A 230,686-nucleotide genomic window follows, 5' to 3' on the forward strand; every position below is an offset into this window, starting at 1 on the left:
TGGTCTGATCCGGTAGTCCGCCGTTCTTTTCATTCTCGGTAGCTTCAGTGGTATTCTTCGGTCTGCTCCATAATTCGAAGCCTTTTTCCTTCAGGTTCTGGAGAAAAACAACGGCCTCTGCCCGGGTCAAGGATTCTTGTCCCGCATAACCTTGCACCGTAGCTGCGGTTTTGCCTGAAGAGTATCCCATGTTCAGCAGATACCTGATGGCATCGTCATCCTGGGTATAATTTTTACCACCAAGCCCCGCCACGATTACGGCTACTTCTGTTCGATTTAAGGCATGATTGCGCATCTTCGGATTCTGATTGCTGGCATCCAGCTTCAGATTCAACGCGGAAGCATAGGTATAATAACGATCACTCCAGATGTTTCCTTTGATAGCTTGTCCCTCTGCAGCATCGATGCTCTGAATGACATGGGAATTCGCATACAGCTTGAACAACATGGAGAGGAATTCGGCTTCACTCACCTGATTGTTGGGTTTGAACGTTCCATCCTCGTATCCACTGACCATCTCCTGTTGAACGGCCCATTGAATGGCATCTTTCGCCCAATGTGTGCGGATATCAGTTAATTGGGGGATTCCCGTTACCGTAACAGAGACAACCACTTCTTTCCCTTCAAAACGAACCCGAATTTCGGCTTTACCAGCCTGAAGTCCAATGATTTTTCCATCCTTGATGGCAATGCGATCTGACGTCGTGGTGAACGAAACGTTAGACTGTGGAACATAGGATGTTCCGTTATCATTCACGGCAGTGATCGAAGGCAGATCAATCTGTTCTCCTGCTCGGACTTTCAGGTTTGGTTGTTCTGGCGTTATACGGGTAAGTGTTGTATCTTGAACACCGTCCACATGGAAGAAACGTGTGGAGTATGAGATTTCCGCTGCTGTATCGTTCTTCTTTTGCAGACCTGTAATTCGAATGTTGAACGTATCGCCGTTCTTTAATAATTGCACATCGTCGGGACGGAAGATGATGGCGTAGCCATATCCATATCCACCTGTCTCTACATTGAAATAGGCTTGATTAAACCATTGTTTATCCGCAGGGTCCACGTTGTAATAACCCGTTGGAAAGCCAGTGTTCTGGTTCTTGGCATTAAAGGTCCATGTACGTTGATCGGAAGTTCGAGTCATCTCGACCTGTACCTCAGACAGTGATGGTTTCGCGAATACATCTGTATTCAGTTGAACAGACCAGGCCTGTGTACTACCAAAGGCTTCGATTGGAAAAGCTCCCTGATTCGGAAACAGACTGTAGTTAAACGAAGTTCCCCCCGTTCTGCTTTTATCAAATACCTGCATGGCACTATAGTACTGATCATATGTCTTGCCTGCTTCACTACGAGTAGCGAGTCCAAAACCGATTCTTTGCAGTTGTGGGCTCAAGATCCAGCGCCGATGGCCGAGTCGATCAATATTGGAGGCATCTGAATCATCCATGTAAGCCTGAATGCTTTTGGTCAGGACGTTATTCTTGGCACTGCTGGTAACGTACAGATTGGAGCTGCTGGCAGATTTTGAACCTGTGTCAAAGAAATCCTTTGGCATATCTCCTGGCTGTTTCGGAGAATGGGACAGGTATCCACCCGTGGAGACCACAACAGCCCCATGCTGAGCTTGACGATTCAAGGTAGAATCAAGAACAAGATCGCCCTGTAGCCCCGTGATAAAACGATAAAAGTTGGCTGCGTTCAGCCCCTGCTCCAGATAGGCATCACTTACCACACCAGCAGAGTAGGGAGCACTTGTCGAAGGTGTCTTTGTATACAGGGGAGATGTATCATTGCCATTCATCATCCACTGATTCCACTTTTGAACGATCTCCTGCTGACTTCGCTCAGGTAACAAACTGTCAACCTGTTCTGCATGTGCCGCTTGAGCACCCCATAACAGAAACAGTAAACCTGCCAACGGCAGAGTGAACAGTGAATGCATTTTATTTTTCCGGTAAACCATGTTTCCAACCCCTCTCATTTCTGAACGCACGAAGAACATATGCAAGTTCAGCATTATGGTATATTCATCGACATTACAGCTGGTTTTGCTTAGAGCCAGGCATAGGAGCATAAGGCCGAGCGTATGAAGGAGGGGGGAATTAGGAAGTTAGTGGTTCATTTGTTGAAAAAAGAGCACAGGCCACCCCGCTGATTCGGGGCAGCTTATGCTCTTTCTACATATGTATCTACTTTTTAGTCGAGACTCAGGTCGAAATCAGGCTCACACATATAATCTAATGGGTACAGATCATCTCGTGCCGAGATTAATGCACGGAAATGAAGATAAAGATTATTAGGTTGTACTACAATCCCACCAACACGATGGGGCATAAGTTCAGCCACGACGAAGACATCCTCGGCATTGTTACATCTAAAAAGAACATTCTTCGGATGAATAACTTCCTCCAGGTAACTGTATGTCATCACGTGAAATGTTTGTCCGCGCCAGTTTGTCTTGATCACTTTATAGGACTGCGTTCGCACCAGATCCAAATAACGTTCCAGCTGGAACGTATGCTCGAATTGTGTAATATAACCTTTTTTATCTACATCAATCGTAAACTCCACATCATAGCTTACATGCATTTCATCTTTATAAGTTCCGTTCATAACCTTCATGGCGTCAAAGTGTAATCCGAATTCCGGATCTTCTACATAGGGAATGGTAATGAGTTCGGGGTCAACATGATCTGTGATCTTGCTGTTCATGGATGGTGTGCTGTAATACTTCGATGGCTGTAGATCAATCGATCCAATCATGCTTCCTGGGAAACCAGGGCTGCAAGTTATTCGCATAGTCATCTCCTTAGTTGTTGGTCAGTAGTTAGACGAACAAGTAAGAATAAAGTTGCACCAGAGTCAATGTATTAATTTTTTGAGATTTTGTTATATTCAGAAAAATAAACTTCTATGCTTTTGATCTTTTACTATCCAAATTTCGTTAATTATTTGTAGAGGGGGTGAGGGAGCGTTGAGTGATGAAGAGCTTATTCAAGAGATTCGCGAAGGTAGCCGTGCTGCCATGGAAGTACTGGTGAAACGGCATTATAAGTCGATATTTGCTTATGTTTACCGGAAAACCGGAGAGTACCATACTGCTTATGATCTAACACAAGAGGTATTTGTAAAAATGATGAATTCCTTGGACAAGTATCAGAACACAGGACAATTCAGTCACTGGCTACTGAAGATTGCAGTGAACCATTGTAGAGATTATTATCGTGGGCGGGAGTTCAAGCAGCAACAAAGAGAGAGTGAATTAACTGAGGATGCGTTCCCTGCCAGTGAACAACAGAATGTTTGGAATATTTTTCATAAGCGATTTCAGAATGAGCAAGTCAGGCGGGCTGTATTAAGTTTGCCTGATCACCAGCGAGATGCCGTCATTCTAAACTATTACAATGGATTGAAGATCAGGGAAGTTGCTGAACTTACGGGAACCAACGAATCGACCGTAAAGTCACGCATTCGATTGGGGATAACGAAATTAAAGGAGATTATTGTGGGAGGTGAACGGGATGAAAAGCAGAGGAAACGGAGATGAATCGAACCCTGTAGCAGAGTTGGAAATAGAAGAGTACAACGAAATTGCTTCATATCTGGATGAGTATCCGGTCGAATTTCCATCCGAGATGGAGATTGACAAGACAATTAGAATACTGGATACATATATGCCAGATCACATGAATGCTCATCTGAAACAAAAATCATCTGGGAATTCAGTTAAGGAATTGTTCCAGTTAGTTTATGGTGAGGTTGCTGTCTTCCACAAATCTTACTGGTTAGTCTGCTCAATGCTCTTGTTGTTCGGCTATTGGCTAGGTACCCACAGTACGACAGACCCGTACATGAGTGTGCTCTTTATAGTCCCTGTTCCATTTGTACTTGGTTTGCTAGAAGTTTTTAAAGGTCGAGATCAAGGGTTAATGGAAATCGAACTGACCTGCAAAATTACGGCACAGCAACTGATGCTTACCCGTCTAATCGTAGTGCTCATTGGGAATATGGCGTTTGTTTTTTTGCTTAATCTACTTATATCAAACGAAACAGGGGTTTCCATATCATGGAGTGCTATCGGCCTTTCGTATACACAGCTTATGATTGCAGCAGGTACAAGTCTATGGCTTGCGATGCGTGTCAGAGGTGGGACAGCCGTCAGTATCTTTTTAATTGTATGGTTCTCACTGGTTTGGCTTGTACTAAGTAATCCCGAATTGAAGACTCTACTTCAATCGATCCAGCCCACAGTACTTATAGCAATGGCTCTATGCGGAGTTTTACTATTAATCAGTCAGATCTATGAGATGGCAAGAAAATATACATTACAGACAGAAAGAGGTTACTCCTTTGATACTGACCATGGATAACGTATCCAAGAAATACAGGAACAAGTTGGCGGTAAAAGAAGTCTCACTGGAACTATCCAGTGGTGGTGTTTACGGTCTTCTTGGGCCGAATGGGGCAGGGAAGACAACATTGCTTCGCATGATTGTAGACATTTCCAAGCCCACGTCTGGACAAATTTTGTTGAACGGGCAGTCTATCCAAAACATGGGAGACCGTTATCGAAGTTTGTTGGGCTACATGCCCCAGCGATTTGGATTTTATAACCGATTCAGTGCTTATAAATTTCTCATGTATATGTGCTCTTTGAAAGGGCTCAGTATTAATCAAGCTTCAGCACGTGTGCAGGAAACGTTGGTGATGGTGGGTCTTGAAAATCAAGCACAACATAAAATCCGTACATTCTCCGAAGGAATGAAGCAGCGATTGGGAATTGCCCAAGCTTTGCTGAATGATCCACAAATTTTGATTCTTGACGAACCTACAGCTGGATTGGACCCCAAAGAACGCATTCGATTTCGTAACATTATCGGCGAGCTGGGAAGAGATCGTATTATCATGTTATCTACGCATATCATTTCTGATTTGGAGTTTTTATGTAAGGAGATGATTCTGATGAATGAAGGGCAACTCATCGCCAATAATACTCCGGAAGAGATCATGAACCGGATAAAAAATAACGTATGGAAAGCGAAATTAAATCCTCAGCAACTTGCTGATCTTACCTCTCATTTCAAAGTGAGTGGTTTGTCTTATGAGTCTGATGGAATCGTAGCCAGAATACTGGCCAAAGAACAGCCTGTCCCGCAAGCTGTACCAGAATCACCTCGGCTTGAAGATGTATATATGCACTATTTTGGAGAGGAGACGAAGTCTTGATTCGTTTAACTCAATTCGAGTTTTATAAAATTATAACGCGTAAAAGTATTGGTATAGCAATGTCTATTTTAATTGTTTTTCTAGTCGTATACTCATTTTGGAGGCATCCTGGGGTAATGGATGGTTCCGCCTTTTACAAACCTTATGAAGGTGCTATTACAACAGAGAAGGTAAAAGTCGCACATAATCAATATGATTCCATTTGGGATAGTACAAAAAGTAGATACCAATATGGTGCTTTCTACGATATTGTGTTTTTTTCCCCAGAGACGATTAAAAACAGCACACGATATGATGATCGCGGCAACATCATGGAGCGTACAGTAAATGTATCCGAAATTTATTATAATAAACCTTGGGGCTACTTACTGGAATACATTGATCAATTTGGTGTAGTTTTTATGATGATTATGATTCTCCTAGGGCTGGCTCCAATATTTACCGAAGAATATGCACTAGGTACAGCATCATTACTGCGCAGCAGCAAAAGAGGCAAAAGCAAGCTTGTATCAGCAAAATGCATTGCTTCCATATTGTACGTTGTAATGTGTGCCGTTTTATTTACTGGTGTAAACTTGATTTTATATTGGTTAAGGTTTGGTAATCTGGCTGGGGCGAATACTTCCATACAGAGCGTGGGCATGTATGTTTACAGCTTTGATTATGAGTTCTCACCGTATACTTTTACTGCTTTTCAATATTATTTAGTTCAATTGTTTACTCATATAGCAGGTAGCTTGGTTTTTGCATCTATTGTTTTACTGGTATCGGTCCTCAGTTCTACATCCTTTATAGCTATAATTGTGAATACTGTGATAGTAGGTCTGCCATACTTGGCCTTTGACGTATTAAATTTAAATTCCGGGTCATTAAAGTGGGTCGAAAAATTTTCGATAAGTACCATGATACGGGTAACAGGGATTTATCAAACACCAACAAACTATTCCTTATTCGGACTGAATATGTCTTATTTAACCTTATATATAGTTGTGATGGCTTTCATTACGGTTTCAACTGTACTTGCCACATATCGTATATTCCACGGCCGAGAAGTGTTTTCTTGAGTGAAGCTATGAGTAATTCCTTTTTTTTGTGGAAATGAGGTTCGCAATCACTGCGGGCTTTTTTTATTTGCAGGAGTACTGGCACTATTTCCAATCTACTTACTCTTTTGATACAGTATCTGTAGGACATTCGGAGGTATATATCGTGTATGGAGCAATTCTTTCATGAATGGGTCATGGAGAACCGTGCCCCATCTCGCTCTCGGAGAGGAGTCCATCTAATGAATGTGAATGATAAGGTGATCGAACAACAGTCCCTTACCTTTGTGGGAATCAAACGAACATTATCTTGTGTGGATGGTGAGAATCTGTGAAGGTTTGGTGTCCATCGAACTTCCCGCGTCCCATTGGGTTGTATTTGAAGCGGATGAATTAAAGCCAGAGGCGATACAACGGTTGTGGCACCATATTATGGCAGAGTGGTTTCCTTCCACTACATATAAGCATGCAGGGATTCCGGAACTTGAAGTGTATAGAGGTCACGGCACACCTCCCCAAGTCTGAATACCTGTAGTTGTTCAAAAAGTCCGCTTTTGATTACGAAGGATGCCTGGAGGCATCATCAGCATCGAATATGGCATTCAGCCGAACTGTCCGTTGCTCACGTAGTTTCCCTACGCTCCGCTACTCCATTTCTACCGTCATCCCATCTTCTTGGTACTGAAAACCGCTCTTTTTGAACATGTATTATGAGCAAAATTGAATTAGGAGGCCTACGATGTTATCCAATAAAGTGATTGAACATTGCCAGGAGCAAGGCTGGTGGCATGAAGATGTTCCAGCAGCATACGAAGAAGCATTGCAAAAGCTGGAGATCGACTTTCAGTCGGAGTTCGCACAATTTTATTTACATGCAGAGGATGGTCCGACTTTTTACAGCAGGCATCAGGAGTTGTATCAGATCTGCTGGTTTATGGAGAACACCGTATATATGGAAGACATGAATGTAGCACAGCTTACACTGGGACTTCCCGAGGCGTATATTCCACTGGACAGTTTTGAAGGTGAGGGTGGATTTTTCTACAACCGTCAGACTGGAGAAGTGGTGCTGGTGGAACTGGGCGAATCGATCGAACGGTTTCTTAATGGCGAGAGTGAGCCGCAGTGGGCTGATTTCAATGCTTTTCTGGAGTGGTATTTCGTCCTGGAGGAGGAGACGGTGCAATGAAAGATCTAACACCGGAACATGCCGAACTGGAGCGACAAATTGTAGAAACGGTAGAAGCCGGTAATGTACTGGATGAGACGCAGCAGCATGAACAAGCACTTATCTATTATGATCAGGCATGGGACATGTTGCCCGAGCCGAAGATGGAATGGGAGATTGCAAGCTGGATCGCATCCTGCCATGCGAATGCACATATCGATCTGAAGCAGTATGAACTGGCGAAGCCGTGGGCTGAGATATCGTTAAGTACGCGGAGTTCGGATAGAAATACGAGTCCGTTGATCGATCTCGGCATGATCTGCATGAGACTTGAACAGCATAACGAGGCGTATTCGTATTTGCATCAGGCGTATGAGTTCGGCAGAGAGCGTGCATTTCAGGGAAGCCCGAGGGACGTGTTGAGTTATTACATTGAAGAGCGGGCTAAGCGCAAGTAGAGTGATTCCGACCATACCATGTACAAAAAGGGTACCCCGGTTTGGCCAAAATATCACCACTGGAGTACCCTTTCGATTATTACGGGATGTTTGGCTTCATCTAATCCGAAATGTTACGCGTATAGTATTCAATAATATCCTTACGACGGATAATACCGAGGAAGACACGATCGACATCCACCACGGGCACAAAATTTTGGTCTGCTGCAAGTGTCAGCATATCCTCCATTTCAGCCTCAATGAATACACATTCATTATATACCCGATTGTTAATCTCATGGACCTGAACCTGATCCATCGTATCAAAAGTCAATCCGGGTGTATTTCGCATTTTCCATAACAAATCGCCTTCGGACAGGGTAGCAACATATTTTCCATCCTGGTCAATCACGGGAATGGCGGTGTAGTGTTGCGATTCCAATTGCTCAATAGCATCTTTCATGGAAGCGGTAGACTTGATATAGGCCACTTCGGCTTTGGGGAGTAAAAAATAGCTGATTTCCATCATCGGGCTCCTTTTCAGCCTTTTGCATAGCAAAAAAGCTTTAGTATGTAATCTCACTCTCCTTATTTAAACATATTATGTGAGCTTTCGGCTATTTTTAATGATAAATTCGTCAGATTTGTTTCATTGTTTAAATGGCTCTGGAAATCTATAGTGTATATTAGAGGTGATGTAACCATGAAATCCAAACGTAAATTAATGTACGGACTGCTGCCCATCTTGTTTGCAGGTGGAATCGGAATGTATCTATACATGCAGAACAACAAAGAAGCAGAGGCCAAACCCCAGACTACCGTGAATCAGTACATAGAGCATCTGCAAAAAAAAGAATTTGACCAGTTGTACACCTTGATGACACCTGCTTCGCTGCAAGAGTCGGGCATGAACAAGGAACAATTTGTTGAGAAATACAATGTGATCTATTCGGGTATGGAAGTATCCACCGTCAAGGCGGAGGTTAAACCTGTGGATGTTGCCGAAACTGCTTCCGATGGCAGTAAGACCGATACAGAGAAACAAAACCCGGATACGTATGAGGTGGATTACAACCTGCAACTGACAACTTTTTTGGGTGAAGTCAGTGAGACGCATACATTGAAACTGGTCCGACAAGAGCTTGAGGACGGAGGGAAAAACTGGCAAATTAACTGGCAGCCTTCGCTGATCCTGAATGACATGGTTAAGGGCAGTAAGGTACGAGTGAGGACACTGTTCCCGGATCGTGGAGACATTGTGGATCGTGATGGTTTGCCGCTCGCTACCAAGGGCACGATGAATGAATGGGGCATTGTACCTGAGAAACTTGGTGATAACCCGGACCAGATGATTGCGCGAATTGCGAACCATTATCAGGTTTCGGAAGATGCCATTCATAAGGCGCTTGCGCAGACATGGGTGAAGCCGGAGTATTTTGTCCCGATTGGTTCAACGGAGGAGTTTGACGTACCAGAATCTTTAAGCGGGGTTACGATGCAAAGCAAGGAAATCCGCTATTATCCACTCGGCGAGGCGGCTGCGCACCTGATTGGTTATGTGCGCAAAGCCACCAAGGAAGATCTGGATAAGGATACGGAAGGGTATTATCGCGCAGAGGATTGGATCGGGAAAGCAGGTTTGGAGCAGTCCATGGAGAAGCAGCTGCGTGGTGAGCGTGGAGGTCTGATTGAAATCACAGATGAATCCGGTAACTCCCGTTCTGAGCTTATTCGCAAGGATGCTGTAGATGGACAGAATGTTCAACTGACGATTAGCTCCAAACAACAAAAGAAATTATATCAGACATTATCCAACGGTGGAGACGCCGGTGCGATGGTTCTGATGAATCCGACGGACGGCAACCTGTTAGCGTTGGTCAGTGCGCCTTCCTATAACCCGAACAAGATGGTTACAGGACTTACTCAGGCAGAGTGGGATGCTTATTCGGCGAATGAGAAGCTTCCTTTTATCAACAGAGTCACTACCCGGTATGCACCAGGATCAACTTTCAAAGCGATTACAGCCGCAGCGGGACTGATGGAGAAGGTGACCACAGCGGACAAAACCCATGATATCTCTGGCTTGCAATGGCGGAAAGACGATAGTTGGGGCGGTTATTATGTCAAGCGTGTGAAGAGCTTATCCCCGGTTAACATGGTCGATGCACTAGTATACTCGGACAATATTTACTTTGCCATGGAAGCGATCGAGATGGGAAGCGCCAAGTTTATTGATGGGATCCAGAAGTTTGGTTTTGGCGATAACTTTGGATTGGATGAACTGTATCTGAAGCCAAGCCAATATGCCAACGAAGCACATCTGGATCTGTCGTCTGAGGTGTTACTCGCGGATACGTCCTACGGGCAAGGGGAGATGTTAATGTCCCCGATTCATCTGGCGTCGTCATTTACACCTTTTATTAATGAAGGGAAACTAGTGAAACCTGTTCTGATCGAGGGAAAAGAAAGCACTGACCCTGAGGTAATCATTACTCCGGAAGCCGCAAATACGGTTAAGGATGCTTTGGGAGAAGTTGTTTCCCGGCAGGGAGGCACCGCCCATACCTTGAATTCAATACCTGGAGGACTCGCGGGCAAGACGGGAACAGCGGAACTGAAAGCAAAGAAGGGAGAGAAGGGGCAGGAAAATGGATTTTTCGTAGTATTTGATACCGACTCTCCGACCTTCCTGTTATCCGCTGTAATTGAAGAGGTGAACGGCCGAGGTGGAAGCCACTATGTCGTGGATAAATTGAAGCCTTTTTTGGAAAAGTTGGAGATTGCGGATAAAGTAAACTTTGCAGACGAATAAAGTGTGCGAAGAAACAAAGTGAAGTTGTAAATAACAAAAAACACCGGTGACGGTGTTTTTTTGTCTGAGGCTATATCAAACGGTTTATATCTTTGATAGGTATTCGGTTAATTGATGGAATGTTCCAGTAAATCCGGTGTGTACCATCTCTTTTGAAGCCTCAAAAGTTTGATTTTCTTCCTCAGTTGGAGATACAGGTGCAACAATCATTTTAATGGTTGTTACACCTTCGTACTCGCTGAACAGCACAGTATTCAGGGTTTTCATAGGCCAGCTTTCGTCAAAGGGCGCACGGACTGTGTCACCTTTCTCATCAGAAAAGAAACTGGTGTACACGATTTTCTCTGATGAAATAATCTCACTGTACACAAATTTAACCCACATGGTGTCGCCATCATCAGGTTTCTGGTTGTAATGAAAGACACCGCCAGAACGAAAATCTGAGTTAGCAACAGTAAATGTCCAACCTTTTGGGCCCCACCAGTTCTGCAGATGTTCTGATTCGGTAAATGCCTTAAACACAAGTTCACGTGGAGCATTGAAACGATAAGAGATTTCAACTTGATTTGACATTGTGTTTCCTCCAATAGGTTTAGGATAAAGTTCGCCATTATTTCCTTGCAGTAATCATAAAGCGTGCCGAGTTGGTACGAATGCCCTTTTCGTCGTGATGTTCTTTCACCAACTGCTGGAATCGCTCGAAGTCAGTGTCTACCTTTCCGAAATCAGGAATGATGGGTGCATGGGCGAATAGGATCAAATTGGACAGACGTATCCCTTGATAGCTGGTACGCGTTTTGACCCAGCCCGACGACTAATTACTTCGAACCATTCGGAGCAACATCCATGTCACCTCACAAGTTGGAATATCATTAATTATATTCAATTGACAGCGTATACGCGAGGTGTTATTTTGAGGTGGAATCTATTCTATGAGTTCGAGGTGATCCAGGGTGGCTATTCGTGCTAAGCAGATTTTTGTCAATTTACCTGTTCAAGATTTGAAGAAATCCGTTGAGTTTTTTACCAAGGTGGGATTTGAGTTTGACGCCAATTTTACGGACGAGTCTGCTACTTGTATGATCATCGGGGAAAATATTTATGCCATGCTTCTGGTGGAGGAACGCTTCCAATCCTTCATTTCGAAAAAAATCTCCAATGCTGCCGATACAACCGAAGTTATCGTTGCCCTGTCTGTAGATAGCCGTGAGCAGGTAGATGTGATTGTACAAGCTGCCCTCGATGCAGGAGCGAAGCCATCCAACGAACCACAAGATCACGGATTCATGTATGGATGGAGTTTTCAGGATCTGGATGATCACCTGTGGGAAGTTTCCTATATGGATCTCAGCGCTTTTCCTTCGGAGTAATAAAATGAAAATAACTAGAGCCTTCCTAGATTAATAGGAAGGTTTTTTTGCATCCAGTATGACTCGTTTAAACATGATATCTACAGAACATATGGTGTAATATTCCTTTTTGCTATATGATAATTATCGATTCATGTTGGTGTTTTTTAGCAATTGATGCGATAGGCGAACCCCGGGAAAGCGAAGTATACATATGTTCTTAAGTGGAGGGATCAGGGTGTATTGTCATGTATGTGGGACCAAAAACAGTCCGGCGGATAACACGTGCAGAAAGTGTAGAACCAAATTGAAAGAAACAAGCTCTACAGAGGAACAGATCTGGGCAGAAACAGCCATTGACTTGGATAAAGGAACGCAAAAAGCAATTGATTCGTTGTCCCGTCAGCAGCAACCAGCTTCCAAACAGGGAAATACGGGTCAAGGCCTTGCATTTAGCTGGATTATTCCCATACTTCTGGCAGTAGTTGTAGGAGCTTTGCTAACGTATTATTACAAGCAGGAAACAGGTATAAATGCAGAGGTTAAATCACTGCACCAACAGGCGGAACAGGCTGCACTAGAGGGGAAATATAAAGAGGCTCTCCAACTGCTGGACAGCGCTCTAACGAAACGACCGAACTATGATGCACTTATACAGGATCGGCAAATTACGGCGAAGGCGTTCAACTTGATGAACCAGTTGGATGAGGCGTCCACAAGTCTGAAGACAGGAAAGCTGTCCGCAGGAGACAAGGCCATTCAGGCTGTAGTCAAAGCGTTGATGGAGCGAGAAGAACCTGTTTTTGCCAAAGTGCGTGCGGTATTAAACAACAGAAAGGTAACACTGGCCGTATTGAAGGTGAAAAAGGAAATCGACAGTTTGACAACAATTGAGGCACTAGCCGAGAAGTTGGACACCATATCAGACTTGAAAGGCAAGGAAGCTGAGACAGTAGAGAAGCAAATTGTCGACAAGCTCGCAAGCATAAGTTATAAAGAGGCGGAACAGCAGGTAAAGCAAAAGAATTTCACAATTGCGTTACAAACGGTCGACCAGGGATTGTCCTATGCGCCGGAAAATGAAAAACTGACTTCGTATCGTGAACGGGTGCTCAGTGAAAAAAAGGCATTTGAAAAAGCGGAAGCGGATCGGATTCAACTGGCGGAGCAACAGGCTGCAGAAGAAGATCTGATGAATCGAACGGCGGCAGTAAGTGTCGTGAACGTTGATGCGACGCTTGATATGTACGGGGATCTTTATATTAGCGGTTCATTGATCAATAATGCAACTCGTCCGATCTCTTCCGTTACAGTTTTGATTGATATATATGATATAGACGGTATATACCTGGGCCAAACTTATGCAGATGTGTATCCAAACTGGCTGGATGTGGGGGAAGAAGGTTTTTTTGAAACCTATTATTATGGTGTGTACGAGGAAGCGGAAATCTCTGTTGTGAATGCAACGTGGTATCTCGAATAGGAGGACAGGTTGGAATGGCCAAACGAACATGGAGTACGATCATATCCAGTGCTATTATCATTGGTGCTGGAGCAGGAGGCGTGTTCTGGATACACCAGCATTCAGCAGATCAGTTGCAGGATGGGCCCAGACTGGCAGTTGTTGCCGCGAAGGAAACGGAAAATGCGGCAGCGACGACAGCCTCCAAGCAACCTGTGAAGAAGACACGCAAACAGATTATAGAAGAAAGTCAGAAGAAAGTTGTAACGATCGAGAGTAACAGCGGACTGGGCTCCGGTTTTCTCTACAATGATCAGGGAGATGTCGTGACCAATGCACATGTGGTGGAGGGGGCGAATGAAGTAACTATTCGGACCTTGAACCATGAGGAATATAAGGGGACGGTTATTGGTATTGGGGATGAAACAGACGTAGCTGTGGTCAGGGTTCCTGATTTGAAAAAAGTTAAGCCGTTAATCATCGCCAAATCCAAAGCTGAGACCGGAGACGAGATTCTGGCATTGGGTAGTCCACTTGGGCTAGAGAACACCGTAACAACCGGAATCATCAGTGGGTTGGGGCGTAGCTTTGAAATAGCGCCTTACATCTATAGTAACCTCTATCAGATCTCGGCACCAATAACCCATGGCAACAGTGGTGGACCACTCATTAGTGCGGAGACTGGTGAAGTGATCGGCATTAATTCGGCGGTCGTGGAACAGGAGGGGGGAATAGGATTCAGTATTCCTATGACTAGTGTGCTCAAGCAGGTTCAGGCATGGTCCAAAAATCCTTCTGGCACAACGTCGGTGCGGACGGCTGGAGATACTCACTTGGGTACAGCCACTAAGACATTGCAAGCAGAAGGAATTGTAACGGACTTTTATGCAAGTCTTAATCTGAGTGATTATGTCACCGCTTATGCACTGCTCGGAAGCGAGTGGCAGAGTGCTACAACATATGCCAAGTTCAGAGAAGGATATCTGAATACAAGTGAGGTGACCATCAGTGAGGTATCCTCAGTTAATAAAGGCGATGACGAGATGGAAGTGAAGGCAATGATTACAGCAAATGAACGCAAAGATGGGGAATATATACTATCGCAATATCGGGTCGAGTATCAGTTGGGTTATGAGAATGGTCAACTGAAAATATTGCATGGTAAAGGTAAAAAAGTGAAATGATTGTTGAGGGAGAGTAGGCATGCGTGCCAATTCTCCTTTTTCATTGCTTATATTGGGTGCATCTGTTAAAATACAGAACGAATGTTCAGTATGGATGGGACGGAGTGAAATGGAATGAATATGAATAAAAAACAACTACAGACTGAGCAGACCAAGAAGAAACTTGCGGATGCTTCCAAAGCCCTTTTTGTACAAAAAGGTTATAAAGCAACGTCCATTGAGGATATTGTAGCTGCGACGGGCAGCAGCAAAGGCAATATATATTACCATTTTAAAAGTAAGGAAGGTCTGTTCCTTTATCTAATCGATGAGTGGGACCGGGAGTGGGAAGAGAGCTGGGCGGCCAAAGAACATCTCTATCGCACCTCCACGGAGAAAATTTATGGTTTGGCGGAACAACTCGTCATGGATGATATGAATCACCCGCTGACGAAGGCAGCTGATGAGTTCTTCACAGGGGAAAAGAAAGAAAATGATATTGAGGAGCGGATCTCCTTAATGTTTGAGCGGCATATTCAATTTAATAAACAAATGATAGAGCAAGGCATTGAGAGCGGTGAGTTCAAAGCAGACAATGTAGATAATCTCGCGCTCATATTGGAAAGTACCATTATTGGCCTTAGTCAGATGTCACGGGGGATGGAGCCTGATCAGGCTCTTGCGTTATACCGCCAGGCCGCTAGTGTATTCTTGCACGGGATTGCAAAAGATAAAGCTTAAGCAACATTTTGACAACTACGGAGGATGGAATCATGGCATTACTAACACGGAACAGGGGCGCACTGCTGCTGTTAATGTTTAATATTTTTCTCGTTTTTACGGGTATTGGTCTGGTTGTACCGATCATGCCTGCGTATATGGATCTACTGCATATCACCGGATTCACGGTTGGATTGCTGGTAGCGGCATTTTCCTTCACCCAGTTTCTGTTCTCCCCGCTTGCGGGTCGTTGGTCGGATACATGGGGACGTAAGAAAATTATAGTCGGCGGCATGCTGATCTTTGCTGTATCGGAGTTTATGTTTGGTGCGGTCAATGCACCAGTCTTGCTCTTCGCAGCCCGCATGTTAGGCGGTATTGGTGCGGCGATGATCTTCCCGGCGGTTATGGCTTATACCGCAGATATTACAACAGAGGAAGAACGCGGTAAAGGTATGGGCTTGATTAATGCAGCCATTACAACTGGATTTATCATCGGTCCGGGAATTGGTGGATACATTGCGGACTTTGGCATTCGAATTCCGTTCTACGCCGCAGGGGTTGCCGGTTTATTGGCAGCGATCATTACAATGATTATCTTGCCTGAATCGGCACGAAGCACAGGAGAGCAAAGTAAACCTGTCGCTGGCGCAGTGAAAGTCAAAGCTCCGGGTATGGTAGCCCAATTGTTGAATTCGTACCGTGAGCCATACTTTTTCAGCTTGATCATTGTGTTTGTTATGGCATTTGGTCTGGCGAACTATGAGACAGTATTTTCACTGTTTGTGGATCACAAGTTTGGTTTCACGACGAAAGATATTGCATTCATTATTACATTTGGTTCCATTGCGGGTGCGGTTGTGCAAGTATCATTGATCGGTTGGTTGCTCAACCGGTTTGGTGAAAAGATGGTCATTTCGGTCTGTCTGTTATTCGTAGCGGTATTTGTACTGTTGACTTTGTTTGTGCATACGTACTGGCTCATTCTTGTTGTAACTTTTATCGTCTTCTTGGGAATGGATATCTTACGTCCGGCGATCAGTACACAGATGTCCAAATTGGCACAAGAACAACAGGGCTTTGTGGCCGGACTGAACTCGGCCTACACAAGTTTGGGGAATATCGCAGGTCCAATCGTAGCTGGAGCACTATTTGATGTGAATATTAATTATCCTTACGTTTCGGCAGCTGCCGTTCTAGCAATCTGTTTCCTGTTATCCCTGCGGGTACTCAGAGGGGTCAAAACGGTAAAACAACCGAAGGCTGAAATGTAATTTTATAATTGGAAAATAAAGCTTCCATATCAATGCATCAACACCAAAAAAGTCGACTACACATGTTTCATGTGCAGTCGACTTTTTTATTAGTGCGTGTATTAACGGATTTGCCCATTCGTTTCAATCAGTTTTTGATACCAGTGGAAACTCTGTTTGCGGATACGTCTCAGTTTCTTGATATCGAATTCCTCACGATCCACATAGATGAATCCATAACGTTTGCTTGACCCTTGATGTGTACTCACCAGATCGATCGCAGACCAAGGGCAGAAGCCAAACACATCCACGCCGTCCGTAATCGCCAGTTGAATCTGTTCGATATGTTTATTGAAGAATTCAATGCGATACGGATCGTTAACCACGTCACCTTCCTCCAGTTTATCAAAGGCACCCAGACCGTTTTCCGTAACAATCAATGGCAGATGATAACGGGAGTAGATCTGACGAAGGGTAGAGCGGAAGCCGACCGGATCAATTTCCCAACCAAACTCCGTTTTTTGCAGATTCGGATTCACAGATCCTCTATATGCGCCAGGTTCACCTACGATTTCGTGCTGATCTCCTGTATGGGAGAAGTCATTGCCATCGTTCAGACTTTCACCAACCGTCTGGGAAGTGTAGTAATTAAACGCAATAAAGTCAGGGTTTCCTTGAGCAAGGATGTCCATATCTCCGTCTTCAATGATGGGCGTATATCCTTTCTCTTCGAGATAACTCCAGGCAATATGATTATAACGTCCATATACCGCCATATCGAGATAGAGCCAGTTACGAATGGCAGCATAGTTATCAGCCGCGAGTGTGTCTTCTGGTTTGGAGCTCGCCGGGTAAATTACACCGATATTAGGAGCTGGGCCAATCTTGGCTTCAGGTAGCATTTCATGACACAGTACCATAGCTTTAGCTTGAGCAACCAGCATGTGGTGATTTTGCTGATACAGTGTTTTTTGCGGATCAACAAGTGTTGTATCCAGTGTACCCAGAGAGCCAGGATGCAGGATTAGCATATTTTGTTCGTTGATGGTCAGCCAATATTTAACCCGATCTCCGTAGTTCTCATATAGGGTCTTGGCATATTGTTCAAAAGCATTAATCGTTGCTCGGTTGGACCAGCCGCCTTTTTCTTCAAGCGCATAAGGAAGATCGAAGTGATACATCGTCACAATGGGTTCAATACCGTATTTAATTAACTCATTAATGAGAGAATCGTAAAAGGCGAGCCCCTTCGGATTCACCTCACCCGCTCCTTGCGGATAGATGCGTGTCCATGCGATGGAGAAACGGTAGGCTTTGAAGCCCATTTCGGCGAGCAACGCCACATCTTCTTTGTACATATGATAATGATCACTGGTTACCTTGAAGTCGGTTACGCCTTCCACATGATTCCCCATGTCGATGACAGAAGGGCCTTTACCATCTTCATTCCAGGCTCCCTCAATCTGATAGGCAGAGGTTGAACCTCCCCAGAAAAAATCTTTAGGAAATGGTTTCAGTTGAGTATGTTTCATAGTTAGTTCCTCCTAAGTTGAATTCGTATAAGATAAGTTGGGTCAGACAACGAGAGTCAGCAGGACATCATTTTTCTGTACCTGTTCTTGAGTTGTTTCGAACACATCCACTTCTTGCTGCGTAAGAGTAACAATGACAGGGGTTACGGTTTCGTATCCGGCTTCCTTGATCTTATCGATGTCAAACCGGATTAACAGATCGCCCTGTCTGACGATATCCCCTTCCTGAACGACAGGATTGAAATGTTTTCCTTTCAGCGCTACTGTGTTAATGCCGATATGAATCAGGATTTCCGTTCCTGCGTTGGTGGTTAATCCAATGGCATGTCCAGTTGGGAAGAGGGAAGTGACAACACCGTCTACCGGAGCGACAACTTCGCCAATCTCAGGCACAATCGCCAAACCTTTGCCCATAGCACCAGTCGAAAAAGCTGGGTCATTAATGGTACTCAGTGCTACGACTTTACCTGTAAGTGGGCTATAAATTTGTTCTTTCTTGATCTCCGTTGTTTTGGTCTCAGGTACGACAGGAAGCTCTACCGGCGTACTTTCAGCCGATGTGCTGGAGACAGATTCATTTTTCTCGGAAGCTGTGTCTTTCGTTTTGCTTTCATAACCAAACATCACCGTTAGTACTGCTGCTACCGCAAAGGAGCAGGCAATCGCAATTACGTAGACAACCGTTGGTGTATAGACGGGAATGGCAAATATATTGTGGAACACATAAGCAGTCATTTTAACACCAAAGTGACCATTGATGGCACCGCCGATCGCACCTGCGATAACCACGATAGGAATCACACGTTTATAACGCAGGATCAAACCGTATACAATTGGTTCAGTGACTCCTGCAAGTAAACCTGTAAGGCTGGTCGAACCAGCAAGAGTACGTAGGGTTTTGTTCTTTTTGGCTTTTAGGAAAATACCGAAAGCTACACCGATTTGTGCAAATACAGCTGCAGCAGCCATGGCTTCTATCGGATCGCCGCCAACCCCGATATTCTGTATCGTGATTGGAGTGAAGCCCCAGTGGAGTCCAAAGACAACCATGAAGGTCATGAATCCACCCAGTACAACCCCTGATAATATACCGCTGACACCAATGAGCCAAGTTACGCCGGAGGAGATCCAGTCACCTACTGTGGTGCCGAATGGTCCGAAGGCCATTGCGGACAGCGGAACCATAATCATCAAAGCAATCATCGGTACAAGGAACAATTGCAGGTCTTTCAAAATGATTTTTTTGAGTAACTTATCGAGAACGGCGTAGATGCTGATCGATATGAAGATTGGGAATACGCTGGCTGAATAATTCATCATGACAACCGGTATACCCAGGAACGATACATCTGAGCCCTTATCCATCAGCCCGGTGAAGCTCGGTTCCATCAGAGCGGCACCGATTACGCCAGCTACATAAGGATTTGCTTTCAGCTTCATACCCAGTGTAATCCCAAGGAAGATGGGCAAGAAATAAAATACAGCGTTGCCGGCAGCGGATAAAATTAAGTATGTGTCACTTGTATCAGACATCCATCCAAGCATGGTCAGGACAGTCAGCAAAGCTTTTAGCATACCTGATCCTGCCATGGCCGGGATTAACGGCGAGAAACTTCCGGATATAATTTCAAAAACTTTGGATAATAGCGAGGTTTTTTCCCCTGTGGACTCAGCCGATGAGGAGGAATCTCCTCCAAAATCCCGGTTTTTCATGATCTCCGCATATACATGAGCCACGTTACTACCGATGACCACTTGGAACTGGCCGCCGCTTTCGACAACGGTAATAATACCCTCATGCTTTTCCAACGTTTCACGTTCGGCTTTTTTCGAATCTTTCAGGTCGAATCTCAGCCGGGTCGCACAGTGGACAAGACCATTGATATTGGCTTCTCCGCCGACGAGACGAACGATGTCATCCCCCATTTTTTTATGATCCATGTTCATTCTCCTTTGTTGTTAAGATTGCCTGAAAACAAAAAAATACCTAAACGAATGGCTATGATCATCGGAAAGATGACCTGTTGCCAATCATTTAGGTATCGCCTGCTTGAGCAGTAACAATCCTTGTCGTTAAGTTGTGAGACCTACTATATATGACGCCGAAATCGTTTGCAAGCTTTATTTATTCTGTGTCCACTAACTTAACTCGTTACGGGAAGTGACCCGTTGAATATGGATCGTCAAATACACCTTTTCATCAATGGACATCGCACTTTCAAACTTGCCTTCAAGGTACTGATTGATCCGTTGTGTGCACTCAAAAGCAGTGCTATATTTGTCCTTCACTTGCTCATACAGAAAGTTATCTCCTGAAGCAAATTGCTCCTGTTCATTACTCAACATTCGCTGCACAAAATATTGAAGATGGGTAATAAACCGGGAATAATTAAATGAATTTTCATCTAGGGCGATGTGGTAATGGTTGGTCACAATGTTGAAGATATCATCAATAACTTCCGTAATTTCAACGGTTTGTTTCATGCCTTGAGCATCTTGACGAGCGTTTACAAAATGCATGGCAATAAAGCTGGCCTCATGTTCATCCATTTGGATGCCGAATTGTTCCTGGATCAGCTCCACAGCGTTCATGCCAATTCCAAACTCCTTCTTGTAAAACTTCTTGATCTGCCACAAAAGAGAATTCTTCAGCCCGACGGATTTACGGTACCGGGTAATAGCAAACTGAATATGATCGATCAATGATATATAGATATTATCACTAAAAATATCGCCCATTTCCTGTTTGGCATGGCCCACAATTTCGTCTGCCAACTTCAAATATTCAACCGATGTTTCCCCAATCAGATCAATTAGTTTTTGCGGTATTTTATCCGATTTCAGCACAAAGGTTTTTTCGATTTTATCCTCATCCACAGGCTGTCCGTTTTTCTTTTTGAAGCCAAGACCGTTGCCAATGACAACAAATTCGTGACCAACCTGGTTCTCAGCCCGGATGACATTGTTGTTAAAAATCTGACGGATGATCATATATGTGTTTCACCTCAATTGGTCGTAATAATAAAAAAAAACCCAAACTAAGGCTTAATAGACAGCCTTGGTTTGGGTATCGCCTGCTTACCAGTAACAATCCCGAAGAAGACGCAGCTTCCTCTTTCAATTATGTCCACTATACCGCTTTCATAACAGAATAACAATACAATGATTTCTGGAAATGGACGTAAAGACGTGGATTTTTGGTATAATAAGAAATGCTGGAAGTGAATTAGATGGGCTGGGTTGCATAATAAGTTACCGAGGACGGTCATTTTTAAGCATATACAGGATTATTGGAGTGATAACATGAGCAATGCAAAGGGAAAAGGCGGCACCGGCCGTGGTACAGGTAAAAAAGGCTGGAACCGTTGGCAAGCCGCTGCTAACCGGGCAAAAAGTGCCCCGAAGCCTTATAAAAGTAAAGGTACAAAGAAGAAGGACGATACCGAAACTTCAAGTGGCAAGCCCGAGTAAGTATGGCTTGACGATGCCAGAGGAGAGAGCTGCCTGACTAACGGGTGGGTCTCTTTTTGCTTGAAAAGATAAAAAATTAAATTGACAGTAGTGTAAATATGGTAATAATATAGAGCTTACGCAAATTAGATGGTAGTGCTACTATATAGAGAAAGGAGCATCAGCATGCCTGTTAATATGGATGATAATCCACTTGGACTGATTCTTTCACGGACGTATCTGGCATATAAAAAAACAACAACCAGAAATCTGAGTGAACAGGATATTACTCCGGAACAATTTGCAGTTCTGAATGAATTGAGCAAGGCGGGAAGCCATATATCACAGAAAAAACTGGCCGAATTAACAGTGCGGGACCAGACAACGGTAGGCAAAATTATAGACAAGTTGATTCGTAAAGGTCTGGTGACAAGAGAAGAAGATCCACAGGACCGCAGAGCGGTTTTGCTTTGTTTGACGGCGGAAGGAATGGAAATGAATAACATTCTGACACCAAAGGCAAAACAGCAAGAGCAAGAGGCACTCGCCGAATGTTCCCCTGAAGAGCTCGAAGCATTCATGAATGTGATGAATCGCATCTATGAAAAGATGAAATAAATTTTTTTGACCAAATATGTGCATGTGCATATATATGTAGTGCAATTATTTTAATTTTAACTAACGGGAGTCGTGAACGAATGAAAAGCTTCAAAAATTTTCTTAAAGTGCCACAGACAAAAATAGGGTTGGTTTTTGCATTGGTTGTTCCGCTGTTATTTGTTGTGATCTGGATGACGGGTTATCATCAAGCCACGGAGAGAGTGGATCAACTTCAAGTTGCTCTGGTGAACGAAGATGGGACACAGGGAACTGAGGTGCAGAAGCAGATTGAAACGCTCGCGCCTTTCCATGTCAATGTACTGGGTTCTGCCGAGGAAGCTGAGCAACAGATGAATGCAGGTAACTATGCGATGGTTATTATTATTCCGGAAGGATTCACTGACCAGATTGAAGGAGGTACAGAGGCGAGCTTGTCCTTTTATATCAATCAGGGAAATGCCGATGTAGCCAAATCCATTGTGGAACATGCTGCGACCGGAATGACTGCACAAATGGGTCAAGGGATTCTGGAATCCAAAGTTCAAGTGACACTCAATAACGATAGTACAAACAGCGATGAACTTAGTGCAGCTATTGGACAAGCGATGGCGAAGATGAATGAAGGGCCTGTGAAGGCTGAGATTAATAAAACGAACAGCGTGAGTGATTTTGCAACATCGATGCTGCCCATGATTCTGGGTTTTATCACCTATATTGCTTCGATGACCATGAATATTCAGTTCAATATTACCTCGAATATCATGAAGCGTAACCATTCCAAATGGGAAATCTTCTGGGGACGGCAATTGCTATTATTGTGTATAGCTGTGATCATTCCTCTAATTGTGGATACAGTTGCTCTTCTGTTCACGGATGTGGCGAGCTCCTTCGGCGCTTTGTATCTGTATCATGTGCTGGTGAGTCTGGCTTGTATTTGTTTTACACAGATGAGTTTTGCTCTGTTTGGCAATGCAGGCCCTCTATTTAATGTAGCGATGGTTCCACTCCAGTTGATGACTGCAGGAAATATCATTCCAGCCGAGATGCTGGCGCCATTCTATCGTTATATAGGAGACTTTCTGCCCGCTTCCAATGGGGTACAGGGATTTATGCGTTTGATCTATAGTGGAGAAGCAGTGGGTGGATACATGGTTCATCTTCTGTTGATCTCGATTATTACATGGGGGATTACGTTGCTGCGAGTTGGCTTGCAAAAAGCAGGTAATGGACAAATGACGATGACGCCTCCAGCATCAGCACAGGCACAACATTAAGAGTTTCCTTCTATATATAATGTAATAACACACAAGAAAGTGGTTCGCGTATAGCTTTATACGTGCATCACTTTTTTTGTTTATCTTCTATAATACCTCTACTTATACTCGTAGTAACTTACAGTGCTCCAGTAATCTTGCATGACCTTGAGAAAAGGAAAACCTAAATTGAACATATTAATGAAGCTAAAATATATCAGAGGAGATGTAGGCTAATAATTTTAAAATCAATTAGACATGTATTGTGATGTTATGAATGGAAAGAATGTCATTTAAACTATAATAAACTTTACACTGAGATAGGAGAGCAACGCGGTGGAGGTAGTTGATTTGTAGTAAAATAAATTTTATTAAATAAAGTATTGTAATTAATATCTATACGTGATATATTATTAGTCCGGCCAAGAAAACACGGTTTAACACTGGTGCGGCAAGCGAATTGAATTAAGCTTCGAAAGAAACTTAAAAAAAGAGCTTGCAAAGTTGGTTCGGACATGATATTATATAAGAGTTGCTGAAGAGAACGACATTCGGTAACGAAACAAGTTTGATCTTTGAAAACTGAACAACGAGTGAGTAAATATTCTGCTTGCAGAATGAACGCGAAAGTTTGAAACAAGCCTTGGCTTGAATCGACTGGAGCACAAATGAGATTTTTAATCTCGTCAGATTCAAAATGAGCTTATCGCTCTTTTCAATACTTTATTGGAGAGTTTGATCCTGGCTCAGGACGAACGCTGGCGGCATGCCTAATACATGCAAGTCGAGCGGACTTGAAGAGAAGCTTGCTTCTCTGATAGTTAGCGGCGGACGGGTGAGTAACACGTAGGCAACCTGCCCTCAAGTTTGGGACAACTACCGGAAACGGTAGCTAATACCGAATAATTGTTTTCTTCGCCTGAAGGAAACTGGAAAGACGGAGCAATCTGTCACTTGGGGATGGGCCTGCGGCGCATTAGCTAGTTGGTGGGGTAACGGCTCACCAAGGCGACGATGCGTAGCCGACCTGAGAGGGTGATCGGCCACACTGGGACTGAGACACGGCCCAGACTCCTACGGGAGGCAGCAGTAGGGAATCTTCCGCAATGGGCGAAAGCCTGACGGAGCAATGCCGCGTGAGTGATGAAGGTTTTCGGATCGTAAAGCTCTGTTGCCAGGGAAGAACGCTTGGGAGAGTAACTGCTCTCAAGGTGACGGTACCTGAGAAGAAAGCCCCGGCTAACTACGTGCCAGCAGCCGCGGTAATACGTAGGGGGCAAGCGTTGTCCGGAATTATTGGGCGTAAAGCGCGCGCAGGCGGTCATTTAAGTCTGGTGTTTAATCCCGGGGCTCAACCCCGGATCGCACTGGAAACTGGGTGACTTGAGTGCAGAAGAGGAGAGTGGAATTCCACGTGTAGCGGTGAAATGCGTAGATATGTGGAGGAACACCAGTGGCGAAGGCGACTCTCTGGGCTGTAACTGACGCTGAGGCGCGAAAGCGTGGGGAGCAAACAGGATTAGATACCCTGGTAGTCCACGCCGTAAACGATGAGTGCTAGGTGTTAGGGGTTTCGATACCCTTGGTGCCGAAGTTAACACATTAAGCACTCCGCCTGGGGAGTACGGTCGCAAGACTGAAACTCAAAGGAATTGACGGGGACCCGCACAAGCAGTGGAGTATGTGGTTTAATTCGAAGCAACGCGAAGAACCTTACCAGGTCTTGACATCCCTCTGACCGGTACAGAGATGTATCTTTCCTTCGGGACAGAGGAGACAGGTGGTGCATGGTTGTCGTCAGCTCGTGTCGTGAGATGTTGGGTTAAGTCCCGCAACGAGCGCAACCCTTATATTTAGTTGCCAGCACTTCGGGTGGGCACTCTAGATAGACTGCCGGTGACAAACCGGAGGAAGGTGGGGATGACGTCAAATCATCATGCCCCTTATGACCTGGGCTACACACGTACTACAATGGCCGGTACAACGGGCTGCGAAATCGCGAGATGGAGCCAATCCCAACAAAGCCGGTCTCAGTTCGGATTGCAGGCTGCAACTCGCCTGCATGAAGTCGGAATTGCTAGTAATCGCGGATCAGCATGCCGCGGTGAATACGTTCCCGGGTCTTGTACACACCGCCCGTCACACCACGAGAGTTTATAACACCCGAAGTCGGTGGGGTAACCGCAAGGAGCCAGCCGCCGAAGGTGGGATAGATGATTGGGGTGAAGTCGTAACAAGGTAGCCGTATCGGAAGGTGCGGCTGGATCACCTCCTTTCTATGGAGAATCGTTTCCCGAGTGGAAACATTCAAATACGCAGCTTAGCTGCAAAACACTCACTCGTTGCTCAGTTTTGAGAGCTCAAACTCTCAAACAGCTTGCTTTTGCATGGAGCTTGTTCTTTGAAAACTAGATATCGAAACGAAACAAACGCGAATTAGAACATTCCTTTTTAGCTGAACTTGTGTTAAACAAGTCAAGTGTATAAAGGTAGTTAAATTGCTTTTGTGATGGTATCGGGTGAGAGCGACTTTTGGCTTTGCGCAAGCAAAACAAGGGAAGCGAGCGACCGAAACCGGAACAAAATGGTTAAGCTACTAAGAGCACACGGAGGATGCCTAGGCGCTAGGAGCCGATGAAGGACGTGGCGAACAACGAAACTGCCTCGGGGAGCTGTAAGCAAGCTTTGATCCGGGGGTGTCCGAATGGGGAAACCCAGCTGGGGTAATTTCCAGTTACTCACAACTGAATACATAGGTTGTGTAGAGGCATACCAGGGGAACTGAAACATCTAAGTACCCTGAGGAAGAGAAAACAATAGTGATTCCGTCAGTAGCGGCGAGCGAACGCGGAGAAGCCCAAACCAGAGAGCTTGCTCTTTGGGGTTGTGGGACGTCTCACATGGAGTTACAAAGGAACCGGTTAAGCGAAGAGGTCTGGAAAGGCCCGCCAAAGAAGGTAAAAGCCCTGTAGTTGAAAGTCTGTTCCCTCCGAGACGGATCCCGAGTAGTGCGGGGCACGTGAAACCCCGTATGAATCCGGCAGGACCATCTGCCAAGGCTAAATACTTCCTAGCGACCGATAGTGAAGCAGTACCGTGAGGGAAAGGTGAAAAGCACCCCGGAAGGGGAGTGAAATAGAACCTGAAACCGTGTGCTTACAAAAAGTCAGAGCCCGTTTTAGGGGTGATGGCGTGCCTTTTGTAGAATGAACCGGCGAGTTACGTTCCCGTGCAAGGTTAAGGTGAAGAGCCGGAGCCGCAGCGAAAGCGAGTCTGAATAGGGCGACTTAGTACGTGGACGTAGACCCGAAACCGGGTGATCTACCCCTGTCCAGGGTGAAGGTGCGGTAACACGCACTGGAGGCCCGAACCCACGCATGTTGAAAAATGCGGGGATGAGGTGGGGGTAGCGGAGAAATTCCAATCGAACTCGGAGATAGCTGGTTCTCCCCGAAATAGCTTTAGGGCTAGCCTCGGAAAACAGAGTCGTGGAGGTAGAGCACTGATTGGGTGCGGGGCCCGCAAGGGTTACCAAGCTCAGTCAAACTCCGAATGCCATAGACTTACTTCCGGGAGTCAGACAGTGAGTGCTAAGATCCATTGTCAAAAGGGAAACAGCCCAGACCATCAGCTAAGGTCCCCAAGTGTGTGTTAAGTGGGAAAGGATGTGGAGTTGCACAGACAACCAGGATGTTGGCTTAGAAGCAGCCATCATTGAAAGAGTGCGTAATAGCTCACTGGTCGAGTGACTCTGCGCCGAAAATGTAACGGGGCTAAACACACCACCGAAGCTATGGCTTGATGCTTTGCATCAGGGGTAGGGGAGCGTTGTATAAGGGTTGAAGGTGTACCGTAAGGAGCGCTGGACATTATACAAGTGAGAATGCCGGTATGAGTAACGAAAAGATCAGTGAGAATCTGATCCGCCGAAAGCCTAAGGGTTCCTGAGGAAGGCTCGTCCGCTCAGGGTAAGTCGGGACCTAAGGCGAGGCCGAAAGGCGTAGTCGAAGGACAACAGGTCGAAATTCCTGTACCACCGTAAGCCGTTATGAGCAATGGGGGGACGCAGTAGGGTAGTGACGCGGACTGATGGATGTCCGTCTAAGCAGTGAGGCTGATGTGTAGGCAAATCCGCACATTGTAAGGCTGAGCTGTGATGGGGAGCGAAAATTGTAGTAGCGAAGGTCATGATCTCACACTGCCAAGAAAAGCCTCTAGCCAGGTGATGGTGCCCGTACCGCAAACCGACACAGGTAGGCGAGAAGAGTATTCTAAGGCGCGCGGAAGAACTCTCGTTAAGGAACTCGGCAAAATGACCCCGTAACTTCGGGAGAAGGGGTGCCCCGGTAGTGTGAATAGCACGAGGGGGCCGCAGTGAAAAGGCCCAAGCGACTGTTTAGCAAAAACACAGGTCTGTGCGAAGCCGTAAGGCGAAGTATACGGGCTGACGCCTGCCCGGTGCTGGAAGGTTAAGGGGAGTGGTTAGGGAGTAATCCCGAAGCTGTGAACCGAAGCCCCAGTAAACGGCGGCCGTAACTATAACGGTCCTAAGGTAGCGAAATTCCTTGTCAGGTAAATTCTGACCCGCACGAATGGCGTAACGACTTGGGCGCTGTCTCAACGAGAGATCCGGTGAAATTTTAATACCTGTGAAGATGCAGGTTACCCGCGACAAGACGGAAAGACCCCATGGAGCTTTACTGCAGCTTGATATTGAATTTGGGTACGATCTGTACAGGATAGGTGGGAGCCTTTGAAGTGTGAGCGCCAGCTTGCATGGAGGCAACGTTGGGATACCACCCTGATCGTATCTAGGTTCTAACCTGGTACCGTAATCCGGTGCGGGGACAGTGTCAGGTGGGCAGTTTGACTGGGGCGGTCGCCTCCTAAAGAGTAACGGAGGCGCCCAAAGGTTCCCTCAGAATGGTTGGAAATCATTCGAAGAGTGCAAAGGCATAAGGGAGCTTGACTGCGAGACCTACAAGTCGAGCAGGGACGAAAGTCGGGCTTAGTGATCCGGTGGTACCGCATGGAAGGGCCATCGCTCAACGGATAAAAGCTACCCTGGGGATAACAGGCTTATCTCCCCCAAGAGTCCACATCGACGGGGAGGTTTGGCACCTCGATGTCGGCTCATCGCATCCTGGGGCTGAAGTAGGTCCCAAGGGTTGGGCTGTTCGCCCATTAAAGCGGTACGCGAGCTGGGTTCAGAACGTCGTGAGACAGTTCGGTCCCTATCTGTCGTGGGCGTAGGAAATTTGAGAGGAGCTGTCCTTAGTACGAGAGGACCGGGATGGACGTACCGCTGGTGTACCAGTTGTTCCGCCAGGAGCACCGCTGGGTAGCTATGTACGGACGGGATAAACGCTGAAAGCATCTAAGCGTGAAGCCCCCCTCAAGATGAGATTTCCCAGTATGTAAGACCCCTTGAAGACGACGAGGTAGATAGGCTGGGGGTGGAAGTGCAGCAATGCATGGAGCTGACCAGTACTAATCGGTCGAGGGCTTATCCAATAGCAAGTTGTAATTCGCATGTTTCGTTTCGAATCTAGTTTTCAGAGAACGATCTCTGAAATGTAAGCTAAGCTATGCGTTTGGTGGCGATGGCGGAGGGGTTCCACACGTACCCATCCCGAACACGACCGTTAAGCCCTCTAGCGCCGATGGTACTTGGACCGCAGGGTCCTGGGAGAGTAGGACGCCGCCAAGCAATAGAAGACACACTTGAGGATATCGAGTGTGTCTTTTTTTATTTGAATGTAATTTTTAGTTCCGATTAGACTTGTTATATACATAAAATACTGGCGTTCCAATCCTTAAAGCTGTGATACAATAGGTGAGGTCTATATAGAAAACGGAAACACGCATAAGTACGAGGAGGAACAGTGAACACGATGAAATCAGCCCCGTTTATTGCTGTGGAAGGTCCGATCGGAGCGGGGAAAACAACGCTGGCAACGATGCTTTCCCATGAATTGAATCTTCCGTTAGTTAAAGAAATCGTAGAAGAGAATCCATTTCTGGCTTCCTTTTATCAGGATATCGACGAGTGGAGTTTCCAATTGGAAATGTTTTTTCTGTGTAATCGGTTTAAACAACTGGAAGACACGGGCGCTCATTATGTAGAGCAGAATACCCCAGTCATTTCAGACTATCATATCTATAAAAATATGATTTTTGCCGATCGTACCTTAAAGGGAACGAAACGGGATAAATATCGTCAAATCTATCATCTGTTAACAGATGATCTGCCAAAGCCCAATCTGGTGCTCTATATTGAAGCTGAACTCGATACGTTGATGTACCGCATTAACAAGCGTGGACGCTCATTTGAGCAGGATATGGACCCGGCATATATGGAACAACTGATCGTCGATTACAAAACAGGCATGGATCATCTGGCGAATAGCTCAAATCCACCAGTAATCATTAAAGTCAATGCGGAGCAACTCGATTTTGTCGAACATCCTGAGCACTTCAGGCAGATTGTTAATCAGGTAAAGGAGTATATCATATGAATAACTATGGCATTCCATCGAATGCATTAATTACGGTAGCAGGTACGGTTGGAGTGGGTAAATCCACGTTAACAGCTGCACTTGCACAGCGTTTGAATTTCAAGACCTCTCTGGAGCAAGTTGATCATAATCCATATTTGGAGAAGTTCTATCATGACTTTGAGCGTTGGAGCTTCCATCTGCAGATTTATTTCCTGGCAGAGCGCTTCAAGGAACAGAAGAAGATTTTTGAACTGGGTGGAGGATTCGTACAGGATCGTTCCATCTATGAAGATACAGGCATATTTGCACAGATGCATGCGGATCAAGGAACCATGTCTGCTACCGATTTCGAGACATATAGCAGTTTGTTTGAAGCGATGGTGATGACACCTTATTTCCCACATCCAGATGTGCTGATCTATCTGGAAGGCAGTCTGCCTTCGATTTTAAACCGTATTACGGAACGTGGACGTGAGATGGAGATTCAGACGGATCGTTCGTACTGGGAGCACATGCACGAGCGCTATTCCGTGTGGATTGATCAGTTTACGGCTTGCCCTGTGCTGCGTCTGAACATTGATGAGTATGATGTGCATGATCCAGCATCGGTGGATGCCATTTTGGCACAGATTGCAGCTGTCATTCAGCCTTCCAAGGAAGTGCAAAGGTAAGATAGAGCGAGTTTTACAATGTATTTTTCTGGGTTACATTGGTTATATTTATGATACAGATATGGATAACATCCCTTCTACGGCTATTATGCTGTTGGAGGGATGTTTTTTTATGTGCCAAGGGAATGATGATGAGATGAATGTAGACAAAACTAAGAGGATATATTCGAGTGAATAAGGAAATGGATGTTTAATATATCTTTTCTATTATATAAATCATGGTCACCAAAAGTAGAAAAATGTTGAATAATAGGACATTTTGTGGTTTCATAGGAAAGGTGAATTCTGGAAAAGAAGCATATGCATGACTCAGGAGGGAAAGACAACGTGGAAGAGAAACAAGGAGTTAAAATCGGTATGCCGATCATTGGTGGCTTAATTGCAGCTATTCTGGGAGGCATCGTATGGGCAGCTATTGCTGCAATGACCGAGTATGAGGTGGGATTAATTGCGATTTTGATTGGAGTGCTCACGGGCTACGCAGTTGTGTTGTTCTCCAATAAACGAATTGCGACAGTACATAAGATTATTGCCGTACTGTTTGCTCTCGTAGGCATTTTGCTGGGTAAATATCTGACGGTGGTTTATTTTACTTCCGAACTGTTTGGTGATGTAGGCGTGATGGAACTTGTGTTTGATAGCGAGATGATCAGTGCGTTTGTGGAAACCTTCCAGGACTATTTCAGTCAACCGATTGATTTGTTATTCATCGTGCTTGCGATTGTATCTGCATGGCAGATTCCTGGCCGGATGGCGAGAACCAGTCTAGCCACGGATGCATCTTCATCGGATCACGCGCCAAGAGCTTAATCGGATAGACGGTGGACGCTTGGTAGCAAAATGAAGAACGTTTGACAGACGAAACTTAACTCATCATCCTAAGCACTTATGAAGTTATATCGAAGGACTGGGAGCAGAAGAAAAACGTAGTAAAGCATCTACACTAAAAGATATTTATAAAGTACTCAGAGTGAGCAGCAGTTAGGCTTGTTCACATTGCGGCTGAGTTACTTACATACATAAAAGGGACGATACGCCTGAGGGTGTACGTCCCTTTTGTGTATTCACCAGCTAGTAGGTGGGATGCGGCTCATAACTTTTGCAACAACTCGGATCGATTTAAATTACTTACCACATAACTCTAGTATATATCCAACATGTTCATAAGGTTAATCACAAGAAAGATATGGTCACCCCAGGAGGTAGGTTCAAGTATCCGAAGGGTCATGTCATTTACAGCGAATAAAACTGATGATGAGAATATTTTTACCTTTTACAGGACAGGTGTTAACTTCCAGACTATCGTTTACAGTCCACATCTGGACGGCAATGAGAGTTGAATAATACTGTATGTGGTTGAAGACAGGGCTATATTATTTGTTTTGGTCAGCAAATACAGCCATAGCATCTCTCATAAATACTGCCAAACCATCGCCAAACTGATCAATATTACGCGTGAAGCGTTCATCTTCCACGTACATCTGACCAAGTCCTCTGAATGCTTCAGGTGAGTAGCTTCCCATTTGGTTTAGACAGGTGTACCATTTTTGAATACCGGCCTGTGCCTCGGCAGATGCTGGTTCTGTGTGACGAAGTGACGCCAGATGTTTGTAGATCTCGTTCATTTGATTGGATAGAGCCTTCTGATCTGTGGTTGATTTACTGTTCAGCTTCTGATTTGCGTGATCGACGGCATGGTCTCCCCAACGTTCCCGCGCTTCTTGTTCATACGGATTCTGGCTAAAATCAAATCCTTCGAATTGTTCTTTGGCTGTCATTTTAATCTCTCCTCTCACGTGTAAAACCGTTTTATCAATGGTAGCAATCATCTGGTCCAAGCGTTGGCGCTTCTCCAGCAGTATAAGTCGATGCATTTTAAGTGCTTCTTCCGGATTGAAGGAGGGGTTGGTTATAATGTTTTTGATTTCCTTCAGAGAGAAGTCGAGTTCCTTGAAAAACAATATCTGCTGTAACCGTTCCAGATTGGCATCTGAATATAATCGATATCCGGCAGAAGTCACTTCGTCCGGGGTTAATAGTCCGATCTCATCATAGTGATGCAGTGTGCGCACACTGATCGAGGCAAGTTCGGCAACTTCTTTTACCTTCATGGCCATGTGTGAAACCTCCTTACAACACCGATTGTACAGTGTCACGTTACGTGAGAGTCAACCGTTGAAAATGAAAAACAAGATGCGAGCATGGAAGCTGCATCTTGATCATGGATTGATGACTGGATGTGACTGGGTTATTGTAACATTCAGTCACTGTAGGGGAGCGGATGCGCTTCTAAGTCGAAGACATAGATTGCCGCACCGCAGGGGAGAGGCTCCTCTGTTATGGAGAGGAGAGCGAGCGGTTATGGCTGCAACATTTATTCGGTGCAGCCCACGGGGCTGGCAGTGCAGGGAGAGCAAGGCTACGCCTGCATCCCGCGCACTGCCGCAGCGAATTGCGCAGCCGCTGCGCGCACATCGGCCGCGCCCGCGATGGCGGAGATGACGGCTACGCCGTCGGCTCCAGCCGCCATCACGGCGGCCGTGGTATCGGGCGTAATGCCGCCGATACCCACAATCGGAACTGCGATGCCTGCGGCGCGCAGTTCCGCCACCCCTGCGGGGCCCAGCACAGCGTGGGCATCCGCTTTGGAGCGCGTCGGGTACATGGGCCCGACGCCAAGGTAGTCGGCGCCCGCCTGCACCGCACGGCGCGCCTCATCCACGGAGTGGGCGGATACGCCAAGCATCCGCCCATCTCCAATGCGGGCGCGTACCAGCGCCGCGTCCGCATCTTGCTGGCCGACATGCACGCCGTCGGCCTCCACCGCTACAGCCAGCTCCACATCATCGTTCACGATGAACGGGACCCCGTGCTGGCTGCACACCTCGCGAAGCCGCATCGCAAGCGTGATGCGAGCTTCGCCAATCAGGGCGCCAGTTCCCTTTTCACGGAACTGGAACAGCGTGATGCCGCCAGCTATGGCCTGACGCAGCACTTCCACCGGGTCTTGCATTGTATTGACGCTTCCCATCACTAAATACACCTGCATCGCGTGTCGTACCGCTTCTGCATCCCACGGGCGCATCACTTCTCACCCCGCTGTCTGCGCTGATACGCAAAATGATTCGTCGGCCCATGTCCGGCCCCAATCCCCAGCTCATCTTCGATGGCTGCCTGAATGAATGCTCGCGCGGTCGTAACGGCAGCCAGAACAGGTGAACCCTTGGCTAACTCTGCGGTGATCGCAGCAGAGTATGTGCATCCTGTTCCGTGTGTATGACGTGTTACCACACGAACATTCTCCAGATAATGAAAAGACTGCCCATCGTAGAGCACATCCACGATCATGCCACTTCCTTCATCATGACCACCTTTGACCAAAGCATACGTTGAACCCATCTGTACAATCTGTCTTGCGGCTTCTTCTCGCTGACTCAGATTCGTGATAGACATTCCGGTAAGCAGTTCCGCTTCCGGTATATTAGGTGTTGTGATCAGGGCATGGGGCAACAGATCCGTAACCAACGCCTGTACAGTTTCCTGCTGGAGAAGGGGGGCGCCACCTTTGGCTACCATCACAGGGTCGATGACCAGATTCGACCAACGGTATTGCTGCCATTTCTCAGCCACTAGACGAATAATCTCGGCACTATATAACATGCCGGTCTTTGTTGCGGTTGGTTGAAAGTCTTCGCCGGTCGAGTCCAATTGCTGGGCAATACCATCGTAAGGGATGGGAAAAACGCCCTGCACACCTGTTGTATTTTGGGCAGCAATAGCCGTGATAACGGTCATGCCGTATGCGCCAAGCTCCTGGAATGTTTTCAAATCAGCCTGAATGCCTGCGCCGCCCCCGTTATCAGAGCCTGCAATGGTTAGCGCTTGAGCAATGCTCATACTGCACCTCCACGGATCTGACGGATCTGTGCGCGTTCTGCCAAGAGGTCTGGTGTTACTTGTGCCAGTTGATTCAACAATTCAATCTGGAAGCTGCCCGGCCCCTGATGAGCTGTCCGCTCTGCCGCCAGTTCAGCTGCTACACCATAAAACGCGAGCGCTTCAACAACACTGCCTAGAAGATCGGCTCCTGATTCCGCTATGGCTGTAAAAGCACCAATCACTGAACTGAGCAGACAGCCAGCACCCGTGACCTGAGTGAGCAGGGCATGACCATTACTCGTGAGGAATATGGATTGTCCATCAGTAATGATATCTTCTTTTCCGGTAATGACCACGACACAGCCAAGTTTATGCGCTGCCCGCTCCGCAATGCCGATTCGGTCGCCCTCACCTGATCCTGCGTCCACACCTTTAATACTCCAACTCTCACCGATGACATTGGCGACCTCTGCCACATTGCCGCGCAGTACCGTGAGACGAAGTTCACGAATGAGCATCTGCACGGTTTCTGTACGATAGGCGGTTGCACCTGCACCGACGGGATCAAGCACCACAGGCACGTCATGCGCATTAGCCGATTGGCCTGCAAGACGGATCGCCTGAACGACTTTGTCATCGAGAGTACCAATGTTGAGTACCACGGCACCTGACATCTTGGCGACATCAGCGACCTCTTCATGAGCATAGGCCATAAAAGGGGACGCACCGAGTGCAAGCAGACCATTGGCTGTGAAGGGAGCCACGACAAGGTTGGTGATATTGTGTACCAGCGGATTTTGCGTACGAACACGTTCCAGATAAGACATATAATTTCCTCCTTGTTTTGTATGCTTTCCTGAATCCTTTGACCAAAAAGCTGTAAACGGTTGTTTATTCGGATATAGCGTATCTCAGATTCGTTAGGACTCGCTCCATGCTCTATTCCAGAGATATTAAGGCGCATATAGCTTTGCTTTCTTCCCCTTTGCGTTCAGTCACTTTTCCTTCATTCACCTTGCACTCCTTTATTTACTCTCCTTGCAGATTAATAAAAGCATCCTCGGCTTTCACCGATTCAGGAATCAAATCCTTTTCAACGAGCCATGCACGTACATTCTCCCACGACTCCGTTTCCTGCCGTCCAAACGGTTGACCTTCCTCATTCATAAGTGGCATTAAAATAGCCAGGCTTTTGGTTTCGATCTCCGGGTCAAGCGGAGACGTTTCATTCTCATGAGCGAGCAGAATATTCAAGGCTTCTTCTGGATGCTCCGTTACATATTTTTGTCCTTCCTGGATCGCTTTGACGAACCGGGTAAGCTGATCTTTTTTCGCTTCAATGCCAGCCTCACTCGCAGTCAGGACCAATTCATAATAATCAGGCACACCATAATCGACGGGGTTAATCGATTTCATGGCATGTCCTTCTTTCTCCAAAATCAATTGTTCATGGTTAATAAAACCACCCATAATTGCATCGGCCTGTCCGGAAGCCAGCGAAGGAATCAGATCGAACCCAACGTCAACCAGATTCATGTTGTCGGGATTGCCACCATCGTGGCTGATCATCGTACGAACCATCGCTTCATACAGCGGAATCGAAGAATAACCGACAGTTTTTCCTTCAAGATCTTTGGGTGAGCTCACGTTGCCATTTGCTTCGGTTAACAGATGTACAAGTGGATGCCGAACAACAGCAGCAATGGATCGTACAGGAATGTTCTCGCCACGCGCGAGCAAAATTTGGGGCTGGTAGCTTAGAGCCAGATCAATTTTCCCGGCAGCAACAAGTTTGATTGAATCATTGGTATCCGCAGGCATCTGAATTTCGACATCCAGATTCTGGTCTGCGAAGTACCCTTTTTCCTGTGCCACATAGATGAAGGAGTGTACTGCATTCGGGTACCAGTCGAGCATGATGGACAGCTTATCTTTGGCGTCTGATGCTGGTTCGGCTGCAGACTTGTCTGTTTGTTGTGCATGGGTTGCAGAATCTGTTGTTGGTGCGTTTTTGCTGGTATTTGTGGTGCTGCATCCGCTAACGATCAGCAAAAGGCTAATGAGCATGATGGGAAGCAGGGAGTATATACCTTTGTTATTCATAAATTGAAGATCCTCATTTCATCGTTTTGATTTGTATTTACATCTAATTCCTGTCTAAGTATTATCCAACTTTTCTTTTGCCTCCATGTCCATGCCGCCGTATGCTAAACCGTTTCTCTAGCCAGGCAATCAGTACAAACAAAACGATCCCCAGCAGGGATAACAGCACAATAGATGCAAACATCGCATCCGTGTTCATGTTGCTGGACATACGACGGCTGAAGTATCCGAGACCTTTGCTGCCACCAAGCCATTCCCCAATCGTTGCACCAACCACGCAGTACACCACAGACATCTTTAGCCCCGAGAAAAAAGAGGGAAGTGCCAGTGGAATCTGGAGTTTGCGAAAAATATCCCACTTGCTGGCTCCCATGGTGAGCAGCAGTTCACGCTGCTCTGGATCGCCTTGGCGGAGTCCATCGTAGGTACTGACCACAATGGGGAAGAATGCGATTAAGAACACCACCGCGACTTTGCTCCACAACGTGTAACCAAACCACAAGATAAATACGGGAGACAAGGCAATCAGCGGGATGGTCTGACTGATCACGATGAAGGGATACAAGGCCTTTTCGATCGACCGGTTCATATGCATGCCTGTTGCCAGCGTAATTCCAGTCACTATGGACAAGACAAAACCAACCACAACCTCCATAAAGGTAGCAGGCAGATGGATGGTCAACAGCAGACGACGATGCTCAACCAGTGAACCTATGATGGCTGTGGGTGCAGGAATGATGAAAGAGGGCACCCATCCCATACGCACAATCGTTTCCCAGATCGCCAGTAGAAAGAGCATGAGCAGAATAAACAAACCATATTGGGAAAACCACTTCGAGAGCCACGTCTGGACGCTAACCATAACCCTATCGCTTCGCATGTAATTGTTCCTCCAGTTGTTGTCTCATCTTCACGAGAGCCGGTTGGTAGATCATGTCCGAATGCCTTGGGCGTGGTAAAGGAACCGTCATCTCCCGCAACTGCTGACCTTGCCCTCCTGGAGTTAACAGAATGATACGGTCACTTAACAGCAGGGCTTCCTCAATGTCATGTGTAATAAACAATACGGTTTGGCCAAAGCCCTCCCACAGCTCCAGCAACCAGCGATGCATTTCTCGTTTGGTTAAGGCGTCGAGTGCACCGAAGGGTTCATCCAGCAACATGAGCTGCCCGCCTGTAAGCAAGGTACGAAGCAATGCCACCCGCTGCCGCATGCCGCCGGATAACTCATCTGGATAGGCCTGTTCATAACCCGACAGGCCGAACCTTGCCAACCCAGCTAGGATTTTGGCCCGTAACTTGTCCTTGTCCTGTCGGCCTGGTGCCAACTCGGCAGGCAGCATGCAGTTCTCCATGACGGTACGCCAGGATAACAGCAGATCTTTCTGCGGCATATAAGCCACTCGTCCGAGCCGTTGTCCTTGCGGTACATCAGCTATATTGATGGTGCCGACGGTTGGCTCATGCAAGCCTGCGAGCAGCTTGAAGAGCGTGCTTTTACCTGATCCGCTGGAGCCGATGAGCGAGACAAATTCTCCTTGTTGAACCCGAAGCGACACATTGGAGAGCACGGGGGAATCCGTTTTTTTAGGAAAAGCGAAGCTAACGTTCTCAATGGTTACATGGTTGTTCATCTGATCCTCACCCCCTTGATGTCAGACTGCTGCAATAACAATGGCATCCTATACTCTGCAAAAGGAACAAAAAAAGACCCACCCATTTCCGGAGAAATGAGTGGGTTTGTAAGTTAGATCCGCAATTTATCTTCACATATACATGAAAGAATTCCGCTTACTAAAAGGCCGCTCCACTTCCCTCCGCTGGTATGATCCAGATCAGGTTCAAAGGGTCCGAATAGTCATATTCGTCTCAGCCGCAAGGCTCCCCTAGTGCAAAAGTTCAAGATATGCAGTTATGTGTTCAGCATATATCACTCGAACATGAACTGTAAAGAGGCAGCTTGATGGAATTCTTGAGATGAATTTGGAGTCAGACCTGAACAACTGAACAATTTACCTCGGCTCATGAACCCGATATAATAGGGATGGCGCATATTGGCCGGATCACAAATGCAGGTGGGATTGCTCCCTCCGAAGCAGAATGGGGACCCGAGTTGAAAACGTTCAAAAAAGTATATATTGAGATCACAAGTATCTGCAATCTGGCATGCAGCTTCTGTCCGCAGACACAACGTGCCAAAGGATTCATTGACCCTGAAGTCTTCAACAATATACTGGATCAAGTTAAACCACATACCAACCATATTTATTTACATGTCAAAGGTGAACCCTTGTTGCATCCCAAAATAGATCTGCTGCTTGATTCCGCACATGAGAAGGGACTCAAGGTGAACATTACAACGAATGGTACGCTGCTGCCCAAGACTCAGCATAAATTGCTTGGCAAACCGGCGCTGCGACAGATGAACTTCTCTCTGCACAGCTTCGATGGGCATGAAGGTTCAACTGACCGTGACGGATACCTGAGCAACATTCTGTCTTTTGTACACGAAGCGGTGAAGCACAATGTCATCATCTCATTCCGGCTGTGGAATCTGACGCAGGATAACTTCACGAATGCTCAGATGAATCGAAATCGGGAGACCCTTGAAGTGCTGGAACGTGAGTTCAATCTGGACTTCCGCATTGAGGAGAAAGTGGTTCCAGGCAGCGGGGTCAAAATTGCCCCAAATGTATACCTGAATCAAGACCATGAGTTCCAGTGGCCAAGCCTGGATGCACCTGAAGATGACGGCAAAGGCTTCTGCCATGCATTACGTGGTCAGGCAGCTGTGCTTGTCGATGGAACGGTGGTTCCATGCTGTCTTGATGGTGAGGGTGTCATTAACCTTGGTAATGTGCACGAGAAGTCATTCTCGGAGATTATTGAGGGTGAGCGAGCGAACAATCTGGTATATGGCTTCTCCAAACGTGAAGCTGTGGAAGAGTTGTGTCGAAAGTGCGGTTATCGTCAGAGATTCGGAGCCTGATATCTTATATGAGGAAGCCAGAAGACATTCAAGATCACACATTTGGAGACAAATGTAGTGGTCTTTCTTTGTAATCGGGGATTCAAGTGAGGGGTACATACACTACAAATGAGCATACCTGAGGTTGATATCAGCATATTGTTTGAGGGACCTGGCATGCAAAAAATGCCGATATGACAGGGATTGTGCGATGTCATGATATATCTGATCTAATGATTATTCTAGTTACCTTCCTTATTTGGTAGGATTAGGTTGTGGGTCGGACAGAGGTGCACCTCTGACGATCTTCCAGTACAAGCTCAGGCTTGTACAATACCAAATAACGAGAGAATAAGGGAGGAATAAAATTATGAAAAAAATGTTGACGTTGTTGCTGTCCGCTGGTTTGGTTGCTTCCATATTTGGTGCCGTTCCGGCTGCGGCTGCACCTACCGTTGTAAATTCAACGATTGTTGTTCCAAAGGGCACGACCTATGACGGTCAAGGTAAAACATTTGTAGCCAATCCTTCCACACTGGGCGACGGATCTCAAGCAGAAAATCAGAAGCCAGTCTTCCGTCTGGAGGCAGGGGCTACGCTCAAAAATGTAAATATCGGATCACCTGCTGCTGATGGTGTTCACTGTTATGGCAACTGTAATATATCGAATGTGGTCTGGCAGGACGTTGGCGAGGATGCACTGACATTGAAGTCTGCCGGAACGGTTAACATTACCGGTGGGGCAGCGTATAAGGCTTATGATAAAGTGTTCCAGATGAATGCAGCTGGAACAATTAACATCAAAAATTTCCGTGCAGATGATATTGGCAAACTGGTTCGCCAAAATGGTGGAACTTCCTTCGCAGTTAACATGACGCTGGATAATTCCAACATTTCTAATGTAAAAGATTCGATTTTGCGTACAGACAGCAGCACATCACAAGGGAAAATTACGAATACTCGTTATTCCAAAGTACCAACGTTGTTCAAGGGGTTTGCTTCAGGGAAAACGAGCCAGTCTGGGAACACGCAATATTAAGAACAGGGATACATTGGAATACGGATTGAAGGCGTGTACGGATAAGGTAGCTATTTCACATCGTGAAGTATGTCCAAAAGGCATCCAGGGGGATGCCTTTTCCTATGCCAACTTTTGATTTTTGTAGAGACCATTGCCACAAATACCCATCTGATGTACATTAGAAGCAATGAAATAAGTGAACCGGGAGCTCAATGAAGTTGGGCTGAGAGAGTGGCCTTGTGCCGCTGACCGTACATCTGATCTGGGTAATGCCAGCGTAGAGAACATGGATTTGCGATATGTAAGGGTGAATTGTGGGAATGAACGTGAATGAACAACAGACCTCTTTGAACTGTGGTGGTGTATCTGCCAGGGCGGAAGGGAGCTGGTTGATATTCCGTTTTTCGACATCCATCCCATACATCATTGTGAGGATTGTACACTTTGCGTATGGCCTTCCCGGAACCGGGGAGGCTTTTTCGTTTATTATGATAAACCCCACAGGGAACAAAGGAAGGACGTAGAGAACATGGGAACAACAGCAGGCAACAAGCGATTGAAACTAACGGATATTCTGGTAACCATCGTGATCGCAGTAGTGTTTGGGGTGATTTACAAGATATGGGGACCTACATATGACTTGATGAAACCATTTGGCGTTCATGCGGAGCAGATGATCTATGGCATGTGGTTTATGGCGGGCACGTTTGCTTTTGTCATCATTCGTAAACCAGGCGTGGCTATTCTTGCTGAAGTTGCGGCTTCAACGGTAAGTGCCTTTCTGGGCAGTGAATGGGGCATGTCCACACTTGTATACGGTCTGTTGCAAGGATTGGGAGCCGAGATATTCTTCGCAGCATTTTTGTATCGCAAAACCAATCTGTTTGTCACCTGTCTTGCAGCCATAGGAGCCGCAGCGGCTTCGCTTTTGCTGGATTACCAATACGGGTATATTGATTCACTCTCGGCCTGGAATTATACGTTATTTATCGGATTCCGCTTCATCGGAAGCATCTTGATTGCAGGAGTGTTCGCTTATTATCTCGCCAAAGCATTGGAACTGACCGGTGTAACACGTTCACTCAGACCGGTATCGAAACAGGATTATGAGGCGCTGGATTAGATGAACGGGGAAGGGAATTCGCAAGCGGTAAGTGTGACTAATCTAAGATGCAAGTTCCCGGGAGAGAAAGCCTTGGTATTTCAAGGCTTGTCTCTTTCTGTGCGTCAAGGAGAGAAAGTGCTGTTGCTTGGCCCGAGTGGCTCCGGTAAATCGACGTTATTGCAAATTTTGAGCGGTTTAATTCCACGTTCGGTAGAGATTCCGATGAAATGTGATGATATTCAGGTTCCTGCCAAAGCAGGAGTGGTCTTTCAAGATCCGGATACCCAGTTCTGTATGTCCTTTACGGATGAAGAGATCGCATTTGTTCTGGAAAACCGAAATATTTCGCGTGAAGAGATGCCTGCTCTGATTGAATATGTTCTGAAACAAGTGGGGTTATCCTTTGAACAGAATCGTGTATTGATCCAGTCCATGTCTCAGGGGATGAAGCAGCGTCTTGCGATTGCTTCAATGCTTGCCATGGACCCGGAGGTATTGTTTTTGGATGAACCCACTGCACTGCTGGATGATGAGGGGACTTCCCAGGTGTGGGATACCGTCAGAAGGATAGCCAGTGACAAAACGATCATCATCGTTGAACACAAAATAAACAAGATTGTAGATATGGTCGACCGCATCATTGTGTTATCACCTGAAGGAAAGATTGTGGCGGATGGGCCAGCACAGCAGGTATTTACGGATGAACGGGGCAAGCTGAAGGCTTATGGAATCTGGTATCCGGGTGTGTGGGATGAGCACGAGCAGGCAGCTAAGCAAGAAGAGGGAAGTGCTTCTGGAGAGCTTCAAGTGCGTGTGGATCACGGCATCTCAAGTGTGGAAACACAGCAATCGTCTGGCTTATCCGATACACCGGGTATATCCCCCATATCTCACGTCTCATCCTTATCGCCTGTATCACCCGCCTATCAGCCTGCACTGGACTTGCAGCAGTTCACCGGATGGCGTGGGAAAAGACCCTTCATTCAGGTAGAACAGGCCAAAGTATGGCATGGGGATTGGATTGGTATTGTCGGAGCTAATGGAGCTGGCAAGAGTTCATTGTTGTTATCTCTGATGAATATCCTGAAAACAACAGGTCATTATGAGGTGGACGGTCAGCCTTCTGGCAAAACGGAGCAGCTTGCAGATCGAATCGCGTTTGTATTTCAGAACCCGGAGTTTCAATTTGTGACCAACACCGTCGCGGAAGAAGTAGAATTCTCATTGCTGGGGGGCAGGCTTACAACGGAAGAAAGACTTGCCAGGACTGATCATATGTTGAATCAATTTGGACTAATCGACCTCTCCGAGCGTCATCCCTACCAATTATCGATGGGGCAGAAACGACGCTTGAGCGTTGCCTCTGCACTGGTGAGAGAGCAGCGAATACTGCTGTTGGATGAACCTACTTTTGGACAGGATGCCCGTAATACGTTCGCCATGTTAACACAACTGGAGCAATTGCGGCGTGAAGGAACAGCTATTGTTATGGTTACCCATGATCATGAAATTGTAAAAAGATATTGCACCCGAATCTGGACGGTAGATGAGGGGAGGTTAACTGATGCAACTGTCGTTTCCTCACCGTGAAACCTGGCTTCATAACGTCAACCCGGGATTAAAGATGATCATTCTGACGATGATGTTTGTCATCGTTATCCTCATTCACAATCTGAATGTAATGGCCAACGTTGCGGTGGCGATGATGCTGTTACTGTGCTGGACAGGTCATCCGTGGTATAGATTGATGCTGTACGCATCACCATTCATTCTGGTGTTTATCTCCACGTCCACAGGTATGATGATGTTTGGTAAGGGAGAGACCACATGGTATAAGTGGGGATTGATTCACATAACCGAGGAGAGTTTCTATCGCGGTCTACACTTGGGTTTTCGCTCGTTGAGCATGGCAGCGGCTGGCTTGCTGTTCGGACTGACAACGAAGCCGGTAAGGCTGTTTTATTCACTGATGCAGCAGTGGCGGCTTCCTGCAAAATATGCTTATAGCTTTCTGGCCGCGATGCGCATGATCCCCATTTTGCTGGATGAATTCCAGACACTCCGTTACGCCATTCGTATTCGTGGAACACGGCAACGTGGCTCTCGCTGGAATGTGTATGGTACACTTAAGCGTTACGCTATTCCGCTGCTGGCACAGAGTATTCGCCGTGCACAGCGAATGGCGGTAGCGATGGAAGCGAAGGGATTCACGGATGGCGCAAGCCGGACGTATTACATTCAGATTGGCTATTCGCGAGCTGATCTGTGGTTTGTATTTTATTATATGCTCACCTTAACAGCGGCTTATTACATTGGGGTCACCTTTCCTTATCATGCTACGATGGTGGATGTGAGGTAATATTGGGAGATAGATAGAAATATATTGAGGTAAACGGTAACTTTTTCCTTATAGCTGCGTCTCTATTGGAAATAACTTCTAATGGATGGGGATGAACGAGAGTGAAGAGGGGTCCTGACTGGCAGAGAACGGGGTACAAATGGATTACCATGACTGGATTATCAGCTGTGCTGTTGACGGGATGGATGCTGCTGGATTCCAAAATGGTCGTGCTTGGAGGACAAGCGTTGGCTACAACGCCACAAGCCTTGGGTGCAAGTTCTCAAGTCTTATCAACACAGTTGGCCTACAAACAAGGAGAACCCGTTACACTTATGAATGACATTCCTCTGTTCAAAAACAGGAGGGATGGCAGTGTGGCTGCTGACCAGCTGGGGATTGAATACTATACAACAAAAAACGAAAAGTATACGTTGGCCTCGGTTCGAGGCGAGTGGGTGCAGCTTAAGTCAACCGATCATGGAGACTTTTGGCTGCCAAGTTGGTATGCACTGAAGGAGAGCAGAAGCATGACGGAAACAGCTCCCCAAAGCTTCACGCTCCAATCAGGCAGTAAGCTGTATCTGGCTCCGGATAGTTCTACAACCTGGTCTTTTGAGAAAGCGCTAACAGATAAGGCTGTTATTGTTGCAAAGTGGAAAGGATGGTATGGGGTCTCCATTGCCCCACGAGTCTGGAATAAAGAATCCTTCACGTATCGGCCAGGACTCTTCTGGATCAAGGCACAGGCTATAGAACAGAGGATGAATGTGGCGGATGGTTGGTTCCAACAGGATGCATCGCTGCCAACTTTGGTTATACGCCATCTGACAGATATTAAGCTGGACAAGGCAACCACCTCCAAACAAGTGGCTGGGTGGTTAGGCGAGCCGGATTGGAAGGAGAGTTCAAGCAATCTAAATTACACGGGTGATTCAATGAGTATTGGACAGACCTGGAGATATGAGCGGGCAGATGGGCAATTATTGGTCACATTCAACAAGAATGGCAGACTGGTCAGAACACGATGGAATTTAGCACAGGATAATCGAAATGCTGCCGTTTCTGATTGGAACATCAGTCGGACGGATGAATATGGGTTCACAACAAAAATCTATGGCACAACGCTGCCGACAACAATCCCCTGGAAACCGGTATGGACCAACCAGGGGGATATTAACTACACTTTTTTACAAGCAGCCACGGATGATGTACTCCTGATGAAAGGGGATGACGGTGGATTTAGCGGGGATTACTACGAAGGTTCCATATATGCTCTTGACCGACATTCGGGTCAGAAATTATGGGGGATCAATGGAGGCTTTGGAAGACAGCAGGCAGAGGTGGATACAGCACGACAATACGTTACAATCTACACCGATTATGACCCTGACAAGAAAAAATACGTGGATCGTATTCGTCATCTGAACTTGAAGAATGGAGAGGTTACCTGGACGTACACCCCTAAGCAAAATTTTAGACTAAATGGCATCACCGTTGCGAAGAACGTTGTGGTTGTGGATAACCCGGTTGTTGAGAGCTCAAGCAACAGTTGGTTAACGGTTCTCAACAATGCAAACGGAAAAACATTGTGGACGCGAAAACTGGCTACGGGTTATGAATTATTGAACAAGAGTGCAGATGACCCCTATGTGTTGTTTTGGGAAAAGAATAAGCTGATTGCAGCCGATCCGCAATCAGGCCGGACCGTATGGAGCTTAAAGGGAAAACGAACCACCATAGAACAACTTGGGAATGATCCATATTTTGATGGAATCGAACGTCGTGACCCCTTTGCAACCATGAATGCTAAAAGATGGATATCACTGGATAATCAGTGGCTGCTCCTTGATCTGAACACAGGAAAGAAGCTTGCACAATTTCCTGCTCGGGCAGGACAGAGATTTGAGGTACTGAATGATGGCATGCTGTTGATCCGTGAGAACCAAAACGGCGATCATTACGGAGAAAATGAAGATTTTAAAACCACCTTGTACGATGCCAAGACAGGTAAAACACGCTGGACGCTAAAGGGCAAGATTGAACGAGGACTGGTGGAAGAGGATCAGTTGTATGTGATTAAGAACGGCTACCCGGCGGCTTTGGATTATAAAACGGGGGAGACAAGCTGGGATACCAAAGATACGATTGCAACATTAAGGCATCCGACGAATCAGGGAAGTTATCTGGTCATTGATGATCAGTTGCTGCTGCCCATGGACGAGAATTTGCTCGTAATTAACAAAAAGAATGGAGCACTGCTAGGTCGTGTACATGACGTTGTGATAGGAAACCCGGAGCACCGGGACCGGGATGCGAAGAATGGAACGATCAACCGGATCGGTAATGAAGTGTATGTGGGTTCGTCCAACGGACGTTTTCGTGTATATGAAGCCAGCCGCCTTCAGGAGGCAATCTCACCTTAAAAGCTTGTCTCGTAAGGGATGTTGATTTATTATAAATGGACAGGCTTGCTCGCGCTCCGGTTATCGGCTGTGCGGGCTTTCTTCATGTGTTCTTGAAGAACCATGCATGATCATTCACGGGAGGACTCTCCATGATCTCATTATATGGTGTAAGCAAACGTTATAACGAGCGCGGTTCCCGTACAGATCAGGGATTCGAAGCATTAAGCTCGGTGTCCCTCGAAGTGGGACAAGGAGAAATACATGGCATCATCGGATCGAGTGGTGCAGGCAAATCCACGCTTCTGCGGATGCTCAACGGATTGGAAAAGCCGGATGATGGTGAGGTTGTTGTGAATGGGCAGCACCTGACCCAGATGAATGAACAGAGTCTGCGTCAGGCACGAAGATCCATTGGCATGATCTTTCAACACTTCAATCTGGTCAGTAACCGAACGGTGAGTGGCAATGTCTGCATGCCATTGGAACTGGCGGGTATATCTCGTGCCCAGCGAGTTGAACGTGGACTGGAGGTACTGCGATTTGTTGGACTGGAAGACAAGGAAGATCAATATCCTGCTCAGCTTAGCGGAGGACAGAAGCAGCGTGTGGCGATTGCACGAGCGCTGGCTAGTCGTCCGGATGTGCTACTCTGTGATGAACCGACCTCTTCGCTTGATCCACAGACCACGAACGGTATCCTGGATGTGCTGCGACATATCAATGAAACGCTGGGCGTGACCATTGTTGTAGTAACGCATGAGATGGAAGTGGCTCGCAGACTATGTCACAGGATATCCGTCATGAAGGATGGGCGACTCGTTCGTACGTTGTCTAAAGCGGAAGTGAGCAGTATCCCTGCTCCGCAGCCTGATCTGCTGACCTCCTTGCTTGCGGGTGACGAATACGGGATGACAGGTTCGTCTTTCTTCCGTCAGGCAGAACAGGAGGACAAGTCATGAGGTTACCTGAGTCTGTGCTGAAATATCAGCATGAGATATGGCAGGCGATCGGAGAGACTTTTGTCATGGTGGGCATGTCCATTGCGGCAGCTGTTCTGATCGGGTTACCTTTGGGTACACTGCTGTATTTATTCCGGAGAGGACAACGGTATCAGAATCAAACGCTGTCCTTTGTACTCGGTAGTATCGTCAACATCGTTCGTTCGTTTCCGTTCTTATTGCTCGTTGTATTCATGATTCCATTCACACGGATTGTCGTGGGAACGTCCATAGGTACGCTGGCGGCAACCGTGCCACTCTCGGTTATTGCCATTGCCTACTACGCCAGACTGGTGGAACAAGCGTTGCTGGATGTACCGCGGGGAGTGGTTGAAGCTGCTGCTTCCATGGGGGCATCGACGATGCAACTTGTGTTGAAATTCTTGTACGTGGAGGCACGATCTGGTCTTGTACTGGGACTCACGACAGCTACGATTAGCTTCATCTCCTACTCGACGGTGATGGGTATTGTAGGTGGCGGCGGGGTTGGCGATTTTGCCATTCGCTACGGTTATCAGCGCTTCGAAACGGAGATTATGGTATTTACGATCATCATTATGATTATCCTGGTACAGATGATCCAATTCACAGGTAGCAGACTGTCCCACTGGCTGGATCGCAGATCCTGAACGGTTGGACCGTGCATTATTACGAATAACCAATACAGATTATACGATGAGGGGTAGACATGAAATGAAAGCAAAAATGATGCTTATGTTGCTTGCAGTAATGCTGGTTGTAGCTGCTTGTGGCAAAAAAGAAGAAACACCTGCGGCTGAAGGAACAAAAGAAGATACACAAGCTGCGCAAGAAGTTACGCTGAAAGTAGCCACGTTGATTCCACCGATGACAGATGTACTGGATATTGTTAAACCACTATTGAAGGAAGATGGCGTCAATCTGGAAGTTGTTGTGTTGTCGGATAACGTTCAACCAAATACGGCACTCGCGAATAAGGAAGTGGATGCAAACTTCTTCCAACACGTGCCTTACATGACCCAGTATAATGAAGCGAACAATGCCAATCTGGTGGCTGTACAGCCTATTTATAATGCCATCTATGGCGGCTACTCCAAAAAGTACAAAACGATTGAGGAATTGCCAGAAGGTGCAACGATTGCAATTGCAAACGATCCTTCCAACATTGGTCGCTCTCTTGTGATGCTGGAGCAGAACGGGTTGATTAAGCTGAAAGAAGGCGTAGGTTTTAACGCCACACAGGCAGATATCACCGAGAATACAAAGAACTTCAAGTTTGAGGAAGTGGACTTGTTGATGCTGGCTCGTATGATGGATGATGCTGATCTGGTAGCCATGACACCGGCATATGCGAGTCCGCTCGGTCTTACACCGAAGAAGGATGCGCTGTTAACCGAGAAGGATGATTCCCATTTTGCCATCACCATGGTTGCTCGTGAGGATAATAAGGACTCCGAAGCGATCCAGAAGCTGGCTAAACGCATGGCGGGTCCAGAGGTCAAAGCCTTCTTCGAAGAGAAATATGCAGATATCGCGATCCCGGCATTTAAATAGAGAATACGTTGGTCCAATGTAAATAACCTTTAGATCTGAGCGATAACGCTTGGATCTTTTTTTATGGAATTCGGCAGGTTACTGTAACAAGTATTTAAAAATTTAACAATTTGGTCATATCGCTGGGTTACTTTATTTAATAGTTTTTTCGTATAATTTGTTTGAAAGTAGTTCTTTAGGATTATAAATTAAGAGATTTAAGTAATATTTCTAGTGCGAAAATTGTCTTTTTCGAGAGACAGGACCTAATTTTTAATATCTTGAGGAAGGAGGGCTCTGTATCTAAGAGAGCTAGACCAAGTAAAACTAAATTAATTCTGGAAGAGGTAGAGAAATTTGTCCCCCAAAAATAGCAAATCGAATTGGTTCAACAAGATCCTTAATAACTTTAAAACGAAACTGGTGGTGTCCTTTATTGCTTTCTTGGCCATTCCATCGTTCAGTATTGGAGTTTTGTCTTATAACAGTGCGAAGAATGAAGTTGAGAAGCAAATTCTACATAGTGCAATGGAAAACGTGAACCTTGCCAGTGCGACCATCGATCTTTCGATTAATGCCAAGCGCGACCACATTGAATATTATGCGAATGCACTCGCAGAGGAATTACGTCAAGAAGATGCAGAGGTTCGGGTTGTGAACGAATTGAAGGGGTACGCTGCACAGAACAAAGACATCATCACCATAGGAGTGGGAACAGAAGCCGGTGTCTACCTGATGTCCTCCGATGCGGAAATGCCTGAAGATTACGATCCGCGAACAAGACCATGGTACACAGAAGCGATGAGTACTCCAGAGCAGGTCATTGTTACAGACCCTTATATTTCTGCCGAGACAAACGAAATCACCATCACCATCGCCAAGGCATTGAATGACCAATCTGGTGTAGTTCAGCTGGATCTGAATCTGTCGAATATCAGTACCTTGGTGAGTGGAATTAACGTGGGAGAACAGGGATATCTGATCCTGTTGGATGCCAGCGAAAAGTATATCTACCATCCCACGGTAGAACCCGGAACAGATGCAACAGAGGATTTTTGGAAACCGGTGTATGCGAATGAATCGGGCAACTTCAACTATACCGTTGATCAAACGGATAAAGTGATGTATTACGCCACGAATGCATCCACGGGATGGAAGGTCGCTGGCACCATGTTCTCTTCTGAGGTAGACGATGCGGCAGCACCGATTCTAAAACGAATGATTATGGTGATTGTCTCCTGCCTCGTTGTTGGTATTGTGATTATCTGGCTTGTGATGCGATCCATCATTAGACCCATTCGTCAGTTGAAGGATCAGGCGATCCAGGTGAGTGAAGGGGATCTTACCCAAACGATTACTAGCACAAGCCATGATGAGATTGGTGAACTGAGTGATGCCTTTGACAAAATGCAGCACAATCTGCGTGTGCTGATTGAAAATGTGGAAAACAGTACAAGCCAGGTTGTCGTCTCATCGGATGAGATGACTCAGAGTGCGGAATCAACCAGTGCGGCCAGTGAGCAGGTCGCGCGAGCCATTCAGGAAATTGCGAGTGGTGCCGAGAAACAGACTGAAGGTATTGACCACAACCATCAGGCCATGAATGAAATAACAATTGGGATAACACGAATCGCCGAACGTTCCATACATGTCGCTGATTTGGCGAAACATACAACGGTACAAGCGGAAGAAGGCGGCAACACCGTCAAACAGACGGTGAGTCAGATGCAATCAATTCAAGAGACGGTAGAACAGACAAACCAATTGATTCACGCGTTATATGAACGATCACACCAAATTTCAGCGATCACGGAGTTAATCGGAAATATAGCCAAGCAGACCAATCTGCTCGCGCTGAATGCATCCATTGAAGCAGCTCGTGCAGGTACGCATGGGAATGGATTCGCCGTTGTAGCAGCGGAGGTACGCAAGTTGGCAGAGCAATCCGGGCAATCCGTCAATGAAATTACCGTGCTAACCACAGCAGTACAGGAAGATATGGCTGCTTCCGTTCGCATGATGGAGAAAGTGACCACAGAGGTTGGAGAGGGTATGGAAATCTCGACAGAGGCCATTCGGAAGTTTGAACGCATTCTGGATAGCATGCGGGAAACGACACCTCAGATTGAAGAGATTGCTGCCACGTCGCAAGAGATCACAGCAGGTGTACAGGAAGTATCTGCTGTGTCCAATGAACTGGCAGGTATTGCTTCAGGCAACGCCGCGGCCTCCGAAGAAGTGGCTGCTTCCTCAGAGGAGCAATTGGCAGCGATGGAGCAGATTTCTTCCTCGGCTCGGGGCTTGTCTACCCTGGCTGAAGAGCTACAGCGCCTGATTAGACAGTTTAAGTATTAAAAGGGATCGTAGAAGAGAGTATCACACAGGGACAGCATCACATCATGTTTCATTAGAGGGAGTGGACAACCATGCAACTGGAACTCAAAGCCTTCTTACTGCTAACGGATGCGGTCATGATTACAGATGAGGAGGGTGTGATTCTGGATGTGAATTCCGTTTATGTAACCAAAACAGGATTCTCACGGGAAAGCACCATAGGTCAGCCTGCCCGATTGCTGATGGATACCCACTGGAGAGGGAACCAGACCTGGTCCGGCGTAGCCAAACTAATGAAGGCTGATCAGGAAGTATGGGAAGCTCAGGTCACCATAACATCGGTACATTTGGATGACTCTCTCTTTTATATCAGTATATTTAATGATGAACTTTCATGAGAAAAAACGTCATCTAGCGATAAGAGTATGTTAGCTGAAAGGATCAGTAATTTTCTAAAAAATGGTCAATATCGTCAATTGAATAAGGGAGCACGGCATACTATGATTTGAATACTGGGGAACTGCGGCCGTGAATCCGGCAATATTCATTGAGTGCATGAATTCCTGAATTCGTAATTTGGATGGTGACCATTTGCTACGCGATCTTGTACTGAATTTTACGCTGATTTTGAGCTTTCTTTTCCTAATTCATCACTATCTGAATCATACAAATGCTACCCGTTCAACATCCATCACGACTCGGATCATTATTGGTGTTACGCTGAGCATGTTGGGCACGGCGCTCTATTATTTCTCTATTGTGCTTGAAGATGGTACATTGTTGAATTTCCGGGCCATTGTGTATCTGCTTGCTGCTTATTTTGGTGGGAGTGGCTCTGCTTTCGTTACTTTTGCATTCATGTGGATGTTTCGGATTAATATGGGGCGTAATCCCTTGTTGGAGAACTGGCAGTATGCGTTGACTGAGTTGTTATTTGTTATAGCCATATGTCTGATCTTTAAGTATATCAGGGGATTTATGCAGAAGTGGTTGTCCGGAGCGTTGCTGCTGATTACTTTGTATGAGTTTTCTGTACTAAAGACAAATTCCCCTTCTCTGCTGATGATGGGGCAGATTCTCTTTTTTCAATGTATCTGCCTACTGTCCGTTATATTATTCCTGTATTATCTGAACCAAAATCATCGATATAGGAGATTGGTCATTCAGAGGGATCAGGAGATGCTCGAAATGCTTCGTATGCAGCCCGGGTTCACGTTCAAAATCCATAAACAGAATGGGAAATTTGAATATCTTCTGCTTGAAGGGCAGATGCTCTCTCAACTGGGACTAGATATGAGTAGTTTGAAGCAAGATTACACGTTGGGTACGTTGAACATTTTACCTCAGGAGAAGATAGAGTTCCTGCGGAAGCAGTTCGACCGGGCATGGAAAGGGGAGTCTTTCTTTTACGAGATTGAGCATGGAGGTTACTATTCACTGGTGAAGCTTCGTCCGCTGCGAGAAGAAGGTATGGTGAAGTATGTCATAGGGTATGGACTTGATATTACAGAACACAGAGCAGTTAAACGAAGGGTTCAAGAGAGTGAGGAGCGTTACCGGACACTTGAACGAGTGTCGACAGACTGGTTTGTCGGTTTGGATGGCAACAGATGTGTGGTGTCAGTTAATCAGAAATTTCTGGATGTTCTTGATCTCGATAGGCATGAAGTCATGGGCCGTGAGCTTGAAGAATTGATATTCATTGAGCAGTCGGCGAACTGGGTGTTATCTTTTCAAAAAGTTTTACACCACAATGTACCTCAGGATACGGAATTGAGTCTCATTGTTGGGAAGGGAAAAGAACAGCATGTTCGGGTTCACCTATACCCTGTAAAGGCCCCTAACTCGTGCGAGAAAGTCAAGGCAGTTATTCATGACATCTCGGATCAGTACCGACGTGTCAAGGCGGACAAAGCCAGTCAGGCAAAGAGTGAGTTTCTCGCATTCATGAGTCATGAGATTCGTACCCCACTGAGCGGAATTATCAGCTTTTCGTTGTTGCTGCAACGGACAGATCTAACCTCACAACAATTAGATTATTTGAGTAAAATCAATGCGTCCTCACAAACCCTGCTTACTCTGGTGAATGATATTCTTGATTTCTCGAAAATGGAGGCAGGTAAACTGATTTTGGAGAAAGTACCCTTTGCACCAGAGGATGTGTTCAAGCGTGTGGCAGATCAGATCGGTGTGGCCCTCGGGTACAAGGAGATCGAAGTCATCTTTAAGACCGACCCTGATCTGCCATTAACGGTAATTGGTGATCCTTTTCGACTTGAGCAGGTGTTATTAAATCTGCTCAGTAACGCGATTAAATTCACAGAACATGGATATGTTATCTTGCAGGCAGAGGTAATTTCATTGGAGGCCGAGCGAGTTCAGGTTCGTTTTGAGATCGAAGACACGGGGATTGGAATTTCATCTGAACAACTGGAGCATATTTTTGTCCCTTTTACACAAGCGGAGCCTTCCACTTATCGAACATATGGTGGCTCAGGACTTGGGCTGGTCATCTGTTACCTGCTGGTAACCTCATTGGGAGGAGACTTGCGGGTGGACAGCGTGCTTGGAGAGTACAGTCTATTTTCATTCGACTTGATATTTGAACTTGCAGATTCGGAAGAAGAAGAGAGTTTCTCCCTGCATACACACCCTCTCCTATATGGTGCGAATGATGTGGTTATCATTGAAGATGATGAACGGATGGGCGAAAACCTGAAGCAGCTGCTCTATTCATTCGGGATGAATCCGACCCAGTATACTTCCTTGAACCATATGATGGAGAGTGGTGGGTATACTCCTGAAGCCGAAGCGATGTTGATCATGTTGGATATGGATATAGAAGACACAGTCAACGGTTCGTTATGGGACAACTTCATGAAGCGATTGGATCGAACGAAAATTCAGGTGTTGGGGTACACACGGGCATTTAGCGAAAATGCGCTGTGGATTGAGAAGAGATCCGTGCACCCTGATATCATGATGGTCAAACCGATTACACGTCTGGGATTATTCGAAGTCATTCTTGCACTTCAGGGCGAAGGTCCGCTGGCCAAAAGTCAGTTGGCTGAAGGCGACGATCCCTATTCGCTTGATCAGAAAGGACATATCCTGATAGCTGAGGATCATGAGATCAATCAACTGGCGATTCGGGCGATGCTGGAACATAAGGGGTTCCAAGTGACGCTGGCAGCCAGTGGCACAGAGGTTCTGAGAAAGTTAGACGAACAAGTATGGGAATTGATTCTAATGGATCTGTACATGCCTGACATGAATGGAGTGGAAGCAACGCGACATATTCGCAAGATGAGGGAGTATGATCGTACGCCCATAATCGCACTAACAGCAAATGCCCTACAAATAGATCATGAGAGATGTATGGAGGCTGGGATGAATGCCATCCTGACCAAACCCATCCATGAACAACAGATGACAGACATATTGGCAACATGGATTGATCTGAGAGGTATGCGGAAGATTAGCGGAATTGATGTAGATAAGGCGATCAGGCAGATGGACGGCAAGCCACATATTCTGCAATATGCGCTCACGAAATTCAGGATGGAGTATGACTCGTTTCAGAACAAACTGACCACTCAACTTCGCCAGCAGCAGATTGCTGGTGCGATCCGCAGCGTTCATTCTCTCCGAGGCGTGGCTGCCAATCTGCATGCAGTGGAGCTGTTACGTCTAATTCTTCAACTGGAATCGCTTTTGTCCCGTTCGTTATTCGATGAAGAGGAACTGAGTTCGGTTTTGGAGAAGGTACAAAAAGAGATTGATATCATTACCGGGTCTCTGCCTTGGTGACATGAATGAAGCTGATGTGTTAAGGTGTGAACTTATATCCGACCCCCCAGATAGTTTGAATATATTGGGGGTTTTTCGGGTTTTCTTCAATTTTTTTACGAAGCTTGGTAATGTGTACATCGATGGTGCGATCATTAATATAAGCATCAATACCACGAATGGCTTCAATCAAGGCATAACGACTGTAGACTTTGCCGGGATTGAGGACAAATAGCTTCATGATCTCAAATTCGGAGAATGTCATCTCCACTCGCTGGTTATTCAACAGGACGGCTCGCCGAGCCAAATCGAGAGAAATTCCGCAATTCTGTACAGTGACAATGGAGCTGTTCAATATGGAGTAACGACGTAATACAGCCTCAATACGTGCTTTCACTTCCTGCATGCTGAAAGGCTTGCATACATAATCATCAGCTCCATCTATTAATGATCGAATTCGCTCCGAGACTTCGGTTAACGAAGAGATGACGATGATGGGAATTGCTGTATGCTGACGCATGAGAGAACAGGGATTCTTGCCTTCCGAATCAGGGAGCAACAGGTCAAGTAGCAGGATATCAGGCCGCGCTTGAAGTTGTAGAAGACCATCTCTTGCGTTAGCGACACGGATAACATCATACCCCTCACCTTGCAAATACAGGGATAATGTATCTCCTAACATGTTATCGTCCTCAATGATAAGCACTTTGGTCATGATATTCCTTTCTGAATCGACTTCGTGTAGAAGGTCTAGGATCCATGGGTTAGCTTAATATACTTGATCGTGTATACCCTGATAATTAAAATATGCAACAAAAGGATGTCAGAATTCTAACATCATTGGGCAAGACCTAAGAGATTCTGAGTCAATGCTTGCCAACATGTGAATCTGCTTCACGCTCGATCAGGCGCATCAGTTTACGCTCGGTAGCGGTCTCTGGTGCCGGCGTGTAGACACTGCAACGCAGATCGGAGCTGCCTTGAACCTGCAACGAAGTCAGATCAAACAACATTTTGCCTGCTTTGGAATGTCTGAATTCGATTAAGACATCCGGAGCACTACTGACGCTGCTTTGTTTCCAAAGGGTATGGAAATCAGGATGTCTGTTCATCATGTCATCCAGAAATAAATTATACCACTCATCATCGACATACTGACCATAATAGGCACGGAAAATCGCCAGAAATCCGCTAACAAAGTCCTCCCAGTTCACCGCAAGCCTGCGAAATTCCTTGCGATCAAATAACAGACTGATCATATTCCGCTGTTCGGGGGCAATCTGTTCAAAGTCCATAAAAACATGGCGGGCGGCGTCATTCCAGCCGACAATGTAACAACGCCGATCCGAGATCACGGTAGGGCAGTGATGAAGTTCCTGCAAAATTTTCTGCAAGGAAGGGTGAAGCTGAACCGGTTCTTCTTCCGGCGTGGGCAGCTCCGAGTGATGGTCCATAGCGAGCGAAAACAGATATTTTCGTTCATCTGCAGTAAGCCTCAGTGCCGAAGCAATGTTATCCAACACACAATGGGATACCTGAATATCCCGACCTTGCTCAAGCCAGGTATACCATGTTGTACTCACTCCTGCCAGTTGGGAAACCTCTTCTCTTCTCAGCCCAGGCGTTCTTCTCCGACTTCCAGTGGGTAAACCGACCGATTCGGGAGAAATTTTGGAACGCTGTGTTTTCAGAAAAGTGGACAATGCCTGTAACCTGACATCGTAGTTCAATCGATCACCTTCAATCCTCGTTATCATGGTAGTCATTATACTATTATAACTGACAACTTGTAATAGGATATTCAAAAGTGCACTATTAGTGGCAGAGCGTAAGATTAAGGTAGACAACAGCGCTGAAGGAGGATGGACATGGAACGAGTCGTGATTACAGGAATGGGAGTTACTTCTCCTTTGGGAAATGATGTACATACATTCTGGAATGGATTAATTGAGGGCAGATCAGGTGTATCACCGATAGAACATTTTGATACAGCTTCGTACAAAACCAGAATCGCTGGCGTGGTCCGTGATTTTGATGGTGAAGAGCGTTTTGGACGCAAGGAAGCAAGGCGCATGGATCGATTCGTTCAATTTGCTGTTGCTGCTGCGGATCAGGCTGTATCACAATCGGGTCTTGTGATGGATGAACTGGACCGTGAACGGGTAGGTGTATATATTGGTTCAGGCATAGGCGGCATCCAGACATTGATGGAACAAGGCAAGGTCCTGTCCGATCGGGGACCTGCGCGAGTCAGCCCAACACTGGTACCCATGATGATATCCAATATGGCGGCAGCTATGGTCAGCATGAGGTTTGGTTGTTGGGGACCGACATTGTCGCCCGTAACGGCTTGTTCCATTGGCAATACAGCCATAGGAGAGGCATTCCGGTTAATCCGTCATGGCGGAGCCGATGTTATTATTGCTGGAGGAACAGAAGCTGCTGTAACAGAGGTGTCACTGGCAAGCTTTGGTAATGCGACAGCGTTGTCTACACGAAATGAAGCGTTCCAAACAGCAAGCCGTCCATTTGATGCGGGGAGAGACGGTTTTGTCATGGCGGAGGGTGCTGGAATTCTAATCGTTGAATCACTGTCTCATGCACTGGGAAGAGGAGCAAACATTCTTGCCGAAGTGATTGGATATGGTGCCAGTTCGGATGCGTATCATATGGTAGCTACCCACCCGGAAGGGCGGGGGGCATATCTGGCGATGAAAGCATCACTTAAAGAGGCTAAGATTGGACCTGAGGACATTGATGTGATTAACGCTCATGCCACCAGTACAGAGGCAGGTGATCTGTCCGAGACGAGAGCGATCAAACAACTTTTCGGGACAGGTGCCTATGATATTCCGGTCACAGCGAATAAGTCCATGACGGGACATATGCTTGGCGCAGCAGGCGGGGCGGAAGCGATCTCGCTTATTCAAACCCTGCGGCATGGTATCATTCCTCCAACTATCAATCAGGAGCAGAGGGACCCCGAATGTGATTTGGATTATGTACCAAACGAGGCAAGAAGAGCAGAGTTGCGGATTGGGATGTCTAATTCCTTTGGTTTTGGCGGTCATAATGCGGTTATTGTTCTTCAAAAGTATTCATCTTAAGCAAAAAGACAGGCTTAAGTAGAAAGAACAGCGCAGCCCCATCAGGCTACGCTGTTCTTTGGTTACTTCGACTTCGGGATCATCCACATACACCGTACCATTGGTTAACGACCGTGTGGTTGTACGCCTTACGAAGAGAGGGATGTCGATTCCGCCATGCCTTTGTTGCCTCGGCTCAACCAGCTTACACGCCAGCGGGATTGCATGAAGAGAACCAGGAATAGGGAAGCTGCTGCAATCAGGCTAAGAATGACAAAGCCTGGTGTATAGGATTGATAGCTGCTGTACAGTTGACCGAGAATCAGCGGCAGTGCATACCCGCCCAATCCGCCAGCGGCACCTACAATACCTGTCATCAGACCAATCTCGTTGCCGAACCGTTGCGGAACCAGTTGAAACACGGAGCCATTTCCGGCTCCCAGACACATCATACCGAGGAACAGCATGACTACCACTACAGGCAGAGGTGGCATGAAGGATACGCCAATTAGCATAATACAGGCTCCTGTGTACAGGAAAGTTAGCATGCGGGTTCCGCCAATTTTGTCCGCCAGATAACCCCCGACAGGCCGGAAGAAACTGCCTGCGATTACACAGAAGGTGGTAATGTCAGCGGCACGAACAGGAGAGAGTCCATACTGGGTGTTGAAGAAGATGGTGAGATAGTTACATAATCCAACGAAGCCGCCAAAGGTTACACAATAGAAGGCACAGAATACCCAAGCATCTTTTTGTTTAAGCAGACTTCCGTATTGGGACAATTTCTTGGGTTCAGGCCGGTTAGGGCTATTCTTGGCAAAGATAGAAAAGAGGATGAATACGATAGCGATCGGTATAATAGCAAGTCCAAACACAACTTCCCAGCTGCCAAAATGCGTAGCCAAGCGATTGGCAAACAACGTCGCGAGTACGGTTCCACTGTTACCTGCCCCGGCAATACCCATGGCCAGACCCTGATGCTCCTTGCCATACCATTGACCCGCCAGAGGTAGTGCAGCGGCAAAGGAGGCACCTGCAACACCAAGCAAGAGTGCTACCACGTATAGTTGGCTTAAGGAGTCAACCCATAACCAGCCGAGTAATAAAGGAACCAGCGTGACGAGCATTCCAATCTGTGCGGTCAATTTCGGACCTATATAATCAGACATGAAGCCAAGCACAAGCCGCAGGATGGAGCCACCAAGGATAGGCAATGCGACCAGATTGGCCTTTTCCAGCGGAGTCATCGGATAGTCCAATGCTATGACAACTGCGAGTGGACCCAACATTCCCCATATCATAAAACTGATGTCAAAATACATAAACGCCCCGAAGAGGGTGGGCTTATGCCCGCTTTTCCAAAAACTTTTGCTCTCCATCATCCATCATCGCTCCTCATCCAATTGAGATCTTCGTGATTTGTCTATGTGCTTGTTAAGGCAGAAAAAGGCCGCAATTCGTCCAGATATGAACGATTTGCGGCCCCGTTGCCGACAGGCGGTACACGTCATTGTGTTCCCGCATCTGAGTTGATCACAGCACTGTGATTTTGATTCAAATTATAATCAAGAGAAAATAGAGATGTCAACAAAAATTACACGGAATTTTAAATAATTCATTTTTTAATCGTATTCTACATTTATGATGTTAATTTAGTTGACATATGTTTGAGATTCCCTTAATCTGAATCTAATATGAATCCACACAATGGCGTGTGGATTCCGGAGGCAACGGTGCCCTTTTCCGAATCATGGAGAAGGGATTTTTCTGTTTATTTTCAGGAGTGAGAGAGATAGGGGGCAGCCCATGAGCAGAAGCAAACTGGTGATTATCGGGAATGGCATGGCTGGAGTGAAGTGTGTCGAAGAGATTATCGCACTGGAGCCTGATACGTATGAGATTGTAATTTACGGTAATGAACCCCGTCCCAACTACAATCGGATCATGCTATCGAAAGTATTGCAGGGTGAGCATTCGTTACAGGATATCATTATCAATGATTGGACCTGGTATGCCGAGCATCAAATACGGCTATGTACAGGTGAGACGGTGCACCGCATTGATACCCGTGGAAAATATATAGAGACGGAATCCGGACTAAAAGAAACCTATGATGTCCTGATTCTGGCGACAGGGTCTTCACCTTTTATCCCACCGATTCCGGGAATTGATAAAGAGCGGGTCATGTCCTTCCGAACGATTGACGATTGTACGCGCATGTCTGATTATTCCAAAACCTATCGCAAGGCCGCCGTCATTGGTGGTGGATTGCTTGGGCTGGAGGCTGCACGCGGGTTGCTGCATCTGGGCATGGAAGCTGTGGTGGTCCATAACGCACCTTACATTATGAACCGGCAGTTGGATCAGAAGGCTGCCGCGATGCTTCAGGAGGAACTCGAAAGGCAGGGCATGTCCTTTCTTTTGGCTAAAAATACGCAGAAAATTACCGGACGATCGCAGGCGCAGGGGCTGCTCTTTACAGATGGTTCCAAGCTTGAAGCTCAGGTTGTCATTGTCGCTGTTGGGATTCGGCCGAATGTGGACCTGGCTAGACGAAGCGGAATCGCTACGAATCGGGCAATTATGGTAGATGACTATATGCGCACCAGTGTACCGGATATCTACGCAGTTGGGGAATGTGCCGAACATCGGGGAATCAGTTATGGGCTGGTGGCTCCTTTATATGAGCAGGGGAAAGTGCTCGCACGTACGCTCTGTGGTCAGGAAACGCCTGAATATAAAGGATCTATTCCCTACTCACAGTTGAAGGTATCGGGGGTTGATGTTTTCTCGGCGGGTGAGATCAGTGGGGAAGGCATACAGACTGCAATTCAACATCTGGATGGCATTCAAGGCACATATAAAAAAGTACTGATGCAGGCTGGCAAAGTGCGCGGCGCCATTTTATTTGGAGATACAACCGAAGGGACGGCTTTGCTTGGACTGGTGCAACGAGGTGCGGATGTAGCGGAATTGGCTCCGCGTGAAGGGGCCCCGGACCCGGCTGAGATGGCTGCTGCGGCATTACTCGCTCAGGAAACCGTATGTGCTTGCAACAATGTGACCAAGGCTGCCATTATGAAAGCTATTCAGGAACAGGGTCTCGAGACGGCAGATCAGGTGAAGGAACAGACGAAGGCTTCTGGTTCATGTGGTGGCTGTCGCCCGATGGTGGCTGCACTGTTGAAACATACGCATAATCTGAAAAATAACGGGGGTACTGGAGTGGTCGCCACACCGGATAAACCTGCTCCAATGCCTGTGTGCAGTTGTACGGAGCTTGGGCATGCAGAACTGAAGGAAATGCTGGATGACATCGTTGTTATGGAGATAGACCTACCAGACAAATCTTTGATCTTGCAGAAGCAGGGTTGGGGTTCGGAGTTTGGCTGCGTGGTATGTCGTCCTGTGATCGACTATTACTTACAGGTATCCAATCGATCGATTAATGACAGAGAGATCATGAATAAGGAATATCGGATAGTTAAACGGAATGGAAATCAGGCTGAACTTTCAAGGGATGATGAGATCGAAGGTCACTCAGAGGTTCAGGTACGCTGGGATGATCAGATCCCGATTTCATCCTATGCAAGAGATGCCAGAGGGTTGGCTGCACAGCTTCGTGCGAGTTGGATCGGTGCTGCGATGCCGTCGCCGGTAAATATGGGCGTTGCACCAGGGCCTGGTTCGTTGGTGAGCGCACTGGTGCAGGATATTGGCTTGCTGGCTTCACCAGCTGGTTGGGAGATCTATGCAGGCGGTCATGCAGAACATCCGGTCAAACAAGGTGGCTTGCTCGGGGTGGCTGAAACAGAGGTACAAGCGGCAGCACTCGCATCAGCCTGCCTTCAATGGTATCGCCAAACCGCTTGGTATGATGAGCCGTTATGGGCATGGACGGAACGATTGGGATTCATGTCCATTCGGGAAACGCTGCTGGATGACCAGTTACAGAAGGAACTGGCAGCTACACTTCAAGCTGATATATAGATGAAAGGCGGGGATGGAAAGATGGGATTATCCGTGAGTTCAGAACCAACAGCCTCCAAGCTCTATGTAAAGGAAACCCAGTGTCCGTATTGTAGTGTGCAGTGCAAGATGACTGTTGAAGAATTGGCTGCACCTGTTGCGGGCCAGCGTCGTGGTGAGTATACGGTTCAGGGTGTTCCGAATGAAGCCTCCCAGGGCAGGTTGTGTGTGAAGGGTATGAATGCTCATCAACATGCGCTCAGTGGTCAACGATTAATGCATCCGCTCATTCGTCGCAATGGCGAGCTTGAATCCTGTTCCTGGGAGGAGGCCATTCAGACCATCGCAGAGCGGTTTCTGGACTTGAAAGATTCATACGGAGCAGATACAGTCGGAGTCTACGGAGGCGGATCTTTGACAAATGAAACAGCCTATCTGCTCGGCAAGTTCGCCAGAGTTGCATTGGGGACAAAATATATCGACTATAATGGACGGTTCTGCATGTCAGCTGCGGCTTCAGCTGGCAGTAAAGTGTTCGGGATGGATCGTGGATTGACGTTCCGTCTGTCCGATATTCCCAAGGCAGGCTGCATTGTACTTGCAGGTACCAATATTGCAGAATGCCAACCTACTCTTCTGCCATACTTTAATCAGGCGAAGGAGAACGGAGCCTTCATTATTGTTATTGATCCACGCAAGACGGCAACCGCTGCCATTGCCGACCTTCATTTGCAGGTGAAGCCCGGCATGGATGCTCTGCTAGCGGATGCCATGTTGAAGGTGATTATGGATGCCGGATTGGTGGATCCTCATTTTATAGGCGAACGAACGCATGGTTACGAGCAATTGATACAAGGGTTGGCTGATCTGCAACTCGAACAGGCGGCACAAGCGTGCGGGGTTGATCTGGCGCTGATTCGTCAGGCGGCGATGGCTTACGGTGAGGCAGAGACAGGCATGATCATGACAGCACGTGGTGTAGAGCAGCAGACGGATGGACATATGGCAGTGAGACACTTTTTGAACCTGGTGCTGGCAACTGGAAAAATTGGTAGAGAAGGCTGCGGATATGGTGCCATCACAGGTCAGGGGAACGGGCAGGGCGGACGGGAGCATGGGCAGAAGGCTGACCAGCTGCCGGGCTATCGATCCATTGAAAATGAAGCCGATCGTGCCTATGTGGCATCCGTCTGGGGCGTGGACCCTGCAAGTTTACCAGGCAAAGGGGTATCCGCCTACGAGATGATGGAGAAGGTCCATGATCAGGAGATTCGGGCGTTGCTCGTAATGGGCTCCAACCCGGTCGTCTCCAATCCCAATGTGCGTTTGGTGGAAGAAGGTCTGCGCAAGCTGGACTTTCTGATCGTGGCAGATATGTTTCTGTCGGAGACAGCGCGCATGGCTGATCTGGTTCTGCCGGTTACATCTTATATGGAGAATGAAGGTACACTGACCAATCTGGAGGGGCGTGTTCTGCTCCGTGAACAGGGGCGACCTGCGCCGGGAGAAACGCTTGATGATTGGGATATATTATGCCGGATTGCCGCGCAATTGGGTAAAGCTTCTTACTTTGAATATGACACTGCTGAGGATATCTTTAATGAGCTTCGGGTGGCGAGTCGTGGCGGAGTTGCTGATTACTATGGCATTTCCTATGAGCGTTTGCGTAACGAGAAAGGGGTGTACTGGCCGTGTTCTGCCCTGGAGGATCAGGGAGAAGGACTACTGTTCGGTGAACGATTTGCTCACCCAGACGGCAAAGCAGCATTCACATTTGAATCCAGCCTGGGATGGAATGATGTATCGCTGAAATTCCCCCTAATTCTCACCAATGGGCGTGTGCTGCCTCATTATCTTACAGGGGTGCAGACACATCGAAGTCCGGCACTGGCAGCTCGTGAATTGGAGAACTTTGTTGAACTTCACCCAGCTACCGCTGCCCGTTATCGTATTCACGATGGAGAGTGGGTAGAGATTCAATCGACGTACGGAAGCTTTACGGTTCGTTCGCGCATCAAAGATTCGATTCGGGAGGATACCTTGTTCGTGCCGATGCATTGGGGCGGCATTCAGAATGTGAATCGGGCCACCAGACCAGAGCTAGATCCGTTCTGCCGGATGCCTGGGTTCAAGACAGCGGCTGTAACCATTCGACCTTTGCGCTTGGTTAGATGATTCATACAGGTTTCAATTTATTAAAGGTTCTCAGGCGTCATAAGCTACTCTAATATTAGCTTAGCGGCTGCGCAGTCCATATTTATATGAGACTGTGCGGCTTTTTTTGCGTATATGTACGCAAGTAGGCCATAGTTCCGTGGTTCCACGTAAACATGAGGATTGGCTCATGAATATGGATTGAATTTTAGTTATGATGTTCATTAGGGGTACATATGTACGTATTTTATATTTTATTTAGAGACAGATCGTCACTTCGAGTTTAGGTTATTCCGCATTGTGGTATAGATATCGGGGCTTATGGAAGCTTCTTCAAATAGGGCAGGACAGAGGGGGCAAGACAGTGAACGTATGGATAACGGTAAAAAGTCTGGGCAAACGCAAGCCGGTACTTGCCAAGCAAGCTGCCGAACTTCCGGAAACAACTCATACGTTAAGGCAGCTCATTGAGAACATGGTGACTCTGCAAGTAAAAGCTCTTCAGGACAAGAAACAACAGACAGAATTGCTCGCCTACCTGATGCAGGATGAGATTGAGGTGCAGGGAGCGGCGGGGAAAGTCGGGTTTGGCGCAGTATACAATGAGGGTGTTCCAGATCTGAATGTTGCGATGGAGACAGCGATAACCGCCTATGAGGATGGGTTGTACAAAGTGTTTCTCAACGATGAAGAATTGCAGGAACTGGATGAGTCACTTGTTGTAAAAGACGGAGATAACGTGGTGTTTATCCGTTTTACAATGCTTGCGGGACGTCTTTGGTAGAGAGCGATGAAGGAGGAGAACAGGATGAATCAGGAAGAGCAAGTACAGGTGTATATGGATGGATTGCAGGAAAGAGCCAAGTCGTTGACAGGGGTACAGCTTGAGCTGGCAGGCTATGTTGTGGAGATCGCCGGGTCTACGTATTTGCGTGGAGACGAAAAGATGTTTTTGAATACTGATAAGCTGCTTGGAAGGCTGGCTGCAGAAACGCAGAAACCATTATTCGAGCCACTGTTGGATGTGCTCCAGCATCTGGCGAGCGAGTCATTGGTTGCACGATTCCGTTATATTGCAGAGCGTGCGACTCGTTTCCCATACAGTAACAACTATGAACGCCGGCCTTTCCGCACATCTGATCCGGAGCAGCATGTAGAACAGGTCATTCGCAAACTGATGGGATTGTTCCGAATGGAAATGAAAAATTTCTCCCTAGAAGAATATGTGTCACTTCGTGAGTACAAGCTGGATTATCTGCATGAGATCCGTTCGGTATTGCCGGATTGCATTGCATATGAACTGGACCATGCGGGCGGGGATATGAAGCAGGCACTGCACGATATTATCTATGGTGACAATCAGACTGCACTGTTAACCCATGAAATGATCAAAGGCATATTCATGAGCGATCAGGCGGATGCCTATCAGATGGTGGGTGAGCTGCTCGTTGCAGCAAGGTTGCAGGAAGGGCTGCGCCAAAGCATTGTGGAGCGGATGGATGAAGGGACACTGGAAGCCTATATTTACATATTAAAAATCATTATCGACAACAACCTGATTCGTTTCAGTTCCGTGGTAAGAGCACTCGCCGTATGGACGGGGATCGGCATAGAAGCAGCCAACCAGCGTATTGCCGCACAGTTGATTGAACAAGCATATCAGGCGCTTGTGCAACCAGAAGTACGCGAGGCCTGGCAGCAGGAAGCAAACGCCAACAAACTCTTTATCAGTCTGTGGGCGACAGCGGTCATTGAAGAGAAGGAATTGAAGAGCAAGATAATCGAGATTATGGATCAAGGTCAGCTATATCAGAAGATTGTTGCCCAATACGTACTGGCTAACAGCCAGAACAGAGAGCTGCGTTTGGACATTGCACGTCGTTATCTGGAGGCGCAGGATACCGAGTTGATGCACTGGATTGTGACCAACTATGATGCGATGTATATGTACAACTGGAGTTTTGAGAATGGAGAGAATCAGCGTAGCGTCTACGTGTGGCCATTGCCTGCTCTGGGAGATAAGGCCTTGCGGCGTCAGGACTTTGATCGGTTCAAACAGATGCTGTCTGCCATTCCCAAAGGCGGGTCAGGTGGACCATCGGGTGTACTTGAGTATGTTCACTACCGGATTGATACGGATGATGTAGTCAAGAAAATGTTATATCTGGCCGCCTATGATATGAACCCGGAATGGATTGGTGAAGTTATTGCAATCAAGGACCGATTAAGCCCGGAACTACGCGGAGAACTGCTGTCCCAGTTTGTTCAGCATCCCGAGAATGAGGTGCAAAGACAATTTGTGTTTGAGAGCTTGTCTGATAAAAGCATCAGTAATCGGGAGAGTGCACTCGCCAAGGCGAAGCTGCTCACGTTGACGGTTGAAGAGATGAAACAGATGGAGGCGTTGATGAAGCTCAAGACGGGCTCACTTCGTCAGAAGGTCATCCATGTACTGTTACTGCAACCCGTGGACCAATTGACGGTCTCACTGAAGCGACTTTTGCAAGCCAAGAGTGAACTGCAGCGTCTGGGCGCGCTCGAACTACTGACCGAGATTGCGGCAGATCCAGAACGGATAGATCAGCAGGAGGCATTGCAGCCATTGGCGCAGCTGATTGAGACAGCCACTGCCAAGGAACAGAAACTACTGGATAAGCTGACCGATCAGGGGAGTCGTTACACAGCCTCTAATGGATTTGGTTTATTCGATCCGAAGCGACGTGAGCTATTGCTGGATGAGAAGCGTGACCTCAAGGGCCATAATCCGAAGGATATCTTTACACTCTCTCTGGATAAGACCAGACCATTTCTGGAGGGACTTAGTGAATTAGTGCATGAACACAGGGATTATGAGTATGAAGTGGAGTACTATGCTGGCTACAAAGACACGTTGTTAGTCGGAGCGAGTCTTCGCTCCAAGGTTCCATATGGAGAGCGGAATGAAATGAAGCAGATGGAACAGTTTCCGCTTCATGACGTATGGGAGAACTATATTCAACATGCCGGGTTCAGCAGTGTGGAACTGATGCAGCTATACATGACAATACAGCTCCGGGAGTTCAATGGCAATTTGAGCGACCATTACAGTTATTTCCGTGAGCAGTATGACTATGACGAATTGCATAAGATTCCGTTATTGGAAGGCTGGCGCAAGTCGTTTGCCGAACAGATCTATCCTCTGGATGACATCGAAAAGCTGCAGCAGATGCTGGATTCGTTAACGTATAAGGATCAGGTAGTGGCGCTGATATCGGCGGCATTTCTGGATAGCGATCCAATCGACACGTTTGAGATAGCTGAGAGAACCTGGGCTTCTATCATCGCGAGTATGCCTGCTGATCAACTCGAGAAAGAGTCAGGCATGCTTCATATTCTGACTGGACCTTGGAATTATGTGGTTCGGGGCAAAATCCATGACGATAACAGCTTCAGACGGTTCTTCCAGACGGCTTACCAGTTCACCAGTCTTGTAGAGAGTAATCAGCCGCTGTCTTTACTGTCACTTGAAGATTTCCTGCGTGCGTACCAGTTGAATCTGATTGGTGAACAGGAGATATATCGTCAGCTGCTGGTCGGTGCGAATCGTCTGTTGTTTGTTAGAGACATAACATCCACTCGTACAGAAGGGATCGCAAGTGATCCAAAGCTGATTCACTTACGAGATACAGTCGTTAACCGGATTCTGGAGATCGAGCTTACTCGGGGTGAACTATCCACAGAAGTAAGTACACTTGCCATGAAGCTGAATCGAATTGAAGACATGGAACACTGGGTACATCTGGTCTCTGCGATGGATCAGGATACATTTGTCCGTGGATATATCTATAGCTATGGGGACAACACAACACGTAAAGAGACGTTCAGCTATCTGATTCAGAATTGTCATCCACGGGATGGAGAAGATGAGAAGCGTCTTGGAGAGTTGCTCCAGAAGTATCCGGTGAATGAGAAAAAATTGCTGGAAGCAGCCATGTACGCACCACAGTGGATGGAGATTGTTGCGAAACATCTGGGATGGGAAGGTCTACGCAGTGCAGCCTGGTACTTCCATGCTCATATTAATGAACGCTTTACTGCGGAGAAAGAAACCATCGTGGCCCACTATTCTCCAATCTCACCACAGGACTTTAACGAAGGTGCGTTTGATATCACGTGGTTTGAAGAAGCCTATGCTGATGTCGGAGAGGAACGATTCAATCTGTTATACGATTGTGCCAAGTACATTTCCGGGGGATCTAACCACCGCAGATCCCAATTGTTCGCAGATGCTGCACTGGGTAAGCTTCGACTGGACGATATGCGTGAGTCCGTGTCAGACAAGCGAAACAAGGATCATTTGTTAACCTACAGTTTGATTCCATTCGCTGTAAATCGCGAACAGGATCTGCGTGAGCGATACGACTTCATTCAGAAGTTCCTGATGCAGAGCAAACAATTCGGTGCACAACGCCGCGCCAGTGAAGGTGTGGCATCACAGATTGCACTGGGCAATCTTGCTCGTAATGCAGGTTATGCTGATGTTACGCGGCTGATGTGGGACATGGAAGCACGCAAGTTGGATGAGATGAAATCTTTCTTTGAACCTCATGCATTGGATGCTGACACGACAGCACAATTGGTCATCGATGAGGAAGGCCAACCCGAGATGGTTATCGTTAGCAAAGGGAAGACACTCAAGTCTGTACCTGCCCGGTTCAAAAAGGATGGATATATCGCTGAACTGAAAGAGCTAAAAACGGATCTGGTGGATCAGTATCGACGGGCAAGGCAGGAATTGGAACGTTCGATGACTGCTGGAACATCCTTTACACGTGAGGAAATTGCGAGTCTGATGCAAAATCCGGTTATACATCCGCTGGTAAGAACACTTGTATTCCAGTCAGGTGACAAGACGGGAAGATTCGATGTATCGTCCAGTGGTTTGGTTGCTCCAGGGCTGGAGGGTACGATCCATGCATTAGCGGAACAAGATCAACTGTTGATAGCTCACCCGCTTCATCTGTATCAGAACGGAAGCTGGAGTGAATTCCAGCGGGATCTGTTCACCCGTCAGGAGCGTCAGCCGTTCAAGCAGGTATTCCGTGAGCTGTATCTTCCTAACGAGGACGAATTGGCTAATGGTACGGTGTCCCGCCGATATGCCGGGTATCAGATTCAACCGAAAAAAGCAGTAGCTCTGCTTAAAGGACGCCAATGGACTGTCAGTTATGAGGAAGGTCTGCAGAAGGTAAGTTATGAGCACAATCTGATCGCGAATCTCTATGCCATGGCAGATTGGTTCTCACCAGCAGATACCGAGGCGCCTACCTTGGAGACGGTGCAGTTCTACGATCGCAAGAGCTACAAACCTGTAGCGCTGCAAGATGTGCCGCTGACGTTCTTCTCCGAAGTCATGCGTGATATCGATCTGGTGGTCAGCGTTGCACATGTAGGAGGCGTAGATCCGGAAGCCAGCCTGACAACAATCGAGATGCGCCACGTCATTGTGACCGAGTCGTTGCGTCTGCTGAAGATCGACAATGTACGTCTGGACGGGAACTACGCACGAATTGATGGTGAATTGGGTGAGTATGCTGTTCATCTGGGGAGTGGTAATGTGTTCAAACAAGCCACAGGTGCACTTCATATCGTACCGGTGCACAGTCAGCATCGGGGTCGAATTTTCCTGCCATTCCTCGATGAAGATCCGAGAACAGCTGAGATTCTGTCCAAGGTGATGTTGCTCGCCGATGACAAAAAGATCAAGGACCCGCAGATTCTTGCACAGTTACAGAATTAGAAATGAACGAACTAGATTTAAACCGCCCCGTGGGGCGGTTTTTTTATTTGTAACCCCGATTTTCAATGTAACTCCGAATCTCAATATAACGAGTGTAGAACAAATAATCATGGACGGAGTGAACAATATGGAGAAATCCAAACATAAAGGCAACGGAGGAACCTGTTAAAAGGGACTTCAGTTGCTTTTATATTTTTGGATATTTCAATGGACCGGATTGGTTCCGTTTTCAAATAGACTTAGGACCCAGGGTGTGTGGGTATATTCCTTAATCTGATAATTAATTGCATTAATTGGTTGAACGGGAGTGGGTCGAACCGACTGTTTTTAAAAGTAAAGAATCTGTTCTAAAGTAGTTACGGAAATGTAAATAATTCGTTTTCTTATCTTGTTATCTGAATTTTTGATGTGGTGATTCCAAAGAACTAGGCTTGTTCTTATCGATCATTTACCAAATTTAAGGGGATGTAATTCATGATCATGTCGGCTATCGTTAGGAAGCGAAATCTGCTGACTTGCTTGCAGGCTGCAGTTTCGGAAGCCATGTGCAGGACGACCTGAATGCTTGAAAGACTGGGATCAAGCCAGTTTGCATTCCCTTGTATACATGTATTCAATGTGTGCACAAGAAAAATGATCAAGAGAGAAGGAGAGCTTACAACATGAACAGAAGACTCAATCTGATTTTCCTCAAACGATGGTTTATGTTATTAATCATCGTGGCGGTTGCGGCTATGCCGCTACACGCCTTCGCCGCGGAGGCGGAATCCGGGACTGATCGGCCATGGATGAACACATCTCTATCTGCGGAAGAACGCACCGAGCTGCTGCTCAAGGAGATGACGCTGGAGGAGAAAGTTGGATTCGTAACTGGTAAAGTAAATAACTATTATGGTTTCTATAATGATGGATTGGAGCGCCTCGGCATTCCGGCATTACAGATGGCAGATGGACCTGCAGGGGTACGTGTGGCTAACCCGGATGTGCAGGACAAAAAGTCCACGGCATTGCCTGCACCCATCGCGCTTGCCGCTTCCTGGGATACCAATCTTGCCAAGAAATATGGCGATTTGATCGGTCAGGAAGCACATGATACAACACATAATGTAGTGCTCGGCCCTGGACTGGATATTGCACGTACACCATGGGGTTCCCGGAACTTCGAATCTCTGGGGGAAGATCCGCTACTGGCTTCCGGTATGGGTGCAGCGTATGTGAATGGGATTCAAAGTAATCCGGTTATCGCTACAGCGAAACACTATATCCTGAACAACCAGGAGACGGAACGTTTCACGACCAATGCAACAGCCAGCGAACGTGCCATTCAGGAAGTCTATGCACGTCCGTTCCAGGCGATGGTCGAAAAAGCGGATCTTGGTTCAGCAATGTGTTCATTTAACCAGGTGAACGGTACATATGCTTGTGAGAACAAGGAGATGCTGACCAATGTCCTTCGGGATCAGTTTGGCTTCGAAGGGTTTGTCATGAGTGACTACGGTGCAAACTTCAGCACAGCCAAATCCGCCAATGCGGGTCTGGATCTGGAGACACCGGGAGAGCCTTACGGCAAATGGGGAGACAAATTGCTGGAAGCCGTGAACAATGGCGAAGTCAGCGAGCAAACCATTGATGAGAAGGTTAGACGCATTTTGCTTCAAATGTTCGATAAAGGGCTGTTCGATAACCCTGTAACGAATACACAAATCAATGCCAAGAAAGACGGCAAACAGGCACGTGAAATTGCAGAAGAGAGCATGGTTCTTTTGCAAAACAACGATAATGTGCTGCCGCTGTCCAAGAAAAACGTGAAATCCATCGCTGTCATCGGTCCGGATGCAGATAACGCATCTGCTGCTGGTGGAGGTAGCAGTCTGGTTAATCCGACGTATACCGTAAGTTCACTTCAAGGCATTCGTAACCGTGCCGGTAACGGTGTGGATGTAAAATATGCTGCCGGAACCGATCCTATCTCCGCAGGGGATGCATTTAATGGACCATCCGCCGTACCTTCTACTCTTTTATCACCAGCGGATGCTCAGGAAAGTGAAAGAGACTATGGTACAGATCGTGCGGAATACGGTCTGCGTGCTGAATACTGGACGAATAAAGATATGGAGGGTGACCCATCTCTGGTCCGTACAGATCATCAGGTCAACATGAATCTTGGATTCTACAACTATGAAGGTTTTAACGCACAATCTTCCAAGCTTCCAGTGACACCAACGAAGTTCAATGCCAAGATGTCTGCTCGTTGGACAGGGGCGATCACAGCACCTCAAACAGGTGATTACAAACTGTCTCTGACCAGTCTGGGTTCTGCGAAACTGTATGTGGATGATGAGTTACTCGTAGACAATCAAGGTGAAACATTGAGTACAACAAAGAAAGAAATCACATTCAAAGAAGGCGAGTCCCACAATATTCGAATTGAGTATCGTACGGATTTCCCGGTACAGACTAATCATGATATGGGTGCACAGGTTCGTTTTGGCTGGGAAGCTCGAGAAGACGCTGTGGATATCAAAATGCAAAAAGCAGTTGATCTGGCGAAAAAATCCGATGTTGCCGTCGTGGTAACTCGTACGTATGACAGTGAAGGTTACGTCGACCGTTCCGACCTGGAGCTGCCGAATAACCAGGAGCAGCTGATCCGCAAGGTAGCAGCAGCCAATCCAAAAACGATTGTGGTGCAAATGAGTGGTCGCGCTGTTGAAATGGATTCCTGGCAAAAAGAAGTGCCATCCATCGTTCAGGCTTGGTATGCAGGTCAGGAACAAGGTAATGCAGTGGCACGTGTGCTGTTTGGTGATGTGAATCCATCCGGTAAGTTGCCAGTGACGTTCCCATCAGATGATTCCCAGACCCCGGTATCCACTGCGGAACAATTCCCGGGTGTTAACGGGGTGGGCAACTATTCCGAGGGTATCTTTGTAGGGTATAAAGGATATGACAAAGAAGGCATGACACCGGCGTTTGCCTTTGGACACGGGCTGTCGTATACCGATTTTAATTATCGTAATCTGCATGTGAAAAACACTGGCAAAGGTGATAAGGAAACCGTAGAAGTATCCCTGAATCTGCGTAATACCGGTAAAGTTTCCGGTGCAGAAGTTGTACAGGTCTATGTCGGCAATCTGCCAACCAAAGTTGAAACGCCAGAGAAGCAACTTGCTGGCTGGGCGAAAGTTGATCTCAAAGCAGGCAAGCAGCAACGCGTCAATATTCAACTGGATCGCAGCGCACTGTCCTATTGGGATGAAGCATCACATGAATGGGTAATGCCTAAGGGTAAAGTTCAAGTGTATGTCGGCAGTGCATCGGATGATATTCGTCTGACAGGCAGTGTGAATATCGGAAGCAAGTCTGGTAAATAAAAGTGCAATCAGGGAGATCGAAAAGTTGTTCTCCCAGTGAAGTTATTTGTGTCAAATGCAGTTGGTTCTACTTTATATAGATTAGGAAATTGAGTCGTGGCCTAGTGGCCGCGGCTTTTTCCACAATGGAAGGATAGTGAAGCGTGATGAACATAGGCTGGCGAGAGCATTCCAAACGATGGATGATCCTGTTGATCGCAGCTGTTTGTTGTATCGGTATAGGAATCGGGCTTACCTTCAACCGAAGTGAACAACCCGCTCCGACACCGGTTGTGGACAAACAGAGAACGGCCGAAGTCTGGTTAACCACGGGAGATCAGCAAAATCTGCTTACACCACAGAAGCCCATTCCAATTATCGATCACCATGATGCAGACATAAGTTCTTCAGTTTCTTCAACGCAGGAGTCAGACACGTCTTCGTCGGCGTTCACCATACAGATTGATTCGGACAAGACGTATCAGACTATGGATGGATTTGGCGCAGCGATGACGGGTTCATCGGCACATCTGATCAACGAGCTCCCAGCGGAACAGCAAGAACAATTGCTAAAGGAGTTATTTACGACGGAAGGACTGAATATGGATATGGTGCGTCACACGATTGGTGCCTCCGATTATTCGGTAGATGAATCAGGCGCGGCTTCAAGTTATACCTATGATGATATCGAGTCGGGCACAGATTATGACATGGAACACTTTTCGATTGAAAAGGATCAGGAAGTCGTGAATATGCTGGAGCGTGTAGCTGGTTTGAAACCGGATCTTAAAGTGCTGGGCACCCCGTGGACGGCCCCGGCCTGGATGAAGTATGGGGAGAAGACCACGAACGGCTGGTATCTGGATTACAACGATCCTCAGGTGTACAAAGCGTACGCAAGATATTTTGTGAAATATATCAAAGCTTATCAGACAAAGGGCATTCCGATCTACGGGATCACGTTGCAAAATGAACCGGAGTTCACCTCGGATAAATATCCGAGTATGAGTATGGGCGCCGAAGAACAAGCGATGTTCATACGGGATTATCTAGGCTCGGCGCTACAGGATGCCGGACTGGATACGCGAATCATCGCGTATGATCATAACTGGGATCAGGCGGTCGAATATACCAGCAAGGTGATTGGTGATGAACAGGCTGCTGCCTATATCGATGGATCTGCTTTTCACTGTTATGCAGGTGATCCATCTGTCATGTCGGAAGTGCATGAGCGCTTCCCGGACAAAAATATCTATTTTACCGAATGTAGTGGTGGGGAGTGGAGTCCTGATTTTGGCGAGAATCTGAGCTGGCAGATGTCCAATCTCATTATTGGTGCACCTCGCAACTGGGCGAAAAATGTGCTGCTCTGGAACATCGCACTTGATCCGCAAGGTGGACCCACGAACGGTGGCTGTGAGAACTGTCGTGGGGTTGTGACGATTGACCCCGACAGTGATGAAATCATCAGAAATGTCGAGTATTATGCGTTAGGCCACATCAGCCGTTATGTACGTCCGGGAGCCATAAGAGTTGCTTCTACGCAAGAACAGGGCCAGCTCGAGAACGTAACCTTCCGCAATCCGGATGGAACGACGGTGCTGGTTGCAGCTAACACGGGTGAGGCGGAAGTTTCCTTTGATGTAGTCATAGATGGAGATTCGTTTCGATATATACTGCCTTCCCAATCGGCAGCAACCTTCCGTTGGAAGCCAAAAACGGAGGGAGAACGTTGACTCATGATTGGAAATTACGGGTACAGATTGAATGATGGACATGGTAAAATAAACGTAGAGTTATTTCAAATTTGAAGTGTTAAACAAGTCCGATCCCAGGATCGGGCTTTTACATAACCTTTTACTTTTACTAGAAAAGGAGATTACGTTGGACATGTTAGTCGCTGCATATCGGGAACAGGATCATGACAAGTTGGTCGAGATCTGGGAGAGTGCTGTGCGGGCAACCCATACGTTTTTGGAAGAGCATCACATTCAGTTCTACAAAAAAGTGGTGAGTGATGTGTTGCAACAAAGGCAAGTCGAGGTTTGGGAAGCGCTGAATACGGAGCAACAACCCGTAGGTTTTATTGGTGTGGATGATAACTTTATCGAGATGTTGTTTGTAGATCCGAGCCAGCACGGACAGGGTCTGGGACGTCTGCTAATAAACCATACCTTCAAAATCAAAGGCCGTCACCTCAAGGTGGATGTTAATGAGCAGAATACTGGGGCAGCCCGATTCTATGAAAAGATGGGATTTGTACAGATGGGGCGGTCTGAATTGGATAGTTCCGGTAATCCGTTTCCACTGTTGCATCTGGAGATCAAACAGGAAGAGGCCGAGAGATTGTCGTAATGGATAACCACGAGTTATAAATGACCAGGATGAGGAGTGTGCAGGATGACACAGATCAAGGTGACACCGGAACAACTGGAGACGGTCAGTGCGCAGTTCGCTCAGGCACATCAGCAATTATCGGGCTTCATGTCCACATTGGACGGCAAGATGAGTGTCATGCGCAGCAACTGGGGTGGCATGGAACGAGAACGCTTCTATAACGATTATTCAACGGCTCAAGGCACGATGAAATCTGTTCTGGAACTGGTTCTGTCCATTCAGTCGGAGCTTAAGAAGATTGCCGAGCGTTTCCGCACGACAGATGAAGAGGCAGTGAGCCAGGCAATCATGACGGCGCTGACCGCAGCGCGGGCGCTATCAACCATGGGCAAAAATAAAGGCGATGATCTGGACAAAACGCCAGGTCCACCAAAGAACATGGATGAATGGGATGAGAAGGATGCCGAGAAATATCAGAACTATGAGGAAATGCTGAAGAAAGCCAAAGAGATGGGTGACGAAGAACTGGCGCAGCAGATTCAGGCCAGCATGAACATCATTCGGCTTCAGTATGAAGATGTAATCTATCAGACTGACCCCAATACGGGCAAGACGGTGAAAATTACCGAGGATTCCATCGTGGGTACGTATCAGGTGAAAAGCGATAAGGGCGAAACGACCACCATCAGTCTGGATAAACAGGGCAATGTGGTGGACTATAGCAAAGATACGGAAAAGTATAAGTATTCGGAGCAAACGCACACCACCAGTCAAGGCGAGCATCTCTTTGGCAAAGCAGCCCAAACGGCTACAGCCTACGGTATTGGTCTGCTGCTCGCAAGCAAGACAGGCTCTGCCTTTACAGAACATGCCACTGGACTGGGTTCTTCCTTCGTCGCGGACAAGTTCCTGTTCTCTGTGCCTGAAGAAGGCGAGACACGTACGATGATCTACCGTACCAATAAGGACACGGGCAAAATCGAGAATATGATCGTGGTCACGCGCGGCGACAACGATATTGAATATACGCCGTGGCGGGAGTACTTCTAAGCCACGGATCGGGTTGGCAGGCTGCTTATCCGTGAGCCTGTCCATAGAAAAACACCCCGGCAATCTTCTCCCTGAGATGGGAAGGTTGCCGGGGTGTTTTGGTTTTTCCTTACCGATTAGCCACGGTCTAATGACCGGGCTGTAAGGGGGTCTTTTTTTGCCAAAGATTAATGAGTCTCTTCATCCAGAAACGGTTTGTTCACCGCATAATACATGAAGCCCATCAGCAGCACACCACCCACCAGATTACCCAATGTCACGGGAACCAGGTTGTGAAGCACGCCTTCAAATGAGATCGTCCCCGGGTGATTCAGCACAAGTGCAATCGCGAACGTACACATATTGGCGATGCTGTGCTCATATCCCGAGATGAAGAAGCAGAACACAAAGAGCATCATGGCAAACATTTTGGCTCCATTCTCCTTCATGAACATCGGCACAAAGAACGCCATACATACAAGCCAGTTACACAGGATTCCCCGGAAAAAGAGCTGCATCGTCGGAACTTCCATCTTGTGTTCCACCACGCTTAACAGAAAACCATTCACCTGAGACGAATCGAATAATCCCGTCAGGTAGATTAACAGGGCAAACACAGCTGCGCCCATCAGATTACCGCTATAACTCGCTATCCACAGCTTGATCACTTCGAACCAGCGCAGTTTCTTGCGCAGCGCCGCATACGTGTAATAAAACGTATTGCCCGTGAACAGGTCACCCCCGCCATAGGCGATCAGAATAATGGCTGCGCCAAACGTGATTGCCGCCATCGGATAGGTAAACGGGGACTGCTCCATATAAAAGAAGTTACCTGTCTTAAACGCCACGATGACGCCGAATCCGATAAACATACTGGCCAACATGGAGCGTGCAAGGTACCTGATTAAGCTTTGTTTGTATATCTTGTGTTTCTTCAAAGCTAGTTGTTCCACGTTGCGTAAAGCTTCCGTTTCCATAATTCTCCTCCAATAGCATGATGTCTTGCTTACCATTATAACGAAATTATGGAAATTGGGGAGATTAAACTTGGTTTATTGATTATTACTTCCTTGATTCGAATGCAGTACATGCATTGCAGAAGAGCCAAAATCAGGATCGGATTGAAGCGATTCTAGCGCGGATGCTGCGCCATTAACTTGTTGATGTGCAACAAGCATAGCAAAGGCCGCTCCTCTGACTAATATGTAGGCATTACCCTCCAGAACTTCCTGGGCCAATTGGATCTCGGCTTCTGTGATGGGCAGTAGAGCGAGCGTTTGCAAGACGTAATTCTGTATATCCTCATCTTCTTCTGAGTCACGAACAAGTTGCGCGGCAGCATGAAGGATTTCGCCCAGAAGAGCAGAGGAGCCCGCCATGCCTAAAGCCCGCCAAGCTTCGATACGGATGAGATCCTCTTCGTGTGTATCCATGCCAATAGCGAGAACTTGCTGAGTCAGGTGATTATCGGTTAGGTCGATCAGATCACGAAGTGCCTGTAGTTTTTCTTCTCCGCTGATTTCGTTAAAATCAGGGTGTTCATTGTTTTTATTATGATTTAAATCAGACATGTCAGACATATCCTATCGTTCACCTCCTGAAGAATATTAAGATTGGGGTGGAAGCAGGATGGGACGGGCAGCCAAGGCTTCTTCCACAATCTGTTCAGGTGTCAGGTCTCGATCATCCCAGAAAATCAGATTACTGATCTCCGCATGTGGAACCTGCTGCTGTAGCTCCGTCAACATGTCATCCAACTCGGCTTCCGTTCCTTCAGAGTCCATCAGTTTGCGAACCAATTCTACCAAATGTAATCGATTGTCCATATCGATACCTCCTGAATGATTCATAGTGTGAACTAACTAGTCTTTCATGGGCTGATTCAAAGGATCATATATAATGAGCACCGGAAAAAATTTGGGCTCAAGCATCAGACTAATGCGTTGTTCGTCTTGATCAGTATATGAAATGATATAGTTCCCGAAATGAGACTCGTAGTTGAAGTCTTGGAATTGAAAGGAATGTTCGGGATACTTTATCTTCACATATAACGTAGTAACTCCTCGGGCTAAGGTTTCTTTTATCATAGGAATTTGGGCCACAATGATAATAACAATAAGAACAATTAGTATACGTTTAGCGAGACGGGTCAGATGGATTCACCCCATTATCGTAAATCAATTTTCAACAATTCATGAAGGCCCATCTCAAAATAGATGTCACTCCATAAGGATAGCCAGATTACCAAACTGCTCGCCGTTTTCCATGCGTTCGAATGCTTTTGCTACGTCCTGTAACGGATAAACACTATCAATTACAGGATGTATGTCATGTTGCTCCACCCATTGCAGCATCTGGATAAACTCCTCACGGCTGCCCATAGAGGTGCCGATCAGATTGATCTGCGGGAAGAAGATAGAGCGAATGGGTACGGTCAGATCATCCCCCGAGCTTGCACCATACATCACGATACGTCCACCTGGTCTGATTATATCAAAATATTTTGGGAACATGGCTTGTCCGATGCTATCCAAGATGAGGTCCACAGGTTCCATATCGTTCTGCATACACCAATCGGCATGACTATCCAGTGCATGGGCAGCACCCAAGCGCAGTGCCTCATTTCTTTTGGCTTCACTTCTGGAGGTGACGGTCACCTTGGCACCAGCCGCAACCGCCATGAGCAGAGCATAGGTCGCTACACCACCGCCAATACCGGGAATGAGCACATGTTCACCTTTCTTCATTACACCGCGAGTAAATAAGGCGCGATAGGCCGTCAGCGCTGAAAGGGACAGCACGCCTGCTTCCTCCCAGGATAGATGGGCTGGCTTAGGCAGGGCATTTGCAGCAGGCAACGTTATATATTGTGCGAGCGTTCCGTCCGTAGGGCCACCAACAATATCAGGTACGGTCGGCACTTCAGATGCATGTTCCCAACCGAGCGTAGGATGGATAATGACTTCATCTCCTATTGCGAACCCTCTTACGCTTTCGCCAATCGCTACGATAATACCTGCTCCATCGGAACCGGGAATGAGCGGGGTGTCCTGGGTTCCGCGTCCTGCCATGATGAATAGATCCCGATGGTTGATACCAGCGGATTTTAATTGAATCTGCACTTCCCCGGCTTCTGGTGCCCGAGAGCTTGACTCTGTATATTGAAGACCTGCAAGGGCGCTTTGGCCTGAATGGACAATAGTTTTCATGTTCAATATTCCTCCTGTCTGTGTAGCCAGATTTCACTACTGAGCCTCATTGTACAGACGGAGCAGATTCACGTAAAATGAACAAAAATGATTGTCAGTATCATTAAAAATAATAGATAAGCACTTTGCATGAATCGGATGATGCAGAATGCCGATATAACGACGAGCAGGTGATCAGGGTATGGATGCAGGTGATTTGAAAATATTTCAGGCGGTTGCCCGCGAAGGTAGTATCAGTAAAGCTGCGCTCGCACTTAATTATGTGCAGTCCAATGTAACCACAAGAATTAAACAGTTGGAGACTCAACTGCAAGTACCGCTATTTCATCGTTCCAATCGGGGGATGTCGCTTACACCAGCAGGCGAGAATCTGCTTGGGTATGCGGATAGAATATTGGAATTATTATATGAAGCAGAGCAGGCCACACAAGTGGGTAACCCACCAGCGGGCATGCTTCGTCTAGGTGCCATAGAGACAGCAGCTTCTACTTTTCTGACGCCGCTCTTGGCTGAATATACTTCATGCTACCCGGAAGTACAACATTCGCTTGTCACGGGTGGGACCCATGAACTGAACCAGAAGGTCATCCAACATGAATTGCATGGAGCCTTAATATATGGCCCGATTGATCATCCTGAGCTGAACTATATGAAGATGTATGACGAGGAATTGGTGTTGATCGCTGAACCTGGAGCACATGAGATGTACACGTTATTGTCCAGGCCGATGTTGTTTTTTGAGATCGGATGCACACATCGCAATCAGGCGGAATCCTTTTTGAAAGATCAGGGTATCCACACGCTTAACATCATGGAATATGGAACACTGGACACTATTCTGAATGGTGTATCTGCCGGGCTCGGTGTATCATTGCTGCCACGTTCTTCGGTTACCAAAGCAGAATCAAGAGGCGAGATCGCGGTGATGTCTTTGCCTGATCCCTATTGCCGGTTGGAAGTAGGATTTGTGTATTCCCGTGGTGAACATATATCTAGTGCGCTCAGCGCATTGGTTGAGATTATTACAGAACCAGAACTATGAGAGGTCGTTCAAAAGTCCGTTTATGAAAATGCACTATAAAGGAGTGAGTGATCTTGAAAGAAACTGTGTTAACGTTGGCTGATGCATTTAATCAGGCAGACTTTATTGTAGGTGGTCATGGCAGTCGCCAAGTGAAGGTACTTCAGCACGTACTGGACCAGATCGATGGGGAGTTGTTCAGTGACCACTACGGGAACGGCCCACTCATTGAAGAATTTCAGCAACAGATGGCTGACGTTCTTGGCAAGGAATCGGCGGTATTTTTTCCAAGTGGAACGATGGCGCAGCAGATAGCATTACGAATCTGGTGTGACCGCAAAGGTGTAAAACGAGTAGCTTATCACCCTCTGTGTCATCTGGAAATCCATGAGGAAGACGGACTGAAAGAGTTGCATCAGATTGAATCAATTTTACTTGCGGACAAGGATCGTTTGATTCGTTTGGAAGATGTACAAGCGCTTGATCAGGACATTGCCTGTCTGCTGTTGGAACTGCCACAACGTGAGATTGGTGGGCAATTACCGGCGTATGAAGAACTAGAAGCGATCTCGGCCTATTGCCGTGAACGCGGGATTAAGCTGCATTTGGACGGGGCACGCCTGTTTGAGATCACTCCTTATTATGAGAAAACGCCTGCGGAGATTTGCAGTTTGTTTGATACGGTGTATGTTTCCTTTTACAAAGGCATTGGAGGTATTGCGGGGGCTATATTGGCGGGAGATCCCGATGTGATGCAGGAATCGAAAGTATGGAAACGTCGGCACGGCGGTGATCTGATCGGCCTGTATCCGTACATTCTGAGTTCTCAGTATTATTACAATGAACGGATTGGCAAAATGGAGCTGTATTACGAGCAGGCTCAAGAACTCGCCTTCTTACTGAATGCGTGTCACGGAATACAAACCTTACCCGAGGTGCCGGTATCCAATATGTTCCATGTGCACTTTGCGCTCGCTGCGGCCGAAGTTGAACCAATTCTTGTGCAAATGGCTCAGCAGTATGGCGTAGGATTGACTTCATATCTGAACAAAACAAGTGGGAACAGCTGTGCCTTTGAATTGTCTATGGGTGATCGTTATGAGAAAGTTCCTCAGGACAAGCTGCGTGCAGCACTGGAATGGCTGGATCAAGAGTTGCATAAACAGGTGAGATAACAAGCGGATTCTAGTGTAAAGGGGGAGTTCAAGTGACGTCAATAGAATTGGAACCGATTCGTGATCTTTTGGTGAAGGCCTACGATACAACAATGGGAGATGGATGTACTCCTGAGAAACAACAGAGCATTGAGGATTTTGAGCAAAAGCATAATGTAAAACTGCCCGCAGCGTATCGCGCACTTTTGCTTGAATTCGGTGCATGTAATTTCGGCGACCCTGCCTTGTATTCGGTGAAAGAACTGAGCTGGGCTTATCCGGATTTTTTGGAAGTATACCGTGAATATGAGAAAGAATACGAGCTGCCAGCTGACCTCCAGCCTTTCCCGATTGGTGGATTTGGTGAAGGAAGTACGGCTATACTGGATCGAAATTCAGGCAAGGTGCTGATGTTGATCCACGATGCAGGGGAAACTCCTCTGAAGGAGATTGCTGTGGATTTTAATGAATTGATGACGATGCTGGCTGAGTCCGCAATCTGGGTTCAGGAACAGATGAATTAACAGGGTAGACGGAAGGAAGCGCAACAGACTTATGGATATTCGGAAGTTAAGATACTTTATCACCGTGGCAGAAGAACTTCATTTCCACCGTGCAGCGGAAAAATTAAACATGACGCAACCACCGCTGAGCCAGCAGATTCAGAATTTAGAGGATGAGCTTGGCGTGAAGCTGTTGGAGCGCACGAGAAAAATGGTTCGTCTCACCCCGGCAGGTGCCGTATTTCTGGAACAGGCCAGACTGATCATGGCCCAGCTCGAACGATCCATTCAGCTTACACAAAAGGCAGATCAGGGCATCATCGGGCATATCACCATAGCCTTTGTGGATTCGGCTTCGGGGAGCATTATGGTGGATGTCCTAAGGAAATTTCGCGCTGCGTATCCTCAGATTGAATTGACGCTGCGTGAGATGACCTCATCCCAACAATTGCAGGCACTGGAAGACGGACAGATCCATATTGGATTTTTGCGATATCAGGAAGACACTCGTCATGTCTCGTTCCGCCCCTGTCAGATGGAAACGTTGATTGCCGTATTGCCAGATCATCACCCGTTGGCTTCCCAGACTCAAGTTTCAATTCGAGAACTGGCGGATGAAGATTTTATTTTATTCCCACGGCATCTGGGTTCTCCGTTCCATCGTCTCGTTCTGGATTATTGCAGGGAGCATGGCGTAGATCCTCGAATTACGCAGGAAGCGATCCAAATGTATACGATTGTGAATCTCGTTGCGGCGGGCATGGGCGTTTCTATTGTTCCGTCATCGGTGGATGTGTTCCAGCGAAAGGGTGTGGTCTTTCTTCCATTACAAGAAAATCCGCCCTCCGTACCTTTGTACACGGCATGGCGGACGGATATGAATCAGGAAGTGGTATCACGTTTTATGAACTTTGTTGATGGGGAATATGAGTTGCGCTAAAGGTTATTTACACTTACACTGCGATGACAGAACAACCTTCCAATCGCTGTTATCCCCAGATTTTTTTCGATCCCTTTTCTCAAGGGGAAATCTGGTGATAAAGGCGAAGTGTATGCTTCCGAAGTAGCTTTCTTGCAGAAAGCTTTTAGCTCCGCTTTTTCAGGTTTTTTCTATCCTCTCCGTTATCGTGTAAATGATTAGTACAACTTAGTATGTTGTGAGTAGTAAAAAAAGAAACTATCCCGTCTTGGTTGGATCACGCTCAATCCATGGATTCAATATTTCATCAATACGAGTCATGATAGCAGGGTCCAGTTTCACACCAGAAGCTTTTACATTTTCCAATACCTGCTCCGGCCGGGATGCACCTATAATAACGGAACTGACATACGTGTGCTGAAGAACCCATGCAACGGCGAGTTGGGGGAGCGTTAGACCGACCTCTTTGGCCACTGGGACAAGCTCTTGCACAGCGGTAAGAACATCTTCACGTAACCACTGACCAGCCAGTTTATTGAAAAAGGGTGCTCCTGCCTCAGCAGCTGCACGTGATCCGGTGGGCAATGCTTCGTTAGGCGCATATTTGCCTGATAGTATACCCTGAGCCAGAGGAGACCATGTAATCTGTCCAAGTCCTGCTTGGTCGCTTGCAGGCACGACTTCTTGCTCAATCACACGCCATAACATTGAATACTGGGGCTGACTTGCAATAAAGGGTACATGAAGTTCCCTCGCCAAAGCGGTTCCTCGTGCAATCTGATCCGCGTTCCATTCACTTACGCCAATGTAATGAACTTTGCCCTGGCGCACCAGATCGGAGAATGCCAGAAACGTCTCTTCCAGCGGAGTGTTGTAATCATAACGGTGAGCGTAATAGACATCAATATAATCCGTCTGTAAACGTTGTAATGAACCATTGCAGGCTTCCATGATGTGTTTACGTGAAAGTCCTCGGTCATTATGACCTGTGCCGGTTGGGTGACAGACTTTGGTGCATACTTCAATACTTTCTCTACGTATATCCTTAAGAGCCTGTCCCAGTACGGCTTCAGCCTTGGTATTGGAGTACACGTCTGCGGTATCAAATGTGGTAATACCTGCATCCAATGCAGTTCGCACACAAGCTTCTGCTATTCCATCCTCGACTTGCGCTCCATGTGTAATCCAGTTGCCGAGTGAAATCTCACTGACGGTTAATCCACTGTTTCCTAATTTGCGATATTCCATTCATGTCGCCTCCCTAAGTCATCTGGACTCCATTGTAACAATGGCAGATTAATAGGTGAAATATCTTTTAACCTCATCTTTGATACGAAAAAAGTATCAGTGAATCTACATTTTCTCTTGGATGTATTTGCGATAGAGAGCAGGCGTAATTTCCTCGAACTTTTTGAATATTTTGATAAAATATCCCGATTCATTAAATCCCAGCTCATCACTGATCTGTGAGACAGGCATGTCGGTGACCTCCAGCAATTGCTTGGCCCACTTTATCTTGAGTTTTGCCAGGTAGGTTGTGAAGTTCTCACCCGTTTCCTTGGCAAACAGTCTGCTGAAATAACTCGGACTCAGGTGGCATAGATCAGCCATTTGTTTGAGTGAAACTTGTTCGCTTTTGTGACTATGAATGTATTCAAAAGCAGGCTGAAGGACCGGACTGGAGCTTTTCGTGTCACTTGGGCTATTTTTGAGATAGGCATCCGCTATCGCATTGGTCATCTCTTTTTTGATCGACTCGATATTACGAATGGAGTAACCCGGCAGAATGGTGGAGAGGTTTAGAGTCTCCTGATTACCTGAGGCTTTCTCGAACATTTCAACTAACAGATTTTTGTTGAGTGCTTCTTCCACAATGTAGTTGCAGAGCAGGGATAACATGTTGGAGATTTTCACGATCTCTTCATAGGTCATCACGGGCAGCTGGGCGTAATCATCCTTTAATTCCTCCAGCTTGGCTGCATGCATGGGTACGTTTTTGGACGTGACAATTTGCTCCAAGTCACTACCCTTTTCCGGATCGGCAAGTTTCACTTGTCCTGCCATGACAGCGCCAATATATTTGCCATCAATCGTAATCGGAATCGCGATATCAATAATATTGAAATGGCATAGATATACATAGGGCTCATTCAACCGAACGGCTTCCAGACCGCCACGTGAATCACATTTTTGACAGTAGGGTAGAAGCTCGGGGTCTTTACGCACATTCTGGCAGAAAGCCTGACAGCTGCTGTGGCTGGTTATGGGAATGCCTTTATAATCAACGGTGAGGATCGCCAGTTTGGTGACTGTTGCGAGAGAATCTTGTAGGCGCTTCCATTTATTAAGGTCGAGAATTTTGTTGATATGCAGATATTCTTTAATCATTGGTGCAACCTCCATAGGCTAACCTGATTCATAATTTAGGCCGTTAAAAGTTAGCAAGTTGTACATATTAAGATGTAATGATGACGGGTAATGTATTATGGGAGGTCAAAATTGAACCATCTCATGACAATAACATACCATGATTGTGCCAAAAAGCAAAAAATTACGATTGTAAATTATAATAATTTGTTATCAAAGTCCACTGTAAACCAGCTGCTCATGCGTTATATTAAGGTCAATTGTAAGAAATTAAAATTTGATGTAATAACCACACCAATTCATATCATTAGGAGGCATATATTATTATGAGAAAAGCATTTATCAGTCCAACCAAATATGTACAAGGCGAAGATGAATTGTTGAACCTGGGGTACTTTGTTAAATCCTTCGGAGAATCAGCCTTGCTGATTGCACATCCGGATGATGTACAGCGTGTCAAAGCAAAGCTGGATGCAACAGCTGAGAAATTTAACATTACGTTTGTTGAAAGCGGTTTTAAAGGGGAATGTTCCCGTGAAGAAGTTGCGCGTCTGCAAGCGATCGCAAAGGAAAAAGGATGTGACTCTACCATCGGTCTTGGTGGCGGTAAAGCCATTGATGCGGCCAAATGTGTAGCAGAAGGCGAAGCACTGATCATCTGCCCAACGATTGCGGCAACAGACGCACCGACAAGTCACTCCGCTGTATTGTACACACCGGATGGTTCTTTTGATGACTATGCTTACTTCAAACAAAGCCCAAGTGTGGTTCTCGTTGATACAACCGTAATTGCCAATGCACCAACCCGTTTCCTCGTATCCGGTATGGGAGATGCGCTCTCTACATACTTCGAAGCAAGAGCAACAGCGAAATCCTATTCCCGTGTAAACGCAAGTCTGCCAATGGGTTCCCGCGAAGGATACACACCATCTGCAGTAGGTACCAATGCGGCGCTTGCACTGGCAAAATTGTGTTATGAAATGCTGCTGACTGACGGTGCAAAAGCAAAAGTAGCAAGTGACAGTAACGTCGTGACACAAGCGCTGGAAAACATCGTGGAGACCAACATTTTGTTGTCAGGTCTTGGATTCGAAAGTGGCGGTCTGGCCGCAGCACATGCGATTCACAACGGTTTGACTGTTCTGGAAGGCACACATCATTTCTTCCACGGTGAAAAAGTATCCTTCGGTACAATTGCACAACTCGTCCTCGAAAATGCACCAACCGAAGAGCTGCATGAAGTCATGGACTTCTGTCTCGAAGTGGGACTGCCAATCAGCTTGGCGGACATCGGTGTAGATACGATTAGTCAGGAAGAGTTGTTGAAAGTGGCAGAGATCGCTTGTATTCCGGAAGAATCCATTCACGCGATGCCATTCCCGATCACCGTTCCTGAAGTGGCTGCTGCCATTGCAGCGGCTGACCGCATGGGCCGTGAGTACAAAGCAGCTCGCCGGGAGGTAAAATAATGAAGAAAATTATTAACCAGGCCGAACATGTTGTTATGGAAATGTGCAACGGGATTGCGCTTGCACACCCGGAGCTTGAATTTCTGAAAAAATATAAGGTCATCAAACGCAGAGAGATTCAGGCCGATAAAGTCAGCCTGATCAGTGGCGGCGGCAGTGGACATGAACCGGCTCACGCTGGTTATGTGGGTAAAGGCATGCTGGATGCAGCGGTGTGTGGAGATGTATTCGCATCTCCTTCCCAAATCCAGGTGTATCAAGCGATCAAGGCAACAGCCAGCAACAAGGGTACACTCTTGATCATCAAGAACTACAGCGGCGACATGATGAATTTCAAGAATGCAGCACATCTGGCTGAAGAAGATGGCATCGACGTACAGTATGTACGTGTTGAGGATGACATCGCTGTACAAGACAGCTTGTATACCGTTGGACGTCGCGGCGTTGCCGGAACTGTACTGGTTCACAAGATCGCCGGAGCAGCAGCCGAAGAAGGCCGCAGTCTGGCTGATGTGAAATCCGTTGCTGAGAAAGCAGCTCAGAACGTGCGCAGTATTGGTTTTGGATTCACATCCTGTACGGTGCCCGCCAAAGGCACGCCTACATTCGAAATTGCTGAAGATGAGATGGAATTCGGCGTAGGGATTCATGGTGAGCCAGGGATTCGCCGGGAGAAAATTGTATCGGCTGATGAATTGGCAGGACGTATGGTCGAAGCATTGCTCGCAGACATGAAGCTGGATAAGGATGCTTCCGCTGAGATTGCCGTGCTGGTGAATGGTTTTGGTGCAACGCCACTGCAAGAACTGTATCTGCTCAACAATTCCGTGCAGCGTGAACTTGCAGGACATGCAGGTCTAAAGGTCGCTACAACGTTTGTAGGCAACTACATGACAAGCATCGATATGGCGGGTGCGTCGGTTACGATCCTGAAACTGGATGATGAGTTGAAAACTCTGTTGTTCAAGGAAAGTGATACACCTGCATTTAAAGTATCCGGTCCTCCAGCAGCACAAGTGGCGTATTCCGAAGCGCTGGAAGCTGTTGTTGGTGAAGACGCTCCTGTATCTTACGAAGTGGAGACGGATGCATCAGCTGCTGTCATCCAAGGCAATCAATTTTCACTGGACAACATCGTCTATCTGATCGATAAAATGGGTGAAATCATCATCAAGAACGAGGTACCGTTCTGTGAACTGGATTCCCATGCCGGTGATGGCGATTTCGGTATGAGTGTGGCAAAAGGCTTCCGCCAGTTGAAACGCGAATGGAATCACATTATTAACGAAGATAAAAAAGACATCGGATCATTCCTGGATGCATGTTCCTTGGTCATCATGGAATATTGTGGCGGCGCATCCGGCCCAATCTGGGGTTCGGCATTCCGTGCGGCTGGCAAAGCAGCAGGGGATAAACAGCAATTAAACGTTGCTGAATTTGCTGAGATGATTCATGCAGCCGTGCAAGGGATTCAGTCTACTGGGGAGCGTTCCTTCGGACGTGGTGCCGTTGTTGGCGACAAAACCTTGATTGATGCACTCGTTCCATGTGCCGATTCCTGGACACAAAGTGCGGAGTCTGGAGATGACTTCAAAACAGCATTTGCCAAAGGTGCAGCAGCAGCCGTTGAAGGTGCGAAGAAAACGGAAGACATCGTGGCACGTATGGGACGTGCAGGTGCCGTCGGCGATCGTAGTCTGGGTTACCCGGATGCTGGCGCGTATGCGCTGGGTGTTATTTTCACAGAATTATCTGAGTCGATGAAATAAGAATGTTAGTGAAAAATTAGATCATTTCGATGAGAAATATAAATGTATAAAGAGTTCTTACCGCAAAAGAAGTATCACACAGTGATGCTTCTTTTTTTGTATTGAAATGTCGATTTTTATGCATATAAATACCTACAATGGAATATGGTTCATAATTTCGCCATGAATTAAAACAATTAGGTTGTTGAAAATGCCTTCTAACTTGTTATAATATAACCTATTGATATTGATAATCACTATCATTTGTTGTTTGTTACTCAGCACTACAGTGAAAAGGGGTTAAGTTTATTCTCTAAATTTACGTCGGAGGAGGTATGATACTGAGTTTATCCAACACACTACGCTGCGTGGGAATCCAAATTTTCTAAATTTAGGGGGATATAAATTAAATGAGAAAGTCTATTTCTTCAAAATTAATGTTTATCATGGTTGCAGCTTTAACTTTGGTGTTGGCAGCTTGTTCAAGTAATGAACCTGCTACGACGGATACTGCGAATACAGAGGCTGCAACTTCCGATGCTGCTACTACAGCTACAGCCACAACAGTTGAAATTACGGATGCTCATGGAACGGTAACTGTGCCTGTAAATCCAACGAAGGTCGTAGCTCTGGATAACAGAACATTTGAGACTCTGTCCACTTGGGGCGTCAAATTAGCAGCAGCGCCGAAGGATGTAATGCCAGCAGATTCACCATATGTGGCGGATGAATCGGTACAAAATATTGGAAATCATCGTGAACCAAATCTTGAATTATTGGCATCTATACAGCCTGACCTTGTCATTGTTGGTCAAAGATTTGCTGGCTTTTATGAAGACATCAAAAAATTAGTGCCTAATGCAGCAGTCATTGACCTTAATATTGAGCTTGAAGAAACAGCAGCACCTGGAGAAAACTTTGTTAATGGTCTTAAAGATGCAACAACCAATCTAGGTAAAATTTTTGAAAAGCAAGAAGAAGCTACTCAATTGATTGCTGATTTTGATAAAGCTATTGAAGAAGCTAAGGCCGCTTATAACGGTGAAGATAAAATTATGAGTGTTGTCGTATCTGGTGGAAACATTGGTTTCTCGGCTCCTCTTACTGGACGCGTGTGGGGACCATTGTATGACATTTTCGGCTGGGTTCCGGCACTAGAAGTGGACAAATCTTCTTCTGATCATCAAGGTGATGATATTTCTGTTGAAGCGATCGCACAAAGCAATCCGGATTGGATTTTCGTACTGGATCGTGATGCAGCTGTATCTGCTGAAGAAGGTGCCGTTCCGGCTCAGGACGTTATTGATAATTCACCTGCTCTGCAAAACACCACTGCTATTACTCAAAAACAAATCGTTTATGCTCCAAACGACACGTACACCAATGAATCCATCGAAACTTTCTTGGAGTTGATTAACAACCTTACGAAAGCTTTAGCTAAACAGTAAAAAGGAGTATGCTGCAGTGCAGAAAAATTTAATACCAAAATTAGCTGGGGTTGAGAATTCTCAACCCCAGCGTTATAATCCCAAAAAGCTATGGACCATACCTTTTATCATTGCGATTATAGCCACTATTATTTTAGGCATTACATCACTGCTTATTGGAGTCTATGACATACGAGGACAAGCGGATGGAATGGAGATGTTCTTCATTACTCGTGTCCCAAGAACTGTTGCATTAATGCTTACCGGTGCCGCCATGGCAATGGCAGGACTGGTCATGCAGCTTATTACACAGAATCGCTTGGTGGAACCTACCACAACCGGAACAATGGAATGGTCAGGACTGGGGATCATGTTTATTTATCTGGTCTTTCCTGCCCCGAGCTTAACGCTAAGAATGACTGGTGCAATCATTTTTTCTTTTATAGGGACGATGATTTTTTTTATGTTTCTAAAGAAAGTTAAACTCCGTTCGTCTTTAGTTGTCCCGATTATTGGGATGATGCTTGGAGCTGTCATTTCTGCATTTTCAACTTTCGTCGGGCTTGTGTTCCAAATGACTCAAAATATCGAAAGCTGGTTTGCAGGCTCCTTTTCATCTGTGCAAATTGGCAGGTATGAATATTTATGGCTCATCGTATTGGTGACTATTCTTATATTTGTTTTTGCTGATCGGCTGACATTAGCCGGACTAGGGGAAGACGTCGCTACCAGTCTTGGCGTAAATTATGACAGGATCATTCTTTTGGGTACTGCGCTTATTTCACTAGCCGTTGGAATCGTTGCAGCGGTCATTGGGAACTTGCCTTTTCTAGGGTTAATAGTCCCCAATATTGTTTCCATGTTTAGGGGGGACGATCTCAGGAGCAATTTGCCATGGGTGTGCTTATTAGGGATGGGCAGCATCATTGTGTGTGATATCCTGTCTCGTGTCATTATTATGCCTTTTGAAATACCTGTCTCGATGATCCTTGGAACAGTGGGAGCCGTCGTATTCATTGTCATTTTGTTAAGACAAAGGCGGTCAACAAGGAGGGTAAGATGAGCAACTTAGCAAGTAGAAATCCACTGAGTATCGAAATCGATTCTAGCCGTCGTCCTAAAAAAAGATCAGCTAAAGCCTTCCGTACCAAAAAAGAAGAAAAGCGCTATTGGATTTTGCTGATAACATTAATTGTTCTGGGCGTTTTTGCATCGGTTGGACTACTGGTTTATAACAATCCGGTTCCTGTGTCTTCGCCTTCTTTCATACCTGTTGTTACAAGAAGAGTAGTTGCTCTGGTTTCAATGCTGATCGCTGCAATTTGCCAAAGTTTATCCACGGTTGCTTTTCAATCGATTACGAATAACAGAATTATAACTCCGTCCCTTTTAGGTTTTGATGCTATTTATTCAACCATTCATACGAGTACTATATTTTTCCTTGGTGCTACGGTATTTGTGAATTTTAGCGGTGTTGATTCCTTTTTATATCAAGTTGCTGCAATGGTCATCATGTGTTTAATCCTCTATGGATGGTTGCTTTCCGGAAAATACGGCAATTTACAACTTCTACTTTTAGTCGGTATTATTATCGGGACCGGTCTGAGGTCTGTATCCTCTTTTATGAGAAGACTTCTTGCACCGTCCGAATTTGATATTTTGCAGGCAAGAATGTTTGCTTCCGTGAATAATGCGGATTCTGCCTATTTCCCGATTGCGATTCCTATCGTCATCATTGCAGCGATTTTGCTGCTTGCTAATGCCAAGAGGTTAAATGTACTGTCGCTGGGTAAGGATGTCTCTACTTCCTTGGGAACTAAACATCAAAGTAGTGTGATTTATACGCTGGTTCTGGTTTCCATATTGATGGCCATTTCGACGGCTTTGGTTGGACCACTTACATTCTATGGATTTTTAGTTGCGATTTTGAGTTATCAGGCCGCTCAAACCTATGATCACAGATATGTTTTCCCAATGGCTCTTGCGATAGGGTTTGTGATCTTAACCGGTGCATACTTTATTATGAATCATGTTTTCAATGCCCAAGGTGTTGTTTCCATCATTATAGAATTGGTTGGCGGACTAACATTTTTAATTGTGATTTTAAGGAAGGGTTCTTTATGATACAGATCAATAATGTCAAAAAAACCTATGCAGCCGAGGTAGAGATTGGCCCTTTGAATATTCATATACCCAAAGCCGGTCTTACTTCTTTAATTGGACCCAACGGTGCGGGGAAGTCGACGACACTTCTCATGATCGGAAGACTTTTGGATTTGGACGAAGGTCAGATCAAGGTTGCCAATATGGATGTTTCCACATCCAAATCAAGGGATCTGGCCAAAATTATAACGGTTTTACGACAAGAAAATCATTTTGTCACAAGGCTTACCGTTAGACAACTTGCTGGGTTTGGACGGTTTCCTTATTCTAAGGGAAGATTAACGGATGAGGATGAAGCTATTATATCTAAATATATTGATTTTCTAGACCTAACTGCTCTGGAAAATAGATATCTAGATGAACTTTCTGGTGGTCAAAGGCAAAGAGCTTATGTCGCAATGGTTTTGTGTCAGGAGACGGAATATGTACTTTTGGACGAGCCTCTGAACAATCTAGATGTTGCTCGTTCTGTTCGGATGATGGAGCATTTGAGATATGCCGCTAATGAATTCGGGAGAACCATTCTGACGGTTATGCATGATATCAATTTTGCCGCCAAATATTCGGATCGAATATGTGCCATGAAAGATGGTCAAATCGCCGCTTTTGGAACCGTAGAAGAAGTGATGGACCCCGAAATTTTAACAGATATTTTTGAAACGAAAATTGAAATTATCGATGGTCCGTATGGACCGATAGCGATCTATTAGCTACAGGGCTTCATAAAAAGTTGTTTGTTAAAATGGTTTTCAGAAAGTAGAGTGATTATTCACTCTTCTTTTTTTTGATCAATGCCGAGCATCATCCTGCAAAATTTTTCTTTCTTATTCAAAAAGTATTTTCGCTCACAGAGCGTTATTTTGGATATGGAAAGCGATTTTGTATGCCATAAATTGGCTTGAGGGTTCCAGATAGTGTAATCTGGAGATTATGAAAACCCATTTGAACGAGAAGGGATCGAGATGATTCAATGACGCAAAAAATCTATTATGACTCTGCTTATACAAGAGAGTGGCATACAACGATTACAGGCAGAGTGGACAAGGAAGACGGCGTATATGTCACGCTGGCGGAGACTGCTTTTTACCCGCATGGGGGCGGACAACCTTGTGATCTGGGACAAATTGGCGGCATCGCTGTTCTGGATGTGAACATCGAAGAGGGCGAGGTGTGGCATAAGCTGGAACGCACCCCTGAGCAGAACGAAGTACATTGTGAGATTGACTGGGAGCGAAGATTCGATCATATGCAGCAGCATACGGGTCAGCATTTGTTATCGGCAATCACGCTAAAGCTGACGGAAGCGATGACGCTCAGTTTCCATCTTGGTACGGAGTATGACACGATTGATGTGGCTGCGGCTGAACTGGGAGCGAATCAATTAACCGCCATTGAACAAGAAGTGAATCGTCAGATCTATCGTAATGCTCGCATCAACACGTCCTGGGTTACAGCAGAAGAGGTTGCACAATTACCACTGGTGAAGCAGCCTACGGTAACGGAAGACATTCGCATCGTTGAGATCGAGGGTGTGGAGTATAACGCCTGCGGTGGAACTCATGTGTCGGCGACAGGTGAGATCGGCATCATCAAACTGTTGAAAACCGAAAAAGTGAAGGGCAGCACCCGCATTTATTTCAAATGTGGAACAAGGGCGCTGAATGAATTCACAGCTACACAAAATGTGCTCAACAGCATCATGGTTAAATTAAAGACCAGTAAGGACGAATTGTTGGAGCGCATTGAGAAAATGGAACTGGAGCAAAAGCAGCTGCAAACTGAGCTGAATGCAGTGAAAACAACCAATGATGCCTATTATGCGGAGGAACTTCTGGCCGCTCGGCAAGGGCTGGTGATTGCTCAGGTCTTTGAAGACAAATCGCTCAAGGATATGCAGAGCCTGGCCACCAAGCTGACCGCAGACCATGAGGGGCTTGTACTCTTTGTGAGTATCTCGGAGGCCAAAGTAGTTCTGGCACAGAACGGCCAACCGCCTGAATGGGCTTGTGGACCTTTCTTCAAAGGCAATCTTGGAGCATACCAAGGCAAAGGTGGCGGCAGTGAAAAGATAGCTCAGGCAGGCTTTGCCAGCAGTGAAGATGCGCTTGCCTTTTACGAATTCACCAAGGACCAGTTGGGACATCACTGATTGCGTCTTGCGATATAAGACCGACAGCATTTAAATATGGAGTAAGGGACAAACACGTCACATTGTGGCGTGTTTTCCATTGCCGATAGTTGAAGGAGGTTGGAATATGACAGAACGAATTCCGTGTATACGGGAGGGGTGTGCAAATACCGTTTTACCAACAACAGCAGCGAAAACGGGTGGTTATTGCATGCCTTGCAAACAGGAGATGGAACGTGAGGAGCGCCAGAGATACATTGAAGCGAATCGACGTGACGTGAACTTGTATGCAGGTATCACAGACCCGGTCGAAATTTTGAAAATCATGCACAAACCTCAGGTTCGCGATCCACTAATTCGTTATACACCCTATGAACAATCCGAGGAACAGGTATATCTGTCTTTGTCTGTAGAGCAACAAGATCAGATGAAGGATTACGCGATGCAACGGATTTGTACAGGTGATGAAGATACGGGCAAAGACATTCTGGTATATCTGGTCTGCTACCATGATATATCGTTGACTGCTGAAATTCCTGAGCTGCTGGAACAGGAGATCTATTATCCTGCCATTTTGTATGAAGGTGCCTCGGGTGAGGTTCGTGATCGTCTCTTGCAGCAGGTGAACACCGATGATGAGAATCGGAACCATATTTTGCTCATGCTGGCCCATATCGGGGATGATGTTGTCGTGCAGCAGTTCCGGCAATGGAGAGAGTCTCCGCCATCTTGGGCGAGCGAATTGTACGTGGCGCCAGAGCATTACACCACTGAAGCTGGTTGGGAGCTTACAAAAGACGGGCAGCGCAGGGAATTATTCACCACCCCAAGTTATTCACTCTATAAAGTAAAAGAGAATGAAGGAGCTAACGTGGAGTTAACCGGAAATTCACTATCGATGCTGAACCCTAGCAAAAATTGCTGTCCATGGTGTGGCAATGCGTTAACCACCTTAATTAGTCTGGATGTTAAACATCCCGCTCTGAAGGACGTGTCTTGGCATGCCCAGCAACTTCAGATACAGACTTGCGTGATATGCAGCAGTTACGGTGTGGTTAACATGGAGATGGATGCAGCGGGGGAACCGCTATGGAGTTCACATAATGTCATGCCCGTGGGAGCGGACGACATTGACCCGGAGGACGATGTAAAACTTACACCAGATATGGGCCGACAGTTTCGGATTGCAAACGCACCACGTCATGTATTCCATGCCAGTGAGTGGGCGATGGAACCATCGCTATCTCAGGTCGGCGGCCATCCAGGATGGGTTCAGGATGCGGAGTACCCAACATGTCCACGCTGTTCCACGAGAATGAAGGCTGTCGCACAACTGGATTGGGGCGAGGTTGAGGAATATGGTGAGGGTATGTATTACATGTTCATATGTGAGCCTTGCCAGATTACCGCCGTATCGTACCAGCAATCTTGATGGTGGAAGCAATGAGGCATCCCGTAAGTTCTTGAACTTCATGGGATGCCTATTTAATATACGTCAGATTTTCCTACAATTCTGCAGATGCCTGCTTCAGCAGTCCCGACAGCCATTCATAATCCGGCGTATCTTTTTCCTTGAGCTTGATCGTTTTGCGCTCTTCCGGGCCTTCGAATATCCCATCGGGCAGATCGAGTCCGGTTGCATGGAAGATGGTGAGGGATACGGCCTGTTTGGATGGCGAGATGACCGCAGCGTACTTCCCGTTTTTTAGAAAATGAGGTTTCTTGTATTGCACGCGTTCCTGAACGTCAGGGATGGAATCATGTACCAACTGACGCAGTTGTTCAGCGATTTGTACTTGCCAGGGGATCTGAATCTGTTCAATAAACTCAGTGACTTCTGCATTCTTGGTCATGCTTGTTCACCCTCCGTATGGATCTGATTGTGTGCTTCCCATTCTGGTCTTAGAATTCCCATCATCAAGCGGTCGTAACGCTTACCATCACGATATACAGCTGAGCGTGCCCGACCTTCCAACTGAAAACCAACCTTCTCATAGGAACGGATTGCTTTGGCATTGTAGGCGATGACGTCGAGGCCAACCCGGTCCAGATTCATCTCATGGAACGCATATCGTAAAATAAGATTCAACGCTTCCGTACCATATCCCTTGTTACGATGTTTGGCAAGTCCGATGCCAATAGCAAGTTGTCCGCAGCGGTTATTCCATTCAATGCTGTGAATGACGACAAAACCAATCAGCGTATCCTCTTCATGCGTGCGCAGTCTGAAGTAAACTTCCTTGTTCTTCGTTTCGCCCTCATCTTCCAACTGTTTCTCTGAATAGGGAATGGCCAGATCAGTATCCACATTCCGAAGGTACTCCGGGTCTTCGTTCCATTGCAGCATGGTCTCCACGTCTTCAGGACGTGGGGGCGTCATTTTTAATCGTTGGCTATAAAACAGGTTGTCCGTACTTAGTGTCATAGGGGTCTCCTTTAAAATAGGTTAAGATGGCTTCACCTTGGTTTCACATTTAACTCTATGTATAATTCGCAATAGACCTCGCCCCTTTGGCATCTGATAGCCTCATCATACTGGAAATTATAGGTGAATCACAATAGCGTATTTCAGTGGATATAAGCAACCTCTTGTCATAAAACCTAACACGGTAGTAAGATGAAATGATTGATATACATTCAGTGATAAAAACAATAAAAATGTCGGCGGGAGTGGTACGTTATGGAGATCAAAGTGGATGATTTGAGTGGAGTCCAAGTTAAGGCTTTAATTGCGGAGCACTTGCAAGGGATGGCGGTAGATTCGCCTCCAGAGAGTATACATGCGTTGAATCTGGATGGACTCAAGAAGCCCGAAATTACTTTCTGGTGTGCTTGGGAAGGGGGCGACTTGCTCGGCTGCGGGGCTATCAAAGAACTTGATTCAGACCATGCAGAGTTGAAGTCGATGCGTACCGCTTCGGCTCATCTGAGAAAAGGCGTAGCGAGAAAAATTTTGGCTCATATTATGAAGGTTGCCACAGACCGTGGTTATAAGCGAATCAGTCTGGAGACGGGTTCAATGGATTCATTTATCCCGGCACGGAAATTGTACGAAGACTTCGGTTTCGAATATTGCGAACCATTCGCAGATTATATATTGGACCCGAACAGCATGTTTATGACAAAAACAATCTAAGTGGAATCGCATGAGAAACCAGAATTCTGTTTTTTTACAGGATGCTGGTTTTTTTTATTGTGCAACATATCGTACATTTTAAGAGTTGGAAAACGAGTAGAATAAACTAAATAATACAGCATTAAAGCAACGTGGCCTTGTGACGAAGAATGTGGAGGGAGTCGTGCATGATATATTGGTTGTTCGATCATATGAATCCGCTGTTTGCTGTCTTTATGTTATGTCCCATCATTGCTGTGGTGCTAACCTGGATTGTGCACAGATTGCTTCATGCGATTGTGGGGTATAAAACATAGGTTATGTCCCTATACGTTTGGGATGAATTGGCCATAAGGAACTTCTGGGCTGATTGATGGACAATAGGGTATACTGGACATTATGTCTATGAAACAAGACAGCATTACAGACGTTTTTTACATCAGGAGGACTTGAATTGGCTCAGACAGAAGGAACATTACAGAAGAAGCTTAAACCAAGACACATCAGTTTTATGGCTATGGGTGGTGTCATTGGAACAGGGATTTTCAAAGGTAGCGCAGAGACGATTGGACTCGCAGGTCCGGGCGTGATTGTCACGTACATTTTTGCTGGATTATTGCTGCTGGTTGTTATGGCCGCGATGGCTGAGATGGCTACGGTGTACAAGAACAAAAATATGAAAGACTTCGTGCAGGAGGCATTTGGTAGCCGAGTATCCTTTGTTATGGGATGGATGTATTGCTTTCTATGGTTATCGGTATGTGTCATTGAGGTGATTGCTGCCGGGAGTTTTTTGCAGTATTGGTTCGCGGAAGTACCGCTGTGGATGCTGAGTCTGGCTTGTGCGGCGTTCATTATACTCGTTAATCTGTTAAGTGTAGGTGTGTTCGGGGAATTTGAGTTTTGGCTGGCCGGGATCAAAATTGCCATGATCATTATTTTTATCTTCCTGGGTGCAGGGTTGATCTTTGGTATTATCCCAAGTGATAACACGCCATATCTGCAGAATTATACGCAAGCAGGGGGCTTCTTCCCGAACGGATGGTCATCGATCTTCTCGGCACTGCTTGTGGTTATGTTCTCTTACGGGGGATCGGAGCTGATTGGTCTGACCCTGACCGAGACGGAAAATGCAGAAAAAGTTATGCCCAAAATCGTGGGCAATTTCATGCTCAGAATTATTCTGTTCTTCACCTTGCCGATTCTCATCATCTGTGGTCTTATCCCATGGAATGAAATTGGGCCGGAGAGCAGTCCGTTTGTACAGGTGCTTGCCTCTACAGGCCTGCCGGGAGCAGCACATATAATGAACTTTATTTTGGTGACGGCAGTTCTGTCTGCTGCGAATTCAGGGATTTATGGTGCATCTCGGATGATGCACTCCATGGCAGTGGGCGGGGAAGCTCCGAAGGCATTGTCACAGACCAATCGCAACGGTAGCCCTGTTAACACACTTCTGGTGTGCTCAGTAGTTTTGCTTGGAGGTTCCTTGCTTGGCCTGTTCGCGCAGGATCAACTGTTCCGCGTATTGCTCGCAGTTCCGGGGTTTGTCGTAATCCTTGTGTGGATCTGTATTGCCTCATCACAGTTGAAACTGCGGAAGAGATATCCGGTTCAACCGACCTTCAAAGTCTGGGGATTCCCTTACATAACCGGAGTCGTGGTACTATGTCTTAGTGTGATTGCGGTGATGTTTGTGTTTGATGAAGGTAATCGGTTCAGTATTAGCATCTGTCTTGCCGTGCTCGCGTTGTTGATTATCTGGTCCCTGATTCGATTCAGGAAGACGAATGGACGAACAGTTTAGTATGGTTAGGTAGTCATAATTAATGAGAAAACTTTATAAGTAAGATAGGGACTGCTTTCAGCAGTCCCTATTTTATACACTTCTAAGCCCTTCAACAGTAAACTGAAACAACTTGGAATGCTAAGAAGTCACTCTAGGCGTGAGAATTGCCTGGACAATGCCTGTATCGAGTCATCTTCTCTCATTTAAAGACTGAGAAAATTACTTGAATGAAGCAGTTAGCAAAAGCGGATGTTGAGCAGCAAGTGAGCGAATATATTTTGTTCTATAACCAGAACCGCTTGCTAGAATGGACATTAACACGTTCGAAATAACTCTGACTTTTCTTAGAGTCAGGTTAGTAACATGTCAGCTTTCAATCTTCAACTTTAGAAAACTGAGATTTGATTCTAAAGAATTCCTTATATGTCATTGGTTTTCGGCCAATCAGACGTTCAAGATCCCCAGATGTCTCCGAGAATTCTCCAGTGTTGATTCCTCGCACCCAACCTAATAAGAAATCAGTCATAAGAACAGGTAAGCCATTTGTTACCATAGTGTCTATATATTCTTTTTCGCTAATTGCCTCATAAGGGATATTTATCTCACTAATCTCCGAGAGGGCTGCAGCGATGTCTGCAAAAGAGCTTCCCTCGCTGCCACTTAGAGTATATGACTTATTTTCGTGCCCGTTTTGGGTGAGAACGGCTACGATGGCTGCCGCCAAATCATCCAGAGATGCAGCGGCTACTTTACCGGAACCCTCTGGTACTCGCACGCCAACTTTAAGCGCATCTCCGAAATACGAATGCATGACTTCAAGATACGGTGGATTCCGCAGAATGGTATAGGCTAATCCAGATGCTTTAAGTGTTTGTTCAGCAAATAGGTCTGACGTCGATACTTCGGGCACAATAAGATTTGAATTTTCTCTTCGTATGATCGACGTGAAGAGGACTTGTTTAACACCAGCCTGCTTTGCAGCTGCGATTACATTGAAATGTTGCGTATTGCGGTCGGTAAATGCTTGCGCGGAAATAAGCATCACTTTTTCAACACCACTAAATGCTCGCAGAAGGGAGTTATAATCAAAATAGTCGCCTTGGTAAGCTTTCACACCTTCTTTAACAAACCTTTCCACTTTATCAGATTCCGGATTACGGACCAATATAGCGACCTGACTTGACGGAACTTTTTTAAGAAGAAGCTCTAGTGTCCTGCTGCCGAGATTACCTGTTGCTCCAGTAATAAGTATTTTACCCATATTAATACCCCCTTTGGACTTTTATTAATATACTGCTGTAAATCTTACAATTAGAAACTAATCTAATCATTACTCTCCGATCGTCCACCAGTTGTATGACCATAGACTGTCGCAGAAAACTCCTTCCTTACCAGGTTTAAATTTTGAAACGCATATTAGAATTACTATTTTTTGATTTTCTTCATGGTCACAAGTCTCATTATGTACCATGTATTACTTTTAAAATAGTACGTACTTTTAGGTTATATAGTAACTAAAAGGTGATAATTGGGACGAAGTACAAAATAACTTGGTTTTTGAAATTACTCTATTCTACATTTATTCTCTGATATTCATCCTTGCTCAATGTCTTCTCTGCATAATTCTTACCCCATTCACAAAGAGCTCGCAGAGTGGGTTCAAGTGACATACCCATTTCTGATATTGAATATTCCACTTTTGGTGGTACCTGATTATACATTTTTCTTATAACCAGATTATCACCCTCCAACTCCCGTAATGACTGGACTAACATTTTCTGAGAAATTGTTGGCATGAGCCTTTTCAATTCACCGGTCCGTTTAGGACCTTTTAATAAGTAATACAGAATAAGAGGTCTCCACTTTCCGCCAATGACATCCAAGGTAATTTCCAGATCACAATAAAAAGTTTTCAATTGAGAAACACCATCCCTCATTTAATTTCCATTATTATAGTACATGTGTTGATTCAATCTGAAAAATGCAATCTCCGTGTAAAGGATGTAAAGAATGAACTTTATATTCAACACAGATGACTCAATAGTGTATACACAAAACTCCTAATACCGAATAAACATAACTCATAAATTCCTTATGAAAGAAACCTGTAATTAATATCTGCATGGTCAGTTATAATGACGCAGATTTTGTTTGGCAAACAAACTGAGATAAAGCCTAAATGCAGTTCCAATGAACAAAGCTATCACGGCTATGATAGCGTTTTTACGTTAACCCAATATTTTCTTGCCTAATTCGACATATTCGTTTACTATTTTCCCATACATAGTGCTTCAAGCATGCGTTTTTTGGGTAGCGCCTAGTCAAAAAGGCTTGGGTTCACGGGAGAGGAAGAGGAGCGGATGATTGGTTTTTTTAGAAAACGTTTGGTTGTGCGCATTGTTGCAGTAGTCATACTGGTCATTACGATTATAGCCGTGGGAAGCATGCTGTTACAGGTGGCCAATATGAAACTAGCTGCACAGGAGGCCATTTCGAGTTACAACATCCAGATTGCTCAGAGTTATGTGAATCAGCTGGATACAGCATCTTATGCCGAGTTTGCCAAGGACCCCAAGGAGAATGACGAATTCTTTAAGATTCGTGATGAATTGGATGACTTTCGCGTAAGCATTGGTGCAATGTATGTGTATTTCGTCAAAATAGATGAAAAAGGTACGCCACTTATTATGGTGGACGGCATGAAGGATGCAGATAAAGCCTCACCGATTAATGAAGTAACGGATGTCCCTCAGGAGGCTGTTCAGAAGCTGTTGCAGGGGCAAACAGCCAGTTCTTCGATCATTAACAATGAGGAGTACGGAGACTATATTTCCTCTTACGCTCCCATGCTGGATAGTAATGGCGCTGTAACAGGTATAATTGGTATTGATACGGCGGTATCGGTGATCGGGAGTATTGAATCGGATATTATGAAATCGAGTATTCCTTTCTATGCTTTGTTACTTTTAATTACACTTATAGGCATTGCTGTTGTCACGTGGTTTATCGTAAGAGGACTGCGACCACTTCAACCGCTGAAGGCGAGTGTGGAAAAGATGGCACAAGGTGAGCTTGCAGAAGCTAATCGAATTCTGACGTCGTATCGTTTACGCAGCCAAGATGAGATTGGAACAACATACCAAGCGATGATACATATGTCCGGGAACTTGAATAAGATTGTGAGTAACATGGTTGAAGGCGTAGCAGTAACCACAGATATTTTATCAGAGTCAACGAAGGAATTTAATCGTAGTACCGAAGAGATGCTTGAGATGGGCAAGACGGTTGATCAGTCTGTCGAACAGATTAGGCAGGGCGCACATACGCAGAAGCAGGGTGCGAGCGATAGTGCGCATGCGATGGAAGAGATCGCAAAAGGCATAACGGATATATCCGAATCCTCGATGGTTGTATCAGATGCAGCAACAAGTGCACTTGCTACGGCGGAGTCCGGTAAACAGAGCATGACACTGATGAAAACACAGATGGAGAGCATCTCAAATGTCTCAAGTGAAGTTGTAGCGATGGTCCAGGTGCTGAATAACTACTCCCAGGAAATTGGTGGTGCCCTGCACATGGTTCGTGATTTTGCGAGTCAGACGAAGCTGCTTGCGCTTAATGCATCCATTGAGGCAGCACATGCAGGAGAACACGGCAAAGGTTTTGCGGTTGTGGCGGATGAAGTTCGGAAGCTTGCAGAGGCCTCAAGCACATCCATGGAACGGATCTCCGACTTGCTGCTTCGTATTCAACAAGAATCACAACAGATTGGCTCACAGATGGGGGTTACTGCAACCGAGATTGGACAAGGGGTTACAATTACCGCAGAAGCGGAGCAAGCTTTCGCCCATGTGGTTGATGCGTTCCAACTGGTGACCAGCCGCATTCAGGAAGTCTCCGCTGCGGCAGAGGAAATCTCGGCAGGATCGGAAGAGGCTGCAGCCTCCGTCAATACGATCTCGCAGATATCAGCCGGGGTATCGGATCATTCGGATGAAATCTATCGCTTGATGCGTGAACAGTCGGCCATGTTCAACAGAGTGGCGCAGACCTCAACCATGTTGGAGCAGCAGACGAACGAGATGAGTGAAGCCGTACGCAAAGTTAAAGTATAGTTTGAGTAAGGTGTAGTAATAGTAACGCAAGAGGTAGTCAGAAAAGTGTTCCACTCTTGGAGAAGTTGGTGTTCATCCCAAACTTCATTCAAAGGGTGGAGCACTTTTTTAGATTTAAACTGTTAAATGATCCAGCTCTATCGCCTGTCTGAAGCGTCGGGCGAATCGTTCTGCGGCTACGGCGACCTCCTTGGATTCCGTCTGCACGAAGCCAATTTGCATTTTCGGTTGATCAATTCCAGCGATCTCTACCATCTTCACCAGACCTTCTTTCCATAAGAGATTTTGGTGAAAGGAAAAGTCGTGACCAATTGTGGCGGCAATATCGTTTCTTAACACCATGTTGATGGCTTCTGAATTATTTGTTTTGAACAGAATGGACAGAGATCCATGATCATACGTGAATTCCTTGATGAAGTCTTCAATGAAACCATCTCGATACAGTGCCAGTTTGTGTTCTTTTAATTGATCCGGTGTAACGCGGCTGTGCTTGGCAAGTTCAGACAGGTGATGAGTACCGACGACCAGCTTGCCCGAGTACATGGGACTGAAGTGAAGTCCATCGAATTCCCGCAATTGTTTCGCATAGATCGCGATAAAGCCCAGATGGGTTTTGTTGTTGCGAATATCTTCGATGATTTCCATGGACCCTTTCTCTTCAATGGAGATGTTAAGTTGCGGGTGCTCACGCTTCATATCCGCAGCAGACTGGACAAGATAGGGCATGACACTTGGAAAAGTAGCCACATGAAGCTCTCCGCTAAGAGAGGAGGCTTCTGCGTTCAGGGATTTCAATTCATCAATCCGCTGCAAAATGTCCAGTGCCTTGGCAATGAATTGTTTGCCTTCGGGAGTGGGATGAGTTCCCTGCCGCGAGCGTTCGAACAGGATGATACCCAATTCTTTCTCCAGACGATGAACCGATTGGCTGATCGCCGATTGTGTGACATGTAGATGCTCCGAGGCGGCGGAGAATGATTTCGTTTTCGCAATTTCAACGACATATTCGAGCTGTTCCAGATTCATGATTTCATCTCCGTTTAGCATTAATACAACTAATGTTAACATTAGTATCTATAAATATGAATAATACATGAACAGCGATATAATATATAGACAAGCGTTATAGTTCTTTACTATATAAGTAGAACCTTAACTTTTACACCAGAAACGCAGAGTGCAGAACCAATCTGAAGAAGCAGAGCGTGCGCCTTTATCACCGGATTTTTCCCTTGGATCAAGGGAATGAAGAAAATCCGGGGATAAGAGCGATCGAAAGATGGTACTGCAATCAGCGTGATCAGGTGTAACATATCTAGTTCAACTTATATAGACAATCATATAAAGGGGATGGACTTCATGAAAGCAGCAGTATGGTATGCCCATAAAGACGTGCGTGTAGAAGAGCGGGAGGTTCCGGTTGCTCAAGCGGGTCAGGTCAAAATTAAAGTGGAATATGCAGGGATCTGCGGCAGTGACTTGCATGCCTATCATCATGGTGTGGGGATTCAAGAAGGCGAGAATCATCCGCTCTCAGGACAAAAAGCACCGCTGACACTGGGTCATGAATTTGCAGGAACCGTGAGTGAATTGGGAAGTAATGTAAGCGGTATCAGCGTAGGGGATCGTGTTGTGGTAGAGCCGTTGTACCACTGTGGAAAATGCGAATACTGTATCCAGGGTCGTTATAACCAATGTACTCAATTTGGATTCGTTGGACTGAATGGTGATGGTGGTTTTGCAGAGTATGTTGTTGTTGAAGCATACATGGTTCATCCCATACCGGATAACGTATCTTTCGAAGAAGGCGCGCTCGTAGAGCCTACGGCAGTAGCCTTTCACGCGGTTCGTCACAGCAAGTTGAAAGTGGGGAACAAGGTAGCTGTATACGGAGCAGGTCCAATTGGATTATTGACCATTCTGTCTGCCAAAGCAGCAGGAGCCTCTGAAATCTATGCAGTTGATGTATTTGGGGAACGTCTGGACCTGGCAGCCAAGCTGGGAGCGATTCCGGTGAACAGTGCCAAAGTCAATGCAACCGAGGTGATCTTGCAACAATCGGGTGGCATCGATGTGGCCTATGAAGCAGCAGGTGTGCAACCAACGATGGACAGCGCCATTGCGGTGGTCAAAAAAGGTGGAGAAGTTGTTGTCATCGCTGCGATACCCAATCCGCTTCAAGTGAACTTCTTCGATCTTCTGGTCAAAGAAGCGAATCTGACGGCAACGCTGGCTTATCGCCACATTTTCCCTGAAGTAATTTCATTAATTGCGGAAGGATCTCTCGATGTGAAACAGGTCATTACCAAGAAAATCAAACTGGACGACATCGTGCAGGAAGGACTTGAACTGTTGATGAGCGACAAGAGCCATGCGAAGATTTTGGTGGAGATTGGCGGCTAAAAAAATCAATAGCGATGCATCATTTCAGATGCTGATTGATCATTTATAAACGTAGAAAAGACCGTCATGAAGATGATCGGTCTTTTTTACATTTCATTCTCGGCTGGCTGATCCCGTGTTGCTGTTACCCAACACTATCACTAGGAATCATAACGGTAACAGATCGCCTTGCCCCCGCCACTCTCGGAGCTGAATTCCTCATCCTCTGTAAATCCAAAACGCTCATATAAACGGATGGCATTGACCATCTGACCGCCCGTATATAAATACACCATATTTTTGCCCATTTCTTTGGCAGAATCTACGCATTGCTGGAGCAATACTCTGGCAATCCCGTGACCTCTCCATTTTGGATCAACACCCAGCAGCCGAATAAACGGATAATCAATTGGCAATTCAAAGTTGGGATAAGCGTTGCGTGCTGTTTCGAATAATTGGACTGTACCAACAATCTGATCATCAATCTTCGCGATCCATAATTGTGTCAGGTACGGATTAACCACAGACTCTCGAATATCTTTTAGGCAGGCCTCCCATCGTTCATTTTGCTCAAAAGTCTCCCGATACTCGGCATAACTTGCAACAAGGATATCTACAATCTCTGGATGGTCTGCTTCTGTGGCAGGATGAATCGTAACGGCAGCCGTTGTCATTGTATAATTCCTCTTCTCTTATAGGTAAAGTGTGGAATATAGTTTTCTTGCATTTTACCACAATTGACTCCATCTGATTAATTCGAATTTTCTATAGTTAACTCAGTCATTTCTATGGATCAGAGCACATCAGCGATTAAGCTGTGTGGAATACAGATGATTGCGATATTCGGTTGGCGTATTGCCTTCGTATTGTTTGAACATGCGCAGGAACAGCTTGTAGTCGGAGAAGCCGCATTGTCCGGCGATTTCTTTTACACTGGCATTGGTGTTCAGCAGCAATTGTTTCGCCCGGCGAATTCGTTCTGTGAGGATATAGGTTTTGAGTCCAGTACCTTTCTCACGTTTCACCATTTTGGAGATATAGTCTTTATTAAAATTAAAATTTTCCGCAATCTGACTCACCGTGATGTTTGTATGCAGATGAATATCGACCCACTTACAGATATGGTCCACAATTGCATTGTGCGGGCGATAATCCGCCTCTATATTCCGCTCCAGTTCTCTGAACAACAATAACAAGGCTGCGTTGGCTTCCTCCGGTGAGAAGGATGACACATGCAGCAATTGCTTGAATAACTGATTGGCCATGGAAGGTACCTGAATGGTGGCATGTGTCCTAAACCAGTTGAATTCTGCCGACATGGCATCATAGTGAACCCAGTAGAAACTGACGGGTGTGTCGCTCATCTGGTAGCCGTAATGGGTGCGGCCGGCGCGCAGAAACAACAGATCGTTGGCACGAACGACATATTGTTCCTCTTCTTCCGCGATGTACATCTCACCTTCCAGCATCAAAATGATCTCATGCACAGGCATGCTGCGTCTCATGTGGCTCCAGTTGCCTTCGGATATGAACTTGCCGCACAGGTAATGTTCCAGTGGCTTTTGCATAGGACGGATTTATCCACCTTTTCTTGGATTATGAGTCTGATGTAATTGTATTTTATTTGATACTATGGGGATATTCAAGCTATACAGTAGATTGATGAGTATTAGTCATATGGAACAGAACACGGATTTTACCCCTTAAGAACGAAAGGAAGTATATCTGGATATCTATTACATCCCGAGAAGGAGTGAGTGTCATGATTGATACGAAAAAAGGATTTCTGGGACCGGAACATGTAGATCTGTTAAATGGTGTGTTCCAAACATCACAAGAGGTGGGGGAGCGTTACTTGTTATCGCTGGATATGGATCGATTCCTGGCTCCATGCTTCGAAGCTCATGGGTTACCGGCCCGAAAAGAACGTTACGCGGGGTGGGAGGCTCGTACCATCAGCGGACATTCCCTCGGACATTATCTGTCTGCCCTGGCTGTGACGTATCAGGCAACCGGGAATATCACGTTAAAAGAAAGACTGGATTATGCGGTCACCGAACTGGCGAGAATCCAGCAGACCACGGGGAGCGGATATATCGGTGGTTTGTCCGAAGAACCTTTCCACATGGCTTTTCGAGCAGAAAATATCGGTGGATTCAATATCGGTGAATACTGGGTTCCCTGGTACAGTGTGCACAAAATCTATCGCGGCCTGATTGACGCCTATAAACTGACTGGCAACGGACAGGCACTTGAGGTGGTTACTCAATTTGCAGACTGGGCGGTCGAAGGTTTGCTCCCGATGACAGAAGAACAGATGCAGACGATGCTTCAAAGTGAACACGGGGGCATGAATGAAGTATTTGCACATTTGTATGGGATTACCGGCAAAGCCTTATATCTTGAGATCGCTAACAAGTTCACCCATCAATTGATCCTGAGACCCTTGGAGCACAAGCAGGACGATCTTCAAGGCAAACACGCCAATACGCAGATTCCCAAAGTGATCGGTGCAGCCGAAATCTACAATCAGGACCATACTCATGAGAGTTATCGGACAGCGGCAGAGTTTTTCTGGAACACAACGGTGCATCATCGTTCTTACGTATTTGGTGCGACGAGCATTTCGGAGCATTACGAAGCAAAGGGTATGGAGAGTCTGGGCATCAAAACAGGAGAGAGCTGCTGTACTCACAACATGTTACATTTAACGAAGCAACTCTTCGCCTGGAATCACGATAGCGCCTACATGGACTATTATGAAAACGCCATCTATAATCACATCCTGGGCACGCAGGACCCCGATACAGGGAACAAAACGTATTTTGCATCAACGCTGCAAGGCCACTACAAAATCTATGGTACTCACGATACCGCCTGGTGGTGCTGCACAGGATCAGGCATGGAGAACCCGGGCAAATATGCCGAGGCCATCTATTTTGAGGATGAACAGGACCTGTACGTCAACCTGTATATCGCTTCCCAATTGGATTGGGCGTCACAGGGATTATCCCTGAAGCTTGAAACCAACTTTCCTTATTCGGAAAAGGTGACCCTGACGATCACCGGAGGCAACGCCTCGGCTCATCTAAGATTACGTGTGCCTTCATGGCTGCAAGAGCCAATGACGGCAACAGTTAACGGGGATACGGAACATCCGTATACACGGATGGAACCCGGCTATCTTTCCATCGACCGCACATGGACAACGGGCGATGTCATCACCATCACACTGCCGATTTCACTCCGCCAGTACACTTCACGGGATGATGCCCACAAAGTGGCATTCCTGTACGGACCAATAGTGCTCGCTGGTGCACTAGGAAACGAGGGGCTCCCTGAGGATACGATTGTGGACGAAACAGCGCTGAATCCCAAGACTGCTCCCGTACCTGTGATCTGGACAGAGCAGGAGGATGTACGAGAGTGGATTAAGGTTGTAGATGCAGATACGTTAACATTTGAACTTAGCAAGGATGTCACTTCGACGGGCGAAGCCGTGAAGCTCATTCCTTTCTATGATGTGCATCATGAATTTTATACCGTTTACTGGCCGTTTAACGATGAAGGAGATGCGCTGGAGAAAGAATTGAACGATATCACGATCGACAGGGTTCAAGCTGACGGTCAGCAAGATGAGATTGGACATCAACTGGACAGCAACTGCCGTGGTGAGCATCACAACGGTTCAACCACAGATGGACGTAAGAAGTTGCATATGTGGCGAGAGGCTTTTGGCGTCAATGGGGCTTACTTCAGTTACCAACTGGCAGTGGATCGAACGGCATCCAATTATCTATGTGTGGCCTATTGGGGCGGAGATCATTCCACGTTTGGATGGGAAGGTACGTTATATGACAGACAATTCGCCATTACCGTGGATGGAACACTCGTTGGTGAGCAGCGAATTCACATGAACAAAATCGGCGAAGTGTTCTATGTGACCTATGATATTCCTGAGGCGGTTACATCAGGCAAAGACAGCGTTACGGTAATGTTCCAGGCGAAGGGCGACAATGGTTGTGCCGGGAAAGTTGTAGAGGTACGCACCACGCGGAGCAAACCGGAATCCATCTTTTCATAATAAGAGGCATGGTGTGAAAAGGCGCAAAACACAATGTTATAATGGAGATAAATTACGGTTCGTTGGAAGAGGAGGATGGAAGTGTGGCAAAACCCGACGATAAAGGTACTTATAACTTTCAGGATTGGTTAACATGGGAAGGATCTTGGGAATTAATTAACGGCAAAGCTTTTAATATGTCGCCAGTACCTACTTCATCGCACCAGTTTATTGTGGGTGAGCTGCACTTCTCTTTGCGGAATTTTTTTCAGAATCGGAAATGTTTCGTGTTTGTTGCCCCTTTTGATGTGTATTTTAGCGAAAATGAACAATATGACCTACCAGATCAAGTTGTACAGCCTGATTTATCTGTGGTGTGCTCCAAAGACCAGATATCCAAAAGTGGCTGTCACGGTGCACCTTCTTTAATTATCGAGGTGTTATCGCCTTCGACTGCGTTAAAGGATTTCAACGAAAAATTTAACTTGTATCAGAAATATGGTGTGAACGAATATTGGATTGTTGACCCCGGCAATCAAACCGTCCATGTGTACACGCTGGAGGATGGCAGTTACCAGACCCGTCATCTATATACAGAGCTGGAAACGATTCAATCGGTTTTATATCCCGAACTGGTAATCCCGATGGATTCGCTGTTCAAGTTGAGGTAGTGCGAAGCGTCAACCTGTTCGCTACAGGCGAAGCAATAAGGCGGCCATTTTTTTATTCTTACGAACCGCACAGGCCTTATATAGGGAATTTTGGTGAGGTGGGAAATGTAACGAATCTCAGCGAAGCTATTTCATTCGAAATAGGCGATAAACAACACCTTTTCACCTAAAACGGGAACATAACGTGTCTCAGGTTCGTTACATTTTCAGAAGAGCTGGAATGTACCTAATAGCGTCACCTCAGTTCGTTAGCTGTAGAGAATACGGCATCGAGATTTTCAATAAGAACACGAGAAATGATGAACCAACGCAAAAGGGACGAAACCGGATGAGCTCCGATTCGTCCTTTTTGCATTACTCCTTTTCAGACAAGTCTTATATAAAAAATGACACGCATAGCTATTTTCCACGTATTATCTGATAACATTTCTTCTCCACAATCTGCCGTCTGGTAAGACGAACTTTTACGATTGACCACCAAATTTCCTGCCAAGTTCTACGTTGTCCCTGAAAATATGAAATGGGATAAGCCCAAACCACGTATATTATGAGTATCCAAATATCCAATCATATCCACCTGAGAGCGTTAACATCATGTACAATAAGAATAAGTTGAACAGGAAAATTACGACATCAAGCACCAATATATAACATGAAAGGAGGTCGGATGATTGAACATGATCAAGTACATAAAATTGTTCGGATTAATCCTCTGTATTGTGGCTGTGAATGTTCTGGCATTCTCACCCGGCTTCATCGGGCTGAACTTCGATGAGGGTGCATTCACAACTGCACTATCCGTTACCCTTCTGTTCGGCAGTGCAATGGCACTCCTATATGGGAGTTACACCTTGCTGTTCAGACAACCGGTAGTCCTGCCTGTGAAGCATATTGAAACGCATGAAGATTATGTGGAAGCCTTATCTTTTTATAGGCGCATTAAAGTTCTCGAAGAAGATATTACACTGGGGCTGTCCCAACTTAGTCGAATGAAAAAGAAAAAAGAAACCCTCCTGAATGTGCTTCATCAACGGTTTGATCCAGGAGAACTGAGCTACAAGAAATTTGCTTCGGTCACACTGGAAGTGGAGAAGCTGTTGTACCTGAACATCCGCAGTGTGCTGAACCGATTGAATGTATTTGATGAAGCTGACTATGCCAACATGATGAAATCCAAATCCTCAACACTTCCCCAGAAGCTTTTTCAGGAAAAAACCAAGGTATACAACGATTATCTGTCTTATGTGAAAAATGCATTACACACCAATGAGGAAATCTTGCTCAAGCTCGATCAGTTGTTACTGGAGATTTCACGCCTCGACAGCTTTGAAGCCGGAGATATTGAACAGATGCCTTGTATGCAGGAGATTGATCAGTTAATCAAGCACACCAAATTATACAGACAGTGAGGGGTTGCTCGTATGGCCAAGAAGGGAAAGTTTTTTTTCATATCAATCGTGATGCTGGTACTCGTATTTGGTCTGGTCTATGCAGGAATTACACTAACATCGAACTTTGGCAAGTCGACCACACAGGTGAGCACAGAGAATGCAGGTAAGGAACTGGGGAAACTGTACGCGGACATTGCGCCAGCGACGGCGGAACCGGTCAAAGGACAGATTGATCTCGACCCGGTCGATGTGGCAGAATCACTGCCGGATATCTCCAAATTTGCAATTGCCGTAGAGAATACAACAAATGATTACGTCGAAATCTTTTCTTCCACAGAGAAGTCGGGCAGCGGGGTAGACGGCTGGTTAACCGAAGTGGGCGAGGAGTTCAACAAAGCTAATATTACCATTGGTGGCAAACAGGTGTCGGTCAAAATTCGCAACATTGCCTCTGGTACGGCCACCGATTATATCAAGTCTGGTAAGTATATGCCGGATGCATTCACACCTTCCAATGAACTGTGGGGCGAGATGGTTGAGGCTAGTGGGGTGAAGACGGAGATGGTATCCGAGCGATTGGTTGGGAATGTTCCGGGTATTGTCATCTCCAAAGCCAAATATGATGCACTGGTTGATACGTACGGTTCCGTTAATGTAAAAACCGTAACCGAAGCCATTGCCAACAATGAACTCGCGATGGGATATACCGATCCATTTGCCAGCTCCACAGGACTTAATTTCCTGGTGACTGCACTGAATACGTATGACAGCGCCAACCCGCTTGGCGAGAAGGCCATTGAAGGGTTTGAAAAATTCCAGACGAATGTACCGTTTACAGCCTCAACAACGATTCAGATGCGGGAAGCTGCCAAGTCAGGCAGACTGGATGCCTTTGTACTCGAATACCAGACGTATGTGAATACCGCTGATCTGAAGAGTGGATACGTCTTTACACCATTTGGTGTGAGACATGATAGCCCGTTGTATGCATTGGGACAATTGCCGCAGAACAAACAGGAGATTATCCAGAAGTTTGCGGAATTCGTAACCCAGGCGAAGTACCAACAATCGGCGGAAGAATTTGGTTTCAACGGTTTGCAGGATTACAAATCCGAATTGGCTACCGTGGATGGCGGTACGTTGCTGTCTGCACAGAAAGTATGGAAAGAGAAGAAGAATGGCAGTAAACCTATTGCTGCCGTGTTCGTGACAGACGTGTCCGGAAGTATGGACGGCGAGCCGCTTAACCGACTGAAGGAGTCTTTACGCAAAGGTCAGAAGTATCTGGGCACAGAGAACAGTATTGGATTGGTTTCTTACTCTAGCGGGGTAACTGTGAATCTGCCAATTGCCAAGTATGATACGAACCAGCAGTCCATGTTTGTCGGAACAGTTGATAGTCTGCAAGCTGGGGGTGGTACGGCGACCTTTGACGGGATCGTGGTAGCAATGAAGATGCTGGAAGATTATATGGCTGCTAATCCGAACGTGAAGCCGCTGATTTTTGTCCTGAGTGATGGCGAGACCAACGAAGGTCATACCCTCAAGGATATCCGGGATCTGGTCGAGACGTACAAAGTGCCGATCTATACGATTGGATACAATGCGGACATCAAGGCTTTGGAGAGCATCTCCAGCATTAACGAGGCTGCAAGCATCAATGCCGATACCGACGATGTTGTGTACAAGATCGGAAACCTGTTTAACGTACAGATGTAAATTTATTAATACGAAGACGTAGAGTGCAGAACCGATCTGAAGAAGCATAGCGTTCGCCTTTATCACTAGATTTCAACCGATTAAAGAGGAAGATGAAGAAATCTGGGGATAACAGCGATCGGAGGATGGTACTGCAATCGGAGTCACTCGCGTGGAATATCAATCATTTTACAGCACGTATTTAAAGGGGGAATTGTAGATGTCATTTTCAATGGAAATACCGAGCCAGAAGGAAATTCAGAAGGTGATCGAAGAAGAAGTGAAACCCGTGCCCGCCGAGGTCGCGGAGCTTCAACAAGTGGCAAATGCCAACGTAGAGATGATCATGACACTGGATCTCGAATCCCTGGAGAAGCGCAAAGAAATTCTGCAATCCATTGACGGCTTTGGCATGAACACGATGAGATCCTCTTCTGAGAAAAACGCCTTGCTTCAAGTCTCCGTTGGACATCTGTCCAAGACGGGAGACGAGGGCGGTCAGGTCGCCAAAGGTTTGACCGAGCTGCATATGCAACTGAAGGATCTCGACCCAAGCGTGGTCGACTTTGCCAAGACCGGTTTCCTCGGGAAATTGTTCAATCCGCTTCGCGCCTATTTCCTGAAATACCAGAAGGCTGACGCAGTCATCGCTGACATCGTAACCTCTTTGGATAAAGGCAGATCCACCCTGCGTAACGATAATACAACGCTGGAGATTGAACAACAGAACCTGCGGGAACTCACCAAACGATTGCAAAAGGAGATTCAGCTTGGCGTGCTTATGGATGAGTCCATCGATGCGCAGATTGAAGCGGCCAAGGTTCGGAATGAGGACCCTGAGAAGGTCCGGTTTATTACCGAAGAAGTGCTGTTCCCGCTCCGTCAGCGTGTGATGGATCTGCAGCAGATGTTGGTCGTGAACCAGCAGGGCATCATGGCGATCGAAGTGGTGATCCGCAACAACAAGGAACTGATCCGAGGGGTAGACCGGGCGAAGAATGTAACGATCTCGGCATTGAAGATTGCCGTTACAGTAGCGAGTGCTTTGTATAATCAGAAGATTGTATTGCAGAAGATTGAATTGCTGAACCAGACAACCAACGATCTGATCGCCGGAACATCCAAGATGCTCAAGGATCAGGGGATTGCCATTCAGAAGCAAGCATATGAGGCTAGCATCTCCGTGGATACGATGAAACAGGCGTTTACCGATGTGTTGTCAGCACTCGATTCAATCAGTCTTTATAAGCAGGAAGCTCTGCCAAGAATGCGTGAGACGATTAACCAGTTCCGTGAACTTGCGGATACCGGCGAGCAGCAGATTCAGCGATTAGAGAAAGGGCAGAAGCTGGGGCTGTAATCAGAAAAGAGAGAAATAAATACACATTAAATTGTTATCTTTATTTCTATAATTAGAAAAAGCGACCGTTCCTCATTAAACATGGGGAATGGTCGCTTTTTGGATTTTATGAAGATTGGTACTAACTGTCATACCCCAAGCTTCTTGCATAAGCGTATAACTGTTGTTCGCATTGATCCATTAGAACACTAGCGGTGTTTACTTTGGCACTACCCTGTTTTAGTAACGTGTAATTCACTTTGTTCTTGGATACTGCCTTTTGGTACAACAGGTACCCTTCGAGCTGAGTGTAGCTTGCCTTAACAAATGTGGCGTGGATTTTCTTGATTTGCGGGTTGGTAGGCTTGATTTGTTTTGCCTTGGATACCAATTTAGTATAATTGGGGATCACCGTATTCGTAAGTTTAAGATACATGGACTTGCGATTTGTTGAAGTTACTTGGGTGTCGATGCTTTCCAAAGCTGTGATGGCCTTGGCCTCATAAGTTTCAAGAGCAAATAACTGATTAGTGTACTCTTCAAATTCTGCATAACTCTGATCTGAATCTGAATATGTAGAGGTTGCTATTTTGGCTGCATCAGCAGAAATGGCTGGAGAGAGAAGCACTCCGCCAAGCAAAACAAAACTGGTAATCAATGATATAATCCACGACTTCTTCAAATGTAATGTCATCCTCCTTTTGTTTGTATTCCATTGGATAACCTAACATATCATTACCAGAAATTACAGGAATGCATTTACATAATTTTGGTGGTGGAGCTTTCTTAAATCACTCTCAATCACCCTGCTATAGGGAAGTAAGACAAATCAGAATCTCAGTTTCTCAACACGACATTATCTGGCTTGTAATGGATGATCTTGAACAACTCCTCGGCCATGTAGGCGGGGCTGTTCTTGAAATCTTGTCTGATCCACTCCATGATCATGCCGAATATCGCATGAGATTGGTAGCTTGCCAATATTTCATGGTTGATGTGCTGCGGGAAGATGTGGTTCAGATCCTGTAAGGCCAGATCCCGAAGAACATCACAGATCATACGCTGGAAGTTGGAGGAGGCCTCAGATTTCACAACCAATGTGTAGAATTGTGCATGTTGGTGCACATGCTCAAATATAGTGATCGCCGAAGAGGGCATCAGATTGACTTGGAACTCTTCCTCATCCTGATAGGGTTTACGAAAAGAAGTCACCAGATCCTGAATTACATCATCGATAATCTCGTTGAACAGGTCTTCTTTGTACTGATAGTGCCTGTAGAAGGTTCCCCGATTCAGGTCGGCACGCTGCACAATATCCGTAATCGAAATTTCTTTAAAGGGATGTTTTTGCATCAAATGGATGAGTGCATCCTTCAGTGCAGCTTTTGATTTTTTAATTCTTCGGTCCATCGAATTCATAGTTTCAGACATCTATTTACCTCCTCGCGAGTTCACTTTATTAGTTAAAGTACATTCAGGCTTGTAAGTGTTGTTTAACGTACAACTGGGCAAGCTTTTACTGATTGATGTAAAACGCTATGACTTATTATACTAAGGATAAGAGTTAATGAACATTTGTTTGTTAACTTATTGTAAACGAATACACAAAGGAGGATACATGGAATGAAACTTCAAGATAAAGTTGCAGTTGTTACAGGTGCTGGTTCAGGTATGGGGAAAGCAATTGCCACGTTGTATGCTCAAGAAGGCGCGAAAGTCGTCGTATCGGATATTAACGAAGAGTCCGCACAAGCGGTAGTTAATGATATTAAAGCACGGGGCGGAGAAGCAATTGTCGTTCTGGCCAATGTAGCCAAAGAAGAAGATGTGCAAAATCTGATCGATACGACAGTTAGCACATACGGTACAGTAGATATTCTGGTTAACAATGCGGGAATTATGGATGGCATGGAGCCGGCAGCAGATGTAACGGATGAGAAGTGGGAGAGATTGTTCGCTGTGAACACAACCAGTGTGATGCGGACAACACGTAAAGTATTGCCGATTTTCCTGGAAAAACAAAAAGGTATCATCGTGAATATTGCTTCGGCAGGGGGCCTACACGGCGGACGTGCAGGGGCAGCCTATACGGCGTCCAAACATGCGGTTGTGGGCTTCACCAAAAATACAGGCTATATGTATGCTGAGCAAGGCATTCGCTGTAATGCAATCGCTCCAGGCGCTGTGGCAACCAATATCAGCTCTTCCATGACAGGTATTAGCCATTTCGGTGCAGGGCGGCAACAGCTTGGGATGGCAATTAACCCACGCATCGGGACGAGCGAAGAGATCGCCAAAGTGGCTTTGTTCCTTGGATCTGACGAGTCCAGCTTCGTGAATGGAACTGTCGTTACAGCAGATGCTGGGTGGAGCTCTTACTAATCCATTCAAGCGCAGACAAGCATGGAGTACGGAAATAGTGTGTGAATTAAGGAAGCCGCATGTGTATATGCGGCTTCTTTTTTGCACCTATGCACCTACGTACGGTGGATAACAGCATCATATTCCGTGTAGGACAAACGTTTGCATTACTACGCGAATACTCGAAATGAATCAATCTAAGGGTGGCTTTGGCTTGGAAAAGAGTGAGGATTCGCGCACGATCAGACGATGGGGGATAATGACCGGATTATGAAGCTGTGGTTCCCCACTAAGAATTTTTAACAGTACCTGAACGGCTGTATAACCAAGCTGATAAGTCCCGATGTCGATAGAGCTTAGGGGTGGAGAAGCCAGTTCCGATAATGCAATATTGTTAAAACTGACCACACTGATATCTTCAGGCACCAGATAATGAAGCTCCGCAAGAGCCCTCAATACCCCGAAGGCCACATTGTCATCGATGACAACAATTGCGGTGGGTCTGTCCGGCAAGGACATGAACAGCGACATCGCTCTAAATCCACTTTCCTGCAGAAATTCACCTTCCACAATCCAGTCACTATCCGCATCCAGCCCGGCGTGGGCAAGCGCTTTTTGGTATCCTAACATACGATCATGCGATAACGTAATGTCCGGAGGACCGCTGACAAATCCGATTCGGGTATGGCCCTGAGCGATCAGATGATGAGTCGCATCATAAGCGGTCTGCACATTATCGTTATCCACCATGGGGGCATTTGGATGAGCTTCACTGCGACCGATTAACACAAAAGGAAACTTTTCCGCTTCCAAAAAAGAAATGATGGGATCGTCTCGTTTGGACCCAAGCAGTAGAATGCCATCCACTCTACGGCCATGAACAAGGCGTGATATTGCATGCAGTTCATTGTCTGATGATGTTTCGGTTGTTAGCAGCAATTCATAATTCATACGGGTGGCATGTGTAATAATACCTCGCAGCAGTTCCCCGAAAAAGTAATTCTGAAACAACTCTTCTGCAGGACGCGGAAGCATAATCCCAAGGGTATGTGTTGTTTTGGAAACCAGGCTCTTCGCGATGATGTTGGGATGGTAGTTTAATTCTTTCATGATTTGCTTCACTTTGAGAGATGTCTTGGTGCTGATTCTGGGATGGTTGGAAATCACCCGTGACACTGTAGAAGGGGAAACACCCGCCAATTTGGCAATATCCTTGATCGTAATCATGTAAAAAATCCCTTCTGAACAATCGTATAAATATTCTCCTATGGTAATCCAAAGGATACGAGAAATCAATTGCTAACTGCCGAGTAAGGGATACTCATGAAGTAATATTAAGGAAGAAAGAGTCAGAACAAGGAAACAGGAAATTACTGTAGGTAGAAGAAAGAAAATGGTTGAAATTGAGCAAATATGGCTTGTGCAAACGTTTGTGCAAATAAAGTTTGTTATTGTATGATGTGATTGTTATTGTAGCGCTTACATCAGTGGATTTACATACTTCTTGACTTGTTTACCCCTACATATTGAACGGAGAGGTCATCTTGTCTTCCATTTGAGCAAACGTTTGTACAAAAGGGGATATGGGGTGCAGAACCTGACAACATACGCAGACAAAAGGGTGAAAAGCGCGAACTTTGTTGGACCAAGCAGAGGGAAGGGGACATTTTACATGAGAAAATGGCAAGGGGCAACATTGTCCGTCATGATGGCTTTTACACTGGCTGCGTGCGGGGCTGGAGGCGGAAGTCCATCTCCAACAACGGCAGGTGAGAATCCGGAGGAAGTTGTAGAGCTGACAGCCGAGAACCTTCAACCGGAAGAAGGGGCGACCCTGGTGATCTGGGAGGATAAAAATCAAAGCAGCTTTATTGAACAAAGGGTCAAAAAATTCGAAGAAAAATATGGGGTAACGGTCAAAATGGAGGAATTACCTCCAACCGATCAGGTAACCAAGCTGACGACGGATGGCCCAGCGGGTCTGGCGGCAGATGTTGTTGTTTTCCCGCATGATAAGATTGGTAGCGCTTCAGAGGCGGGACTTATTCTGCCCAATGACATATTCGAAGCAGAAACCGTAGAGAACACCAGCGACAACGCGCTGAAGGCAGTGACGTTCAAGGATATCCTGTACGGCTATCCGTACAGCGTGGAGACCTACGCCCTTTTCTATAACAAGGCACTCTATCCGGAAGCTCCGAAAAACTTTGATGAGATTATCAGTTTCGCCAAGACGTTCAATAATGTGAAGTCCAATCAGTACGCACTGATGTGGGAATTGCAGCAGTTTTATTATAACTATGCATTCCTGGCTTCACAGGGCGGTTATATTTTTGGAGACAACGGAATGGACAGCGCGGATCTCGGTCTGAATAACGAAGGAGCCCAGAAGGGTGGACAGTTCCTGCAGACGCTGAAGTCGGAGGTGCTGCCGCTTAAGATGGGTGACGTGAACTATGATATCAAAAAAGGATTATTCTCCAGCGGAAAACTCGCTATGGACATTAATGGTCCGTGGACCATTGCCGATTATCGCAATGCAGGTATTGATTTTGGCGTTGCTCCGCTTCCGGCAATTGATGGCAAACCGATGACCTCCTTCTCAGGCGTTAAAGCCTATTATGTGAATGCATTTACGCAATATCCGAATGCGTCGAAGCTATTGGCAGCGTTCCTTTCCAATGAAGAGGCCCAGATGGAGAACTTTGACCTGAACGGTACACTTCCTGCGAACAAAAACGTAGCTGCTGATCCGAAGTTGCAAGAGGACTCAATCAACAAGGCGTTCCTGGAACAGTTCAACAACTCAACTCCAATGCCTTCGCTTCCTGCCATGGACAGCGTATGGGGACCGATCACTTCGGCCATTACGGATATATGGGATACCGAAAAGGACGTGAAGGCATCACTGGATAACGCCGTGAAACAGATCCAGGAAAGCCTTGCAACCGTCCAATAAGGACGAACGACGAATGCGAAGATATGCATAAGAGCTGCATAAATTGAACTTCATATTTACACAAAAACGTAGAGGACAGAAGAAAGATGAAGAAGTAAAACGTGCGCCTTTATCACCGGATTTTCCCTTTTGGAAAAGGGATCGAAAAAAATCTGGGGATAACAGCGATCGGAAGCTTATTCTGTCATCGGAGTGGTCAGTGTAAGTACACTTTTGTTCAATGTATGCAGGTTAGCAATAGGCGGGGAGGAGAGAGCGAATGCAACAGCAGCATGTCCCGGTGCCTGTTGGACCGAACACGGAAAGACAGCATCGGATGACAGCGGCCATATGTTCCATCATACTGCAAGGTCTTGGACAGCTGTACAATCGACAATGGATTAAGGGGATTTGTCTACTGTTACTGGAGGGAGCAGGGCTTGCGTACCTGCTTCCTCGCCTGTCACAGGCCGTATGGGGCATATGGACACTGGGGGAAAATACACAGCGTTTTGTCAAAGTGAATGGGTCCACTGTACTTCAAAGGGGAGACCATTCCATCTTTTTGCTGCTTGATGGCATTATCGTACTGCTGGTGTTTTTTGTGTTTATCTTAATCTACATCTTGAATATTCGGGATGCGTACGTCACGGGGCTTGCGAGGGAGGAAGGCAAACAGACCCTAGGCGCAGCGGCATCGCTTCGGAACATGATGGACAAAAACTTTCCGTATCTGTTCCTGTCCATCCCGGCCCTGGGCATTCTTTTCTTCACCGTTATGCCCATCCTGTTTACGATCACGATCGCGTTTACCAACTATTCGGCCCCGGATCATATTCCGCCAGCAAAACTCGTGGACTGGGTAGGCTTCAAGACGTTCAGTGATCTGATCCAGCTGAAATCCTGGAGTCAGACATTCTACGGCGTTCTGACCTGGACGGTCATCTGGGCCATCTTGGCGACAGTCACCACCTATTTTGGCGGCGTGTTAGTAGCACTGTTGATTGAACAGCGTGGCATACGCTTCAAGAAGCTGTGGCGGACGATTTTTATTTTGCCTTATGCGATCCCACAGATCATCTCCTTGCTGCTCATGCGTAATCTGTTCAATGGTCAGTTTGGTCCAATCAATACGTATATGAGAGCATTTGGACTGGAAGGATTGCCTTGGCTGACAGATCCATTCTGGGCTAAGGTCACCGTTATTGTCGTCAACATGTGGATCGGTATTCCGGTCAGTATGGTGTTGATTCTGGGTGTATTGACAGCCATCCCTCGTGACCTCTATGAGGCTGCCGAAGTGGACGGAGCATCTGCGTTTCAGAAATTCCGGATCATTACCATGCCGTTCATTCTTTTTGCCACAACCCCGGTACTCATCATGCAATTCGCCGGAAACTTCAACAACTTCAATGTCATCTTCCTGCTGACCAATGGAAATCCACTGCGGGGAGACTACCAGTACGCAGGGGCAACGGACCTGCTGGTGACCTGGCTCTACAAGCTCACGCTCGACAATAACAAATTCAACATGGCTTCAGCGGTAGGCATTATCATCTTCCTTATTATCGCTACATTCTCTATCTGGAACTTCCGCCGCTCCAAATCATTCAAGGAGGAGGACATGATTCAATGAAGACACGTAATAATCCGCTGCGTGTGGCCCTGAGTTATGTGCTGTTGCTGATCGTCGCCGTTGTCTCCATCTATCCGGTACTCTGGATCTTTCTCTCTTCCCTGAGACCCGGTGCGGCATTGTTCAGTGAGCGGTTATGGCCGGAAGCTTTCACGCTGACCCATTACGGGGAGCTGTTCAATAACCCGTCCTTTATGTACGGCAGATGGTATATGAATACGCTGAAAATTGCCTTTTTCACAATGATCTTCTCCACGTTGATGGTGACACTCGGGATGTATGCCTTGTCCCGCTTCCGCTTCCGTGGACGTAAAACGATTCTCTCCACCATGCTAATCCTCGGCATGTTCCCGAGTTTCATGAGCATGATTGCCATCTATATCATTTTGCTGCAAATTAAATTGCTCGACACCCACGCTGCGCTCATCCTGGTCTATTCTTCAGGGGCGGTACTGGGCGGATTTATCGTCAAAGGTTTCTTTGATACGATTCCCCGCAGTCTGGATGAAGCGGCCCGCATGGATGGTGCAAGTCACCTGCGGGTATTCACCAGCATCATCCTGCCTTTATCCAAGCCGATGCTGACTTATGTGGCACTAACCAGTTTCACGGGTGCATGGATGGACTTTATCTTCGCCCGGCTGGTGCTGCGGACAAAGGAGAACTGGACGCTTGCGGTGGGTATGTGGGATCTGGTCAACCGTTATCAGGACAGTAACTTTACGATGTTTGCTGCGGGTGCGGTACTGATCGCGATTCCAATTACACTGCTGTTCGTTTTCCTGCAACGATTCCTTGTTCAGGGTCTGACGGCAGGAGCTTCGAAGGGGTAATACCGTGCCATAACAGCATAGTCAGCCGCGATCCCTGCGGCACTTTAACCAGGCACTTCCGTGATGTCATGTCTTTATCGACTGGCACTGCAGCGGAAGTGCCTGATTCTGCATGGGCTCGAATGATGATTAGGGAGGAACGTGATATATGGGCATGAACCCGTCCAGTGAGCCCGAGATTATCGGATACCAAGATGGACAAGCTGCATTGCATAATACTATAGCTCCAGCAACACTTTGGCGTAATGTTACCTTTCGGAGGATATTGTACGGCTACGGGATCTCGGTCTTCGGGGATTGCTTCAATGGGATTGCGATCAGCCTGTGGGTGTTACAGACCACGGGGAGTGCAAAGAGCATGGCAGCCGTACAGATCTGCAATATGGCCGTCAGTTTTCTGTTTGGATCGGTGGCGGGTACGGTTGCAGACCGATTGGATCGCAGGAAGCTGATGCTGGCCTCGGATGTATTTCGGGGCGTAATGGCTATAATGATTGCGATTAGCTTGTTCGGTTGGCATGCGCCGTTCCCGGTGGTGCTGCTGTTGCTTTCACTATCCATGTTTTCAAGTCTTTTTCAGGCACCTGCATTCCACGCCTCTGTAGCAAGTATGGTAGGCAGGGAGCATATTCAACAAGCAACCGGAACCATTCATATGGTAGATAATCTTGCCCGGATCAGTGGACTAGCCGCAGCGGGAGTGGCTGTTGCTGCATTTGGCGGATTCGTTGCCATATTAATTACAGGGGCAACCTTCCTGTTGTCTGCAGTATGTGTAGTGATGGCGGGCCGCTTTCCAGAGGTGCAGCGATCCGTTAGTCAACAGACCACGTTTGCTCAGGAGTGGCGCAGTTCGTTTGGCTACATCTATCGGAATCGTCTGATTCGATCCATCGTATTGCTCAATCCCGTGCTGATTTTGTTTTTCATGTCTGCGATGATGCTGGTTCAAGTGATGGCGGTTAAGGTATGGGAGGCAAATCCGGTACAGTTTGGATTAATTGAGACCTGTATTCCGCTGGGATACATGATTGGCTCTGCGCTGTTGATTGCTTCGGGAAAACGATTGAAGCAAAGAGGGAGATGGGTATTTATCGGTCTGATTGTATTAGGGCCGCTTTATATTTTTTTGGCGAATGTATCCTCACCAATCATGGCGTTACCGTTCATCGTGGGCGGAGGTGCGATGTTCGCCTGCTGTACGATGCTCACCCAGATTATGCTGAGGACAGCCGTTCCGGACGAGCTGCAAGGAAGGGTCTATGGCGTGGTTGGAACAATCACCAGTACAGCGCCTATTCTGGGATTAACGGTAGTCTCCGTATTGGCAGATCAATGGGGCGCAGCTTCTGTGCTGCAAGGCGTGGGCATATTACTGCTGGCGACAGGTATTCTGGCTGCTACAACATTGAAGTCGATTCGAACCTATCAATAACATTCTAAGATACATCAAAATGATATGAATTGAACCCACATGTACACATTCAACAGAGAGAGGATAGAAGCAATCTAAGCAAGCTCGCTAGGTACAGCAAAACCCGGAGCATACGCTGCGTTAGCGTAACTCCGGGTTACCTTGTGGACTGAATATCCTATTGCCAGTTTACATTTACAGTCGCTGTACCGCTGGTTGGTGTGGTGAACGTGTGGTTGGAACCACCTTCCCACGTAATGGTTGCACCATTTTTCTTGAAGAATTTGAACTCCAGTTGTTTCCCGGCAGGCACGCTCACATCATAGTACCAAGTTGGGTAGGCGTGGATAACCTGATTGAAAGCAGGGCCAATAGCTGTTGTACCCGTACTCCAGTTGCCCAGTTCTGCCACGTTACCTGCCAGATAGATGTTCTGACCCAGTGTGGTGGAAGCATTGTTAATGACAAATCGTACAGTGACCTGATCACCCGTAAGGATGGTGAAGTTGTTATACGCATTGCTGTTGACGCCATTCGCAGCTACTTTTACAGCATAATTGCCTGCGGCAACAGCTGGGATCGTAACTTTAATCTGTGTATCTTCCCAGGATGTAATGGCTGCACCGGTAACGGCTGATGTACCGAAGTATACCGTGCCTTTGGTGGAACCGAATCCGCGTCCGCTAATCGTAACGACATTACCCGGTTTGCCCATCACCGGACCTACATGTCCGATCGTTGGTGTTGTCTCGCTCGTTGTATATTGCCATACCGCTGTTGCACCAGCTGCCAGTGTGAAGGAAGAGACGTTGCCATTGGTGGAAGTGATGTTATTACCGTTCAGTGCACCGCCCAATACATCGGTGTAGTTGCCTGTTGGCAGTGAAGTGCTTAGATTCGCAATGCTTGCTGGTGTGGAGAGATTACGGTTCACCGCAACAACAGCTACACTTTTGCCAAATTTGCGCTCATAGACGTACACATCATTATTGATCCAGCGCTGCTGAGTGGAGCCATAGGCGATTGCTGGATTGGATTTGCGCAGAGGGGCCAGCTTGCTGATCACGTTGAAGGCAGTGGTTGTTTTGGAGAAGGTAGGCATTTTGGCCCGATTATCAGGGTCCCCGTTACCCGTCAGATACTGCTCGGTACCATAATAGATGGCAGGTACGCCGCGTGAAGTCAGCGTGAAGGCCAGCGCTTGTTCCAGACGACGATTGTTCACGGCACTTGTTTTGAACCGATCCATATCATGGTTGTCGATGAACGTAACTTGATCATTCACCTGATTGTAATCTGCCGCTGTGCCTGTAATCATCGAATCCAGAGCATACATATTGGAAGTGTTATCCCGGAAGACATCACGTACGGCAGAGTTAAAGCGGAAATCAAGCAGGCTCATCCCGGATTCGTTGGCAAATTCTGTGTTATCCGCATCGGATGCAGCAGATCCCAGGAACCATTCACCAAAGGTGAATACAGGTTTATGTGCATAGATGGAGGACATCCAACTCTTTTGCCAGCCGAGAGGCATATGTTTCACCGCATCTACACGAATGCCGTCCACGCCCATATCAAGCCAGAGCTTGATTGCATCTTTGAAATATTGGTCAATGGTATTGTTGTTGTGATTCAGGTCAGCGAGGTCGTAGAGGTTTTTGTAGATTCCATTCTCCAGGGAGGAAAAGTCGGAGCCGCCGTTGTGATGGAAATATCCATTCGTATCATTCGTGTATCCGCCAACAAGATTACCGTTATCATATAACTTGCCATTCTCAGCAAAGGACGTATCGGTTTCCATGGCAGGAGACGTGTGGTTTGGTGCAAAGTCAATTACGATCTTGATGCCTTTGGCATGAGCAGTCGTAATCAGATTTTGAAAGTCAGCCATTGTTCCGAAATACGGATTGGTCTTCTTGAAATCACGTGCCCAGTAGCCATGATACGCTGTGTTAATCACGCCGCCGTAGTTGATGGTAGCGAAGATATTTTCAACCGGTTGGGAGATCCACAATGCCGTTACGCCCAGATCGCTAAAATAGTTATCGTTGATTTTGTTAATCAAACCCTGCCAGTCGCCGCCACAATACAGCTTCAGGTTACTACAAGTGGCATCGTAGGCAGCTCCGGTAGGATTGTTGGAAGGATTGCCGTCCAGGAAGCGGTCCGTAAAGATCTGATAGATGACGTCTGTACTAAAGTTCTGCTTGTTGGTAACCGCGGTATCCGCATCGGCATAGATCGCGGAAGCAGGCAGATAGGGAAGTGCGCCTCCTGCAAGTAAACTGAGTGTCAGTGTTGTGCTGAGGAGTACGCGTTTGGCCATTTGAAACATAGTAATCCACCCTTCTCGTGAATGTAGTAGTTTAGATAAACAACCAACCTGGCTCTTGAATAACAGCGCTTTCAATACAACAGGATGTTACGCAATGGATTGAAGACTTCCCTCCTTTTGACACGCCAACAACCCCGGCATCTCCTTCGGGAGTTACCGGGGTTGTCCTAAACCGCTCTGGTTTAAAAGCATGGCCCTCGAGTTATGATCACAACGCTATCGTAAGAAATATTGGATCTTATGTCAATAACTTTTTTGAGAGCATTTATTTTCTATTTTTATGTTTACAAAAGCATGTCCGGGGATTTAAACTATTCGCAGATTCACAATATAAGGGCTATGTATTCCAGGGACATTCACATGTTCTGGGACAACCCCGTCTCTACTGAGGCGGGGTTATTTGTTTGTCTATGATGCAGTCGAATCGGGAGAAGAAAGGCGGTTGATGATCAGTTGAGTACCCATTCTGTCATCGAATGTTTGGAAAGTGTTCAGGCCTCGCAGCTCGGCAATATTCGCAACATCTATGTGTATCTCCCGCCAGGTTACCATGAGCAGACAGACCGGCAGTATCCTGTGCTGTACGTTCATGCAGGGCAGCGGGCTTTTGGTCCATCTGGGCCAGGCAATGAAACGTGGAATATGGATCAGGCAGCGGATGGTCTGATTGCCTCCGGGCAGATTGAATCACTGATTATTGTTGGTATTGCACATGTCCGTCCAGTCACGCACAACGAATTCTACCACTTCATCGCTCCTGAGAGAGAGGCCGTGAGCGTGGGTTGCTCAGGCATTGCCTATGAACATTTCATCATTCATGAGCTCAAACCGCTCATTGATCATCGTTACCGTACGCTGCCGGACAAGTCGAATACCGGACTGTTGGGTTCATCTGCCGCGGCGCTTTGTACATTGCACATGGGGATGCGAAATCCGGATGTTTTCGGAAAACTGATCATGATGTCACCATTCTATGTGGATGTGCAGCTGGACGAAACGTCGGATAACGGACTGTTGGAAGAAAACATGTACCGTCTGCCAGAGGAAGTACCTGCCGTTCGAATGTGGATGGATATTGGAGATACGGAAGGTTTGTTTCTGCCTTCCCAGATCAGAAGGGTGGCTCATCAATTGCTTGAACGGGGAGTCAGATCGGGTGAGGAATTGGCATTTCTGGAACAGCAGGGTGCCTGTCATCAGGAAGGTGACTGGGGAGCACGCGTTCATCTCCCGTTAATATACATGTTCGGCCACGTGGGTAAGCCCTCTTCGCTCAAACTGCTTGGAAGGGATGTCATCGGACTACAGGGTGGAATGACCGTGTGTATCAATGCACAGATTCACTACGAGAGTGGGTTGGTTCAGAGTCTGCTGCATGGGAATTATACTTCGAGTGACCCGAATATACTTCAGGTGAATACGAGTGGAGAGTTAATTCCGGTCGGTATTGGAAGTGCATTCATCACGCTGACTGTGGGGGAACTGTCTGCTACACGCATCTACTCTGTCATTCCAGAATTGTCCACTCATGTGGAGGTCTGCGTTCGTGCAGAGGTAGCTCCCGACGAAGACTTGGAGGAAACGATATATGGTGGTATGGGCATGAAGCTTGTTCGTTCTGGTAAAGGTCGATATGAAGGTAGTTACCGAGTCCCGCGAGATAGTGGTTTCTCCTTCCGATTTACTCGCGGTTTCCGTCGTTTCGAGACCGATGTGGATGGCAAACCTATTGCCAATCGGGTATTTCGAGCAACAGATGATATGTCTGTGGATTACCAAATCCAGTCATGGGGCAGTGCGTCTGCCAAAATGGGAACAGGAGGCCAAAAATGATCATTCACTCATTCGCTCCGGTGCTGGACATTCCCTATTATTATCCCTGCAATTTTCCTCTGATTCATGAAGTGATCCATCGACAAGGATCCATCACAAGTCTTGCACTGCTGGCGGCAAGTCGGTTGTACAGCCTTCCTTCCTGTGGGGATAAGGGACTGGTGAAGCCTTATTTTCACAAGCTGGATTATGTAGAACCGATCTGGGAGATGTATGGTCAGCGGGAGCTGGGAAGCTTAGAAGAGGGGAAGACGCTGATCCGGCAGTATATCGGCGAAGGTGAGCTTTTTCTGGCTACAGGAACCAGTTATCACCTGCCTTATTGTGAGGATTATCAGAATCCCGAGTACATTCGCAAACACGTGAAGCAAGGCTCGCGACTGCATCTGGTAGACCATTGGATTGCTGTATATGGTATGGAAGATGAGCATGTTCACGTCTACGATCCCGTGCCCTCCAAGTATAAGGGGAAGGTTGCTCAAAGGGCCTTTCATGACTTCTGGAAAGGTAACCAAAGCATACCCGAGCTTGCGCAGGCCAAACGCAAAGAAGAACTCCGAACGTATGGCACCATGGACATTCGGGCGACTGTGAAGCTGGACTCTGACGGTTACCGAGACATGTTGATCCAGGCGTTAACAACGCAGATTGAAGAATTTCTGACAGGCCGGACGATTACACAAGGAGAGCGCAATTATTATTTTGGACATGCGGTATCGCTGCAACTGTTACATGCACTGCATGTGGTGAGTGAAGGGGAGCAGGACAATGAAATGCTGATATCCGGTCTGCTGTTTGATATGCGATGGAGTCGATATTTTCTTCGAGATCTTCTTCAGGAGTCGGCCTTATGGCTCGGTTCTCCACTTGATCAATATGCGAGAGAATTCAGCGAAATTATCGTACGTTGGGAGAAGGCCTACAATATGCTTCAGGTCAGTCGAATAAAACAGCGTGAGCAGTGGAAAGTACAGCTAACAGGTGTAATTAAAATGTTGGTCACCGATGAATGGCACTGGTATGAGTCACTTCGACAGTCCATACCTCAGGCAGATTGCTTCCCACGCCAGACTGTGTCGATGATTGGACAAGAACACAGGGAGGATTTGCTCCGTATCGTATTGGATAGTTGTCGGGAGTTAAACGCGTACCATAATACATCGATTCCACTTGGTGAGGGTGGTAACGCTCCACTGTATGGACGAAGTGGGCAACTGGATTCGCTGGAACTCGTGTCATTACTTGCAGTGGTAGAGCAGGGAATCGAAGATCGATGGGGGACGGGGATGGGAGCCGCACTGGCGGAGATGGCTGCTGCTTCCATGCCGGAAAGCCCATATCAGACTGTAGGTTCACTTGTTGATTATCTCGCACAGCAATGGGCACCTGACCGTGAGGAGGATGCAAGATGATGAACCAATTCTTACTTGAACGATTCGCGGAACAGGGACAGCATCCTGCACTGATCTGGAAAGATCAGGAGTACAGCTATCGGTGGCTGCTGGAACAGGTTGGCATCATGAGTAAGTGGATTACAGCAGAAGGGCTGACTGGGCAACTTGTAACGCTGGAGGAAGACTATTCCCCCTATGCAGCGGCAGCATTGGTTGCTTTGCTCGGACAAGGGTGTATCGTGCTTCCCATGGATCGGTACCTGGTTGAAGCCAAACGACAGGAATATATCCAGCTGGCACAGGTGAAGTGGCGTTTGGGCATTGAGGATGGCCAGTTGTGCATTCGGCAAACGTGTGAATTATCTGGAGAGGTTCCTGTATTGTTATCCTCGCTGGCACAGGATGGCGTAGGGGGATTGGTACTCTTTTCATCCGGATCAACCGGAGTGAGTAAAGCGACTGTGCATCGTGCAGATCGGCTGTTACATGGTTTTCGGCGGCAAGTTCGGCCTTTGCGAACGATTCCATTCATGATGTTTGATCATATCGGTGGTGTAAATACCATGCTGCAATCCCTGTCCAGTGGGGGCTGTCTGTGTATCATTGCGGATCGATCTCCCGAAGAAGTGTGCCGAACGATTGAGAAGTTTCGTGTGCAGGCTCTTCCGGTCTCTCCAACATTCATGAATCTGTTGCTGCTGGGTAGAAATGATGAGGGGTATGATCTATCCAGTCTTGAAGTTGTGTCATACGGATCGGAAGTGATGCCAGAATCCGTACTGGCAGCTTGGAACCGGAGATTTCCACAACTAAGGACGATACAAGCCTATGGCATGTCTGAACTGGGCATTCTGCCAACCCGCTCCAAAGAGCCAGGCTCGTTGCTGTTTTCCATTCAAGACGAGGGAGTCAAGTACCGGGTAGTGGAAGGAGAATTGCAGATTCATACAGCAACAGCGATGATTGGATATCTGAATGCACCATCGCCCTTTACAGAGGATGGGTGGCTGCGAACAGGTGATGAAGCTGTGCTGGAAGAGGGATACATTCGTATTCTGGGCCGTCGTTCCGAGATCATTAACGTAGGGGGACGGAAAGTGTATCCTGCCGAGGTCGAGGGTGTTCTGGAAGAGATGGAATGTATTGAAGCGGCCGTAGTTTCGGGCGATCACAGCGGTATCACCGGTCAGAGGGTGAAGGTGACGATCCGGCTGGCTACAGAATGTACTCTCACCGATCTGCGGCGATCCATCTGGGAATATTGTCGGGACAAGCTGCCTTCATACAAGATTCCGCAGAAAATCGTAATTACACAGGAAGCTCTCGTAAGTTCAAGAATGAAGAAAATACGAAAACCGATGACTTCGACACCCTTCGCCTCGGCTGGGAAATAGGTCGCTGCTTCGAAGAGGTTCACCTTGCTTGAATCGGTATCGCTAACGAACCTCAAACATCGTATTGGGGGGATAATCAAGAAAAGTAAAACCTAACGAATCTCAGTAACGTTATTGCGTCAAAAATACGGCTTCTTCTTGCGAAAATCGACTTATTGAACGCAATAAGGTCTCTCTGATTCGTTAGGCATTTAGTCCGTGTATAATGAAGCGAATAACGTGTGCTGGGTTCGTTAGAATATGACGTATAAGATGCACAAGACGTATAAGATGCAGGAGAGGCTGTTCCCCGGTCGTCAATATGACCTAGGGGACAGCCTCTTTGAAGTTATTTTCCCTTGTTAGCCGTATTCATATCAGGCTTTCGCGGGTTGTTTGGCCTCCATTTGCAGTAAGGAGAATCCGTATGCTTCCAGATCGAGGGTCAGTTTATTTTGCCGAGCTTCCACGGTGTTTGATGTGAACAGATTTCGCCAGACGTTACGATCTGCCAAAGGGAGTTCAAGGGTACACGTCTCATCACCCGCATTCAGCACAAGAAGCATGCGCTCTCCCGTATGCGAATCCAATCGTTCAATAGCAAGACAAGGGTCTCCGGCTTTTGCATATACAATCTTCAGTTCCGTGCTGCGCAGGGCAGGGTGCTGTTTGCGAAGGGCAATCGTACGGGTGAAGAATTCCAGAAGTTCGCGATTCTGCTTGGTCTCATCCCACTCCATACACTTGCGGCAACCCGGATCATATCCTCCATCAAGTCCCACTTCGTCTCCATAATAGATACATGGCACACCTGGATACGTAAGTAGTAACGTAACGGCAAGTTTCATCTTGCGCTCATCTCCATCACACAAGGACAGCAGTCTGGGTGTATCATGACTTCCGAGCAGATTGAAGGCGGCTTCCGTTACAGGCTGTGAATAGGCTGCAAGCAGTTTGCCAATCTCATTGGCAAATCCAAGTCCATCGAGCTTGCCATGCACCGTATAGTCCAATACCGAATTGGTAAACGGATAATTCATCACGGCATCGAACTGGTCTCCCTGAAGCCACATGAGCGAATCATGCCAGATCTCACCAAGCAAATAGGCGTCAGGTTTGATGGCTTTTACCGTCTGACGGAATTCGCGCCAGAACTGATGATCCACCTCGTTGGCTACATCGAGCCTCCAGCCGTCAATGTCCATCTCTTCAATCCAGAAACGTCCTACCTCCAGCAGATATGCCTTCACCTCAGGGTGTTCTGTATTTAGCTTCGGCATAAGCGGTTCAAAGGCAAAAGTGTCATAAGTCGGTATGCCATCCTCCACACGTGGCGGCCAGTCTTTGATATAGAACCAGTCTGCGTAGGGAGAAGTGGCTCCATTCTTCATGACATCGACAAAAGGAGGGAACTCTCTGCCGGAATGATTGAATACCGCATCCAGAACGACACGTATGCCGCGCTGATGACAGGCGTCCACGAACGCCTTGAACTGTTCATTGGTTCCGAAGTGAGGATCAACTTTCATGTAATCGCCTGTATTGTATTTGTGATTCGTCGTGGCCTCGAACAGCGGACAGAAGTAGATGGCATTGATGCCAAGCTGACTTATATGATCCAGATGGTCCAGCACACCTTGGAGATCACCGCCGAAGAAGTTCACCGGTGTAGGTTCTCCTCCCCAGGGTTCTGCATTTTTGGGGCTGATGGATGGATCGCCATTGGCATAACGTTCAGGGAAAATCTGATAAAACACAGCGTCCTTAACCCAGGCAGGCGGTTCAAAAATGTCGACTGGATTCATAAATGGAAAATCAAAGAATTCAAGTGGATGATCAGGCAGCGCCTGCTCGAATCCGCGTTCTGTCATCCAGACCGATTCCTCTCCCTGAATCAGTTGGAATCCATACCGCAATCTGCGATAGGGAGGTGAAGTCTCGGCTTCCCAATAATCGAACATTTCATCCCGGGCAAAGATGTGCATAGGGATATGTGTGATCGTCCGATCCCAGGCATATTTGTCACCGGTAATGGCAATCACCGCATCCAGATCCCCACGTTTGGACCGAAGTCGGAGGTGCATAGTCGAGCGGTCATAAGCATAAGACCAATTGAGTTTGGGGCGGTGGTAGATGGCTTCAAGAATCATGTAAATCACTCCTCGTCAGATGATGAAATTCAGATAAAAGCGGCCATTAAACGCAAAAAAGGCACAACCTCAATTGTTCACGAGGTTGTACCTTTCGGCAGCATAGCCTTTTGATTATAGTGCTATTATACGAACTAACTCAGCAAAAGAAAACACTTTTTTTCCTTAAATTTCAAAAATTCTTAAAAAGGATAAAACGATGATTCCATTCACACGTGAACGCCAGAATAGTGCAGTCTGACGTTATACATGTGTGGCTGTTTTACATTTGGTAGCCGAGTTTTTCGCCATAGGCTCTGATTTCAGCATGGTATTGTTGAATGCTTTTGATTCCTAATGCAATCTTGTCATTACCTTGTTTAAGCAGCTTGCTGTTTACTTTCGTTTTGGCAACAGACTTTTTGAACAATTGATATCCTTCAAGCTGAGCATAGCTGCCTTTGATCAGTTTGGCATGGATTTTTTTTAGTTCAGCGTTCTCCGGTTTGATCTGTTTCAGCATGGAGACATACTTGGTGTAGTTAGGGATAGCTGTATTGTTCAGTTTCAGATAGAAGGATTTGCGATTGGAAGATGTGATGTACGTGCTACCACCCACTGCATTCAACGCTTTCTTCTCGTATACGGCAGGATCAGTCAATGCATCCAGATAGTTGAGGAAATCTTCTTCTTCGACTGTAGGAATCGGTTCTTGTTCTGACGTGTCAACTTCTTCATAGTATTCGTCTTCCGAATATGTAGTGGTTGAGTCATCTGCAGCAGCGGCATAGGACCCTGCAGGTGCGAACACCCCGCCGAGCAATACAAAACTCATAATAAATGATAAAATCCAAGATTTTTTCACGTTAAAAATTCCCCTATCTATAGATGTGATTTTATTCCAATGGATAATCTAACATAGTACGACAAGAAATTACAGGAATTGTTTTACAGTTGATTCATCAGTTAAACGTATATGAATGAATAATGATTCACTATCCAAAAGGACATGTATTAGATGAAGCTACAAGTAAGAAGAGAAATGTGCATGTTAAGTTATAGAGAAAAAATTACATATATGGTTTATGTGGAGGCGTATTGTATTCATATATATTGTATTGGTTGGGTTCATATATCTTTATTTAATGTTGTTTTATGAAGTTATAGAGTTCGACAGGGAGTGAGAAGTTTTTCCAAATAAAATGCTTGTATAATGATTTCATCTCCATTACAATACAATTGATAATGAGATTCAATATCATTTAGATAAAAAAGGGGAGACGGATTTCATGTATAAAGTAAAGAAAAAGCTATACATTTATGCAGCGCTTATTCTGATGATTTCACTACTTGCTGGTTGTGCTTCGGGTGGAAGTGCCGAGACAACGAATACGTCCAGCCAAGCTGCAAGCAGCAATGAGAGCAATAAAGAAAGTGATACAACCGCCAGTGCGACTGAAGATCAGACCCGAGTGATCAAACATGCCATGGGCGAAACCACAATCAAGGGAACCCCGCAAAAGATCGTGACACTGTTCCAGGGTGCAAATGATGTCGTTGTTGCACTTGGCGTGAAACCGACAGGCGTGGTGGAATCATGGGTTCAGCAGCCGGTATATGAATATCTGAGAGAAGATCTGGACGGAGTTCCACAAGTAGGACAGGAATCGCAGCCCAATCTGGAAGAGATCAACAAATTGAAACCCGACTTGATTATTGCTACGAAGATCAGACATGAAGAAATCTATGAGCAACTGTCGCAGATCGCACCAACGGTAGTGACGGAGACGCTTTTTGACTGGAAAGAAACGGTGAAAACTGTTGGGGAAGCGATGAATATGGTTGAGCAATCGGATAAATTGTTGTCTGATTGGGATGGCCGTGTAGCTGATTTTAAAGAGAAAATGGGGGATCGTCTGCCGATTGAAGCAACCATCACGAACTTTAGAGCCGATCAGGTTCGTATTTTCTACATGGGATACGCAGGTAAGATTCTGAAAGAACTTGGGTTCACGAGACCTGCGGGACATGACGCAGACACATGGGGAGTTGAATTGACTTCCAAAGAAAACATTCCGGATATGAATGCAGACATGATCTTTAACTTCAACTCAGGTACAGAAACCGATGCCATTCAGAAAAATTATGATGATTGGACCAGCAGTCCACTGTGGAAAAACCTTGATGCAGTCAAAAACAACCAATTGGTTCAGGTCGATGAAGTGGCCTGGAACATGGCAGGTGGATACACATCGGCCAACATGATGCTGGACGATCTATATAAGCAGTTCAACCTGAACTAACTAACAGGAGCAGGACCTGCCATGCACCAGGACATTCGTTAACGAAGTGTATGGGCAGGCAGGTCTTTTGTCATTTTACAGATGAAAGAGTGAGAATATGTTTCCCCTTTTTACAAAGGCAAGCTCCAAGATCTATGGACTGGTTGGTTTATGCATATTACTTCTACTAGCTTGCCTAGCCAGTATGATTCTGGGACGTACGCATATCACGTTTCAGATGGCATGGGAAGCACTGCAATTCTATGACGAGAGTTCTGTGCAACATGTGGTTCTGCTGACGGAACGATTGCCACGTACGGTTATTGCTGCTGTTGTGGGAGCAAGTTTGGCTGTGGCAGGCGGACTGATGCAGGCATTGACACGTAACCCGCTGGCATCACCAAGTGTGTTCGGGATCAATGCGGGTGCAATCTTTTTTATTGTCATTGCCATCGTGGTATTGTCCGTATCTTCGCTCACCACCATGATGTGGTTTGGTTTTGCTGGAGCTGCGGTTGCCGCGGCGATTGTATATGGGCTAGGTTCCCTCGGTCGTGATGGCCTGACACCGATCAAAATTGTACTGGCGGGTACGGCTATCTCAGCATTGTTTGCCTCGTTCACACAGGCCATTCTGGTGCTGGATGGAACCGGATTGCAGGATGTATTGTTCTGGCTTGCCGGATCAGTAAGTGGTCGGACGTTGGATATGTTATATCCTGTTCTGCCGTACATGACAGCCGCAGCCATTGTCTCTCTGTTCATGGGCAAAGCCATCAATCTGCTCTTGACCGGTGATGATATCGCCAAAGGCATGGGACAGAATGTAATTCTGGTTAAGGTGCTCATGGGAATTGTTACGGTATTGCTGGCGGGTGGTTCGGTTGCCGTAGCCGGTTCAATCGGTCTCGTTGGTCTGGTTGTCCCGCATATCATGCGTGCACTGGTGGGCAATGATTACCGCTGGCTCGTTCCATACTCTATTGTAGGGGGAGCGATTCTGCTGTTGTCTGCGGATGTGGTTGCAAGGCTGGTGATTATGCCGCAGGAAGTTCCACTTGGTGTCATGACTGCACTGATTGGCGGACCCTTCTTCGTGTACATTGCCCGCAAGGGGGTGACGAAGATATGAGGAAGCTGTTAACTTTCCGCAACAAAAAAGACACCATCTCGGTGCAAATGGAACGAAAATCTTTGGTTGTCATCGGCATATGTATACTCCTGTTCCTGGTGGCAGGGGTTGTTGGTACCAGTGTGGGCAGTGACTTTATCTCTCCGCTGGATGTGCTTCGAACGATATTCGGTCTGAATGAAGGGGAGCATGACTTCGTCGTGCTGACCTTAAGACTGCCACGGGTGTTATTATCTCTGCTCGTAGGAGCAGCCCTTGGTATGTCAGGCGCACTTCTGCAAGGCATTATCCGTAATCCGCTGGCCTCACCGGATGTCATCGGCATCACAGGCGGCGCGGCCGTTGCAGCTGTAGGTTTTGTTACGTTGCTGGGTGGAGCGGTAAGTATCAAGTTGTTGCCATTGTTCGCCATCGCTGGCGCAATTGTGACGGCTTTGATTATCTACGTGCTTGCCTGGAAAAAGGGAGTCAGTCCGATCCGTCTGGTGCTGATCGGGATTGGAGTATCGGCCATTACCGGGGCCGGGACGACCTTTATGCTGATCCTGAGTCCGTTCTACACGGCAGGTCAAGCCTATATCTGGCTGACAGGAAGTGTATACGGAGCATCGTGGACCGATGTCCAAACGATTTTACCGGTTATCGTGATCGTTGTACCGCTGGCGATCTGGTTCGCCCGCAGCCTGAATGCACAGGAGTTCGGAGATGATCTGGCTACGGGATTGGGTGTTACCGTTCAACGGCATCGTTCGGCGTTGTTGTTATGTAGTGTATTGCTGGCGGGAATTGCCGTTGCAGTAGCCGGAACCATTGGGTTTGTTGGCCTGATCGCTCCACATATTGCACGGAAGCTGGTTGGACGGATGTTTGGCAGTATGCTGATTGTGTCTGGACTGGTGGGTGCTCTGCTTGTATTTGCGGCAGATCTGATTGCCCGCACAGCTTTTCTACCGTTAGATGTTCCCGCAGGGGTATTCACTGCAGGCGTAGGCGCACCATTTTTCCTGTATTTGTTGTTCAAGAATCGAAATCAGTTTTGAGGAGGAGCGAGCTGTGAGTATTCTGGAAGCCAAGGAGCTTACGATCTCCTATGGAGCAGATCCCATTATTGAAAATTTGAACCTGACCATTCCCAAGGGACAGATTACCGTCCTGATTGGCAGCAACGGCTGTGGTAAATCTACGCTGCTGCGTACGATGGCCCGGTTGCTGAAATCCAGCTCCGGTTCGGTGCTGCTGGATGGTGAAGAGATTGCAAAGCTGCCGACCAAGGAAATTTCAAGACGCATGTCCATCCTGCCACAGGGTCCGACCGCTCCGGAGGGCCTGACGGTGAACCAACTGGTTAAGCAAGGACGTTATCCACATCAAACATGGCTGAAGCAATGGTCACGAGAGGATGAGCGCATGGTCAAGCTGGCACTGGAATCCACACATCTGACTGAACTCGCGGATCGGCCTGTGGATGCACTGTCCGGTGGACAGCGTCAGCGTGCCTGGATTGCAATGACACTTGCGCAGGGCACCGAAACGCTACTGCTGGATGAACCTACAACCTATCTGGATATGACACATCAGATTGATATCCTTGATCTGCTATTTGAGTTGAACGAACGGGAAGGACGCACGATTGTCATGGTACTTCATGATCTGAATCTGGCATGTCGTTATGCGCATCACATTGTGGCTGTTCACAACAAGTCGATCTACGCGGAAGGTAAACCAGAGGATATCGTTACACAGGACATGGTCCGTAAAGTCTTCCAGATGGAGTGTGAGATTGCAGTTGATCCGTTGTTCGGTACACCAACCTGCATCCCGCATGGAAGAGGGAGGAAGCTGAATGGGGAACAGCGTTACACTCAGCTGGCTTGAGGATCAAAAAGTCCGCTCTTGATTCGTTCAACAGTTATTCAAAACTCCACATCAACTCCATTGTATGATCATGCAGATGACAAATTAGGCAAGCCTTTGGTAAAACCATGTCCCAGGCTTGCCTGGTTTGTTGTGCCTGTTATTCGATCCTAAACCACATAAGGCGACTTAAACTCACATAAAATTAAATCTTATTTTTCCTTAAAAGTTTATTATTGACAATATAACTTGAATTGCCATAAAATAGATTTTATATGATATTGATAATCATTATCAATATCATATTACAATAAAAATTGATGAGAGTATGAGCAATATAAGTTTAATTCAAATTTCACACGTTAACGGAGGGGGCAGAAGAGATCTGAAGAAGCGGAGCTACAAGCTTTCTGCAAGAAAGCTGCTTCGTAAGCATAAGCTTCGCCTTTATCACCGGATTTCCCCTTTGTATAAGGGATTCAAAAAATCTGGGGATAACAGCGATCGGAAGATGGTTCTGACCGCGCAGTGGTTTCGTGTAAAAGCAGTTATTCAACTTATATAGGAGCGAGTACTTTCATTCGATCGAGGAGGATTTTCAGTGTTTCCGAAAGGGATTCATAATCTGCAAAACCGACTCATTATAAGCAAAGCGAGAGAAATGGGCATCACCTGTGAGCCACTTCTTGAGGGATGCGAAGATTTTCTGAAGCTGTCTGTAGGGGACAAGCAGATCATCATTAACAAAACCAGATCTCATCGTCTGCCGTTAATCGCTGGACTGCTCGCGAAGAACAAGCAGGCATGCAATATGTTGCTGCATGAGCAGGGGATGCCTGTACCATCGTTTATCGTGATCCCAGAGATGGGGAGCAATGCAGCAGCTTTTCTGAATAGATACCGCTCCATTGTGGTGAAACCGCTGGATGCGAGCAGCAGCATGGGCGTGACTCTGGATGTGCGTACCGAAGATGAACTGAAGGCAGCCATTCATCTTGCGAGTGTCCACGGCAGCAGCATCATGTTGCAGCAATATGTAACCGGAATCGATTACAGAGTGCTGATCATTAACGGTGAAGTGGCGGCTGTGAACCAGTATCGGCCTGTCTATGTCGAGGGAGACGGAACTTCAACCGTTCGGGCATTGATAGAGCAGTTGAATCAGGATCGAATCGAGATGACGCACATTGGCGAGTATGAAGCGTTCCCCGAGGTTAATGCAGCAGCGGAACGACTGCTGGAGGTATTACATGCACAAGGGACAACACTGGATGAAGTTCCTGCCGCGGGAAAAGAAATCGAGCTATACGATCTCCGCAATTCTGCCGCCGGAAAAATCAGTGAATTCTACAAGGATTGTACCGAGATCATTCATCCCGATAATGCCCAAATGATCATTCAGGCGGCAAAGACTCTTCAGATCGATGTAGCAGGAGTCGATGTTCGTTGTCGTGATATCCGCACGCCGATCTCCAGAGATCAGGGAGGCATCCTGGAAGTGAACGCCTTGCCAGATATGACACACCACGTCTTTCCCCATGGTGGAACAACTCGTGATGTGGTTCGGTTATACCTGGAATACCTGTGTCAGGAGCAACTTGAGCATAAAGGAATATAGCTGATAACAACGGATAAAAGATGCAGAACGAGAAACACAGGCAGCAGGTTCAGCCTGAATCGATTATAAGGAGCGTTAGAGGGCTATGTCAGTAGAGGTGCAGACGGAATATCTGAAGATGCAAAATGAGAAGGAGTCCAATGCAAGATCGTACCCCAGACATTTCCCACTTGTCATTAACAAGGCCCATGGGGTGAAGATTACCGATACGGAAGGCCGCGTATTCTACGATTGCTTGGCTGGTGCAGGAACATTGGCATTGGGACATAACCATGACACGGTGGTCAATGCCATTCGTGATGTCCTGGATCAGCAGATTCCGCTTCATACACTGGATTTGGCAACACCGCTGAAGCTTGCATATATGCAAGAACTGTTCTCCATTCTTCCGGCAGAGATGCGAGATAAAGCCAAAATCCAGTTCTGTGGTCCAACCGGAGCGGATGCAGTAGAAGCAGCCATTAAGCTGGTCAAACATGCGACAGGTGGCAAGTCTATTCTTGCCTTTCAGGGAGGTTATCACGGTTCAACCCAAGCGACAATGTCGATGAGTGGCAACCTGAGCAAGAAACAACATCTGCAAAGCCTGCTACCGGATGTTCATTTCCTGCCGTTTCCTTATGAATACCGCTGCCCATTTGGTGTTGGTGAAGGCATGACGGCCCGGTTGAGCGCACAGTATATCGAGAACCTGCTCGATGATTGCGAGAGCGGTATTGCCGCACCGTGTGGGGTCATTGTGGAGACGGTACAGGGTGAAGGTGGAGCCATTCCGGCAGATATTGAATGGCTTAGGGAGCTGCGCCGAATCACGGCAGAGCGAAGCATTCCGCTTATCATCGACGAAGTGCAGACAGGCATCGGACGGACAGGGCGAATGTTTTCGTTCGAACATGCCGGGATTGTACCTGATGTAATCATCTGCTCCAAAGCAGTTGGCGGAAGTCTGCCCATGTCTGTCGTCATCTATAAGGAAGAGTTGGATCAATGGCAACCTGGTGCACACACAGGCACGTTCCGTGGCAATCAACTAGCCATGGCAGCGGGACTTGCGACACTTCGTTATATTCGGGAACAGGATGTTTTACACAACGTGCATCTACGCAGTGAGCAGTTCATGAATCAACTGAATGCAATGAAAGAGCGGTATGCAGAGATTGGTGATGTGCGAGGTAGAGGACTGATGATTGGCGTTGAGGTGGTTGATCCAATGGGACGCAAGGATCGTCTGGGTCATTATCTGCCTAATGGTGCGCTGGCTGAGTCTATTCAGCGTGAATGTTTCAAGAATGGATTAATTGTAGAACTGGGCGGGCGTCATTCAGCTGTTGTTCGTTTTCTGCCGCCGCTGAATATTACGGAACAAGAATCGGGTGCAATCCTTGCGATCTTTGAGAAATCGGTAGCTGAAGCGATTGCTTTAGCAACGGCTGCATGTTGAAGCTATCCCTGATGAAGAGGCATGCAGTATTACTCGCGATTCTGATCGGTGCCTTTTCGCTGGTGCTGACCAACAGTGCATTTAACCTGCTGCTGCCTTATTTTGTGCAATATTATCAGATCTCTACGACAGCAGGAGGATGGATCATCGCGCTGTACATGCTGGCTATGACGTTAACAATGCCGCTGGCTTCCCTGATTGTGGACCGACTAGGGCGTAAGCAGACGTATATGTTGGGCATCAGTATCTATGGACTGTTCTCGGTAGCAGGTGCGTTGTTTTATCACTCTATTGAAGTACTGTTGCTGGTTCGTTTCATGCATGGCGTTGCCGCGGGGCTGATGATTCCGTTATCCCTTGTGCTGTTGTTTGATGTATACGGCCCGGAGGTACGAGGGCGAATTACCGGAGCGTGGGGTTTGCTGCTTATGCTCGCTCCGGCTGCCGGACCAACACTGGGGGGCTTCATCATTCAGTATGGACGGCTTGAAATGTTGTTCTGGCTTAACGTGCCACTGGCTATATTCTCGTTGATCGGGTGCGGTCGAGTCATTCAGACCTATATCCCTGCCCGTAGGAAAAAATGGCATCCATCCAGTGTCATGCTGCTGATCAGTGCTGTAGGTGCTCTTAGTCTGGGGGTACAGTTGTACGCGAGTCCAGTTGTGGTGGTATGGGTACCTTGGCTGCTGATTGCACTGGGTGTGGGATTACTCATTCGTTTTATCCAGACAGAGAACGGTCGCAAGGAACCATTGATCCGATACCAGTTGCTGCGGCGTAATGCCGTCTTTCCGCTGACCGTGCTGATCTCGACGATTCAGGATTGTGTGATGTTTGGCGTGATCTTTGCATTGCCATTGTTGTTCCAGGATGTCTTCCACTTGTCACCAGCCATGTCCGGTGCGCTGTTCATTCCCTTATCCATCTGCACAAGTCTGTTCATGTGGATTGGCGGCAGCTTGCTGGACCGAGGTCGGTCCATACATTTTATCGCATGGGGCACGTTGCTGGTGTCGATATCCATTCTGTCGTTTGCGGTTCTACCCATGGGAGCATCGATCTGGATCATCGGTATGCTCATGGCGTGCCGGGGAATTGGCGTTGGTCTGTCAGGCATGAGTATCTCTGCTATTGGTTTACAGGCTTTACCGGAGGAAGACATGCATGAAGGCTCGGTGTTATCGACCACAATTGAGCGGCTCGCTTCTTCGTTTGCGGTGATGGGCTTGACCCTATATTACGATATGCGTTGGCAATGGCTTGCCGGGGCAGGAACGTCCATGGAGATGGCCAAATGGGGAGCGCTCAAAGAGATTTGTATCGGACTTGGCTGCGCCATACTGCTTACACTTCCCCTGGTCTTACTTATAACCCGAAAGAAGGTTGGCATCATTGTTCGAGATGGAAAACAAGCTCCGGTCTGAGGCTGAGCAGCAGGCCCATGAACATTCATGCAAACTGCTGATGAACTGTTACATCCGTGAGCTTGCACTAGAGAAGGAAAACGATATTCGGATCAATCCAAATACGCTGACGTACGCTGTTGCTTTTCAAGCCAGCGGGGTGACGGTGACAGGCCGCTTGTCTTATTACTCTGCCATGGGGGAGCATGAATACCTCAGCATGGAATCTGGCAGGGAAGTGGTGCATTATCGTGACCTTGTTCGTTGGATCACATCTGAGCTAAGCGGGAATGGGAAACAGGGAGCGAGTTCGGACCAACATGGAATGAAGAAAAGTGTGATGGAAATGAAGCGTTCACTTGAGGTGGATATTGCACATCCAAAGGGCGAGAATACGAATCGTGTAGATGCGACGTATGCCAAAGATTTTACACAAAAGGTAGATAACAGTGTCGGTAACCTTACGTTGTATATCGAACAAGCAGCCGGTCTCGACATCCACGATTATCGCACATCGGAACAGTCACTGTTGTATGGTCATCCGTTTCACCCTTTCCCGAAGAATTCCAAAGGCTTTAGCGAGCAGGATGTTCAGAACTACAGTCCGGAGTTACGGACATCGTTTCAACTCTGTTATATCGCCGTGAGGCAGGACGTCTACGTGCAGGAATGGGTGGATGATGAGGCGGTAATGGATTTGCATGATCTCCTGCGGAGCCATGTGGAGCCTATTTTAAAAGAAAAAAGTGGAATGTATGGGCTGCTGCCTGTCCATCCATGGCAATACGCATACATATCACGGTTGTCAGAGGTACAGCACTATATTCGAGATGAAAAATTAATCCTACTCGGTAGTGCGGGGCCTACCGTCTATCCAACCTCTTCGGTCCGTACAGTTTATGTTCCCGAATGGAACTGCAATATCAAGCTGTCACTGAATATGCAGATCACCAACATGATTCGCACTAACAGTGCTGAGCAGATGCGCAGAACACTGGATGCCTCCAAGTACGTCAGGCAGCATGACTGCTTCGGCGCCGAACCGAACACGTATATTGCGTATGAGACAGGTGTTGCGACTTGTGCTTTTGAAGATGAAGAGTTAACCAGTCTGTTTACGATAGCTTATCGGCCCATTGAGTTTGATGTCGAGAATACGTATGTCTTATCCAGTCTAGTAGAAGCACCGCTTCCCAGGATGCGGTCGAGACTGATGACGATGCTGGGTGGTGGACGTGACATAGCTGAGCGTTGGTTGGATCGTTATCTGAAATGTTCTCTGCTGCCGATTGTACGGGCGGCGGGAGAGAAAGGTATTCATTTTGAAGCTCATTTGCAGAATACCCTTGTGACCTTAAAGGATGGGTTGCCTGTTGATTTTATCGTCCGCGATCTGGAAGGGGTCAGTGTGGATGAGGAACTTATCCTTGAGCAGGATCGTGCTGCGTCCGATTTATTATTTTATTCGCGAGAGAAAGCCTGGGCGCGGACTTCTTACTATTTTATCGTCAATCATCTGGGTTCTCTAATTCATGCCATGGCGCGAGATGTGAACGTATCCGAGGAGCATTTCTGGAAACAGGTACGTGAGGTACTTGTAGATGAACTGGAACGAACGGGCAATGCATATGTGCAACATCTGCTGACAACGGATGCTTTTCTGGCCAAACAAAACTTGGTGAGTTGTCTAAGAGGGATCAGCCAGACCCCGGCCTACGTGCCGGTGAGCAATGTAATGAAACGAATGGGGAGTGAAGTACGTGGGAGTCGTGGGATACAGGGCTGAAGCAGGCGGCAGGACAGAAGCAGTCTACGTGGGTGTACAGGAACGGATCATGCGGCAGACGTTGGAGGCGATGTGGTTCGAAGGCATTCTGGACAGTCATGTAAGTGGGAGCGAATGGCGAACCGAGGGACTTACATCGTCAGGAAAACCTGTGGCGTACACATGTGAAGCCGAACGGAAGTTTTCATTTGGCCGGGTGAAGGTGAAGAAGGGTTCGATCCAAAGAGAAGGCGTACCTTGCACCGATCTGGATCTGTTTTTGGAAGAAATGGTGTTGAATGCTTTGAAAGGTGCAAATGTCACGGCTTTTATCCAGGAACTGCTCGAAACGATGGCAAAGGATAGTCAGTGCCGGGCGATATTACCTTCGAACATTCCGAGTGAGGATCGGCATTATGATGCGCTTGAAAGTCATATGACTGACGGTCATCTGTACCATCCGAGTTATAAGTCGAGGCTGGGATTTTCTTTGAAAGACAATCTGGCCTATGGCCCTGAATTTAACACGGAGGTTGCATTAGTCTGGGTTGCTGTGAAAAAAGAATTGGCTCAGACCGCTGTATCCGCAGGGTATAGCTCTGAAGAATTGGTAGGGCAACATCTGACCGTAGAGGATATGCAGCGATTTCAACAGATCCTGCAACAACAAGGTCGTGCGGACATGGGCGAAAACGTCAACGCATATGCGACGAGTGCAGATCAGCTTGAGAGCAGTGCCGAGGTTGGTGAAATAACAGCGGTTCAAGATAGCTCAATAGGCTCTAGCGTTGGCAGCAAAGACAGCAAGGTGGATGGGGAAATGGGAGGTTCTGACGCGGATGATCGCTATGTGTTCATTCCAGTTCATCCATGGCAGTGGGAGCATCAGTTGGAGTCGGTATATGCCCGTCAACGGATGGATGGGGACATCGTGTATCTTGGACTATCGTCTTCGCCCTATCGTGCGCAGCAGTCGATCCGTTCACTCTCGAACCGGATAAATCCGGAAGCCCCTTACATCAAGCTGGCCCTCAGTATTACCAACACGTCGAGTACGCGCATTCTGGCACAGCATACAACCCAGAACGCACCGCTGATCAGCGATTGGCTGGAAGAACTCATTCGTGAGGATGAGCTGTTGCAACAGGTGCAGTTTGGCATTTTGAAAGAAATCATGGGACTGTCATTTCGTTATGAGCAGTTGCCTGCAACCCAATATGGACGGGCCTACGGTACACTCGGTGCCATCTGGCGGGAGAATGTTTCTGTTCACCTGAAGCAAGGTGAGACGGCATGGCCGCTGAATGCGTTGATGTTGGTGCAGCCCAATGGTGTTCCGTTTATCCAGGATGCTGTAGAACGACATGGTGTGGAAAAGTGGAGCGAGGCCCTTGTTCGCACAGTTACACTGCCGATTATTCATCTGCTCTATGCACACGGGATTGCGCTGGAATCTCATGCTCAGAATATTATTTTGGTACTGGAAGGCGATCTGCCGAAACGAATCATTATCAAGGATCTGCATGATGGTGTCCGCTACGTACCGGATCAACTGATGTACCCGGAAAGGGCACCGAAGCTGAACCCCGAGCCGGAAACCCATCGCAAGTTCAATCGGTATTCCTTCATCTATGCGGGAGATGTATCGGAAGTCCGTGACTATACGTATGATGCATTCTTTTTTATCTGTATGACGGATATTGCGCTGGCTTTGGAGAAGTTTGGGTTGTCGGAGGAAGCGTTCTGGCAACTGTGCGCAGGTGTGATTGTGGATTATCAGCGAGAGCACCCGGAGTACAAGGAGCGCTTCGCTGCATTTGACCTTTTTGCCGAAGATGCACTGATCGAAGAGATGACCAAGCGCCGTCTGTATGGGGATGGAGAGTTATATTTCCGCAAGGCGAGCAATCCGCTCAAGGTATCAAAGGATGCACTTGAATCAAAGAGAACACCCGAATTAAAGGGAATCGCCAAATGAGAATTAACACGCTGAAGGAAAAAATTGCACGTAAACAACCGGTTTATGGCCTTTTTGTATCGATCCCGCACCCGGTTATCATTGAGATGATCGGACATGCGGAGTATGACTTTGTCATTATTGATCTGGAACATGCCGCAACATCGATGGAATCGGTGGAAGAGTTGGTTCGTGCGGCGGAACTGGTGGGCCTAACCCCGCTGGTACGTATCTCGAAAGTGGAACGAGCAGAGATTCTGAAAGTGCTGGACTGTGGCGCCCAAGGCATCGTCATTCCGCATGTCGAGCAATTGGAGCAGGTGGAGGAAGCGGTTCGTCACGCCTACTATCATCCAGTTGGCATGCGGAGCTTGAACAGTGGTCGTCCCGGTGTGTTCGGGAAATATCCGCTCACGGGATACATTGGGGAAGCGAACGAACAAGTGATGGTTGTCCCCATGATCGAAAGTGTGGAGGGTGTGCGGCAAAGTGCACAGATTCTGTCTCACCCTCAGGTGAGTTTTGTATTGGAAGGGGCGGCGGATCTGTCGCAATCCCTCGGTGTGCCATGGCAGACGGAGCACCCGGATGTGAGACGTGCACTGGATGAATTACATGCTACTGCCCAGCAGTGCAAAGTACCTTATGCAACGGTCACCAGAGGTGTGGAGGATATGTCGCTTTGGGCTGAGCGGGGAGTACATATATACGTGCTTGGTGATGATCGGAATACGGCGTTTCGGGCCTATGCCCAAAAACGGAATGACTACAGGAATGCGGGTGGGCAGATATGAAACCTAGTGTATGGCATGCGATTGATGAACTGCAACGCGGGATGGAAGAACCGGTGTGTGCGTACGTTTACGACCTGGCTGGCATTCAGGAGCAAGTACGTCAGATGTTGGGCAGCATGCCTGGGAACACAGAATTGTTCTACGCCATTAAGGCGAATTCTGATCCGCGGATCATTGAGGCTTTGCTTCCATTGGTGAAGGGCTTTGAAGTGGCTTCGATTGGAGAGCTACTTAAGGTTAGAGCGGTAAGTCGCGAGGTTCCGATTCTGTTTGGAGGTCCGGGGAAAAAGGAGAGCGAACTGCGTCTGGCGATCGAGCATGGCGTGAGCTACATCCATGTGGAGAGTCTGTTGGAACTTCGGCGCATCATTGCGATTGCGAAAGAGAGGGCGATGGAGCAGGAGCAGGTGCAGGAGAGCAGGCAGAAGCAAGAATGGGAGCAGAACCCGGGACATGAGCCAAAACACAAGCAACAACAGGAGCAAGCGCAGGAAGTGCGCATACTGCTCCGAATCAACCTGCGAAGCAGTACGTTACCTCGGACGAAGATTGTTATGGGTGGTGGGCCGAGTCCTTTTGGAATCGATGAAGAGGCAGTGGAAGAAGCCATTGAACTCATTCGTGTGGAAGGCGCGGGTGTGGTTCGGTTAAGCGGGTTCCATTTCCATTCCTTGTCCAACAATATGGATGCCAGGCTGCATGCCGAGATGATCGAGCTGTATTTGCAAAAGGTGGAGCAGTGGCAGCAGCAGTATGATCTACCTATGGAAGTGGTGAATGCAGGAGGTGGATTCGGTGTCACGTATGATGGCAGTCCCGGATTCGACTGGCCATTATTCACTTCTCTGCTGGAGCAAAGTGAAGCCAGACAGCGCCTTGTTTCACGCGGAGGCCAGCTGTATTTTGAATCGGGTCGACTGCTGGTGGCAGACCACGGATATTACGCAGCAGAGGTTACGGATATCAAAACTTCTCATGATCAGTATTTTGCCGTGTTAAGGGGAGGTACGCACCACAATCGTCTGCCTGCTTCATGGGGGCATAACCATCCGTTTCAGATTATGGCGACAGATCGCTGGAAACACTCGTTTGCCCGACCAGAGGTAAGAGATCGTCGAGTTCATGTGGTAGGTGAGCTATGCACACCCAAGGATCGCCTGCATTCCGATGCGGAGGTAGCACTGCTGCGCGTGGGAGATATTATTTTGTTTGAAAAGTCTGGCGCTTATTGCTGGACCATCTCGCATCATGATTTTCTGGGGCATCCGCACCCGGCATTCCATTATCTAACGGAGGACAATGATCATGTCAACACTGATGAAGCGTACCAGTCTGCAAGCCGCTGAACGCCGGATTATGGCGGATCTAATGAACGCCTTCTTGTCGGAGCAATTGCTTCCATTAGAAGGTTATTCGTTCAATGATTTTGCTAAGGCCCCTGCACCGTTCCGTCGATTGTATAAGGAATATGACAGCGAAGAGCTTAATCAGAATGTAGCTTCTCGCTACAGATTACACACTCAAGGTGTACTGTGTCTGGTTGAAGAAGGGGTGAGACAGGGGATTCAGTGGGTCCAGGGTTCACCGATCTACGAGGAGAAAGCAGATGGAAGCTGGGTTCTCCTTGATTCTCCGGTAGAGGTTGGACGTGCCGTGTTACAGAAGGCTTTGTCGGATGAGGCCTATGCGCAGCCCGGAGTGGCGGAGTTTCTTGCTAGTCTGGACATTGCTGTGGAGCAGTATGCTCTGGGCTGGGAACAAGTCCAGTATCTGTCCACCAACGTCCCAGCTTCTGCTTACGAATGGTTTATCAAGGGGGAGCGCGTTGCGGCATTACGGGATCGTCCATTTCACCCATCGTCCAAAGCCAAAGTGGGATTCAATGCAGAGGATGTCACACGGTATGCAGCGGAATTCGGGAAGGCGATTTCGCTGCGCTGGGTGGCTATACGGTTGGATGCAGTGCAGCAAGGTTGCGAAGATGGGATGTCCATTTTGGACGTGTTAGACGATGTTCAGCGTGGAGTAGTGGAAGCCGAGTTTACCCGCAAAGGGATCACGTTGGACGAATATCTGCCGATGCCTGTTCATCCATGGCAATTGGAACATGTGATCCTGCCCCGTTTCACTGGAGAGGTCGAGGAAGGCAGCATTGTCGTATTGGATGTAGAAGGGGGCGACGTACAGGCCACATCCTCTCTGCGCTCGATGGCTCCGTCAACCGAATCTACCCTAATGTTCAAGCTACCGGTTAGTGTGCTGTCGCTGGGGGCAGCTCGCTATCTTCCGGTAGTGAAGCTGCTGAATGGTCTTGCTGGAGAACGTATGCTAAGGCAAGCTGTAGCTTGTGACGAGACGTTGAAGGACAAGGTGTATATGTGCGAAGAGCAGAACTGGTGGGGTTTCATGCCGGAATCCATGGGACTGTTCGATGATCATCCCCGCCACCTGGCTGCACAGATTCGTGTGTATCCCTCTGAGTTGTTGGATGATGATTATAAAGTAATTCCAATGGCCGCACTGGGTGTGAATCTGGAAGGGCATCATCTATTAACGGAGATTCTGGGGGATAACCTGAGTAGCACGGATGTCCTCGACTTCTATACCAGTATAGCTACGACGTTTTATGACATCGTGATACGTCTGTTCAAGGTGGGCGTTGTGCCTGAGATTCATGGTCAGAACTGTTGTCTGGTGTTACGGGATAATCAGGTAAAAGGTCTATTGTTCCGCGATCATGATTCGGTGCGTTTGCATCAGCCTTATCTGGACAAGCATGGCATTGCAGACCCTGCCTATCATATTCGCCCGGGCTACTCGAACAGCCTGTATAACGAGACGATCCAGAAGCTGATCTTCTATGTGCAGTCTTTGGGGACGCAGGTGAATCTGGCTGCGATCATGGAGGCACTGAGCGAGGTGTATCACATCCCGGAAACGAAGTTATGGGAGATCACGGAGCAGGCTTGGAAGGAAGCGCTGCAACATGTGCAGCTTCCCGAATCTGATCGGGCCGCCCTCGCTCATGCGATATTCGAGAGCAGGGAGTGGCCCGTGAAGTTAGTTGTCCGTCCGCTGCTTGAAGCGGATGGGGTGCCTGGCGCGATGCCATCGGGCAAAGGCATAGGGTGGAACCCTTTTTACAAGGGATAGAGGTTGAGTATGGTTGGTGTAGGAGTGTAGAGAGAAGAAGTGGCGTGCTATAGGAAAAATATAGAAGGTGACCCGTTTGAGGGGTTGCCTTTTTGGTTTGTTGTTATCGCGCGTTCTAATGCTTGGAGGGAATAAAACGTTCATTAATCTGGCTAAAAAATCTTCTGAAATGGAGGTACAGGAAAGAGACTGATGGTATAATCGGGTTATGTGTTATAGTCATACTTGTGTATTACCGAAAAGGTTTTCGGAAAAAGCGACATCTACTGTTGTAACCGTAATCATAATTTACTTCAAGAAAGTGAGAATCTACCATGAATCAGAAGAGACTTTTTAATGATGGATGGCAATTTGCGAAAAGTAAGCTGGATGTTACGGAACCTGCGGGTCTGGTGTATGAACCTGTGGAACTTCCCCATGATTGGCTGATATATAATACGCTTGAACTGTATGAAGACAGCATTGGATGGTACCGTAAGACGTTCCATTACACGAAGAATGAGCAGCAGCTTTTGCTCTGTTTTGATGGCGTGTACATGGATTCTTCGGTGTATGTGAACGGGCAGTTGGTTGGGGAGTGGAAGTATGGCTATTCTGCTTTTGAACATGAGATCACGGATGCACTGGTGGAAGGCGACAATGAGATTGTAGTCAAAGTGGTGCATCAGAGCCCGAACAGCAGATGGTATTCCGGAGCCGGAATCTATCGCCATGTGTGGCTGAAAACGAGAGACCGCAACCACATCGTGACGGATGGAACGTATGTATCGATTCAGCAACAGCCGAATGGCTGGCAGGTGGAAGTAGATACGGAGCTGAACCTGGAACAGAATCAGCAAGCAGAGCTGGTGCATACGATCCGGTATGAAGGTCAGGTGGTGGCATCGACGAAGGCGAATGTTACAGCTTCGGTGGGAGAGAATGCGGCAGCATCAGTAGATAGCCAACAGCTTATGGTTGTGAATCCTAACCTATGGAGCCCGGATGCACCGCATCTGTATGAACTGGTGACGGAGCTGCGATTGATCTCGGATGATCAGGAACATCGGACAGTTGAATCGGTCTCACAGCGCATTGGATTCCGGGATATCAAGCTGGATGCCAATGAAGGGTTCCACCTGAACGGAGTCAAGATGAAGCTGAACGGGGTGTGTGAACACCATGATCTCGGTGCGCTGGGAGCTGCTTTTAACCTGACGGCATTGCGTAGAAGATTTGTTTTGCTCAAAGAAATGGGTGTTAACGCCATCCGCACCGCGCATAATATGCCTGCCAAAGAGTTCATGGAACTTGCGGATGAGATGGGTATGCTGGTTGTGTCTGAAGCCTTCGATATGTGGGAACGTGCCAAAACGCCATACGATTATGCGAGATTTTTCCCAGAGTGGGTGCATACCGATGTGAAGAGTTGGGTGAAGCGCGACCGTAACCATGCCAGCCTGATCATGTGGAGTATCGGGAACGAAATCTATGATACCCATGCGGATGAGCGTGGACAGGAAGTAACCCGGATGCTGATGGATTATGTGCTGGAATTTGATCCAAAAGGCAATGCAGGCGTGACGATTGGTTCGAATTACATGCCTTGGGAAAATGCACAAAAATGTGCGGATATCGTGAAGCTGGCAGGTTACAACTACGCGGAAAAATACTACGACAAACATCATGAAGAACATCCAGATTGGATCATCTATGGTAGTGAGACGTCTTCGGTGGTGCAGAGCCGCGGCATTTATCACTTCCCGTTCGAACAGCCGATTCTGGCAGATGATGACGAGCAGTGCTCGGCTTTGGGTAACAGTACGACGAGTTGGGGCGCGAAGTCGGCAGAATACTGCATTTTGGCAGAGCGGGATACGCCGTATTCACTGGGTCAGTTTCTGTGGACTGGATTCGATTATATCGGAGAGCCGACACCATATCATACGAAGAATTCGTATTTTGGACAGCTGGATACAGCAACGTTCCCGAAAGACTCCTATTACATCTACCAAGCGGCTTGGACGGATTATAAGAAAAGTCCGATGGTTCACTTGTTCCCTTACTGGGATTTCAGCCCGGGTCAGATCATTGATGTACGCGTGTGCAGCAACGCGCCGAAGATTGAGCTGCAACTCAACGGCAAGACGATTGGCACGTACGATATCGATCATGCCAATGGAACACAACTATCCGGCTGGTGGAAAGTGCCTTATGAAGAGGGCGAGCTGAAAGCGATCGCTTACGATGAGAACGGTGAGATCATTGCAACTGATGTGCAAAGATCCTATACGGATGCGAAGAAGATTCGTCTGAAAGCGGATCGGGAGCAGCTGCAAGCCAGTGGCACAGACCTGATTTTTGTAGAAATTGATGTGGAAGATGAAGCTGGAAATCCCGTGCACAATGCGAATAACCGCGTGCAAGTTCAGGTGACCGGTGCAGGACGATTGCTGGGTCTGGATAACGGTGACAGCACGGACTACGATCCATATAAAGGTTTGAGCAGAAGACTGTTCAGCGGCAAACTGATGGCGATCATCGGAGCGACAAATGAACCTGGAACAGTACGGATTGAAGTTTCTTCTGAAGGGTTGGAAGGGGCTGTAGCTGAGTTTGAATCGCGTATTGTAGATGCGGAACTGGTTGATGAGAAACTAGCGAAAGCTGTCTTCATGAACAATGAAGAACGTCCGGTGCTAACGGGGAATGCTCAGGAGATTCCTTTGCGGAAAATTGAGATCATCAGTAAAGCAGGACAGTTGCTCGATCCGTCCAACCCGGAGCTGGTCGTAACCGCCAAGCTGTATCCGGAGAACACCTCCTATCGTGATATTGAGTGGGCCGTTGTGAATGATGCTGGAATCGAGTCCAACATTGCTAAAGTGGAAGCTGTTCAAGCAGAAGCAGGCGACAACGGTGAGCATCAACATGCGGTGAAGGTATCGGCTATAGGTGACGGAGAGTTCCGCCTTCGCGCAACCAGTACCAACGGTACGGATAAAACGAAACTCATCTCCCAGCTGGAGTTCAAGGCGGAAGGTCTCGGCACAGCGTACAAAGATCCATACGGTTTCATCACGGGCGGACTGTACGATTACACCAAAGGTGAGGTTGGTAACGGCAATGAGCGCGGGGTAGCGACAAGTCGGGATGGGGAGACGCATGTAGGCTTCCGCAATATTGACTTCGGGCCATACGGTTCCGATACGATTACCATTCCAATCTTTACGTTGTCTACGGAGGACTACTTCATTCAGATCTGGGAAGGTATGCCGGATGAAGAAGGAAGTACGATGATCGCAGATGTGGTGTATGACAAAGAGTCCATTTGGAATGTGTACCAGGAAGAGACATACCAATTGTCCAAACGTCTTAGCGGAATTACGTCGATCTGTTTTGTACTGAAGCAGAAGATTCATATTAAAGGCTTCTCCTTCGAACGTCAGAGTCGGGCCTTCGAGCAGAATGCGGCTGCATCCTGTGACCATCTCTACGGAGATACGTTTAAAATTGAGGGTGACCGTGTTGAAGGTATCGGGAACAACGTGTCGTTGGAGTTTGAAAACATGGACTTTACGGCAGAAGGCACGTCGAAGCTCGTGATCTACGGCCATTCACCGATTGATAAGAATACGATTCATATTCGCTTCGCAGGTGCGGACGGACAGAGCAACCAGCTGGTTGAGTTCACACAGTCGAGTGGATACGAAGAACGGGTGTTTGAGCTTGAACAGGTGAAAGGTGAACAGAAAGTAAGCTTTATCTTCCTGCCAGGCAGTCAGTTTGACTTCGGCTGGTTCCGATTCGAGAAGTAGAGTACAGATCAATCCCCTTCAAGTAAACGGTGTTCGTTCAGAACATGTGGTTACTTGAAGGGGATTTTTTAATAATGTGTAACGCTGATGCAAGAAAACGGAGCGCTCATGCCTTCTTCTATGGAGAAAAAATGTTGCAGAAGTTATTGTTCCATTTTACGTTGTAATGAAGAAATCCCCTCGGGTCCACGGTGTTGATCGCATGTCATCATGTGATCTTTTTTCACTGTAACCAGGAGGGGATATGGTAGGCCAACTGCTGTTGGTTTAGAGTTGAACTGCTGTTTTCTTACCTTCTTTACGTTTCTTAGCGTATTCTGCTGTAGCGGTAAACAAGACATCCGAGGATGAATTCAGGGACGTTTCAAATGAGTCTTGCAACACTCCGATGATGAAGCCAACCCCAACGACTTGCATCGCAATATCATTCGATATGCCGAACAAGCTGCATGCCATAGGAATAAGAAGAAGAGAGCCACCCGCCACACCCGAGGCGCCAGTAGCAGCAACAGCGGATAACACGCTGAGAATCAGCGCTGTTCCAAAATCCACTTGAATACCCATCGTATGAACAGCTGCAAGGGATAAGACCGATATGGTAACGGCTGCCCCCGCCATATTAATCGTAGCGCCCAACGGGATGGATACCGAATACGTATCCTTGTCCAAGCCTAACTTTTCACATAATCTCATATTGACTGGAATGTTCGCCGCAGAACTTCGTGTAAAGAATGCCGTAATCCCGCTTTCTCTTAAGCACTGAAAGACGAGGGGATATGGATTCTTACGAATGTTCAGATATACGATTAGTGGATTCACAACAAGCGCGGTGAACACCATACATCCAACAAGAACGGAAAGTAATTTTCCGTAACCCAACAAAGACGAAAGTCCGCTTGTTGTAATGGAGTCAAAAATAAGACCCATAATCCCGAACGGTGCAAACTGGATTACCCATTTCACAATCTTCGATACAGCTTCCGAGAATTGAGTAATCAGGTTTTTAGTGTTATCACTCGAGCTTTTGAGAGCAACACCTAGCAGCAAGGCCCAAGCCAGAATACCGATATAGTTAGCGTTCATCAGTGCACTTACCGGATTATCAACCAACTTCAATAACAAGCTCTTCAGGACCTCAACAATGCCATCAGGTGGGGTCAACTCTTGCACGCCCGATACCAAAGTCAATGTAACCGGAAATAAGAAACTTGCCACAACCGCGAGCAGCCCAGCCAGAAAGGTACTCATAACGTAAAGGACGATAATCCTTTTCATATTGGTTTGAACACCTTTTCGATGGTTGGATATAGCGGCCATCACCAAAAGTAACACTAAGATTGGAGCAACCGCCTTTAATGCTGAGACAAATAAGGAACCAAAAAGTGCAATTCCTGTTGCACCGGGCACGATCAGGGCCAAGACAATCCCCAAGACAATTCCTAGTAAAATTCGTTTAATAAGACTCATTCGGTTCCATTTCGTTAATGCCGTTCTCATCCATATTCCTCCGAGTTTCAATATAAAATCTTATCAAGCAACGCATCGTCGCTGTAATGGAGCATAGCGTTAGTTTATCACGGAATTTGTCTCTTGTGTGGTGTGGTAATATTTGTATTATAGATCATCCCATCCCCCGCTGTCCTTTTGCCTTCTCCATCGTGTATACCTTTGTTCATATGCTGATGTTTAGTCTCTATTATGTATTTTTCGCCTCAGAACAGTTCAGTTCCGCGGTAACTCAGGGGTACAGCGTTTTCTTGAATGGGAATATGCAGCGATTGGTGGAGATGGGGATGAGTTTGATCATGGCAGTAGCGTTGTTTGTAGTATTCCAAGGCTGGAGCTATTGGACGGCAAAAAGAAAGTTGAGCTCCGCTTCATAAGGGTATTCCGCTTCCCTCAAAATTAAACAATGAAGCCATGCTGGTAAGACAAAGGACAACTATAGCAGGACTCTTGTCTTTTTTATTGGGCTTTCCTCATAGTTATTCGCACACTCTCCGAATGTGCTAAGGACATAGTATAGGGCATATATACTGTGTGCCTTGGCCTAAGGAGATGACCATTTTGAAGTATCTGAACAAGAGGACAGCCACCCTCAACAAATTAAGGCCCAGTCGTTCTACGTTGAAATGTAGAAAAAAACACTTGGGAAAACGAAAGAAATGCCATATTATCCGTAGATCTTATCGGAGAAAGCGCTGCTCACTGAAGCGTCCATTAAGATCACAGAAAATGGCCCGTGACAAAAAAGTCATTGCATTACCGAGAGGGGGAGGCAGCAACCCGGTATGTTGTGAGCCTACTCCCCTGCTCGCTCCGTTGAGACAACATGAATTGGAGACTGTGAGCTTCCCTGGAACGAAAGGTGTGCCCGGTGCCCAAGGCCCCGCAGGCCCTCATGGCGGGCCGGGACAAGTGGGGCTTCCCGGAGCGCAGGGTCCCGCTGGTCCTCAAGGTGAACCGGGTCAAGCGGGGCTTCCTGGAGTGCAAGGTCTCGTTGGTCATCACGGCGGGCTGGGTCAACCGGGGCTTCCCGGAGCGCAAGGCCCCGCAGGACCTCAAGGTGAGCCGGGTCAACCCGGAGTTCCCGGGGCGCAAGGTCCGGCAGGTCCTCAGGGTGAGCCGGGTCAACCCGGAGTTCCCGGAGCGCAGGGTCCTGCAGGTCCTCAGGGTGAACCGGGTCAACCCGGAGTTCCCGGAGCGCAGGGTCCTGCAGGTCCTCAGGGTGAACCGGGTCAAGCGGGATTTCCTGGAGCGCAGGGTCCCGCAGGTCCTCAGGGTGAGCCGGGTCAACAAGGGCTTCCTGGAGCGCAAGGTCCTACAGGGCCTCAAGGTGAGCCAGGTCAACCGGGAGTTCCCGGAGTCCAAGGACCAACGGGTCCCCCAGGTGAGCAAGGTCCGCCGGGCACCGTGCCCGGAATTGAAATCATTCCTACGGCAAACCGTTACTTCTATTTTCCGGACACCGATCTGGATTTGTCGACCTCAGTTATAATTCCTGCCACAGAATTCACAAATGACGATGGCGACAGCATAACCGAATTTGCTGGGGTTGGACTTACTAGTTTCAACAATCTTTATATAAACGGGATTGTACAACCAGGAAACTCATACAGTGTAAGTGCGGAGAGGTTGTTTTTTTCGTCACAAAACGGTGTGATCTTTGCAGGGACACCTATCACTATCGAGATAATTATAATAACAGCCAATATTATAAATGGTTAAAATTGGATTTAGTTGCTGGTTCCTTTGCCTTCACTACTCCCAAACCTACCACATATACTATGTTAGGTAGGAGGTGAGAAACATGCCACTTGTGACACCATTTCAGAACAGTTTAAGATTTGTTGCAACCATTGGTGATGGGACCGGCACTGGAGCAACGTTTGCCATTGCTGCGACTGCCTTTACAAACGACGCTGGTGTAGCTGCAACCGCATTTCCAGGCACCTACAACTACTACAATCTTTATATTAATGGCCTTATGCAAACAGCAGATACATCCTCGGCTACGACGACTACAATTACAATTCCCGGTGGAGATGCATTAAATGATGGGACTCCAATTGTCGTACAATTTGTAGTGTCTTAAAGAAGATTTAATCCTACTGTATCGTTATCTTTTGCGACTTCTATCTGTGATAGAAGTCGTTCTTTTTGTACAAGATACCCAGTCGACTCAACGGCATTCATCCATGCATTAATGTGCAAAAATAGTTACCCAAGGATGTTGCCCAACGACCGGATAACCTCTGAGGAAATGATCCTTCCGTTTGATTCCAATCCTCCTTCTTACTTGTTAAAATTTAGGTACATAAACTAAGGTCAGGTTGGCGGGTGATAAGGAAATGCAGCGAATCGAGGTACATCCCGATCTATTGGAGGAAAAGGCCCGGTTGGTCCAACAGAAGAAACAGGAACTGGAGCGAATGGTCTGGGAACTGGAGAAATCCATCTATATGTTGCAATCCGATTGGTCGGGTGTGACAGGAGAGCGTTTCTTCTGGGATTTTATGCAGGTGAAAGAAGTGTTCCCGACTACACTCGGGCTGTTGGACGAAATCCAGAAAGAGTTTACGTTTATCGCCATGAACTTCAGAACAACGGACGGCTCAGGTGAGGTTGCGCTGTATATTCCAGAAGAACTAAAGCGAAATTTCGCTGTAGGGCTTCTCGATAAATCAGTAGGAGAAACATTAACAGGAATGGGCCAGACGGCAGAAGCTTTCTTCGAGAACCCGTTCAGTACATTAAGCAGTGTGGCATATGCCATGACAGTGGGCAAAGTTGTGGACGTTGGGCGTGGTATTCAGTTTGCATGGGACACCGCTTGGGGTACGGGAACGGCGAGGTCGGATATAGAGCAATTTGTAGAAGAGCAGAAGAAGCAGATTGATGAGAGTGGTGCAGGGTATTACGGTGGAGCGATGACGGGACAGGCCCTAGCGTATGTTTTGTTTGGCAGAGCTTTTCGTTCGAAGGACGACATTGGATCTGGGGGATCAGGGGGAGATAAGAAGGAGCCTCAAAAGGGAATTGACAGTCCCAGAGATCTAATAAAGCCAAGTGAATCACCTAATCCAGAGGCCTTACCAAGTGGAGCGAGAACAAAAATTCCAAATAATGCGGATAAGGCGACTAAACAGTCTTTAGAATTAGAAAATGATGCTGCTGATCAATTGGCGAGAAGTGGATATCGGATTGAACAGAACCCTAAAGTTTTAGATAGTGATGGAATTGATTCCAAAAGAGATCCCGATTTTAGAATTGAAGGGCGTATATTTGATTGTTATGCACCAACTGAAAATAAAGGTATTAGAGGTATTTGGAGTGAGGTTCAAGAAAAGGTTGTGATTAAACAACAAACCAAGAATGTGGTGATTAATTTAACAAAGTGGTCTGGAGATGATTCTGCGTTGCTTAAGCAATTTAAAGAATGGGAAATCCAAGGTTTAGAAGAAGTTATCGCAATCAAAAAGGACGGTAAGATCATATCAGTATTCCCTTAAAGTAGAGGAGACAAGTTTATGGAATATTCACTGAAGTTGAATGGAAAACAAGATCCTTTATGGTTGAAAAGATTAATTGAAAGTAAGAGTTTTGAAGTGAATTATATGAACCGACAACACAATGCATTGTTCATTCATGAGTTTGATCTAAGCGGTGGTTTGAAAATAACTGCTTATGATAATATTTTCCCGGCTGATCATCCAGCAGCTTCTTATGAAACTATGTTTCAAGAAGAGGATTTTATGTATCAACAAACCATATCTTTTGAATTGGAGAATAATCAACAATATGAATTATGGTATAAAACAATGTACGAAATTTCCTTTTATGTTATCGGATCACTCAAAGTAGATGGAGTATTCTATCACACATCTGGAGAAGAGATATTTTTCTATAAAAACGGAACGTATACGTTCAACGTAACATATCTTGAATTACTCCAAACGCATTACGGAGAACTTCTTGAAAATATTGAGTATTCAATTTTTAAGAAACCTCACAACTGAATTACAGATAAATAATGTATAAAGGCACTTCTACCAGACAAATGTAGAGGTGCTTCTTACTATAAAATCTTAGGAGAACAAATTGCCATGATTTTAAAGAAACGCTTCGTAATGATTGGATGCTGTATTGGCTTAGCATTATTACTTGTTCTAACCTATAGCTTTTATAAAGAAAAAAGAATGTATGAACAGTATCTAACGATGAATGTACGACAAGATATGGTTGATATGAAAAGTACAATTATAAATAATGATATTTTGTTTGATCGAATACTTGAGAATGAGCAAATAACAAACGAGATGGTTGAGGATGGAGAACAAGCCAGCCAGCTCTATTACAACTTTACAAATATGACGCAGATTATAGATAAGTATAACTTGATGAATCTAAATTTCAGTGAAGAAGCTAACTGGCTGGTAATACCCGGATCTTTATTCACAAACGATCTAGGTCAAGATGATGTAATGCCACCTACACTTCACCGCATGCGAATGACGTTCGAGAGACTGGACATAACCAGTTATCCTGTAACACCTGAACTTAAAGCCAGGATCGAGGAGTATCAGCAGTTAAACCAGCGATGGCTGAACATTGTTGGGGATTTTGAATCCAAGGAAACTAACGAGAAGGACTGGCCCCAAATCTTGAATGATTTGGAGCAAGGAACTCAAGCTTATTTTAGTGAAAAAAAGGTTGGCTTCGTAGATGATGACGTTTGGAGAGATGCTTTGAATCCAAGATACGAATGATAAACAAGAGTGCTCCTGCCATTCATAGGCAATAGAGAGTGCTCATTTTTTTATATACAAACAACTAATGAATTTTTTCCCATGCTGGACGATAATAGAGTAGAGACCATATTTACCAATACCAAGCATGTAATGAAGTCACGTACATATCCACAACCATCCTACACCCACACGAGGTACATCATGAAACAAGGTATATATGAACAGCTTATCAACACAATCACCAGACATGAGATTTCGGCGCTGGACCCGGATGTGTATAACATTGGGACCGAGAAGTTGGATGCAGAGGAAGCACGTAAACTGCTGTCCACGTATTTGGCGGCGGTGACCCGGCGAGCGCTTAAGATTGTGCGGGAGCAGACAGAAGATAAGACAGCAGTGTTGGCGCAGATTCGAACGTGTAATGAGATTATTGCTACTCTGAAAGGCACACTGGGGGAAGAAGAGTACAATGAATTGCAACTGGACGAGCAGGGGGAAGTGCTGACCCATGTGTATTCCAAGCTGAACAGCATTCGTGCGGTCCGGGATACCAAAATCGTTCGTCCAGATACGCCGATCTCCCAAAGCTCTTTGTTCACAGGTGCGAAGTCCGAACCGAGTATGTTACTGGAGCTGCAAAAGGAGATCGTGACAGCCGATCGGATCGACTGGTTGGTGTCATTTATCAAGTTCAGCGGGCTTCGCCTGTTGCTGGAACAGCTCCAGCAATTTACGGCGGGTGGCGGGAAGCTGCGGATCATCACAACTACATACATGGAAGTAACCGACCTGAAGGCCATCACTGAACTTAGCAAATTACCTAACACAGAGATCCAGATTTCGTATGATACCAAAGTGACTCGGCTGCACGCCAAAACGTACATTTTTCACCGTGATACTGGATTCACCACAGCCTATGTCGGCTCCTCTAACCTATCCAACCCGGCGCTGACCAGCGGTATGGAGTGGAACCTCAAGGTGACGGAGAAGGATTCACTCGATGTGCTGCGCAAGATTGAAGCGACCTTCGAGAGTTACTGGAATGACCGTGAATTCACGCGGTATGTAGCTGAAGATGAAAGCCATGAGGCACAGTTGAAGGCGGCTCTGAATCGTAAAAAAGATCAGTTCAACCACTTTCACCTCGACATCCAGCCATACGATTACCAAAAGGAAGTGCTGGAACAGCTGGACGCTGAGCGTACGCTGTATGGAAGAACCCGCAACCTGATCGTCGCCGCCACAGGTGTTGGCAAAACGGTCATCTCTGCCTTCGACTACAAACGATTCCGTGCAAGCCATGCGGGAGCCAAGCTTCTTTTTGTCGCCCATCGGGAAGAAATCTTGAAGCAAAGCCGGGACACGTTCCGGTATATCCTGAAGGATATGAACTTTGGCGAGCTGCATGTCGGGAATCACCGAGCAGAGGCGCTGGATCACCTGTTTGTTAGTATTCAGAGTTTTAACTCCATGAAGCTGACGGAGATCACCAGCCCAGACTATTACGATTACATCATTGTGGATGAATTCCACCATGCCGCTGCACCTTCGTACCAGAAGCTGTTGTCCCACTACGAACCGAAGATCTTGCTGGGACTCACAGCGACCCCGGAACGGATGGATGGCAAAGACATTACCGCCTACTTCGATCATACGATTGCCGCCGAGATCCGTCTAACCGATGCAATTGACCGGAAGTTACTGAGTCCTTTTCAATATTTTGGCGTCACCGATACTGTCGATCTATCTCAGGTGAAGTGGTCGCGTAAAGGCTACGACCTGAATGAACTAGAGAAGCTCTATACCCATAACAAAATCCGTGCCAACCAGATCATCCAAAGTCTGAACAAATACGTAACCGATCTGGACGATGTGAAGGGGCTTGGTTTCTGCGTAGGGGTGGATCATGCGATGTATATGGCCAAAATATTTAACGAAGCCGGCATTCCATCCACGGCCCTACATGGCGGGTCGAACGAACAGGAGCGTCATTCTGCGAAAGGACAGCTGGTAAACGGGGAACTGCGTATGATCTTTGTCGTGGATCTGTACAATGAGGGCGTGGATATCCCTGAGGTGAACACCATCCTGTTCCTGCGTCCTACCGAGAGTCTGACCGTATTCCTGCAACAGTTGGGACGTGGACTACGGATGGCGGAGGGCAAAGAGTGCCTGACCGTGCTCGACTTCATCGGGCAAGCGCATCAGGAGTACAGGTTCCAGGACAAGTTCCGCTCCCTGATCGGCGCCACCAAACATTCCATCTCGCACTATGTCGAGAACGGGTTCTCGAACCTGCCTCGCGGCACGTTCATTCAGTTGGAGAAACAGGCGAAAGATTACATCATGCGCAACCTCAAGCAAATGAGTCGTAATCGCAGAGCGTTGATCCAGCAGCTGCAAACGTTCCAGCAAGACACCGGACTGCCACTGACCTTGGCTCATTTTGTAGAGCATCACGGGATGTCACTGGTTGAATTGTATGGTGGACGTACGGGCAAAAGGTATTTCCGTGGCATGTTGGCCGAAGCTGGATTAACAGCACCCATTGAAGATGGACACGAGGAATATATCCGCAGACTGCCATCTGTGCTTACAATTAACTCCCGAAGCTGGCTAACGTTCCTGATCGACTATATTGAAAAAGGGAAAGAACCGACCAACGCTGATGAACAGCGCATGTTGATTATGTTCTATTACACTTTCCACCGGGCCGCGCCTGAGAAACTAGGGTTGAGCAGCATCGAAGAGGGTGTGCAACGTGTGCTGTCTTGTGAAGCATTCCGAGCAGAGCTTGTGGATATTTTCAAATATAATCGGGCTCATCTGCGATTTGTGGATAAAAGCAATTCGTTCCCGTACACTTGTCCACTGGATATCCACTGTATGTACTCCATCGACCAAGTGCTTGCCGCCTTCGGTTATTGGAATGCTCAGCAATCCCCCGCCTTCCGTGAAGGCGTGAAGTATTTTGCCGATGAACAGACGGATATTTTCTTCATTACACTGAACAAATCGGACAAAGATTTCTCACCATCCACATTGTATGAGGATTATGCGATTAACGAGCGTTTGTTCCACTGGCAGACACAGAGCCGAGTGTCAGAGCGTACGGCTACGGCGCAGCGTTATATTCAGCATCGCGAGACAGGCAATCGGATTGCCCTTTTCGTGCGGGAGTATAAGGAGGAGCATAGCTATACGTCTCCATTTGTTTTCTTGGGCGAAGCGGATTATGTAAGTCACGAGGGGAATAAGCCGATGAGCTTTGTATGGCGACTCCGGGAAGAGATGCCTGCGAAGATGGTAGCGGTGGCGAATAAGTGTATTGTTTGAATTAGTAGAGGGTAAAGCCTGCTGTAGGTAGCAGGTTTTTGTTTGAATTTTATTCATATGAAAGTTCTTGATTATTTGAAAAGAAAATGTCGAATTATCTGGAATAGGATATTCAGACTATTCATTCAAAAGTCATATTAAGAATCATTAATTCAGGGTCTTTTTCCTCATTTTTAATGATAACCGTTGCGAAGTAAACCTGGAATTAGTAATATTCATGTGTGTTATAAGAATGATGGCTCACTAGAAATAATTCGTCTAACAATTCATATTTACTCTTTATCAATACTATATGTCTTTATAAGATTGACAAGTTTAATGATTTGGAAGTTGAAGAGAGTAATTAAACGGCGAATTTCAAATGTGGGCTAAGATTCTCTTAAGCTGGCCAGCATACAAAATTAGAGAGTTTCTGTATTTTTTATTTTTCAGGAGGTTTATCCAATGAGAAAAAGTATAATGTTTTTGGCTGTGATTTTGCTTGTTACTCTGTTTCCTAAGTCAACATATGCTGCAACTGATGATCAATTTACAATAAAGAATGTATATGAATATAACAATGAAACGTATGATAAAATTAAACAGTATGATCATTTAAACGTGGAACTGTTGTCAGATAATAGCTTATCCATGGTTTTGGATACAGGAGAAGAAATTTTAAATGTGACTGATATTGCTTATGAAATGAACTATGATAACGAATCGAATACAACTTTAATTTCTGCTAGTGGGATGTTGCAAAATGGTAAATCTTTTGTATTGAAGTTAGGTTACGATCAGAAGGAGAACGCTAACGGAGACATTATTATTACATCCACTTCAGAGGGAAATGAATTTCCTGATGAGACCTTTATTCATTTCAATAATAATGAATGGATTTCTTTAAAGGAGATGCATGAAGGAATTCAGACTAATGAACAGCCAAGAGAAGTTCCTTCTGTGATCGGACCAATGGCTGCTGCTAATTTGCCTGTTGTTAAGTCGTCTAAATACGGTAAATATACGTTCTCGAACGTACAGTGGAATACAACGAATTTGATGTCAAATAACGATAATAACATGCAAATTAAATTCCAACCTTTGTTTTCTAATCTGGCAACTTGGAAAGCACCGAATGGGAGTACAGGTCAGCTCATTAAGAAACAATCCGACATCCATACGATTTTAACTCGTTATGAATCTTACGATGTTAATTCGACATATGCTATTGCATACACCAGACCTATTGTTAAGACGTCGAGTCAGCGCTCCATTCCAATTGCTATATCCTATGCAGGAATAGGAACTGAAATCCAGATCCCTATTGGTTCGAGTAACACAAGTAATGAGGGAAACCCTGCTAGATGGGATCTAAAAAGTATGTCCATTCCGCTTCAAAATTCAAGTGGTAGAGACCTAGATAAATATACAATACAAGGTGTCACAAGCATTACAGGTAAAGGTAAGAATGTGAAAATTCAAGCAGGCGTATATGTTAAAATCGGAGCATTTTATTCCTTTGGCAATAAGCCTGCTCAATGGACTACATTTACAGATACTTACACACATGATATAACTGCTAAAGTTCAATAATTACCTTAACGAGCTTTAGCTCTAAGGAGGAAATATGAAGAAACTCTTGCTTTTGGCATTGCTAGTTACATTGATTACTGGTTGCAGTTCAAATGATCGAGAAAAGGCAATAGATTATCTTGTGAAGAATCAAACCAATGATGTGACTGTCATCGTTTTTGGAGATAAGCCATCTGAGCGTTCCTACATCATAGATTTGCAAAAGGATCTCCAATTCATCAATGAGAACTTGAGAACAGATAATCCTATTGCGAATGTGAGCTATATTGATATTAGTGAGAAGCAACAGTATAATTTCGAGGAGATTTTCGAGATCCAAACTTATCCACATGTCATTGTATTTGAAAAGAATCAGATCGTCTTAGAAGCACAAACACCGGATGAGATTGTTCGCTTCTACGAGAAAGAAAAGTAGAATTATCTAAACCTTGCAGGGCAAATGCCTTTCAAGGTTTTTTATTTAACCAAGTTTTGTTAGTAGGGGTTGATAAGTGTATTGTATGAATAGCAAAAGTAAGGGCTTATTGTTAGATAAGGTGTTTTGTTTGAAAAATAGTGGAAATAAGTGGATTAATGCTTGATAATGATTCTATAAGCCTGATTCTCTTTCAATTATCTAGTCCATTAGACTTATATGTAGAAATTAAGATAAATAAGGAAGGTGATAAAGACATGGAAAGTGATGAAGTACATTACTCAAGTAATAAAAGTGGAAATTATAAATTTTGGATCTTAATTGGATTTATATTGATTTTGCTTGCCGTGACAAATCCAAGCAAAGACGATTTTGTTAAGTGGGTCGTAAACTCTTCAGTAGAAGAGTCAGATAATGAATGGGTTAGTACAGGGATCAATTTGTTTGGGAGCTCAGTTGTAAGTGGCGTTACTACGCAACAAGATCTAATATTTGTTTCAATTTTAAAATGGAGCTTGGAACAGAAACAACTTCTACATTGGGTTTCGGAAAACGCTTCTTTATTAGACTTCCTTAATTCTGAAGAAATGAAATTACTGCTATACAGCTGATTGAATAGGAAAATAAAACGATGAAGCATTTATTTGTCATAATGTTGATCATAGTTATTACAGGCTGTGATTCTAGTAACGATCTGACTAACAAAGAAAATACTATAACTACTGAGTCAAGTACATATGAGAGTGTTGAAAAATGAGAAAAGCAATGTGGAGTGGACCACATATCAAAACAGCAGCTTCAGCTTCAGTATTAGTTATCCTGGATGTCTGATGATGAAATTGAATACAACTACTACGTTAAAGTATCAAAAGATTTTTTTGATGAAAACGAAAAAACTATACTTCGTATTGCTAAAAGTATGAAAGCCATTAAAAAGGTAAATCGGTTATATTTTTATAAGTTCTAAGGAGAATAAGTGAATGAATGAAATAATATGGCTCGTTATTGGTGTTGTTACATTATCAGTTGTTGCTGGACTATTACAGCCTTCTAAAAAGAAAAAAAGAAAAAAGTCCAACCCACGGAAGAAACAGACTACTAAAAAAACTGTGAGTAGTAGATTTAATCGTGCTTCCTCTACGTGTAGATCAGACGAAGTGATTCTAACTTTACCACTAGATAAAATGACCGGAGCAGAGTTCGAACGTTTACTTACACTCTATTTTAGAGACAACGGTTATACCGTAAAAGAAGTTGGCGTTGGGGGTAAAGATGGAGGAGTAGATCTGGTTATTACGGATAAGCGCGGTGAAAAAACAGCAGTCCAAGCCAAATGTTATGCCGATCATAATAAGGTGCAAGTAATGACTGTTCGTGAGCTGGTAGGTGCGAAAAGGAATCATGACTGTATTTTGTCTCTAATCGTGACCACATCTGATCTTACGGGTCCAGCAAGAAAAGAAGCCGATCAATTCAAAGTGGATTATTGGCACGGTGGTTTAGTAGACAGCAAGCTTCGCAGTTGGGGTAAATGGGTGCCATCCAATAGAAAAATGAAAATTGCACCGATTAAGAACGAGCAAGCGTCATCTAAGACATTATCTAATATCAAATGTAGTTGTGGTTCTTTAATGGTTAAACGTAAGAATAAAGCTGGGGCGGAATTTTGGGGATGTAGTAGCTACCCTACTTGTAGAAGAACGAAAGCTATCTGAATGACCTCAATAAAATGACGGTGAAACAAAGGCGAAGCAGCTTGTAAGCTGCCTTGCCTTTGTTATTTTTATGTTCAAGATCACTTTAATATTTCTCGTATCACATTTTTGGTTAGTTGAATACTGTCAGGGGAGGCATCTCTTAACATTTCTAAAATCTCCTGTATAACTACTTCTGACTCTGTGAAATGAAAATCCTCGTCTACATAAGCGAAAAGCTGTATTAAGTTTACTTCAAGTGACTCAGCGATCTTTGCCAGGTTCACCAAAGAAACATTCTTTTCTCCACGTTCGATCTGTCCTATGTATGAAAAATGAAATCCACCTTTTTCTCCGAGGGATTCCTGTGAATACCCTCTTTCTTTGCGTAGTGCGCGAATTCTGGCTCCGACTAGCTTCAAAACTTCTCTGTCCTCGTTCATGGTATTCACCTCTCTATGTTCAAAAGTGTAGACAAGTTTCCTCAAGGTAAACACCAAACGAAAAATACAAATCGTTTATTTGATTACTATATGTATCATTTTATTGTATAATACTGGTATTAACTCTTTGGAGGGATGACAATGGCAAGAAATTGGTCCATAACCGAAGCACATTGTAATCACCAAGTAGATTTTACCCCACGTTTGCAAGACCATGATATCTCCACACAATCTAGGTCCAAACATATTCCTGCTTACCATATGCTACGTACCACAATAATGGGCTATCACCAACATGCTATGTATCATCTCCAACTTGCCGCCATCATGTGTAATCACAATCAGTTTAAAGCCTGCCTAATTCTATGTGATTGGGCTCTAGCCTCCATGATTAAGGCGCTTTATATCCATAAGTATCATTCAGTTCATCCACCCAAAGAACTCACCATGAATGAAATCTTGCCTTTAGTGCATACGGAGACTGAACCCGGACTAGATATTGCCTTGTTCATCGGCACGATGCAACATATGTCATCCCAAGCGGATTACCCATATGACCAGCCACTAGAACCGAACAATATCGAAAAGCTTATTCAACGAACAGAAGAGATATTGGATGATTTATCTGCACGTATGATGAAGGATTCATCAGAGTAAGATGTTTTTTTAATTGATCATTTGGGTTAAATGTTTGATTTATCTGTGTTACGCTTACAAGATGACATCATCCAAATAAAGGGTATATGATGCAGAGATTACAAAGGATGCTCTTTGCTTTGCATCTGGAAAGTAGGTGTACATTTTGAAAAGAGTAATTGCTATCGCGTTTTTCATATTATCTATAATGGAATTGGTTACATTAATCCTAATTGGTAAAAGCATGATGATTGGATACATGGAACCGAGTACGTTTAGAGGGATAATTTCATTCCCACTAGGCGCTACGTACCTCTCGATCTGGATGTTCTTTTCACGGCAAGAGTTTACCGGAGGACGAGTCGCGGCACAGATCAGTTTTACAGCGGCATTGTTGACGGCGTGCCCGTTGGTGTGTTTGTTAATTATTTTCTATTAAATCAAGAGATTAAGAAGATTTCCTTTAAATTAGGATCTATGAAGTACGTTGTTGGAAATATTGTTATGGTGGGAAAGGAAAAATCAGGATGTTAGAAGGATGTATATACATCAAGCTTCTGCTAACATGGTAAAATCCTATTTCAAACGCGGAGAATGATATGAGTACAATTAAAGTAACACCAGAGCAGCTGCTGCATGTATCCAGACAAATCGAGCAGGGTAGGCAGCAGTTGGAGGGTATACGTAATGACCTGATCGCACGGATCGGATTCATCCAGTCTCAGTGGGCGGGAGCAACGCAAGAACGGTTTTTCTATGATTTTCAGCAGTCACGTTCTGTACTGGATCGAGCACTGGAAAGTATGGTTATGTCATCCCAAGATATGTTCGCGATTGCTGAGAGATTCAAACAAGCGGATCAGGAACAGGTGAGCTTGGGAGCCATTGCTGGACAGATTGCTGCCCTTACAATGATGAACCATAATATAGGTAACACAGAAGAACAAAGACGAATGGTATATAATCCTTTGTTTGGAGTTAACATGCCTGCGAGTGAAGCAGAGGATGGTATGCCAGGGCAAAAAGAGTTTGTTAAGTATTGGGAAAATGGTGGCAGTTATGAAGAAATGAGAGCTGGACCTAAGCAACCGGAGTCTGGTGGTGGGGATCTATATGATGAACAGATTATTGCGTTTAAGGAAGGTCGTCATCCCATAACTGGAGAATCCATACCAGCATGGCAAGCAGCAGTTTCTATAGGAGGTTTACAGACTGCTAAGCTCGTATTGGCTTTTACTGGAATGTATAATAAGGGTTATAAGGTTCCGAAAGAAGGATTAGCACTCCCAAAAGGTATGATTGGTGGAAGAATTACAGTAAGTAATGAAAGAATTCACCATGCTTCACTTGGAGATTTTAATTCTAAAAATAGATTGATCAATGGTGGTCACGGTCAAGATAATATTAATTACCTACTTAAAAATAAGATCCCATTTAACATTGCTAAAGAATATGAAAATGGTGTACGGGTTGGTAATATACCTAATCACAAAAATAAAGCAAAGCGAAGTGGAGAGGGCCAAGCATGGTTCCCTAAGGAGTGGACATCGGAAGATATCAAAAAGTCAGGTGAGCATGTAGCAAATCTGCCTGAGAATAGAATTAAGGGTGACGGTGAATGGATGTTTGGAAACTATAATAACGTTAGAGTAGGCGTAATCAAGAACGATGGACAGATCGGAACGATTACTCCAGATAATTCAAGACAACCGTGAGGAGAATAAAACTTGGTAGACTACAGTGAAAAAGTTATCTCATTAATAAAGAAAAGAAAAGATTTACACCCTGACGATCCAGCTATTCAAACGATATGGAATGAGATGGTAGACATTCTAAAAGTGAACGAGCAAAGTGCCATATCATTTCTAAATCAATGTGGAGAAAAAGATTTATATTGGCTGAGTGAGATATTTGAAGATCTATCTTCTGAATTCCAAAGTCGAGCATTTATAGATTGTCTTCTTCAATTGCAAAAGAAGTATCCTGATCTGGATATGGAGCAAGACATAGAATATGCGATCCAATCAATGGAGGATTAATAATAAGATCATTGAAAGTAATCAGGAAAACATAGTTTTCAACAAATGAATAAACGGACTCTCAAGTGGGTGGCATGGTGTCAAAAAGTATTTATATGAAGAACAAAGAAGAGGTGCTTGCACCGGAACTTATGGCGTATACCTTGGCCAAATTAGGTTCGTATGAATGGAATAGAACAGAGATGTATAATCCGAATCGGATATATGAGAAACCTGCGGGTTTTTATTTTAGATTCCACAACGCTGATCAGCTTTACGAGGAATTAAAGCATTGTATTCAGCACTTTAAGGGTAACCTTGAGTGGACGATCTATGTAAGTCCTTCAACCAAAAATAAAAATTATGTCATTGAGCCTGCTGATGTATACCATGCGAAACAAACTGAGGCATATCAGGTGAATTTGGAACTTGAAGAAGTGCTTCAAGATTCATATAAAGAAATCTGTGAGCAAGCGCTTCAAGACATCCCATTGTTATGTAACCATATTGAGCAATGGTTTGAGTTGGAACATAAGCAACTACATCCGCCTACAATACCGAATTGAAAACATTGGGAAAATGAAAGAATTATATGATGTAAGAAGGTTTGGATATGGAAAGTTTAGAAATTATTTTGATTGATTTTAACAAAAATAATCTAGATCGATTCATTAAGAATGATTTGAACATTCAGTTGGATCATATCAAAAGTTCTCACTTTTATGATAACCGTAGTGAAAACGATATTGAATTTCAGCAAATAGAGAGCCTTGAAGAGATTCTTTCTCCTAAGGGAACGGGGAATATATTATTGTCTCAGCTTTACCTGGGTCATACCTTTAACGACGTGATGATTGTATTTTCATTCGATGAGGAATCTGGAGATATCGTTATGAATTTTCCTGAAGAGGAGTTGTTCAGCGGAGAAAATTCAGAGACAACGTTAAATGCTCAGAAGTTAATAGAGTATATTCTTGATATTATGAAGAAGTATGCAATTGAAAAAGTTAGAATCGGTTATGAACCAGCTATGGATGATGACACTTGTTTGGTTGAGATTGATAAAGAAACAACGAATATGAATGCTATTGTCTCAAAACTGTTGGCTTAGAATCCTTCTGAACCAGAGTTTGTTGCAAAATAATTAGACATTAATAATGGCAGAAAGCCCATTTCAACTCGAATACGAGTAGTCATGGGCTATTTTTATCTCCTCAATCCAATCCACTACTTTACAAAATCACCCATCCCTCCCCATAGCAAATGGTATAATGGCAAAAAGGGAGATTCTTGCGCAAGGCTCGAAGGCTCTCACAGCAGAAAGGATGTTATACCACATGCCTACATACAACAAATTGGTGCGGGACAAGATTCCGCATATTATCACATCCAGTGGTAAGGAATGCCGGACGCGCATTCTGGACCTGGAGGAGTATAAGCAAGAACTAAGAACGAAGCTGCAAGAAGAATCGGATGAGTACGTAAATGCAGCGAGTGATCAGGAAGCCCTAGAAGAACTGGCTGACATGCTGGAGGTGATCCGGGCGCTGGCGGGGGTGCATGGAGCGAATGCAGCACAGTTGGATAAGCTGCGGGCGGACAAGGCCGAGGAGCGCGGTGGATTCCAGGAACGGGTGTATCTGATCGATGTCGACGAAGCTTAATGTTAAACTCATTACAGATAACTTGGCAGACGAACTCATTTCCCGGATGCAGCATGCGTCCGGGATTTATATTATGACTTCCTTTATTATGCAGTCTGGTGTGAAGCTGCTTGCTCCGCATTTGAAACGGGCAGCAGAACGTGGAGCAGAGGTACGAATGCTCGCAGGAGATTATCTGTATATCACACAGCCGGAAGGTTTGCGGGCGCTCTGTGAGGTTGATTCACGAATTGAGACACGTCTGTGGCGAAGTATGGGTACTTCTTTTCATCCAAAAGCGTATCTGTTCGATCATGACAATGGGGAAGGACTGCTGATCGTTGGTTCGTCGAACTTTTCGTTCACGGCGCTGAAGACAGGGTATGAATGGAATCTGGCGATGAATGCGGAGGCGGAGCCATATACGTTTCAGTCAGCTTTGGACAAGTTCATGCAGAGCTTCTACCACGAGACAACCTTGCCGGTGAACTCGGATTCGATTGCGCTGTATGAGGAAGAGTATCTCAAATATCACCAGAAGAACCCGGAGATGATCCAGCGGATCACGGAGATGGAAGAAGCGGAGTTTGGCACAGGTCTACCTGAGGACAAAGAGGAAGAAACCGCCACCGAGCTGTCGCTTGCCCCGATCCAGCCGCGCTTTGCGCAGTTGGATGCGCTTGAAGCACTCCATGGCACGATGGAGGAGCAGTACGACAAGGCGATGGTCATCATGGCGACCGGGCTTGGCAAAACGTATCTGGCGGGCTTCTTCGCGCAGCGGTTCAAGCGGGTGTTGTTTGTGGCGCATCGGGAAGAGATTTTGTTCCAGGCAAAGAAGTCTTTTCAACGGATCATGCCCGAGCGCAGTCATGGGATATATAACGGAGAGTACAAGGATGGAACCGCGGATTGTGTGTATGCTTCGATCTTTACGCTGAGTATGCAGAAGCACCGGGATGGATTTGCGGTGGATGCCTTTGATCTGATTGTGGTGGATGAGTTCCATCATGCGGCGGCGAAGACGTACATGTTGGTGATTGAGCATTTTCAGACTAAGTTCCTTCTGGGCATCACGGCTACCCCGGATCGGCTGGATGGCAAGGATGTGTATGCGCTCTGTGATGGGAATGTGGCTTACCAGATGCATTTTATTGAAGCGATCCGGCGAGGTTGGCTGGCGCCATTTCAATATTATGGAGTATTCGACGATACGGACTATTCGCAGATCCGCTGGATCGGGACGAAGTATGATGAAGAACAGCTCATGGCTGTTCAGTTGCAAGAGGAGCATGTGGAGACGATCTATGCGGCCTGGCTGCGGCACAAGCAGACGAGAACGATTGGATTTTGCTCATCGATCCGGCAGGCGGACTATTTGGCTGCGTATTTTCGCAGTCAGGGGGTGAAGGTGCTCAGTCTACATTCGCGCACATCGGAGATGTCCCGGGAGGAAGCCATTCGCCAGCTTGATGCGGGTGAACTGGAGGTTGTGTTGACGGTGGATCTGTTCAATGAAGGAACGGATATTCCACGTGTGGACACGCTTCTCTTTGTGCGTCCAACGGAGTCACTCACCGTGTTCACCCAGCAGGTGGGGCGTGGTCTAAGGTTAGCGGAGGGCAAATCACATTGTGTTATCATCGACCTGATCGGAAACTACCGAAATGCGGATGTGAAGCTGAGTTTGCTGGATGTGCGCGGGGAGCTGGAGGGAACGGCAAAGGTCCGAGATTCGGCTGTGCCGGAAGTTCCGGCTAACTGTGGGATTCATCTGGAGACTCGAGTGGTGAACCTACTTCAGGAGCTAAGCCGCAAACGGCTGCCGCGCCGCGAGAAGTTGCATCAGGATTTTCTGGATGTGAAACGAGAGTTGGGGCGTATTCCGACGTATCTGGAGCTGCATTTGATGGGACGTTCGAAGAGTATCGGGTACCGGAACGAATTTGGCTCCTATGTTGGGTTTCTCTATTGGGCGGAGCTACTGTCCCCGGTTGAGGGAGAGGTGTACGTTCGGCATGAGGCGTGGCTGCGTGATGTGGAGAAGACACTCATGAACAAAAGCTACAAAATGATCGTGCTGCTGTACATGCTGGAGCGAGGTGAAGCCCACTGGATGGACCCGATCACACCGGGGGAGATGGCAAGGTTCTTCCATACGTATCTGACGGAGAAGGAGTACCGGAAACGGAAGGACTTTTCGGACAAAGGCAAACTTGCGCTATGGGAATGGAATGAGAAGACGGCAACGCGGATTGAGAAACTGATTATCGACATGCCGATGTCTATGTGGAGTGGGGCGAAGGGTAGTATGACCCGTTTCGAGGATGGCATGTTCTCGCTGAATGTAAAAGTGCAGGATAGAGAGGAACAGGCAGTGTTATATCGCTGGACACGGGATATATGTCTGTATCGGCTGCATACGTATTTTGAGCGAGGAAGTTATTGATAAGTAGCGAGAAGAAGTTCTTATACAGTCAGTCAAATTGAAATTTTACTTGGCAAATAAAAATTTACCAAGCAGAAAAAACAAAAAGCGTACCAGTGGAATAGCGGTACGCTTTTTGCTTACTTGAAATTAACTTTTTGTAGTTCACTTATATTATTCGAATAGGGAAACTGTCTAATAATTGAAGAGAGATCGAACAACAAATATATCAATATAAAAAGATTAGATATTATTAATATTAAAAGAGGGTTTTATTATAATTTATTGAATAATATATAATATATGGAAGTGGTATCGTCATAAGGAGGTGAACTATTTAGACCTATTTTTTATTAAAAAGTAGATTGTGCCAGAAACTAGTCCAGCTAAGATAAGAAGGCTAACAACGAGAATAAGAATATTATTCCACACAATGTGCATTGTCGAAACCCCTTTCATAATAATTTTTAGGAGGTATTTAAAGTGAAGAAGATCAGTATGTTATTGACATTATTCTTGGTTTCAATATCCATTTCCGTTCTTTTTACTAATTCAGCCCACGCAAGTACAGGTGAGGAAGATACAGCCTTAAAAATACAAAATATACTAGATAAGTATGAAGTGAACGAACCATTTTCTGACGAAGATACACAATATTTAAAAGAAAACTCAGATTTAAACAATAATATAACATATATTCAAAATAAAGGGGACGTATCAGTCTTTTCGGTCTCAAAGAAATTTTTCACAGGTAACAATAAAACATTAGCTTTAACTGGTTATGTAGAATACGATAACGGATTCGGTAAAAATAGTTGGAATTTCTATATGGACGCATGGGACACAGCTGGCATAAAAAGAAACATCCGAGCAGAAGTTAAAATTGATTGTGTAGGTATTGTAAATTTTGAAACTGGAGCAATAGGTAAAATCTATAACAATACAGTAAGCCAGACATCGTCTGGCAAAGTGGATTTCCTTACCTTAAATAAGTCTGATTCATTCACAGGCCTACCTATGTTTGTTTATTATTATCCAAAGGCTACATTTGACGGAGTTGATCTAGTTGGTGAATTCAGATAAAAACATTTCTAGAAATTAAAATATTCATCAACAAACCCATGGCTAAGGTGCTCTAGCCATGGGTTTGTTAGATACATCATCTACATAATTGGGCGTTAAGTTTATATTACAGTTGTTCCGTGTTTTTTCTGTGCGTTCTTTCGGAGGTCATCTAACATCTTTCACAGTTGATATGACCCCACCCTCCACATGGACCATAATCGCCTGATACAAAAACCTCAAAAAATCCCCATCACCAAACTGATCAAAATAACCCGCATAGCGGCGATCCGTCGTATAGGCTTCTGCAATACACCTCAGAATCTCAGCATCACAGACCATAAACTGTTCCAGACAACTTTTCCATTCACGTACTAACGCTTGTACCTCACCAGAATCAGGAGACAGATCCTGATATTTAGCCAATTCCCGAAATACCTGCTCCATGTTGACCGAGAACTGCTGGTAGGCTTTTTCTTGCTCTTCCGCAGACAGTTGATTCACATTGGCTTCGAACTCCTGATATTTCTCGGTATCTCCATATATAAACTTCGCCTCGGATTCATATTGTTCTTGGATGGGCAGAATGGAAGAGTCGTCAAATAGATTAAGATGAGAGATATCCGTCCCATCTACATACTCATCCAATTGATGGATGATGGTTTCGAGCTTTTGTTTGCGTTGAACGAGTGTGCTGCGGTGCTTTCTTAGGATCTCTTTCTGTTCTTCTTTGGAAAGTTGCATCATGGCCGCAATGTCTTTCAAGGAGAAATTCATTTCTTTGAACAGAAGAATCATCTGCAGATTCCCCAGTGCCTCTTGATCGTAATACCGATAGCCATTGTCCTCGACTTTGCTCGGTTTCAATAGATCCGTTTTATCGTAATAATGTAATGCGCGTTTGGTGATTCCAGTGATCTGAATGATATCTTTAACGGTGAAATAGGGTGTCTTCATTCCAAAAGTCCTTTGTTTCAGCAAGAATGACACTTGCCGGAGTGATAGTTGCTTCGGTAATCGGTGTACCTGTTTTGTTCAGATAATATTGGATTAAGTGATAACCGCAAGAATAGCCAGCCGCATAGGGCATACCTACGGGTGTGAAGTTTTGCATGATGGCCAGTTCATCGCCGTATAGATAGGGATTAATCTGGTCAAAACCGGTGACATGCAGCTGGTCTTTCATCTTTGGTTTGATAACGTTATTCAGAGTCTCCATATCCGTTTTGGCTACCCAAGGGCCTAGCAACTCTTCTCCATACAGGGATGTCGCAAAGCTCTCAGCCAACCCCTCGCTAACAACCATCTCGCCAAGCGTAATCTGTGGATTCCACTGGATATATTGATATCTCACGTTATGATTGCATTCATGGGCTAACACGGATTGCATACGAGGTAGAGTATAGCTATTGGGGATCAGGTTCGCAATAATATAACCCGGGATTCCACCATCTCCGCTGATGCCTTCGTTCATCATGAGTGAAGGGCTGTTCTTGTCGCCTAATAAAATCGTGTATAGATATTCGGAGACCGATAGCTCAATCCCGTGATCTGTAAAGGTGGATAGACTCGTACGAACAGCTTCATGACACTGTTGCCAAAATGTTTCAGACGAAATCGCTGCTAACGATGCGTTAATTTCAGGTGTAATATCTGCTGGAGCGATATTCATAAAGTTATTCATCATGATCACGTCGAAGCCGTGAGGTTCTTGAGAGCGAAACGGAATCTGTTGAATGTACCATTTGTTCATGAATGGACTCATCATGTGCTCGCGGTATAACTCCAATTTCTCATCGGGTGCAGCCTGGATGATCTCCTCATAGATTTGATCTGAACGTAACGCGGTAATCTTCATCCTTAATCTCCCCTTCTTATTAGCTTGAGATCATTATCAAGTATGACCTAACGTAACAGTCAAGCGTTGATGTTACGCTGCTGGCTCTCAGAATGATTCTGCATCTTCATTGCGAATATCAGACCAGACAGGATATAGATCAGGCTTAACAAGAGATAAGGGAGTTGCAGCGAGAATACGCGGTCGAACGTCGTTTCACTAACCCGCACCAATAATCCGCCGAGAAGCGTACCAATGGCACTAATGCCAAAGGTTAGAAAGCGAAACACACTTCCAACCCGGCCAAGCATCTCATTAGGAACGGAACGTTGCAGGATGGAGGAACGGGTAACATTGTAGACAATGATGAAAAATGCAGCACAGAAGTACAGACTACCTACCATATACGCATTTGTGGTTAGACCCACCACACCGTAGATAATTCCCATGCACAAAATGGAGGAGGTGATCAATTGTTTTGTACTCCATTTCTTGCGCATATAAGCAACAGCTTGGCTCCCTACAATGCTACCAATGGTTGCAATGGAGATGAGAATACCGAATGCAAAAGCATCCAACTGAAGCACATCTCGTACAAAAAAGATCTGAGTAGCCAGAATGATCGAATACATCAGCGTAATGGTGACAGACAGAATCGCTAGTCCGCGGAGAAAACGATCATGATAGACATATTGAATACCGGACCACATCTCGCGTTTCCAATTCTTCATCGGGCGAGTTTCCTTCTTGGTTGTTTCCGTATCCCCTGGGTAGAAGTTTCCCTTCAAACTGATCAAAAAGAGCAGAGCAATAACAGCCGTTACAGCGTCTATGGCAAAAGGAAAAACAATATGCAGGGTTATGATAAATCCTCCCAGAGCAACGCCCAGAATATCACTCGTGATTAACTGTCCCGCGGTGAATTGCCCGTTCGCTTTCTCCAATTTACTTTCATCTACAAGTTGTGGGATGACCGTCTGCACTGTACTGTCGAATACGACTCGGCTAAGGCCAATTCCAAACATGAACGGAGCCAGAATCGGAATGCTCACCCATCCTCCCCAGATGCATAACGTCAGAGCAAGTAGAAGGATCATTCGAGTAAAGCCTGCCCCAATCAGCATATGTTTGCGTGAGTAACGGTCGATGAGGACACCCACGGGTAGACTGAAGAGAAGCCAGGGTAAACGAAGTGCCGTCATCGTGACGGAGGCATACAGCGTATCGCTCGTAAGGGTTGATATGAGCCAAGGAACCGCAGCCAGTGTAAGTCCATCACCCAAAAATGTAAGCGAAAATGCACCGAATAACTTGGTATAGTTCGACTTGATTTTCATCGTTCCCTCCACCAATAAGATGTATAGCATAGCAACATTGAGGTTGGAAAATAATGTGTTTTCACTTAAATCAAATTTAAGTTATTGTAAAATGGTTTTCAATCCTATTTTTACAATAAATAACTTCACAAAACGCTTACAAACTTTCAATTCTACCCTACCTTTTCAGCTACGAAGCTGAGATAATGGGAGAGGAATAAGGCATGAAACAGACACAACAACCATGTTCACCAACAGTCTAAAAATAACAGCTGCATATCCATAGGAGGATTATGAATGACGACACAACCATTGAATCTGATCCAATCCACGGAGGGCCAAGCGTTGCTTGCCCAAATGTATGGACAATCACAAGTAGAGGAACAGACCGCACGTTACACAAAGCTGAACGCAACGTTTGAAGAGTACTTTGGCGCGCAAGAGGGAAGCAAGTTGTTCAGCGCAGCAGGACGCAGCGAGATTGGCGGCAATCATACGGATCATAACCATGGTAAAGTGCTGGCAGGCAGCATTACGCTGGATACGATTGCAGTGGCAGCACCAACTGCGGATTCCGTTATTACGTTTTACTCAGAAGGTTATGACAAGAAATATGTAATCGATCTCACGAATCTTACGCCAAATACGGAAGACGATGGCACAACTGCATTAATTCGTGGTATGGCTGCGGGATTTGGAGAATTCGGATATAAGGTAGGCGGCTTCCAGGCGTACCTCTCAAGTAATGTGTTCTCGGCATCAGGAGTGAGTTCCTCGGCATCATTTGAGATGCTGATCTGTACGATTTTGAATCATTTCTATAACGATGGAGCACTGGATGTTGTAACCTTGGCCAAAATTGGTCAGTATGCGGAGAATCACTATTGGAACAAACCTTCCGGTCTGCTGGATCAGATGGCTTGTGCGTACGGCGGACTCATTGCTATTGATTTTGAAAATCCTGCACAGCCAGTCATCGAGCCTGTTCAGTGGGATTTCCAACAAAACGGCTACTCATTGGTCATTGTGAATACGGGCGGTAACCACGCTGATCTGACAGAAGATTACGCTGCTGTGCCATATGAGATGAGAGCGGTTGCTCAGGCACTGGGCAGTGAGTATGTTCGGGAAATTACTGCAGACGCCATCTATGCCAACCTCAAGAAGGTTCGTGAAGCTGCTGGGGATCGTGCCGTGCTGCGTGCGCTTCATTTCCTGGAGGAAAACAATCGTGTCGATGGTCAGGTTCAGGCGTTGCGTGATGGACGTTTTGCTGATTTCTTGAAACTGATTACGGCGTCTGGTAACTCGTCATGGAAGTGGTTGCAGAATGTATATCAGAGTGGTGCTGTGAAGGAACAAGAGATTGGCATCGCGCTGGCACTGACCGAGAATTATCTGCAAAACCTGGGTGATGGCGCTTGTCGTATTCATGGTGGTGGATTCGCAGGGGTTATTCTGACGATCCTTCCAAACGAAAAAGTAGAAGAGTATATGTCATGGATGCACGACATGCTGGAAACGCCAATCATTGTCGTTAATGTGCGTGCACAAGGCGCAGTATGTCTGAATGCATTGATCGCTAACGCGGGCTAAATAGCACTCAGTTAAATAGTTCTAACATGATTCTGCGAAGTCCGGGCTATGCCCGGGCTTTTTGGGTTGTTCATTTTTTTTTAAAACTTCAAACCTTGAAGGTCTGTATTGTGTTATCTAAGTAGTGGCTATATCTCAATAATGTTCTTATGGGAGGAAGGGTCAGATGAGTACACCTACAGTGGCTGGTCAGGAAGAGGCTCAATTATACGAGGAGTTGCGGCGTGCGATCGATGAATTCGAAGAGGGTGAGCAGCGCCAAATAGTTCTGAGTCGGATGATCAAACAGCTCAGGTTCGCCAAGTGGCGCAAAGATCGAATGCGCAAGGTTGATGCATACTGTCAAAAGATCAAACCCGTGACACTTTGGATCATCTTAGCCACAGGTGCACTTGCACCAGTCCTGTTATTTAGCATGTTCATCTGGGTATCTCTATGGGTAGAGTAGTGGACAGCTAGAGAGATAAGGAGGATGGACCCCGTATGTTATTTATTGTGTTTTTTATTGCGATCGTATTTGGTGCTTTGTTGATTTTTCGGATGGATGAGGAGCGAAGGGTAAAAGCCGGAGCGCTGACAGTGGTCGTATTCAGTATTCTGCTGTGTATGCTACTTATATTCCAATTGGTGAGTCACGGAGGTGACTCGTTCACCTATTTGGGGTTTTTCAACATGACGTATGGAGCTGCGAACGTATGGATTCACATCTTTATTGTGATGACGCTGGCGGCGTTACTGACGTATCTGGGTGCGAGTGAGTAGCAGAGAGGTGAGGTTAGACAGTGAGGGGGGGAGGATTACTCGTCACTGTCTAACCTTTTGCATATAACGAAGTACAACTGATCTGACCCAAGAGCCATGCATCTCTACAAGGCTCTTGGGTACTATCAATTCTTTTAGGCTCATACATCTACTTAAGAGGTTTGATGTCATCAGGTGCTGAGCCTGTTTTGACTTCATAAGTATCATAATCCACCATTGCAAATATTTCTTGAGTTTTATTCCCTTTTACGTAACCTGTCAGTGATACTGTATGAGACAAGTCAGATGGAATGAATTTGTGGCCTGTAAACTCAATATTAATTCCATAGATTTCCTTAAAATAAACTTGGCTTGCGATCTCCGCTTTGTGTACAATTTCTTTTTGCTCGTTGGACATACAAGCACAAAATACAGTGATACTTAAACCAATCATTATTAATAGCGTTAGAAGTGTGCGATATTTTTTATTGAGCACATCTACCACACCTTGTTGGAACTTATTTGATTTTCTTGTCGAGTAACTCTTTCGGTACAACAGCTGTTTGAACTTCAAATGTATCATAATCAATTAGGATAGTGATTTCGGTTTCCTTATGATCTTTAACATGTCCACTCAAACTAATATTGTGGCTAAGATCTTTCGGCATAAATTTATGATCAATGAATTCCACTTTAGTATTATAGTGATTAATGAAGTATTGATGACCCACTTGAGTGGCTTCTTCAATAATCTTGTCTTGATTCGTTATAGAGTTACATCCTCCCAATATAAGGGATAAGATTATAAGTATAAAAGATACAAATTGAATATTTTTAAAAATAATCTTTAACCTCCTATATATGTTAACTTAACACATTATAATATACTTTAACTTTTTAGATCAGTAAACAGAGAAGAGTTTTTATGGATACCTATATAACTGATAAAACATATAAGGAAATTTCGGAACTGCCCTATCTTAATTTGTATGAAGGAGAGAAGATTTCGTAATCGCTGATCAGCAACGACTGATACAACAGGAACAGAAGATACGTACGATTCATGGAAGGTTGCAGTAAGATACAGTAATTGTCTAAATCTGCTCATAAGTAAAGAGTCAGATAGGAAGTGATCCTCCTACCTAACTCTTTACTTTCCTTGGGTAAGCAGTGCTATAACTGATTAGTGTATATCAGTAGTATTCCTGTTCAATGTTTGAATTTTCTCTTGAATATACTGGTGGTAATCGCGGAAGCTGCTGATGTGATGCAAGGAATCAGAATTCTCGGACTGAATCTTAATTTTACCGTCCTGAGGCAGATTTTTCATCGCAGCAATGACGGATTTGGAACCTTGGATATCACCGGACATGTCCTGGATTCGCTGTAATAATGCCGGATGTCCTTCATGTTGGAGCATTTCGGCGAGCGGTCTCATTTCCTCCAACTTTTGGCTCGACCGTTCAAGTGTGGTCATTACTTTGTCTCCATCTGTACTTGCACTAAGCGAAACCATTCGGTGAATATGGTCTTTCTCCATACGTTCAAGCGCCTCAAGATGGGAAGCTTCCAGTCGTTTGGGATCGCTCCAACTCTCCGACCGAACGGTGTCATTCTGTTGCTGGGAAGCATTGTTCGCAGTGCCATTACCACAGCCCCATAACAGAGATGAGCAGGTTAACACGGCTCCAACGGCGATGATACTTTTTAACCTCATGCTGTCACTCCTTCGATAATTTTCCTGAAGGTAGTATGAGCTATAATATCCAAAATCATGCTTCTTCTCTTCATTTCTGTCCCATAATTAAGCATATCACTGATTTTATCTGGTAAAAATGGCCTAGAAGGATTCATTATTATTTGCTATTTAAACTCAAATTACAGACTTTCTACTTATTTTTGCAGGCATGTGTTTTCGGGTGTGTAGATATTGATTTATAATAAATGGATATAAATACAGGTAAATTGTTACAAATAAACTACGTCTAACAACTGCAAAAAAAGAGACCTGGACGTTTTCTCCAGGTCATTTCTAATGAAACATTAACATTGGTATATTACTTTGCTGTTTTTTCTGGGGAAGAAGGTACTTCCTTTTTTGGATTTCGACTATCGATAAACCAGCCTGGTCCTTGTACACTGATAACCTCCTGTGAGTCGTAGTTATAGGAAACTGTGATACTTTCATCCTCATGTCCCGTTATATGACCGTATAGATATAGACGTGAATGAATGGAAGGATCATCAATATCGTGACTCGTTACAATAAAGTCCGCATTATAGTATTTCTTTATGTACTGAACACTTATTGGTTTAGCTGTTTCTACAATACTTTGCTTCTCTGAGGTAGACATACTTGAACATCCTCCTAATAAGAATAGAAAAATAAGTACGGTCAGAGCTATAGGCTTTATTTGCATAAGCGTTAATTCTCCTTTTATGGAAATAAACTCTAAAGACACTTTAATACAAATTATTGTAATAGACAAGGTGGGGTATCATGACATACATAAATGATAAGACCTATTGGACCATTGCTGATGAGGTATACATACGAGAATTACCATCATCCGGATATAAAAATGAAAATCTTCCAGGTTGGACAATAGTTGAACCGAAGGGAGCAATACTCCACGATACGAATGGTTCGGGATTTGATGCTTCAGTGTTTTACAATGAGGATAATAATCAAGTTATTATTGGTTATAGAGGAACTGAACCACCTGATCGTCCCAAATGGAGTGTACTAACAGACTGGGAGACTGATTTAAATGATGTTGTGGGTAATCGAACCAAGAATTTGGAGGAAACTCACAATTATATGGAGCAATATAAGGAAGAGATTGCCTCGCTACCTCTGCATAAACAAATGCCTTTTATTGAGGCTGAGTCTAGGTATCAGAATAATCAATTTGTTCAGGCAATGAACCTCTTTGATAAAGTGAAGGAGGAGTACCCAGAAGCTGATATATCAACGACTGGACACTCGTTGGGAGGTGCTCAGGCGGAATATGTGGCGATTCGTAATGGAATATCGTCAGCTAGTTATAATCCGCCAAGTATTGTGCATTTACTTCCTGATGATTTACAAGAAAAGGTTCGGAACGGAGATTATCTGAAAACGAATGTGGCCTATGTCCATCCAGGGGATTCTGTGGGTTCTGGTGTGAAGAATGCTGAGCAGCATGTCGGTGCTACTTATTATATCAATTCGACTTTTGAAGATGCTAATCGATACGAGACCATCCCCATGTTCTTACCGGCACCTCGGGAGACGTGGTGGGAACAAAGATTGTTTGGTAACAAGTGGTCGTTTGAATTTATTCGTGTTCCGTCTATATCCGGAGAACAAAGTGTACTATCTAAGTTTTTGGATTCCATGCTAGTGGGTCAGAGAACACATAGTATGGATCATTTTACATTCGATGAGAAAGGGAACATAAGTAATACATTGTATACGATAGATGGGCGACGTGTGGATGGTCAGCCTAGAGTAGAAAATTATTCAGAGATGATGAAGGCAAGAGAAGAGTTTAAGGAAGCGATGAATATGCTTGTCGAGAAGCATGGTTCTGCTATGGGAGGTTTTGGCCAACTTGCGGCAGCATTACTAGGAATCAGCCCAGTCGATATGAATAGACAGAACTCAGCGTACTATGTTGGCGACCAACACGGAAGCACCATTCAGCTAACACCTGAGGAGCTTGGACATGCTTCCAGACAGATGCGGGATAGTCTACATGGTTTTGCCAATGATGCGCGCTCTTCAATCCAGATGTTTCAAGCGCATATATCAACAAGTGAGAGCCAGTCCTTTACACCCATTGCCTATGATGCTACAGCAACGTTGGAGCGGGTCAATCGGTGGTACCAAGAATCCATTACAGAGATCGCAGATTATATCGAACGAAAAAGACAGGATTTTGTTCTGGCAGATCGATAATAGTTTAGTTGCAATGAACTACAGGAGGTGTACATATGGGGAGAATATCTGTCTCTCTGTCAGATTTGAGAAGAGCGATCCAGCAGTGTGAACAGTTGCAGCAACGCTTGATTCAACAGGAACAGCAGATGCGAAACATATATGGAAGACTGCACGATTGGAAGGGGGAGTCTGCAGTACAGTTGTCTGCAAAAATGTCGACATTTCTTGAAGGAACTACATCCAAATTAGCAGAGTTAGAAGCACACAAAGAACAATTAAAACAATATATAAGGAAGATGGAAGAGGCCGACCGCGAAGATCGACGCAAAGCTCAGTACCCTTATTAATCGTCCTTATTTTCCGAACTGGGGGGAATTATGTATATCTATAACAATTTGATATGGCGCTGGACCATCAATCTTCTATATCCTGCCATTATCTTTGTCTTCCAGAGCTGGGGCCCGATATTGGATTCGTGGACGGGTCCCATTTTGTTTGTCGCGCTGTTCTGCTTCCTGTGGAGCGATGTGAAAGACTTGTTCGTCTCGACGGGATTGACATGGTTTATTGCCATCCCGTGTTGGTGGTATTTCATCGAGCGTCCGAAACCATCGTTCGGTGCAGAACATTTTGCGGCACATCTATGGTTAATTGTACTTATGTATATTGTCTTTGTGCTCATTCCTCAGACCTTAATCCTGACTACTCGGTTGCGGGTAATGCATTATATTAGGGGGAAGCAAATATGAGTCGCATCAAAAGAATCAACAAGCCATACTTCATCTTCCTCATCTGGAACGTACTTATGATTGGTGCTGTACAGGGGTTAACCTTCCAGCATGAGCCCGGTAGAGGCGTGTCTGGTAACGGTAACCTGGGACTTCTAGTGTTAGCTCCATCTCTTCTGACCTTTCTTATTCTATGTATCTGGACGGCACCTTTGTCCAAATGGTGGTTATATGATCAGCGTCAGCGATGGGGAGGAAGGGAGCATGTTTGTGTACCCCTGGTTACTCTCCTACTGTGTGTGTGTTGTCAGTCTTTCTGGAGTTACGTATCATCAATGACTTACGCATGCAACTCAATGGATTTACGAATGATCCGAATTCGGCAGTATACCGTTTTGGTTGGCTGAACCAATACACGAACACACTGTTTTACAACGTGCCAATCCTGCTGTTCGGCTTGTCTTTCTCAATACTGACAGGCTGGCTGATGGAATGGAAACTTCGCAGTCATAGATCCGCATGATCCCATCTGCAAACGAACGACATCCATCTACATAAACATCCCTTATCCGGCTCCAGACGGACAAGGGATGTTTCGCGTTCTTGCTATACTTTCCGTTTATATTTCCCTGTATACGGGATGGTGAGGTGGATTTTCAGATCCTGAATCGAGTCTTCCGTAAGCATCATCTTGCTGCCATTGTTTGATAACTTTCGCCAGAGTTTCGGATTCTTGCGATACAGCTTCTCCTGAAGACCGTAAATATCCACACCACGCTCAAGGCCGTGACGATAGGTCTGCATGATCTGCTCGCGCAACTTCACTTCACTAATCTGGATCATCTCTTCATACGAGGTGGGCACCAGGTATTCGTACAGGGCAGTGAGGTATTGGGCGTCAATGTTGAACGTAACGTTTTCTCCATGAATGACAGGTTTAATTTTGATCTTTGGCAATCCTACACTGAGTGCCCCATAGATCGTTCCATCCTTCTGCACAAGCAAGGGAGCACGCCGCATGTCTTTGATTAGCCAATGATAACCGGGAAGCTGACTGCGTGGAAAGTATTCAAAGTCATAGCCAGTCTTCTCGAAAAAGGCCCCTTCCACCAGAAACAAATCATGTTTCTTCTCATTCTCAGCCCACTGGGTATCGTTCAATGCAATACTCGGCAGATACGTTGTTGTAGCCGGATCATTATGTGTTGCAATGAGCTTAAAGCTAAGCACAGGCGGGTATAACGATTCTTCCATGTACGTGGGGAGTGGATTGTGAAGAATGCTGTCCAGTGGCGACATATTATAGATGGACGTTGCACTCAGGATTTTCTCCAGAGGCTCTCGTGTTCCATACACCCAGGTTGTATAACGGGATTCTGGAAACCGTCCCAGCATGTCAAATACTTCTTTGATGTGTTTGCTGGTTAGCACACCTTCGGCCATAACGATGGCCGTCACATGCCCCCAAGCCATGTGTAATTGAGCCGTGCGGAACAGCTCGTTCAGCGCCAGACTCATAGTTTTCCCTTCGGCATGTCCGACCCATACAGGGGGTGTATCTGCACTTTTTGTTGAATTTTCACTTTTGGCGACACTGGCAAAATCCAGCGTTTGTACATACAGGTGATACATGCCGTCTTTGTAATCAATGCCAAATGCGTTGGCGTAGTCTACCTGTTGAATCTCAAAGGCACTCCAGCATCCACTCGTCATCACACACATCGATAGGCTTAACAGACCCAGCAGATATCGCTGTAACAAGTGTTTCATCGTCCGTTTCCTTTCTTACGCGGTTCTTGAGTCTCAAGATAGACGGGTCTTCGTTTACCTAACCCCTTTGGCAGTTTGAATAATGAAGCTATCGCTTGTTTGAAATGAAGTGGTGTTAACGGCGTGAGATACGGAATGCCAAATGATTTGAGATCGGTCAGGTAGATGAGGAACAGAATCAACGACAGGATGAACCCATAGATGCCGAGGGAAGCTCCCAAGACAAAACAAAGGAACCGCAGGATCAGCACAGAACTGGTCATGACCTGATTCACAATGGTTGCTCCAGCTACGACGGTAACTGCGATGATGACAATCATGAGGGGAGAGACCATGCCGGCTCGAATGGCGGAATCTCCGATAATCAGACCTCCAACGACAGTTAATGTCTGGCCGATGGCACTTGGCAAACGTACCCCTGCCTCACGGAACAGCTCCATCAGCAGCATAATGAGAAACATCTCCATTCCCGATTCCATCGGAAGTCCCATGCGTCCAACCGAGATCGTCGCGACTAGAGGAAAGGGGATCTGATCCATATGAAAGGATGTCAGCGCAATATAGAATCCGGGCAGGAACACGGTGATCATCAGGCCAAGAAAGCGCAGCATCCGTCCTACGTTCACAGCCAAGAAGGGAAAGCTGGCATCCTCCGGTGATTTGAGCAAAAGAAACAGATTGACTGGCCCAATAATAGCGCTGGGATTACCGTCGACAATGAGGATAAAACGTCCGTTCAGGAGACATTCTGCAGCAAAGTCAGGCCTGCCCGTATAATGAGTGACGGGAAACAAAGTAATCTTCGAAGGGGACAGCAATTCTTCCAGTTCATTGGCGGTCAAGATGCGTTCGGTCTCAATCTTACGCAACCGATCCTGGACGTCTTCGATTAGCTCCGGGTTCGCGATATTCTTGATATACATCAGGGCTACCTTGGTTGCAGAACGTGAACCGATCAGTTCGATATTACAGGCCAGCTGGTTCGTACGCAGACGGGTACGTATCAAGGCAACATTGACGGCAAGTGGTTCAATGAACCCATCTCTTGCCCCGCGGATCGAAACTTCGGTGGTCGATTCCTCCGGTGTCCGAGTAGGGATATTAGATATATCAATACTCCACATGGCTTGAAGGGATGGTATACAGACTAACATATGACCTTCAAAAACACGGAGAGACATTAGTTCGGTGCCATATGCCGGGTCTTGCAGATCCATTCGATTCCATTGCAGATTGATACACTTTTCGATGTCGGATGTACGAACAAAATGGGTGTGCTCATACGTTCGTTTGAGTTCCGGAAGAATAATATCATAGATCGCTTCACTGTCTACCATACCGCTGCAATAGGCCATAAGTATCTGCATCGGAGATTCTCCGATCATGTGACTATTGATGATGACGTCGTCAGATCCGGCAAAAAAGGTATTCAGGTTATGTTCGTTCATTCGGAACGGTTCAACGTCAGGATTATTCTTGGGCTGGGTTGAGATCGGCACGTTCGGGAGCCTCCTTGTCTTTTTTATGGATTAATGCGGCAATGGTCAATATTACGGTAACGATGGATACATAAGCGAGCATGACCGGGAACTGAATATGATCCACATAATAGTCGACGTAATCAATGCGCCACCATTGCATCGCCATGAAGCTCATGATGACGGTGATGGTGAGAATCGCGATATATCGTTTCTTCGGTCTTCGGAAATTCAGCAGATCCACAATGAGATACATGGATATAGAGACCCTTGCGAAGGAACCACTGAGCCACTGATAGATAGACAAAAAATCAACGTGTTGCAGCAGCTTGCCGATATTCACAAGTTTCCATTGCTCATAGGGACTGTTTCGTTGTTTTGCTGCTTCTTCAGGTCCGAATTCCACGATGGCTCCGATGGTTGGTCCGATAGCCATACTGAGCATGAAAACGCCGAGGATCAGAATATACCACCACCGAATTTTGCCTCTGACTTCATGTTGGAATAACATGAGGATCCAGATCTCCATAAGTCCGGCAAGAGAGTAGATCATACCCCGCCACACGGGCCCCATGCCGTTTTCCATGATCGGGAACAATAGGCTGTAGTCTTTATATTTCATATTGGCGGACATTACAAAATAACCGAGCAGAACTACAAAAGGCAGTAGAAGACTGGAAGTCATCGCAATGGAGCGTATACCTTTAGCTGCCGCCCATGCGGCAACCAGTGCTCCGCCACCGGCCAGAACATAGGGAGGTGTGAATTGAAGATATGTAGACACGGTCCAGTTGGTTGTCTCATACAACGTATGTGTGCCAAGCGTGAACAGTAGAATGGAAGCGGAGATCCGGAAGATCCATGAAGGAACAGCACCGAATTCTCGCGTAATCCAATCTGTTAATCGCTGTCCACGTACACGCCGAATAATGATGTACATCATACATAGAAACAACATGAAAAAAGGGCCAGCCGCCACGACAGACAACCATCCATCCCTGCCTGCTGCTTCGAGAATTCCTGGAATGGACAAGACATGGCAGACCAATCCGGCACTTAATAAAATGATGGAAAAGGACAACCAGATGGTAATCTGACCTTTTTCACGACTCATGCGAATCCTCCTTTCCAATGAAGGAAGTTTCCGTTAGGTTGTACAGCACACAGGAAGTTGATTCCTTTTTCAGATTTTTTCACAGAAAGCTGCAACCGATATGGACGGACTCAGCAGAAAGCTTTAACATACAGATATAGCAATGTCGAAGAAAAGCACTGAGCGAGGCATAGAGAAATAGGGAGGAAACCTACGATGACAATAACGACTAAGGCACCTGGAGAGACAAAAGTTGGCTTTATTGGTACAGGCGTGATGGGTAAAAGTATGGCTGGGCACATCCAGAGAGCAGGGTATCCGCTGCATGTGTACACGCGAACTGCTGCCAAAGCGGAAGCATTGGTGAAGGAAGGTGCCGTATGGCATGATACACCAGGCAAACTGGCTGCCGCGTGTAATGTAATCATCACGATGGTGGGGTATCCGAAGGATGTAGAGGAGATTTATCTCGGTGAGGATGGGCTCGTAGCCAATGCCAAACCGGGTTCATATCTGATTGATATGACGACCTCAAGTCCGTTACTGGCTGCACGAATCTTTGAAGCTGCGGAAACCAAAGGACTGCATGCACTGGACGCGCCTGTATCGGGCGGTGATATCGGAGCGCAGAACGCGAAGCTGTCCATTATGGTTGGGGGTAGTTCGGAGGCCTTTGAAGCCGTTCGTCCGTTGTTTGAGCAGATGGGCACCAACATTGTGCTGCAAGGCAAGGCGGGAGCAGGGCAGCATACCAAAATGTGCAACCAGATTGCCATTGCCTCTGGCATGATGGGCGTATGCGAAGCAATTGCCTATGCCAAGACGTCTGGTCTGGACGCGGAGACCGTGCTGAAGAGCATTGCTACCGGTGCAGCCGGAAGCTGGTCGCTCAGCAATCTCGGTCCGCGCATGATCGCAGGCGATTATGAGCCTGGATTCTATGTGAAACATTTTATCAAAGACATGGGAATTGCACTGGAGTCTGCAAAAGCGATGGGTATGAAAACGCCCGGGCTGGCTCTGGCCGAATCCCTGTATCAGGAAATAGCGAATAATGGTCTGGATGAGAAAGGTACACAGGTACTCTACACCTATTATCTTCAGGCTTAACATCCAAGAGAACAACAGCGTAATTCTTTTTCGATTCAGAAAAGATACGCTGTTTTTTTTCAATTTTGCAACTTGGTTATGCGTCTAAAGTCACAAAATTGGTTAAATGTTCATATGTACTTTGCGTATTGGAGAGATTTTGATCGTTTTCCCTTTATTTTTACCCCGCTTTATCCGACATAAGTAATAGAAGTTTACATAATGAATGTGTCAAAGGATGTTATTCCTCCTGTAATGGTCACCCGTAACCCACACTATAATAGAACGGAGCTTGCCCATGTTCAAGAAAATCCTGTCTCTGTTCAAGACACAACCAGAACTTGCGAACCAGATTACAGCCTCCGCTTCAGCGTTACCATCAACGACAACCATTCCCCCGCGTATGGTCCGTAGTAAGCGCAAGAAAAAAGCGGAAGGGGATTGGACACGCCAGCCGGAGGAGCCCAGTACAGCAGATCAGCTGATAGGTCTTCCAAGTCAATATAAAGTGCTGAACGACCTGCTCGTTACCAATCCGAAGTCACGCTCCGGTTATTCGCAGATTGATCATGTTGTAATCGGTCCGCGGGCAATCTTTGTGATCGAAACCCGAAATCTGACGACAGGTGAGATTCGCGGCGGAAGAAGAGAGGCCAATTGGTCGGTCAGCAGCAGCCGGGTCAAAATGTACAATCCACTCATGCAGCATCGTGCACATGTGGAAGCCATCCATGCACACCTCGGAGACTACAAAAGAGTACGTCTCGTCTCCATGGTGACCTTCACCAACCGTTGCCGCATCAGTGTTGATCCTGCTGTGAGGTATGTGAATTCGGATGAACTGATCATCTACGATCATGAATTGGTGGAAACGATTCAGCGGAAGACGGAACGACTTGAGAGTGAGGTTCCTGAAACCGTATTTCAAGAGAAAGATATTCAGGCGATCTACGCTCTGTTATCATCGGTCAATTCGACAGACCCTCAGATTCGGTCAGAGCATATGGAGAAGGCTAAAGGGATTAAATAATTACGTTTCACGAACACTGTTGTCCATACGGGCGACAGTGTTTTTGTGCTGCGGTGGTAGTTAATGTGGGCATAGTAAAAGGCTTTAGACACAGGTATATCGTCGTATACAACCGATTTTTAACTTATGATAGAATGTAGACCATGTCCAATTGTGTGAATCAAGCATGTTATATGAAAGGATATTTTTGTAAGTAAGTGTTCGAGTCTTGGAGCAGAGGTTAATGGTTCTCAGGAATATACATAGGATAAGGGGAAGATTATACGATGCAATGGAATTATACGATAAAGACGTTCACAGTCATGTTTGGTTTGGCAGCGATTCTGACAGCTTGTGGTGGTGGAGCGAAGGAGACGTCATCGCCGGAGTCTGCTTCCGGTACAAAAGTCGCTTCGTCAGAGACAAGCAGCTCGAATACTGCCGTAACAGAAACCGCAGCAACCGATTCGAATGGGAGTGAGCAGACAGGTTCAACTACAGAAGAATCTTCTTCCACTAATGATGGCAAGATTGGAAAGGACTCCACACTGGAAGAGTTGAAGCAGCAGTATGCCGATAAACTCGGTTATATCCGTATCCCGCTTACAGATCATCCAGTACGTCGAGTTAGTGAGGAAGGTTCAAAAAATATTAATGTCGCTAATTATAGCGATGCCGTTGTGGACATGAATGCAGGGGTGCCGATTCACTCCGATTCGCAGCGGTTGATTGATGATGCCTTTCCTTTTTTCACAACCGTACAAGCACCTGATGAATCTTATGTAACTTGGGAAGAAGCAACCAATCTGGAGCGTGCCATGGTGAAAACACTGTTTATCGCCCGTGAAGGTCTGCTGATTACCGAAGATGCGATGAAAAATAAGGATTATAATAGTACATCGTTCCAAGATTCCAAGGATTTCTTCAGGGTCACAGCGAAATTTGAATCCATGGCACCTGTTGCACAACATCCGCGTGACATCACGTTGAGTACGTTATACGACAAAGCCCGCACGTCGTGGGGCAAGCTTGCTGCAATGGACCCGGAGCAGGATGAAGCGGCGTTTGCCGAGATGTATAAGACGACGAGAACCGATGCCAATAATGCCATGGGGTTGCTTAATGTTCTGTTGTCTACGAATGAGGAAGAACGGGTCAAAGAGATTTACGGGGAATAAAAATGCCGTGATTCAGAGTTAATCTGGATCATCCCGGTAACATGTCTGGATCACATGCCTTCAAACTCTGACTACCGATTGAAGCGGGGTCAGGGTTTTTCTGGTTTTTTCCAATAGGTGTATGATATGTTTTTAGGAGTAAGACATGTACGGAATATAGGTGAGGTGTGTAAAAGATGTGGTGGATGAACTTTTGTAAACGCTTTAAATTTAAAACGAAGCTAATCTTGTTTTTATCTACCGCAACGGTCTTAATCTCCGGAATCACAGGGTTGATCACCTATCGCATCCATATCGACCTGTTTAATGAAGAGGTCAGTCGCCAGTATAGTCTTACCGCAGAGCAGATTCTTGCACGTCTGGATTCCAGGGTACACGACATGTATAAAGTCACCGATTATATCACACTGAATCCTTCCGTAAAAAGTGCCATCAAAGCACAGACCTCTGGCATCTCCTCCTATGATCAGATGAAGCTAGAAGATGAACTGGATGATCAGTTGTATCAGGTAAGGCTGGATGCACCGGAGATCATGGGGCTCCGCATATATGACCTGAAGGATAACATATTTAATCTCGGCGCCTTTGCTGGCTCATTTCAACAGATGGATCCTTCCTATTTGGCAGAGATGGTTCATAGACTGGAAGGAACGGGCGGCGAATATGGTTGGAATCGTTTGGGGCCGGATGCCTTCTTGCAGGAGGAACAATCCAATTGGATTCTGGCGGGACGATTAATGCGGTCTGTTGATCTGGAGACCTATGGCGTAATGCTAATTCTGTTTAACACCTCGTTGTTCGAATCGTATCTCAAAGATCTGCGACTGAATGAGGAAGTTGCTGTCTACTTATTTGACGCAGATGGTGAGCTTCTTTATGCCTTTCATAATCAGGATGCGGATCCACCACCACTTACCGAGCTAAGCCTAGGGGCGACGGAGATCAGGGACGAGCAGGGAACAACCCAATTGTATACGAAGCAAACGTCAGACAAAGCGGGCTTCACCCTGGTCAGCAAGGTCTCACTCGCTCAGATTCAGAACAAGGGAAAGATCATTGTAAAAGTTGCTGTGTTCTCTGCGGTAGCCAGCATATTATGCTCCTGGTTCATCATTACCGTAATTAGCGGCAGACTGTTGCGTCCACTTGCGAGTCTAGTCAACGCGATGAAAAGAGTGCGTGATGGACAGTTCGATACACGGGTACGGATCGAGACACGGGATGAGCTCGGTTTCATCGGTGAACGATTCAATGCAATGGCTTCCCGGATTGATACGCTTATACATGAAGTGTACGAGCGCGAACTCAGTGAAAAAGAAGCTGAACTCAAAGCTATTCAGGCCCAGCTGAATCCCCATTTTCTGTATAACACGCTGAGCATGTTTTTCTGGAAGTTCTATATGCTTGGTGATGAGAAATCGGCGCGCCTGGTCACTGCCTTGTCCGAGATGCTGCAGTATACGCTGGAACCCGTGCAGCGACTGACGACCGTGCAGGATGAGATGAAGCAAATAGATCACTACCTGCAGATTCAGCAGGCCCGGTATCAGGAAGCCTTGTTGATTGAAATTGCCGTTTCTACTGAATTGCTTCGCTGTCAGGTGATCCGACTGTTGCTTCAGCCCATCGTGGAGAATGTTTTTGTTCATGCCTTCTCGGACAAAAGGAACAACCGCCATCTGGAGATTCGTGGCTCGCGGCAAAACGGGCATGAAGGAGAGCCGGATCTGCTCATCATTGAAATTTCAGATAACGGCTGCGGCATGCATGCATCGGTCATTGAACGCATTATGACGCCAGTGGCACATGCAGATGAGGAACGTCAGCACATTGGCATGCGGAGTGTACTTCGAAGAATTGAGTTGATTCACGGTGAACCCTACGGTGTACAGATCGAGTCGACTGTGGGAGAGGGTACGCTAGTACGTCTTCGTTTGCCTTATCAGATCGGTGAGGACTCATGCCGGGAAATTCAGGTGACTGAGAGGAGTAGGTTCTGTTGAATGGACGTTTGCTCGTAGTGGATGATGAAGCGTTATTTCGTCAGGGTCTGATTCATCTGGTTCGCAATAACCCCCTCGGGTGGGAGGTCGTTGGGGAAGCGGCCGATGGAGAAGAAGCGATACAGGCTGTACATAGCTGCACACCTGATCTGATCATTACGGATATCAACATGCCTGTGATGGATGGTCTAGATTTGGCCGAACGCATACACGAGAGTGGACTGGACATTATGATTATCATTTTGACAGGTTATCGTGAGTTCGAATATGCACAGCGTGCCATCCGGTATGGGGCAATTGAATTTTTGTTAAAGCCGTTCTCGCTCGATGAAGCATGTCAGGTGTTACAAAAGGCACATGAACGATATCGCCGAAAACAGTCCGACATTCGGATCAGGGAACAATACAGCCAGGTGGACCGTACCGAGAGACTGCGAGAGGAACTGACTTCGTTGCTGCTCCACCATCAATTCGGATCGATAATGAATCGGATCGAGATATTGCTGGAAGAAGTATCCGGGATGAGCTTGTCACAAGGCAAAGCGGAGATTCATATGCTTATGAAGGTCATGATGGACTTACTAGTACAACAGCTTCAGCCTCAGGAATCCGGTGGTATGGACTCAACTGCCCCAGATCCACTGCTCTGGATTCATACCATACCTGAAGTCATCGCTTGGGCCAGATGCAAGAGCGAAGAGTGGGTGGATATGCTGATGCGGCTAACTCAGGAACAGCAGGATCATGTCGTTACACGTGTTATACAGTATATTGAAATGAACTATTCCAGCACATGCACGTTGCAGGCCGTGGCTGCCCATGTTCATGTGACACCCAACTACTTGAGCCATTTGTTCAAAAAAGAAACAGGACAAGGCTTCAGCCAATATGTCAGCAAGCGCCGAATCGATAAGGCGAAGCTGCTGCTGCACAGCACTCGGCAGAGCATGGCAGATATCGCGGAACTGACTGGGTTCGATAACTCCAGTTATTTTACAACCGTATTCAAACAGATGACGGGGGTATCGCCCCGCGAATATCGCAAGCAAGTAGCCAAGTGAAGTGCCCGGTAGCAATCCCCCTTGAACTACTGTAGGGTCACAATTAAAGAGAAGCCTTCTCTTAATATCTGTTCGTTTCCAAGGGCAACCCCACCATGTGGGGTTATTTTTGCGTAGAAAATTATAAAAGGATCGTTAAATAACAAATGTTTACGCTTACATTTTTATCTAAAATACAACTATAGTACATCAACAGCAGAGAGGAGTGATGGATGTGAAGGGGGAACTGACCGCAGGTCCGCCGTCTGGATTACAACCGCCGGACAGTGAAATGAAGCAACGGATTCGGCAGCAGCGGCTTCGACGATTCAAGATGAATATACCGTTAATCTTGATGTTTGTTCCGGTGATTATGTTCTACCTTACCTTTCGTTATGCACCCATCGGAGGGCTGGTCATGGCCTTCAAGGACTACAACTTCTATGATGGGCTGTGGAACAGTCCATGGGTGGGCTTTCAGCATTTTCAGACGCTGTTCAGTGATCCGCGCACGGTGGAGATTATTCGCAACACCTTGTTCCTCAGTCTGTTAAGCATCATTATCGGGTTTCCCATTCCAATTATTCTGGCCATTATGCTGAATGAAGTGCGAAACATGGCCTTTAAGCGAACGGTGCAGACGGTGGTCTATATGCCACACTTCTTTTCCTGGGTCATCATTGCGATGATGATCATGACGGTTTTCTCTTTGGAAAATGGGATCGTAAACCGCTGGGTCGAGGCCTGGACGGGAGCACCTTATCCGTTCATGTACAACAAGGGTTCATGGGTTGCGGTATTTGTCGGCTCAGGGATCTGGAAGGACATGGGCTTCAATGCCATCATTTTTCTCGCGGCACTAACGACCATTGATCCGAGCCAATACGAGGCTGCACAGATGGATGGGGCCAGCAAAATGCGTCAGATCTGGCATGTCACCCTTCCGGGTATACGCTCCACCATTATTCTTCTGCTGATTCTGTCGATGGGGCGGGTGATGGAGGTCGGATTCGACCAGGTGTATATGCTTCAGAATTCCAATGTCAATGAGATAGCGGATGTAATCAGTACCTATATCTACCGCACCGGTCTTCAGGGAGCACAGTTCAGCCTGACAACGGCGATGGGATTGTTCGAATCACTGGTTGCATTTATCCTCATTTTTAGTGCAAATTATATCGCGCGTCGATTTAACGAAGGTTTGTGGTAGGAGGGAGAACAGCATGAGAAAAACCAAAGGAGAAAAAGTCTTTTATCTAATCAATTATGTATTGTTGTCATTGGTTGCCGTTAGCTGTATCCTGCCCTTACTGAACATTGTTGCCTTGTCATTTAGTGATGCGAGAGCGGTTGTTTCAGGTCAAGTGGGGTTATGGCCCGTCGATTTCACTTGGTTCTCCTATCACAGCCTAATTACGGGAACGCCGATTCTGAATGCATTCTGGAACAGTGTGGAGATCACATTGATCGGTACAGGGCTCAGCATGGCGGTGACGATTATGGCGGCATATCCGCTGTCACGTAGACATTTTTATCACCGGCGCTTCTTTACGATGGCGATGGTGTTCACGATGATTTTTAACGGTGGACTCATCCCGACGTATTTGGTCGTGCAAAATCTCGGTCTTGTGAACAGTTACGGCGCGCTTTGGCTACCGGGCCTGGTGAGCACTTACAACATGCTGATTATGCGATCTTATTTTGAAAATCTGCCGGGGGAAGTGGACGAGGCTGCGCGCATCGATGGTTGTGGTGAACTGGGGCTTTTGTTCCGAATCGTATTGCCATTATCCAAACCTTTGCTGGCGACTATTGCTCTCTTTTACGGCGTGGGTTACTGGAATTCGTTCATGAGTGTGATGATTTATATCAATGATACGTCCAAATACAACATGACCGTGCTCGTCCAAAATATGATTATGTCCAATCTGAATGTACAGGATTTTACCGATCCAACGATGATATCGAATCTGACCCCGGAAGGCATCCGGGCAGCAGCTGTCATTGTGATGGTCATACCCATTTTGGCAGTGTATCCGTTCTTGCAGAAGTACTTCGTTAAAGGGGTCATGCTCGGATCAATTAAAGGTTAAAGCAGGCTGTGGGTTAACCCGCATGGGTTCATATTACAGGAAAGAAAGAGGGTCTTATCTATGGCGTTAACGATGAAGGCATGGATGAAGTCGGGTCTCGTTCTGGGCTTGATCGGTGGTTTGCTGGCGGGATGTACAGGAGGTAACGGTAGCGAACAGGCGGAAGGCGAAGGCAACAGGGGGAACATTACGTCAACGATCTATGATCGGGGCGCGGTCCCAAGCGGCATGGGTACGATCGAAGATAATATGTGGTCCAAGTGGATTAACGAGAATGGCCCGGCAAATGTAAAATATACAGCAGTTCCCCGCTGGGAGTCTCAGTCGAAACTTAACGTATTATTCGCTTCTGGCAGTGCACCGGATATTATTTTTGAATTCGGTACGCCCATCCGTAACACACTGTTTAATCAGAAACAGCTGATGCCGCTGGATGAGTTGATCGAGAACTCAAGTGTGGAATACAAAGCTTTGATGGAGAAATATCCCCAGCTCAAGAAGGCCGGTATCAAAAGCGATGGTAAGCTCTATGAAGTGGGACGTATGAACGAGGTGTTTCCACTAACGAGCTTCTTCATTCGGGAAGACTGGCTGGAAAAGTTGAATCTGGAGGTACCGACCAATGAAGAAGAGATGCTGGCGGTAGCCAAGGCCTTCACGGAGAATGATCCCGATGGAAACGGAGCTAAGGATACATACGGCATCGGTGGATTTCAGTTCGGCGATACAGCGGGTCTATTCCGCTATATGTACAACGCTAACTGGGTGAATGTGGAGGACGGGGAGATGGTGGTTGGTCCCAACAACATGAAAGAAGCCACGGCATTCAAACGTGCATTATATGAAGCAGGTGTGGTCGATAAGGACTTATTGACCGATAAGGACGGGGCCAAGGCGAAGCAGGATTTCCTGAACGGCAAAATCGGTATGTACGCGGCCATGACTTCGGATTATACCGGGTTTGCAGCGAAGGAACTGGATACACTGATGCAGAATGTTCCTGAGGCCAGATTAAAGGTCATCGCTCTGCCAACCACGTCCGTAGGACAGCACACGATGGTGTGGAATAACCCCGTTCAGATGACTGCAGCTGTGAATGCGCGAGCCAAAAATCCGGAAGCAGTTATGCAATATATCGATTTTCTGACCAAAACAGAGTCGGGCCGAACCTTCAAAAATGGATTTGGAAACACGCATTATACGTTAAACGATCAAGGCTGTCCGCGCATCTCTGATCAGGAGAAATACAAGCAGGAGATCAGCTGGGCAGGCGATTACGCCATGTTGTACAGCCGTCTGGAGGAAGGCAAATGCGGGTACACAGAAATGCTGTTCAGCGAAGAGATCCCGTCGCAGAAGGAAGGACTTCGACTATTCAAGGAAGCGCGTGAGGTATACATGACGGATCTTCCGGTGGGAGAGGGCGTTACCCATTCAGAACATATGCCGCAGCTACCCAAGGAGCTTCAGGTCAAGTTGACCAATGTGACAACAGCGATCAACGATATTTTTACCCGTTCCATCATTGGGGGAAGCAAATATACGATCGAACAGGCTGCAACGGAAGCACAGCAGAAGTGGGAACAAGGCGGTGGCCCGGAGATTGAAGCATGGTACAAAGACTGGTGGGGCAAGGAAAAGGATAATGTATTGGTCTGGGACGATTTCTATGAAATCTATGAACAGCAACAAGCTGATTTTGAAAAAGCAGAGTGAATTCAAGGATTCAAATCATTCATACGATTTATAATTTTGGTATTGGTAGAAATAAGCGCTCTGATCCCCTGATCAGAGCCTTTTTAGGTTTGGGCTTCAAATAGGGGAATATTTGACTGAAAAATGAAGTGAATAGAAAGTTCTCGCATTTCGCATGAAACTATATCCAGAACGATGCGTATCATAAGGTATTAATTGTTTTTAAATGTAGAATATTGCCGTATTTCAGAGTATAGTTAAGGAATAATTTAACTTATATTCAACATGATGTAGATATGAAAGTTACTGAAAAATCATGAAAAGAATGTATGGAACACCAGGTTGAAACTATTGGAGGTTGAGTATGAGTTCATTTAAAGGCTGGTTAAATTCAACAAAACAAGGACTTGAAGAGCAAGTCAAAAAGTTTAAAAATAAAGATTTTATGGATGCCGTGGTTGCAGGGTGTGCACTGGTTGCTTTTGCAGATGGTTCCATTGACGAAGCGGAAAAGAACAAGATGGCCGGTTATATCAACCTGAGTCAGGAATTGAAAGTATTTGATATGGCTGAAGTGATTACACGCTTTAATCATTATGTTGCAAACTTTGAGTTCTCTCCAGAGATCGGGAAGCAGGAAGCGCTGAAAGCCATTGGGAAATTCAAAGCCAAGCCGGATGTAGGACGCGTTATTGTGGGTGTATGCAGTGCGATTGGTTCAGCTGACGGCAACTTTGATGATCAGGAGAAAAGAGTCGTTGCCGAGATATGCATCGTACTTGGACTGAACCCGAGTGAATTCAATCTCTAAGTAGCTATTTTACATATGAAGGGAGGTGAAAATCAGTGGCAAGCATTAATTTGGTCAAAGGACAGAAGATTGATTTAACCAAAGGCAATGCAGGACTTACTGAGGTGATTGCTGGTCTCGGTTGGGACCCGGTAACTGCCAAAGGTTTCTTCGGAAGAAAAAAACAAGCGGATGTCGATTGTGATGCATCGGCGATCATGTTGAATGAGGAAGGCAAGTTGGTCAAGGACTCCAACCTGGTTTGCTTCCACAACAAGCAAAGTGCATGTCGTTCGGTTATCCATTCAGGTGACAATCTAACAGGACAGGGAGACGGTGACGACGAACAGATCAAAATGGATCTGTCCCGTATTCCTGCTGATGTTCATAAAGTATTAATCGTTGTTAATATCTACGATTGTGTCAATCGCAAGCAAGATTTTGGCATGATTGAGAAGGCTTATATTCGTATTCTGGATGGTAAAAATTCCAGTGAGCTCGTGAAGTTCAATCTATCCGATAACTACACAGGTTCAACAGCGTTGATCTGTGGTGAATTGTATCGTCATGGAGGCGAATGGAAATTCTCGGCAATTGGAGAGGGTTCCCATGCGGTACATATCAACGAACTCGCTCGCAAGTACTCCTAAGTACAAGATTTAATCTAATTCGACAATTATCCTGATATTCATATGTAACGATAACTACAATAAATTATAAATAAGCGAGGATGATCATACGATGGCAATTAATCTCTCTAAAGGTCAAAAAATCGATCTGACTAAAACGAACCCAGGTTTGACAAAAATCACAGTAGGCTTGGGCTGGGATACCAACAAGTATGATGGCGGAAAAGACTTTGACCTGGACGTATCGGTATTCTGTGCCAATGCAAACGGTAAAGTAGAAGGCGAGAAAAACTTCATTTTCTTCAACAATCCACAAAATGAAAATGGTTCTGTTGTTCACACCGGTGACAACCGTACAGGAGATGGCGATGGTGATGATGAGCAGATCAATATCGACCTGCCTAACGTACCCGCAAATGTAGAGAAAATTGCATTCTCCATTACGATCTACGAAGCTACGGACCGTAGCCAGAACTTCGGACAAGTCTCCCGTGCTTATGTGCGAATTGTTAACGAAGCAAACAACGAAGAACTGATTCGTTTCGACCTGGGAGAAGACTTCTCCATTGAAACGGGTGTAGTTGTTGGTGAATTGTATCGTCATAACGGCGAGTGGAAGTTCAGTGCCATCGGTAGTGGTTACCAGGATGGATTGGTTGGATTAACACGCGATTACGGTTTGCAATAGGACGTACAGAGCGACTTACAGGATGGGAAGAACCGTCTCCTGGACGGTTCTCCTTTTCATTTAATCACATAACTTGGAAAGGTGGAAAAACAAATGACGATCAGTCTTGCCAAAGGACAACGTATTGACCTGACTAAGACGAATCCGGGCCTTACCCGTGTGGTAGTTGGTTTAGGTTGGGATACAAACAAATATAGTGGTGGAGTCGATTTTGACCTGGACGCTTCGGCTTTTTTGTTGTACGAAGATGGAAAAGCCAAAGGTACGGATGACTTTGTTTTTTACAACAATCCAAGCGGCGGTGAGGGTTCAGTGACACATACCGGTGACAATCGTACGGGTGAGGGAGACGGCGATGATGAGCAAGTTGTCGTTGACTTCAGCAAAATCCCTGCGCACATTCACCGGATCGGTATTACGGTAACCATCTATGATGGAGATGGACGAGGGCAGAATTTTGGACAAGTCTCCAACGCTTTTGTTCGTGTTGTAGATGCTGCAAGTGATCGGGAAGTGCTTCGTTTCGACCTCGGAGAGGACTATTCCACAGAAACAGCTGTGGTGTTCTGTGAGTTTTACCGTGCAGGTGCGGACTGGAAATTCCAGGCGGTAGGCAGCGGTTTCACAGGTGGACTATCTGCTTTATGCAAAAATTACGGACTGGATGCACAATAACTTGGCATAGAAAGGTGATTCTGCTATGGCGATTTCTGTCGTGAAAGGCCAGAAGAGTGATCTGACCAAAACCAATCCGGGCTTGTCCCGTCTAACAGTAGGCATTGGTTGGGAGGCAGCCTCGGGTGTGGAGCTGGACACATCAGCATTCCTTCTGGGTTCAGACAATAAAGTGGCTGGAGATGAAGATTTTATCTTCTATAATCAGCCCTCTACCTCGTTCATCACGTATATGGATGGTGGACAGGTTGGTGGCGAGAAGAAACAATTCGCCATTGATCTTGTCAAAATCCCTGCCCGAATTGAGAAAATTGCCTTCAGCCTGACGATTCATGACGGTGAAGCACGACGCCATCATTTTGGACAGGTTCAGCATGGTTTTCTACGGTTTGCCAATGCAGCTACAGGTCAGGAAGTGATGAGATATGATCTGGGTAGCGGGTTTACAGTGGAGACCGCGATTGTCATTGGTGAATTGTATCGCCATAACGGAGAATGGAAGTTCAATGCAATAGGGTCGGGTTTTGCAGGTGGTCTGAATGCACTCTGCGCTAACTTTGGTGTAGATGTGGATGGTGGATCAGACGCTGCGCCAACCACATCAACCGTTCCCCCGACAGCTGCACCGATTCCACCACCCCCGGCATCCGTACCAGAACCTACGCCTGCTCCTGTGAATTCGATCAATTTCAGCAAAATTGAATTGAAGAAGAAGGGCGACACCATTAACCTCAAGAAAAATGCGGGGGGACTTGGTGAAATCCTGATTAACTTGAACTGGAATCAACAGGGCAGCAAAGGGTTATTTGGTCGCAGCAAGAGTGTGGATCTGGACTTGGGCTGCCTGTTCGAGATGAAGGATGGTACACGAGATGTGATTCAGGCCTTGGGACAGAGGTTTGGTTCACTGAACCGTTTCCCTTATATTGCACTGGATGGGGATGACCGGACGGGATCTGTTAAGACGGGAGAAAATCTGCGGATTAATGGTGCACGTATCTCGGAAATTGAGCGCATCTTGGTATTTACCTATATTTATGGTGGTGTGGCCAACTGGTCTCAAGTAGACGGTGTGGTAACCATCCAGCAGAAGGACGGCCCGGATATCATTGTCCGAATGAATGAATACGGGAGCCCGCTTGGCATGTGTGGCATCGCGATGTTACGCAATGTGAACAATGAGACATTCAGTATTGAACGAATTGTGCAGTTCTATAATGGGCATCAGGCGTTGGACGAGGCTCATGATTGGGGAATGCAGTGGGTTGCGGGAAGAAAGTAATCATTCGTATGTATTCATTCAATCCCTCCAGATTAGGAGGGATTGGTTTTTATGCCCCGACAGCTGGAATCAACTATTGCAGATTGGCTATTGCCAAAGGTGCGAGGAGGAGACAATCCTGAAATATTTTAACTTTTTGAGTCTGGAAGAAGAAGATACTTTATTTTTCTCTTCACCCGTCTCGTTCAATCACCGGACTTCCAAAGATCTACTGGCATATGCTGTTGGGGCTGCTTTATATATGCCCGCGACGCGCGCACATATCGCGGACGACATTATAAATGGTAAGCATGAAGGTCTGACGACCATTATTATTGATCTGGAGGACGCTGTAGGTGACGACCAAGTAGAGTTTGCCGAGCAGTGCCTGGTACAGCATCTAACTCAACTGATGACTTATATGGAGACAGGCATGCTGAGTCAGGATCAAATGCCTCTTCTGTTTGCTCGTGTACGTTCACCACAACAGTTGGAACGTCTGATTGATACGTTGGGAGAATTGGTGTCCATGCTGACAGGTGTGGCATTGCCCAAGTTTTGTGTGGGCAATGGAAGAGCCTATTTTGACCAGATCCGCAAGTATAATCAACGGAAACCGGATCATTATCCCGTTCTCTATGGAATGCCCATATTGGAAACGGCTTCAATTATATATCGGGAGACACGTTGGGAGACCTTACTGGGCCTTCGAAACATCCTCGATGAACATGTTGAATATGTGCTCAATGTACGCATTGGTGCGACCGATTTCTCAAGCCTGTTTGGACTACGCCGAAGTCCTGAATTGACCATATACGATATCGCCACGATCCGTGACTGCATCTCGGATATTATCAATCTGTTTGGACGAATGGACAAGCCGTATGTGATCTCAGGTCCTGTCTGGGAATATTTCAGTCAGCGGGAGCGCGTGTTCAAACCTCAATTACGACAGACTCCATTCGAAGAAACCCTGGGCAAATCAGGGCTGCATCTGAGAATGAAATATATTACGAACACAATGGATGGATTGATGCGTGAAGTCATGATGGACAAGGAAAATGGAATTGTTGGCAAAACGATCATTCATCCTTCTCATATTAAGCCCGTACAAGCGATGTACGTTGTTACACATGAAGAATATTCTGATGCCCAAGACATCATCGCCCGTAATGACGGTAGCCTGGGTGTGTTCAAAAGTAATTACTATAACAAAATGAATGAGATTAAACCACACTTGAGCTGGGCGAATCGAATTCTAATCCGATCACAAATATATGGGGTGTTACATGAACAGCAGCATTTTGTCGGGCTCTTGCCCAAACATGAGCAACAACACAACTACGTTCCCAATTCTTGATCAATTCAGTCTGAACGTTCAGGTTACACATAACCCGCTGCAACTTCCACTAGAATCTCTATTTTCCATGGCTGCACGAATCAATAAGAAACGTTCATTTCTGTTTGTAAGCAGACTGCTGGGCAAGCACATCCCGGTTAACCCGTATACCTCGCTTCTGAGCGGCGCGGCATTGGCTGTTCTGTTATATGAGCACCTGACTGAGGAGACGGAAGAGACCAAAGATCAGATCACCAAGTGGAAACGGGAAATGGTCGAAGGATTGATTGATCCCCAGCAAGCTCGGCAAGTGTACAACATGCTGTTGCAAGAAAGCTTGAGTTTGCCGGAAACGATTCGTTTTGTTGGTTTTGCCGAGACAGCGACAGCGCTGGGCCACAGCATGTACGAGATGTTTGCTGATCAAGCTTCCTATATTCACACCACTCGAGAATATGTTCCAGCGATGAATCCAGATATTCAATTTGAAGAAGAACATTCTCACGCGATGGCTCATCGTTGTTATGCGCTGGATCATGAAGCCTTTGCAGGAGAGGGCCCGATTGTTCTGGTGGACGACGAGATTACGACGGGCAAAACGACGTTGAATATCATTCGGGATATTCAGGCCAGATATCCCCGGAAGCAATATGTGATTGCTTCGCTGCTAGACTGGCGTACGGAAGCGGACGAACTTCGATTTGCCGAACTGGAAGCAGAATTGGGAATTACCATTACACCGTTAAGCCTGTTGAAGGGCCGTATTGAAGTGGTAGGTACTCCACAGTTGGAACCAACACAGCAAGATGAGCAGTTATCTCATTCTGCCGTAACGCTTCAGACTTCTACCGTTGCAGATGCCTTCCATCAGCTGCAAGCCACTTCCGAGGATGGTGAAGGTAAACGTAGCACAGCCAGCTACGTCCAGCATACGGGCAGGTTTGGTGTGCAATCCCGTCATAATAGCGTATTACGTCAGGAGGTTAGCCGGATTGCAGAACGACTTCGGTTGCAGCGTACGGGAGAACGGACTTTGGTGATGGGAACAGGGGAGTTCATGTACATTCCAATGCGTGTTGCTGCCGAGATGGGAGAAGGTGTGTGGTATCAATCCACTACCCGCAGTCCAATCCATACACATCCCGCTCCAGGATATGCTGTTCGTAGTGGTGCCGGATATGCCTCACCGGAAGACGCATCTGTTCGTAACTTTATCTACAACATCGCCCCGGGACAATATGACGAGGTTTTTGTTCTGCTGGAGAGACAGATGTCCGAAGAGCGAATGGAACCGATGGTGAAGGTACTGGAGCAGTTGGGATGCGGTCACATTCATATTGTGTATTGCGGCTTGCCAGAGAAGACAGGGGACAATGAGCAATGAACTTAACTACACTGGAGCTAATCAGACAACGTGAGATTCCGTCTCCCGAGCCGATGGGCAGTTATGATGCATCGGACGTTGTTTTCCTACTGAAGGATATCAGCCATGTGGATCTGGAAAAGGGAACGGGTGAACGGGAGCAGGCGATCCAATCCGGGGTTCATTATTCGGAGATGCTGCCCGTGGAATATCAGCCCACAGCCGAATACATCGAGCTGTTTCACCAGACGTTGGAACAATCCGCTGCAAGAATAGCACTTCATACCGCCATCGTGGCTGAGAAGATCGTAGAGCGCAGGGGCCTGAATCTTGTGCTGGTATCATTGGCTCGAGCGGGAACCCCTGTTGGCATCCTGATCAAGCGTTATATTGAATTGAAATACAAAGTGACGATTCCGCATTATAGCATTTCCATTATTCGTGGCAAAGGTATGGATGAGAACGCAATTTTATATATTTTACAGCAGCATGGGCTGGAAACAGCCATTCAGTTTGTAGACGGTTGGACCGGCAAAGGGGCTATTCGCAAAGTGCTGAAAGAATCCTGTGACCAAATGGAACGGACTTATGGCGTAAACCTCGATGATGATCTTGCCGTGTTGGCCGATCCGGGGCAATGTTCAGGCACATTTGGGACAAGAGAAGATTATCTCATTCCTAGCGCTTGTCTGAATTCCACCGTCTCCGGACTGGTGAGTCGTACAGTGCTTCGGGATGATCTGATTGGGCCGACAGATTTTCACGGAGCTAAATGGTATCGTGAATGGTCCTCTGACGATGTGTCGAACCAATACGTGGATACCATTGCACGGCATTTTCCACAGGTGATGAATCAAGCGGAACTTCGTACGGACGCCAATGTTATCGGTACTTCGGAAATCACCTGGAAAGGCTGGCAGGATATTGAGTCCATTCAGCAATCCTTTGGCATTGCTAACATCAATCTGATTAAACCTGGAATCGGAGAAACAACCCGGGTGCTACTGCGCCGGGTCCCTTGGAAGATTCTTGTGGACCGTCTGGATAATCCGGATTTGCAACATATCATGATGCTCGCCATAGACAGAAATGTGCCGGTTGAGGTATATCCGGGATTAACCTATTCCTGTTGCGGCATTATTCAATCCCTGGGAGGTGGCGGAGAATGATGATCTACGCAAGTGATCTGGACCAGACGTTGGTGTACTCCCGTCGTGCGCTCCGTATTCCCGAAGATACACCGGGACTTGTTCCCGCAGAGTGGATTAACGGCAAGTTGTCCGCTTTTATGTCAGCATATGCACTGGAGCGTTTGCAGTCTTTGCCGCAAGATATTGTATTTATGCCTGTGACGACACGTACTGTGGAGCAGTACCGACGCATTCATATTTTTCAGACCGAATGTATTCCGAAATATGCGGTGACGAGCAATGGTGGCAACATTATTGTTGATGGTCAGGTAGACAATGAGTGGAACCTGCATATTCGCTCTTTACTTCGTCAGCAGGCAGCCACTCCCGAAGAGATTCTGGATTTATTAGACGATGTACTCAGCCCGGAATGGGTGATTAATCAGCGATTGTGTGATGAGCTGTTCTATGCACTCTTGATCGAACGTGACAAGCTTCCAATGGAGCGTATTGCGGACAAGATTCGGGTGTTAGAGACGCTGGGATGGGAGAGTTCGATCCAGGGTCGGAAGCTCTATCTGGTGCCTTCGGCCGTGAACAAACGAGCTGCAGTGGAGCACATTAGGCAACGCATTGGCGATGTGGCTGTGATTGCTTCGGGTGATTCCTTGCTGGATCGCTGTTTGCTGGACTTTGCGCAGCATGCCATTGCTCCGTCCCACGGAGAATTACATGTGGAGAGACAGCGTGCACCTGAGCTGGTGCCGTATCAATTTACGGAACAATTCGGTGCTTTTGCAGCAGATGAGATTCTCGATTACGTTCACCGTATTCACAACGATCAACAGACTCAGCTAGACCATGCCGAGATAAGGGAGACCGTATAAATGAAAAAAATGAAGATTTACTTCAACCGTTGGTTCTCTGTAACGTATCATTATATGAATGCAATTCGGGACAATGAGGACGGCATGGAATTTGAGATCTACGGTACTCATCCTGATCCGGGACACATGGCATTACAGGGCTGTGATGTTGCAGAAGTTGAACCGCGTGTAACGGGTCGGGAATATGTTGATTTTTGCCTCGACTTTTGCCGTCGTCATCAGATTGATGTGTTTATTCCACGCTGGAACATGCTGGACATCAGCAGACATATCTCCTTGTTCGAAGAGATCGGTACACGGGTTATCGTATGCTCGGATACGGAATTGCTGGAACAATTGATGGAGAAAGACCGATTCTATGAATCAGTGCGTGAGAAAGGCATTATGGAGATTCCGGATTATTTCACGGTCAGTAATGCTGCACAATTCCAGCAAGCCTATGAGGCGCTGCGCGCAAGTGGACACGATGTATGTTTCAAACCATGTAATGGTGAGGGCGGCATGGGATTCCGGGTGATTAACAATGAACGTGATCCGTTGCAGGAGTTGTTCGGGTATGCGCTTAACTCGATTTCATATGAAGATGCCCTGCGTGCGTTCTCTTCTGCTCCGTCCTTTCAAAATGTCATGGTGATGGAGGTACTGGAAGGGTATGAATACAGCATTGATTGTCTTTCGGATCGCAATGGGAAACTTATAACGGCCATCCCGCGTAGAAAAGAAAGAGGACGTTTGCGTTTGCTTGAAGAAAACGAGGAATTACTGGCTATTGCCCGCAATGTGGCAGAGGTATATCGGATTCCTTATAATTTTAATATACAGATGAAATATCGCAAGGATACACCGAAACTACTGGAGATTAATCCGCGTATGTCGGGTGGGTTGCACATGTCTTGTCTGTCGGGCGTGAACTTCCCGTATCTGGCGGTCAAGTCTGCACTTGGCCATGATATTGGACCACTTCATCCGAAGTTTGGCCTTCTGGGAAGTCATATCGAACAGCCATTTATAATCGACGTTCAGAAGGTAAGCGGAGTACACCACGTCTAGCTGAGAATTTCCCTCAACATTGACACCTTCTGGATGGTTTTCTTACAATACGTATAAGTGTTGTTACAGGCAGGAGGACAAGTAATGTTACGGAAAACGAAGATAGGTATAGGCGCATTGGTCGGTTATGGTCTCGCGGCAATCTCGAGTCCCTTTCTACCGGATGTCATCACGTGGGCAATTCCAGCACTGGCAACTGTGGTCGGAGGATTGATTCCTTCACGTTCCACGCCACGTACACAGGTCCAGGGTTCGTCATCAGCCCCTGTACCCATTACAGATATCACAGATATCGGAAATGAACCATCCCGTTTGAATGGTGGACAAGCGCCGAGCGCAGTGCCAACAGGGGCAAGAGAAGCTTCTCCGGCACAGTCCCATTCGAGCTCCACTCCCGCACAACACGCGGGCTCAGAACAACAAGCGAAGCCTTCCCGGACTGAACCAGATCCTGTATTTGATCCGGTGATTGAGTACCTGGAAGTTCTGGAAGACATGATCATCTCCGAAGGTCAGAAGAACGAACTGGATAATGAGATCGTGGAGAAATCATTGGCGTTGTTTGCCCGTTTGCAGCGTGTGATTCCTTCCCTTCAGGAGCTGAACAACGGGGATATTAACCATACGGTGCGCAGACTGATTTTGAAAGACCTGAACGGTTTTATTAATCCATTTCTGCGTTTAAGTGGAGAAGCGAAACGCAACAATCGGCGTATGCTGCTGAATGGTCTTCGAGATGTAGATTCCAAGATATCGGATATTGTATCAACGATTGAACATAAAGACTTAATGGAGCTCCAGAACAAAGCGGAACTAATACATCAACGGTATAACAGCTCTGAATTATAGGAGGGATTGGCATGGCAACGGAATGGGCTCAGTTGAAGCAGGAAGATGAGCAACGGATTAATCAGGAAGCAACGCAGCTTATTCAGAAAGTGTCCCAAAGTGATCCGGCTCACCTGGATACCTTAATGGATGATATCGGCAAGTTGGGCGTGAAAACACAAGAGAGAGCAGGACAGACTCTCAAGCTGCTTGATCGTCCAGTCAATGAACTGATGTCCGGGAACCGGGCAGAGGTATCCAACATGATCCTGAAGCTCCGTGATGAATGTGAGAGTTTGCAGCAAAGCAAAAATGTGAGTTTTGTTGGGAAGTTGTTACGTAAAAGCCCGCTGAAAAACTACGTATACCGTTATCAATCCGTTCGCACGAACATTGATGCCATCATTAACGGGTTGCGTGACGGTAAGGATAACCTGGAAGAAAGCATCGTGAATATGCGTCAGTTGAAACGTTCTTCCATTCAGGAGATCTACAATCTGCAGACCAAAATTTCCTTCGGTAATCAATTGAAAGCATTGTTCGAAACCGAGATCGCCAAGCCTGAGAACGAGAATCGTAAAGCACATCTGGAGCGTGGGTTGCGCAAAGTGGTAACACGTACCCAATCCATGACAGAGATGATCATGCTGTACAATCAGGCGATCGCAGCTACCGACATCATTAATGATAACAATGACAAGCTGATCGATTCAGTGAATAATGCCATTGATAAAACAGCGAATCTGATCACCGTTTCGGCCATGATTGCCATGGCTCTTAATGATCAGGAGAAGGTCATTTCTGCTGTGGAAGCTACGAATAAGACGATTGAAGATCAATTTAAGGAGAACGCCAGATTGTTGAAGACAACAACAGAGAAAACGAATGAACTGTTGTCCAAACCGGCGATGTCCCTTGAAGCAGTCAATCAGGCAATGGGTGATCTGATGTCTGCGCTGGATCTGTCCGAGCAGTCCAATCGCCGGATTATCGAGAGCTGTAATGACTATACCAACAAGATGACAACACTTAACGCCAAAATGAGCGATCGACTGGGTCTGGAAGGGCCGAAGGCTGCTGCCATTCCGGAGAAAAACAAACCGGATTCCAGTGCATTAGGGTCTTTCCTGGATTAGGGTGAGACTCGCTGCATATCGTATCGACAGTGATACATGGTTTTATTTTCTACGAGGGACGCTGAGTGCGTCTCTTTGTTTCATTTATTTGATAGAATGAAGGTAAAATCTGGGGTTGTGCAAAGGAGCTTGCTGAACATGCTGGACTTTTCATTTGAGATTATTGATGAGACCAAGATTAATATTCAATACAAATATGGCAGTGAGTTCTTTAACTTTAACCTGTATTATGCAAACGGGGAGTGGACGCTGCATCCATTTGACGGCATACTGATCCAAAATCGTGAAATGTGCAGTCTGATTGTATCGGAGCTGCTCCGTAACAAAGATTTTCATGTCATGTTGGCCAAAGAGAAAATCATCTTATCCCAATTACGCACCAGTGTTAACCTCCAGTCCAATGAGCCGGATGAATGGGTTACAGATCGAAGAAACGCAGATTATTCCAGTCCTGATGATGAGTTGATGGATTACATAGGGAACCACAGTTTCGAAGACATATTACAGCTTGAGCAAGAACAGATTGAGGCCAGAGTGCAATTCTTCCAACAGATCATTCAGAGAATGTTTATGGAGGGACTTGGACCGGAAGATGCTGATTTTATCAAAGTTCAGGCTGTGATTCGGATATATAAAGAAACATATGATCGTCTTGGTGAGTTGAATGATGACTATCGGGGTGATCGTGGACGTAGAAGATGGTAGGATGTAAAGTTGAAAAAAGGTTCATCAGCCATAGGCAGATGAACCTTTTTGTTATTCTGATACTCAAGGGAGATGAATGGTTTGGATATGATCGGTATGCATAATTAAAGAAGTCCCATCTGCTTCTACCAACGCAAGCAAGTGGTTGTCTGCATTCTTCAATAACCCTGCTCGGTAAGGCTTGCAACCGAGGTTGAGTACAACAAGTTCACCTATCATTTTATGAAGTTGCTGATCGAGTGTACGGGAGAGTGACATGGACGAAGGTTGCATAGGGAAATGTTGCTTACTAAGAGAATAGGGTGTGCTGTTAGTAGGGGAAGGAATAATATATTTTAGATGATTAATGGAAACATAGATAGAATGATATAACGGAGAGTAGAACATAAAGTAGTCATTCATAATATTTGTAATATAACCATGCAATGTTTTCCCTCCGATGGAAATTTCACTGAAACGTCCACGGGCGTTCATCAGCATTTTGCGGTAAGAGATGTTGGTGTGATCCATCTCGGGGTCAGGTGTTGGCAAAACTATACTTGAATCATCTGCCGTATTGACATGCATGGATTGAACATGATGAAGTGGAATATAAACAAATCGCTGGTTTCCGTAGACTACAATCAGATCCTGGCCTACATCAATGATCTCACCCTGGATCGGTAGTTTACAGCCAGACAGCTCCAATTCGACGGATTTACCCAGCCAATGAGTAAGAAGTTCCACAGTATTCCTCCTCTCAATAGAGAATAGATGTCCAAATATATAGTGAAATTAGGCTAACAATTAGACTTATTGGTATCACAATAAAGGTAACTTTCATATACTGTTTCCAAGAGATTCGAATATGATGGGTCTTTAATATATACATCCAAATTAACGTTGCTAAGGTGCCAATAGGCGTCAGCAAGGCTCCGATATCACTTCCCAGAATGTTGGCAAGATACGCAAGATGCAGTTGAGATTCACTTAGTGGAAGATCTGTAACAGCAAAGGTCCCAATCATGACGGAGGGCAAATTGTTGAATAGATTGGAAAGCAGAGTAAGCATTAACCCCGACACAGCAATGATGCTGGCATTTCCTCCTTCTATTATAGGTTTCATCCACTGAATGATTGACGCGGTCAAGCCTGCGCGGTGAAGACTATCCACAATGACATAAATGCTGAAGGCAAAGAGTAGAATGTGCCAGGGCGTTTGTGTTATCACATCCTTGAGTCCAGTCCGGGTGCGATACCAACGCACAGCGAGCATGAGAATAACACCAGTAATTGCAACTACCTCCATACGTATACCGACTTGCTCAGCTAGAAAATATCCTGCACGGATAAATACAACGATACCAATACAGACACGGAACAGCCACCAGTCTACTTTATTCTCGGATTCAGTTGTCTGCAGCGGATGATATCCTGAACCTGATGAAGACTGTAGGGATACAGGGAAATGATGAATAACTTTGGGAATACTTCTGCGAAAATAATAGAATAGCAGTACAGTCATCACCATGATCGCAAGCATGGATGGCACAAACATCATCTGAGTATAAGTATTCAGATTTAAGCCAACCATTTGCAAAGCAATCAGATTAGCCAGATTACTAAGTCCAATTGGCGCACTGGAAGCCGTAGCGATTAGAGCACCGGAGATCAGGTAGGGTAACTGTTGATGCATTTTCAGACGAAGTATAGAACAGATTCGAATAATGATCGGAGTTGTGATCAGAATACTGCCATCATTGTTGAAGAAGATGGTCATGAGAAAACAAAGTAATAGAATTAGCCAGAACAATCGAAAGCCGGAACCTCTTGCTTTCTCAATCATATTCAAAGCGATCCAGCGAAAAAAACCGATGCTATCTAGAATAATCGACATGACAATGGTAGAGAGGATTGTTACGGCTGCACCAGATACGATCCCGAAGATTCCAACAATGTGAGCATAGCTGCTCACTCCAGTTAAAATAAGAAGAAGGGCGCCAAGCGAGGTGGGTATAGATTCATTCAATCCGCCGGGACGCCACATCAGGAAAATGACAGTGATGATAAAGACCCCGAAGGTTAACCACAACTGGTAGTCAGGCATTTACTGTGATTCACCTCCCAGGGGGAGAAGTCCTGACGAAGCCTGAAGCAGATGTTCATGGGATGGAGTGGGCCTTCCGGGTGTAACGATCCAGTAAAAAGGCACACCTATCAAGACTAATGCGACGAAGATCAACATGATAATTCCCCCCTTTAAGCTGGTAGATAACTTAAGTTGTCAGTTTATTTTATTTACTTCTTTTTATTGCCGGATTTGTTACCACGGGATTGACTGCCTTGGTTGCCTTGATTGCCTCGCGACTTGTTGCCACCTGACTTATTGCCTTGGGATTGATTTCCTTGAACTCGTTGCCCCTGAGAACGATTGCCTTGACTGCTCCGCGACTTGTTGCCGCCGGACTTATTCCCCTGAGCTTGGTTGCCTTGAGCTGCTTGGTTCCCTTGAGAACGATTGCCACGCGACTGGTTGCCTTGAGCCGCCTGATTACCTTGGGCTGCTTGGTTTCCTTGACTTGTATTATTACTGCTATTGTTGTTGTTCCCGCCACCACGTACGAGGGATACAGATTTCACATGTTGCATCGGAATACGAACAATCTCCTGATTTTTCAAAGTCATGATCAATTGGTTCTGGTTGGCATCGGCCAGGATGCCTTCGACTTTTTCAGGTCCTCCCCGGTTAATCTGAACACGGCGGAAGCGGAGTGCTTGCATAACGCCCAAAAACGTGTTGGAAGGAATAGGATTCCCCATGGCTGCATTTCGGTTACCACCGGAACGGCCTGTATCTGTTATGCTTTTGACATGTGATTCATTAACGTAGACAATTCCTTCTTTGCAGTTCATCGCCATATAGTCCCAGCGTACGTCCGTAAGTGTACCTTGTACTGAATCAGGTCCTCCCCGGTTAATCTTAATCTCTCTTCCCAACAAACCTCTTATTCCTTGACCATTCATAGACATTGTGTTTGACCCCTTCCATGATATAAGTTCAGATGGACAAAAATGGTGGATGTAATTATGATCCCTTCCATTCGTCATTCGTGTCTGTCTGTAGTTTAAGCATATGTGACATGCTTCTTGGAGGGACTAGCCAGTTAACTATATTTATACCATTTCGGCTATAATCTATGAAAATGATGTAAATTTATAGATTAATAACTCGATTTTTCCGCATTATGACAAGTGAATTGGGATGTGATAAGTATCAGAACTGTGCATTTGCCCGTACGACTTTCTGTGCATCTGCATAGGATGATGTAAGAGCCTACGGGCGAATCTTACAGGTACTCGAAAGGCGGATGGAAATGGCTCTACCTGTCTACCATATCAGCTTGTCTCCAACCGAATATCAACAGTTAACGTCCAATATATGGTCAGAGACATTTGTGAACAGCACGATGCAGATGGACGGCAAGCCGTTTCCGATCCGGCTTCGATACCGGGGAGGACATACACGCGGTTATCCCAAAAAATCATTTGAGATTCGTACATCCAGCCGGACGTATCATTTTAATGCGGAGTATGATGATCCTTCGTTGTTGCGTAATGCACTTTCTTTTCGTTTTTTTGAGTCGATTCGTGTACCCGCACCGTCTACACAACACTGCGTACTCTATCTGAACGGGCAGCTTCTGGGTGTATACCTGAGGATCGAAGGAGTGAAATCCTTCTTTTTTCGCCAAAGGAAAATCCCTGTGCGCAGTATCTTCTATGCGGTGAATGATCATGCTGGTTTTACGATAAATTCGGATTCCTCTTCAACAAGTACCGATCTATTGTCAGGGTACAGCTTAATTCGTGGCAAAAATGTGGATCGCACAAGGCTGCGTAACTTTATTCAGCAGTTGAACACTAAGTCCAAACTGGAATTGTTTCGTTTTTTACAGTCGAGGGTGGATACAGACAATTATTTACGCTGGTTAAGTGGAGCTGTACTTACAGGGAACTTCGACGGATTTCATCAGAATTACACATGGTATGAGAAAATCAAAAGCGGTAAATATGGCATCCTGCCTTGGGATTATGAGGGTACTTGGGGGAGGAACTGTTATGGAACACGAGTTGACCCCAATCTTGTTCGTATTCAGGGGTATAACAGACTTACTGGACGATTGCTGGCATTCCGCAGTTTCCGTCAGCAATATAAGAAGCTGTTGCGACAGCATCTGATGAATGCTTTTACAGAGAAGCGAATTATGCCCTTGGTGAATCGGTTACACAATGAGATTCGTGAAGATGTCAACAAAGATCCTTACATGAAATGGCCCATGGATGTATTTGCAGGTGAACCGGAAAGAATTCGCGAATATGTGGTGAAACGTCGGGAGTATCTAAGTGAAAAACTACATCAGCTGTAAGCACTTAACTAGCGCGGGGAGGGAGACCTTCCTTTTTTTACTGCCAAAATGAAGAGAAGTTTATTGTAATGGGAAAAGTAGGGTAATAAGAATAGAAGCGGCATTGTAAAATACGCTATAATAACCATATGTGTACATAGAAATGATTACATATTGGACGCTGTGGAGAAAACAACATGTCTAATGGAGGCTCTGAGCTGGAACGTGTTATCGGTTTAGGGTGCTCCAAGCCGGAGGAATGCTTATGATCAAGCTGTTGTACTACTTGAAGAAGTACCGAGTTGCCGCGATTGCAGCCCTGGTCATGATGTTAATTGAGCTTGCGGTGGAGCTGGCTCAGCCTTATCTGATCTCCAAGATCATCGATAACGGGATTCAGCAGGGAGACTTATCTGTCGTCTGGTTGTGGGGCGGTGTGCTGGTTGGTAGTGCTGTTGTGGCCTTTGCTGCCGGAATTGCGAGTTCGTTCTTTGCATCCCATGCAAGTCTGGGGTTCGGATACGATCTGCGGGAGAAGCTGTATGAGAAAGTGCAAACGTTCTCTTATGCCGTCTTTAACCGGTTCGCGACGTCGTCCCTGATTACACGATTAACGGGGGACGTGACCCAGGTTCAGGACACCGTCTTCATGAGTCTGCGCTTCATGACGCGTGTGCCCCTTGTGGTGATTGGTAGCATGATTATGGCAGTGATCGTGAACCCGAGGCTGGGTCTGCTGCTGGTTGTCATGGTGCCTGTACTGCTCATTGTTGTGGTGTGGATGATCAAAAAGGCAGCGCTGCTGTTCCGCAATGTGCAGCGCAGACTGGATGCCGTCAACGGAGTCATCCAGGAGAATCTGACAGGCATTCGGCTGATCCGTGTTTTCGTACGGATGGGCCATGAGATTGAGCGCTTTGCCGGTTTCAGCGGCAAGCTGATGAAAGGCACAATCTCCGCGCTGCGCCTGACGGAGACCACAATGCCGTTCATGCTACTAATGATGAACGTTTGTATCATCGCCGTGCTTTGGTTTGGACGAGTCGACATTGCCTCCGGTAATGCAACTGTGGGTGAAGTGGTCGCTGTCATTAACTACCTGCTTCGTACAATTGGTGCCATGTCTGCGTTGTCATGGATTCTGGTAACCTTCTCCAGAGCAAGCGCTTCGGCGCAACGACTGAATGAAGTGTTTAATACGGAGGACACGTCGGAGACTGAACAGACGAAGTTGTTATCAGCGTCTGTACCATCTGCTGGATCTGTGAAATCTTCGCATTTTCCGCAATCTGTATACCCGGCGAAGAAACAGCGAGCTGTACAGGGAGCGGTTGAATTCCGCAGTGTAGGCTTCAGTTATCCGAATAGTGAAATTACAGTACTGGATAACATTACATTCACGGCAAAAGCGGGGGAGCGCATTGCCATTATGGGAGCAACTGGCTCAGGCAAATCTTCGCTCGTACAGCTCATTCCACGATTATACACAGAGGATCAAGGAAAGGTACGGATTGATGGTGCCGATGCATCAGAGCTGGATCTGTCCATGTTGCGTGGTGCGATTGGTTATGTGCCTCAGGAAGTTGTCCTGTTTACCGGTTCCATACGGGAGAATATTGCCTGGGGTCAGGAAGATGCTACCTTGGATGAGATCGTGGAAGCCGCAAAGCGCGCGCAGATCCATGAAACGATTGAGAATTTATCAAACGGTTATGATACATTGCTGGGTCAACGGGGAGTTAATCTCTCCGGTGGACAGAAGCAGCGACTTTCCATTGCACGAGCACTGGTACGTAGACCAAGGATTCTGATTCTGGACGATAGCACAAGTGCACTGGATGTGGCTACAGAAGGCAGACTGCTGGATGCGCTGGAAGAATTGTCGTGTACAACGTTTATCATCACCCAGAAGATCAGTTCGACCACTTCGGCGGATCTGATTCTGCTACTTGATGATGGACAACTCATTGGGCAAGGAAAACATGAAGACCTGATGGAATCGTCAGAGCTGTATCGTCGAATCCATGAATCACAATACGGGGAGGGTGCACAGCATGTTCAAAGCATTCATTGAGCCTTTCCGTCAGCCGCCACCGCCGATTGATCCGGAGACGTTACGATCAGGTGGTGGTCGCAAACCCAAGGCACGGGCGAAGAACTGGTCCGGTACGTTAGGTCGTATCTGGACCTATCTGGCACGTCGCAAGGTTAAGCTGTCCATGGTACTGTTGATGGTGTTTGCCAGCTCCGCACTCGCTTTGCTTGGCCCTTACATGGTAGGGGTGGCCGTGGATGATTTCATCGCGGGTGAAGTCGACTCAAGCTGGACTCGGTTTCTGATTGGATTAACTGCAGTGTATGTCTTGTTCTCTCTTACGTCTTGGTTACAAAATATATGGATGATCGAAATTGCACAGGAAACTGTGTTCCGCATGCGGTATGATCTGTTCTCCCATCTGCACAAGCTGCCGATTCCATTCTTCGGTAAACGCCAGCAGGGTGAGATTATGAGCCGGGTGACCAATGATATCGAGAATGTCAGCGGTACGTTGAATAGCTCGGCGATCCAGATTTTCTCGAGTGTACTAACACTGCTCGGAACATTTGGGGTTATGCTCTGGCTCAGTCCGCTACTGACCCTGCTTACCTTTATCGTTGTGCCTTTGATGGCCATCGGCATGCGTTGGATTACGCGCAGAACGGGACCGCTCTTCAAGGAGCGGCAGCGCAATCTCGGTGAACTTAACGGTTATATCGAAGAGACTTTATCCGGGCAGCGGATCATTAAGGCATTCTCCCAAGAGGAGCGAGTGATTCGCGGTTTTGAGGAACGAAATACCCGCATCCGGATTTCCGGTTTCTGGGCACAGACGATCTCTGGTTTTATCCCGAAACTGATGAATGGATTGAACAACCTGAGCTTTGCGATTGTGGCGGGCATCGGTGGTATTCTGGCGATTCAGGGTTCCGTTACGGTCGGGGTGATTATTATCTTTGTGGAATATGCCCGTCAGTTCACCCGTCCGCTGAATGATCTGGCGAACCAGTGGAATACGTTATTGTCCGCGATTGCGGGGGCTGAGCGCGTATTTGAGGTGCTGGATGAAGATGAGGAAGCGAAGGATGAAGGGGCAGCGGTATCTCTGGACAAGGTAGAGGGAGCCGTTCGTTTCGACAAAGTATCCTTTGGATACGATGAAGGGCGTAACATTTTGCATGAGATCAGCTTTGAAGCCAAACCGGGGGAGATGATTGCCCTTGTGGGTCCGACCGGAGCGGGGAAAACAACTTTAATTCAGCTGTTATCCCGTTTCTATGATCCAACAGGTGGCACATTAACGGTAGATGGACGCGATATGACCACCATTCGGCGTGAGAATCTGCGGTCACATATGGCATTTGTATTACAGGATTCATTTTTGTTTCAGGGTACGATTCGGGAAAATATTCGATTTGGCCGTCTGGACGCGACGGATGAAGAGGTGGAAGCAGCCTCCCGGCTGGCTAATGCCCATTCCTTCATTGTACGGATGAAGGATGGATACGACAAAGTGCTCCAGGCCGACGGGAGCGGCATTAGTCAGGGGCAGAAGCAACTACTCGCCATTACCCGGGCAATCTTGGCAGATCCATCCATACTTGTATTGGACGAAGCGACGAGCAGTATTGATACTGTTACGGAGATTAAAATCCAGGAAGGGCTACAACGCCTGATGCAAGGCCGTACCAGCTTTGTCATTGCCCACAGGCTGAACACGATCCGTCAGGCCGACCGGATTCTGGTGCTGAAGGATGGGCAACTACTGGAGCAAGGCTCGCATGATTCATTGCTGGAACAAGGCGGTTTCTACAGCGAGCTGTATTACAGTCAGCTGCGTAAAAAAGCTCAGTAGTCATTATGGATAATATGTGACATGTATTAGAAAAAAACTTGTAGGTATGTAAAATGAGCAGGGATGAGGGCACGGTGCTCCTCACTTCTGCTCTTTTTGCATATTTTATTGAATAAACGTGGGAAATGGAACTGTGATTGTATGTTAAAATAAGGATATATTGGAATAGGTCCGATTTTGGAAGGTTGCCAGCGGTTTTGAAGCATGAGAATGAATTTTTACACGTATGCCTGTAGTCAGTCATGTGATGCATTAAAAGAGAGGAGGGCAATGCGGAATGGAATTTAAATTTGGGAATGCTGCTCTTCTTTTTCCCCCTTTACACATTACGATTATCGCAATCATTATTATTTTCATTCTAGTAAGGTGGAGCAAGCAGTTAGAAACAAGACGTTTTACGGTTTTCTTTTACTTTTTGATCAGTACGTTCATTACTCCAATTTATTCTCAAAGTACATCAGAAGGTGTCTTTGAGCTATGGATCCCCGCAGGGTTTATTTTGGTTTTCTTTTATTTGATTCGCAGCGAAAGAAATCATCCATCTAAAATGAAAGCGAGTATCTTAGGATTTTCAATAGCGTTATATCAGTTAATTCTTCAATATGTCGGATAACGGGACAGGACAGGATAATTCAACAAGAACAAGTAAGCAATAGGTTGAAAACAAAAGAGCAGATCCTGATCACAGGACCTGCTCTTTCTCATTTAACTTCCAATAACTTTCCAGTTATTAGCCTGCTCCACCGTTAACGGCTGGTGTCTGCGAATATAATCCTCCGCCAGTGCGGCCATGTCCGTGGCACCTTCGTGCAGTACCTTTTTGCCCGGATACATTGCATAATCCCCGCCGCCAGCAGCGCGGTAGCTGTTCATCACCACAGAGTACATGCCATCCATGTCCATTGGCTTGCCTTCATGTTCCAACTTTACAACTCGACTGCCAACAGGTTGGGAGATATCCAGCTCGTATTCCATGCCAGACCACATATCGTAATTATAATGTTGGGGTTTGGGTTCCATATAAGCCGGATTGACTGCCACCTCACCAGAAGCATTCACTTCAAAGTAACGTGCCGTTTGTTCCAGTGCCTCCCGGATATCCTGACCACTTAACTCAAGTACCGTCAGAGTATTAGGATAGATGAAGTTGGATAATACGTCCCGAACGGTGATGTGACTCCCGAAACCGCGAGCTTCTTCACTCAGCATGGCGGTATTGGAGAGCTGCGCTCCAGTCGCTTCCATCTGCACTTGATGTACAAAAGCAATGAATGGATGTGCCTTGAGTCGCAGAGCCGTAGCATTGGTGATGGATAAATCCCCAGCCACCTCGCCAATGGGTTGATCAAGCCATGCTTGTGCCTCAGTTTCCAGCTCTTCCGTTAGTTTCATGACGGTTGCATCAGGTTCAACCTCATGATGTTCATCCAGAAGTAACAACCGAGCCTGTTTATCTGTAATCTGCCACTTGCCGCCCGATGATTGTTCCAACTGAATGGATACATGCCCCGCACCATTTCCACTGAAGCCCGGCTGAATGACGGTTACACCATGAATATTAGCGGTAAGCTGACGATGCTGGTGTCCGGTAAGCAACACATCGATACCTTCGATGTCCCGGCAGATGGCATAGCCTTGATTTTCTCCAGTTAACCGTTCTGCGGGCTCGCCTGTCTCCAGATCACTCTCAAATCCGCCGTGATAACTGACAACCATTACATCTGGTTGTTCATGCTCGCGTATATAGCTAACCCATGTACGAATGGTCTCCAAGGCATCAAGGAACTGTAAACCCTCAATATTTTTCGGGTGCTCCCAGTTTGGAATGTAATGCGTAGTTGCGCCCAACAGGGCAATTTTGACGCCAGAAGATAAGGTTTTGATTAGATACGGAGGACCGAAGGCAGGTACATCTGGTTGCTCATTTTTTACAATATTGGCAGACAGCCAGGGGAAATTAGAAGCTTCAACTGCTCCGCGCAACAGACTCTGACCATAGTTAAACTCGTGATTGCCCATCACCGCAGCATCATAACCGAGTTCATTCAGTACCGTTATGAATGGATGAACTTCGTTTGTGGAAACCTGTGAAGCTGCATAGGAGGCCAAGGGTGATCCTTGCAGCAGATCCCCGTTATCCACCAGCATCAATTCAGGTGAACGTTCACGTTCCTTACGAATCAGGGAAGCCAGCAGGGCAAGCCCAGCGGGGCGGTAGGCATTGGTATTGTAATGAATGGGACGGATCGCCCCGTGCAGATCACTGGTATACAGAATATCGAAGCTTGCCGTATGGTTTGTGGATGTCATTTTACAATCTCCTCTAATATATAAGTTCAGATATATGGAATTACCATAAAACGGAGAAGAATGAATAGCCTGAAGAACCGAAGCATACGCCGTGATCTCCGATGTTCTTCCTATATCTTCAACCATAATGAGCCTATTCTAACAGATACAAGTCGCGCTGACAGCCTGACAGGAAACTTTACAAAACTCCAAATTTCGTTTCACATCGCGCTAATATTTGGCAACTATAGTAGATAAGTACTGAAAAATAGAAACTCTTTGGAGGGTGTTCGTTTGAAGAAGTCTGCTTTATTTTTACCATTGTTGATTTTGGTTCTGTTTCTGAGTGCTTGTGGGTCTAGTAGTAGTACAACAGGTTCGGCTAACGGGGAAAATGCGAGTTCTAATGCATCCGGTACGTCTACGGCAGAGACAGAGAAAGCTGTCGAAGGATATGTGCCAACTGAATTGACGGTTCAATTTGTTCCTTCCCAGAACGCAGACACGCTTGAAGCCAAAGCGAAACCGCTGGAGAAGCTGCTTGGTGACAAACTGGGCATTCCGGTAAAAGTCAGCGTATCCACCGACTACAACACAATTATTGAAGCAATGGCTTCCAACAAAGTAGACGTAGGTTTCTTGCCTCCGACAGCTTATGTACTGGCTAAAGAAAAAGGCGCTGCGCAGGTTATTTTGCAAGCACAACGTTTCGGTGTAAATGATGAGACAGGAGCTCCTACAGAGCAACTGGCAGATTCATATAAATCCATGTTCATTGTGAAAAAAGATTCGCCGATTCAATCCATCGAGGACCTTAAAGGTAAAAAAGTCGCTTACCAAAACGTAACGTCTTCCGCAGGTTATGTATGGCCAGCAGGTCTGTTGTTGGACAGAGGCATTGATCCATTAAAAGATGTAACACCTGTAACGTTGAAAGGTCATGACCAAGGAGTTATCGCTGTATTGAACGGTGACGTTGATGCAGCAGCTATCTTCCAGGATGCCCGCAACACGGTAGCTAAAGACTATCCGACTGTATTTGAAGATACACGTGTACTGGCGTTTACTGAGCCTATTCCTAACGATACCATTGCCGTTCGTACAGACATGAATGCAGATTGGACTGCGAAGATCAAACAAGCCTTCATCGATATCGGTAAAGATACTGAAGGTCACCAGATCATCAAAGAAATCTATACGCATGAAGGTTATGTAGAGTCCGATGATAGCAAGTTTGAGATCGTTCGTCAGTATGGCGAAAAAGTGAAAGGTGAATAATTCTGATCCAAAAGTAGTTCGGGATCTGTTCACTTTGTAGTAGCTTTCTTGGATGGGAACAGCTTAATCGTAGCAATGGACAGGCCAGTTCAGCGTGATCTACGCTGCGCTGGCTTGTGCTATTATAGCAAGGACTCATGTATGGTTGATCATTATGAATGAAAGAAGGATATTGTCATGATTGAGCTTCATAACGTTACCAAAACTTACGCTAACGGCACCAAGGGCCTGGATAATATTAATCTGAAATTTGAGCAGGGTGAATTCATTGCTGTTGTGGGCCTGTCCGGTGCGGGTAAATCAACGCTCTTACGCTCCATTAACCGACTGCACGACATTAGTGAGGGAGAGATTCTGATTAACGGAAGCTCCATCACGAAGGCACAAGGCAAACGGTTACGCATGATCAGACGTGACATCGGCATGATCTTCCAGAGTTTCAATCTGGTGAAACGGTCCAGTGTACTTCGTAACGTACTCGCTGGACGGGTTGGATATCATTCCACCATGCGTACCATTCTGGGTCGTTTTCCAAAAGAGGATATTGAACTGGCATTCACTGCGCTGGATCGTGTGAATATCTCGGAGAAAGCTTATTCCCGTGCAGATCAGTTGTCTGGTGGACAACAACAGCGTGTGGCTATTGCCCGTGTACTGGCACAGGAAGCAAAAATCATTCTGGCCGACGAACCGGTTGCTTCACTCGACCCGCTTACAACGAAGCAGGTTATGGATGACCTGAAACGTATTAATCAGGACCTTGGGATTACGACCATCGTCAACCTTCACTTTATTGATCTGGCGAGAGAGTATGCGACCCGTATTGTCGGATTGCGAGCAGGTGAGGTGGTCTTCGACGGCCCGGTGGAAGAGGCAACGGATGAGCGCTTTGCAGAGATTTACGGCAGACCGATTCTGGCCGACGAATTGCTGGACAAGCAGGCTGTGCATGAGCAGGGAGAAGTTGTGGTATGAAGGGGCAGTCCAACGTTCCACTTCAGAATTCAGGCGGAGTGGGGAAGGAACCTGGTTCCAGCCCGGCTCAAGTTGTGAATCGCCCGAAACCGCCTGGGCGTACGAAACATTTGCTCACCTTAGTGATCATTCTGCTCCTTTTGTGGGCTAGTGCCAAACAGACGGATGCCAGTTTTACGGAGTTGTTTGAAGGTTTCCCCAACATGTTGGATCTGCTGAAGGAGATGTTTCCGCCCCGGTGGAGTTACTTTGATAATATCGTGCAAGGCATGCTGGAAACGATTCGAATGGCCCTGATTGGGACAACCATTGGTGCAATTATTGCGATTCCGGTCTCGATTATCTGTGCCGGTAACCTGATGCCAAGTCGCTGGATCTACTATCCGGCGCGCTTTCTGCTGAACCTGATTCGGACCGTGCCGGATCTGTTGCTTGCTGCTTTGTTCGTTGCTGTGTTTGGTTTGGGGCCAATCCCCGGAATCTTGGCACTGGCTGTGTTCTCGATAGGTCTGATCGCGAAGCTGACGTATGAGACGCTGGAAACCATTGATCAGGGGCCGCTGGAAGCGATGACGGCTGTTGGTATGAACCGGATTCAGCTCATTGTATATGGCGTGGTGCCGCAACTGGCTGCCCAGTTCACATCCTATGTGCTGTATGCCTTCGAAATTAATATACGTGCCGCTGCCATTCTGGGACTGGTGGGAGCCGGAGGAATTGGACTCTACTATGAGGCAACACTTGGATTCCTGGAGTATGACAAGACCAGCGTAATCATTCTGTTTACCCTCGTCATTGTTCTGGTCATTGATTATGTAAGTACTAAGCTGCGGGAGAAATTGCTATGATGAAAAATGAAACAAGCCGCATCCGGCCAAAACCACGGAAAAACCCGCTACGCTGGGTCATTGTATTACTGTTAATCCTCTTGTATGTCTGGGCTCTTGCCGGTGTACCGTTTACTGGGTTTAAGGAAACTGCCGCTCAGATTATGAAAGCCATTGTAGCCGGAATTTTCTCACCGGACTGGGCGTTTGTATATTTGCCTGAAGGAGAAGACTTGCTGCGCGGACTGCTAGACACGTTGGCAATTTCCGTACTAGGTACTGTAATCTCGGCCGTGCTCTGTATCCCGTTTGCATTCTGGTCTGCCCGTAACATGAGTGGGCATCGTTCCATCTCGGGTGCAGGTAAAATGGTACTCAGCTTTATCCGCACGTTCCCTGAGATTATCATGGCCTTGTTGTTCATTAAGGCAGTAGGTCCCGGATCGTTCGCAGGGGTTCTCGCCCTTGGGTTACACTCCATCGGTATGTTAGGAAAATTGTACGCGGATGAAGTTGAAAATATCGACTATGGTCCATCTGAGGCGCTGCTTGCTTCCGGAGCCAATCGTATGCAGCAGTTGTGGTTTGCCATCCTGCCACAGGTTATGCCTGGATTCCTGAACTATACATTGTATCGTTTCGAGATCAATGTACGTTCCGCGACCATACTGGGTGTAATTGGAGCAGGGGGGATTGGTACACCACTGATTTTTGCATTGAGCACCCGGAACTGGCCGCGAGTAGGTATAATCCTGCTGGGTATTATCGTGATGATCACGATTATCGACTTGATCTCGGGGTATATTCGTAAGAAGCTGGTGTAGAGTTAATATGGCGCTACGAATATATTAGATGATAAATTAAGATAAGTTGATAGCGTAAGAAGAGAGGGCTATTCGGTGCCGGAATATTGGCAGGGATAGTCTTTTTTTTGTCTGCAAATAAACAACGGTGCGTTCTTGTTGCTCAGCTAACCGTCGAGGAATAAGAGAATTCCAAAAATATGTATAAAGATGATTGAATTATTTTCCAAATACATGTAAAATTAATAGGTTTCTATATAAAGGGAATTCAGGGATAAGGAAGGTGACCTATGGAATTACTTCAAAATATATGGATTGGGTTTATGGTACTCCTATTACTGTACAGAATGGTTTTTCAGAAGTTTAAAAAACATAACAGAGAAAATATTGGACTCAGTGTGATTCTGATCTTTTACATGGGAAGCGGTTATACGTTTGCGAACATGAACTTAATTTTTGTCATTAGTGTCATCGCCGTGGCCGCTTATTTTGCTGTATGGAACAGCATTCTATTTGTTAGGAATGGATATGAGCCGGAACGTTTGAAATGAATGAAAAAAACCGAAACCATGTTGCCCTGTGAATCAGGCAATGTTGGTTTCGGTTTTTCGTTGCTTGGTGAAATGTTAGGCTTCTTTGCTGAGACTTAGCTAGCTAAAGGCAATGCTTTAGTAACTTGAACCGTAATTGTCTCGGTGCTGGTTACGCCTGCGGCGTTGATCAGCTCAGCACGGTACGTGTACGTTCCGTTAGCGCGACCGGACAATTCAGTTGTAGCACTTTGAGAAGCTGGTGTTGCTGCGTTCAACGCTTGTGTATCAATCAATACATCATTCTCATAGAGACGGTATTCAGTTGCGTTTGTACCCCACCAGAGGTTCATGGATACGTTATAGTTGCCATCACCATCCCAGTTGTTTTGGGACAACGTAGCTTTGCCTGGAGCAGCATTGGTTACTTGTACTGTCAGCACGTCACTGCGTGTTGTGCCTTTGTCATTGGTCAGCTCGGCTACGTAGGTATACGTACCGTTGGCTTTACCTGTAATAGCCGTTTTGGAGGACTGAGCCGATGGTGAAGCCGCAGTCAACTTCTGTGCATCGATTAGAACGCCGTTCTCATACAGTTTGTACTCGGAACCATTTTCGCCCCACCAGAGGTTCATGTTTACGTTATACGAACCTTCGAACAGGCCAGTGGTATATCCATTATCAGAAGAAAGCATCGGTTTACCCGGTGCTCCTGCAGCTGGAGTGGAAGGCACTTCGCCTCCACCTTGATCTACAGCAGGTACAAAATCATTCAAACTTCTTGGTTTCAATTGATATACATCTTTGAAAATAGCGGAAATGCCTGTGATACTGATCTTGTCCCCTGCAACATAAGGGAAGGAAGTATCTGTCACACCTGTACGGGTGTCTACACGGATATGCGTGCTTGTTCCGTCTGCTGCTACCGCGTCGAATTCAAATGATCCAACTGGTGTAGCACTGATGATATTCTCGATTGTTACATCCTTCAATTGAACCAGTTGACCCTGGTTCGCATCTGTAATTGCTGTAACTTCGATTGGAGCAGGTACGGAGGCTGTACCTGTTTTCTCAATCGCAACGATATCGGTAAGCTCAAACTCGCTGTTATAGATGGTTGTTGCTGCCGTTACTTTCACCTTGTCACCAGCATGGAAGCCGCTAGTATGCTGGAACACGTATATTCCAGCAGTTTCATCTTGAAGATAGAAGGCTTGTCCACCAAATGCACCCGGCTCTGTCGTCACAACACCTTCAATCGTTACGGTAGTGCCAACTGCTTTGGTGCGTGCTTCAGCAACGGTGATACCTGCTGGAATCGGTCCTTCTTCTTCTGGAAGCTGTTCTGCTGGCACATTACCTACGGTCACGGCATTAGTGATCAGGTTGCTACCATTCAGACGCAGACGCAAGCTGGCAGCGCCAGTTGTACCTGGTTTGATGCGTACGTTCAGATCTTTGATCGCGCGACCTTTGCTGTCTGAGGTTACACTGAATGTGGAGCTGTAGCCGTACGAAGTCGGCCAAGTACCACTTTCATTCTGGATCATGGCGACCTGTGTTCCGCCAGTCAGATAGATACCGGCACTATAACCGGATACGGTTGTGTTGGGTGGCATGTTCTCCACAACTACACGAACCTGGAAGTCTTCTGCATTTGGGAGAGTATCCTGTTTCACGAAGCTGTAGGCAGCATTTGCACTGGATGCAGGGCCGCCGTAAGAACCAGCCTTGAACGTGGAACGATCGTACCACTTGTATCCGGCAGCAGGTGCGGACCAAGGTTCAGCCTGTGGTTCTGTGGAAGCAGCCGGCTCTTCGAATGGCAACAACGCTGTAGCTGTGTCCAGTTCAAGTCCGTTCACTTCAGTCAGGCTTGTGTAGTTCTCTTGTGTAGCAAGCCAGTTCACGGTGTTCACGAGCAACACGGCATCATCGGCTTCTTTGAAACCGTCATACGTCGTTTTGCGTGTGCCAGTCTCTTCACGCAAGTATTTTGGTGATGCATCTTCTACTGGAGAGGAGTCACCGATGAAAGCAGCCTTACCTGCGCCCAGCTTGGATACTGCTACGTAAGGACCTTCTTCAATCCCGCCACCGTTGTAGACACCTTGGTCTACCGCGTTATTCCATTTTGCGTTGGTTTTTGGCAGGTACACAATACCTTTTGCTTTTTCCGGATCGGTGATTGCAAGTGTTGAACCGGCGTGCAT

The 230,686-nt window shown here is 46.2% G+C and carries 190 protein-coding genes, 3 rRNA genes, 2 pseudogenes and 2 riboswitches (2 of these 197 cut by a window edge); of the genes and pseudogenes, 143 read left to right on the forward strand and 52 right to left on the reverse strand.

Annotated features, from left to right (window positions below):
• Together MKZ13_RS04240 and MKZ13_RS04245 are read right to left on the reverse strand one after the other, a co-directional pair.
• Nucleotides 1–1,966: the 5' portion of an S-layer homology domain-containing protein gene (locus MKZ13_RS04240; RefSeq protein WP_339182037.1), read on the reverse strand. Its footprint begins 278 nt before the window's first position; only the first 1,966 of its 2,244 coding nucleotides appear in the window; its start codon is at nt 1,964–1,966; its stop codon lies beyond the left edge, outside the window.
• Nucleotides 1,967–2,199: 233 nt separating this feature from the next.
• The gene (locus tag MKZ13_RS04245) at nt 2,200–2,766 is read right to left on the reverse strand and encodes a hypothetical protein (RefSeq protein ID WP_339182040.1); all 567 of its coding nucleotides are present in this window, start codon (nt 2,764–2,766) and stop codon (nt 2,200–2,202) included.
• A gap of 211 nt (nt 2,767–2,977) precedes the next feature.
• On the opposite strand from MKZ13_RS04245, the gene MKZ13_RS04250 reads away from it, so the two are divergent.
• The 7 genes from MKZ13_RS04250 (at nt 2,978) to MKZ13_RS04280 (ending at nt 7,898) form a co-directional block, all read left to right on the forward strand.
• Nucleotides 2,978–3,550, forward strand: a complete 573-nt coding sequence (locus MKZ13_RS04250) for an RNA polymerase sigma factor (RefSeq protein WP_260632551.1) — start codon at nt 2,978–2,980, stop codon at nt 3,548–3,550.
• Nucleotides 3,525–4,373 (forward strand): hypothetical protein, encoded by an 849-nt coding sequence (locus MKZ13_RS04255; RefSeq protein WP_339182042.1) that lies wholly within the window; start codon nt 3,525–3,527, stop codon nt 4,371–4,373. Before MKZ13_RS04250 ends, MKZ13_RS04255 begins: the two co-directional genes overlap by 26 nt.
• Nucleotides 4,366–5,229: an ABC transporter ATP-binding protein gene (locus MKZ13_RS04260; protein WP_339182044.1), complete on the forward strand. Its 864-nt coding sequence runs from the start codon at nt 4,366–4,368 to the stop codon at nt 5,227–5,229. Before MKZ13_RS04255 ends, MKZ13_RS04260 begins: the two co-directional genes overlap by 8 nt.
• Entirely contained in the window at nt 5,226–6,293 is a 1,068-nt protein-coding gene (locus tag MKZ13_RS04265) for a hypothetical protein (RefSeq protein ID WP_339182047.1), read from the forward strand. The genes MKZ13_RS04260 and MKZ13_RS04265 overlap by 4 nt, the downstream gene beginning before the upstream one ends.
• Nucleotides 6,294–6,590: 297 nt before the next feature.
• Entirely contained in the window at nt 6,591–6,797 is a 207-nt protein-coding gene (locus tag MKZ13_RS04270) for an effector binding domain-containing protein (protein ID WP_339182050.1), read from the forward strand.
• A gap of 214 nt (nt 6,798–7,011) precedes the next feature.
• Nucleotides 7,012–7,461 (forward strand): hypothetical protein, encoded by a 450-nt coding sequence (locus MKZ13_RS04275; RefSeq protein ID WP_221818783.1) that lies wholly within the window; start codon nt 7,012–7,014, stop codon nt 7,459–7,461.
• Nucleotides 7,458–7,898, forward strand: coding sequence for a hypothetical protein (locus MKZ13_RS04280; protein WP_221818784.1), 441 nt, complete (start codon nt 7,458–7,460; stop codon nt 7,896–7,898). Before MKZ13_RS04275 ends, MKZ13_RS04280 begins: the two co-directional genes overlap by 4 nt.
• A 100-nt stretch (nt 7,899–7,998) precedes the next feature.
• Here the strand turns inward: MKZ13_RS04280 and MKZ13_RS04285 are convergent, their stop codons facing one another.
• Nucleotides 7,999–8,403 carry a CBS domain-containing protein gene (locus MKZ13_RS04285; RefSeq protein ID WP_047840578.1) on the reverse strand — a complete coding sequence of 135 codons (405 nt, stop codon included), beginning with the start codon at nt 8,401–8,403 and terminating at the stop codon, nt 7,999–8,001.
• Between the two features lie 177 nt (nt 8,404–8,580).
• Between MKZ13_RS04285 and MKZ13_RS04290 the strand changes: the two genes are divergently transcribed.
• The gene (locus tag MKZ13_RS04290) at nt 8,581–10,689 is read left to right on the forward strand and encodes a penicillin-binding transpeptidase domain-containing protein (RefSeq protein WP_339182052.1); all 2,109 of its coding nucleotides are present in this window, start codon (nt 8,581–8,583) and stop codon (nt 10,687–10,689) included.
• 84 nt (nt 10,690–10,773) lie between these two features.
• Here the strand turns inward: MKZ13_RS04290 and MKZ13_RS04295 are convergent, their stop codons facing one another.
• Nucleotides 10,774–11,262: an SRPBCC domain-containing protein gene (locus tag MKZ13_RS04295; RefSeq protein WP_339182056.1), complete on the reverse strand. Its 489-nt coding sequence runs from the start codon at nt 11,260–11,262 to the stop codon at nt 10,774–10,776.
• A 380-nt stretch (nt 11,263–11,642) separates the two neighbouring features.
• Here MKZ13_RS04295 and MKZ13_RS04300 point away from each other — a divergent pair, with 380 nt between their 5' ends.
• The 5 genes from MKZ13_RS04300 to MKZ13_RS04320 all read left to right on the forward strand — a co-directional run bounded on the left by MKZ13_RS04300 (nt 11,643) and on the right by MKZ13_RS04320 (nt 16,657).
• Nucleotides 11,643–12,059: a VOC family protein gene (locus MKZ13_RS04300; RefSeq protein WP_237178160.1), complete on the forward strand. Its 417-nt coding sequence runs from the start codon at nt 11,643–11,645 to the stop codon at nt 12,057–12,059.
• A gap of 286 nt (nt 12,060–12,345) precedes the next feature.
• Nucleotides 12,346–13,521: an FxLYD domain-containing protein gene (locus tag MKZ13_RS04305; protein ID WP_339182059.1), complete on the forward strand. Its 1,176-nt coding sequence runs from the start codon at nt 12,346–12,348 to the stop codon at nt 13,519–13,521.
• Nucleotides 13,522–13,535: 14 nt separating this feature from the next.
• Nucleotides 13,536–14,684 carry a trypsin-like peptidase domain-containing protein gene (locus MKZ13_RS04310; RefSeq protein WP_339182062.1) on the forward strand — a complete coding sequence of 383 codons (1,149 nt, stop codon included), beginning with the start codon at nt 13,536–13,538 and terminating at the stop codon, nt 14,682–14,684.
• A gap of 120 nt (nt 14,685–14,804) precedes the next feature.
• Nucleotides 14,805–15,404, forward strand: coding sequence for a TetR/AcrR family transcriptional regulator (locus MKZ13_RS04315; RefSeq protein WP_036606079.1), 600 nt, complete (start codon nt 14,805–14,807; stop codon nt 15,402–15,404).
• 32 nt (nt 15,405–15,436) lie between these two features.
• The gene (locus MKZ13_RS04320) at nt 15,437–16,657 is read left to right on the forward strand and encodes an MFS transporter (protein ID WP_339182065.1); all 1,221 of its coding nucleotides are present in this window, start codon (nt 15,437–15,439) and stop codon (nt 16,655–16,657) included.
• A 101-nt stretch (nt 16,658–16,758) separates the two neighbouring features.
• Here the strand turns inward: MKZ13_RS04320 and MKZ13_RS04325 are convergent, their stop codons facing one another.
• From MKZ13_RS04325 to MKZ13_RS04335, 3 genes are all read right to left on the reverse strand, one after another.
• Nucleotides 16,759–18,168, reverse strand: coding sequence for a glycoside hydrolase family 1 protein (locus MKZ13_RS04325; protein ID WP_339182067.1), 1,410 nt, complete (start codon nt 18,166–18,168; stop codon nt 16,759–16,761).
• Nucleotides 18,169–18,210: 42 nt separating this feature from the next.
• A complete protein-coding gene (locus tag MKZ13_RS04330) occupies nt 18,211–20,109 on the reverse strand; it encodes a beta-glucoside-specific PTS transporter subunit IIABC (RefSeq protein ID WP_339182070.1) in 1,899 nt (632 codons plus the stop codon).
• A gap of 198 nt (nt 20,110–20,307) precedes the next feature.
• Nucleotides 20,308–21,159, reverse strand: a complete 852-nt coding sequence (locus MKZ13_RS04335; RefSeq protein ID WP_339182072.1) for a PRD domain-containing protein — start codon at nt 21,157–21,159, stop codon at nt 20,308–20,310.
• 312 nt (nt 21,160–21,471) lie between these two features.
• Here MKZ13_RS04335 and MKZ13_RS04340 point away from each other — a divergent pair, with 312 nt between their 5' ends.
• The 9 genes from MKZ13_RS04340 to MKZ13_RS04380 all read left to right on the forward strand — a co-directional run bounded on the left by MKZ13_RS04340 (nt 21,472) and on the right by MKZ13_RS04380 (nt 31,452).
• Complete coding sequence (locus MKZ13_RS04340) at nt 21,472–21,639, forward strand: DUF3934 family protein (protein WP_074093608.1); 168 nt, start codon at nt 21,472–21,474, stop codon at nt 21,637–21,639.
• Nucleotides 21,640–21,804: 165 nt separating this feature from the next.
• Nucleotides 21,805–22,236 carry a MarR family transcriptional regulator gene (locus tag MKZ13_RS04345; RefSeq protein WP_339182075.1) on the forward strand — a complete coding sequence of 144 codons (432 nt, stop codon included), beginning with the start codon at nt 21,805–21,807 and terminating at the stop codon, nt 22,234–22,236.
• Between the two features lie 80 nt (nt 22,237–22,316).
• A complete protein-coding gene (locus tag MKZ13_RS04350; RefSeq protein ID WP_339182077.1) occupies nt 22,317–23,492 on the forward strand; it encodes an ABC transporter permease in 1,176 nt (391 codons plus the stop codon).
• Nucleotides 23,493–24,194: 702 nt separating this feature from the next.
• Nucleotides 24,195–25,747 (forward strand): 16S ribosomal RNA (locus MKZ13_RS04355).
• A gap of 310 nt (nt 25,748–26,057) precedes the next feature.
• Nucleotides 26,058–28,985, forward strand: a 23S ribosomal RNA gene (locus MKZ13_RS04360).
• A 79-nt stretch (nt 28,986–29,064) separates the two neighbouring features.
• Nucleotides 29,065–29,181: ribosomal RNA gene (rrf, locus tag MKZ13_RS04365) — 5S ribosomal RNA — on the forward strand.
• Together the 16S, 23S and 5S rRNA genes form the textbook arrangement of a ribosomal RNA operon.
• 184 nt (nt 29,182–29,365) lie before the next feature.
• Nucleotides 29,366–29,989, forward strand: a complete 624-nt coding sequence (locus MKZ13_RS04370) for a deoxynucleoside kinase (RefSeq protein WP_339185325.1) — start codon at nt 29,366–29,368, stop codon at nt 29,987–29,989.
• On the forward strand, nt 29,986–30,642 hold the full coding sequence (locus MKZ13_RS04375) for a deoxynucleoside kinase (RefSeq protein WP_192132572.1): 657 nt from the start codon (nt 29,986–29,988) through the stop codon (nt 30,640–30,642). The genes MKZ13_RS04370 and MKZ13_RS04375 overlap by 4 nt, the downstream gene beginning before the upstream one ends.
• A gap of 327 nt (nt 30,643–30,969) precedes the next feature.
• Nucleotides 30,970–31,452 carry a hypothetical protein gene (locus MKZ13_RS04380; protein ID WP_339182080.1) on the forward strand — a complete coding sequence of 161 codons (483 nt, stop codon included), beginning with the start codon at nt 30,970–30,972 and terminating at the stop codon, nt 31,450–31,452.
• Nucleotides 31,453–32,015: 563 nt separating this feature from the next.
• Here MKZ13_RS04380 and MKZ13_RS04385 read toward each other — a convergent pair.
• The 7 genes and pseudogenes from MKZ13_RS04385 to MKZ13_RS04415 form a co-directional block, all read right to left on the reverse strand.
• Nucleotides 32,016–32,759, reverse strand: a complete 744-nt coding sequence (locus MKZ13_RS04385) for a MerR family transcriptional regulator (protein ID WP_221818805.1) — start codon at nt 32,757–32,759, stop codon at nt 32,016–32,018.
• A 302-nt stretch (nt 32,760–33,061) separates the two neighbouring features.
• The gene (gene thiE, locus MKZ13_RS04390) at nt 33,062–33,727 is read right to left on the reverse strand and encodes a thiamine phosphate synthase (protein ID WP_339182082.1); all 666 of its coding nucleotides are present in this window, start codon (nt 33,725–33,727) and stop codon (nt 33,062–33,064) included.
• Nucleotides 33,727–34,539, reverse strand: coding sequence for a bifunctional hydroxymethylpyrimidine kinase/phosphomethylpyrimidine kinase (thiD, locus tag MKZ13_RS04395; RefSeq protein WP_339182085.1), 813 nt, complete (start codon nt 34,537–34,539; stop codon nt 33,727–33,729). The genes thiE and thiD overlap by 1 nt, the downstream gene beginning before the upstream one ends.
• Nucleotides 34,536–35,357, reverse strand: a pseudogene (thiM, locus tag MKZ13_RS04400) (hydroxyethylthiazole kinase); the annotation flags it as partial. The gene thiD and the pseudogene thiM, both read right to left, overlap by 4 nt.
• 193 nt (nt 35,358–35,550) lie before the next feature.
• A complete protein-coding gene (locus tag MKZ13_RS04405) occupies nt 35,551–36,624 on the reverse strand; it encodes an ABC transporter substrate-binding protein (protein ID WP_339182087.1) in 1,074 nt (357 codons plus the stop codon).
• A gap of 61 nt (nt 36,625–36,685) precedes the next feature.
• Nucleotides 36,686–37,504 (reverse strand): ABC transporter permease, encoded by an 819-nt coding sequence (locus MKZ13_RS04410; protein WP_339182091.1) that lies wholly within the window; start codon nt 37,502–37,504, stop codon nt 36,686–36,688.
• Nucleotides 37,491–38,258: an ABC transporter ATP-binding protein gene (locus MKZ13_RS04415; protein WP_339182094.1), complete on the reverse strand. Its 768-nt coding sequence runs from the start codon at nt 38,256–38,258 to the stop codon at nt 37,491–37,493. Before MKZ13_RS04415 ends, MKZ13_RS04410 begins: the two co-directional genes overlap by 14 nt.
• Nucleotides 38,259–38,419: 161 nt before the next feature.
• Nucleotides 38,420–38,522, reverse strand: a riboswitch (TPP riboswitch).
• 215 nt (nt 38,523–38,737) lie between these two features.
• Between MKZ13_RS04415 and MKZ13_RS04420 the strand changes: the two genes are divergently transcribed.
• The 12 genes from MKZ13_RS04420 (at nt 38,738) to MKZ13_RS04475 (ending at nt 55,118) form a co-directional block, all read left to right on the forward strand.
• Nucleotides 38,738–39,613, forward strand: coding sequence for a radical SAM/SPASM domain-containing protein (locus MKZ13_RS04420; protein WP_339185328.1), 876 nt, complete (start codon nt 38,738–38,740; stop codon nt 39,611–39,613).
• A gap of 349 nt (nt 39,614–39,962) precedes the next feature.
• The gene (locus tag MKZ13_RS04425) at nt 39,963–40,631 is read left to right on the forward strand and encodes a pectate lyase (protein WP_339182096.1); all 669 of its coding nucleotides are present in this window, start codon (nt 39,963–39,965) and stop codon (nt 40,629–40,631) included.
• Between the two features lie 172 nt (nt 40,632–40,803).
• Nucleotides 40,804–40,914: riboswitch (TPP riboswitch) on the forward strand.
• A gap of 228 nt (nt 40,915–41,142) precedes the next feature.
• Nucleotides 41,143–41,736, forward strand: a complete 594-nt coding sequence (locus MKZ13_RS04430) for an ECF transporter S component (protein WP_339182099.1) — start codon at nt 41,143–41,145, stop codon at nt 41,734–41,736.
• Entirely contained in the window at nt 41,737–43,308 is a 1,572-nt protein-coding gene (locus MKZ13_RS04435; protein WP_339182102.1) for an ABC transporter ATP-binding protein, read from the forward strand.
• Complete coding sequence (locus MKZ13_RS04440; RefSeq protein ID WP_339182105.1) at nt 43,283–44,077, forward strand: energy-coupling factor transporter transmembrane component T; 795 nt, start codon at nt 43,283–43,285, stop codon at nt 44,075–44,077. The genes MKZ13_RS04435 and MKZ13_RS04440 overlap by 26 nt, the downstream gene beginning before the upstream one ends.
• 149 nt (nt 44,078–44,226) lie before the next feature.
• Nucleotides 44,227–46,482 carry a PQQ-binding-like beta-propeller repeat protein gene (locus tag MKZ13_RS04445; protein WP_339182107.1) on the forward strand — a complete coding sequence of 752 codons (2,256 nt, stop codon included), beginning with the start codon at nt 44,227–44,229 and terminating at the stop codon, nt 46,480–46,482.
• Between the two features lie 131 nt (nt 46,483–46,613).
• Nucleotides 46,614–47,423: a methionine ABC transporter ATP-binding protein gene (locus tag MKZ13_RS04450; RefSeq protein ID WP_339182110.1), complete on the forward strand. Its 810-nt coding sequence runs from the start codon at nt 46,614–46,616 to the stop codon at nt 47,421–47,423.
• On the forward strand, nt 47,420–48,091 hold the full coding sequence (locus MKZ13_RS04455; protein WP_339182113.1) for a methionine ABC transporter permease: 672 nt from the start codon (nt 47,420–47,422) through the stop codon (nt 48,089–48,091). The genes MKZ13_RS04450 and MKZ13_RS04455 overlap by 4 nt, the downstream gene beginning before the upstream one ends.
• Nucleotides 48,092–48,137: 46 nt before the next feature.
• Nucleotides 48,138–48,995 carry a MetQ/NlpA family ABC transporter substrate-binding protein gene (locus tag MKZ13_RS04460; protein WP_221819287.1) on the forward strand — a complete coding sequence of 286 codons (858 nt, stop codon included), beginning with the start codon at nt 48,138–48,140 and terminating at the stop codon, nt 48,993–48,995.
• A gap of 336 nt (nt 48,996–49,331) precedes the next feature.
• On the forward strand, nt 49,332–51,329 hold the full coding sequence (locus MKZ13_RS04465) for a methyl-accepting chemotaxis protein (RefSeq protein WP_339182116.1): 1,998 nt from the start codon (nt 49,332–49,334) through the stop codon (nt 51,327–51,329).
• A gap of 71 nt (nt 51,330–51,400) precedes the next feature.
• On the forward strand, nt 51,401–51,706 hold the full coding sequence (locus tag MKZ13_RS04470) for a PAS domain-containing protein (protein ID WP_339182119.1): 306 nt from the start codon (nt 51,401–51,403) through the stop codon (nt 51,704–51,706).
• Between the two features lie 178 nt (nt 51,707–51,884).
• The gene (locus MKZ13_RS04475) at nt 51,885–55,118 is read left to right on the forward strand and encodes a response regulator (RefSeq protein ID WP_339182121.1); all 3,234 of its coding nucleotides are present in this window, start codon (nt 51,885–51,887) and stop codon (nt 55,116–55,118) included.
• 19 nt (nt 55,119–55,137) lie between these two features.
• Here the strand turns inward: MKZ13_RS04475 and MKZ13_RS04480 are convergent, their stop codons facing one another.
• Entirely contained in the window at nt 55,138–55,812 is a 675-nt protein-coding gene (locus tag MKZ13_RS04480; protein WP_339182123.1) for a response regulator transcription factor, read from the reverse strand.
• Nucleotides 55,813–55,963: 151 nt separating this feature from the next.
• Nucleotides 55,964–56,827 carry a helix-turn-helix transcriptional regulator gene (locus MKZ13_RS04485; RefSeq protein WP_339185330.1) on the reverse strand — a complete coding sequence of 288 codons (864 nt, stop codon included), beginning with the start codon at nt 56,825–56,827 and terminating at the stop codon, nt 55,964–55,966.
• Nucleotides 56,828–56,965: 138 nt separating this feature from the next.
• Here MKZ13_RS04485 and fabF point away from each other — a divergent pair, with 138 nt between their 5' ends.
• On the forward strand, nt 56,966–58,204 hold the full coding sequence (gene fabF / locus MKZ13_RS04490) for a beta-ketoacyl-ACP synthase II (RefSeq protein WP_339182126.1): 1,239 nt from the start codon (nt 56,966–56,968) through the stop codon (nt 58,202–58,204).
• Nucleotides 58,205–58,332: 128 nt separating this feature from the next.
• Here fabF and MKZ13_RS04495 read toward each other — a convergent pair whose 3' ends face one another.
• On the reverse strand, nt 58,333–59,562 hold the full coding sequence (locus tag MKZ13_RS04495) for a nitrate/nitrite transporter (protein WP_076213570.1): 1,230 nt from the start codon (nt 59,560–59,562) through the stop codon (nt 58,333–58,335).
• Nucleotides 59,563–59,989: 427 nt separating this feature from the next.
• Here MKZ13_RS04495 and nirB point away from each other — a divergent pair, with 427 nt between their 5' ends.
• The 8 genes from nirB to MKZ13_RS04535 all read left to right on the forward strand — a co-directional run bounded on the left by nirB (nt 59,990) and on the right by MKZ13_RS04535 (nt 76,825).
• The gene (gene nirB, locus MKZ13_RS04500) at nt 59,990–62,173 is read left to right on the forward strand and encodes a nitrite reductase large subunit NirB (RefSeq protein ID WP_339182129.1); all 2,184 of its coding nucleotides are present in this window, start codon (nt 59,990–59,992) and stop codon (nt 62,171–62,173) included.
• A 21-nt stretch (nt 62,174–62,194) separates the two neighbouring features.
• Nucleotides 62,195–64,327: a molybdopterin oxidoreductase family protein gene (locus tag MKZ13_RS04505; protein WP_339185332.1), complete on the forward strand. Its 2,133-nt coding sequence runs from the start codon at nt 62,195–62,197 to the stop codon at nt 64,325–64,327.
• 343 nt (nt 64,328–64,670) lie between these two features.
• Entirely contained in the window at nt 64,671–65,090 is a 420-nt protein-coding gene (locus tag MKZ13_RS04510; RefSeq protein WP_339182131.1) for a hypothetical protein, read from the forward strand.
• A 24-nt stretch (nt 65,091–65,114) separates the two neighbouring features.
• On the forward strand, nt 65,115–70,085 hold the full coding sequence (locus MKZ13_RS04515) for a DUF4132 domain-containing protein (protein ID WP_339182133.1): 4,971 nt from the start codon (nt 65,115–65,117) through the stop codon (nt 70,083–70,085).
• A 662-nt stretch (nt 70,086–70,747) separates the two neighbouring features.
• Nucleotides 70,748–73,459: a glycoside hydrolase family 3 C-terminal domain-containing protein gene (locus MKZ13_RS04520; RefSeq protein WP_339182136.1), complete on the forward strand. Its 2,712-nt coding sequence runs from the start codon at nt 70,748–70,750 to the stop codon at nt 73,457–73,459.
• A gap of 146 nt (nt 73,460–73,605) precedes the next feature.
• Complete coding sequence (locus MKZ13_RS04525) at nt 73,606–75,174, forward strand: glycoside hydrolase family 30 beta sandwich domain-containing protein (RefSeq protein ID WP_339182139.1); 1,569 nt, start codon at nt 73,606–73,608, stop codon at nt 75,172–75,174.
• A gap of 148 nt (nt 75,175–75,322) precedes the next feature.
• Nucleotides 75,323–75,793, forward strand: coding sequence for an acetyltransferase (locus MKZ13_RS04530; RefSeq protein WP_339182141.1), 471 nt, complete (start codon nt 75,323–75,325; stop codon nt 75,791–75,793).
• Between the two features lie 45 nt (nt 75,794–75,838).
• Complete coding sequence (locus MKZ13_RS04535; protein ID WP_339182143.1) at nt 75,839–76,825, forward strand: WXG100 family type VII secretion target; 987 nt, start codon at nt 75,839–75,841, stop codon at nt 76,823–76,825.
• Between the two features lie 167 nt (nt 76,826–76,992).
• Here MKZ13_RS04535 and MKZ13_RS04540 read toward each other — a convergent pair whose 3' ends face one another.
• The 4 genes from MKZ13_RS04540 to MKZ13_RS04555 form a co-directional block, all read right to left on the reverse strand.
• Complete coding sequence (locus MKZ13_RS04540; RefSeq protein ID WP_017690511.1) at nt 76,993–77,781, reverse strand: formate/nitrite transporter family protein; 789 nt, start codon at nt 77,779–77,781, stop codon at nt 76,993–76,995.
• Nucleotides 77,782–77,856: 75 nt separating this feature from the next.
• Complete coding sequence (locus tag MKZ13_RS04545) at nt 77,857–78,384, reverse strand: hypothetical protein (RefSeq protein ID WP_339182147.1); 528 nt, start codon at nt 78,382–78,384, stop codon at nt 77,857–77,859.
• Nucleotides 78,385–78,411: 27 nt separating this feature from the next.
• The gene (locus tag MKZ13_RS04550) at nt 78,412–78,630 is read right to left on the reverse strand and encodes a bacteriocin immunity protein (RefSeq protein ID WP_100527706.1); all 219 of its coding nucleotides are present in this window, start codon (nt 78,628–78,630) and stop codon (nt 78,412–78,414) included.
• A 393-nt stretch (nt 78,631–79,023) separates the two neighbouring features.
• The gene (locus MKZ13_RS04555) at nt 79,024–80,013 is read right to left on the reverse strand and encodes a zinc-binding dehydrogenase (RefSeq protein WP_339182150.1); all 990 of its coding nucleotides are present in this window, start codon (nt 80,011–80,013) and stop codon (nt 79,024–79,026) included.
• 181 nt (nt 80,014–80,194) lie between these two features.
• On the opposite strand from MKZ13_RS04555, the gene MKZ13_RS04560 reads away from it, so the two are divergent.
• The 4 genes from MKZ13_RS04560 to MKZ13_RS04575 are packed head-to-tail and all read left to right on the forward strand — an operon-like array spanning nt 80,195 to nt 83,631.
• Nucleotides 80,195–81,055, forward strand: coding sequence for a LysR family transcriptional regulator (locus MKZ13_RS04560; RefSeq protein ID WP_339182153.1), 861 nt, complete (start codon nt 80,195–80,197; stop codon nt 81,053–81,055).
• Nucleotides 81,056–81,108: 53 nt separating this feature from the next.
• Nucleotides 81,109–82,209, forward strand: a complete 1,101-nt coding sequence (locus MKZ13_RS04565) for a beta-eliminating lyase-related protein (protein ID WP_339182156.1) — start codon at nt 81,109–81,111, stop codon at nt 82,207–82,209.
• Nucleotides 82,210–82,241: 32 nt separating this feature from the next.
• A complete protein-coding gene (locus MKZ13_RS04570; protein WP_339182159.1) occupies nt 82,242–82,712 on the forward strand; it encodes an SMI1/KNR4 family protein in 471 nt (156 codons plus the stop codon).
• 31 nt (nt 82,713–82,743) lie between these two features.
• On the forward strand, nt 82,744–83,631 hold the full coding sequence (locus MKZ13_RS04575; protein WP_339182162.1) for a LysR family transcriptional regulator: 888 nt from the start codon (nt 82,744–82,746) through the stop codon (nt 83,629–83,631).
• 237 nt (nt 83,632–83,868) lie between these two features.
• On the opposite strand, the gene MKZ13_RS04580 is transcribed toward MKZ13_RS04575, so the two are convergent.
• Entirely contained in the window at nt 83,869–84,858 is a 990-nt protein-coding gene (locus tag MKZ13_RS04580) for an aldo/keto reductase family protein (RefSeq protein ID WP_339182165.1), read from the reverse strand.
• Between the two features lie 105 nt (nt 84,859–84,963).
• A complete protein-coding gene (locus MKZ13_RS04585; protein ID WP_221818836.1) occupies nt 84,964–85,998 on the reverse strand; it encodes a PocR ligand-binding domain-containing protein in 1,035 nt (344 codons plus the stop codon).
• Nucleotides 85,999–86,303: 305 nt separating this feature from the next.
• Here MKZ13_RS04585 and MKZ13_RS04590 point away from each other — a divergent pair, with 305 nt between their 5' ends.
• From MKZ13_RS04590 to MKZ13_RS04625, 8 genes are all read left to right on the forward strand, one after another.
• Complete coding sequence (locus tag MKZ13_RS04590; protein WP_017690500.1) at nt 86,304–87,446, forward strand: glycerol dehydrogenase; 1,143 nt, start codon at nt 86,304–86,306, stop codon at nt 87,444–87,446.
• Nucleotides 87,446–89,215 (forward strand): dihydroxyacetone kinase subunit DhaK, encoded by a 1,770-nt coding sequence (dhaK, locus tag MKZ13_RS04595; protein ID WP_339182170.1) that lies wholly within the window; start codon nt 87,446–87,448, stop codon nt 89,213–89,215. Before MKZ13_RS04590 ends, dhaK begins: the two co-directional genes overlap by 1 nt.
• Nucleotides 89,216–89,604: 389 nt before the next feature.
• Nucleotides 89,605–90,642, forward strand: coding sequence for a siderophore ABC transporter substrate-binding protein (locus MKZ13_RS04600; protein WP_339182172.1), 1,038 nt, complete (start codon nt 89,605–89,607; stop codon nt 90,640–90,642).
• Between the two features lie 16 nt (nt 90,643–90,658).
• Entirely contained in the window at nt 90,659–91,684 is a 1,026-nt protein-coding gene (locus MKZ13_RS04605) for an iron chelate uptake ABC transporter family permease subunit (RefSeq protein ID WP_339182175.1), read from the forward strand.
• Nucleotides 91,681–92,745, forward strand: coding sequence for an iron chelate uptake ABC transporter family permease subunit (locus tag MKZ13_RS04610; protein ID WP_339182178.1), 1,065 nt, complete (start codon nt 91,681–91,683; stop codon nt 92,743–92,745). The genes MKZ13_RS04605 and MKZ13_RS04610 overlap by 4 nt, the downstream gene beginning before the upstream one ends.
• A complete protein-coding gene (locus MKZ13_RS04615) occupies nt 92,742–93,494 on the forward strand; it encodes an ATP-binding cassette domain-containing protein (protein ID WP_339182181.1) in 753 nt (250 codons plus the stop codon). Before MKZ13_RS04610 ends, MKZ13_RS04615 begins: the two co-directional genes overlap by 4 nt.
• A 260-nt stretch (nt 93,495–93,754) precedes the next feature.
• Nucleotides 93,755–94,933 (forward strand): alanyl-tRNA editing protein, encoded by a 1,179-nt coding sequence (locus MKZ13_RS04620; RefSeq protein WP_221818842.1) that lies wholly within the window; start codon nt 93,755–93,757, stop codon nt 94,931–94,933.
• Between the two features lie 106 nt (nt 94,934–95,039).
• Nucleotides 95,040–96,344 (forward strand): DUF1963 domain-containing protein, encoded by a 1,305-nt coding sequence (locus MKZ13_RS04625; protein WP_339182185.1) that lies wholly within the window; start codon nt 95,040–95,042, stop codon nt 96,342–96,344.
• Nucleotides 96,345–96,417: 73 nt separating this feature from the next.
• Here MKZ13_RS04625 and MKZ13_RS04630 read toward each other — a convergent pair whose 3' ends face one another.
• The gene (locus MKZ13_RS04630) at nt 96,418–96,765 is read right to left on the reverse strand and encodes a DUF1801 domain-containing protein (protein WP_339182188.1); all 348 of its coding nucleotides are present in this window, start codon (nt 96,763–96,765) and stop codon (nt 96,418–96,420) included.
• On the reverse strand, nt 96,762–97,337 hold the full coding sequence (locus MKZ13_RS04635; protein ID WP_339182190.1) for a GNAT family protein: 576 nt from the start codon (nt 97,335–97,337) through the stop codon (nt 96,762–96,764). The genes MKZ13_RS04630 and MKZ13_RS04635 overlap by 4 nt, the downstream gene beginning before the upstream one ends.
• Before the next feature lie 255 nt (nt 97,338–97,592).
• Between MKZ13_RS04635 and MKZ13_RS04640 the strand changes: the two genes are divergently transcribed.
• From MKZ13_RS04640 to MKZ13_RS04655, 4 genes and pseudogenes are all read left to right on the forward strand, one after another.
• The gene (locus MKZ13_RS04640) at nt 97,593–98,048 is read left to right on the forward strand and encodes a GNAT family N-acetyltransferase (RefSeq protein WP_221818846.1); all 456 of its coding nucleotides are present in this window, start codon (nt 97,593–97,595) and stop codon (nt 98,046–98,048) included.
• A gap of 167 nt (nt 98,049–98,215) precedes the next feature.
• Entirely contained in the window at nt 98,216–98,344 is a 129-nt protein-coding gene (locus MKZ13_RS04645; RefSeq protein WP_260632561.1) for a hypothetical protein, read from the forward strand.
• 137 nt (nt 98,345–98,481) lie between these two features.
• Nucleotides 98,482–99,834 (forward strand): amino acid permease, encoded by a 1,353-nt coding sequence (locus tag MKZ13_RS04650; protein ID WP_339182194.1) that lies wholly within the window; start codon nt 98,482–98,484, stop codon nt 99,832–99,834.
• Between the two features lie 75 nt (nt 99,835–99,909).
• Nucleotides 99,910–100,037: pseudogene (locus MKZ13_RS04655) on the forward strand (IS3 family transposase); the annotation flags it as partial.
• A 152-nt stretch (nt 100,038–100,189) separates the two neighbouring features.
• Here the strand turns inward: MKZ13_RS04655 and MKZ13_RS04660 are convergent.
• Both MKZ13_RS04660 and MKZ13_RS04665 read right to left on the reverse strand, forming a co-directional pair.
• Nucleotides 100,190–101,077 (reverse strand): SDR family oxidoreductase, encoded by an 888-nt coding sequence (locus tag MKZ13_RS04660; RefSeq protein ID WP_339182196.1) that lies wholly within the window; start codon nt 101,075–101,077, stop codon nt 100,190–100,192.
• Between the two features lie 307 nt (nt 101,078–101,384).
• Nucleotides 101,385–101,732 (reverse strand): helix-turn-helix domain-containing protein, encoded by a 348-nt coding sequence (locus tag MKZ13_RS04665; RefSeq protein ID WP_313771415.1) that lies wholly within the window; start codon nt 101,730–101,732, stop codon nt 101,385–101,387.
• A gap of 444 nt (nt 101,733–102,176) precedes the next feature.
• On the opposite strand from MKZ13_RS04665, the gene MKZ13_RS04670 reads away from it, so the two are divergent.
• Entirely contained in the window at nt 102,177–103,931 is a 1,755-nt protein-coding gene (locus MKZ13_RS04670; protein WP_339182201.1) for a HAMP domain-containing methyl-accepting chemotaxis protein, read from the forward strand.
• A gap of 114 nt (nt 103,932–104,045) precedes the next feature.
• On the opposite strand, the gene MKZ13_RS04675 is transcribed toward MKZ13_RS04670, so the two are convergent.
• Complete coding sequence (locus MKZ13_RS04675; protein WP_339182204.1) at nt 104,046–104,957, reverse strand: LysR family transcriptional regulator; 912 nt, start codon at nt 104,955–104,957, stop codon at nt 104,046–104,048.
• A gap of 333 nt (nt 104,958–105,290) precedes the next feature.
• Here MKZ13_RS04675 and MKZ13_RS04680 point away from each other — a divergent pair, with 333 nt between their 5' ends.
• Nucleotides 105,291–106,334, forward strand: coding sequence for a 2,3-butanediol dehydrogenase (locus tag MKZ13_RS04680; protein ID WP_339182206.1), 1,044 nt, complete (start codon nt 105,291–105,293; stop codon nt 106,332–106,334).
• Nucleotides 106,335–106,474: 140 nt separating this feature from the next.
• Here MKZ13_RS04680 and MKZ13_RS04685 read toward each other — a convergent pair whose 3' ends face one another.
• A complete protein-coding gene (locus MKZ13_RS04685; RefSeq protein ID WP_339182208.1) occupies nt 106,475–106,987 on the reverse strand; it encodes a GNAT family N-acetyltransferase in 513 nt (170 codons plus the stop codon).
• Between the two features lie 129 nt (nt 106,988–107,116).
• Nucleotides 107,117–107,881: an AraC family transcriptional regulator gene (locus MKZ13_RS04690; RefSeq protein WP_339182211.1), complete on the reverse strand. Its 765-nt coding sequence runs from the start codon at nt 107,879–107,881 to the stop codon at nt 107,117–107,119.
• 194 nt (nt 107,882–108,075) lie between these two features.
• Between MKZ13_RS04690 and MKZ13_RS04695 the strand changes: the two genes are divergently transcribed.
• From MKZ13_RS04695 to MKZ13_RS04715, 5 genes are all read left to right on the forward strand, one after another.
• Nucleotides 108,076–110,397, forward strand: coding sequence for a beta-L-arabinofuranosidase domain-containing protein (locus tag MKZ13_RS04695; RefSeq protein WP_339182213.1), 2,322 nt, complete (start codon nt 108,076–108,078; stop codon nt 110,395–110,397).
• Nucleotides 110,398–110,480: 83 nt separating this feature from the next.
• On the forward strand, nt 110,481–111,047 hold the full coding sequence (locus tag MKZ13_RS04700) for a Uma2 family endonuclease (protein ID WP_339182216.1): 567 nt from the start codon (nt 110,481–110,483) through the stop codon (nt 111,045–111,047).
• 677 nt (nt 111,048–111,724) lie between these two features.
• Nucleotides 111,725–112,456: a hypothetical protein gene (locus tag MKZ13_RS04705; protein WP_313771416.1), complete on the forward strand. Its 732-nt coding sequence runs from the start codon at nt 111,725–111,727 to the stop codon at nt 112,454–112,456.
• A gap of 12 nt (nt 112,457–112,468) precedes the next feature.
• Nucleotides 112,469–114,157 (forward strand): VWA domain-containing protein, encoded by a 1,689-nt coding sequence (locus MKZ13_RS04710; protein WP_221818857.1) that lies wholly within the window; start codon nt 112,469–112,471, stop codon nt 114,155–114,157.
• Nucleotides 114,158–114,356: 199 nt separating this feature from the next.
• A complete protein-coding gene (locus MKZ13_RS04715; RefSeq protein ID WP_017690481.1) occupies nt 114,357–115,496 on the forward strand; it encodes a toxic anion resistance protein in 1,140 nt (379 codons plus the stop codon).
• 121 nt (nt 115,497–115,617) lie between these two features.
• Here the strand turns inward: MKZ13_RS04715 and MKZ13_RS04720 are convergent, their stop codons facing one another.
• Both MKZ13_RS04720 and MKZ13_RS04725 read right to left on the reverse strand, forming a co-directional pair.
• A complete protein-coding gene (locus MKZ13_RS04720; RefSeq protein ID WP_339182219.1) occupies nt 115,618–116,157 on the reverse strand; it encodes a hypothetical protein in 540 nt (179 codons plus the stop codon).
• A gap of 155 nt (nt 116,158–116,312) precedes the next feature.
• Nucleotides 116,313–116,906, reverse strand: coding sequence for a TetR/AcrR family transcriptional regulator (locus MKZ13_RS04725; RefSeq protein WP_339182222.1), 594 nt, complete (start codon nt 116,904–116,906; stop codon nt 116,313–116,315).
• A gap of 192 nt (nt 116,907–117,098) precedes the next feature.
• Here MKZ13_RS04725 and MKZ13_RS04730 point away from each other — a divergent pair, with 192 nt between their 5' ends.
• Nucleotides 117,099–117,857 carry an SDR family oxidoreductase gene (locus MKZ13_RS04730; protein ID WP_339182225.1) on the forward strand — a complete coding sequence of 253 codons (759 nt, stop codon included), beginning with the start codon at nt 117,099–117,101 and terminating at the stop codon, nt 117,855–117,857.
• A 171-nt stretch (nt 117,858–118,028) separates the two neighbouring features.
• On the opposite strand, the gene MKZ13_RS04735 is transcribed toward MKZ13_RS04730, so the two are convergent.
• Nucleotides 118,029–119,063: a LacI family DNA-binding transcriptional regulator gene (locus MKZ13_RS04735; protein WP_339182229.1), complete on the reverse strand. Its 1,035-nt coding sequence runs from the start codon at nt 119,061–119,063 to the stop codon at nt 118,029–118,031.
• 445 nt (nt 119,064–119,508) lie between these two features.
• On the opposite strand from MKZ13_RS04735, the gene MKZ13_RS04740 reads away from it, so the two are divergent.
• The 4 genes from MKZ13_RS04740 (at nt 119,509) to MKZ13_RS04755 (ending at nt 124,678) form a co-directional block, all read left to right on the forward strand.
• Entirely contained in the window at nt 119,509–120,795 is a 1,287-nt protein-coding gene (locus MKZ13_RS04740) for a maltose ABC transporter substrate-binding protein (protein ID WP_221818861.1), read from the forward strand.
• A 259-nt stretch (nt 120,796–121,054) separates the two neighbouring features.
• Nucleotides 121,055–122,410, forward strand: a complete 1,356-nt coding sequence (locus MKZ13_RS04745; RefSeq protein ID WP_221818862.1) for a sugar ABC transporter permease — start codon at nt 121,055–121,057, stop codon at nt 122,408–122,410.
• Nucleotides 122,407–123,243: a sugar ABC transporter permease gene (locus MKZ13_RS04750; RefSeq protein WP_339182234.1), complete on the forward strand. Its 837-nt coding sequence runs from the start codon at nt 122,407–122,409 to the stop codon at nt 123,241–123,243. The genes MKZ13_RS04745 and MKZ13_RS04750 overlap by 4 nt, the downstream gene beginning before the upstream one ends.
• A 148-nt stretch (nt 123,244–123,391) precedes the next feature.
• Entirely contained in the window at nt 123,392–124,678 is a 1,287-nt protein-coding gene (locus tag MKZ13_RS04755) for an MFS transporter (RefSeq protein ID WP_221818864.1), read from the forward strand.
• Nucleotides 124,679–124,835: 157 nt separating this feature from the next.
• Here the strand turns inward: MKZ13_RS04755 and MKZ13_RS04760 are convergent, their stop codons facing one another.
• Nucleotides 124,836–126,992, reverse strand: a complete 2,157-nt coding sequence (locus MKZ13_RS04760; protein WP_339182237.1) for an alpha-amylase family glycosyl hydrolase — start codon at nt 126,990–126,992, stop codon at nt 124,836–124,838.
• A 453-nt stretch (nt 126,993–127,445) separates the two neighbouring features.
• Here MKZ13_RS04760 and MKZ13_RS04765 point away from each other — a divergent pair, with 453 nt between their 5' ends.
• From MKZ13_RS04765 to MKZ13_RS04775, 3 genes are read left to right on the forward strand one after another with little or no spacing between them, the layout of a single operon-like run.
• Nucleotides 127,446–128,825: an alpha/beta hydrolase-fold protein gene (locus MKZ13_RS04765; RefSeq protein ID WP_339182240.1), complete on the forward strand. Its 1,380-nt coding sequence runs from the start codon at nt 127,446–127,448 to the stop codon at nt 128,823–128,825.
• Nucleotides 128,822–130,237, forward strand: a complete 1,416-nt coding sequence (locus MKZ13_RS04770; RefSeq protein WP_339182242.1) for a hypothetical protein — start codon at nt 128,822–128,824, stop codon at nt 130,235–130,237. The genes MKZ13_RS04765 and MKZ13_RS04770 overlap by 4 nt, the downstream gene beginning before the upstream one ends.
• Complete coding sequence (locus MKZ13_RS04775) at nt 130,234–131,613, forward strand: fatty acid--CoA ligase family protein (RefSeq protein WP_339182244.1); 1,380 nt, start codon at nt 130,234–130,236, stop codon at nt 131,611–131,613. Before MKZ13_RS04770 ends, MKZ13_RS04775 begins: the two co-directional genes overlap by 4 nt.
• A gap of 356 nt (nt 131,614–131,969) precedes the next feature.
• Here MKZ13_RS04775 and MKZ13_RS04780 read toward each other — a convergent pair whose 3' ends face one another.
• Both MKZ13_RS04780 and MKZ13_RS04785 read right to left on the reverse strand, forming a co-directional pair.
• On the reverse strand, nt 131,970–133,742 hold the full coding sequence (locus MKZ13_RS04780) for an alpha-glycosidase (protein ID WP_339182247.1): 1,773 nt from the start codon (nt 133,740–133,742) through the stop codon (nt 131,970–131,972).
• A gap of 262 nt (nt 133,743–134,004) precedes the next feature.
• A complete protein-coding gene (locus MKZ13_RS04785) occupies nt 134,005–134,556 on the reverse strand; it encodes a hypothetical protein (protein WP_339182250.1) in 552 nt (183 codons plus the stop codon).
• Nucleotides 134,557–135,010: 454 nt separating this feature from the next.
• Here MKZ13_RS04785 and MKZ13_RS04790 point away from each other — a divergent pair, with 454 nt between their 5' ends.
• The 13 genes from MKZ13_RS04790 (at nt 135,011) to MKZ13_RS04850 (ending at nt 154,920) form a co-directional block, all read left to right on the forward strand.
• Nucleotides 135,011–136,024, forward strand: a complete 1,014-nt coding sequence (locus MKZ13_RS04790; protein ID WP_339182252.1) for an iron-siderophore ABC transporter substrate-binding protein — start codon at nt 135,011–135,013, stop codon at nt 136,022–136,024.
• A 97-nt stretch (nt 136,025–136,121) separates the two neighbouring features.
• The gene (locus tag MKZ13_RS04795; protein WP_339182254.1) at nt 136,122–137,135 is read left to right on the forward strand and encodes an iron ABC transporter permease; all 1,014 of its coding nucleotides are present in this window, start codon (nt 136,122–136,124) and stop codon (nt 137,133–137,135) included.
• Nucleotides 137,132–138,175 (forward strand): iron ABC transporter permease, encoded by a 1,044-nt coding sequence (locus MKZ13_RS04800; RefSeq protein WP_339182256.1) that lies wholly within the window; start codon nt 137,132–137,134, stop codon nt 138,173–138,175. The genes MKZ13_RS04795 and MKZ13_RS04800 overlap by 4 nt, the downstream gene beginning before the upstream one ends.
• Nucleotides 138,176–138,188: 13 nt before the next feature.
• On the forward strand, nt 138,189–139,010 hold the full coding sequence (locus tag MKZ13_RS04805; protein WP_100526515.1) for an ABC transporter ATP-binding protein: 822 nt from the start codon (nt 138,189–138,191) through the stop codon (nt 139,008–139,010).
• A gap of 580 nt (nt 139,011–139,590) precedes the next feature.
• On the forward strand, nt 139,591–140,607 hold the full coding sequence (locus MKZ13_RS04810; RefSeq protein ID WP_339182258.1) for a hypothetical protein: 1,017 nt from the start codon (nt 139,591–139,593) through the stop codon (nt 140,605–140,607).
• Between the two features lie 85 nt (nt 140,608–140,692).
• Nucleotides 140,693–142,048: a diaminobutyrate--2-oxoglutarate transaminase gene (locus tag MKZ13_RS04815; RefSeq protein WP_339182260.1), complete on the forward strand. Its 1,356-nt coding sequence runs from the start codon at nt 140,693–140,695 to the stop codon at nt 142,046–142,048.
• An 11-nt stretch (nt 142,049–142,059) separates the two neighbouring features.
• Nucleotides 142,060–143,475, forward strand: a complete 1,416-nt coding sequence (locus tag MKZ13_RS04820) for an MFS transporter (RefSeq protein ID WP_339182262.1) — start codon at nt 142,060–142,062, stop codon at nt 143,473–143,475.
• The gene (locus MKZ13_RS04825; RefSeq protein ID WP_339182264.1) at nt 143,453–145,240 is read left to right on the forward strand and encodes an IucA/IucC family protein; all 1,788 of its coding nucleotides are present in this window, start codon (nt 143,453–143,455) and stop codon (nt 145,238–145,240) included. Before MKZ13_RS04820 ends, MKZ13_RS04825 begins: the two co-directional genes overlap by 23 nt.
• Complete coding sequence (locus tag MKZ13_RS04830) at nt 145,215–147,197, forward strand: IucA/IucC family protein (RefSeq protein WP_339182266.1); 1,983 nt, start codon at nt 145,215–145,217, stop codon at nt 147,195–147,197. The genes MKZ13_RS04825 and MKZ13_RS04830 overlap by 26 nt, the downstream gene beginning before the upstream one ends.
• Entirely contained in the window at nt 147,194–147,970 is a 777-nt protein-coding gene (locus tag MKZ13_RS04835; RefSeq protein WP_221818880.1) for an aldolase/citrate lyase family protein, read from the forward strand. Before MKZ13_RS04830 ends, MKZ13_RS04835 begins: the two co-directional genes overlap by 4 nt.
• Nucleotides 147,967–149,316, forward strand: coding sequence for a type III PLP-dependent enzyme (locus MKZ13_RS04840; protein WP_339182270.1), 1,350 nt, complete (start codon nt 147,967–147,969; stop codon nt 149,314–149,316). The genes MKZ13_RS04835 and MKZ13_RS04840 overlap by 4 nt, the downstream gene beginning before the upstream one ends.
• Nucleotides 149,276–151,123, forward strand: coding sequence for an IucA/IucC family protein (locus MKZ13_RS04845; RefSeq protein WP_339182273.1), 1,848 nt, complete (start codon nt 149,276–149,278; stop codon nt 151,121–151,123). The genes MKZ13_RS04840 and MKZ13_RS04845 overlap by 41 nt, the downstream gene beginning before the upstream one ends.
• A gap of 314 nt (nt 151,124–151,437) precedes the next feature.
• Nucleotides 151,438–154,920, forward strand: a complete 3,483-nt coding sequence (locus MKZ13_RS04850) for a glycoside hydrolase family 2 TIM barrel-domain containing protein (RefSeq protein ID WP_339182275.1) — start codon at nt 151,438–151,440, stop codon at nt 154,918–154,920.
• Nucleotides 154,921–155,187: 267 nt separating this feature from the next.
• On the opposite strand, the gene sstT is transcribed toward MKZ13_RS04850, so the two are convergent.
• The gene (sstT, locus tag MKZ13_RS04855) at nt 155,188–156,417 is read right to left on the reverse strand and encodes a serine/threonine transporter SstT (RefSeq protein ID WP_339182278.1); all 1,230 of its coding nucleotides are present in this window, start codon (nt 156,415–156,417) and stop codon (nt 155,188–155,190) included.
• 738 nt (nt 156,418–157,155) lie between these two features.
• Here sstT and MKZ13_RS04860 point away from each other — a divergent pair.
• The 10 genes from MKZ13_RS04860 to MKZ13_RS04905 all read left to right on the forward strand — a co-directional run bounded on the left by MKZ13_RS04860 (nt 157,156) and on the right by MKZ13_RS04905 (nt 168,212).
• On the forward strand, nt 157,156–158,148 hold the full coding sequence (locus MKZ13_RS04860) for a DUF4183 domain-containing protein (RefSeq protein ID WP_339182281.1): 993 nt from the start codon (nt 157,156–157,158) through the stop codon (nt 158,146–158,148).
• Between the two features lie 82 nt (nt 158,149–158,230).
• Complete coding sequence (locus MKZ13_RS04865; RefSeq protein ID WP_036606220.1) at nt 158,231–158,515, forward strand: DUF4183 domain-containing protein; 285 nt, start codon at nt 158,231–158,233, stop codon at nt 158,513–158,515.
• 256 nt (nt 158,516–158,771) lie between these two features.
• Complete coding sequence (locus MKZ13_RS04870) at nt 158,772–159,932, forward strand: WXG100 family type VII secretion target (RefSeq protein ID WP_339182283.1); 1,161 nt, start codon at nt 158,772–158,774, stop codon at nt 159,930–159,932.
• A gap of 18 nt (nt 159,933–159,950) precedes the next feature.
• Nucleotides 159,951–160,439 (forward strand): hypothetical protein, encoded by a 489-nt coding sequence (locus tag MKZ13_RS04875; protein WP_221818887.1) that lies wholly within the window; start codon nt 159,951–159,953, stop codon nt 160,437–160,439.
• Nucleotides 160,440–160,526: 87 nt separating this feature from the next.
• Complete coding sequence (locus tag MKZ13_RS04880; protein WP_339182289.1) at nt 160,527–161,189, forward strand: hypothetical protein; 663 nt, start codon at nt 160,527–160,529, stop codon at nt 161,187–161,189.
• Between the two features lie 183 nt (nt 161,190–161,372).
• Nucleotides 161,373–164,510, forward strand: coding sequence for a DUF3427 domain-containing protein (locus MKZ13_RS04885; RefSeq protein WP_339182292.1), 3,138 nt, complete (start codon nt 161,373–161,375; stop codon nt 164,508–164,510).
• 444 nt (nt 164,511–164,954) lie between these two features.
• Nucleotides 164,955–166,082, forward strand: coding sequence for a hypothetical protein (locus MKZ13_RS04890; RefSeq protein ID WP_339182294.1), 1,128 nt, complete (start codon nt 164,955–164,957; stop codon nt 166,080–166,082).
• Nucleotides 166,083–166,116: 34 nt separating this feature from the next.
• Nucleotides 166,117–166,497 (forward strand): hypothetical protein, encoded by a 381-nt coding sequence (locus MKZ13_RS04895; RefSeq protein WP_221818891.1) that lies wholly within the window; start codon nt 166,117–166,119, stop codon nt 166,495–166,497.
• Between the two features lie 158 nt (nt 166,498–166,655).
• On the forward strand, nt 166,656–167,108 hold the full coding sequence (locus tag MKZ13_RS04900; protein ID WP_339182297.1) for a hypothetical protein: 453 nt from the start codon (nt 166,656–166,658) through the stop codon (nt 167,106–167,108).
• A gap of 369 nt (nt 167,109–167,477) precedes the next feature.
• Nucleotides 167,478–168,212: a restriction endonuclease gene (locus MKZ13_RS04905; protein ID WP_221818893.1), complete on the forward strand. Its 735-nt coding sequence runs from the start codon at nt 167,478–167,480 to the stop codon at nt 168,210–168,212.
• Between the two features lie 80 nt (nt 168,213–168,292).
• Here the strand turns inward: MKZ13_RS04905 and MKZ13_RS04910 are convergent, their stop codons facing one another.
• Complete coding sequence (locus tag MKZ13_RS04910) at nt 168,293–168,634, reverse strand: helix-turn-helix transcriptional regulator (RefSeq protein WP_076253421.1); 342 nt, start codon at nt 168,632–168,634, stop codon at nt 168,293–168,295.
• A 141-nt stretch (nt 168,635–168,775) separates the two neighbouring features.
• Here MKZ13_RS04910 and MKZ13_RS04915 point away from each other — a divergent pair, with 141 nt between their 5' ends.
• From MKZ13_RS04915 to MKZ13_RS04955, 9 genes are all read left to right on the forward strand, one after another.
• Complete coding sequence (locus tag MKZ13_RS04915) at nt 168,776–169,291, forward strand: HEPN domain-containing protein (RefSeq protein WP_339182300.1); 516 nt, start codon at nt 168,776–168,778, stop codon at nt 169,289–169,291.
• 187 nt (nt 169,292–169,478) lie between these two features.
• Nucleotides 169,479–169,709 carry a hypothetical protein gene (locus MKZ13_RS04920; RefSeq protein ID WP_339182302.1) on the forward strand — a complete coding sequence of 77 codons (231 nt, stop codon included), beginning with the start codon at nt 169,479–169,481 and terminating at the stop codon, nt 169,707–169,709.
• Between the two features lie 160 nt (nt 169,710–169,869).
• Complete coding sequence (locus tag MKZ13_RS04925; RefSeq protein WP_339182304.1) at nt 169,870–170,985, forward strand: WXG100 family type VII secretion target; 1,116 nt, start codon at nt 169,870–169,872, stop codon at nt 170,983–170,985.
• A gap of 12 nt (nt 170,986–170,997) precedes the next feature.
• A complete protein-coding gene (locus MKZ13_RS04930; RefSeq protein ID WP_339182306.1) occupies nt 170,998–171,309 on the forward strand; it encodes a hypothetical protein in 312 nt (103 codons plus the stop codon).
• Nucleotides 171,310–171,404: 95 nt separating this feature from the next.
• Nucleotides 171,405–171,854: a hypothetical protein gene (locus MKZ13_RS04935; RefSeq protein WP_339182309.1), complete on the forward strand. Its 450-nt coding sequence runs from the start codon at nt 171,405–171,407 to the stop codon at nt 171,852–171,854.
• 47 nt (nt 171,855–171,901) lie between these two features.
• The gene (locus MKZ13_RS04940) at nt 171,902–172,399 is read left to right on the forward strand and encodes a hypothetical protein (protein ID WP_221818898.1); all 498 of its coding nucleotides are present in this window, start codon (nt 171,902–171,904) and stop codon (nt 172,397–172,399) included.
• A 226-nt stretch (nt 172,400–172,625) separates the two neighbouring features.
• Nucleotides 172,626–172,952, forward strand: a complete 327-nt coding sequence (locus MKZ13_RS04945) for a nucleoside triphosphate pyrophosphohydrolase (RefSeq protein ID WP_339182312.1) — start codon at nt 172,626–172,628, stop codon at nt 172,950–172,952.
• Nucleotides 172,936–175,380, forward strand: coding sequence for a DEAD/DEAH box helicase family protein (locus tag MKZ13_RS04950; protein WP_339182316.1), 2,445 nt, complete (start codon nt 172,936–172,938; stop codon nt 175,378–175,380). The genes MKZ13_RS04945 and MKZ13_RS04950 overlap by 17 nt, the downstream gene beginning before the upstream one ends.
• Before the next feature lie 462 nt (nt 175,381–175,842).
• Complete coding sequence (locus MKZ13_RS04955; RefSeq protein WP_339182318.1) at nt 175,843–176,442, forward strand: hypothetical protein; 600 nt, start codon at nt 175,843–175,845, stop codon at nt 176,440–176,442.
• 147 nt (nt 176,443–176,589) lie between these two features.
• Here the strand turns inward: MKZ13_RS04955 and MKZ13_RS04960 are convergent, their stop codons facing one another.
• The 3 genes from MKZ13_RS04960 to MKZ13_RS04970 are packed head-to-tail and all read right to left on the reverse strand — an operon-like array spanning nt 176,590 to nt 179,595.
• Nucleotides 176,590–177,378 carry a MerR family transcriptional regulator gene (locus MKZ13_RS04960; protein ID WP_339182320.1) on the reverse strand — a complete coding sequence of 263 codons (789 nt, stop codon included), beginning with the start codon at nt 177,376–177,378 and terminating at the stop codon, nt 176,590–176,592.
• The gene (locus MKZ13_RS04965) at nt 177,353–178,279 is read right to left on the reverse strand and encodes a DUF2268 domain-containing protein (RefSeq protein WP_339182323.1); all 927 of its coding nucleotides are present in this window, start codon (nt 178,277–178,279) and stop codon (nt 177,353–177,355) included. The genes MKZ13_RS04960 and MKZ13_RS04965 overlap by 26 nt, the downstream gene beginning before the upstream one ends.
• 59 nt (nt 178,280–178,338) lie before the next feature.
• Nucleotides 178,339–179,595 carry an MFS transporter gene (locus tag MKZ13_RS04970; protein ID WP_339182326.1) on the reverse strand — a complete coding sequence of 419 codons (1,257 nt, stop codon included), beginning with the start codon at nt 179,593–179,595 and terminating at the stop codon, nt 178,339–178,341.
• Nucleotides 179,596–179,871: 276 nt separating this feature from the next.
• Here MKZ13_RS04970 and MKZ13_RS04975 point away from each other — a divergent pair, with 276 nt between their 5' ends.
• The 3 genes from MKZ13_RS04975 (at nt 179,872) to MKZ13_RS04985 (ending at nt 181,932) form a co-directional block, all read left to right on the forward strand.
• The gene (locus tag MKZ13_RS04975; protein WP_339182328.1) at nt 179,872–181,170 is read left to right on the forward strand and encodes a galactokinase family protein; all 1,299 of its coding nucleotides are present in this window, start codon (nt 179,872–179,874) and stop codon (nt 181,168–181,170) included.
• 166 nt (nt 181,171–181,336) lie between these two features.
• Nucleotides 181,337–181,618: a hypothetical protein gene (locus MKZ13_RS04980; RefSeq protein WP_221818905.1), complete on the forward strand. Its 282-nt coding sequence runs from the start codon at nt 181,337–181,339 to the stop codon at nt 181,616–181,618.
• A gap of 35 nt (nt 181,619–181,653) precedes the next feature.
• The gene (locus MKZ13_RS04985) at nt 181,654–181,932 is read left to right on the forward strand and encodes a hypothetical protein (RefSeq protein ID WP_100526547.1); all 279 of its coding nucleotides are present in this window, start codon (nt 181,654–181,656) and stop codon (nt 181,930–181,932) included.
• A 148-nt stretch (nt 181,933–182,080) separates the two neighbouring features.
• Here the strand turns inward: MKZ13_RS04985 and MKZ13_RS04990 are convergent, their stop codons facing one another.
• The 3 genes from MKZ13_RS04990 to MKZ13_RS05000 form a co-directional block, all read right to left on the reverse strand.
• A complete protein-coding gene (locus MKZ13_RS04990) occupies nt 182,081–182,407 on the reverse strand; it encodes a hypothetical protein (protein WP_339182332.1) in 327 nt (108 codons plus the stop codon).
• A gap of 687 nt (nt 182,408–183,094) precedes the next feature.
• A complete protein-coding gene (locus MKZ13_RS04995; RefSeq protein ID WP_339182335.1) occupies nt 183,095–183,628 on the reverse strand; it encodes a hypothetical protein in 534 nt (177 codons plus the stop codon).
• Between the two features lie 340 nt (nt 183,629–183,968).
• A complete protein-coding gene (locus MKZ13_RS05000) occupies nt 183,969–184,265 on the reverse strand; it encodes a hypothetical protein (protein WP_339182339.1) in 297 nt (98 codons plus the stop codon).
• A 146-nt stretch (nt 184,266–184,411) separates the two neighbouring features.
• Between MKZ13_RS05000 and MKZ13_RS05005 the strand changes: the two genes are divergently transcribed.
• From MKZ13_RS05005 to MKZ13_RS05020, 4 genes are all read left to right on the forward strand, one after another.
• Nucleotides 184,412–185,854, forward strand: a complete 1,443-nt coding sequence (locus tag MKZ13_RS05005) for a hypothetical protein (protein ID WP_221818907.1) — start codon at nt 184,412–184,414, stop codon at nt 185,852–185,854.
• A gap of 35 nt (nt 185,855–185,889) precedes the next feature.
• Nucleotides 185,890–186,183 (forward strand): hypothetical protein, encoded by a 294-nt coding sequence (locus tag MKZ13_RS05010; protein ID WP_100526553.1) that lies wholly within the window; start codon nt 185,890–185,892, stop codon nt 186,181–186,183.
• Nucleotides 186,184–186,213: 30 nt separating this feature from the next.
• The gene (locus MKZ13_RS05015; RefSeq protein ID WP_339182345.1) at nt 186,214–186,585 is read left to right on the forward strand and encodes a hypothetical protein; all 372 of its coding nucleotides are present in this window, start codon (nt 186,214–186,216) and stop codon (nt 186,583–186,585) included.
• 280 nt (nt 186,586–186,865) lie between these two features.
• Nucleotides 186,866–187,087 carry a hypothetical protein gene (locus tag MKZ13_RS05020; protein WP_339182347.1) on the forward strand — a complete coding sequence of 74 codons (222 nt, stop codon included), beginning with the start codon at nt 186,866–186,868 and terminating at the stop codon, nt 187,085–187,087.
• An 83-nt stretch (nt 187,088–187,170) separates the two neighbouring features.
• On the opposite strand, the gene MKZ13_RS05025 is transcribed toward MKZ13_RS05020, so the two are convergent.
• From MKZ13_RS05025 to MKZ13_RS05035, 3 genes are read right to left on the reverse strand one after another with little or no spacing between them, the layout of a single operon-like run.
• Nucleotides 187,171–188,334, reverse strand: a complete 1,164-nt coding sequence (locus MKZ13_RS05025; RefSeq protein ID WP_339182350.1) for a Ger(x)C family spore germination protein — start codon at nt 188,332–188,334, stop codon at nt 187,171–187,173.
• A complete protein-coding gene (locus MKZ13_RS05030) occupies nt 188,331–189,833 on the reverse strand; it encodes a spore germination protein (protein WP_339182353.1) in 1,503 nt (500 codons plus the stop codon). The genes MKZ13_RS05025 and MKZ13_RS05030 overlap by 4 nt, the downstream gene beginning before the upstream one ends.
• Nucleotides 189,805–190,926 (reverse strand): endospore germination permease, encoded by a 1,122-nt coding sequence (locus tag MKZ13_RS05035; protein ID WP_339182354.1) that lies wholly within the window; start codon nt 190,924–190,926, stop codon nt 189,805–189,807. The genes MKZ13_RS05030 and MKZ13_RS05035 overlap by 29 nt, the downstream gene beginning before the upstream one ends.
• Nucleotides 190,927–191,121: 195 nt before the next feature.
• Here MKZ13_RS05035 and MKZ13_RS05040 point away from each other — a divergent pair, with 195 nt between their 5' ends.
• The 21 genes from MKZ13_RS05040 to MKZ13_RS05140 all read left to right on the forward strand — a co-directional run bounded on the left by MKZ13_RS05040 (nt 191,122) and on the right by MKZ13_RS05140 (nt 213,493).
• Nucleotides 191,122–192,015: an NAD(P)-dependent oxidoreductase gene (locus tag MKZ13_RS05040; RefSeq protein WP_339182357.1), complete on the forward strand. Its 894-nt coding sequence runs from the start codon at nt 191,122–191,124 to the stop codon at nt 192,013–192,015.
• 277 nt (nt 192,016–192,292) lie between these two features.
• The gene (locus MKZ13_RS05045) at nt 192,293–193,024 is read left to right on the forward strand and encodes a nuclease-related domain-containing protein (RefSeq protein WP_036606252.1); all 732 of its coding nucleotides are present in this window, start codon (nt 192,293–192,295) and stop codon (nt 193,022–193,024) included.
• Between the two features lie 266 nt (nt 193,025–193,290).
• Entirely contained in the window at nt 193,291–194,181 is an 891-nt protein-coding gene (locus MKZ13_RS05050) for a hypothetical protein (RefSeq protein WP_339182359.1), read from the forward strand.
• 227 nt (nt 194,182–194,408) lie between these two features.
• Nucleotides 194,409–196,184: a histidine kinase gene (locus MKZ13_RS05055; protein ID WP_339182361.1), complete on the forward strand. Its 1,776-nt coding sequence runs from the start codon at nt 194,409–194,411 to the stop codon at nt 196,182–196,184.
• Nucleotides 196,181–197,245 (forward strand): response regulator, encoded by a 1,065-nt coding sequence (locus MKZ13_RS05060; protein ID WP_339182363.1) that lies wholly within the window; start codon nt 196,181–196,183, stop codon nt 197,243–197,245. Before MKZ13_RS05055 ends, MKZ13_RS05060 begins: the two co-directional genes overlap by 4 nt.
• A gap of 271 nt (nt 197,246–197,516) precedes the next feature.
• Entirely contained in the window at nt 197,517–198,434 is a 918-nt protein-coding gene (locus MKZ13_RS05065; protein ID WP_243391250.1) for an ABC transporter permease subunit, read from the forward strand.
• A gap of 13 nt (nt 198,435–198,447) precedes the next feature.
• The gene (locus MKZ13_RS05070) at nt 198,448–199,317 is read left to right on the forward strand and encodes a carbohydrate ABC transporter permease (RefSeq protein WP_036606256.1); all 870 of its coding nucleotides are present in this window, start codon (nt 198,448–198,450) and stop codon (nt 199,315–199,317) included.
• Nucleotides 199,318–199,389: 72 nt separating this feature from the next.
• The gene (locus MKZ13_RS05075) at nt 199,390–201,033 is read left to right on the forward strand and encodes an extracellular solute-binding protein (protein WP_339182365.1); all 1,644 of its coding nucleotides are present in this window, start codon (nt 199,390–199,392) and stop codon (nt 201,031–201,033) included.
• Between the two features lie 343 nt (nt 201,034–201,376).
• A complete protein-coding gene (locus MKZ13_RS05080; RefSeq protein ID WP_221818917.1) occupies nt 201,377–201,823 on the forward strand; it encodes a tellurite resistance TerB family protein in 447 nt (148 codons plus the stop codon).
• 35 nt (nt 201,824–201,858) lie between these two features.
• Nucleotides 201,859–202,452 (forward strand): TerD family protein, encoded by a 594-nt coding sequence (locus tag MKZ13_RS05085; protein ID WP_145321026.1) that lies wholly within the window; start codon nt 201,859–201,861, stop codon nt 202,450–202,452.
• A 91-nt stretch (nt 202,453–202,543) separates the two neighbouring features.
• Complete coding sequence (locus tag MKZ13_RS05090; RefSeq protein ID WP_221818919.1) at nt 202,544–203,119, forward strand: TerD family protein; 576 nt, start codon at nt 202,544–202,546, stop codon at nt 203,117–203,119.
• Nucleotides 203,120–203,212: 93 nt separating this feature from the next.
• Entirely contained in the window at nt 203,213–203,794 is a 582-nt protein-coding gene (locus MKZ13_RS05095; protein WP_221819295.1) for a TerD family protein, read from the forward strand.
• Between the two features lie 25 nt (nt 203,795–203,819).
• Nucleotides 203,820–205,076, forward strand: a complete 1,257-nt coding sequence (locus MKZ13_RS05100) for a TerD family protein (RefSeq protein ID WP_339182368.1) — start codon at nt 203,820–203,822, stop codon at nt 205,074–205,076.
• 136 nt (nt 205,077–205,212) lie between these two features.
• Nucleotides 205,213–206,415 (forward strand): HpcH/HpaI aldolase/citrate lyase family protein, encoded by a 1,203-nt coding sequence (locus tag MKZ13_RS05105; protein WP_076213453.1) that lies wholly within the window; start codon nt 205,213–205,215, stop codon nt 206,413–206,415.
• A gap of 67 nt (nt 206,416–206,482) precedes the next feature.
• Nucleotides 206,483–207,778, forward strand: coding sequence for a phosphoribosyltransferase family protein (locus tag MKZ13_RS05110; protein WP_339185335.1), 1,296 nt, complete (start codon nt 206,483–206,485; stop codon nt 207,776–207,778).
• Nucleotides 207,775–208,926 (forward strand): cysteine protease StiP family protein, encoded by a 1,152-nt coding sequence (locus MKZ13_RS05115; RefSeq protein ID WP_339182371.1) that lies wholly within the window; start codon nt 207,775–207,777, stop codon nt 208,924–208,926. Before MKZ13_RS05110 ends, MKZ13_RS05115 begins: the two co-directional genes overlap by 4 nt.
• Complete coding sequence (locus MKZ13_RS05120) at nt 208,926–209,774, forward strand: hydrolase (RefSeq protein ID WP_339185337.1); 849 nt, start codon at nt 208,926–208,928, stop codon at nt 209,772–209,774. The genes MKZ13_RS05115 and MKZ13_RS05120 overlap by 1 nt, the downstream gene beginning before the upstream one ends.
• The gene (locus MKZ13_RS05125; RefSeq protein WP_339182372.1) at nt 209,775–210,824 is read left to right on the forward strand and encodes an ATP-grasp domain-containing protein; all 1,050 of its coding nucleotides are present in this window, start codon (nt 209,775–209,777) and stop codon (nt 210,822–210,824) included.
• An 84-nt stretch (nt 210,825–210,908) separates the two neighbouring features.
• Complete coding sequence (locus MKZ13_RS05130; RefSeq protein WP_339182373.1) at nt 210,909–211,673, forward strand: hypothetical protein; 765 nt, start codon at nt 210,909–210,911, stop codon at nt 211,671–211,673.
• Between the two features lie 11 nt (nt 211,674–211,684).
• The gene (locus MKZ13_RS05135; protein WP_036606281.1) at nt 211,685–212,788 is read left to right on the forward strand and encodes a toxic anion resistance protein; all 1,104 of its coding nucleotides are present in this window, start codon (nt 211,685–211,687) and stop codon (nt 212,786–212,788) included.
• A gap of 138 nt (nt 212,789–212,926) precedes the next feature.
• Complete coding sequence (locus MKZ13_RS05140) at nt 212,927–213,493, forward strand: hypothetical protein (protein WP_339182374.1); 567 nt, start codon at nt 212,927–212,929, stop codon at nt 213,491–213,493.
• 63 nt (nt 213,494–213,556) lie between these two features.
• On the opposite strand, the gene MKZ13_RS05145 is transcribed toward MKZ13_RS05140, so the two are convergent.
• The 3 genes from MKZ13_RS05145 to MKZ13_RS05155 all read right to left on the reverse strand — a co-directional run bounded on the left by MKZ13_RS05145 (nt 213,557) and on the right by MKZ13_RS05155 (nt 216,502).
• Entirely contained in the window at nt 213,557–214,219 is a 663-nt protein-coding gene (locus MKZ13_RS05145) for a hypothetical protein (protein WP_036606285.1), read from the reverse strand.
• A gap of 13 nt (nt 214,220–214,232) precedes the next feature.
• Nucleotides 214,233–215,579 carry an arsenic transporter gene (locus tag MKZ13_RS05150; RefSeq protein ID WP_315371678.1) on the reverse strand — a complete coding sequence of 449 codons (1,347 nt, stop codon included), beginning with the start codon at nt 215,577–215,579 and terminating at the stop codon, nt 214,233–214,235.
• Nucleotides 215,580–215,770: 191 nt separating this feature from the next.
• Nucleotides 215,771–216,502, reverse strand: coding sequence for a hypothetical protein (locus MKZ13_RS05155; RefSeq protein ID WP_339182376.1), 732 nt, complete (start codon nt 216,500–216,502; stop codon nt 215,771–215,773).
• A 371-nt stretch (nt 216,503–216,873) separates the two neighbouring features.
• On the opposite strand from MKZ13_RS05155, the gene MKZ13_RS05160 reads away from it, so the two are divergent.
• The 4 genes from MKZ13_RS05160 to MKZ13_RS05175 all read left to right on the forward strand — a co-directional run bounded on the left by MKZ13_RS05160 (nt 216,874) and on the right by MKZ13_RS05175 (nt 222,384).
• Nucleotides 216,874–217,899: a CotH kinase family protein gene (locus MKZ13_RS05160; protein ID WP_339182378.1), complete on the forward strand. Its 1,026-nt coding sequence runs from the start codon at nt 216,874–216,876 to the stop codon at nt 217,897–217,899.
• A 244-nt stretch (nt 217,900–218,143) separates the two neighbouring features.
• Nucleotides 218,144–219,952 carry an ABC transporter ATP-binding protein gene (locus MKZ13_RS05165; protein ID WP_339182380.1) on the forward strand — a complete coding sequence of 603 codons (1,809 nt, stop codon included), beginning with the start codon at nt 218,144–218,146 and terminating at the stop codon, nt 219,950–219,952.
• Nucleotides 219,933–221,771: an ABC transporter ATP-binding protein gene (locus MKZ13_RS05170; protein WP_339182382.1), complete on the forward strand. Its 1,839-nt coding sequence runs from the start codon at nt 219,933–219,935 to the stop codon at nt 221,769–221,771. The genes MKZ13_RS05165 and MKZ13_RS05170 overlap by 20 nt, the downstream gene beginning before the upstream one ends.
• A 277-nt stretch (nt 221,772–222,048) precedes the next feature.
• The gene (locus tag MKZ13_RS05175) at nt 222,049–222,384 is read left to right on the forward strand and encodes a hypothetical protein (protein WP_339182384.1); all 336 of its coding nucleotides are present in this window, start codon (nt 222,049–222,051) and stop codon (nt 222,382–222,384) included.
• Between the two features lie 92 nt (nt 222,385–222,476).
• Here MKZ13_RS05175 and MKZ13_RS05180 read toward each other — a convergent pair whose 3' ends face one another.
• Nucleotides 222,477–224,081, reverse strand: coding sequence for a bifunctional UDP-sugar hydrolase/5'-nucleotidase (locus MKZ13_RS05180; RefSeq protein ID WP_339182386.1), 1,605 nt, complete (start codon nt 224,079–224,081; stop codon nt 222,477–222,479).
• Between the two features lie 273 nt (nt 224,082–224,354).
• Here MKZ13_RS05180 and MKZ13_RS05185 point away from each other — a divergent pair, with 273 nt between their 5' ends.
• From MKZ13_RS05185 to MKZ13_RS05205, 5 genes are all read left to right on the forward strand, one after another.
• Nucleotides 224,355–225,338: a phosphate/phosphite/phosphonate ABC transporter substrate-binding protein gene (locus MKZ13_RS05185; protein WP_307539471.1), complete on the forward strand. Its 984-nt coding sequence runs from the start codon at nt 224,355–224,357 to the stop codon at nt 225,336–225,338.
• 177 nt (nt 225,339–225,515) lie between these two features.
• On the forward strand, nt 225,516–226,313 hold the full coding sequence (gene phnC / locus MKZ13_RS05190) for a phosphonate ABC transporter ATP-binding protein (protein WP_062837418.1): 798 nt from the start codon (nt 225,516–225,518) through the stop codon (nt 226,311–226,313).
• Nucleotides 226,310–227,161 carry a phosphonate ABC transporter, permease protein PhnE gene (gene phnE, locus MKZ13_RS05195; RefSeq protein WP_036672541.1) on the forward strand — a complete coding sequence of 284 codons (852 nt, stop codon included), beginning with the start codon at nt 226,310–226,312 and terminating at the stop codon, nt 227,159–227,161. The genes phnC and phnE (MKZ13_RS05195) overlap by 4 nt, the downstream gene beginning before the upstream one ends.
• On the forward strand, nt 227,158–227,964 hold the full coding sequence (phnE, locus tag MKZ13_RS05200) for a phosphonate ABC transporter, permease protein PhnE (protein ID WP_237176767.1): 807 nt from the start codon (nt 227,158–227,160) through the stop codon (nt 227,962–227,964). The genes phnE (MKZ13_RS05195) and phnE (MKZ13_RS05200) overlap by 4 nt, the downstream gene beginning before the upstream one ends.
• 269 nt (nt 227,965–228,233) lie before the next feature.
• A complete protein-coding gene (locus MKZ13_RS05205; RefSeq protein WP_339182391.1) occupies nt 228,234–228,494 on the forward strand; it encodes a hypothetical protein in 261 nt (86 codons plus the stop codon).
• A 95-nt stretch (nt 228,495–228,589) separates the two neighbouring features.
• Here MKZ13_RS05205 and MKZ13_RS05210 read toward each other — a convergent pair whose 3' ends face one another.
• Nucleotides 228,590–230,686, reverse strand: partial view of a DUF5689 domain-containing protein gene (locus MKZ13_RS05210; RefSeq protein ID WP_339185339.1) — the 3' portion only. The gene runs 651 nt beyond the window's last position; 2,097 of the gene's 2,748 nt are visible here — the last part of the coding sequence; the start codon falls outside the window, past its right edge; the stop codon is at nt 228,590–228,592.

This window comes from Paenibacillus sp. FSL R5-0701, assembly GCF_037973995.1.
GTDB lineage: Bacteria > Bacillota > Bacilli > Paenibacillales > Paenibacillaceae > Paenibacillus.

What these genes read in the sequence shown, in the direction of transcription:
- MKZ13_RS05170 (WP_339182382.1), top strand. Translation starts at nt 219,933, where the DNA reads ATGTTCAAAGCATTCATTGAGCCTTTCCGTCAGCCGCCACCGCCGATT.
- MKZ13_RS05100 (WP_339182368.1), top strand. Translation starts at nt 203,820, where the DNA reads ATGGCGATTTCTGTCGTGAAAGGCCAGAAGAGTGATCTGACCAAAACC.
- MKZ13_RS05205 (WP_339182391.1), top strand. Translation starts at nt 228,234, where the DNA reads ATGGAATTACTTCAAAATATATGGATTGGGTTTATGGTACTCCTATTA.
- MKZ13_RS04575 (WP_339182162.1), top strand. Translation starts at nt 82,744, where the DNA reads ATGGATATTCGGAAGTTAAGATACTTTATCACCGTGGCAGAAGAACTT.
- MKZ13_RS04940 (WP_221818898.1), top strand. Translation starts at nt 171,902, where the DNA reads ATGGAAAGTTTAGAAATTATTTTGATTGATTTTAACAAAAATAATCTA.
- MKZ13_RS05075 (WP_339182365.1), top strand. Translation starts at nt 199,390, where the DNA reads ATGAAGGCATGGATGAAGTCGGGTCTCGTTCTGGGCTTGATCGGTGGT.
- MKZ13_RS04375 (WP_192132572.1), top strand. Translation starts at nt 29,986, where the DNA reads ATGAATAACTATGGCATTCCATCGAATGCATTAATTACGGTAGCAGGT.
- MKZ13_RS04935 (WP_339182309.1), top strand. Translation starts at nt 171,405, where the DNA reads ATGAAGAACAAAGAAGAGGTGCTTGCACCGGAACTTATGGCGTATACC.
- thiD (WP_339182085.1), bottom strand. Translation starts at nt 34,539, where the DNA reads ATGAGCATTGCTCAAGCGCTAACCATTGCAGGCTCTGATAACGGGGGC.
- MKZ13_RS04545 (WP_339182147.1), bottom strand. Translation starts at nt 78,384, where the DNA reads ATGTCTGACATGTCTGATTTAAATCATAATAAAAACAATGAACACCCT.
- MKZ13_RS04275 (WP_221818783.1), top strand. Translation starts at nt 7,012, where the DNA reads ATGTTATCCAATAAAGTGATTGAACATTGCCAGGAGCAAGGCTGGTGG.
- MKZ13_RS04440 (WP_339182105.1), top strand. Translation starts at nt 43,283, where the DNA reads ATGCAACTGTCGTTTCCTCACCGTGAAACCTGGCTTCATAACGTCAAC.
- MKZ13_RS04525 (WP_339182139.1), top strand. Translation starts at nt 73,606, where the DNA reads ATGAACATAGGCTGGCGAGAGCATTCCAAACGATGGATGATCCTGTTG.
- MKZ13_RS05010 (WP_100526553.1), top strand. Translation starts at nt 185,890, where the DNA reads ATGGGGAGAATATCTGTCTCTCTGTCAGATTTGAGAAGAGCGATCCAG.
- MKZ13_RS04815 (WP_339182260.1), top strand. Translation starts at nt 140,693, where the DNA reads ATGTCAGTAGAGGTGCAGACGGAATATCTGAAGATGCAAAATGAGAAG.
- MKZ13_RS04435 (WP_339182102.1), top strand. Translation starts at nt 41,737, where the DNA reads ATGAACGGGGAAGGGAATTCGCAAGCGGTAAGTGTGACTAATCTAAGA.
- MKZ13_RS04385 (WP_221818805.1), bottom strand. Translation starts at nt 32,759, where the DNA reads ATGGCCATGAAGGTAAAAGAAGTTGCCGAACTTGCCTCGATCAGTGTG.
- MKZ13_RS04470 (WP_339182119.1), top strand. Translation starts at nt 51,401, where the DNA reads ATGCAACTGGAACTCAAAGCCTTCTTACTGCTAACGGATGCGGTCATG.
- MKZ13_RS05125 (WP_339182372.1), top strand. Translation starts at nt 209,775, where the DNA reads ATGAAAAAAATGAAGATTTACTTCAACCGTTGGTTCTCTGTAACGTAT.
- MKZ13_RS04615 (WP_339182181.1), top strand. Translation starts at nt 92,742, where the DNA reads ATGATACAGATCAATAATGTCAAAAAAACCTATGCAGCCGAGGTAGAG.
- MKZ13_RS04860 (WP_339182281.1), top strand. Translation starts at nt 157,156, where the DNA reads ATGGCCCGTGACAAAAAAGTCATTGCATTACCGAGAGGGGGAGGCAGC.
- MKZ13_RS04620 (WP_221818842.1), top strand. Translation starts at nt 93,755, where the DNA reads ATGACGCAAAAAATCTATTATGACTCTGCTTATACAAGAGAGTGGCAT.
- MKZ13_RS04315 (WP_036606079.1), top strand. Translation starts at nt 14,805, where the DNA reads ATGAATAAAAAACAACTACAGACTGAGCAGACCAAGAAGAAACTTGCG.
- MKZ13_RS04540 (WP_017690511.1), bottom strand. Translation starts at nt 77,781, where the DNA reads ATGGAAACGGAAGCTTTACGCAACGTGGAACAACTAGCTTTGAAGAAA.
- MKZ13_RS04785 (WP_339182250.1), bottom strand. Translation starts at nt 134,556, where the DNA reads ATGAGTTTTGTATTGCTCGGCGGGGTGTTCGCACCTGCAGGGTCCTAT.
- MKZ13_RS04245 (WP_339182040.1), bottom strand. Translation starts at nt 2,766, where the DNA reads ATGATTGGATCGATTGATCTACAGCCATCGAAGTATTACAGCACACCA.
- phnC (WP_062837418.1), top strand. Translation starts at nt 225,516, where the DNA reads ATGATTGAGCTTCATAACGTTACCAAAACTTACGCTAACGGCACCAAG.
- MKZ13_RS04335 (WP_339182072.1), bottom strand. Translation starts at nt 21,159, where the DNA reads ATGATCATCCGTCAGATTTTTAACAACAATGTCATCCGGGCTGAGAAC.
- MKZ13_RS04255 (WP_339182042.1), top strand. Translation starts at nt 3,525, where the DNA reads ATGAAAAGCAGAGGAAACGGAGATGAATCGAACCCTGTAGCAGAGTTG.
- MKZ13_RS04340 (WP_074093608.1), top strand. Translation starts at nt 21,472, where the DNA reads ATGAGCAATGCAAAGGGAAAAGGCGGCACCGGCCGTGGTACAGGTAAA.
- MKZ13_RS04405 (WP_339182087.1), bottom strand. Translation starts at nt 36,624, where the DNA reads ATGAATAACAAAGGTATATACTCCCTGCTTCCCATCATGCTCATTAGC.
- MKZ13_RS04415 (WP_339182094.1), bottom strand. Translation starts at nt 38,258, where the DNA reads ATGAACAACCATGTAACCATTGAGAACGTTAGCTTCGCTTTTCCTAAA.
- MKZ13_RS04445 (WP_339182107.1), top strand. Translation starts at nt 44,227, where the DNA reads ATGACTGGATTATCAGCTGTGCTGTTGACGGGATGGATGCTGCTGGAT.
- MKZ13_RS04295 (WP_339182056.1), bottom strand. Translation starts at nt 11,262, where the DNA reads ATGTCAAATCAAGTTGAAATCTCTTATCGTTTCAATGCTCCACGTGAA.
- MKZ13_RS04505 (WP_339185332.1), top strand. Translation starts at nt 62,195, where the DNA reads ATGGGATTATCCGTGAGTTCAGAACCAACAGCCTCCAAGCTCTATGTA.
- MKZ13_RS04960 (WP_339182320.1), bottom strand. Translation starts at nt 177,378, where the DNA reads ATGAAGACACCCTATTTCACCGTTAAAGATATCATTCAGATCACTGGA.
- MKZ13_RS04480 (WP_339182123.1), bottom strand. Translation starts at nt 55,812, where the DNA reads ATGACCAAAGTGCTTATCATTGAGGACGATAACATGTTAGGAGATACA.
- thiE (WP_339182082.1), bottom strand. Translation starts at nt 33,727, where the DNA reads ATGCGCCCGTGGGATGCAGAAGCGGTACGACACGCGATGCAGGTGTAT.
- dhaK (WP_339182170.1), top strand. Translation starts at nt 87,446, where the DNA reads ATGAAGAAAATTATTAACCAGGCCGAACATGTTGTTATGGAAATGTGC.
- MKZ13_RS04910 (WP_076253421.1), bottom strand. Translation starts at nt 168,634, where the DNA reads ATGAACGAGGACAGAGAAGTTTTGAAGCTAGTCGGAGCCAGAATTCGC.
- MKZ13_RS04730 (WP_339182225.1), top strand. Translation starts at nt 117,099, where the DNA reads ATGAAACTTCAAGATAAAGTTGCAGTTGTTACAGGTGCTGGTTCAGGT.
- MKZ13_RS04550 (WP_100527706.1), bottom strand. Translation starts at nt 78,630, where the DNA reads ATGGACAATCGATTACATTTGGTAGAATTGGTTCGCAAACTGATGGAC.
- MKZ13_RS04795 (WP_339182254.1), top strand. Translation starts at nt 136,122, where the DNA reads ATGTTTCCCCTTTTTACAAAGGCAAGCTCCAAGATCTATGGACTGGTT.
- fabF (WP_339182126.1), top strand. Translation starts at nt 56,966, where the DNA reads ATGGAACGAGTCGTGATTACAGGAATGGGAGTTACTTCTCCTTTGGGA.
- MKZ13_RS05035 (WP_339182354.1), bottom strand. Translation starts at nt 190,926, where the DNA reads ATGAGTCGTGAAAAAGGTCAGATTACCATCTGGTTGTCCTTTTCCATC.
- MKZ13_RS04965 (WP_339182323.1), bottom strand. Translation starts at nt 178,279, where the DNA reads ATGAAGATTACCGCGTTACGTTCAGATCAAATCTATGAGGAGATCATC.
- MKZ13_RS05155 (WP_339182376.1), bottom strand. Translation starts at nt 216,502, where the DNA reads ATGTCTATGAATGGTCAAGGAATAAGAGGTTTGTTGGGAAGAGAGATT.
- MKZ13_RS04885 (WP_339182292.1), top strand. Translation starts at nt 161,373, where the DNA reads ATGAAACAAGGTATATATGAACAGCTTATCAACACAATCACCAGACAT.
- MKZ13_RS05070 (WP_036606256.1), top strand. Translation starts at nt 198,448, where the DNA reads ATGAGAAAAACCAAAGGAGAAAAAGTCTTTTATCTAATCAATTATGTA.
- sstT (WP_339182278.1), bottom strand. Translation starts at nt 156,417, where the DNA reads ATGAGAACGGCATTAACGAAATGGAACCGAATGAGTCTTATTAAACGA.
- MKZ13_RS04715 (WP_017690481.1), top strand. Translation starts at nt 114,357, where the DNA reads ATGTCATTTTCAATGGAAATACCGAGCCAGAAGGAAATTCAGAAGGTG.
- MKZ13_RS04820 (WP_339182262.1), top strand. Translation starts at nt 142,060, where the DNA reads ATGAAGAGGCATGCAGTATTACTCGCGATTCTGATCGGTGCCTTTTCG.
- MKZ13_RS04660 (WP_339182196.1), bottom strand. Translation starts at nt 101,077, where the DNA reads ATGGGTAAAATACTTATTACTGGAGCAACAGGTAATCTCGGCAGCAGG.
- MKZ13_RS04455 (WP_339182113.1), top strand. Translation starts at nt 47,420, where the DNA reads ATGAGGTTACCTGAGTCTGTGCTGAAATATCAGCATGAGATATGGCAG.
- MKZ13_RS04280 (WP_221818784.1), top strand. Translation starts at nt 7,458, where the DNA reads ATGAAAGATCTAACACCGGAACATGCCGAACTGGAGCGACAAATTGTA.
- MKZ13_RS04430 (WP_339182099.1), top strand. Translation starts at nt 41,143, where the DNA reads ATGGGAACAACAGCAGGCAACAAGCGATTGAAACTAACGGATATTCTG.
- MKZ13_RS04635 (WP_339182190.1), bottom strand. Translation starts at nt 97,337, where the DNA reads ATGACACTAAGTACGGACAACCTGTTTTATAGCCAACGATTAAAAATG.
- MKZ13_RS04320 (WP_339182065.1), top strand. Translation starts at nt 15,437, where the DNA reads ATGGCATTACTAACACGGAACAGGGGCGCACTGCTGCTGTTAATGTTT.
- MKZ13_RS05175 (WP_339182384.1), top strand. Translation starts at nt 222,049, where the DNA reads ATGGAATTTAAATTTGGGAATGCTGCTCTTCTTTTTCCCCCTTTACAC.
- MKZ13_RS04410 (WP_339182091.1), bottom strand. Translation starts at nt 37,504, where the DNA reads ATGCGAAGCGATAGGGTTATGGTTAGCGTCCAGACGTGGCTCTCGAAG.
- MKZ13_RS04980 (WP_221818905.1), top strand. Translation starts at nt 181,337, where the DNA reads ATGAGTACACCTACAGTGGCTGGTCAGGAAGAGGCTCAATTATACGAG.
- MKZ13_RS04590 (WP_017690500.1), top strand. Translation starts at nt 86,304, where the DNA reads ATGAGAAAAGCATTTATCAGTCCAACCAAATATGTACAAGGCGAAGAT.
- MKZ13_RS05120 (WP_339185337.1), top strand. Translation starts at nt 208,926, where the DNA reads ATGATCTACGCAAGTGATCTGGACCAGACGTTGGTGTACTCCCGTCGT.
- MKZ13_RS04560 (WP_339182153.1), top strand. Translation starts at nt 80,195, where the DNA reads ATGGATGCAGGTGATTTGAAAATATTTCAGGCGGTTGCCCGCGAAGGT.
- MKZ13_RS04920 (WP_339182302.1), top strand. Translation starts at nt 169,479, where the DNA reads ATGGAATTGGTTACATTAATCCTAATTGGTAAAAGCATGATGATTGGA.
- MKZ13_RS04900 (WP_339182297.1), top strand. Translation starts at nt 166,656, where the DNA reads ATGCTTGATAATGATTCTATAAGCCTGATTCTCTTTCAATTATCTAGT.
- MKZ13_RS04995 (WP_339182335.1), bottom strand. Translation starts at nt 183,628, where the DNA reads ATGAGGTTAAAAAGTATCATCGCCGTTGGAGCCGTGTTAACCTGCTCA.
- MKZ13_RS04625 (WP_339182185.1), top strand. Translation starts at nt 95,040, where the DNA reads ATGACAGAACGAATTCCGTGTATACGGGAGGGGTGTGCAAATACCGTT.
- MKZ13_RS05150 (WP_315371678.1), bottom strand. Translation starts at nt 215,579, where the DNA reads ATGCCTGACTACCAGTTGTGGTTAACCTTCGGGGTCTTTATCATCACT.
- MKZ13_RS04880 (WP_339182289.1), top strand. Translation starts at nt 160,527, where the DNA reads ATGATTTTAAAGAAACGCTTCGTAATGATTGGATGCTGTATTGGCTTA.
- MKZ13_RS04330 (WP_339182070.1), bottom strand. Translation starts at nt 20,109, where the DNA reads ATGGATCATAAAAAAATGGGGGATGACATCGTTCGTCTCGTCGGCGGA.
- MKZ13_RS04970 (WP_339182326.1), bottom strand. Translation starts at nt 179,595, where the DNA reads ATGAAAATCAAGTCGAACTATACCAAGTTATTCGGTGCATTTTCGCTT.
- MKZ13_RS05140 (WP_339182374.1), top strand. Translation starts at nt 212,927, where the DNA reads ATGCTGGACTTTTCATTTGAGATTATTGATGAGACCAAGATTAATATT.
- MKZ13_RS04845 (WP_339182273.1), top strand. Translation starts at nt 149,276, where the DNA reads ATGTCAACACTGATGAAGCGTACCAGTCTGCAAGCCGCTGAACGCCGG.
- MKZ13_RS04675 (WP_339182204.1), bottom strand. Translation starts at nt 104,957, where the DNA reads ATGAATCTGGAACAGCTCGAATATGTCGTTGAAATTGCGAAAACGAAA.
- MKZ13_RS04585 (WP_221818836.1), bottom strand. Translation starts at nt 85,998, where the DNA reads ATGATTAAAGAATATCTGCATATCAACAAAATTCTCGACCTTAATAAA.
- MKZ13_RS05000 (WP_339182339.1), bottom strand. Translation starts at nt 184,265, where the DNA reads ATGTCTACCTCAGAGAAGCAAAGTATTGTAGAAACAGCTAAACCAATA.
- MKZ13_RS04840 (WP_339182270.1), top strand. Translation starts at nt 147,967, where the DNA reads ATGAAACCTAGTGTATGGCATGCGATTGATGAACTGCAACGCGGGATG.
- MKZ13_RS04780 (WP_339182247.1), bottom strand. Translation starts at nt 133,742, where the DNA reads ATGATTCTTGAAGCCATCTACCACCGCCCCAAACTCAATTGGTCTTAT.
- MKZ13_RS05095 (WP_221819295.1), top strand. Translation starts at nt 203,213, where the DNA reads ATGACGATCAGTCTTGCCAAAGGACAACGTATTGACCTGACTAAGACG.
- MKZ13_RS04950 (WP_339182316.1), top strand. Translation starts at nt 172,936, where the DNA reads ATGTCGACGAAGCTTAATGTTAAACTCATTACAGATAACTTGGCAGAC.
- MKZ13_RS04310 (WP_339182062.1), top strand. Translation starts at nt 13,536, where the DNA reads ATGGCCAAACGAACATGGAGTACGATCATATCCAGTGCTATTATCATT.
- MKZ13_RS04905 (WP_221818893.1), top strand. Translation starts at nt 167,478, where the DNA reads ATGAATGAAATAATATGGCTCGTTATTGGTGTTGTTACATTATCAGTT.
- MKZ13_RS04770 (WP_339182242.1), top strand. Translation starts at nt 128,822, where the DNA reads ATGATCATTCACTCATTCGCTCCGGTGCTGGACATTCCCTATTATTAT.
- MKZ13_RS05050 (WP_339182359.1), top strand. Translation starts at nt 193,291, where the DNA reads ATGCAATGGAATTATACGATAAAGACGTTCACAGTCATGTTTGGTTTG.
- MKZ13_RS05110 (WP_339185335.1), top strand. Translation starts at nt 206,483, where the DNA reads ATGGCTGCACGAATCAATAAGAAACGTTCATTTCTGTTTGTAAGCAGA.
- MKZ13_RS04680 (WP_339182206.1), top strand. Translation starts at nt 105,291, where the DNA reads ATGAAAGCAGCAGTATGGTATGCCCATAAAGACGTGCGTGTAGAAGAG.
- MKZ13_RS04630 (WP_339182188.1), bottom strand. Translation starts at nt 96,765, where the DNA reads ATGACCAAGAATGCAGAAGTCACTGAGTTTATTGAACAGATTCAGATC.
- MKZ13_RS04580 (WP_339182165.1), bottom strand. Translation starts at nt 84,858, where the DNA reads ATGGAATATCGCAAATTAGGAAACAGTGGATTAACCGTCAGTGAGATT.
- MKZ13_RS04690 (WP_339182211.1), bottom strand. Translation starts at nt 107,881, where the DNA reads ATGCAAAAGCCACTGGAACATTACCTGTGCGGCAAGTTCATATCCGAA.
- MKZ13_RS05040 (WP_339182357.1), top strand. Translation starts at nt 191,122, where the DNA reads ATGACAATAACGACTAAGGCACCTGGAGAGACAAAAGTTGGCTTTATT.
- MKZ13_RS04985 (WP_100526547.1), top strand. Translation starts at nt 181,654, where the DNA reads ATGTTATTTATTGTGTTTTTTATTGCGATCGTATTTGGTGCTTTGTTG.
- MKZ13_RS04695 (WP_339182213.1), top strand. Translation starts at nt 108,076, where the DNA reads ATGATTGATACGAAAAAAGGATTTCTGGGACCGGAACATGTAGATCTG.
- MKZ13_RS04835 (WP_221818880.1), top strand. Translation starts at nt 147,194, where the DNA reads ATGAGAATTAACACGCTGAAGGAAAAAATTGCACGTAAACAACCGGTT.
- MKZ13_RS04865 (WP_036606220.1), top strand. Translation starts at nt 158,231, where the DNA reads ATGCCACTTGTGACACCATTTCAGAACAGTTTAAGATTTGTTGCAACC.
- MKZ13_RS04850 (WP_339182275.1), top strand. Translation starts at nt 151,438, where the DNA reads ATGAATCAGAAGAGACTTTTTAATGATGGATGGCAATTTGCGAAAAGT.
- MKZ13_RS04425 (WP_339182096.1), top strand. Translation starts at nt 39,963, where the DNA reads ATGAAAAAAATGTTGACGTTGTTGCTGTCCGCTGGTTTGGTTGCTTCC.
- MKZ13_RS04260 (WP_339182044.1), top strand. Translation starts at nt 4,366, where the DNA reads ATGGATAACGTATCCAAGAAATACAGGAACAAGTTGGCGGTAAAAGAA.
- MKZ13_RS05165 (WP_339182380.1), top strand. Translation starts at nt 218,144, where the DNA reads ATGATCAAGCTGTTGTACTACTTGAAGAAGTACCGAGTTGCCGCGATT.
- MKZ13_RS04925 (WP_339182304.1), top strand. Translation starts at nt 169,870, where the DNA reads ATGAGTACAATTAAAGTAACACCAGAGCAGCTGCTGCATGTATCCAGA.
- MKZ13_RS05130 (WP_339182373.1), top strand. Translation starts at nt 210,909, where the DNA reads ATGTTACGGAAAACGAAGATAGGTATAGGCGCATTGGTCGGTTATGGT.
- MKZ13_RS04825 (WP_339182264.1), top strand. Translation starts at nt 143,453, where the DNA reads ATGGAAAACAAGCTCCGGTCTGAGGCTGAGCAGCAGGCCCATGAACAT.
- MKZ13_RS04370 (WP_339185325.1), top strand. Translation starts at nt 29,366, where the DNA reads ATGAAATCAGCCCCGTTTATTGCTGTGGAAGGTCCGATCGGAGCGGGG.
- MKZ13_RS04745 (WP_221818862.1), top strand. Translation starts at nt 121,055, where the DNA reads ATGCAACAGCAGCATGTCCCGGTGCCTGTTGGACCGAACACGGAAAGA.
- MKZ13_RS05180 (WP_339182386.1), bottom strand. Translation starts at nt 224,081, where the DNA reads ATGACATCCACAAACCATACGGCAAGCTTCGATATTCTGTATACCAGT.
- MKZ13_RS04875 (WP_221818887.1), top strand. Translation starts at nt 159,951, where the DNA reads ATGGAATATTCACTGAAGTTGAATGGAAAACAAGATCCTTTATGGTTG.
- MKZ13_RS04520 (WP_339182136.1), top strand. Translation starts at nt 70,748, where the DNA reads ATGAACAGAAGACTCAATCTGATTTTCCTCAAACGATGGTTTATGTTA.
- MKZ13_RS05080 (WP_221818917.1), top strand. Translation starts at nt 201,377, where the DNA reads ATGAGTTCATTTAAAGGCTGGTTAAATTCAACAAAACAAGGACTTGAA.
- phnE (WP_036672541.1), top strand. Translation starts at nt 226,310, where the DNA reads ATGAAGGGGCAGTCCAACGTTCCACTTCAGAATTCAGGCGGAGTGGGG.
- MKZ13_RS04460 (WP_221819287.1), top strand. Translation starts at nt 48,138, where the DNA reads ATGAGGGGTAGACATGAAATGAAAGCAAAAATGATGCTTATGTTGCTT.
- MKZ13_RS04555 (WP_339182150.1), bottom strand. Translation starts at nt 80,013, where the DNA reads ATGAAAACTATTGTCCATTCAGGCCAAAGCGCCCTTGCAGGTCTTCAA.
- MKZ13_RS04750 (WP_339182234.1), top strand. Translation starts at nt 122,407, where the DNA reads ATGAAGACACGTAATAATCCGCTGCGTGTGGCCCTGAGTTATGTGCTG.
- MKZ13_RS04775 (WP_339182244.1), top strand. Translation starts at nt 130,234, where the DNA reads ATGATGAACCAATTCTTACTTGAACGATTCGCGGAACAGGGACAGCAT.
- MKZ13_RS04290 (WP_339182052.1), top strand. Translation starts at nt 8,581, where the DNA reads ATGAAATCCAAACGTAAATTAATGTACGGACTGCTGCCCATCTTGTTT.
- MKZ13_RS04800 (WP_339182256.1), top strand. Translation starts at nt 137,132, where the DNA reads ATGAGGAAGCTGTTAACTTTCCGCAACAAAAAAGACACCATCTCGGTG.
- MKZ13_RS04515 (WP_339182133.1), top strand. Translation starts at nt 65,115, where the DNA reads ATGAATCAGGAAGAGCAAGTACAGGTGTATATGGATGGATTGCAGGAA.
- MKZ13_RS04640 (WP_221818846.1), top strand. Translation starts at nt 97,593, where the DNA reads ATGGAGATCAAAGTGGATGATTTGAGTGGAGTCCAAGTTAAGGCTTTA.
- MKZ13_RS04755 (WP_221818864.1), top strand. Translation starts at nt 123,392, where the DNA reads ATGGGCATGAACCCGTCCAGTGAGCCCGAGATTATCGGATACCAAGAT.
- MKZ13_RS04645 (WP_260632561.1), top strand. Translation starts at nt 98,216, where the DNA reads ATGATATATTGGTTGTTCGATCATATGAATCCGCTGTTTGCTGTCTTT.
- MKZ13_RS04740 (WP_221818861.1), top strand. Translation starts at nt 119,509, where the DNA reads ATGAGAAAATGGCAAGGGGCAACATTGTCCGTCATGATGGCTTTTACA.
- MKZ13_RS04535 (WP_339182143.1), top strand. Translation starts at nt 75,839, where the DNA reads ATGACACAGATCAAGGTGACACCGGAACAACTGGAGACGGTCAGTGCG.
- MKZ13_RS04725 (WP_339182222.1), bottom strand. Translation starts at nt 116,906, where the DNA reads ATGTCTGAAACTATGAATTCGATGGACCGAAGAATTAAAAAATCAAAA.
- MKZ13_RS04270 (WP_339182050.1), top strand. Translation starts at nt 6,591, where the DNA reads ATGGTGAGAATCTGTGAAGGTTTGGTGTCCATCGAACTTCCCGCGTCC.
- MKZ13_RS04705 (WP_313771416.1), top strand. Translation starts at nt 111,725, where the DNA reads ATGATCAAGTACATAAAATTGTTCGGATTAATCCTCTGTATTGTGGCT.
- MKZ13_RS04975 (WP_339182328.1), top strand. Translation starts at nt 179,872, where the DNA reads ATGACGACACAACCATTGAATCTGATCCAATCCACGGAGGGCCAAGCG.
- MKZ13_RS04735 (WP_339182229.1), bottom strand. Translation starts at nt 119,063, where the DNA reads ATGATTACGATCAAGGATATTGCCAAATTGGCGGGTGTTTCCCCTTCT.
- MKZ13_RS04895 (WP_221818891.1), top strand. Translation starts at nt 166,117, where the DNA reads ATGAAGAAACTCTTGCTTTTGGCATTGCTAGTTACATTGATTACTGGT.
- MKZ13_RS04945 (WP_339182312.1), top strand. Translation starts at nt 172,626, where the DNA reads ATGCCTACATACAACAAATTGGTGCGGGACAAGATTCCGCATATTATC.
- MKZ13_RS05090 (WP_221818919.1), top strand. Translation starts at nt 202,544, where the DNA reads ATGGCAATTAATCTCTCTAAAGGTCAAAAAATCGATCTGACTAAAACG.
- MKZ13_RS04285 (WP_047840578.1), bottom strand. Translation starts at nt 8,403, where the DNA reads ATGGAAATCAGCTATTTTTTACTCCCCAAAGCCGAAGTGGCCTATATC.
- MKZ13_RS04915 (WP_339182300.1), top strand. Translation starts at nt 168,776, where the DNA reads ATGGCAAGAAATTGGTCCATAACCGAAGCACATTGTAATCACCAAGTA.
- MKZ13_RS04345 (WP_339182075.1), top strand. Translation starts at nt 21,805, where the DNA reads ATGCCTGTTAATATGGATGATAATCCACTTGGACTGATTCTTTCACGG.
- MKZ13_RS04790 (WP_339182252.1), top strand. Translation starts at nt 135,011, where the DNA reads ATGTATAAAGTAAAGAAAAAGCTATACATTTATGCAGCGCTTATTCTG.
- phnE (WP_237176767.1), top strand. Translation starts at nt 227,158, where the DNA reads ATGATGAAAAATGAAACAAGCCGCATCCGGCCAAAACCACGGAAAAAC.
- MKZ13_RS04870 (WP_339182283.1), top strand. Translation starts at nt 158,772, where the DNA reads ATGCAGCGAATCGAGGTACATCCCGATCTATTGGAGGAAAAGGCCCGG.
- MKZ13_RS04760 (WP_339182237.1), bottom strand. Translation starts at nt 126,992, where the DNA reads ATGTTTCAAATGGCCAAACGCGTACTCCTCAGCACAACACTGACACTC.
- MKZ13_RS04600 (WP_339182172.1), top strand. Translation starts at nt 89,605, where the DNA reads ATGAGAAAGTCTATTTCTTCAAAATTAATGTTTATCATGGTTGCAGCT.
- MKZ13_RS05015 (WP_339182345.1), top strand. Translation starts at nt 186,214, where the DNA reads ATGTATATCTATAACAATTTGATATGGCGCTGGACCATCAATCTTCTA.
- MKZ13_RS04610 (WP_339182178.1), top strand. Translation starts at nt 91,681, where the DNA reads ATGAGCAACTTAGCAAGTAGAAATCCACTGAGTATCGAAATCGATTCT.
- MKZ13_RS04450 (WP_339182110.1), top strand. Translation starts at nt 46,614, where the DNA reads ATGATCTCATTATATGGTGTAAGCAAACGTTATAACGAGCGCGGTTCC.
- MKZ13_RS05045 (WP_036606252.1), top strand. Translation starts at nt 192,293, where the DNA reads ATGTTCAAGAAAATCCTGTCTCTGTTCAAGACACAACCAGAACTTGCG.
- MKZ13_RS04890 (WP_339182294.1), top strand. Translation starts at nt 164,955, where the DNA reads ATGAGAAAAAGTATAATGTTTTTGGCTGTGATTTTGCTTGTTACTCTG.
- MKZ13_RS05065 (WP_243391250.1), top strand. Translation starts at nt 197,517, where the DNA reads ATGAAGCAACGGATTCGGCAGCAGCGGCTTCGACGATTCAAGATGAAT.
- MKZ13_RS04670 (WP_339182201.1), top strand. Translation starts at nt 102,177, where the DNA reads ATGATTGGTTTTTTTAGAAAACGTTTGGTTGTGCGCATTGTTGCAGTA.
- MKZ13_RS04685 (WP_339182208.1), bottom strand. Translation starts at nt 106,987, where the DNA reads ATGACAACGGCTGCCGTTACGATTCATCCTGCCACAGAAGCAGACCAT.
- MKZ13_RS05115 (WP_339182371.1), top strand. Translation starts at nt 207,775, where the DNA reads ATGAACTTAACTACACTGGAGCTAATCAGACAACGTGAGATTCCGTCT.
- MKZ13_RS05005 (WP_221818907.1), top strand. Translation starts at nt 184,412, where the DNA reads ATGACATACATAAATGATAAGACCTATTGGACCATTGCTGATGAGGTA.
- MKZ13_RS04495 (WP_076213570.1), bottom strand. Translation starts at nt 59,562, where the DNA reads ATGGAGAGCAAAAGTTTTTGGAAAAGCGGGCATAAGCCCACCCTCTTC.
- nirB (WP_339182129.1), top strand. Translation starts at nt 59,990, where the DNA reads ATGAGCAGAAGCAAACTGGTGATTATCGGGAATGGCATGGCTGGAGTG.
- MKZ13_RS05025 (WP_339182350.1), bottom strand. Translation starts at nt 188,334, where the DNA reads ATGAAACACTTGTTACAGCGATATCTGCTGGGTCTGTTAAGCCTATCG.
- MKZ13_RS05135 (WP_036606281.1), top strand. Translation starts at nt 211,685, where the DNA reads ATGGCAACGGAATGGGCTCAGTTGAAGCAGGAAGATGAGCAACGGATT.
- MKZ13_RS04325 (WP_339182067.1), bottom strand. Translation starts at nt 18,168, where the DNA reads ATGAAACATACTCAACTGAAACCATTTCCTAAAGATTTTTTCTGGGGA.
- MKZ13_RS04350 (WP_339182077.1), top strand. Translation starts at nt 22,317, where the DNA reads ATGAAAAGCTTCAAAAATTTTCTTAAAGTGCCACAGACAAAAATAGGG.
- MKZ13_RS04710 (WP_221818857.1), top strand. Translation starts at nt 112,469, where the DNA reads ATGGCCAAGAAGGGAAAGTTTTTTTTCATATCAATCGTGATGCTGGTA.